Genomic DNA, 230,686 nt, shown 5'->3' on the forward strand with positions numbered 1-230,686 from the left:
TCAAGGTTTACCAGTTACTCCTGTTAGTATGAAATCTCCTAAACCTTCATGGTCATTGAATAATGAGAATTTACCATATATTAAATTTTACTATGATGAAAATGTTATGAAAGAGGCAGAAAATAAGGATTATTGTAAATGTTATGAAATGTCTATAGAAAATAATTTTAATAAAGATGCATTGATTAATATTGACAAATATAAAGGAAAAATATTATTTCTTTCAGCTGAAAATGACAAGTTCTGGCCAAGTAAAAAAATGAGTAATATTTTAGTTGAAAATAGCAAGAATAAAAACAATATCAACCATATTACTTTAGATTTAGATGGGCATTACTTTTTAAATTATGAGCAATCAGTTAATGAAATAATTAACTTTTTAAAGATAAATACTCCATTTGCTGGTTAACATTTAAACTGATTTTAATATAAAAAATGAGAATGTATAAATAATATTAATAAGGAGTATAGAGAGGAATTGTATAAATATGATATTTTTTATTTTTTGGTTGATAGGAATAATAGTAGGAATTATAACAACAATAATCAATCCTACAATAAGAACTGTACAAGCAATATCTACAAATTTGTTGTTTTATCAATTAGTAATAACATTAACTTTAACAGGTGTACAAGGTTTTTTAGGACATGTATTTAAATCAGATATGGTAGCAGAGTATATAGGTTGGGAAAAAGGAAGTCCATTTCAAAAAGAGTTAGGATATGCTGAATTAGGATACGGAATTGCAGGTGTATTATGTATATGGATGGGTAGAGATTTTTGGTTAGCAACAATAGTAATAATCAGCCCATTATTTATTGGTGCTACAATAGTACATTTAAAAGAAATGATAAAAAATAAAAATTTTAAGCCTGGAAATTCTATTATATTATTGCCTGACTTAATTATACCACTATCACTAATTGTATTATATTTTATATCAGCATTTTAGTTAATATTAATAGTAGTATTAACTTTATTTCATAATGTTCTTATATTGTTAATCAACAAGAGGTGAAAATGCTGTATCACAAGTAATAATATATTTACAAAATATGTTACAATAAAAATAGAAACAACTTTGAGTATTAGACAAATAGTAATTTGTGGAGGGGTTGTTATGTCTAAATTAATTATTATTAGAGGAAATTCAGGTAGTGGTAAAACTACGGTGGCAAAAGCGTTACAACAAAAATTAGGACATAATATTATGCTTATTTCACAGGATGTTATTAGACGAGATATCCTACGTGTAGATGATGGACTTGATACAAAAGCGTTACCTCTTATTAAAGAGCTTATTTTATATGGAAAAAATAAGTGTGATATTGTTATATTGGAAGGAATTTTAAGTTCTAATTGGTATCAAACATTATTTGAACTTGTAAAGTTTGAATTTAAAGATAAAATATTTGCTTATTATTATGATATTCCTTTTGAAGAAACCATAGTACGTCATCAAACAAAGCCAAATTGTAATGAATTTGGAGAAAATGATATGAAACTATGGTGGAATGAGACGGATTTTATTAAAATTATTAAAGAAAAGGTTTTAACTAAAGATTTAAGTGTAGATGAAACAGTAGATATAATTATAAAAGATATATCAGAGAGATAAATTCTAATATTTATGTATGTTTAAATATTAACAAAGGAGGTATAGAATTAAAATGAAAATTGAGATTACTGATGAAATTAAAGCACAAGATGAAGATATTATTTTTCAAGGTTTATTAGAATATAATTTAGCGAGAATTGAAGATAAAAACCCAAAGGATTTAGGCGTTTATTTACAAGATGAAACAGGCAAAAAAATTGCTGGTCTAATTGGAAATACACATGGTAATTGGTTGTTTATAAAATTTCTATGGGTAGGTGAAGAATTAAGAAGACATAATATTGGAAGTAATATTTTAGATCAGGCAGAAAAAACAGCGAAAGAACGTGGTTGCAAGTATTCATTTTTAGATACTTTTAGTTTTCAAGCACCTGAATTTTATAAAAAGCATGGATACAAGGAAGTGTTTGCATTAGAAAACTATCCTGTGACAGGAAAACGCTATTATTTTACTAAAACTCTTTAAACATAAAGATAAATTCCAATTTGAAAGGAAGAGACAAGTGTTTAGGATTGGAGAATTTTCAAAATTAACTCAAGTTTCTATTAGAATGTTAAGATATTATGATGACATTGGTATTTTAAAACCAGCTAAAATTAATAATAAAAATGGATATAGAATGTATTCAGTAGAGCAAACAAAAGTTTTAAGTAAGATAATCTTTTTAAGAGATATAGGATTTAGTACTGAAGAAATTTCTCATGCATTAAAGCATTGGGATAGTGAATCATTAAAGAAAGAATTTAAACGAAAAGAAGAAGTTATTAAAGAAGCAATAAGTGTTGAAGAGCAAAAGTTAAAGAAATTAAGAGAAGCAATGTTGGAAATAGATGATAGTAAGAATTTTAACTATAATGTTGTAATAAAATCTATTCCTTTTTATAATGTCATTTCCCTTAGAAAGATTGTACCAAACTATTTTTCAGAAGGTGAACTTTGGCATTTATTATGTGAACATATTGAAAAAGAAAATTTAAATATAAAAGATAGTAACCATAGTTTTGCAATATATCACGATAATGAATATAAAGAAAATGATGTAGATATTGAGGTATGCATAGTAACAGAGGAAAAGGGAATAGAAAAAGATGGAGTTACTTTCCGAAAAACAGATGCTTTTGATTTGGTTGGATCTACAATGGTTTATGGACCCTTTGAGAATATTTCGGGTGCTTATAAGTCATTTGTAAATTGGTTAGATGAAAATAATCAATATGAAATAAGCGGAATGAGTATGCAGGTATGCCATAAAGGGCCTTGGAATGAAGAAGATCCAAAGAATTATTTAACAGAAATACAGATACCCATTAAAATTAAATCATAACCCAAAAATAATGGATTAGTTTATGCTTGTTCATTATTTTTTTATTATTACTAAATAAAAGATATTGACTCTCACATCGTGGTATGGATTATTATCAGTAATATACCAATGGCAAAGGAGTGTTTTTATGAATAGGAATGAGCATTTTAATGTTTATGAAATAGGGAGAGTAAAGGGTAAAAATAAAATAGTAATAAATAAAAGTTTTGTTAAGGGATTAAAACACTTATCATTATTTAGTCATATCATTGTTATTTTTTCTAAGGAGCTTATGCAAAAAACTATTGAAATAAATAATGTAGATGAAAAAACAGGAGTAATTACTTTTAATGAGGACAATGATTTAAAAGATAATGTTCTTGTTTATGATATAAAACCATATTTTCCTTGTGAAGATAGGATTAAGGAAAGCTTTAGTCCTAAGGTAAAGAATACAGATAATAAAAAAGTTTTTGTGAATTCCAAGAATGAGATTGTATCAATTGGAAACCTTAAAAAAATAAATGGAGAAGATTTTATTTATATAGGGAATGGTTTTGAAAATATCTATGAAGAATTAGATGGATATTCTCATATAAAGATAATGTGGTGGTTTAGTAGATTTGATGAAGCAAAGTATAGAAGGGTAACTGAATGTAATCCACCTTATGAAAATGCACCCAGAACAGGAATTTTTGCATCAAGATCACCAGTAAGACCAAATCCTATAGCACTTACAACAGCCAAAATATTAGAGTTTGATAAAAATCTAAAAAGAATCAAAGTAAACAAGTTAGATTCTTTTAATAATAGTCCACTAATCAAGATATTTCCATATATATCTGTTAATGATAAAGTTGAAGTTTGTAGTGTTCCTAATTGGCTTAAACATTGGCCAGAATGGGTTGAGGAGTTTGAAGAAGAGCATACTTCACAGCTTTATATAAAAGAGTCAAGTCTTGATATCATCAAAAAGTATTCTCATAATAATATAAATAAAGATAAAAAAGATTTTTATAAAAATCAGTATATAGATAACAAAAAAACTGAAGGTATTGTAATAAAAGGTGCAAGACAGAATAATCTTAAAAATATTGATGTTACAATTCCATATAATAAAATAACAGCAGTAACAGGAGTTAGTGGAAGTGGAAAATCAAGTTTGATATTTGATACATTGTATTCAGAAAGTAAAAGAAGATTTATGGAAAGTATCGGAAGTCCAGCTAATAATACATGCAGAGAAAAACCAGATTTTGATATGATAAATGGCCTGCCACCAGCAATATCAATTTCTCAGAAAAGTATTTCTAGAAATCCACGTTCTACAGTAGGGACTATAACAGAGATTTATGATTATTTAAGAAATATATTTTCAACTATTGGTATAAGACATTGTCCAAACTGTGGTAGTGCTATCATTCCTCTTTCTAGCCATGAAATTTATGAAAAATTAATGGAATTACCAAATAATACAAGGATTTTAATAAAACCATATAATAATGAAGATTTATCTTATAAACCTGTAATTAATGAAAACTTGGTTTATGAACATGTAATTGGTGGAGAAAAAAACAATGAAAAAAACATACTTAAAAATATAGAAGAAGCATTGAATATAGGAAATGGGGCAATTTATGTATTAATTAATGATTGTGAAAAGATATTATTTCAAGAAAAGCAAATGTGTTATGAATGTAATCATCTTATGTTTGAATTAACCCCATCTACTTTTAGTTATAATAATCCAGATTGTATGTGTCAAGTATGTAATGGTTTAGGTATTCATAGAGAAATAGATTGTAGTTTAATTGTTTCTAAGCCAGATAAATCAATTCTTGATGGAGCATCAAGTTTATGGAAAGATTTAAGAAAATTTAAAGAAAATCCTAATGCTAACTGGTCAAAAGGTGAAGTATTAGCATTAGCAGAAGATATGAAGGTTGATTTAGAACTGCCATGGTGTGAGTTGCCACAAGAATTTAGAGAAAAAATAATATGGGGCACTGAATATGAAATCACATATGTATATAAAAATAAGAATGGTAGAAGTGGTGAAATCACAAGGAAAGTTGAAGGTGCTTATAATTATATAAAGCGCTTATATGATAATGGCAGTAATGAGTCTATAAAAAGAATTGCTGATGAATTTATGAAAGAAGGTATATGTAATAGCTGTAATGGTGAAAGGCTTAACAGAGAAGGAAGAAGCGTTGAAATATTAGGGGTAAGATATCCAGTTGTAGCAGCAATGACAATTGATGAGCTAAAGAAATGGATTGAAAAGTTGCCAGATTCATTGCAGGAAGGTGAATTAAATAAGGTTGAGCCATTATTAAAAAAGCTTTATAGAAAGATTGATTTATATATAAAAATGGGGCTTAATTATTTAGCTTTAAATCGTTCAGTAGCAACATTATCAGGTGGTGAACTTCAAAGATTAAAAATAGTTAAGCACTTAAATGGTGAAATTAGTAATATGCTTTATGTTTTAGATGAACCATCAACAGGACTTCATCCTAAGGATTATGATAAGTTTATTATGATTATAAAAGAACTTAAAGACTATGGAAATACTGTTGTTATCGTAGATCATAATAAGGAAATTATAAAGTGTGCTGATTATATTATAGACATAGGTAAAGGTGCAGGAATAAATGGTGGCAATATAGTTGCGCAAGGGACAGTCATTGAAGTTATGGATAATGAAAATTCAGAAACAGGAAAATATTTATCCAATGAAAAGACAATAGAAATTGAAAAATCATATCTAACAGATAAGTGGATTAAAATATATGGAGCTAGAGGTAATAATTTAAAAAATATAGATATTAAATTCCCAATTGGAGCTATTACATGTATAACAGGGGTTAGTGGATCTGGGAAAAGTACGTTAGTTTCTAAGGTTATTTATCCAGTTTTAATAAATAAATTAGAAGGAAAAGATGATATAAGCAGATTTTGTGATTATATTTCAGGAGAAAACCATGTAAAGCAAATTATTTATGTTGACCAAAGGCCAATAGGACGTACTTCTAGATCAAATATAGCAACATATGTTGGACTTATGGATGAAATAAAAAAGCTTTTTGCTTCCACAAATGCTGCAAAAACTCGAGGATATAAAGATAGCAAGTTTAGTTTTAATAGCAAAGATGGTGGATGTGAAAAATGCAATGGTGATGGAAGTATTTGCAGTCATATTTCTTTTATGGAAAACATTTGGACCACCTGTCCAGTTTGTAAAGGAAAGAAATATAAAAATGAAGTTTTAGAGATAAAATATAATGGAAAAAATATATATGAAGTTTTAGAAATGACCGTAGAAGAAGCCTTAAATTTCTTTATAGAACAAAGCAAGGTATATAAAATTTTAGAAACATTATTTGAAGTTGGATTAGGATATATAAAATTAGGACAAAGTGCAACAACGCTATCTGGAGGAGAAGCACAAAGAATAAAATTATCAAAAGAATTATGTTTAAATCAATTAAGTGATTGTATATATATTTTTGATGAACCAACTTCAGGATTACATTTTTCAGATATTCAAAACTTATTAGTTCTTTTTAACAAGATAAGAAATAAGGGTAATACTATTTTAATTATAGAGCATAATTTAGACGTTATTAAAAATGCAAATTGGATAATTGATTTAGGTCCTGAAGGTGGAGTTTTAGGAGGAAATGTTATAATGCAAGGTACAGTGGCAGATTTACTTGGTGTAGATTACAGTTATACAGCTAGAGCTTTAAAATAGTTGAAAGAAGAAAGATCATGTTGAACTTAGTTTTGCAAACAAAATTCAAGATTCTAAAAAAATAAATGTAAATTTATTATTTGAAAAGTTTTATACAGCTGATAGATCAAGAACTTCAGGTAGTACAGGTTTAGGCCTTTCTATTGTGAAATTATTAGACTGTTTATTGCGTTTTGAAAGTAAGTGTGATACAATATGCACAAATATGATGATTGGAGTTGAAAAGATGATTAAATTTTCTTGCTAGTTTTACCGAGCATAATAAAATTGTGGATTCGTATAATGCCACTTTTTTTTGTTGTGCCTATGCAAGAAATTAATTGTTTTTTCGCTCAGAAAATATATACTCGTCGAATCCATATTAGGTGTTTGACTTAGCTGTATTTAAGAGCTGCAAGAATAATAATTTCTTGCAGCTCTTATTTTTTTATAAATCGTAAGAATAATTAGGAGGGATTATACAATGGATAATAAAGATACGTCGCTAACGCATGATAATCTTCATATAGAGCCGGATACTTTGGGCGACATTTATATGGAGTAATAATTAAGTCGCCTATGTTCCGACTTTGTTATTTGTACTTTTAATTACAAAGGAGGATAAAAATATGTCTTTAATAAATGTAACAAACCTGACCTTCGCTTATGAAGGCAGTTATGATAATATTTTTGAAAATGTAAGCTTTCAAATTGATACAAATTGGAAATTGGGCTTTACCGGAAGAAATGGACGAGGAAAAACTACCTTTCTGAATCTTTTACTTGGTAAATATGAGTATAGTGGAAATATTTCAGCAAATGTAACATTTGAATATTTTCCTTATGATGTGCAGGAACAAGAAAATTTCACTATAGATATCATAAGAGAAATCAGTCCAAATTCAATGGATTGGGAAATAATGAAAGAATTATCGCTTTTAGATATAGACGATGACGTTTTATACAGACAGTTTTATACGCTATCAAAGGGAGAACAGACCAAAGCATTGCTTGCTGCTATGTTTTTAAAGGATAATTCCTTCTTGCTTATTGATGAACCTACAAATCATTTGGATGCTGAAGCTAGAAAAAAACTAAGTAATTACCTTAGAAAAAAGAAAGGATTTATTCTAATTTCACATGATAGGTATTTTTTGGATAACTGTATTGACCATGTTCTTTCAATAAATAAAACAAATATAGAAATACAAAAAGGTGATTTTTCCAGCTGGTGGGGAAATAAAAAAAGACAGGATAACTTTGAGCTTGCAGAAAATGAGAAGCTTAGAAAGGATATCAATCGCTTATCGGAGGCCACTAAACGAACAAGTAATTGGTCTCATGAAGTAGAAAAATCCAAGAAAGGAACAACAAACTCTGGCTCTAAGCTAGATAAAGGTTATGTTGGACATAAAGCTGCTAAAATGATGAAGCGTTCTAAGTCAATTGAAAGCAGACAGCAATCTGCTATTGAAGAAAAGTCTAAGCTTCTCAAAAACATTGAAAGCTCCGATAGTTTGAAGATTTCTCAACTTGTTTATCATAAAAATAGACTTGTGGAACTTGAGAATGTTTCAATTTTTTATGACGACACCATGATTTGTAAAGATGTTAGCTTTAGTATTGAAAAAGGTGACCGAATTTCACTTAAAGGTAAAAATGGTTCAGGAAAATCAAGCCTTATCAAGCTTATTTGTGGTGAGGATATAAACTATACAGGTAATTTCAATAAAGGAAGTCAGCTTAAAATATCCTATGTGTCCCAGGATACATCTCATCTTCAGGGCAATCTGACTAACTATGCTTCAAATAACAATATTGATGAAAGTCTTTTTAAAGCTATTTTAAGAAAACTTGATTTTTCCAGAGAGCAATTTGAAAAAGATATGTCATCTTTCAGTGGAGGACAAAAGAAAAAAGTGCTCATTGCAAAAAGTCTTTCTGAGAAAGCTCATTTGCATATCTGGGATGAACCTCTTAATTTTATTGATATTGTCTCACGTATGCAAATTGAGGAGTTACTACTTGAATACTCACCAACTTTACTGTTTGTGGAACATGACAGTGAATTTTGCAAAAATATTGCAACAAAGGTTTTTGAGCTTTAGCTTTATGAATTAGATTATGTTAGAAGGGGTAGTGACAAGACTACCCTTTTTATTTGTATAAAGTGGAAGATCAATGAACGGAGGAAGTTGTATGGAAGAAAGACAAAGAGCAATAATTGTAGGCTGTAATCTAAAGAATGATAAAGAATTTTTAAATATGATGAAGGAGCTGTATAGTCTAGCTGATGCATGTGATATTGAGGTAGTTGGTGAAATTACTCAAAAATTAGAGCGAGTGTATTCATCTCATTATCTAGGTAAGGGAAAAATCCAGGAATTGTTTGCATTAATTCATCAGAAAGATGTGAACATGGTTATTTTTAATGATGAGTTGTCTCCTTCACAAATTCGTAATTTGGATACAGCTTTAAAATGCAATGTAATAGATAGAACGGTTCTGATTTTGGACATTTTGGCTAAGAGAGCTAAAAGCAAAGAAGCACAGCTGCAGGTAGAAATAGCAAAATTACAATATATTCTACCTAGAGTAACTGGACTTGGTGGATCATTAGCTCGGCTTGAAGAAAGTGTCAGGTTTATAAGCAGAGTTTCAGAAGAAACAAAACTTGAACTTGATCACAGAAAGATTAAGGATAAAATCAGTGCATTGCAAAGAGAACTGGAAACACTTGTAGTTCAACGTCAGAACCAAAGAAAACAGCGCAAAAAATCAGGAATACCTACAGTTGCTTTAGTAGGATATACAAACGCAGGTAAGTCAAGCATTATGAATTCCATGATTGATTTGTACAGCTCTTCAGTTGATAAGAAGGTATTTGAAAAAGATATGTTATTCGCTACCTTAGAAACTTATGTAAGAAACATTAAACTGCCCAATAATAAATCTTTCCTGTTAAGTGACACAGTAGGGTTTATCAGTAAGCTACCTCACCAGCTTGTAAATGCATTCCGCTCAACTTTAGAGGAAATTACTGAAGCTGATATGTTAGTTCATGTAGTTGACTATTCAACCCCTAATTATAAACAGTATATTGAAGTTATAAAGAACACATTAAAAGAGTTAGGTGCAGATAATATCCCTATCATTTATGCCTATAATAAGACAGACTTAGCAGATGGTGAAGTCACAAAAGATGAGAAAGATTGCATATATATTTCCGCTAAAAACAATGCTGGAATAGATGAGCTAGTAAATGAAATTTGCAAGATGGCTTTCCCACAGTATGTTTGCTGCCAAATGATAATTCCCTATGAAAAAGGAAATATATTGTCATACTTTAAGGACAATGCCAATATCAAATCAACTGAGTATAACAGTGATGGAGTGCTGATATCCCTAGAATGTAAGGAATTAGATTATAAAAGATATAAGCAATTTGAAAGCCAGATTAAAATATAGTTATCTACTTATAGTCACACTAGTATTTATTCGTAGTTCTTATCTACTTTAAAATAAATCCTTATAAAAATTATATTTTGTAAGGAAGTTTAAAATTACTAAAGGTACTATATCATATACCAATGCAATTTTTACTAAAAAGCAGCATTTTCTAGTCAATATAATTTCATTTTAAGTGAAAATTTAGTAATAAAATGTTGTATAATGTAATTGTAACAATAAGTATTACATTATAATACTATAGATAAAACCATGTTAAATTTAAAAATATGGAGGAGAAAACTTGATTAAGAAGAAATTAGCTTTATTTATAGCTCTATCATTGCTTTTATCAGGATGTGGACTAGGAAATAAAAATGAAGATAATAAGAATATAGATATTTCAAATAATGAAAAGATAACAGATGATTCTAATAATGAAAAGTCCATAGAAGATTCAAAATCTTCAAATGGATCAGATTCTACTTCTAAATTAGAATCTACACCTAAACCTGACTCTACCCCTAAAGAAAAATCTAATCCAATCCAAAAGCCTACTACTAAAAAGGCATTATCTGATACTTCATCACTCAGTACTGAACCTATAGAGTGGTCATGGTTATATTCATCAAGAGATAGTGCTGAACTTTTATCAAAATATAAAGCTTATGGTTTTGGAGATACTTCAAAAAAGATTATTTATCTTACTTTTGATGAAGGGTATGAAAATGGCTATACTGATAGTATTCTTAATACTTTAAAGGCAAATAATGTACAAGCCACCTTCTTTGTAACTAAACCTTATGTAACTGGTAGTTTTAATGGTATTTCAAATACTGAATTACTAAAAAGGATGAGCAATGAGGGTCATATAATAGGTAATCATTCTGTACATCATAAATCTATGCCTACATTTAAGGACGAATCTGCTTTTAATGCTGAAATTACTCAGGTAGAAGATGCAGTAAATAGTGTTCCAGGTTGTAAAATGTCAAAATATTTTAGACCACCAGAAGGAACTTTTAGTGAATTGTCACTTTATTATACTCAAAAACTTGGTTATAAATCTGTATTCTTTACCCTTGCTTATAAAGATTATGATGTAGACAGTCAACCTGATCCTGGATCTTCTAAAACACAGCTTTTAAAAAATACTCGTGATGGTATGATTTGCTTACTTCATGCTGTGTCTAAAACTAATGCAAATATCTTAGACAACTTGATTAAGGAGTGGAAGAGTCAAGGATATGAATTTAAAACTTTAGATGAACTTCCGAATTAGATAACTAAATTTACGATTTTACTTATGTAATGAAACTAAATAATATTTAAAACAAAATTAGGCATCCATTTGGGTGCCTTTTATAATATCCTACATATAAATTGAAGCAAAAAATTGTTACTCATTTATAACAAAACTTGTAACCTATATTTGCAATTTACTTAATTAGAAAAAGTAATACATAAATAAATAAATAAAGTTTAGGATAATTAATGGTGAACCGTATCATAAATAAAGGATAGTACCTAAATTGAATTATAATATATCTATCAAGCTACACTCCAAGGGATCAACAAAAGAAACTGTTGCAGAGGTTAATTTCAAAAATTACTATAAATAATAGGAGAGAGATTGAGTCAATAGAACTTAATAAGAATAATAACTTAATAATATATGGGAAGGGAACCCTAAGTCCAGATGGAATAGGTTCTCCTTCTTATTTTTATTTCTAGAAAAAGAGTGATGATAAATCATATTAATATAAAAATATGTATATAGTTTATCACAGAAGCATTGGTAAAAAATACGAACTATCGTCTTTTTTTATTACGGCTGAAATTACCCTATGAATAGGAAATTTTGTGATTTCACGTACCACTATTAATGGATTATTTATATCATTGATGACCATTTTAGGCAGGATTGTAATGCCTAAATTTTGTTCAACATATTTAATAATCGATTCTGTTTCATCCAGTTCTAATGCAATATTAGGTACAAGATTCATAAGATTGCAATGCTCTCTAATTTTTGCTCTTACGGGACATGGACTCTTATACAAAATTAACTTTTCTTTCATTATTGTGAAAAAATCAATTCCATCAAGTTTAGCTAAATGATTTGCACTACTCATAACTATGAAAAATGGCTCAACAGTTAATGGGATAGTAACAAAGCCAGCTTTTTCTAGTGCATCTGATACAAATACTATATTAAACAAATTATTCTCTAAACCAGTGATTAATTCATTATTTGTATTCATAGCATCTATAAATACTTCATGGTTCATACTTTTGAATTTATCAACATATTCAGATAAAAAATATGTTATTAAATTTGGCAGAGCACCAATTCTAATGGTATTTCCACTATTAAATTTCTGGATTTTATTTATCGTTTCGTTAATCATAGAAATAATTATATTTGAACGTTCATAGAAATACCTGCCTGAAGCAGTTAATTTTATGCCATTAGACGTTCTTATTAATAATTTGCATTTCATAGACTTTTCTAAAATTCCTAATTGCTTTGTAAGTGCAGGCTGGGAAATGTATAAATGCTGTGAAGCTTTATTTAGACTGCCATGATCAACTATTTCGATAAAATATTTCATTTGATCTACACTAATCATTCTTACCTCCAGTTATAACTTTAAGTTATATAGATATATAGTATTAATATTATTAAAATTTCTATATATGAAATATAATAAAAGTAGGTTGTACAACAAGTTAAAATGATTTTATCATAAAATTATGATATCTTAAAACAAAAACTATTAAATTGGAGTGATATATAAATGAAAGTTATAGCTATTAATGGAAGTGGAAGAAAAGATGGAAATACATCTATAATTATTAAAGCAATATTTAGTGAATTAAACAAATCTGGTATAGAAACTGAATTGATTGATTTAGCTAATATGAAAATTAGTGGATGTATAGGATGTGGAGGTTGTTCAAAAAACAAAGATAATAAATGTGTTTTTAAAAATGATATTGTAAATGAATGCATAGAAAAGATGATTGAAGCCGATGGTATTATTTTAGGTTCACCAGTATATTTTGCAGATGTTTCAGCAAATATGAAGGCTTTATTAGAAAGGATTGGTATGGTATCTAAAGTTAATGGTAATCTTTTTAAACACAAAATAGGTTCATCTGTAGTGGCTGTTCGTAGAGGCGGTGCAACACGTGCTTTTGATACTATGAATTATTTCCTACATTGTATGGAGATGTACTCAGTAGGTGGAACATATTGGAACATGGTATATGGAAAAGAAGTTGGCGAAGCGCTTAATGATGTTGAAGGTATGAAAAATATGGAGTCCATTGGGAAGAATATGGCGTGGATTTTAAATAAAATTAATAAATAATTGAAATTTTAATAACAGTAAATCATTCATTGATTATAGAGTTAAGACAAGAATTTCTATAAAAAGAAATACACTAATAGATATATCATTTACTTATGATACGGTGAACCATATCATAAGCAAATACTAACTTTCATTCTTAACTATTAACTTATCAGACTTTAAATCTTGAAAAATTTTATACTTTTCTGGCTAGTAAAAAAGAGTATCTTTAAAATTAAAGATACTCTTTTTAAATCAAGATATCATTGACACTAGAAAGAGGCAATGATATAATAAATTATCATAGCTATATATCTTTAGTATAACATATCCAAATTTAAATGTCAATAGTTTTTTGAAAGGAAGTTTTGAAATTGAATAAAATTATTAATTTATTTGAAAGTAACTCACTAGGAAAGCAAGTGTTTAATGATATATTTAAGTGTAATGAGCTTACAAGTGAATATGGATTAACGCTTCATGAGGATGATATAAAAGAAATTATTAAAACAAGAAATGTAGTACTTGAAAAAAGCGGAAGAATAGAATTTAATGGTCAAATTATAAACAAAATTATTGTAAGCTTTTGTGATTCGCCATATATATCACAATATAATTATAGTTATACAATAAACGAACTTGTAGAAATTTTTTATAATTATAAGAATGAAACCTTAGATTATATTAGTGATGATGAATTAATAGAAATTATGAAGAAGTATTTTGATAACTATTGTCAAGGATCTCTAGAACTTTTAGAGGGAAAAGTTTTATATAAAATCGCTGATAATATAAGAAATGGTGTAAAAGATTATACAAATCTTGATAGTGAAAAGGATTGATAAGTTATGGGGAATGGTAAAAGTATTGAAAGATATAGTTATTCTATAGAAAACAACTTCAGTAAGGAATATTTTTTTAAGGACATTTTAGTAACTTGTTATGAAAAAAAGTTTTTAGATAATAAGATTTTAGAAAGAATATATTATGAGAGAATGGAAACTTTACAAGTACAATTGAAATATTATACAAAAGATGAGAGCAGTTCAGTTATGGTAGAGGTAGCGGAAAGTCTTTTACAAGGGATTGATTATACAATAGGAATTTACTTAAAAACTTTCGATAATATAGAGTTAATAATAAAAGAATTAGAGAATACAAGCTTATTTGATATGCTAAAAGTGGGGAATGAATTAATCAAGAAAAATATAAAAAAAAGTAAAAAGCTACTAGATATAATTCAGAAAAATAAACTTAAAGTTGATAATTATTCATATAACGATACAATAGATTATGGAATTCCATTATTTTTTAAAGAATATGATGACTTTTTTATGGCTAATGAAACTCCAGGATCAATAGATTATCAGCTTTACATTGATAATATGAACTATATAGGTATTGAGTATATAGAGAATTATTTAGAAACATTGAATTTAGAAAACGAATTTTGTTATAACTTTGATATTGATGAAATTAATAAATTATTAAAAGGATATGATAAAAAATGTGAATTATTGCTTATAAACATATTTGAGCTAGTATTTATTAATTCATTAGGTTTAATCATTTGTGGTAAGTCTTTAAAGAAACTTGATATTAATAATATAGATAGAGAGCATATAAAAGATAAGTTGGATAAATTATCAGTAGAAAAATTACAAGAAGCATTATTAAAATATGCAAATAAATGTTGCGAAATTTTAGATATTAGAAACAAAGTATTAGTAAATTATATTAGAAAGTCTACATTAAAAATAGTACCATTGATAAATAAAGGCATTCAGCTAAATAAATTAGAAACAGTATTCATATCATTCAATGAGGCTAATAACAGTGGATTTATTGAATATATAGATGGTAAAAAATTAAGTAATTCTGCATTTAGAAAATTAATTGAAAAAATTCAAGAATGTTTTTCAATTAAAGATAAAATTATGTTAATAAAAAATAATATTAAAAGCCTAGAAGATTTAGTAGATATATTAGATTCTGAATGTTTATTTGGAAATGAATTTCTTGTGTATTTTAAAAGCTTATCACAAATGGAAATTATTCTTTTATCAAAATACGTGTCAGATATAAGTTTGACTAATGAATATGAAAAAGAATGGTATTTTAATTTTAATGAGTACATTTCAAATTTAAATAAAGAAGAGCAAGTAAGAATAGAAAAGCTTAAAGAAAAAATACTGCTAATTTAAGTATATAAAATTAAATTTGAAAATATGTTAATTATATTCTATATTGGAAAGTCTAAGATTTTTTACTTACCGTGTGTTGAACAATATCATAAGTGAGTGCTAAATTCACTGAAATTGGATTATAAAATGTTCATAAATTTCTGATATAATTCTATCATAAATCTCACAAAGTCCATAATTTGAACTTTTGTGAGGTATGGTATTAAGGCTTTATTGAAGTAGAATTATGTATAAATAAACAATGTACTATTTTTTTATACATAATTCTCTTACACTTATAGCTGTAAGTACAATTAATCCTCCTATAAAGGCATAAGTTCCAGGGATTTCACCAGTGAATAGAAATACCCAGAATGGATTAAGCAGTGGTTCTAGGACAGGGATTAAAATTGCTTCAATTGGAGAAACGTATTTAATAGCCAGTGTATAAAATATATAAGAAATTCCTAATTGGAATACTCCTAAGATTAATAATCCTAAAATGCTATTTGAGCTTGGAACTGATTGAAAGAAAAAAGGTATAGATATAATAAATGTAATTATATTTCCAAGCAAAGTCATTTCCACAGGAGAACCATCTTTTATAAGCTTTAAGAATATAACCATTCCAGCCATTGAGATACCACTGAGTATAGCAATGAAATTTCCTATAATAGTACCATGTCCTAAATCACCTATAAAGAATAAAATCATTCCCAGCATAACAAAAATAATTACCGCTAAATCAGACTTTTTAATTTTTTCATTTAGGAAAACTTTTGAGAATAATACTACCCATATAGGAGCTGTAAATTGCAAAAGTATAGCATTTGCAGAGGTTGTAAGTTTATTAGCAGTAACAAAAAATATGAGAAGGGATGAATACGTAAATGCACCCAAAAGCATTGTCTTTCCTAAGTGTATTACTATCTTTCTTAAGTACAAAAACATAACTATTGCAGCTATACCGCTACGTGCTCCAGCAATAGCCATAGGATTCCAGTTTACTAATTTGATAAATAAGCCTCCAATACTCCATAAAATTGATGCAATTACAAGATATAATATTGCTTTTTTTTGATGTTTTTCCATACTTAACTCCTTTAATATGTAATATAATTTTATTGAAATAAAGATGAAACATTAGATGTTGAATTTAATTGATTACCTTACAATCTATTATTTATTAGTTGTATAATGAAATTATATAAATTTAAAGTATACAGTACAATCTTTAAAAAAGTGTTTTGTACCGGTATAAAATGATTAATAAAACTTGGAAAATTGAGATAAATTAAAGGATAAGATTATGAAAAGGAAATATGAAATTATCATAGAACATATTGAAAAACTTGTAGAGAAAAATGAATTAAAGCAAGGGCAAAAGTTACCTACAATACGAGATTTAGTTGGTAAGTTTGAATGCAATAAGTCTACAATAATAAGAGCGTATAAAGAACTCGAAATGAATCATAGAATATACTCTATTCCTAAAAGTGGATATTATCTAGTGGAAAAGATTAATGAAGAGAATATTGAAAATGGTATAATTGATTTTTCATTGGTAGTTCCTGATTCGAGATTACTTCCATATAAAGAATTTAATCATTGCATAAATAGAGCAGTAGAATTATATAAAAATGACTTATTTATATATGGGGATACTGAAGGATTTAAATCTTTGAGAATATCACTAGTCAATTTCTTTTCAGAATATCAAATATTCACTTCAATGGAGAAAATATGTATTACTTCTGGTTCACAACAGGCAATTAGCATTCTTTCTAAAATGCCTTTTCCAAATGGAAAAAATAATATTTTAGTTGAGCAGCCGACATATAGTCTTGTACATAAATTAGTAGAAATGAATGGGGACAAGTTAATAGGAATAAATAGAGATTTTAGTGGTATAAATTTACAAGAACTGGAGAATATATTTAAAAATGAAGATATAAAGTTTTTCTATACAATTCCTAGGCTGCATAACCCATTGGGTACAAGCTATTCAGAAAAAGAGAAGAGATGTATTGCAGAATTGGCTGAAAAATATGATGTTTACATTGTTGAAGATGATTATCTAGCTGATTTAGATAAAAATAAAAAATCATTACCAATTTATTATTATGATATATGGGAACGAGTTGTATATTTAAAAAGCTTTTCTAAAACATTTATGCCTGGAATAAGATTAGGAGCAGTTATACTTCAAGAAAAATTAAAAAGTGAATTTTTGAAACATAAGAGATGTTATGATTTAAGTACATCAGCATTAGAGCAAGGGGCTTTAGAAATCTATATTAATAGTGGAATGTATAAAAAGCATATTAAAAAAATCCAATTTGCATATATGAAAAAAATGAATTACTTAAAAGACTGCTTAAAAAGTATAGATATAAAGGGAATGGAACTATTCATTCCAGATACAGGATTTTTTATATGGATACAGTTTACTAATCATATAGATATAAAATCGGTAAATAAAAAATTAAATAAAAAAGGAATCCATATTGCGGAGGGAAAGGAATTTTTTATAGGTAATAATTCAAGAGTAAATGGTTTTAGATTATGTATATCTAAACTTACAAAAGATAAGATAAAGTTAGGTTTACAGATATTATTTGAAGAGATACATAAACTGATTTAGTATATTAATATCGGGTACAGCCGACATACGTGTAAAAATCGGCCACATAATGGATAAGTAATTCCATATGATGTTTTTTAACATGTTTAAAAGGATTAATAAGTATATTTTACTTAACCTTACTCTATTGGTACAATTATAAATATGTCTAGGACTTTATTATATGGAAAGATATTATCGGAATGGAACAAGTAATCATTCCTTACTATATAGAGGTGAATTTATATGCCTAAAATTGACAATATGCTAGCGATTTTATGGATGCTTAGTTCTGGTGAAAAAGTTACTGCAAAACAAATTTCAGAAAAGTTGGAGATGAATATAAGAACTGTGTATCGATATATTGATACACTTTCAACAAGTGGTGTACCCATAATTTCAGACACAGGGCATAACGGTGGATACACTTTATTAAACAATTTCATTGAAGCTCCCCTTTTTTTTGATTCTGAGGAGCAAACCTCACTAGTTCACGCTGCTGTTTTTGCAGAAGAAGCAGGATATTATGGTGGTGAAGCACTAAATAGGGCTATCTCAAAGTTAAGCAACTATTCAAATCAGGTTCAGGAAATAAACATAAACCAACATTTAACCAGTCTTGAAGTAATAAATCGAGTAAGGTTCCAAAGCATGAAACCTTACTTAAAGGATTTGGAACAGGCCATAGCTAACGGATACTCTGTAAAAATTCTATACCATAAAAGTGGTGAAGATCAATCAAAGTATAGATTGCTTGATCCCTACAAAATTATTTATTGGAACAATAAGTGGTATATGATTGGATTTTGTCATCTTAGAAATAACCTCCGTAGCTTTAGAGTAGATCGAATTGAAAGTCTAGTGCTTACCGAAAATAAGTTTAATCATCCAGAAGATTTTTCAGCACGTGACTTTTTTTTGAAAAACCTTATTCCTACAGAATATAATCAAGGTATTATTCCTTTAGTTGTTAATGGAAGTAAAAGTACATTGAATGATGTTTGCCAACATTGGTTTTTGGGAAATTATTTACAAGAACGTACTTCAAATCAAGCAATATTTCTTCTTGAAAAAAGTATACTACATACATATGTACCTTATTTACTTTTACCGTATGGTAAATCTATTCAAGTTATTGAGCCAATAAGTTTTAAGAAAAAACTTATTGAAGTTCTAGAGGAATTAATTCAATTTCATCAAGTATGAAAACTTCCCTGACAGTAGCTGTCAGGGAAGTTTTATTATAATAGGCTATATAAAACATGATTGGAGTGTTATTTTATGCAAGAAAAAAAAGTTTATCTTTATGTATTTAATACAATGTCAGACTGGGAATATGGATATTTAACTGCTGAACTAAATTCGGGAAGATATTTCAAAAAAGATTTAGCACCTTTAAAAGTAGTTACTGTAGGAGCTAATAAAGAAATTATTACTACTATGGGAGGGCTGAGCATTAAACCGGATATTTCCCTTGATGAGTGTACTCTTGAGAGTAAAGATCTTTTAGTTTTGCCAGGAGGAAATACTTGGGAAGAAGATATTCATCAACCCATCTTGAAAAGAGTTGGCGAATCTTTAGAACTAGGCACTATTATTGCAGCAATTTGTGGTGCAATTGAGGCACTAGCAAATGCTGGATATCTAGATTCTAGAAAACATACAAGCAATAGCTTAGAGTATACTAAAATGGTCTGTCCTAATTATAAAGGAGAAAAATTTTATGAGATGGGATCTGTGGTAGCTAGCGAAAATTTGATTACTGCATCAGGAGTAGCACCTCTGGAATTTGCAATGGAAGTACTGAAAAAATTAGATGTATTCGCACAAGAAACATTACATTCATGGTATAATCTAAATAAGACTCATAAACCTGAATACTTCTTCCAGTTAATGAATTCAATAAATAGTGGATCTAAAAAAATCAACTAGGTAGATTATATTAGTTTAAATAAAGACCATGCTTTAAGACTATGTCAGAGCATGGTTTTTATTTATAACTTAAAAAATATTCCTAATTTTATGTTCTTATGGAAAAATAGAAGTTTTCAGGATAATGAAGGGGGAACCATATCATAAGTGAGTGATAAAGTAGAGAATGATTGATATTAAAAATTGCTTTTTTACTGAATGCAACTTTTGGTTGTCAACTTTGTTATATTTAGGTGGTAGAAACATGATAATATTGTCAGTATACTGATATTAGGAGGGATTAAACTATGAGTTTTCAAGAACAATTGCAAACACTTAGAAAGGCCAAAGGTCTATCACAAGAAAAATTAGCTGAATTCTTAGGCATATCAAGACAATCAGTTGCAAAATGGGAAGTAGGACAGTCTTATCCTGATATAGCTAGATTAATTGCATTAAGTGATTTTTTTAAAGTAAGCATTGATAAATTAGTTAATGATTATGAAGAAAATTGTTGCTTGTGTATTGAAGAAAATAAAGTTAACAATATAAATGAAAGTATAATTGATTTTTTATGCAAGGCTAAAAAATCCACATATGCTGGAAATGGAATAGAGTGTAAACCTTCAAGGCCAAAATCCCATGACTTAGAATATGCAGAGGGAAACTTAAAATATATTGATACTTATTTAGGTGGAGAAAGATTTTCAGGAGAAGAAGGTTTATGGCAAGATGATATTCCATTTTGGTCAATGAATTACACTGGAAGAGTTTTGGATGAAAGATTTTCAGGTAGGTTTTTAAAGGAAGCTTTGAGTTTAGTGACTGAGGATAATCCATATAGAGGTCCTATTATTTATCAAAATGGACAGTATAAATATCATTGTATTATAAATGGAGAATTTAAGTGGTTTCAAGGATATGAGGAAATATATTTTGATGATATTAAAGTTTATGAATGTTATTTTCATGGAGGACTAATTAAATAGTTAAAATAGGGAGTAATATCATGAGATTAAAAAGAAATGATTTATGTTGGTGCAAAAGTGAATTGAAATATAAAAATTGTCATTTAGAATTTGATAAAAAGTTAAGTGATTTAAAAAGAAAAGGACATATACTACCAACGAAAAATCTTATAAAAACAAAAGAGCAAATTGAAGGAATAAAAAAGAGTGCTGAAATTAATAATGGTCTTCTAGATTTAATTAGTGAAAATATCAAAGAAGGCATGACAACAGAGGAAATAGATAAATTAGCATATAATTATACAATATCAAAAGGTGGAATTCCGGCAGATCTTAATTATGATGGTTTTCCTAAAAGTATTTGCGTGTCAGTAAATAATGAGGTGTGTCATGGAATACCACGAAAAGATGTTATCATTAAAAATGGAGATATTGTAAACGTAGATGCAACAACTATACTTAACGGATATTATTCAGATGCATCAAGGATGTTTATGATTGGTGAGGTAAATGAAGAAGCTAAGAATTTGGTTCAAGTAGCTAAAGAATGTCTGAATAAAGGATTGGAAGAAGTTAAACCTTGGGGATTTTTAGGAGACATTGGAGCGGCAATTCAGGAACATGCGGAAAGTAATGGGTATTCAGTAGTTAGAGAATTTGGAGGACATGGAGTTGGGTTAGATATTCATGAAGAACCATTTGTTTTTCATTTTGGAAAAAGAGGAACAGATATGGTTTTAGCTCCTGGAATGGTATTTACAATTGAACCAATGATAAATGCTGGAAGTCATGAAATATTTATAGATGAAAATAATGGATGGACAGCTCTTACAATTGATGGTTCTCTCTCAGCACAATGGGAACATACAATTCTTGTAACTGAAAATGGTATAGAAATAATTTCAAGATAAAGATTGCATTAATATACCATGAAATAATAGCAAGTAAAATCAAGCAGTAATCTCTCTATTTCTTTATAATAAATGTAGGACGGTTGAAACGAGGTGAACAGATGAATGTACGAGTGGCAGAAGCAAATTCAAATAATCGTTGATGAAATTGACAAATGTATTAAAAATTATAATGATGAAGACTTGACACTACGCTTTCTTTCTAGCAGGCTAGGTTATTCCAAATTTTATACAACAAGAAAATTCAAAGAAATATCGGGTATGCAATTTAGGGATTATCTGCGACATAGAAAATTAGCCTTTGCACTAAAAGAGGTTCGGGATAGTGAAAAAAGCATTTTGGATATTGCATTTGATTATGGTTTTTCATCACATGAAGCTTTTACTAGAGCTTTCAAGGGAACATATGGTGTAACTCCAAGTGAATACCGAAAAAAGCCTAGTCCTGTCGTTCTTCGTACAAAAATAAATCCTTTCGACCGCTACTTTTTAGGATTGGGAGAGATTGGTATGATGAAATCTACAGATGATGTTAAAATTTATTTTGTAACCATTCCCGCACACAAATTTTTGCACGTTAAAAACTATGAAAGCAATGGGTATTGGGATTTTTGGCAAAAGCAAAGTCTTATTCCGGGGCAGGACTGCGAAACAATTTGCGGTTTACTCGATAGTATCAAGGGAAAATTGGATGATGATGGTGGGAGCGAATCTAACAGCGGCAGTGGTCAGATTATGGCGTACATTAATGATCCAGAAGGAAGACTCTGCGATTGGGGTATTCCACGTACAGAGTGTTATGGTGTACGTCTTCCTTTTGATTATAAAGGCGAAGTACCACCACAAATGCTTATGATTGATGTTCCTGAAGCCGAATATATTGTTTTTGAACATGGGCCATTCGATTATGAGCAGGAAAATCGTAGTGTGGAGGAAAAGATTGAAAAGGCAATGGCAACTTTTGATTTTGCAGGTACTGGTTACTGCTTTGATACTTCCCCTGGTAGAATAATTTACTTTTATTTTAATCCGGAACGGTTTTTTAAGTATATCAGACCAGTGCGGAAGCAAATAAAATCGACTGACTGCCTGTCCACTATTGTTTCTAACGAGAAAACCAAACAGGAAATAACAAATTCCAATTTATCTAACGGTTAATAATTTTAAATATAAAAAATTATATGTGCTTATTTTTTATAAAATTTAATATAATATGATTAACTTCCTAATTAGATAACTAAATAAAGTTTAGGATAATGAAGGGAAAACCGTACCATAAGTAAGTGCGGTTTTTTGTATTAGATGTGTTGAAGGACTTACTGGTTATCAGTAAGTCCTTGATATTCTCTGTTAGACAGTCGTGACACATTATGAATAATACAAAATGAAATAATTCAACTGCATCTTATGTTTATTAGTGGAGACTAATCTCTCCCCAAGTATTAGTTACCAGTTCAACAATATTATCAGCTGTATTTTCTCTAAATGGCATTACATGCCCATGATATGGAAAGTATATCAAATAACTATAGAGTGTCTCAAACCCACCTTTTCTCCATTCTTCTTTAGTTGGAAGATAACCTGTACAACCATTTGTATATCCGTTTAAGAATAACAACGGATTATGAGTTCTTACAGCAGCATCAAGTGAGATTTCGCAGAAAATTTCTTCAGGTACACCGCATAAACAACCATTATTTATTTTAAGAAATTGCACTTCACTTTGTTGGAATTGTTCTTTTACGTGTGCGTTTCTCAGCCTTTCACATTCTGAAAGCCAGTTTGAAGCATCCATTTCTGAATTTATAGAAATTTTTAAAGCTTCCGTCTCTGTAGGCACATCAGAATAGTGTTTAACTTCCTTTGATAACATCTGAATATCTACTATGTCTTGTATATCAAAGTATAGTTCAGTCACAGAATTTTTCAGTATATCAACTATTCTTTTTATATCTGAAATATTGCCTCCATGCATTTTATCTACTCCAGTTGGCTTGATGTTTCCAGCAGCTCCTTGAATCAACATAACCGGACAAGAAAAGTAGTTCTCCAATACTTGGCGTGCTTTACCAAAGTAATCACTTGAAATTAATTGATTATCACCCATCAGAACATTTGCATGAGCTGTAATTCGTAAAATAACTACGATAGGATTTCTACTTTTTGAATCTACTAATTTTAATGCTCCCAACCTGTTATCAACTATAGTACAACCGTCTCGTCGATTATCACCTATATTTGTAGTTGTAAGCGACCAACCACCTTTGCATGGAATAAGTCGCGTTTTTGCATTTTCAACACATTGCATTATTTGTTCACACATAAAATGAAAATATAAATCCCCATTCAATGCGCTTGAATCTGGACAAGGTGCAGCATGCGTATGAGAAAAATTAAGCATTATATGTGAAATTTTAGCATTAAGTTGGCTTGCTACTTTGGTACGCAAAGTATTCGCAAGTTGAGTACTTAGTCCTAAATTATCAATAGTAATAAGGTAAAAAAAGTTATTATCATTTTCAAATAATAATATTTGAGCAAATAATTTATCCAAAATTCCTTGTGATTTGCAACTATTACCACCTATCAGTTCAACTTGAAAATTAGGAGTAATATCAACTTGAGAAAATGATGCTTTATATATTTTTTTATTGTTCATAGACTTTCTCCTTCATAATTTATTTTTATTTATAAAAGACAAAATCTTTATAGGCATGAAATTTACTTCATACAAGCTTCATCCTAAAAAGACATTGTATGAAGCATAAACAATCATTAGTTTCACTTTACCACCTCTTACGAAAATATAAATTTTATACTTCTAATTTAACTATAGTTGTGTCATTTCATTTTACTGTACTAAATTAATATATAATCCAACTATAACATAATATGTAAATATCATAAAGGTGTTAATAGTCTCAATAAAATAGTATTTGAGAACAATTTAAATGAAAATAGTAGATCATAAATTAAAAATGCTATCACTTGCTACTAATACAGTAAATCATATCACAAGTAAATGAAATTTTTAGTCTTAGGCATTGTAACTTTCCTAAGACTATTTTTATAAGTAAAAATGCTGTATCACAAGCAATAATATATTTACAAAATATGTTACAATAAAAATAGTAACAATTTTGAGTATTAGACAAATAGTAATTTTATGTACATGCTATTTAAAAATCTTTTAGACAAGACAAAACATAACACAAAAAGTCGGGAATGATCGCTTGAAAAAAGATACGATATATATACAGACAGGGGGAATGATTATGGAATGGATTGAAGGAATAGGTGAAGCTATAAGCTATATTGAGGAGAATATTACTGAAGAAATCACGATAAAAAATATTGCAAAAAAAACATTTATGTCTCCGTTCTATTTCCAAAAAGGTTTTACAATGCTTTGTGGTTTTACAGTCGGAGAATACATCAGACAACGTAGACTTACTCTTGCCGGCAGTGAGCTTGTTTCTACTGATGAAAAAATTATTGATATCGCACTGAAATATGGCTACTCCTCACCAGATAGTTTCACAAAAGCTTTTACTCGATTTCATGGTGTAACACCTACTGCTGTTCGAAAAGATGGGGCAATGATTAAATCTTTTGCTCCACTGAAAATCAAATTTTTATTGGAAGGCGGTTATATTATGGATTACAAAATTGTTAAAAAAGATTCATTTACTATCATGGGAGTATCAAAGGTATTTAAATATGATAATGCAACTACAGAAATTCCACCGTTTTGGACAGAACATTATCAAACAGGAAAAGGGAAAATTGTATGCGGAATGTATGGAGTATGCATAGATGAGAGCATGGGTTCAGATGAGTTTGAATATTTAATTGCAGACAATTATAATCCATCAATAGAGATACCTAATGGTTTTGTTACAAAGGTTATTCCTAAACACACATGGGCTGTTTTTGGTTGCAAGGGTGCAATGCCAAAATCTCTGCAAGATGCGAATAAAAAAATCTTCTCAGAATGGTTACCTAATTGCAAGGATTATGAAATTGCAGCAGGTTATAATATTGAAATGTACACTGATGTGGCTGATTATCCAAAAGGTATTCAAGATGAAAACTACTATAGTGAAATTTGGATTCCTGTTAAGAAAAAATAATTATATAAAATAAATTAAGGAAAAGTGCTAATCTTGTGAAGATTAAGCACTTTTTTTCTTTATTATTAAGTTCTATATGAATACCAAGAAATTTAATCTTGATAATTAACTAAACAAATGAAAAAATAGTCTTAAACATTAGTTTTACTTGGTTAAGGCTATTTTCTATAAGTGAAAATAACATATAAAAAAAGAAATATTAATTAATATAAAGAAGAAAGGTATTTAAACTTAGAATTTACTATTCTTTAATAAGAACAATCGGAGCAATTATGGATTCTTTTTTCCCACCATCCAAAAGCCATCCTTACACCATCAAAAACAACTGGTAAAAACCCACCAATATAAATAATAATAGATTCTCCAGGTCCGAGAATAATTTGACCTCCATCAACTACTAAAGTCGAATATGGAGAAACTATTCTACTAAATATAGAAACACCATCACATGGCGGTTGAGTAGTTTTAGGTAAATATCTAATTTGACCTTCAGGAATTGGTTGAGGAAAAATAGTTGTATTAGTACAGCTAACTAAATCACTGATAACTCCATCATAAAGGTTGGATTTTAGATAAAACTCAGCTGATAAATTAAGATCTGAAATATTTGTTATAGTCATAGCATTTAGATATATATTTCTTTTTGAATTAATTGGATTTACTAATGCAGCTAAAGCATGCTTATTTTTACCAGATAAAATTGGGGTTTGTCCAATGAAATAGTTACCTTTTTCAGATTGATATAACGGATACTCAATAGATACTTCTTTTGAAATTTTGTTATTATAATTTAGCACTATAATCACCTACATATATAAATTATAAGGAAATACTATTCCTTATAATTTATAATATTTATAATACATACAACTTGCTACTATAAATAAACCTACTAAAATAGCTAACATGATATCGAGATATAAAATAAATCTTCGATAGAGATTTTGGCTACTTTGTATTTTATAAGAGTTTTAGCTAGTTATAGTGAAGAATATCATAAGAATAGTATAAACTTTAAAAAATTCACCAAAAAACAAATAAAACTCTCCACTATATCACCAGACTTTCTATAAATGTTATGATAATAACATGGAGGTACAAATAGTATGGATAAGATATATAAAACAGCAGAAGTAGCTAAAATAGTTGGAATACATTCTAACACTGTACGTTTGTACGAAAAACTTGAATTAATACCAAAGGTGGATAGACTAGTAAATGGTTATAGAGTATTTACTGACTATCATATTGAGCAGTTTAAGCTTGCTAGAACTGCCTTTAAAGTAGAGGTTCTACAAAATGGGCTTAGAAAAAAGATAATCAATGTTGTTAAGTTATCTGCTAAGGGTGAGTTTCAAGAAGCAATTGAATGTACAAATGATTATATAAATCAGATAAATCAAGAGCAAAAAAATGCAGAAGAAGCCATAGAACTTTCAAAGAAGCTTTTATTAGGAAGGGATACTAAAGATAATTATATATTTTTTACAAGAAAGCAGACTTCAGACTATCTTAAGGTTACAATGGACACATTAAGAAATTGGGAGATGAATGGTTTACTTACTATTAAGAGAAAGCAGAATGGATATCGAGTTTATACTCAAAGTGATATTAATAGATTGAAAATAATACGTACCTTACGTTGTGCTAATTATTCTCTTTCATCAATTTTAAGAATGATTAATGCCATATCAGAAAGTAAGGAAATTGATATTAAAGAGGTGATCAATAAACCAAAAGAGGATGAGGACATTGTTACAGCATGTGATAAGCTTCTTACTTCATTAAGTGATGCAGAAAAAAATGCAATTAGTATATTGAAGCAATTAGAATTTATGAAAAACGAATTTAATATAAACTCTACACTTTAACACCAGACTTTGTGATGGTGTTATTCTTTTATCAAAAGGAGGGAATAACACATGGAAGTAATAAAAGTTCATAATCTTTATAAATCCTATGGAGATGTTCAAGTAGTGAAGGATATTAGTTTAACTGTAAAGAAAGGTGAGGTATTTGGAGTGCTTGGAGCCAATGGGGCAGGGAAGAGTACTACTATAGAATGTATTTTAGGTACAAAGAATTTTGATGATGGACAGGTATCTATACTAGGTATGAATCCTCAAAAAGAAAGAAAACAACTATTTCAGAAGGTTGGGGTTCAATTTCAAGAATCTAATTATCAAGATAAGATTACAGTTAAAGAATTATGTGAAATAACTGAGGTTCTTTATAAAAATCCATTAGATTGCAATAAATTATTAGAGCAATTTAAACTTCAAGATAAAGTTAAAAATCTAGTAAGCGAACTATCTGGAGGTGAAAAGCAGCGATTGTTTATTATCCTAGCATTAATTCCTAATCCAGAGGTGGTATTTCTTGACGAGCTTACAACAGGATTAGATGTAAAATCTAGAAGAGATGTGTGGAAGTGTTTATTAAACTTAAAAAAGCAAGGTCTTACAATCTTTTTAACATCTCATTTCATGGATGAGGTTGAAGTTTTGTGCGATAAAATATGTATTTTTAAAAATGGAGTAATAGACTTTTATGGAACAATTGAAGAAGCAGTGGCACTTAGTCCATATGAAAAATTTGAGGATGCTTATTTATGGTTTGTAGATGAGGAGGACTTGGTTAATGAAAGTATTTAAATTAATGTTAAAAACTGAATTAAAGTTATCACTAAGAGGCATGGATATGTTCATCTTTGCAATCTGTATGCCAATTCTAGTAACTGTTATTTTGGGTGTTATTTATGGCAATAAACCCGCATTTCCTGGAGCAGATTTTACATTCATGGAACAATCCTTTGCAGCTGTATCAACCATTGCAATATGTGCAGGTGGCATCATGGGGTTACCATTAGTATTATCTGAGTATCGTCACAGAAAGATATTAAAAAGATTTAGAGTAACACCAGTTAGCCCATCTATGATTTTAATAGTTCAAGGAGTAATCTATGCTTTATATGCTATTGTTTCATTAATTCTTATTTATTTAACAGCCAAAATATTTTTCAAGTTTCAATTTAAAGGTTCATGGATAAATTTTTTAGGAGCATACACATTAGTAATGACATCAATGTTTAGCATTGGATTTATGGTTGGAGGAATAGCTAAAAATACTAAAATGGCTGGTGTTATTGCAAGTATTCTATACTTTCCTATGCTTCTATTTTCAGGAGCAACATTACCATATGAGGTTATGCCAACAACTCTTCAAAAAGTCGCAGATATCTTACCATTAACTCAAGGGATAAAGCTTTTAAAAAATGCATCACTTAGTTTAAGTATAGATAATGCACAATTACCAATTTTAGTTATAAGTATACTTGCTGTGATATGCATCTGGGTATCTATTAAGCTTTTTAGGTGGGAGTAATTAAGCTGAAATAATATCTTTTAACTACAAAGTATATATTCAGATAAACAAAATTAAAAGAGATGTTTAATTAATAAAAAGTAAGCGCATAGTATTAAAGTGATATTTAGGAGAAGATAGATATAAAATTTAAATAATGGTAGCCAATTTCTTTAGATATATTTAATAAAAGGACTTACTAGGAAATGTAAGTCCTTGATTTGATTATAGAAATTAATCCTCTATAACCATATTAAGAACAGTTTCAATGTGTCTCTGCTGGTGTTTTTATTTCTTTAAATAACAGCGGTAATTCAGTACAACCTAATAATACGACTACTTTCTATACTGAAAAGTAACAAATAGAAAGATTTCCTTAACTATGTGAGTAGTATCAAAAGATATTAAAAATTAATATCTGCAATGGAGTATAATGCTGCTTTGCCACTTAATTTTACTCTCTCTCCTTGATATTCACAATATAATGTACCCCCTCTTGGAGATGCCTGATAAGCAACTAAATATTTCTTTCCAAGCCTATTTGCCCAGAATGGTATGATATGGCAATGTCCTGAACCACACACTGGATCTTCATCTACATTACATTTTGGTGCGAAGGATCTTGATACACAGTCAAATTCTTTACCTTTAGCTGTAGTTTGCAAGAGTAGCCCTTCTAGTTTTTTTATCTTTTCTAAATTAGGATTTAAATTTCTAACATCTTCTTCTGATTCAAAAATACAAAGTAAATCCCTTCCCATATATGCTTCTAATGGTCTAATCCCAATAGCTTCTATCATTTCATCTGTTACATCTACTTTTTTTAGTTCATAAGCTGGAAAGTTCATTTCAAAAAGGTCACCATTTTTTATAACTGTTAATAATCCAGATAGTGTCTTAAAACGTACTTCTGTTGATTCAGTCTCAATAAATTTTGTGATGACATACGCAGTTGCAAGTGTTGCATGTCCGCATAGATCAATCTCACCGCCTGGAGTAAACCATCTTAATTTATAATCTGAAGCTTCTTTTACTGTAAAAGCTGTCTCAGACAGTTGATTTTCCCTTGTTATCTGCATCATGGTCTCATCAGTAAGCCATTCATTCATAACACATACTGCTGCAGGATTTCCCCCAAATACCTTCTCCGAAAAAGCATCTACCACATATTGTCTCATTTTAAATTCCTCCTTTATCCTCCAAAACGTTTATTGATTTTTATATGACCTTAGTATACAATGGCCTCATATATAAGTAAAACGACTATTTTTAATTAATATATTAGATTTTCTAATGTAAAGGAGATGATAATATGAACCGATATCTTGCCCTATGTAAAATTGTAGAAGTCGGAAGTTTTTCAAAATCTGCAGATTTATTAGGTTATACCCAATCAGGCATAAGTCAAATGGTTCAATCACTAGAAGATGAGCTATCTCTAAAGTTACTGCTACGTTCTCGAACTGGTGTAAAACTTACTCCTGAAGGCGAAGAATTGTATCCTTATATATTAAAAACTGCTTCTTCTTATCGTGCAATGATAGAGAAAACTAAAGAAATAAAAGGGCTTGAATCAGGAACTATACGAATTGGTACTATTTCCAGTATCTCGTGCCATTGGCTTCCTCATATGATAAAAGAATTTCAGGCTATTTATCCAGATGTACAATTTATTCTTCATCAAGGAGACTATACAACTATTTCTGAATGGATTAAGTCAGGTGAAGTAGATTTTGGATTCATAAATCCTGCTGCAGTGTCAAAATTAAATACTATTGCCTTAAAGGATGGAGAACTTCTAGCTGTTCTTCCACAAGAACATTCATTAGCAAAAGAAAGTTCAGTCACATTGAAACAGCTTGCAACTGAATCTTTTATTCTATTGGAAGAAGGTGCTCTCAATGAAGCTTTAGATGCTTTTCATGAACAAAATCTTCATCCAAATATCAAAATGTGTATTCATGATGATTATTCTATTCTTTCCATGATTGAAGAAGGCTTAGGAATAAGTATTTTGCCTGAATTAGTTCTAAGACGAGTGAGCTATGATATAGCTAAAGTTCCAATTAACCCACCTGTGACACGTACCATAGGAATTGCTTATAATAATCTAAAAACAATTCCTATAGCAAGTAGGTATTTTATCAATTACTTAAAGGAACACATTCCTGATTAATTATAAATTGTATTAAAAATGTTAGATAAAGACGATTTAGAGCTTATGAATCATTACTAAGTTTTCAAACAAGCAAAGATGTAGTAACATATGTGGTATGTTACAAAAATACCCCCGTCTTTACAAAGGTTACATAACAAAGGAGCGTATTGTTGCTGCAAAGGTAATAAACTAACTAATGTAAATTGTTCAAAGTGTAATGAAATCAATTATGAAGTATACTCTGGATAAACATACATAAAGTTGTTTACTTGAATAAAATAAATTAACACATACTTAACGGTAAAGAGGTGTAAGAATGAAGAAGATATTAATAGTTGAGGATAATAAAGATTTAAACATATTACTTTCAAATATAATAAAAGAAGCAGGATATCTTAGCAAATCGTTATATGATGGATTAGGTGTAATTAAAGAATTCAAAGAAAATAAATATGATATGATTATTTTGGATATAATGCTTCCATATAAAAGTGGAGATATGATTTTAAAAGAAATTAGAAAAGATTACGATGTTCCTGTTATTATTATTTCAGCTAAGGATTTGACGGGGACAAAAGTATATATGTTAAAGAATGGTGCTGATGATTATATTACTAAACCATTTGATGTTGATGAAGTTATCGCAAGAATAGAGACAAATCTTAGAAGATATAAAAATAGTAAAACAGTAAATGAAATGTTATATTATAAAGATATAAAACTTGATACCAGATTAAAAAGAGTAATAGTTGATAAGAATGAAGTTAATCTTACAGTTAAAGAATATCACATTCTTGAATTATTGATGGAAAATCAGGAGAGAGTATATTCAAAAGCAAATTTATATGAAATTATATGGGAAAGTGAGTTCTTAGGTGATGATAAAACTATTAAAACCCATATAAGTAGATTGAGAAATAAATTAAAAGAAGCAAATAAAGATGAAGAGTATATTGAAACTGTATGGGGAATAGGATATAGGTTGATTAAACAATAAAGGATTATTGCTTTGAGTATAATCTTAATAGCTGAGATAGATAAATATTTTTATTATCTCAGCTTATTTTATTAGTATACATTTAATTCATGATAATTAGGTCTATTTTTTATCTCTTTCGTAACATTTTATTACTTAATTGTTACTTTTATGTAACCTTTTAAGTTTATATTTATTATGATGAAAGGAGAAGAAAAATGAATAATAAAATTTTAGAAATTATCAAAGTAACAAAAGTATATAAAACTAACAGTATCATAAGAAAAATAACAAATAAAAATAGCAATGGAGTTGTTTTAGAAAATGTGAACTTTTCTTTAGAGAAGGGAAAAATTTATGGGCTTATTGGAAGAAATGGTTCTGGGAAAAGTACTCTTATTAAAATAATAGCTGGTCTATCTAATACTACAGAAGGAAAAATAAGAATCTTTGGAGAGGACGATGAAGAGAATTTAAGACAAGCAAGAAAAACTATAGGATTTTTAGTTGAAGAACCAGCGTTACATTTAGGAATGACAGCAAAAGAAAATATGCAATTATTTCAAAAGATAAAAGGTATATCTGACAATAGCAGTCTTGATGAAATATTAAAAATGGTAAATTTACATGATTGTAATAAAAAGAAAGTACGTAATTTTTCATTAGGAATGAAGCAAAGATTGGGAGTTGCGTTAGCACTTGTAGGTAATCCGGAAATTTTAATATTAGATGAACCTATGAATAGTATTGATCCTTATGGAGTTGTAGAAATAAGAAATATTCTAAAAAAAATATGTTCAGAAAGAAATATTACTATGCTTGTAACTGAACATGATTTAAATAATTTATATTTGTTAGCAACGGATTATATTATTATAGATAAAGGACATATAAAGGATGAAATTACTTTAGAACAATTAAAGGAAAAGTGTAAAAAATATATATTATTACATACAGATGAGCCAGAGAGAATGGCTTATATTTTAGAGGATGTTTTAAAAACAACAAATTATAGAGTCATGCAAGATAAGTCAATTAGATTATATGATTATATTGATGATGTTAAATTGTTAGCAAGAACTTTTTTAGACAAGAAGATTTTAGTTACAAATTTATCATATGAGTGTGGTACTTTAGAAGATTATTTTCTTAGTGTTGTAAGGAGGGTGTAATGTATAATTTATTAATTGCAGAATGTATGAAAATAAAAAAGAATGTTGCTCTAAAAATGTTGATTATAGGAATATGCGTTATAAGCGTTGCATTATCATTAAATAATATTTATTCAATAAAATTATGTTATGAAGATTTATCTCAAATTGAAAGTTATTCAGGAGCAGGCCAATTTTGTGCTGCTCTAGCAATGAGGCATAATTTTATAAATATTAGTATACTTCTTACTGTGTTTGGGGGTATATATATATGTTATGATTTTGAAAGAAAGTTATGTCAAAGTGCTGTTTATGCAGGATGTAAGAAATTGGATATATTTTTTAGCAAGATGATTATATATTTTATTATATCAGCGGTATTATTATTAATATATTCATTTATTTCTACATTAATTCCAAGTATTGTCTTCTCTGATTATATTAAATATAATAGTAGTATGATTTTACAAATGATAAAAATATATTTTGTAAGTATTATATTTCATTTTGCTCGGTTATCACCTATAATTTTAATAGCATATTTTATGAGAAAAACAGGAATCACAATAATATTATGGGGGATAATTTATATAGCGGTTGATAAATTCTGGCAAGGAAGCGTTGAATTATTTCCTGTAATAGATAAAGTATATGTTAATACTATTTGGCAAATTAATAAATGTATAACTCCAAATATGACATATTTAAGCGCATTTAGAGTTGTTGGAGTTAGTTTAATGTATATAATCGCTTTTGTTGGTATAGCTTATATGCTTTTTAAAAGAGAAGAATTAAAATAATTTATTTACAATATATATAATTCTGATAAATATAATTTAGGAATCTCAGGTATTAGCAAGGAGGTATTCATAAAATTATTACATTAATTATAGTTATAAGTTCTATAACAATATTAATATTAATTTTATATATTTATTTTTTAAATAGAACAATAAAAGATATTAATAAGCAAATTGCTTTTAAAATGAATAAAAAAATAGAATCATTAATTAGCATATCTATGTTCAATAAAAATTTAACTGATCTTACTGGAAATTTAAATAAGCTACTAATTTTTGAAGAGAAATCAAGAATTCAGAGTGTTTGTCAGGAAAAAAAGATTAAAGAAATGATTACTAATATATCTCATGATTTAAGAACTCCACTTACTGCTGTCAAAGGATATATGGAACTGTTAGTTAGGAATTTACAAGAAGAAAAACAAAGGAAAACTTCTGAAACTATAATAAAACATATAGATCAATTGGACAAGCTTATAAATTGTTTTTTCGAACTTTCATACCTTGAAATGTCTGATGATAATATTGAACTTTCTAAAGTTAATTTAACCAATACTTTATGTAATAGTATTGTGAATTATATATATGAATTTGAAAAGAAAGATATAAAGGTTGAAATAAATACTGAACAACCTCTTTATGTTGTTGGGAATGAAGAAATGATAAAACGTATAATTGAAAATCTTATAAAGAACTGCTTAGTTCATTCATATGGAAATGTAAAAGTTAATATTAGTGAAGAAGATGAAAATATAGTATTATCATTTGCAAATAAAGTGAAAGAAACAGAAAAAATAGATACGGATAATTTATTTGATAAATTTTATGTGGCTGATCAGTCTAGAAATAAAACAACAACTGGACTTGGATTGTCTATAGTAAAAAAACTTTGTGAGAAAATGAATGGTAGTGTTAAGGCTATACTTAATGGAAGTATATTGGATATTAAGGTTATATTATTAAAATCAGATAAATGAAGTAATCTAGCAAATTAAGAAGTTCTAAGCTAAATATACTAATTTATGAGGGGATTCTCAGTAGAATCAGGTAGTGCTACATGAAGAAGGAAGGAAAGTTATGAAAAAATATTTAAAAATGCATCCCAAGAACTGAATTAACTCTGTACAAATAAGGTGATGAAGCGTTGTACAGAGAATAGAAGAAAAATTCATCAAAAATTATTATACCTGCAATAAATCAGGTTTTATTTTGATACTTTTTTGATTGGATATTTTGATATAGAACTTTGTTCATCGTTTTATCGAAGTAGTTATCATAATATTATCAAAGGAGAATAAAATGTTTAGATTAGAAAAACCAATTATTACAATGGAAACAATAAGAGCAATGGAGGATATGTCTTATTTCACCCATGCACTTATATTTGATGATTTGCTTATTATTGCACAAAAGGAAACGAATTGCTTTGTTTTAAAAACAATGGATGGATTAATTGTAATAGATGCTATATGGCCGTGTGAAGAGGCATTTAATGCAATTGTTTTTGCAATTAAGGATGTGGGATGGAACCCTGAAGATATAAAAAAGCTAGTATTAACTCATGGACATGTAGACCATACTGGATGTGGGAAATGGATTGTAAATGCTTTTCATGCTAAAACATATTTATCAAAAAGAGATGATATCTTTTGGCAAACTGAACCTGCAAAAAAAAATCGACCTGAAACATGGAAGGACTATACAATTGATGTTTATGTGAAAGATGGTGATACAATCACTCTTGGTGATAAAACAATTTATGTTTATGATACTCCAGGACATACACCAGGAGGCCTTAGCTTTATATTTAATGTAACGGAAAACAACAAGATATATCAGGCTGCTTTATGGGGAGGCTCTAATCCTCCAGCAAATCTACAAGATATTATTATTTATATGAAGTCATTAGATTACTTCATGGAACAATGTGAAAATAAAAATGTAGAGATAGCACTTAGTAATCATACAGGATTGGATAATGGAATGGAACGTATTGCATATTCACAAAAAAGAATGAGTTATATGCCAAATATTTATTTAATTGGACAGAGCGGATTTCGTAAATATTGTCAGTTATTTCGTAACTTATGTTATGAAAAATTGGAAATGATGAAATAGATCCTGTTTAAAAGAATAGCACTATAAATAAGTATATTTTAGCCTTAGACATCGATATAACTTGTCTAAGGCTATTTTTATAAGTGAAAATGGTATATAACAAGTAATGGAGGTTTTTATTAAAATTAGATGTTGAAAGATATGAGTTAATTTTATATTGATTTTTACAATGCATATTTATGACCGCCTATATGTAGCTTAAATAGGTGATTATAAGCGGTTATATTTTTATAATAGTAATTTTATATTTAAAAAATTATATAAAATAAAAAAGTATTGAAAAAGTAAACAGTTTAAAATTAGTTTAAAATTAGATGGTAAAATAAATTAGGGTGGTGTTTGATATGATTAAAATATTAATAGTAGAAGATGATAAAAATATAAATAAGTTAATACAATCATTATTAAAAAATGAGAATTATGAAATAGTAACAGCTTTTTATGGTGATGAAGCTTTGAAAAAAATAGATAACGAAAAAGTGGACATGGTTATTACAGATGTTATGATGCCGAATATGGATGGATGGGAATTATGCAAGGAGATTAGAGAGTTTAGCAACATGCCAATTTTAATGTTAACTGTGTTGGGGGAAACAAGCCAGAAAGTAAAAGGATTTGAAATTGGTGCTGATGATTATTTAACAAAACCATTTGAACCACTAGAACTTGTAGTACGGGTAAAATCATTGTTAAAGAGGTATCATTTAAATGAGTCACAATCAATAAATATAGGTAATATTTCTATTGATAAAAAGAATTTTATCCTTAGAGTAGGTAATCAAAACATTACATTGCCATTAAAGGAATTTGAGTTGTTATTTACACTTGCTAGTATGCCAGGAAAGACATTTTCTAGGGATTTATTAATAGAAAATATTTGGGGTTATGATTTTGATGGTAATGAAAGAACTTTAGATGTGCATATTGGGAGACTTCGTGATAGATTTCCTCAAGATGTTTCAGGCGTGAAAATAACAACTATAAGAGGATTAGGTTATAGATTGGAGGAAGTAGATTGTGAAGGATGATAAAGATAGGTTAGCACACCATATTAGAAATACAATTGGAATAATAGTATCTATTATTATTGGATTTTTTGTAATATATAAGATTTTTAATATTAAGGTTAATTTTTATATTATCACGTTAAATATACTAAGTTGTTTTTTAGGAATTGCAATATATTTAGTAGGAATTTATATAATTTATAAACGTGTTGGGCATTCAAAAGATAACTTTAAAATGGTATTTAATGCGCTGGATAGAATATCTAATGGAGATTTTGGGGTTTTTATAGAAAGTGAAAAGTATGAAAATAATCCTCATAATCATTTAATGAAGGAGCTGGCTGAAAAAGTAAATAGTATGGTAAAGCAGCTAAGCAATATGGAAATGATGCGTCAAGATTTTGTGTCTAATGTATCTCATGAAATACAATCTCCACTTACGTCTATACAAGGGTTTGCTGTATTATTACAAAATGACAGGTTATCACCTGAAGAAAAGAAATCATATCTTGGAATTATTCAAATGGAATCTAAGAGATTATCTAAGTTAAGTGATAATTTATTAAAGTTATCTGCTTTGGATTGTGAGACAAAGGAATTACAAATCAAAAGTTATGATTTAAGTAAACAACTTAGAAATATTATTTTATCTTTAGAACCTCAATGGTTAGATAAGAACATTGAATTTGTAATAGAATTTTCAGACGTTACTATAAATGCTGATGAAGAGCTTATGAGTGAGGTTTGGATCAATCTGCTAAATAATAGTATCAAATTCACTCCTTATGGAAGCAAAATTTATGTATCAATTAAAAAAGAACCAGATGGTATTGATGTAATAATTAAGGACAGTGGTATTGGTATAAGTGAAGAAGAACAAAAATGCATATTTGAACGTTTTTATATGATGGATAAATCTAGAAAAAGAGAACTTGGAGGAAATGGATTAGGCCTCTCTATTGTTAAAAAAATAGTTGATCTTCACAAAGGAAATATAAAAGTTCAAAGTGATATAAATAAAGGAGCAACATTTATTATATCACTTCCCATAGAAAATTAAATTGGCGTTAAAACTGTGTTTAATCCTGTAACTTTTACAAGATTAAAATACAGTTTTTTATTTTGCTAATAAAATATAAAAATTTAAATACAGTTTAAATTGGTGCGCTAAAATAAATTTGCTTAAGACAACAAGAAAATTGGAGATATAAATATTGGATTTATTAAACAATTATGAAAGAAGTAAGGAAGGAGTATGGTTTAAAAAAAATAAGAAGAAATAAGAACTTTTTAGAACTGTGTATCTTATATGCCTATTAAAACTATTTTAAAACATGTTTGATATGAATGGCAAAATGAAAGGATTGATATAAATGAATATAAAAAATAAAAATATTAAAATAATGAGTGAAGAAAAAGTCTCTAAAGCTTTATTAAAACTTGGAGTACCTATAATCATAGGTATGCTTGTAACTGCATTTAATAGTGTGGTAGATGCTATGTTTGTAGGCGGACTTGGAACTAGTCAGATGGCAGCAGTTTCAGTAACATTTCCTATAACACAATTAATTACTTCAGTAGGATTGATTTTTGGATGTGGTGCAGCTCCATATATTTCTAGACTTTTAGGAGAAAAAAATTTTAATAAAGCAAATAAAACAGCATCAATAGCACTTTTTAATAGTTTATTTTGGGGAGTAATTACTATAATATTGACACTAGTTTTTCTAGATAAAATATTAATATTATTTGGAGCCACTAATACAATGTTGCCATATGCAAGAGAGTTCTCCACTATATTTGTCCTTGGATCAATTTTAAATATAGTAAATGTAACAATGAGTAATATTGCCAGTGCTGAAGGTTCTACAAAAATAAGTATGACAGCAATGATTATAAGTGCAGTATTAAATATAATTTTAGAACCTATCTTTATATACACTTTTTTACTAGGAATAAGGGGGGCAGCTATTGCTACTGTAGTGGCACAAAGCATTACAACAATTCTTTATATATGGTACGTTTTAAGTAATAAAAGCATCACCAAAATATCTTTTAAACATATTTCATTTGACAAAGTAATATATTCTCAAATGATGAAGGTTGGAATAATTAATTTTATTTTTATGTTACTATCTAGTACAGCTATGGGATTAATAAATGCATCGGCGAGCCATTATGGAGATTATGCAGTAGCTGCAATGGGAATTGCAACTAGAATAATTACATTTGTATCTTATGGTATTTTTGGGTACTCAAAAGGATTTCAAGCTATGGTGGGATATAATTACGGTGCAAAAAATTATCGCAGATTTAAAGAAACGATTAGTGAATCTTTAAAAATGACTACAGGTTTTTGCGTGATGGCAACAGCTATACTAATTATTTTTTCTAAATCTATTATTTCAATATTTAGTAATGATGCTAATGTTATCAATATAGGTAGCAGCGCATTAAGGGCAAATAGTATTATGTTTATTTTCTTTGGTTTTCAATCTATTTATACAACATTATTTGTAGCTGTTGGAAAAATGAAAGAAGCTGCACTATTAAGTATTACAAGACAAGGAATCTTCTTTATACCTACTATATTTATTCTGCCAAGAATAATAGGTTTAAATGGAATAATTTTTACGCAAGGGATTGCAGATTTGTTAACTCTAATATTAACAGTAACATTAGTTAATAAGCTAAAAAAAGATAGTAATATTTTCATAGGAAAAATTGATGATACTAATGAGGAAAAAACAAGTTTAAAATTAGATGGAAACATAAAGATTAATAATGTTTATGTAAAATAATAACATTTTTGTTTTTAAGTCATACACATAATTTATATTTCAAGTTAATTATATGTATGACTTAAAAATTTATTTAGAAAACGTAGTTAAATATTAATTTCTAATTTAGAATTATATCAATTTGTGTAAAATATATATAAGAATAAAATAGAAAAAATCTCATTTAAAGGTTAATTGGCTCAAATCATAGTATAATTTGAGCCATCTTTCTATTTATTAGTGTAATCCAGAACTTATTAGCCTCTTTTTAATTTGAGGTCCAATAAGTGATGCAATTATTATTTTTATTATATCTCCTGGAATAAATGGGAGTACACCAATTGCTAATGCTTTATTGAATCCTATATGTGCTTCATATGCTAACCATGTTGTTCCAAATATATATGTTACGATTGTACCTAATACCATTCCTAAGAAACACATATAAATCTTGTTTGAGAATTTATCAATGAAAATACCACTGATAAATGCCATAAAAATAAATCCAATTAAATATCCACCTGTTGGTCCAAATAATTTAGCCACTCCTCCAGAAAATCCTGAAAATACTGGTAATCCTACAAGACCTATAAAAAGATAAACTATATAACTAAGAGTTGCTCTTTTTCGCCCTAGTACATATACTGCAAAATAAATTACAAGATTAGTTAATGAAATTGGCACTATTCCAATAGGTAGGGATAGTGGTCCTAATATACAAGTAACCGCAGATATAAATCCAATCAATGTCAATTGACGAGTATTTATTTTTTTTGTTTTTTCCATAATTAATTCTCCTTCTATTTTTGAATATCAAAACCAAGTTTTGTAAGCATAATTTTATCTTGTTCAGTGTTATTTCCTACAGTGGTTAACATATCACCAGTAATTGTTGCATTAGCACCAGATTGGAAGATTTTCGTGCCTCCATCTGCAAAATAATTTCTACCAGCTGCCATACGAATATAAGCAGTTGGATTTAAGTAACGAAAAATTGCTATTGTTCTTAAAATATCTTCATCACATATTCTTTCTAAATTGCCAAATGGAGTACCTTTTATTGGCGTTAATACATTGATTGGTATCAATACAACTCCAAGTTCTGATAAACTAATAGCCATATCAATTCTATCTTCCCATGTTTCACCCATTCCTATAATTCCACCTGAACAAACATTAAGTCCTACTTTCTGAGCAAGTTTAATTTCTTCAATTTTATCTTCATATGAATGTGTAGTGCAGATATTATGAAAGTTTTTTTTAGAAGTTTCAATATTTTCATGATACATTGTAACGCCAGATTCCTTTAAACGTATAAGTTCTTCTTCTGTTAAAAAACCATGTGATGCACATAAGTTAACTTCACATTCTTCATGCATCTTTTTATAGGTATCTATTGCTTTATCAAAATCAGTACCACTTAATGATCTTCCAGCTGTAACAATAGAGTAGCGATGTACGCCATTTGCCTCATTTTTTTTACAATCTTCTAAAATTACATGTGAATCTAAAAAATCATATTCTTTAATTCCAGTATTATGGTGAGCAGACTGAGCACAGAATTTACAATTTTCACTACATTTCCCGCTGCGTCCATTAATAATTGTACAAAGATCCACTTTTTGTCCACATAATTTCTCACGAATTTTATTGGCTCCTGCACAAATTTTTTTTAATTCTATAGTTAATAAAAATTCTAAATTATCATTTCTTGTTAAACGCCTTCCATTTATAATTTCTTCAATTAAATTTTCCATATTAGTTCACCACCATGTAAAATTGTAAAAATAAACTTTAAATTAGTATATAATCTATAATTTTAATTGTCAACTTTAATTCATAATTTGGTTTACAATTAAATTATTCAAAGATTATATTATATAGCTTGTTTACTTTGTAAAAGGAATTTATTCTTTGAATAAAAAAAGCTACATCAAGTATTAAAACTTTGTGTAGCTTTTACGTTATTTATCAATTTGAATAGAAATTTTCAACAAATATTGATTTGGGTTACTTACTGAAAGATAATAGAGTTGATCTTCCTCATAGGCATTTCCAATAATTTCGTAGCCGTTTTGTTCAATATACTCTTTAAGTTTGCGGTAAGCATCCGGAAGTGTTTCATAAGCACCCTTGTGAAATAACACAGCATAAGTTCCTGCAGGTTTTATAAATAGATATTCACTATTTGTCTTGCGATCTATTTTACTGCAAAAGTACTTTCTCTCAAATAGGCCTTGCTTAAGGTTTTTCAAAAGTACGATTTCACCAATTGGAAATTCATTATAGCAATAATTTTTGCGACAGTATGAAATATGTTCTTGTATTTTCATATGGAAAGCTTTTTCGTCTGTATAACTAACCTCTGGTGCGTCGATAACAATATAATACTCCTCATTAAAATATTCAATTTGAACTTCATCGCAATTAACTGACAGTGCATGTTCTGTAGTGGCTATGGTATTTTTTATGAGCTTTTTTATTTGATTAAGGCGTTTTTGCTCTTTTTTTAATTGAATTTGTTTTGTTTTTAGAATAGACAAAAAATTAGTTGTATTCTGTTTTTCCATATAGCTTTTAATTTCTTTTAGAGGTGTACCAACCTCTTTGAGTGATTGTATAATATCAAAGGTTGTAAGCTGCTTTGTTGAATAATATCGATACCCATTTTCTGCAACAATTTCTGGCTTCAAAATGCCTAGTTCATCGTAGTAAAATAGGGTGTCTTTTTTTACACCACATAAAGCAGCAAACTCTCCTGCTTTGAAAAAAATTTTTGACATCTTTTTATTCTCCTATTGACTATTGGGTAACCCCATACTTTATAATAGGACTGTTGACATTAAAAGGCAAGGTATTATCATGGCGCCAATGAAATTTCACCGATAAGATGATTTTAATGGTAACTTTTTTAATATAATAATAGTTTTAAAAGAAGAGGTTAATTTTATATGAAACAAGATATGTTAGTTAAACAAAAATATTTAAAAAAAGGAGGAATTATTGCGCTTATTACTGTGCTGAGTATGGCTCCTATGTTTTCAGTTGATATGTATCTGCCTGCACTTCCATATATGAATGCTTATTTTTCAGCCTCTGATTCAGTAATGAATTTAACTCTGGTAGGCTTTTATATTTTTATGGCTTTAGGACTTTTAATTTTTGGACCTTTTAGTGACAAGCATGGTCGTAAACCTATTTTAATTATAAGTTTGTTTTTATATGTAGTTTTTAGTGGTCTTTGTGCTATCTCTACGAATATTTGGCAATTGATATTTTTTAGAATTATTGAATCTATTGGTGCTGGTGGTATGTTAGCAATTTCAATTGTTCTGATTAAAGATTCTTTTAAAGGAAAAGCTATGGGTACCATACTTGCAGTCGTTACGTCTATTTCTATAATTGCTCCTATGGTTGCACCTATTCTAGGAGCATTTATATTGCAGTGTTTTAATTGGAGAGCAATTTTTGTAGCTTATGCGATTATAGGAATTATATGCTTAATAGCTTCATTTCTACTAGCTGAAACATTGTCTGCTTCCAAAAGATTAGATGGAAAGTTAATAAATACAATGGGAAGACTTGTAGTTGTAGGAAAGAATAAGGGATTTACATATTTATTGATTATTGCATCCTTGTTTGCAGCACCTTATATGGCTTATGTTGCTGTATCTTCATATGTTTATATTGATTTTTTTGGACTATCTGCAACTGCCTATAGCTATATCTATGGTATAAATGCGGCAGTATCTGTTTTAGGACCACTTATCTATATAAAGATAAATGGAAAAGTTGATCCCAAAAAAATTACATGGTTGTGTTTTGTACTAGCTGTTTTTAGTGGAATGGCACTTATTATTTTAGGACGTCTTTCACCTGTATTATTTCTATTTTCATTTATTCCATTTGCTTTTGTAGAAAGCATCATGAAAGTATTTAGTACGGATATCTTACTAAATCAACAGGAAGGAGATAGTGGATCAGCATCTTCTCTAATTAATTTTACACAAACAATATTAGGAAGTATTGGTATGGTCATGGGGGCTTTACCTTGGTCTAACTATATAAGTGGACTTGGAATATGTGTCTTAGGCTTCATCATAATTGGTATAATTAGCTGGATTGCATTACTAAAGTCCAATATCTATATAAAAGGTTTAAAAGAAATTCAAAATAGAAAACACTATGAGAAAAATATATTTAATGAGCATAACCTTAATGTAGAATAAAATTTCATAGCATAATGATAAGAAGTATCTAAAGGGTACTTCTTATTTTTTATTGGTATTCATAAATGCTTCATAAACCAGGTGGACATCCTTTTTAATCACTAATGAATAACCAATTTTTCCTTTTGGCCATTAAGATCTATGAGAATTGTGATAATATAAAAATATATCTATTAGGTTAAATAATACGCCATGTTTTAAATGAATGTTGATATTGTAGTATAAACAGAATTCTTATCATCAGATAAAGCTTGTCTTTGGCTGATGGTTAGAAGTCGTTATCCAGGAGCTAGTATCTGTTATGAAATTACAGATACTAGCTATCGGATAAAGCTCATGGACAGGGGAATTTGCTTTAAGAACTCTAAAATAAAGGGGAAAAACATTATGCAAGTAAATAGATTATTTGAAATTATATATATTCTTTTGGAGAAGAATATTGTAACTGCAAAAGAGTTAGCAGAAAGATTTGAAGTATCACAAAGAACTATTTATAGAGATATTGAAACACTGTCTACAGCAGGGATTCCAGTATATATGAGTAAAGGAAAAGGTGGGGGTATATCTATATTACCAGACTTTATATTAAATAAAGCTATATTAACAGAAGAAGAAAAGTCAGAAATATTATCATCTATAAGAGCTGTTAATGCTGTAAGTTTTAGTGATCCAGAGCCTGAAAAGGTTCTTAAAAAATTAAATAATATGTTAGGTGACAATGATACTGATTGGATAGAAGTTGATTTTTCAAATTGGGGAAATGCAGAAAAGGAAAAAGAAACTTTTAATAATCTTAAATCTGCAATATTAAGTAAAAAAATAGTAAAGTTTGATTATAGCAGTGGTAAAGGTGAAAATATTAGTAGGGAAGTATGTCCATTAAAATTATATTTTAAAGGTCAAAGTTGGTATATGTATGGCTATTGTAGAATACGAAATGATTATAGATTTTTTAAATTAAGAAGGATAAAGGATTTATGTATTTCTAAAGAGAGTTTTAATATTAAAGCACCAAAAAATATAATGAAGGAAGATAATATTTTTAATGATGAGTTTATTACTTTAAAAATGAGAATTTCTTCTAAAATGGCATATAGAGTGTATGATGAATTTGAAGATTTTAAAAAGCTAGATGATGGTAGTTTTTTTGTTACTATTGAATATCCAAAAGGAGACTGGCTTTTTAGCTATATATCTTCATTTGGAGAAGAATGTGAAGTGTTAGAGCCACAAGAAATAAGAAAAGACATAAAAAATAAAATTGAAAAAATGCTTTTAAATTATTCTTAATATGACATATAGTTGTCATATTAAGCCAAGTATAATAACCTTATCAAATATATGGAGGTTATGAATATGAAGTATGAAATTGTTAATTTAGAAGAAAAAATAGTGGTAGGAGTTAGTGCTGTTACAGGTAATGATGATCCTAATATGGGAAAAACTATTGGTGGCCTTTGGGAAAAATTATATCAAGGTGGCATTAACGAAACAATAAAAAATAAGGTGAATGAATATGCTATAGGACTTTATTCAGATTATGAAGATAATAAGTATTTAGTTACAGCAGGAAATGAGGTATGTAAGGCTGAAAATGAAGGACTTACAATAAAGAAAATTCCTGCAGGGAAATATGCTAAGTTTTCTATTGAAGGACATATGGAAAGAGCAGTTGCAAAAGCTTGGGGTGAAATTTGGCAAATGGATTTAGATAGAAGCTATCAAGCAGATTTTGAAGAATATTTAAATTCAGATTTTGATAATGCTAAGATTGATATTTATGTTTCATTAAAGTAATTATTAAAAGATACAATTATTAGAAGGGAGTTACGGTTATATGCATGATGTGATAGCAAAGGGGATACTATCTAGTAATAATGGAATGAATATTTATAGAGGATGTACTCATGGATGTATATATTGTGACTCCAGAAGTCTTTGTTATGGAATGGATCATATTTTTGAAGACATAGAGGTTAAGACTAATGGACCACAGCTATTAGAAGATACACTTAAAAGAAAAAGAAAAAAATGCATGATTGGAACAGGTGCAATGAGTGATCCATATATTCATCTAGAAGAAAAGCTTCAAAATACAAGAAAATGTTTAGAGATAATTTATAAGTATAGATTTGGATTAGCAATACAAACTAAATCAAATAGAATATTAAGAGATTTGGACTTGCTAAAAAGTATAAATAATAAAGCAAAGTGTGTTGTGCAGATGACATTAACAACTTATGATGAAGAATTATGCAAAATTATTGAACCAAATGTTTCTACAACAAAAGAACGATTTGAAGTTTTAAAGATAATGAGGGATAACAAAATCCCTACAGTAGTTTGGCTAACTCCTATTTTACCTTATATAAATGATACAGAGGAAAATATAAGAGGAATATTAGATTACTGTATAGAAGCTAAAGTTAAAGGAATTATAGTATTTAGTATTGGATTGACATTAAGAAATGGAAATAGGGAATATTATTATAAGAATTTAGATAAGCATTTTAAAGGTTTAAAAGAAAAATACATAAGACAATATGGAAATAGCTATGAAGTAATAAGTAAGAATCATGAAAATTTAATGAAAATTATTAAAGAAACCTGTAAGAAGAATAATATTATTTGTGAGATAAAAGAAGTTTTTAATTATATGAGAACTTTTGAAGAAAAAAATAATGAAGTTCAAATAGGTTTTGATATATAGAAAAATAAACCAATGATATTAAAAGTGTCATTGGTTTATGTTATAATTTTTTTACGTTATATTTTAAGTGAATGTTGATATTTGTATTTTATACACTAATTTTAAACCAAAAATTCATTAAAAAGTCAGCCATAAACATATGGTAAATATAGAAATTTAGGAATTGTTGTTTTCACCTTCTTTTAACCATTGTTTTGTTTCTTTCATCCTGTAAGATTCACCATTCATATCGACCATCTACCATGTATAATTTGTAGGTAAGCCTATCTGCCATAGCAGCTGTCATGACTGGATAAGTAAATACCTGCCCCCATCTATCAAATGATAAGTTGGTTGTTACAATTGTAGATTTTCTTCCTGTTCTTATAGAAAGATTAGTAAAAAGTAATTCAGCACCTTCCTTATCAGAAGATATATATCCAAATTCATCTAAAATTATCAAATCATATTTTTCTAATTTATTCTGGAAAGCTCGAAGATTCTTCGTCGAGCGTAGTTCCTTTAATTGTGTTATAAATAAAGGCACTGTTGCAAATAATACTTTATAACCTTCTAGGCATGCCTTGATACCTAATCCTTTACCAGTTCCAGAATTACATGAAAGTATAATATTCTGACCATTTCTAATAAAATCAAGTGTGCTTAAAATACTAAGTTTTTTCCTTTATTATAGAAACACTTAGTATTTAGTTATCTTAGGTGTTTTTTTATGCAATTCTAAAAATTTGTACAACTATACTCTATGTGGATTTGATGAAACAAAATATAAAGATGTTCTTTAAAAATTGAACAGTGTTATTTTACATAATATGTTATAATTTTTTATAATAGTAAATTATTGTAAATTAACAATAAAGGAAATATTAAATTATTGATGTAGGTGGTAAAAATGAATAGTATATCAAAATTAAAGATAGGTGATTCTATTGGTATTTTTTCGCCATTATCGCCTATAACATATTCATGTCCAAATAGATTTGAAAGAGCTAAAAAATATTTACAAAGTAAGGGTTTTAAAATAATAGAAGGAGATATATTATTTATAGAAGATTCATTACAAAACTGTGCAGACATTGAAAGAAGTTTTTCTTTGTTAAAAGTAAGTGGAGTTTTAGATAAAATATCAGGAATAATACTTGGAAAATATGAATTGTTTGGCGATTCAAAAACGGGAAGAAAGCCACATGAAATATTATTAGAAGTATTAGGTGAAAGAAAAATACCTTTTAGTGCTGATTTTGATTGTTGTTATACATATACTATGATTACATTACCAATAGGATGCAAAATAGAACTTGATGCTACAAACAAGAAAGTAAGTATTTTATAGGGTGTCAGGTACCAAACCAATAAATGTAAATCGACATTTTACAAATACTGTATTGTTTGAAATTAATAAATAAAGTAGGGGGCGATAGCTTGAATGCTATAGAAGTGAAAAATTTAGTAAAAAGATATGGAAAATTTAATGCAGTTGAAGATATTTCTTTTAATGTAGAAAAAGGAAGTGTTTGTGCCATACTTGGTCCAAATGGTTCTGGTAAAACAACAACAATAAAGAGTATATGCAATCTTATAATTCCAGATAGTGGTGAAATAAAATTGTTTGGGGAAGATAACAAAAATTCTGATAAGATAACAGCTATATTTGAAGGAACAAGAAATTTATATTGGAGATTAACACCAAGAGAAAATTTACGTTACTTTGCAGGTATAAGAGGTTTAGGTGGAAAAGAAATAGAAAAAAAGGTAGATGAATTATTAGATAAATTTAATTTGACGCATAAAAAGAATGAGACAGTAAATAACTTATCAAGAGGAATGCAGCAAAAGATTGCCATAGCAATGACTTTAATAAGCAATACAGATATAATTCTATTAGATGAACCCACTCTTGGATTAGATATACAAAGTTTCAAGGATATAAAAGATATCTTAAAAGATATTTCTAAGAACATGAACAAAACAGTACTTTTAAGTACACATGATATGAGTTTAGTACAAGATATTTGTGATTATGTAGTTATACTTAAAAAAGGAAAAATAGTAGCTCAAGATAAAATGGAAAGTCTTCTAGATATGTTTAAGAGTATGACTTATGAAATTGTATTAACAGAAACTTTAAGTAAAGAAAACAAAAAATACATAAGAGAGTTAAAGTACAATTTTTATTTTACTAATGAAGACAAAATGCTTGAAACAGATATATTTGATTCACAAGATGTCTATGAAATTATAGAAAGATTAAAAGAAAAAAATATATTAATTAAAGAAATAAAACAAAAGGAAGTGGATTTTGAAAGAGTTTACTTACAACTTACAAGTGGGGGAGAAAAGTAATGAAAAAAGTCTTTTATTTATTTAAGGTTTCATTTGAAAAAGCTATAAAGGAGTTAATTAGATATAAATTTAACACAATTTCAGATATATTAAGTCTCTACGTATTATTTATGGCTATGTTTTTGGGAATGAAATTTTTTGGATTGAGTATGGATGTATCACCAGTGAATTTAGGAGATACTTTAGAAGGGTTTGTAGCAGGATATTTCTTATGGACAATTATGCTTATGGCTTATTCAGATACTGCTAACAACGTAATTAATGATGCTAGTAGAGGAACATTAGAGCAGATAAGCATGTCTAATTTGGGGTTATATAATGTTTTATTTGTAAGAAGTATATGCAACTTAATTATAAATTTATTGGTTTGTTTTATAATACTTTTTATCATAATGTTTACAACTGGATATTGGCTTAACATAAATGTTGCTTCACTTTTGATAATTATATTTATAGGGATATTTAGTATATTGGGTATTTCATTTATTTTTGCAGGACTAGCATTAATATTTAAAAAAGTACAATCAATGTTAAATATAATTCAATATTTTTTGCTAGGGTTAGTAATTCCACCATTAAGCGCATTTAGTGATACAGTATCTGCACTACTTCCTTTTAGAAAGGCTATTGAGGAAGTATTTAAAATAACAATGGGAGGAATTTCATTTATGGACTTTTCAATTGGAGAATATTTAGTGATGATTGGAAATTCGTTAGCTTATTTCATAATTGGATTATTAATTTTCAAACTATGCAGTCATATAGCAAAGAAGAAAGGGCTATTAGGACAATACTAATCGTTCAAACTGAATGTATCAGAGAATTCTGGTAAGTTGTTATGAAAAATAAATATTTAAATTTGAGTGGATTAATATTAGGATCCATGGCCCCAGATTTTATATATTTTATATTATTTAATCCAAGTTCTAATTTCGGGCATACTATTTTAGGAACAGTAATATTAAATATCCCCTTATGTTTTCTTCTAAACTTTATATATTATAAATATATAAAAGATGCATTTATATTAAATTTGCTTAGTTGTATATCAAAAAATTATTCATTCTTTAATAGGAAATCGTAATTATGTAACTAATATTAGAGAAGCTGTAATTTTTGCATATTCAAGTATTGTAGGAATGATGACACATGTATTTGGGGATTCTTTTACACATGAAACTGGATACTTTGTAATGAAACTGAATTTTCTTAGAGACTCAATAGATTTGTTGGGCCATAAAATTTATGTGTATAAAATAGGTCAGCACGGTGGCACTTTGCTGGGATTTATAATAATTTTAATTTTTCTTTATAAAATTAGAAATGAGAGATTAAATTTAAATATATCTATAAAAAATAAAATTATTTATCATTCAATAGCTATACTCTGTGAGATAAGAGAAGTTTTTAATTATATGAGAGCTTTTGAAGAGAAAAATAATGAAGTTCAAATAGGTTTTGATATATAGAAAAATAAACCAATGATATTAAAAGTGCCATTGGTTTATGTTATAATTTTTTTAAAGTTTAGGCACAATCAAAAAAATAATTAAAAAATGAGTATTTTTTATCAGGAGGTGAGTGAATGAGTTTAATCGTTAAAAGAGCATTTATTGAAGGATTTGAAGATGAAAGACTGCAAAATGGGTTTAATGATTACTATGAATTATGGGAAAAAGGCTTAAAAAAACAAGCAAATAAAAGTATAAGAGAAACAATGCAATATTTTGATAGTTTGAATAAACAAAAGAAAAAAAGTATTACTTATCATTATTGTAAAGCAGTATGTGAACAAGAAGAATATACGAATTTGTATTCTAGAATGTTTCATCATGTAGATATTCCATATGAAATAATGACAAGAATATCTAAAATTTTAAAAGAAGATTGTGATAGCAACTATATGCCTCAGATAAGATGGTATTACGAATTCTTTGATAAAGACGATAAAATTATTGAAAAGGCATACTCACATCAAGAATGTGATGATAGAACTATTCAATTGTACTTTACATCTTTGTTAACAAAATTAGATTGGGGAGCACATCATTTCCCAGAAGGTTGTTTAATTACATTAGATACATACAATAAAGTAGTCAACAAATGTGATATATTATTGCACAAACATAGAATTGATAAACCATTAATAGAGGATTTTAATTATTACAATAGGCTTTATAATATGTGGTGGAAATATCGAGAAAGTGATAGAATAAAATCTTTTAATGAATGGTGCCAGAATCATAATGTGGAATTTGAAACAGTACCAACGTTCTATTATGAAAAATAAACACTATATTTACAATAAAAATGATGTTAATTATAGATTTTAAAATTATTAACATGTTATACACAAAAAAGAGTATTAAATGAAAAGAGGTGAACTTTAGTGAGGGTTTTGCACGTGTTATACACACTCTCATTAAAGATAAATAATGATAAAACCAATTGTAAAAGATATATTATTTTTAGGACAAAAATCAGAAGAGGCAACTAAAAATGATATAGTAGTAATTGATGATTTAATAGATACATTAAGAGCAAACGTAGAGCAGTGTGTGGGACTAGCTGGAAACATGATTGGAGTAAAAAAGCGTATATTGGTATTTGCTGTAGGCACCATTATTGTACCTATGATAAATCCAGTTATATTAAAGAAAGAAAAGCCTTATGAAACAGAAGAGAGTTGTTTATCTTTAATTGGCTTTAGAAAAACAAAAAGATATGAAATGATAGAGGTAGAATATCTTGATAGAAATTTTAAGAAGCAAAAGCAAGTGTTTACTGGATTTATAGCACAAATAATTCAACATGAAATGGATCATTTTGAAGGTATAATAATCTAATTGAAAAATTAAGAATGATTATAAAATCCCCAATTATAAACTGGGGATTTTATTGTTAGTTAAACAAAGTATTTGAAATTAGTTGCATATTTAGTAGGCATGAATTCAATTACTTCATAATTAGCAATATTTTCTTTATAAAAAGGGTCTTCAGTTATTATGGTATTAACTTCATTAATATCTTGAGCATTACAAAGAATAATTCCACCTGCACGTGGATTTTTTCTTCCAGAACAAATGAATTTTTTAATCTTATAGTATTTTTCAAGAAATAATATATGGCTAGGCAAATATTTTTCTACTTCACCAATAGGTTTAATGTAGGTAAGATTTAATATAAACATGTTGATTTTCTCCTTTAAATAGTTTATCATAATAATGACCTTAGTCACTGACTATGGTCATTATTATATGCTTATTAATATAAAAAATCAAGAAGGGAATATATATGTTAAGAAAAGAAAAAGCTATTCTTACAAAAAATAAAGTGTTTGAGACTGCTATTAAATTAATTAAGGAAAAAGGATATGAAAATGTTACTATAAGTGAGATATGTGAAAAAGCTGGTGTTGCAAAAGGTACTTTTTATGTTCATTACAAATCTAAAGAAGATATTGTAAAAGAAAGTTACTATTCTGATATGAGTGAGTATGTTCTAAATCAATATAATAATTTAATTTCAGAACATGAAAATATGAGTATTAAAGAAAAAATAGAAAAATTCCTTATAGCAGAGCTTATGTTTACTAATTATGTTGGATATACAATGACATGTCGTGCTTATGTAACTAATTTAACTGAATGTGTATATGGTGATAGCAAACACTTTGAAAGACGAAAATTTGTTAAAGAATTAAAGATGTTAATTTTAGAAGGAATTAATCAAAAGGTGTTTGAAACAAATCAAACTGATGAAGAAATATTTCTATATCTAGAAAGTTTTGTAAGAGGACTTATGGCTTCATGGTGTTTTTTTAATGGAGAATTTGATATTGTTAAAAAAGGAGAAAAATATATTAATGAAATTTTAAAAAAATTATAATTTAATGTGTATTGCTTTGCTTAATACTATGAAAAAAAGTGGTATTGATGATTTCTATATTGCTCAGAAACAAAAATCAAGATATTAAGTTATATATGTAAAATTTTAAAAACATATATTGGAGGATACTCTATTCAATTTTAACAGATACTGTTATAAACACTTTAGTAAACTCAATTGCTATCACACTTTTTATCTACTATAATTTTATGATAATATTTTTTTATAAATTCATATGGTAAAATTACTTAGCATTATTAATAGTGAACCGTACCATAAGTAAATGCGATTTTTTTCTGTAAAGTATTTATCATTCTAATTTAATAGAAGTTTTAATGGTACAGGCGCTGCACTATAAGTAAAAAGGTATGATATTAATAATATTTAGGTGTTTTTGAATTTTGAAAAGTCCCTTAAAAGTAATTATAATTACCTTTAAGGGGTTTTTTGAGTTTATAATATTTCTTAATTATATATTTTTATAAAGATTATTATCAATAAACAGTATCTAATACCTAGTTTGTACAAAATTATTTATAAAGAACCAAATGATTTTATAGTTCAGCTATGACCCTAGATGTAAGACCTGTTGCACCTTTTATATTAAGAGGAAAAGTGTACATAGTAAAAGAATTATTCTTAGCCTCTGACCATAATAGATCAAGATTATTTAGATTCTCAACAATAAATATATTTCTATCTGCACAATACTGATCTATATCTCTGTGTTCAGAACTTTTTTTTATTCCAGGTGAATCTATTCCTATTAGACTAACTTTTCTACTTATTAAATAATCAATTAGTTCCTTAGAAAGCTCAGGATGATCTGTTAAGTATTCGGCTGTTCCATAGCCCATATTCTTTAAGTAACCAGTATAAAAAATAATAAAGTGATTTTCCTTAATTTCGTTTAAATCAATATCCTTTAATGAAATCTCACTATTTCTTATGTGAGATACATTAAATATTTTTCCGGTTCTATTTATATAATCAAGAGGAAACTCTTTATCCATAATATCAAAATGAGTTCCTATATGACCTATAGATCCAAAGGCCTTATCTTCATTTATTGCCTTCTTAAGACTTGAGGAAAGTACTTCCTTACTAATTTCTAATGTTAAATCAATTTTCATTTTTAAAACCTCCATTAAACCTTATATAGTTTCCTTGGAAACTATATAAATAATATCATAAAAAGGTTTCCTTGTAAACAGTCTTGTTAATATTGAATAAAAAATTTTTTGAATTATAATATATATTGTTAACCAAGAAACTAAAAGGGGGTAGATTTATTATAATAGATAATAAGGATGAGAAGTCAGAGGCATTATTTGAAAAAGTAATTTCTTTTATAAATAATGTAAGTGATTCATATAAAAATCAAGAAAAAAATTTAATTCAAGCAATTTTAAAGATAAAAGAAGATGAAGAAGAGATTAAGAAGGAACTTAGTGAAATATCAGAAGATGATATAAGAGATATATCATTATCAGAGTTTCACGTTATTGAATGTATAGGTAAAAACAATATGCCTAATAATATATTTATAGCAAAAGAACTTGATATGACTAAAGGTGGTATATCAAAAATAAATTCAAAGCTTCTTTCAAAGGAGATTATTAAAGCAGATAGGATAGAAAATAATAAAAGAGAAATTTATTATAGCCTAACAGGGAAAGGCATGGTCTTATTTAAATTACATGAATATTTTCATAAAAAAGAACGAGAAAAGCTAATGGAAATTTTGAATAAGTATAAAGAGGAAGAAATGACTACTATTTTTAGATTTTTAGATGACTTAAAAAAGGTATATAGGAAATAGATTATAGATATTATGAAATATAAAAAATGAAATTGGAGATACTGTAATATTATCTAGTATGATGTATAAGCAAATATTATAGTAACTTAGAATTTAGACCGGAATAAAAATATAAACCTCACTTAGGGGCTATACGGAGAACCGTATTATAAGTAAAGTGTAAATATTGGGGTGAATAAGAGGAATTATGAATAAATTAGAGTTTTTAGGAAGAGGTTCAGGTTATCATACTAAAGAAGGAAATACTGCTGCTTATATAAGAAAAAATGAAACTTTATTACTTATTGATTGTGGAGAAACTGTATTTAAAAGGATTTTAGAAAAAGAATTGGTTGAAGGAATTAAAGAAATACATGTGTTAATCACGCATATGCATTCAGATCATATAGGTTCATTAGGTGGATTTATAGGGTTTTGTCATTGGAAATATAAAATAGTAACTAAGGTTTATTTTAATGAAAAAGAAAAAATAAGTATGTTTCTAGAACTTCTTGGATTAAAAGAAGGTGAAAGTTTTATTATAGATGATGCTAATAATAAGCAAATTTACTCATTAGGATTGACATTTTCAGCATCAATAACTAAGCATGTTAAGAACTTAAATACTTATTCTTATAAACTAGAGTTTAATAATGGAAATGATATTTTTTATAGTGGCGACACATATGAAACAAATTTTGATTTAATTCCGTATTTAGAATCAGGAAATTTAATTTATCATGATACATGCCTTAATGATAATGAGGGAAATGTACACACGTCATTAAGGGTGTTAAGTGAAATTGTTCCTAAAAAATATAGAAATCAAGTTTATTGTATTCATATTGATGGAGAAAATTTTATTGAACAAGCTAAAGAACAAGGCTTTAATGTAGTAGATGTAGTCTAATCTAGAAGTATAAATATGAATTATAGGATAGATTTGCATACACATACTAATTTTTCAGATGGAGTATGCAGTCCAATGGAACTGATAACTGATATAGGAATTAAGTTTAAATCAGTTCTTAAAGTTGATGATCCTAATTATAGTGCGTAGTGGAAGTATATTATACTTTTACTAAGGATGAATACATTTGCAAAGGAGAAGATTAATGGATATCGAAACAATTATAAACACATATGGGACGTATGTTTTTAACTATGCTGTAAAATTATCTTGCAATCCTTCCGTTGCAGAAGATTTAGCGCAAGAAACCTTTATTAATGCATGGCAAAAAATTAATACTTTAAAAGATACAAATGCAATTAAAGCTTGGCTTAGAAAAATATGCTTTAATAATTTTCTAATGAGAGAAAGAAAAAATAAAAATTATAGTGAATTACTTTATGAGGATATTAAACTTCTTGAAAATGAAGGAGAGTTATTAAGCGATATTCTTCCAAAACCTGAAGAGGAAATAATTGTAGAAGAAAGTATTCGTGAACTACAAAATGGTTGTTTTCTTGCGATGGTAAGACGTCTTACATTACATCAACGAATAGCATTTTCATTAATTGATATGTTTGGATTATCTTTAGATGAAGTTTCAGAAATAATAGGTATTTCCCAAAGTGCCACAAAGGGACTTCGGTATCGTGCTCATATGAATTTAGACTAATTTTTTAGTAACCATTGTAATCTTCTAGATGTAAGCAATCCTTGCAGCTGTAAAGCTTGGATAGAGTTTTCTAAAAACAGAGATAATTTGCAAAAGGAAGCTAATAAACACAAATTAATTGAAAAGTTGGATTACACAAAGTCAAATTATACTTTTAACAATGAAGTACGTAGTAAAATAAATTTTCTATATAAAAACATGCCAGATAGAAAACCTTCAAAAGAATGGTATGAAGAAGTTATTAACTTAATAAATAAAATACCGCAAGTCATTCCAAAGAAATCCCAAACTGACTGAATACATTAGATTATTGGAGTTTAATTAATTAATATAAATTATTAAAATTTTTATATAAAACGTTACTTTCCTTTTTTTATTGCATCTATATAAGTGAAAACAAATATTTTGTGTTATTAAGAGGAGGAATTGTTATGAATAACTATGAAAAAGCTATAAAAGAATTAGCACCTTGTGGAAATGATTGTTCAAGGTGTGCTAATTATAAAGGTAGTAAGATTGTACTATTAAGTAAGGAGCTTAATGAAAATTTAGAGAACTTTGAGAATATGGTTGAAAAAATAAAAGGGTTTATGCCTATATTTAATTATTTTGAAGAATTTTTAGCTATATTAAGGCATTTTTCAAATGGTAATTGTCCTGGATGTCGTTTTATTGATAAGTCTGAGTGTCAATGCAGTATAAATAAGTGTCATAAAAAAGAAAAAGTAAACTTTTGCTTCGAGTGTTCTAAATATCCTTGTAAACCAACAACGTATAATGAGTCTCTTACTAAAATATGGAGAGAAAATAATGATACTATGAAAAAAAGTGGTATTGATGATTTCTATATTGCTCAGAAACAAAAATCAAGATATTAAGTTATATATAAAATTTTAAAAACATATATTGGAGTATACTCTATTCGATTTTAAAAGATACTGTTATAAACACTTTGGCAACCTCAATTGCTATTACACTTTTTATCTACTATAATTTTATGATAATATTTTTTTATAAATTCATATGGTAAAATTACTCTATAGGTTGGTAAAATATAGTTTATCACTTATAGATTAAACGTATAAGGGAGGAATATATATGAGAGATGTATCAATACTTGCTGTTGTCCAAGGCTCCGTGCAAAGATTGCATGAAAATATAGAACAAAATCTTGTTCGGGGCCTAATTTAGATTAATTTAGGCTAAAATATTTTTGTGCAAACTTTGCTTCATAATTTACAGACTAAATGTAGATAGGAGTAATAGTTATGAAATATGAAAAAGCACAAAATATATTGTCACAAGATATTATTGAATTAATACAACAATATATGGATGGCGCTTACTTGTATATACCCAGGAAAAGTGAACGTAAAAAATCTTGGGGTGAGAACAGTGGTATAAAAAGTAGTTTAAAGAAAAGAAATAATGAAATTTATAATAAATATAGCAGTGGAGTATCTGTTAAAGACCTTTCAAAGCAATTTTATCTTACTGAAGATAGTATTAGAAGAATAATCAGAGGCGAAAAACAGTTAATATAATTTAAAAGGGTGTTTTTATATTATGTATTCATATGATATAAAAACACCCTTGTTAATTTATTGGTGCAAAAATAGACAAGTTTATTACAGAACCATTTATGAACTGGATAAAGTATGGGAAATAGAACTATAATCTTACTGTAGTGTGGTGATGACAAACCATATATTAAAAGGAGCTGAGAAGTATGAGACAAGAACCTAATCCTAAAAAGATTTATCCTAGAACAAATGATTTTAGTACAGTTTACTTAAAAAATGTAATAACTAACTCAAATATTATCGTAGATGATTTTACAATGTACAACGATTTTAATAATGACCCAAAGGATTTTGAGAATAAAAATGTTTTATACCATTATCCTTTTGTTAATAAAGATAAGCTTATTATAGGAAAATTCTGTTCTATTGCTTGTGGAGCAAAATTTATTTTTAATAGTGCAAATCATACTCTAAAATCATTGTCATCATATCCGTTTCCTATTTTTTATGAGGAATGGGATAGTACAATGAATGTTTGTGAAGCATGGGATAGTACAATGAATGTTTGTGAAGCATGGGATAGTACAATGAATGTTTGTGAAGCATGGGACAATAAGGGCGATATTATAATTGGAAATGATGTTTGGATTGGATTTGAAGCTGTTATTATGTCTGGGGTGCATATTGGTGATGGTGCAATTATTGGAACAAGAGCTTTAGTTACAAAAGATGTACCACCATATGCTATAGTTGGTGGGATTCCAGCCCAAATTATTAGGAAGCGATTTGAAGATTCTGTTATAGAGGATTTACTTAAAATTCAGTGGTGGAATTGGAGTACTGAAAAAATATCCGAAAAGCTAACTGCCATTAAAAGTGGAGATATAGCAGCATTAAAATAATAGACAAATAGTAAATTGGGCTATTTTAAAAAATAAGTTGAAATACATTTTAAAGCATTATATGATGAATTTAGGCATCGATGTACTCTATTAAGAAGAAGGTAAGTTATGGATATTAATATTGAAATAATACCATCATATAAAATTGCTTATATACGAAGAACAGGTCCTTACGGTTCAGATAATATTCAAATAATGGAACAATTAAAAAGTTGGGCTAAAGAAAAAAATTTATTTAATGAAAATTCAATTATATTAGGAATAGCCCAAGATAATCCTGAATTCACAGAACCTAAAAATTGTCGTTATGATACATGTTTAGTTGTTTCGGATGAATTCAAGATTGATAATAAGTGTATTAATTTTGGAAAAACTATTGGTGGAAAATATTGCGTATTTAAAATAAGTCATACGACAGATGCTATGCAAAAAGCATGGCTAGAGATATTTTCTGAGTTAGCAAAAAGAAATTATGAGTTTGATGATAGAAGGCCTATTCTTGAACGCTATGCAATGCAGATGATAAATAAGCATTATTGTGAAATTTGTGTACCAATATTGTAAAAAAATATTAAAACAAAATTCCAATTTATATTATTGAGATTAAAAATTTTAAATAAAAAGTTATATAGGTTTATTTTCAATGTAATATAAATAAGAAAAGCTTAGTGTTGGTAGCACTAAACAATCCTTGAACAAAAGTAGATAACCCATATCTTAGATTGGTGTTAGTCGCTTTCGCAGAGTGCTTATTTTGTTTTAGGGCTATTGGATTAAATTAATAACGTTAATTAAGAAAAGGTGCTAATCTTGTGAGGATGGAGCACTTTTTTCTTTGCTTTTAACTTCTATATCAAGACCAAGAAACTTAATCTTAATTTTTAAATGATGTATAAAGCCAATTTCTAACTTTAAGGGAAATTGGCTTTAAAAATTATTTTTATTCTGTTCTAGACTTTAATGCTTCAGCCATGGAAATTCTATTAATCTTTTTCCTGCTTAATAGTTTTGAAAGTTCAAAGGTTAAGTATATTATCAAAAAACCAATTAGAATATATATGTAATCTATAGTTACTGGGAAAGATATACTCATATCTTTTGTCATCGATTTAAATAATGCATTTAATGAACCAAGTAATATAGGCACGCCTAAAATATATCCAAGTAGCACTATAAAGCTGGAACTATTTAAAATCAAGGCATAAATCTCCTTTTTTTTATAACCTAGAACCTTCATAAGAGAAATATTATCCTTATTTTCTTCTATAGTAAGAGAAGTAACAACATATATTACAATAAGTCCAATTATAAATGACATAAAAGCTACACCTCCAATTATTGCTTGAAGTGGTTTTGTCATTGTATCAAAAGCTTTTTTCATATCATCAACTGTTACTACAGCTAATAGGTTATTCGCTGGAATATTTATTTTTTCTGTACTCCATAATCCAATATAGCTATTAGGAGGGAAGCCAAGCATAGCATTAAGGTCATTAATAGGTATATAAATATATTGTCCTACAAAAGTTTCTGCAATATTATCAATTGTTATGGTATATTCTTTTGAATCAAGCCTGTTAATTATATTTATAGTATCTTTAGGTCTAATATTGAGTTTATCAGCAAGGGGTCTTGTAATAATAATTTTATCAGATTTTAATGTATTACCTGATTTTTCTTTAAAAGATATATATTTAGAGTCAGGGTTTACACCATACACTGTAAATGTAGTTTTATTGTTTGATTTCATTGCAAATGGTATTTCTAAAAAAGCTTCTCCTTTTTCGGGCACACCATTTTGAATAGAATTGAATACATAATGATAATTGTATTTAAATGCTTCATTAAAAGAATCCTTAAGAAGCAAGTTCATGGAGCTTTTTGACGCAAATCCCATGAGTAGCAACATTGTCGCCATGATTATGCCAAGCAATAAAAATGTATTTCTTGGTATGTTTCTAATAAGATCCCTAATTTTGAACTTGGTATTAAAACTGAACCTTTCAAGATTTACTTTTCTTTCTAAGAAACCAACATTATTATTTTGATTTCCACCTCTCATAAGTTCTACAGGTGAACTTTTAAGTGATTTATTAACTACAAAATAACTGCATATTACTAAAAAGAATATTGGTAGCAGAATGCTTGTTATCATATAAATTATATTATAACTTAAAGAACTTACCGGAATATTAAAAAATGTCACATAGTAATTCATCATAGGCCTTAAAGTTAGTACTCCAAGCATAGTTCCTAAAAATCCACCTAATAGTGAAATGATTAAAGGGTATAAAAGATAATGCTTCATAATCTCTCTTTTTTTGTAACCTAGAGCATAAAGGGTTCCTGTAATAATAGCTTCTCGCTTTAACATTCTAAACATAACTATTCCAGTTAATATGCATGTAAGAATAAGTACAGCTACAGGCATAGAAGAACTCATCTTTTCAATTCCAGAAAGCTTTGCTGCAAAGTAGGTTACTCTTGGGTTATCAGTTACATTCATCCAGCTAAGTATAATAATATTTTTACTTCTTAGATAATCTTTAAGTTCAGATATTTTATCATCTATATTCTCTCTCTCCCCATTAAATCTTATTGCATAAGCAAGATTGCCTATATTTAAACTATTAAAATCTTCTTTGCTTAATACCGCTACTCCAAAACTGTTTGGATCATTGATTATATCTGATTCAGACCTTAATGGATAAATATAATTTGGAAGAGATATAAAACCAGCTATAGTAAAATTCCTATTATAAATTTTTATGCTATCGCCTATATTTAACTTGTTGGCTTTTCCATATAATGAATCTATCAGAATGCTTCCTTCACTTAAACTATTACCTTTGATTATAGCTGGAATATTAACTTTTTTATTTTCACTGAATATCCTTAAGGTTTTACTTTCTGATATAGAGTAATCAACTGATTTTGTTTCCTCCATCAGCATATTAAATTTTGTTTCCAAGACTTCAATATTAGTTATTTTTTGATTTGCCATAAAATTTGCATCTTCTTGTTTATAATCTTTTTCAAAAGAAGATGATAATGAGGTAAGATTAATTGAAATTAAGTTAAACATTGTAAAAAGCAGACAACTAAAAATAATAAGTGCTAAAGAACCAAAGTATTGAGACTTGCTTTCAAGTATTGTTCTTTTGATTTTTTTATTAATAATCATTACCACTCAATCCTTTCCGCAGGTATGATTGTTTCATTAATTAAACTCTCAACGATTTCTCCACTTCTAACCTTATAAATTTTATTAGCCATAGCACTGATTGAAGTATTATGAGTTATCATAAGTATGGTCGTACCAAACTTCTTGTTGATATTCTGAAGAAGCTTTAATATTTCTCTTGAGGTTGAAAAATCAAGAGCACCTGTTGGTTCATCGCACAATAAGAGTTTTGGATTCTTAACTATGGCCCTTGCAATGGAAATTCTCTGTTGCTCACCACCACTTAATTCTCTTGGGAATCTCTGTTTTTTATCAAGCATATCTACAGCTTTTAATACATCATCAGTATTAAGTGGAGTTTTGCTAATATTTGAAACAACCTCTATATTTTCTTCAGCAGTAAGATTAGGTATTAAATTATAAAACTGAAATATGAATCCAATATTTTCTCTTCTATAGTCTGTAAGACTATTATCATTTAGAGGGGTAATGTCTATATCATTAACTAAAACCGTACCTGAGTCACACCTGTCAATTCCTCCTATAATGTTAAGAAGTGTTGATTTTCCTGAACCAGAAGGTCCAAGTATTACTCCAATTTCACCATTATCTAAACTTATATCTACGCCTTTAAGAACTGTTGTGGTTATCTCACCAGTATTATAGCTTTTCTTTAAATTTTCTACTTTTAAAAACACTACTCCATTCCTCCACTTATTTTAATTTAATTTCATTATGACTTCATTTTTTTCATATGTCTCAACAGTTTTTTCAATATATCTTTTCCTAGCTCTCTTATATTATTCAGTTAAACTTATAGGATAATGCAGATGTGAATCACAAAGCAGCTTATAATCTGGTAATTAGAGAATAAATATAGGGTATTAAATGAGAAATATCTAAAAATTATTATCTAACAGGACATAGTATCAGAAGAATTATCGAGATTATAATAAATAATACATTTAAGTGCCGTAAGTAATTAATAATTTAATTATCTACGGCACTTTTTATTACAAGAATAATACAGAACTATATATGTACTTAGTATTACTTAATAGTAAATGATAATATTAAATATATATGCTATAAAGGAAGAGTGAAGTGATATGATAAGAAATTTGGAAAATAAAGATATAGATAAAGTGATGGATATATGGATAAAAAGCACCACAAAAGCTCATGATTTCATCTGTAAAGAATATTGGCAAAATAACTATAAAACTGTAAAGGATGTATACATACCTGTGTCTGAAACTTTTGTATATGAGGATGAAGAAGGTATAAAGGGGTTTATAAATATAATAAATAATGAATTTATAGGTGCCTTATTTGTTGATATAAATTTTCAAGGCAAAGGTGTAGGTAAAAATTTAATAAATTATGTAATAGATAAATATAAAAAGTTAAAATTAGCAGTATATAAGGAAAATAAAAAATCGGTAGAATTTTATATAAATAGAGGATTTAAAATAATAGAAGAACAGGTGAATGATGACTCCGGATATAATGAGTATATAATGGAGAAAGCTTTATAATAATAGTAGAAAATAAAAATTTTATATAATATAAATTGGATAAATTTAACAGTTAGATTTGAAAGATTAAAGCACTAATATTTGCAGGAATGGTGCGCCAATGTGAATTATGACGAACTAAAATTTTGTTAGTATAGTTCTATAGTCTTGCCAATTTGGCTATCTTGACATAATATTTTTTAATATATATAATAGATTAAAACCATTGAATGAGAGTAGTAGACATATAAAATTCAACTTCAGAGAGCTATTGGTGGTGAGAATATAGCAGTTGATTCTATGTTGAATGGACTCATGAGGGCAGCCCGAAAGTTTTGCAAGTAGGCGTTGACGGAAATCCTAACCGTTATGATGGAAGCATATGTTAGTATGTGAAACTTGCTATTTTGGGTGGCTAAATAGAACTATACACTTCTATCCCGTTTTCGGGGTAGAAGTTTTTTATTTTAAGGAGATGATTTTATGGAAGATGGTTGGTGGTATCTAATCTAAAATAATATTTAAAGAGAGGTATTTAAGATGAAACGACTTTTAACAGGCGATAGAACAACTGGAAAACTGCACATAGGACATTATGTAGGTAGTCTTCAAAATAGAGTAAAATTACAGGATGATTATGATACCTTTATTCTATTAGCTGATATTCAAGCATTAACAACCCATTTTGAACATCCAGAGTTAATAAGTAAAAGTATTTATGATGTTGCAATAGATAATTTATCAGTAGGTTTAGACCCAAATAAGATAACTATGTTCTTACAGTCTAAAATAAGCGCGATTGCAGAATTAACTGTATTTTATTCAATGCTTGTTTCAGTGAATTCATTAAGACATAATCCAACTGTAAAAACTGAAGCAAAGCAATATGGATATGATGATTTAAGCTATGGCTTTTTAGGATATCCTGTTAGTCAAACTGCAGATATTACTTTCTGCAATGCTGATTTAGTTCCTGTTGGAGAAGATCAACTTCCTCACATAGAACAGGGAAGAAAAATTATAAGGCGTTTTAATGATTTATATGGCAAGGGCGAAGTTATTATCAAGGAACCACAAGCATTAATAAGTAATACACCAAGACTTGTTGGATTAGATGGAAATTCTAAAATGGGTAAAAGCCTTGGTAATGCAATCTATTTATCTGATACCATGGAAGATGTTAATACAAAAGTAAAATCAGCAATTACTGATAAAAACAGAATAAGAGTAACAGACAAAGGTAATCCAGACATATGCATAGTTAGTAAATATCATGAAATTTTCAATCAAAATGAGCATAAAAACATTTGTGAAATGTGTAGAAATGCTAATATTGGTTGTGCAGTCTGCAAAAGTCTTTTATCAGAAAAGCTTAATTCACTTCTTGAACCATTTAGAGAGAAACGAGCCTATTATGAAGAACACAAAAAAGAAGTACGTGATATCATATTTGATGGCAGCAAAAAAGCAAATATGGTTGGTAATGAAACTGTGGAAAATGTTAAAAAAGCTATGAGTATATACATGGAATAGTAGTTTTATAAACAAAAAATTTTTTATTTTTCTATACATAAAAAACAGGGCTGTCGCACTAGTAGATTTAAATCTGTTAGCGATAGCCTAATTTGTTATTTAGATGAAAGATTAAATTTGTTTTTTCTATATTGAGAAGGTGTACAACCTATATTTTTATGGAATATCTCCGCAAAATAACTTGAACCAGTAAATCCGCATTGAAGTGCTATCTCAGTTACTGAAAGTGAATGAATATTTAGCAATTCAATACTTTTTTCTAACCTATATTCTGTCAAATAAGAAATAGGAGTCTTATTTAAAATAAGCTGAAAAATATCGCAACAGCTACTACGGCATACATTTCCTGCGGCAGCAATCTCATCTAAAGTAATTTTTCCCTGATAATTCTTCTGTATGTATCCTATCATATTATGCATAGCATCTAATTTTTTATCATCAGTAGTTTCATGGGCAGAAATATTGTTTTTCATATTGTTATAAAGATTGTAACACAAGGAATGAAAAAGACTCATAATATGTAATTCAAAGCCATCTTTTTCTTCATTACATAATTTATAGATATCTTTCAAAATCTTAATTAGATTTCTTTCCCAAGAAATTTCTGGATGCAATATAAAGAATGGATGAGAAGTATCTGTACATACTGGCAATACATAAGTTTCCTTAATTCTTGTAATATTAGAAAGAAGGAATGGAGGGATCAGGATACATATAAAGCTACAGTTAGAACCATCACCAGAATATCCATAATGCATCTGCTCGGAATTTATAAAAATCCCTTGTCCTTCTTCTAGTTCATAGCTTTTTCCATTTACGGAATACGACATTTTACCATTTAAGATTAGGGTGAATTCCCAGTCATTATGCCAATGATTAGCAGCAGCCATACCTGGATAGTCCGAAAGTAAAACTTGCTTTGCATAAACAGGAAAATCTAAAAAATTATAAGATATAACTTCTGAATTATCGTTTAATAGTTTTATTTTCAACATAATCTACCTTCTTAAATTTATGATTTTTAATTAATATACGATTGTTATAAAAATATAGCTTATTCTTATATTTTTATCGGATATTATGGAATATTATTATAATATAGTTAATATAAAAAAGCAATTTTAGATACTGTTATCGATACAAAGTATGTAGTGTAAGTTTAATTCAAAAGGTGGAAAATAAATATGAGAATAAAAGTACTAAACTCAAGTAGAGCAAATATAGTGTTTATTGGGTTGGTTATAATAAATATATGTGTATCGTATATTGCTGGTAGTACAGGAATTTATGCCGTTACAGCTTTTCGTGAATATTGTAGATTAGATTTGCTAAACGTCATGTTTGTAATAGAGCCACTAGCAAGAAGTATCTCTTTGCTTGTCTCTGGTAGAGTTGGAGAATATTTAGGACGTAAACAATTGTATATATGGAGCGTGAGTGGTTTTGCTTTAAGTATTGCAATTAGTATAGGAACGTCAAGTGGAATTGCATTTTTGCTTATTAGAGGTGTTTCAGGTTTCTTTTGGGGATTATTTTTTGCAAATGTATTTACTATGGTAAATGACATAGTATCTGAAGAAGAGTATCCAGTTAGAATTGGTATTATGCAGACCGTTTATTCTTTGACACTTATTTTTGGACCAATACTTTGTGGAATATTTACAGAAAGGTGGAATTGGAGAATATCTCTTGCTATACTGCTTCCTTTATTTATAATTGGAATACTACTCGTAGCCTGTTTTATGCCGAAAAGTAAAACAAAAAAGAGAATACATATAAGTAGTATAAAGGAAGAGCTTAAAGGACCTAATATACATAAAAATAGAAATACTACAGAAAAATTACTGATTTTAAAATTACTAAAACAAAAAGAGTATTTCATAATTATTTTAATTACTTTTATAGTTACATGTATTTCATGTAGTGGTAATTATATACCACTTTATGCGCAGACAGTTTTAGGAGCAAATACAACTATTAGTGCTATTGTACTTGTCCCTTGCAATATTTTTGTCATGACTTTATCAAGTATTGCGGGCATATATATTTCAAAAAAAGGCTGCACAAAGAACATTATTATAATAATGTCAGGAACTATTTTGATAGGAACATTTATTTATGCAGTAACATTATTTATATCAAGTTACTTTGTTATTATACTATCTACTGCAATTATTGGTATTGGAGTGGGTATACATCAAGTTGCTCCATTTGCATTTGCACAGAGACATTTAGATGATACACTAATTTCAGAAGGAATAGCATTTATTAGTTTTGTACAAGGTATTGCAGGGGTTATCTCAGGAATGATCTATTCAGCAACTATGAGAAATGGAATAGCATTTTCATTAACATCCACAGTAATTTATAGTACTGTTCTAATCTTAATTACTATTTTTAAATATAAAGTACCTCAAGATGATTAGTAATTAAGAAATAATAAATTAATATATAAATAATTATAAAATATTTAAGAGCTAATTATAGAAATTAAGATAAAGAAAAGGAGAATAGAAAAATGAATCATAAAGAAAGAATGTTAGCAGGATTACCATATAAAGCTTGGTTAGATGGACTTAGTGAAGAAAGAACAAAAAATAAGTTAAAAATATATGAGTATAATTTACTTCGTCCAGATGAAGTAAATAGGATGGATGAATTGATTAAAGATATCTTGGGGAAAACTGGTGACAATGTTTTTATAGAACAACCTTTTCGCTGTGATTATGGCAAAAACATTGAGGTTGGTAATAACTTTTTCGCTAATTATAATTGTATAATATTAGATGTAGGAAAGGTAATCATAGGTGAAAATGTACAATTTGCACCAAATGTTTCTCTATATACTGCAGGACATCCAATACATCCTGATTCACGAAATTCTGGATATGAATATGGCATTGGTATAACAATAGGAGATAATGTTTGGCTTGGTGGAAATGTTGTTATAAATCCTGGAGTTCATATTGGAAATAATGTTGTTATTGGAGCAGGAAGTATAGTTACTAAAGACATTCCAGATAATGTGATAGCAGTAGGAAATCCATGTAAGGTAATCCGTGAGATTACAGAAGAAGATCGTAAATATTATTATAAAAATAATGAATTTGATGTTGACGATTACAATATTTAGTTGTATTTTGGAGCTAAATGGAAACAGAATAGAAATAACAGAATAAAACTAATACTTAAATTCATATTTAGTAAATGAATTTAAATCTATTACAGATGAAAACACCTTGCTTTCAATAAACCTTATCATTTTATATTAAATGATAAGGTTTATTTGTGTTTTAATATGTTATTTTAATAAAAAACATGATCATTTTAGTTAAAATGAGTATGTTTATGATAGAATGATGTGAAAGAGTAGAAATGCCTATAGAATGTAAGCTATTGTATATTGGAAGGAGGAATATTTAAGTGAAAATTTCAGAAAAATTTTTAAAATGTTGTAATTTCTTAATATGTCTTTTTCCAATAATATATTATATAGTTTCTGATACATTTCATGCTAATAAGTATATTAAATTTCTAATTTTCATTTTAATGTGTTTATATACCATATTATTAGGTATAGGATATCGATTTAAAAATAAGCTAATAATTAAAAAGAAAGATTTAATAGAACTAATGTTATGGATTCTATTTATTGTAATTCTTATGATTTGTTGGTATTTTAGATTTGTATATTAACGTATGGATATTAAATTTTAATATTCTATAAATAAAGGAGTAGTAAAATGCAAAATCAACTTTTAAAAGTATTAGAAGTAATAAAATTAGGAGAAAAACTAAAATTTGAGATGAGGCATAGTTGGCTGTCTAACGGCAGACAGGAAAGTGTGGCAGAACATACATGGATGGTTTCCTTAATGGCTCTTTTAATTGAGCCATATCTTACTCAAAAAGTAGATTCTTCTAGACTGTTAAAAATGATAATTATCCACGATTTAGTAGAAGCAGAAGCTGGAGACATACCCGCTTTTGATACCATGAATAATGATGATTTGAAAAAATTAAAGTCTGAAAAAGAAATTAAAGCTATTGAAAATATTAGAGATACTCTTGGAAATGGCTTAGGAGAAGAAGTGTACAATCTATGGTTTGAGTTTGAGAATAAGAATACTTATGAAGCAAAAGTAGCCAATGCTATGGACAAACTTGAAGCACAGATACAGCACAATGAAGCAGACATTTCTACATGGATAGAAATTGAACATAAAATGAGCTTCTTAATGGATAAACATGTTAAGTTTGATTCAAATCTTAAAATATTTAAGGATTTAATTGAGCAGCAAGCGGAGAAAAAACTTAAAGATGCAGGCATAGATACAGAGAAAATTAAGATTAATATAAATTCTTAACTTTAATTACAATTAGATTAAAAACACTTTAGAGACTTAATATTGCTAAAGCTATTAATATTACTTAGTTTTATAAATCAGAAATTTTATATTCTCATATACATAAAAAATCTACTTTGTGGACTATTCTCATAAAGTTATCCTCAGATTTAACTACGTTATAATTTGCTATAGAATAAAAAAACAGGACTTACTATAATAAAGTAAGTCCTTAATACAGCTCTTAAGAATATTTGAATTTAACTAATATATTATATATGATATAGCCAAACCATAATTGGCATTGTTATAATACATATAATAGTTGTAACTATATTTATAACACTAGCATATTCTCCATTCTTCTCATATATTTGAGCCATTTGTGTAACTGTTGATGCAGATGGTGTGATTGTTGCAAGCAGACTTATAAGCAAAATCATCTTCCCATTTGATAATAAATTTGCCATTTGGCTATATTTAAGTATAAGAAGAATTATAACAGGACACACTATCATCTTAAGAAAAGTAACTATGTAAATTCTATTATAAGCAAATATTTGTTTAAAATTCATATTTCCAATCAACATTCCCACAACAATCATGCAAATAGGACCAATCATAACACTTACTGATTCCATGGTTTTCGTTATAATATCAGGAAGTTGTAATCTTGTAATAAACAATAAAATTCCAAAGAAAATGGTAATCATATTAATATTTAAAAGAATTTTTTTAAAATCTACTTTTTGTTCTTCACAAAGCAACATTTTTCCATGAGTCCACAAAAGAATTAACTGCACAGATATAAAAGCACTAGAGTAAATAACCCATTCCTTTCCCAGTATAGACGTCACTATTGGAATGATCAGATTTCCAGCATTTGAATATATTATAGATGCCTTTTCAACTGCATCTAAGTGAAATATTTTTTCAAGTATTTTTACTAAAATCAATAATACAATATGAATTAGCACTGCTGCTATAAAAGCAAGAATCAATCCGTTACGTATGCTTTCTGTATATTTAACCTGAAAGGCATTGATAATCACGCAAGGCATTACTAAATAAAGAGCAACTATTGAAAGACTTTTGCTATCTTCTGCTTTCAATAAATGTGTTTTCACTAATACGAATCCCATAAGCATAACTAAAAAAAGTTGAGCTATCTGTTTCATTAATAATAAGCTAATCAAAATTTCACCTCCATAATTTTAAGAGAAAAGCTATACTGTAAATACAGCCATTCACAATAAATTCTAATTTTATCCTAAGAAAAGCCTGTCCATAAACTGCAACAATTGAAATTAATTATACCATTATGTTACATTAAATTGAAATTAAGGCTATGTTTTAAGCGAATGTTGATATTTGTAGTATAAACAGAACTCTTATGATCAGATAAAGCTTGTCTTTGGCTGGTGGTTAGAAGCCGTTATCTATAAGCGTTTAGCTGTTATAAAATTACAGATACTAGCTATTTTGGATAAAGCTCATGGACAGAAATTAACCAATAGTTAATTTTAATTATTAAAATATGAAGATACTTCAATTGTTTAAATTATATAGCTTTGATATCATTTAGTTAATCAAGCACTAAGTTATTAAATTTACAAACAAATGGAGGAGTTAGATTTATGAAAATAGGAGAGGTTATTAGAACGTATAGAAAAAAGGGAAATCTTACTCAAGAGCAAGTTGCTAATTATTTAAATATAAGTACACCAGCAGTAAATAAGTGGGAAAAAGGAATATCATATCCAGATGTAACTATTTTAGCACCGCTTGCACGTATTCTAAAAATTGATGTTAATACTTTATTAGCATTTAATGATGAATTAACAGATGCAGAAGTAAAAAATCTTACAAAAGAGGTAGGTGAAATGGCATCAAAAGAAGGATTCCAAAAGGCTTTTGAAAACGCCAGTGATTTAATTAAACAATATCCAAGTTGTGATGAGTTGATATATTGGATATCAATAGTATTAAGAATACATTTATTGGGGCCTCAAATTGAGGAAAAAGATAAATATGAAAGAAAAATCATTGCTTGGCTTGAACTTGTAGCGGCAAGCAATAAAGAAAAGACAGCTTCTATGGCAAAATTAGAATTATCAGCAATGTATAGGGCCGAAAAAGAGTATAAAAAAGCTCAAGAAGTATTAGATAAAATTCCAGAAGTAGAGGTGGATAAAAAAATTCAACAGGCATTATTATTTGAAAGTAGTGGGAAAATTGATGAAGCTTATGGAATTTATGAAGAAAATTTAAGGAAAAATGCTCATAAAACATTTACTGATTTATCTTTAATAATAAATATGTTATACAAAGAAAAGAAATTTATTGAAGCAGAAAAATACATAGAGCGTGCTAAAAAGGTTGCTGAAGTATTTGATCTTGGAGCATACCATAAATATCAATTAGATTTATCTTTAGCAAGAGAAAAACAGGATAAAGAAAAAGCTATAGAAATGATTATAAATATGGTAAATGAAGCAAGTAGCATGAATGATTCCCTGAAGTCAAGATTATATACACATATGAAATTTAATAATAATCATAGTATAAGCAAAGATGAATATAAAAAACTTGTAAAAATGTCAATTAAAAAAGATGAAACTCTTGATTTTGTAAAAGATGATCCTAGGATAAAATTTCTGTTAGAATAATATTAAATTTAGTAAAAGCTGAGTTTATCTTTTTTCAATGAATAAAAATATATTTAATATTACTGGAAATTTTGATTTCCAGTAATATTTTTATACTTTCAGTAAATGTTAAAATTATATTTTATATCATATAAATTAAAAACTTTTCTAGATTTTCAATCATTATCTTTACCATCTATCATAATGCACTCTTGATTTATTAAATCTATCTACTGCTTCCCTTTGCTCATCTGGATAACCAACAGGTATTATTGATAAAGGGATTATATTATCTGGTAAATTTAAAAATTCTTTAATTGGATCAACTCTATCTGCTATTGGATAAACTCCTAGCCATACAGCACCTAACCCCTTATCTTCAGCAGCTAATAATATATTTTCTGTAGCAGCTGAGCAATCTTGTACCCAAAAGCCTTTAAATTTTTCTTTTGATTCATCTCCACAAACTACAATTGCTACATCTGCATTTAATAGCATTCTTGAATATGGATGTACCTCAGTTATTTTTCTCATAATTTCTTTATCTCTTAAAACTATGAATTCCCAGGGTTGTTCATTTCCTGCAGAAGGTGCTGCCATACCTGCTTTTAATAGTTCTTCAATAATCTCATCATTTACATGTATATCTTTATACTTTCTTATACTTTTTCTATTTAATATTGCATCCATTTTTAAATCCCCTCCTAATAGATTATGTTTTAAAATATCTCTATCTAAAACATATAAATTTTGTTATTTATGGTATTATTGTACAAAACAAATTTATAGATAACAAGTACTCACTATTTTATTTTTGTTTAAAATTATAGATTTTATCCTAACTTCTATAATATTTAGAGAAGTTTAATAATTTATTTTGAATCTCTAGGAGTTTGTATATAAGATAAAAATACTGTACTTTCAATAAACCTTATCATTTTATATTAAATGATAAGGTTTATTTGTGTTTTAATATATCATTTTAATAAAAAACATGATTATATTAGTTAAAATGACTATGTTTATGATAGGATGATGTGAAAGAGTAGAAATGCAACAGGGACATTTTACTAAGAATGAAATAAGAACTATATGATAGATTTAGAAGAAGTTACTATAAATAGAGTATTTGAAAAAGCTGGTTCCTGTACAATACATAAACCAGCTTTTAGCTTCCTAGTCTTTTTTTAAATGTCCTTGACATAGGAATCATTTTATAAAGATTTTATCACATAAGAATGATGTTTTAAAAACAATATAACCTAAGTGAAGGAGTTATTTTCATACATTTTAATTTGAAGATAATTAAAAAATTCATCAAATGTATGAAAGTCATTATTATATAAAGCATATGAAAATTTAAATTTTATTTTATAAGGTTTATTAGATCTTTTATTATAAAGATAAATAACTTTATTCATATTGAAAATTAACATATCTAATTCATATTTATCTACAGAGTGCACTAATACCAAAAATTCATTTCCATCTGTACGTATTATAATACCTTTTTTCAAAAATGATTTTTTTAATAAACGTGCAGTATTTCTGAGCATTTCATCACCAATGGCATGTCCTAATCTATTATTTACAGTTAATAAATTGGTTAAATTTATTTTGATAGCAGCTAAATTTTGATTACATTCTTTGCTTTTATTTAACTTATTTATATATGTGTAAAAGAAAGTTTTGTTAAAAGTATCCGTTAAAGAATCTTTTTCTGCTAAATCTGATTGCATAAACAAATAAGACAATGCTAGAAATATACTTACAAAGGTCCATAATATTAAATAGTTTGGAAAATTTATTTGTAGTATAGCAAGAAACATAAGTATTATAATAAAACTTTTTAAAAATATTAGTAATTCAATAGGTAATATTTTATCTTTATTTATTACTATATATAGGAATGTATAAAGAAAGTAAATACTACTAAGTATAAATGGACTTAAGAAAAACTTCCCTTGTATATATAAATAACTGATAGTATCTATATAAAAAAGTATATTAAATTTAAAATTTATTAAACAAATTATAAAGTTAATAAGTATAGGTATAAAGAACAATTTAGTTAATATAACTGGACATTTATAATCTTTATCAATCCAAAACATAATGAACTTATATAATAGATATGAAACTACTGGATATAAAGAAAAACTAAATGTATTAATTAATTTATGTATAAAAAACAATTTAATAGGATAATAGTCTAAAAATACATTAAAAATTTCACAAAGTAATATAAATGAAGTTAATATTAGTAAAGTAAAATATATCCTTCCAATGTTTTCAATTCTGTTTAATTTATTACGCGAATACATTATAAGAATTATAAGTATAAAAAAAGAAATTAAATTAACTTGTATATGTAAAAGTAGATTCATACTTTGAAGCTCCTTTCATTATGCTTAAATCTATATGGTATAATTATATCACATATACAAAAATATCAAAATAATAATTAATTTGAATAAAACGTTAAAATTTACAATAAATTTGTAGAAACATATTGAATCACTATATAAAACTTTGAAAATTATAGTGATTTTTATTTATACTAAAATACAAACCTAAAAGTTTAGAAAATTTTTAAAAACATATATGGTCTAATTAAGTTAATACAGTTACAACCTTTTATATAATTTTTATAAAAAATTATATATTTAATTAACAATATATAGTTAATTAAATATATAATAAATTTTCTATATAAGTTCATCACTATAGTGGTGAAATATTTTTTAATTTATATTAATGAATAAACTTTATTAAAACTTATATATGTTGCAAATTTAAATGTTCAACAAAAAAACTATATAGTTCTTTAATTTATTTAATAATTCTTATTGCAATATATATATAGTTTAAGTATTAAAATAGTACTAATTTAAATACAGTATATATTAAGTGAAATTTTATTTAGATTTAAAGAGTTAGTTTTAAGTAAGTTATTTTTAATTTAGAAAGGAGAAAAATATGATAAAGCCTAAACCGTTAAAACCAGGGGATAAGATAGCATTAATAGCCCCATCAAGTCCAACATCTGAAGAAATAGTAAAATTATCAGTTAAATCTATGGAAAACTTAGGTTTGAAAGTTGTAGTTGGTGAAAGTTGTAAGTCACATTATGGATATTTATCTGGAAGTGATAAAATTAGGGCAAGAGATATAAACTACATGTTTGCAGATAAATCAATATCAGGTATTTTTGCAATAAGGGGTGGATATGGATCTGTAAGACTTTTAGATAAGCTTGACTATAAAATGATTAAAAAGAATCCTAAAATATTTTCAGGATATAGCGATGTTACTGCCATTCATAATGTATTAAATCAAAAATGTGATTTTATAACATTTCATGCACCTATGCCAGCAACTGAAATTTGTAAGGGTTTAGATGAGTATACTTTGGAGTATTTTAAAAACAATATGTTTAAATCAGAACCATTGGGGACTTTAAAAAATATTGAAACATTAAAAATGAAAACTTTATATACAGGAAAAGCAAGTGGAAGGTTAACAGGAGGAAACCTTTCATTAATTTGTTCTACTATTGGAACAGAATATGAGATAGATACTAAAGGAAAAATATTGTTTTTAGAGGATGTAGACGAATATTTATATAAAATTGATAGAATGCTCTTACAATTAAAACAATCTAATAAATTTAAAGAAGCAAATGGGATTATTTTAGGCTCATGGAATGATTGTGTAGCACCAAAGGGTAAGGAAAGTTTAACACTAAAAGAAATTTTTGAAGAATTAATATTACCAGAAAATAAACCAATTATTTATGATATATGTTGTGGTCATTGTTTGCCAACAATGACACTTCCGCTTGGTGCAAAAGTCAATATGGATGCAAATAGACAGGAAATTAGAGTGCTAGAATAAAAATATATAAATTATATACTTTATGAATATCAATAAGATACTTAATAAAGTGTCTCTAGATAAAAAATATTTATATAAATAAAAAGGATATCCCAAAGAAGTATGTATTTGAGATATTCTTTTTATTATTTCTTGGGAAATTATAGAAAAATTAAGACGTAAAATACTAATTAAATTCAAGGGTATATCATTGAAATAAACAGTTAACTATCTATTAAATCAGATAAATTATTAAAATAAAGATATAGACTATAATAATTTACCAAAAAAGATATATTTTTATAGATTTATATAAAAATATAATATAAAATGTTATAATAAAATTAATAAATTAAATATTGATTATATTAAAGAAATTTTATTTTCAAAACCATAATCAAATACTATATTTTATAAAAATGTATAGAATATAAAAATAATTATTGATTAATTTATATGAATAAAGGACAGATAATAAAAATGGATTTAAAAACAATTTTTATAATTAAAGTATTAGCATTTATAAGTATATTTATATATAATATTAAATCATTTAAATATTCGGAAACAATCATAAAAAGTAAAAATAAAGGAATATTAATTTACATAATAGTATCAATTTTAAATTTGTTTTTATTAAATGGTATATTAAAATTTAATATACCAATTGCAATTATTAATATATGTTGTATTATAACGTTTTTTATTGAATTTATAATTTTATTTAATAGTAAGTTATTAGAAAAATTTTTTGGGAGTGGCAATTTTATTTTACATATTATGTTATTAAGGCTTATTGTATTATGTGCATTTTCTATTTGGTTTAAATGTAGTATGTATGAAATTATAAATAATGAATTTTTGTATTATAATTCAATCTTTATTACTATGATACTCTGTATGATCTTTTTAAGCATATTTAAGAGACTTATAGATTCAGAAAAAATAGAACTTATTGTTAAGCATCGGGAACAATTGAAATATTTAAGCATTGCTGTTGCTATAATGAATATATATTTAATAATAATTAGTATTCTATATGAATTTAATACATATAAGATATTAAGTCCACTATTTTTTTTAGCAACATCTTTAATGATATTTTTAGCATTTTATACTGTTTTTAATCATGGAATTAAAATGAGTTTGATGATTGAATATAAACAAAAATCTACATATTTAGAAAATGAACTTGTGAAAAATAAAGAAAATCAAGAGAAACTTAAATCAGTTATATTCATTGATGAATTAACAGGTATATATAATAGAAGATATGCTATTACTAATTTAAATAAACTTATATTGAAAAAACAAGAATTTTGTGTATGCTTTATAGATATAGATGGATTAAAATATGTAAATGATATATTTGGTCATAATGAAGGTGATGAATATATAAAGTTTGTTGTTGAGAATATTTCTACTGAATTATCTGATAATGATAAATTTTGTAGAGTTGGTGGAGATGAGTTTTTAATTTTAAGTCCATATTGTAGTAATATGTTAGCAGAAAAAAAAGCACATAGAATTTTTGAAAAAATTAATAGAGAAACTAATAAAACTAATAAAGATTATAAAATGTCTATAAGTTATGGTATAGTGCATATAAAAGCAGGGGAAAGCTATGATATAGATAATATTTTAGAATTAGCCGATAAAAATATGTACAAGTTTAAAAAAGCAAGAAAAAAAATCAGACAAAGTATTGAGCAAAGTTAACTATATAAGTTTCAATAAAGTTTGTTTATTAATATAAATATTAGAATATTTATAAATAACATAACTTTTCAGCATAGTGACGAACTTATATAGAAAATTTATGATATATATTTTTCTGATTAGATAGTGTTAATTGAAGATATAACTATTATATAAAAGATCATAAATGTATTAATTTAATTAGAACATATATATAAATATATTTTTAAGTCTCAGATAAGGTTTTAATCTTATTTGAGACTTAAAAATTTTTACAATTAATTTTATTTGTATAGTTTAAAAAATACATAAGAACAGCACTAATACAAGTAGTTATTCCAACGATTAACCAAGCATTACTTAATCCTATAATATTAATAAGTTTTCCCATAATACTTGGTCCTAATGCATAGCCAGTTCCATAAATTAAAGGAAGTAAAGAGTTTATCCTTCCTCTATGAGATGAAGGCGTAAGATTATTTATAAAAGTACCAGAATTTGTAGCAATAGCTACTTCTCCTATAGTCATAATAATTACAATTATAAAAAATGAAGGAACCTTAGATATAAATGAACAACAACCAAATGATATGGCATATAAAAGTCCACCAGTTGCAATTATAGATAATATATCATATTTTCGGGTTAACACTGTAATTAATGGTGTAAAAATTATTACTATAATTCCATTACAACTTCCTAAAAATCCAAAATATTGAGCTCCGTTATCACCAAAAAGAGTTTCTAATTGTATAGGAATAGCAAATCCCCATTGAGAATAAGCAAATTGAAATATTACCATTAATAAAGAATAATATATTAATATTGGTCTTTTTAAAATAAATTCAAATACCGATCCGTGTTCAGTTTTCTCTAAAGTATTATTATCTTTGTTATTAGATACGTTATAGGTTTCTTTAATAAAATATCCAATTAAGATAACTGATATAAGAGTAGTGAATGCATCTCCTATAAATAGTATTTTAAGATGATTTTTAAAAAGCAATCCACCAACTAAAGGTCCAATAGCAAATCCTAAATTTAAGCCCATATAAATCAATGAAAAGGAAGCTTTTCTATTTTCTTTAGTTGTTATATCTCCAACAATTGAATCATAAGCGGGATGAGCTATAGAATATAAGCAAGATGCACACATGATAAATCTTGCTAAAGTATGTGACGGATTTAAGAAACCGCAAATAATAAAACAAAAAGCACCAAGACTTTGAAAGATTAAAAGCACCTTTTTCCTACCTATAGTATCAACTAATTTACCACCCAGTAGTATGCAAGGCGCTTGAAAAATAGCTGTGAATGTTACAAAAAAACCAGCCTCCTCTATAGGAAAACCTATTTTTTGAGTTAGGATTAAAGAAAGCAGAGGATATACAAAAGCACCTATGCAATTTATCATTTTACCTATAAAAAGTATATATATTTCTATAGGCAGTTCAGTATATGTATTTAATATAAGTTTTATCTTATTGTTAATCAACTTCATAAGGTCCTCCCTATTAAGTATATTATTTGATAATATACTAAAAAATGTAATAATTCAATATTAAAAATATAATTTTTATACTAATAAAATTTTAATATTTGAGCAAACTTATAGTATTATAGGTAATTTTAATTAATTTTTGAAAGGAGAAAAATAATATGAATAACTTAGGAAATGAAATAAAAGAGAAAGCTAAAAAAATGGGATATGAAATAAAAGAAACAATTAAAGGAATAAAGATTAAGATGAAAGAAGAAGGAGAAATAATAAAGGAACATGCTAATAACATAAGAAATTCATTATAATTAATGAAAAGTAAGTATAAAGAAATTATAAAGAAATTATAATATTTTAAATTATAAATAAAGTTCTTAGTATAGAGTGAAAATTAATTTCCTTTTATGCTAAGAACTTATTATTTTTCTATTTATTATTGTGTGTGTAAAATAATCAAATTTATAGTAATAAAAAGATTTTAATTATCGATTTAACACAATAAATCTATTTATTTATATATAAAAATACATACAATAGTATAATACGTAAGAAAAAAGTAAATATTTTTATATAATTAGTGTATACCTATGGAATTGTCTTATGCCTCAATATAGAATATAATTAAATAATGATAAAGAATTTTAAGAGGTGTTATAATGATTAAGGTAACAGTTAATATAAATGGGATGGATTATAATTTAAAAGGAGATAAAAATGAGCAATACTTAATTGATTTAGCAGAGTTTGTAGATGGTAAAGTTAAAGAGATAATGGCTAAAAATTCTAGATTAAGTATAAGTGCTGCTACTGTTTTAGCAGCTGTAAATATAGCAGATGAATTGTATGAATGTGATTTAAATCTGCGTAATTCTGTAAATAAGAAAAAAACTTTAGAAAATGATAATTCCGAATTAATTAAAAAAGTAGATAAGCTTAATCTAGATCTTCAACAATGCTTATTAGAGAAATCTAAAATTCAAGAAGATTTAATAAATAAAGAGCAATCTTTAAAAGAAAAATATGCAGGAATAGAAGAGTCATTTAATAATTTAAAAGAGGAATTAAATAAAGTTAAGCAAGAAAATGAGATGCTTACTAGTGAAAATAAAAAATTAGATGAGAATTTAAAAGAAATAAAAAATTCAAATGATACTTTAGATAAAGATCTTATGGATGTTAAAGATAAAAATAAAGTTCTTTATAAAAAGATAGAGGAGCATATAAATATTGAATTGAACTTAAAAGGCCAATTAGAGAAATCAAAAGAAGATGTTAAAAATGTAGAGAAAAAAGTTGTTAATTTAAATAATGCAAATGAAGAATTAGATAAAAAATTTAAAGAGTTAAATACAAAAACTATAGAGACAAGCTCAGAATTGGAAAAGGTTACAAACATAAAAAGAGCGTTAGAAGAAGAAAATCTAAAATTAAAAGGAAATACAGATTCTTTAAAAGAACACACCTTAGTTTTACAAAAAAATATAGATGATTTAAAATTATCTTTGTCTGATGAAAGAACTAAAAAAGAATTACTTCGAGATGAATATAAAAAATGTCAAGAAGAATTAGAACAAATAAATAATTATTATTATGAAACTGATAATGAACTTCAAGAATGTAAACAAAAGATTAAAGAATTTACTGTAACAAATAATGATTTAAATAAAAAAATAGAGATTGAAAATAATAAGAAGCAATCTCTAGAAAAAGAAATACAAAAATTAAATAATGAAATATTTAAAATAAAAGACGATAATGGTAAGTTAAGTAAAGAAAATTTACAATTAACTAATGAAATTAAATCTATAAAAGATAATAATATAAAACTTATAAATAAAGATAGTGAGAATAAACAAACAATTAACATAAAACATAAGGAAATTGAAGAGCTAAGAGGTAATTTACAAAATAAAAATAAGTCATTAACAGAAATAAAAAATGTTTTAGAATTTAAAGAAAAATCATTTGTAAAGTTAAAAGAAGACTTAGAAATTAAAGAAAATTCTTTAAAAGATTTAAGTGATAAATTAAATGATAAAGATAAAATGCTAATTGAATTAAACAATAAGATAGATGATTTAACAAAACAAAGAACTACTCTTATTGGAAGAAGCAAAGATATAAATGATAAGCTTAGAACGTCAAAATATAAAGTTATGGAATTACAAAATAAGTTGTTAAATGTAGAAATAGAAGTGGCAAGTTTAAAGAAAGAAGAGTTTATGAAAAATAAACCACAATTAGCACCACTTGCAAAGAAAAAGAGATAATAAGAGCAATTTTGGTAATAACTATTAAAGGAAATTAAAAAACTGCTATTTTTTAATAGCAGTTTTTCCATGAGTGAAAGGCTATATTTGAGGAAAATGTTGATATTGCAGTATAAACAAAGTTCTTAGTCTCAGTAAAACTTGCTTTGAACTGATAGTTAGAAATTGTTATCCAGGAGCGTACAACTGTTATGGAATTACAGATGCTAGCTATCGGATAAAGTTCATGGACAGAGCTGAAATAGGAAACTTGACTCATATACATTCATCCAGTAAGTTCGAGGGGCAAAATATAAAATTGCACTCTGTGAAAGTTCGAAGAACCAAATATAAAATTTGGATTCTCATTTTTTTACTCTCACTTATAAAAAATAAAAGAAAAACTTAATAATCAGAATAATACCTAGGAGGAATCTAATGAAAAAAATAGAATTATTAGCACCAGCGGGAAGCAAAGAAAGTTTAATTGCTGCTATAAATAGAGGGGCAGATGCTATATATCTTGGAGGAAATAAATTTTCAGCAAGAGCATATGCTTCAAATTTTGATAATGAAATGATGATGAAGGCGATAGACTATGCTCATAGTTATGGTGTTAAAATATATGTTACTATTAATACATTGTTAAAAGAAAATGAAATTAGAGAGGCTTTAAAATATGTTGGTTATCTTTATGAAATTGGAGTAGATGCTTTAATTATTCAGGATGTTGGACTTATAAATTTAATAAGAAGTGTATATCCGGATTTTGAACTTCATGCTTCTACTCAAATGACAGTACATAATGGTGAAGGAGCATTATACTTCACTGAAAAAGGGCTATCAAGAATAGTATTATCAAGAGAACTTTCTTTAAATGAAATTAAATATATATCAAAAGACTTAGGAATAGAGACAGAAATATTTGTTCATGGTGCACTTTGTGTATGTTATTCTGGACAATGTTTAATGAGTTCTATGATTGGTGGAAGAAGTGGGAATAGAGGCAGATGCGCTCAACCGTGTAGAATGCAGTATACTTTAACAGGAGAAAAAAGTGGCTCAAAGAAGGCTTATTTATTAAGTCCAAAAGACATGTGTTTAATTGATGATATTCAAGGTTTAGTAGAGAGTGGAACCTCTTCTTTAAAAGTTGAAGGAAGAATGAAAAGAGCTGAATATGTTTCAGGAGTTGTAAACATATATAGAAAAGCTATTGATAAAGTAGTAGATAAGAAGAAGTTTGATTTAAATAAGGGAAGAAATGATTTATTTCAACTTTTTAATAGAGAAGGTTTTTCTAAGGCATATCTTTATAAGAATGTAGGAAAAGATATGATGAGTTATAATTTTCCTAAAAATACTGGAATCCTAATAGGAAAAGCTTTAGATAAAGGTGAAGTATTATTAGATGGAAATGTAGCTATTGGAGACGGTATAAGATATGGAGAAGATGGATTTGTGTTAAGTAAAATATTACTTAATGGAAAAGAAGTAAAGGAAGCATTTAAAGGTGATAAAGTTAAATTAATTCCTAATGGCTATAAAAAAGGGAACAGCATATACAAAATGTCTGATAAAAAAATGTATGATGAGTTAAAAGAACATATAAAGCTATATAAAAGAAAACTTTCACTTATAGGGGAGGTGGAATTTAAGGTTGGATTCCCTATACTTCTTAAAACAAAGTTTAATGGAAAAGAATATGAAGTTTTAGGTGAAAATGTTGAGAAGGCTACTAATTCACCATTAAGTATAGATAGGGTAGAAGAAGCCTTAAAGAAATCAGGAGAAATTCCTTATAAATTTGATAAAATATTATTTAATACGTTTGAAGATGGATTTATTAGAATATCTTCTTTAAATAATTTAAGAAGAGAATTATTCGAAAAGATTCTAAAAGAAGAAATATCTTCATTTAGACGAAAGAGAATTCAAGGACCTAAAGAAGATAAAAACTTAAAGTCAGGAGAATGTTTAGGAAATATATATAGCTGTATTACTAAAGAACAGTTAAAAGCGTTAATAGAAGATGATAATGTTAAAAATATAGCGTTAGATATTTCTTATGGAAAACATAAAGATGCTTTAAGTGTAGAAGACTTTAAAAGTATAAAAGATAAGAATGTATATTTTATGACTCCTAACATAATAAAAGAAGAGTTTAATAATGTAGTTAAACAGATAGAAGAAGTTAGACCATATATAAAAGGAATAATAACCTCAAATGTAGGAATAATCAAGTTGTATAGGGATAAATTATTCTTAATAGGAGATTATAAATTAAACATATTTAACAAAGAGGCATTAGATTTTTATCGTGAAGATATAGAGATGTTAACTTTAAGTTTAGAATTAAATAGAAAAGAAATAAAAGAACTTATGAAAAATGTTAATTTTAATGCTGCAGTTGGTGTATATGGAAAAACTGAACTAATGGTAAGTGAATACTGTCCTATAGGAAGTACATTTGGAAATAAATCAAGTAAAAAACAATGTAATGGTGCTTGTATGAAAGATACGTTTACTCTAGTAGATAGAAAGAATGAAGAGTTTAAAGTATTAGGAGATAACAGTTGTAGAAGTCATATTCTAAATTCATTACCATTAAATTTAATTGAAGAAATTGATGAATTAAAAGACTTTGGTATTTCAACATTTAGAATTGATTTTAAAGATGAAAATTATAATGAAGTAAAAATAATTTTAGATGAAGTTAAAAATAATAAAAAAAGTGATAATAGAACTTATACTAAGGGTCATTATAGACGAGGTGTAGAATAGAGGAGAGAATTAGTAAATGAATGAAAGATCTTTAAGAGTTTTAGAATTTGATAAAATTAAGGAAAAACTTAAAAAATATGCACATAGTAGTGCAGCAAAGAAAAAAATAGATGAATTAGAACCTTTTGATAATGTATATGAAATAAATAATAATTTAAATGAATCTAATGAGGCATTAGAAGTTTTAATGAAAAAAGGAACACCACCTTTAGAAGGATTATTTGATGTTAAGGAATCTCTTCAAAGAGCTAGAAAAGGTGGAACGTTGACCCCAGAACAATTATTAAAAGTTGGTGGAATGCTTAGAGCAACTAGAAAAATGAAAGAGTTTTTTAAAAGAGAAGAACAAGAAGAAGCTTATGAAAGGTTAGAAGATTTAGCTTATATTTTAGCACCAGTTACTGATTTAGAAAACGAAATAGAAAAAGCTATAGTTTCAGAAGAGGAAATAAGTGATAAGGCTAGTACGACATTATACAATATAAGAAGAAGTCTTAAAGAAAAAAATTCTTCAGTTAGAGAAAAAATAACCTCAATTGTTAAAAGTAATTCAAAGTACTTACAAGACTCATTATATACTATGAGAGGGGATAGATATGTAATTCCCGTAAAAGCTGAATACAAGAGTGCGGTACCTGGTCTTGTTCACGATCAAAGTTCAACTGGTGCAACATTTTTCATAGAACCTATGAGTTTAGTAAATTTAAATAATGAAATAAAAGAACTTATGTTAAAAGAAAAAGCAGAGATAGATAGAATTCTTACTGCATTATCATTAAAAGTTAAAGATCATTCAGATGAATGTGAAAGTAATTTTAAAGTACTTACTCAGTTTGATTTTATATTTGCAAAAGGTAAGTATGCTTGTGCGTTAAATGCAATAAAACCAAATGTAAGAGAGGATGGTATATTTAATATTATACTAGGAAGACATCCTTTAATTGTGGCAGATAAAGTTATTCCTTCAGATATATATTTAGGAGAAGAATTCAATACATTAATGATAACAGGACCAAATACAGGAGGAAAAACTGTTACATTAAAGACAGTTGGGTTATTACATATAATGGCATTAAGTGGACTTTTAATACCTGCAAAAGATAATTCATCAATAAGCTTTTTTAAAGAAGTATTTGCAGATATAGGTGATGAACAAAGTATAGAGCAAAGTCTTTCAACATTTTCATCACATTTAACCAATATTGTTAGAATTATGGAAAATGCAGATGATAAATCTTTAATTTTATTTGATGAATTAGGAGCAGGAACTGATCCGGCAGAAGGTGCAGCACTTGCTGTATCTATTTTAGAAACTTTAAGAAATAGAGGAGCAAAACTTATAGCTACAACTCACTATAGTGAGCTTAAAGCATATGCTTTAAAGACTCAAGGTGTTGAAAATGCTTCAGTAGAATTTGACATAAATACATTAAAACCTACATATAGGTTATTAATAGGTGTACCAGGAAAATCTAATGCATTTGAAATTTCTAGAAGATTAGGTTTAAATGATGAGGTAATTAAATCTGCTAAGGAATATATGTCTAATGAAAATTTACAGTTTGAAGACTTAATTAGAGAACTTCAAGAGAAAAGTATAATAGCTAAAAAAGAAGCTAGAGATGCAAAACTTATTAGAAGTGAAGCTGAAGAATTAAAAAGAAGTTATGAGCAAAAACTTGCAAAACTTGATCAAACTAGAGATAAAGTGTACATGGAAGCTAGAAGTGAAGCAAAAGAAATAGTTGCAAATGCGAAAGATGAAGCAGACGAAATATTAAAAGCAATGAGAGAACTTGAGAAGTTAGGTATATCAACTGGTGGAAGACAAAGATTAGAAGAAGAACGTAAAAAGTTAAAAGATAGTTTAGAAGAAAGAGAAAAGAAATTACATAGAATAAAAGAAGATAATGGAGAGTTAATAGAAAAAGTTACATTAGGAATGGAAGCATTTTTACCTTCATTAAATCAAACAGTTGTGATTATTTCTATGCCAGATTCAAAAGGAGACGTACAAGTTGAAGCTGGAATTATGAAAATTTCAGTAAAACTTAAAGATTTAAGAAAAACTAAACAAACAAAAGCAGAAAAAGTTAAAAAGAAGAGGGAAGTAAAACTAAATCTTAGTAATGTTGAATCTAGAATAGATTTAAGAGGATTAGATGCAGAAGAAGCATGTTACAGAGTCGATAAGTATTTAGACGATGCTTATATGTCTAATCTTGGAGAGGTTACAATAGTTCATGGAAAAGGAACAGGAATACTTAGAAAAGCTATAAATGATATGTTAAAAAGACATCCACATGTTAAAAATTATAGATTAGGTGGTTATGGAGAAGGTGGAGATGGAGCAACAATAGCAGAACTTAAATAACAAAGTTCTTAGTATATTAAAACAAAATTATTTTCATATCCCAAAGCAGAGGTGAGTGTATGTATATAATTAGTGCTTGTTTATGTGGAGTTAACTGTAAATATAATGGAAAAAATAATTTTAATGAAAGTTGTGCCAAACTGTTTAGAGAGGGTAAAGCTATATTAGTATGTCCTGAACAGTTAGGTGGACTTTGTACTCCAAGAACTCCTACTGAACTACAAAATTTATCAAGTGATATATTGAATGGAAAGGGAAAGGCTATTACAAGTGATGGAATTGATGTAACAAATCAATTTATAAAAGGTGCTTATGAAACTTTAAAAATGGCTAAAGATATAGGGGCAACACAAGCTATATTAAAAGAAAATAGTCCATCCTGTGGAGTAAATAATGTTTATGATGGAACTTTTCAAGGAAAGAAAATTAAAGGAATGGGAATAACAGCATATTTATTAGAAAAAGAAGGAATAGAAGTATTTTCTGAAGAAGATTTAGAACCTAATAGAGATAAGCTTGTATATTTAGATGAATATAGCAAAAGTAGAGCACATAAAAGAAAAGTTCTTAAATTTAAAAACGAGAGTGAAGAGGAATTTGGAACATTAAATTTAACTGATAATTTAGGAGAATTTTCAGATTTACCAGAAAAAGTTCAAGATAATGTTAAAAAACTTATGGTTTCGCTAGCAGAAGATTTAATGGGATTTACAGATATTGATGAAATAGCAGAAGCAACAGGTCTTAGTATAGAAGAAGTTGTGGAAATAAAAAACGATAATAAATAGCAATATGTTTAAAGAGAAAATTTTATAAAATTTTCTTAAGTTGATAAAAGTTTAATATGATATTTAAAATATAGTTAAATAATAAAAACCATTTGTTTAAAAAATATTTTTTACAAATGGTTTTTATTTATAGAGTTTTTAAAGTATGCACATATTTATCAGCTTTATCCTATAGTTAGTATTGTAATTTCATAACAGATAATAACTATAGGATAATGACGTCTAAGCATCAGGCAAAGACAAGCTTTATCTGCTACTAAGAATTCTGTGTATACTAAAATATCAATACTCATTTAAATCACGATAAGTAATTTTAATAGTAAACAATATATAGAAAACTTAAAGAAAAAATATGATTTGTTTGACATATTTTTTTTTATATGTTAAAAGAATATATGTGATAAAGAATTTGACAAATTAATATCTAGTTTTAAGAAAAAATATGGGATTATTTTCAAATTTTTTCTATGAAATCGTATAAAATATTAAATAAGGTATTTTTTATTACTTATAAGTATTGTATAATAATATAGATATTGAGTGAAAAAATGGGAGGAATTTAAATGAATTACAAAGAGAAGTACAACTCATGGCTTAATTCAGACAGCATTAATGAGCAAACAAAAAACGAATTAAAAAGTATATCTGATGAAAAGGAAATAGAAGATAGATTTTATAAAGATTTAGATTTTGGTACTGGTGGCTTAAGAGGCGTAATAGGCGCTGGAAGCAATAGAATGAATATATATAGTGTTTCAAAAGCTACTCAAGGTTTTGCAAATTATTTAAATGAAAACTTTAAAAAACCTTCAGTTGCAATTGCATATGATTCAAGAAATATGTCTAAAGAATTTGCTACAGCGGCAGCGCTTACTCTATGTGCAAATAATATAAAAGTATTTTTATATGAAAGTTTAAGACCAACTCCAGTATTATCTTTTGCAACAAGAGAATTAAATTGTAGTGGAGGTATTGTAGTAACTGCTTCACATAATCCAAAGCAATATAATGGTTATAAAGTATACGATGAGTTTGGTGGACAAGTGACAGATGAGAAAGCAAAGAAAATAATTTCTTGTGTTAATTCAATTGAAGATTTTGCACAAATTAAAAATATTGGTGAAAAAGAAGCATTAGAAAGTGGATTATTACAATATATAGGAGAAGATATAGATAAGATATATATTGATAGAGTTAAAGGATTAACTATAAGAAAAGAATTAGTTGATAGTAAAGCTGATACTTTAAAAGTTATATATACTCCAATCCATGGTTCAGGAAATGTTCCTGTAAGAAGGGTATTAAAAGAATTAGGATATAGTAATGTAGAAGTTGTTAAGGAACAAGAGGCTCCAAATGGTAATTTCCCAACAGCATCTTATCCAAATCCAGAAAACCCAGATGTATTTGAATTAGCTTTAAAAATGGCTAAGACTTCAAATCCAGATATAATATTTGGTACAGATCCAGACTGTGACAGAATCGGTGTAGTTGTTAAGGATAGCAAGGGAGAATATAAAGTATTAACAGGAAATCAAACAGGATTATTATTAACACATTATATATTAAGTTCTTTAAAGGAAACTAATAAATTGCCAGAAAATGGTGCTATAATAAAAACAATTGTAACTACAGAAGGGGCTAGAAGTATTGCAGAAGACTTTAATATAAAACTTTTAGATGTGTTAACTGGATTCAAATATATAGGTGAAAAGATTAGAGAGTTTAAAGAATCAGGAGAAAATACTTATTTATTCGGATTTGAAGAAAGTTATGGATATCTTGCAGGAGATTTTGTACGTGACAAAGATGCTGTAATAGCTTCAATGTTAATATGTGAAATGTGCTTATATTATAAAGAACAAGGAAAGAGCTTATATGATGCTTTAATTGAGTTATATGAAAAATACGGATATTTTAGAGAAGCTCTTGTATCTTTAGAATTAGCAGGTAAAGAAGGTCAAGAAAAAATAGCAGCATGTCTAGAAGCTATGAGAAATTCTGATATAGAACAAATTGGTAATGTAAAAGTAGTTACTAAGTTAGATTATAAATTAAGCGTTGAACAAAATATGTTAGATAAAACTCAAACTGAAATTAAATTACCTAAATCAAATGTATTAAAATTTATGCTTGAAGATGATTCATATTTTGTAGTAAGACCATCAGGTACTGAACCAAAGATGAAAGTTTATTTAGCAATAAAGGGTAGTAGTTTAGATGGTGCAATAAAAGAAATAGCAGAGTTTAAAGAAAAAGTAATGAATTTAATAAATGATAAATTAAATTAATGATAAATTAATGAATTTAATTTATTTAAGAAAAGCTGTTTTAAATGATTAATTAATCATTTAAAACAGTTTTTTATTCTTTAGGAAATTATATTTTTAAAAATCTGTGGATAAATTAAATTATATTATTGCTTAAAGATTAAGAAATAAAACCTAAAGAATAAAAAAATCATATGCCGCACCATTATTCCTGCACTACGTTTGAAAAGGGTGCATGGCTAAAAAAAATCGACGCTCCACAGTCGCTTAGCGTTTTTTTAATGTCGAGGAAAATATAGAATTATTGAAGAGTGAAAAGCTGATAAAATCTAATGTAAATGAGATATTTTGAATGGACAATGGACGATTGACAATTTAGGATGAAATCCTTGTGTGCTTTCTAAAATATATATTTTTCAGAAAGCCGAAGACTTTCAACCATAATTATTCATTGTCAACTGTCAATTTTCAATTGAAATGTGGCGCAGCCACTTTTGTTAGTTAGCTAATATGTTTTTATGTATTGACAATATAAAATTATATGTTTTTAATATATAGTGGTATAATAATTTTTTAAGATAAACTATCCTTAATTATGAATTAAGGATATAATTACAAGATGTTAATAAGTTAATTAGGTGGTGCAATAATAACTATGGATTATAAAACAATGTTTAAAGACAAATTAAGTAAAATTTTATTTTTAGAAATGGATAAAGAGGGATTTAAGAATACTTTAAAAATTCCCGAATATGTTACATTCAATAATGATGATTTATATATGCCAATAAGTTCTGAGTATATTACTTCAAATGTTAATGATGAAATAAAGATGAAGAATTTACCGATATATTACTTTATTGAAGGAATGTTTATAGCATTTGGATGTGATGAAAAGTTAAGATACAATGAAGATTATGGAGTGGTATTAACATATATCCCTAATGCTGAAGAATGTGTTAAGAGTCTTATTGCAAATAGAGTAAAAGAAGAAAGATTAGAAGATGCTTATGTATTGTTAAGAGGATTATATAGATATAATAGAGAAGAAGATGTGTTTAAAAATCTTTTATTAACAGGAGAAGCTATAAGAGAAAAAGATTCTAGTTTTAATGAGATTTTATTAGAAGATATTGAAGAAGGAAAAATTAAGTTTAATAAAATGCCAGAACCTTATCTTTATAATGCATTAATTTTAAGAGATAAGGGAGACTATATAAATGCAAAAGATGAAATAGAGAGCTATTTAAATAAGGGTGGAATAAAAAGCAATGAAATATCACAAATAATAAATGATATTAATAATATAGGTCAATATGAAAAAGCGATTGAACTATTAAATGAAGAGCCAGAAAAGGCAATAGAAATGTTATTACCATTAAGTGAACAGTTTGAAAAAAATCCACTTATTTATTATTATATTGCTATTGGATATAGAAATTTAGAAAACTATGAAAAGGCAATATATTATTTAAATGAAAGTTTAAGTCTTGAATCAGGAATACTTGAAGTAGTTAATGAACTTGGAATAAATTATGCTTGTATGAAAAACTACGAAGAAGCAATAAAATATTTTAAGAAGGCATTTGAAGCATCTAGAGATGTTGTGATTTGTACTAATATTGTAATGTGTTATATGAACTTAGGAAATAATGAAGAAGCAAAATTACATTTAGAAATTGCTAAAAAATTAAATCCAGATGATGACATTGTAAAAGAATTAGAAAAAACTTTACAAGTGTAATTAAAAGCACTATCAAATAGTTACGTTTATAATTTTTATGCTTTATTTTTAAACATGTTTATATTGCAGTATAAATAAAGTTATTAATCTGAGAAGGAACTTGTCTTTAATAGAGGACTAAAAATTGATAACTAGTATCTATTGTGAATTTATAGATACTAGTTATCAGATAAAGCTCATAGACATGATTGAAGTCCAATTCCAGTTTGATTTCATACTCAATATTAACATTAGTTTAAATATAGTAATAATAAAAATTATTAATATATGCATTGATAGTGTTTTTTTACATATTGATATAGAAATATTTGAATATAAAGGAAGCTATTATATGATATAATAGTTGAATGAAAGATAATAATAACCAATACTGAAAGGAGAAGTTATTAAAATGCAGGGTTTAGAGAATTATTAAGTTTACTAAACTATGATTTTAAGTAGCAGACATTATGTTTACAGAAATACTTAACTTTAAAATTTTTAATAAAAGCAGAGATGAATTACTAAAATACATAAAAAATTATGAAAAGGTTAATATTATATCAGGTAATCCAGAAGTATTGTTTAATGGATTAAATGATAAATTACTTAATAAAAGTTTTAAAAAAGAAAATAGTATTATAATACCAGATGGTGTTGGAACGGTAATAGCATCAAAAATACTAAAAAAGCCTGTTGAAGAGAAAATAGCAGGAATAGATGTTATGAAAGAAATTTTAAAAATAGCAAATTTAGAGAAAAAATCAATATACCTTTTAGGTGCAAAAGAAGAAGTTTTACAAAAGTGTTCAGAGAATATACAAAAAGAATTTCCAAACTTAGTTTTGGATGGTTTACATAATGGTTTTTTTGATTTAAACAATTGTGAAGAGATATTAAATGATATAAGAAATAAGAATCCATGGGCTATTTTTATAGCGATGGGATGTCCTAGACAAGAGTACTTTATTGAAAATAATATGGATGTATTACCATGCAAGATCTTTATGGGTGTTGGAGGAAGTTTTGATATTTTTTCAGGAATATCTAAAAGAGCACCTAAATGGATGATAAATTTAGGATTAGAATGGCTATATAGAGTAGCTAAAGAACCTTGGAGAATTAGAAGATTAACTTCAATTCCAAAGTTCCTAATAACAGTACTAAAGTATAAAAAATAGGTGATAAAATGAGGCAGACTAATTTACTAAAATCAACTTTTATAATAATGTTAGTATCATGTATAAGTAGAGTTATAGGATTTGTTAGAGATATGCTTATTGCAAGTAACTTTGGGGCTGGTATGTATACTGATGCTTATAATGTGGCAGTAACTATTCCAGAAACAATATTTATGCTAGTAGGACTTGCTATATCCACATCTTTTCTTCCAGTGCTTAGTAGAATAAGAGCAGAGAAAAATGAAGATGAAATGTATATTTTTGCCAATAATGTTATTAATATATTATTTATTATTTCAGTAGTAATTTTTATAATAACAAGTATTTTTTCAAAAGAGATAGTAGGCTTATTAGGAAAAGGGTTTGATTATAATACTACATTAATAGCAATTAGATTAACTAGAATTACTCTAATAAATCTTTTGTTTATGTCTGTTAATGCATGTTTTACAGCATTACTTCAAGTAAATGAAGATTTTGTTATACCTTCAATTTTAGGATTGTTTTTTAATTTGCCGATGATTTTATATTTACTATTTTTCAAAAATTATGATATTATGGGATTGACTATAGCAAATGTTATAGGAAACTTTTTGAGAGTAGTAATTCAAGTACCTTCCTTAGTTTCTCATAGATATAAATATAAACTTTTTATCAATTTTAAAGATAAAGAATTAAAGGTTATCTTAATATTAATAATTCCAGTAATTATTGCAGCAGGAGCTAATTCTTTGAATGTTGTAGTAGATAAAGCTATTGCTTCATCTTTACCTGAAGGATCAATTTCTGCATTAGGATATGCAGAAAAGTTGATATTTTTTATAAATAGTATAATTACAACATCTATTTCAAGTGTTGCTTATCCAATGTTAGCAAATGCAAGAAATGATGGTAAGCATAAGGAATTTATAAAAATATTAAAACAATCAATAATATATTTAGCACTTCTTTTAATTCCGATTACAGTTGGTATTATAGTGTTTAGAAAAGATATTGTTAGTATCATATATGAGCGAGGAGAATTTACAGAATATGCAGTAAGTTTAACAACATTAGCTTTATTTGGGTATTCATTTGGAATATTTTTTACAGGAATGAGAGATATTTTAAATTCTACTTTGTTTTCTATGGGAAAAACTAAGATTACCACTTTAAATGGTGTTATAGGAGTAACTATAAATGTAATACTTAGTATTACATTATCAAGATACATAGGTATTATTGGAATTTCATTAGCTTCAGCTATAGCTATGATAATAACATCAATATTATTATTTAGTAGTATTGTTAAAATAGAAAATAACTTTAAACTTAACGACATAATAAAGAAAATAGTTATTATTGTTTTTAATTCAATTTTAATGGGAACAGTAATTATTATTTTTGTTAATTTTATAGAGGCGAGGATATCAAAAATATTAGTTTTATTTTTTGGTACTATAATCGGCATTATAGTATATATTATATTATGTTATGTATTTAAAATTAAAGAAATTACAGAAGTGAAAAATTTAATTTTAAGAAAGGTTAAAAAATAGGAGGACAAATGAAAATACTATTTATTGCATGCTATTCTCCATTAATAAATAATTCGGCTGCTATTGAAACTTTACAGTATTTAAATAAGCTAAGTGAGATTAATGGGAATGAAGTACATCTACTAACAGTTAATTTTCCTAAAAATTCAATATATTATGATGAATATTTATTTTCTATGATGGACACAAAAATTAAATGCCATTTAATAGATGGAGGACCTGTTTTTAAAAAACTGATGCCAAGAAAATCTTCTGAAGATTTAAAAATAAATGTAGGAAAAAAGAAGAAGATTTTAAGAAAGATAAAAAATTCTTTAGTAATTCCTGACATGTATTATGGATGGGCTAAGAAAGCATCAATCTATGGCATAAATCTTATGAAAAATGAAAAGTTTGATGTGATATTTTCTATGCATGAACCACCATCTTCTCATTTATGTGCCTATTATATAAAGAAAAAATTTAAAGATATACCGTGGATTACATATTGGAGTGACCCGTGGCTTAAAGATTCAACAAGACAAAAATCATTTATAGTAAAAAAGATTATTGAAAGCAAAATGGAAAGAGATGTAGTTAATTTAGCAGACAAATTTATTTTTGTTACAGAAGAGAACAGAAAAGACTACATAAAAGAATATAGTTTTTTAACACAAAAACAAACTTATGTATTAAACAGAGGGTTTGATAAAGAACTTTATGAAAGATTATCATTAGAAGAAACACCAAATCTTATAAATAATAATAAATTAAATATTGTTTATGCAGGTGAAATATTTTCAAAATTAAGAAACATAAATCCATTTATAGAGGCTTTAGAAGAATTAAAAAATGAGAATGAAGAGTATTATAATATGCTTAATGTTTTATTCTTTGGTAATATTGATGATGTTGAAGGCAAAAAAAGATTAGAAAAATTAGATATAGCAAAAGTTTCATCAAGAATACCTTTTAATGAAGCATTAAAATATATGCTAAATTCTGAAATTTTACTTTTATTTGGTAATAAAAACTCTAAGCAAATACCAGCAAAAATATATGACTATTTTGGAACCAATGGGAAAATATTTATAATATATGGTGATGAAAATGATCCAATTAAAGATGTAGTAGAAAATCATGAAAAGTGTATTACTAGCATAAATTCATCAAGAAATATTAAAAATAACATCTGTAAATTAATAGATTCTTATAAAGCTGGAAAGATAAAAGCTGCTCCAGATTATAGATATGAGTGGAATAGTATAGTTAATAAATTAAACAATATATTAGAAGAGAAGTGATAATTGTGCATATTATGGTAATACCATCGTGGTATTCATCTCCTCGAAATAAAGTTCATGGGAGTTTTTTTAAAGAACAATTTAAAGCATTATCAAATAGTGGAGAAAAAATCACTGTTGCTTATAATGAAATTTGGCCAATTACTTTAATAGGAAAAACTCATGAAAAGAGAAAAATAAGCTTTAATATAGAAGATGGACTTAGAACATATAGATATAAAGATTTTAACTATTTTCCTAAAAATCCTCTTATGTTTAAAAGTTTTAATAAAAGAATGGATAAGTTATATAAAGAAATTGTTAAAAAAGAAGGTAAGGTTGATATAATACATGCTCATTCTGCAATGTGGGGAGCTATAGCAGCATCATACATAAGTGAAAAATATAATATACCATTAGTGATAACTGAACATTCATCTTTAAAGTATGCAAAATATTTAAAAGAAAGTTATAAAAAACATATTTATAAGGCTTATAAAAAGGCAGCATGTTTAATAGCAGTAGGAAATGCTTTAAAAAATGAGCTTAACGAGTATATAGATAGGGACATAAAAGTAATTCATAATATGGTTGATTTATCTTTATTTAATATAAATGATAATAAGATTGATGATAAAGTTAATGAAGGTAAAGCAGAATTTAAGTTTTTTTCTTGTGCATTTCTTGAAGGTGGGAAAGGAATGGAACTTTTAATTAAAGCTTTTAAAGAAGCGTTTAAAGGTCAAAATGTTACTTTAAAGATAGGTGGAGATGGTTCACTTAAACCACTTTTGGAAAAAATGATAATAGATTTAAATATGGAAAGTCAAATAAGTCTTTTAGGAGCATTATCGAGAGATGAAGTGGCAAATGAAATGAAGAATTGTGATGCTTTTGTGCTTCCTTCAGAACATGAAACCTTTGGTGTAGTATATATTGAAGCACTAGCATGTGGTAAGCCAGTTATAGGTGCTAAAAATGGTGGGGCTGAAGATATTATAAAAGAAGATAATGGTTTGATTATTGAAAAAAATAATAAGGAAGAATTAGTTTTTGCATTAAAATATATAAAGAAAAATTATAATAATTATAATAAAGAAGATATAAGGAAAAATGCTGTTTTTAATTATTCAGAAGAAGTATTAGTTAAGAATCTTAAAGGAGTGTATAAAAAAATAAATGAGGGAAGTACTAGAGAAGATATATGAAGTTATAGATAATAGATTATACTTTAGATTATTATATTTGTTTGTAAGCATAAGTTTTGTTACTATTCTTTCATGCATACCAGGAATAAAGATATTAAATACTTTAGCATTAGCTTGGGGAATATTATTAATATTATTTATGATATTTAATGATTATAAGACAAGAAAAATTTATAAATTTGATATACCTTTAGCAGGATTTATCATTATTACATTTATATTTAATTTAATTGTTTATAGAAATATAGAAAATATAAAAATATGGATATTTAACATTATATTATTAATGTCAATATACACAATAAATGTATTTAGAAGTAAAAAGATTAATATTAGAGAATTGGACGTTATAACATATTTTTATACAATAATTATGTTTCCATTATCATTAGGGTCATTGTATATGATTTTTTTAAAAAAAACAATAGAGATTAAAGGAATCGCATTTGGATATATTGATGGTCATACAAATGGACTATTTGTGAATGAAAATGCATTATCAATTGCAGCAGCTTTAGCAGTTGTAATGAGTATATATTTAAATTCAAAAACTAAAAATAAAAAAGTAAATTTACTATTAATTATTAACATAGTGTTACAAATAATTGCTATGATTGAGGGAAGAGGAAGAAGTTCCGCTTTAGTTATAATTGCTGTAGTATATTTATATTTACTTACTTATTATAAAAATAAATACTTTAGGACTATGCTTTTAATTGTTCCTGTAATATTAGGATGTATATGTTTTACTTTTGATGAAAATAAGCTTCATAGCTTTACAAGTGGAAGAAATATATTGTGGAAATCGGCTAGTCTTGTAATAAAAGAGCATCCTTTAACTGGAGTTGGAAATAATGATTTAATAGAAGCTGTTAGAAATGCAAGAGAAGTTGAATATTTACCTGGAATTGAAGGTGGTGGACTTCATAATATTTATGTCCAAATTGCAACTACTAATGGATTAATAGCATTAGGATTTATAGTTATTTTTTTAATAAGTATTATAACTTTTATGATAAAGAAATTGGATAAACTAAAAAGAAAAGAAAAATTTCAAATGACAACAATGACTTCTATGATTGTTGGAATAGCAGCGGTAAATGTATTTGAAAGTAATTTAGTATATATAGTTAGCTTTATATCAATTATATTTTGGATATATTTAGGTTATTTAATATCTATATTAGATAATAAAAATATAAGTTAAGAATATCACTATGTTTTAAGTAAATGTTTATACTATAATATAAATACTATTTTAAAATGTAGATACAAAATTATACTAGGGGGCAAAAATAATGGAATTTTATAAAGAAACAATTAAAGAATTTGTAGAAAGTGTATCAAGTGAAGCACCATCACCAGGTGGTGGAAGTGTGGCTGGTTTAATAGGAGCATTAGCAGGGGCTTTGAATTCTATGGTATATTCTCTAACTATTGGTAAAAAGAGCTATGAAGCATTAGATGAAGATATCAAGATTAGGATAAAAGAATTTCAAGAAAAATCTATAAAGTTTACTAATAGTGCTTTAGCAATGATGGAAGACGATAGAAAAGAATTTTTAAAATTAATGGATTCATATAAATTACCTAAAGCAACTGATGAAGAAAAGAAAATAAGAATTTTAACAATAAAAGAAAGTACAAAGAAAGCTATGATACCACCGTTAAACTTAGCAAGAGAATGTATGGACTTTTATGAAAACTTAAATATAATGAGTGAGTATGGAAACAAAATGCTTCTTTCAGATTTAGGAATGTCAGCTATATTGCTTCATTGCGCTATAGAAAGTTCTATAATGAATGTAAAAGTTAATTTGAATTCTTTAAGAGAAGACAAAGAATTCTTTAATGAAATAAAAGAAGAATTAGATACTATATTTAACAACTCTTTAATGAAAAAAGATGCAATAAATAAGAGAGTAAATTCTTATATTTTTCCTGAAGATTAATATTATTATGTAGTATTAATTTATAAATATTTAAAGAAGTACAATAATGTTAAAATTAAAGTTGTCAAAACTTTTCTTTTATCAATTGTTTGTTTTTTATTAGCATATATAATAGCGACTGGGAATAAAAGCTATTTTTTAGCTGCTATGTATATTTTTTTAGCAATATTATATTTTATGATAAGTATACATAAAAATAAATAATATTAAAGGAAGCCTTAATTGGCTTCCTTTAATATTTAGTATGTTAATTATTATAGAAATTAATCTGTTGGAAGATCATCTAAAGATTTAAATTCATATCCTTCAGATTGAAGATCTTTTATAACAGTTCCTAATATTTTAGTATTTGTATCAGAAACTGCATGAAGAAGCATAATACATCCAGGATGAGCACCATTCATTATTTTTTTAATTCCATAATTTTCAGTTGGTTGATTTTTAACTAACCAATCTTTATAAGCAAAACTCCAAAATATAGACTTATACCCTAAACCTTTAGTCATTTCTAATGATTCCTTTGAATATTTTCCCATAGGTGGTCTGAAATATTTTGGCATATCTTTTCCTGTAACTTCTTTATAAGCTTCCTCTACTTCGGTAAATTCTTTTTCGAATTTTTCTTTATCATGAATTTGTGCCATTGATGGGTGATGAGAACTATGATTACATACTAGATGTCCTTCATCTACCATTCTCTTGATTAATTCAGGTTCAGTCTTAATGTAAGGTTTAACAACAAAAAATGCAGCAGGTACATTAACTTCTTTTAATATATCTAGAATTTTACCAGTGTTACCATTTTCGTATCCTTCATCAAATGTTAGATAGATTACTTTTTCAGAGGTATCTCCTAAAAAATAAGCATCATTTTCTTTAAGAAAACTTAAAGATTCTTTTGGGCCTTCTGCAATTTGATCTTTCCCACGTCCAACAAAGTACCAGTTAAGTTCACCTTTTTCTGAAAATAAAGAAAAAATGTCTCTTATTTTTGGATCTTCAAATTCTTGAAATACCTCAAATTCCTGAAACTCTTCAACTTTATCTTTTTTTAACTTTTTACTATTTGCATTAGCTTTAAGAGGAATAGAATTTATTGCCAATGTAAATACCATAAAAGCTAAAATAATTTTTTTGTAACAGATTTTCATTTAACCACCTTCAATCTAAAATTATATCTACATAAGTTAGTATTTGTAATTTATTAAAGATTAACCATGGTAATTTATATATTTTTAATGTTATATATTAACTTTAAATTAAAAGAAGTAATCCTCCAAATGCTTTATTTTGTATGGTTTAGTTGAAATAAACAAGTTTCTAGAGTATAATTTTTAAAGGTGTAGTAAATGTAAGAAAGGACTGTACATAAATGAAGTTAGGAATTGTAGGTTTACCGAATGTAGGTAAAAGCACATTATTTAATGCAATAACAAAAGCTGGAGCAGAGTCAGCAAATTATCCATTCTGCACGATTGAACCAAATGTAGGTGTTGTTAGTGTTCCAGATAAGAGATTAGATGTTCTAGAAAAGATGTATAATACAAAGAAAAAAGTATATACAGCAATAGAATTTTATGACATAGCAGGATTAGTTAAAGGCGCTTCAAAAGGAGAAGGTTTAGGAAATAAATTTTTATCTCATATAAGAGAAGTTTCATCAATTGTTCATGTTGTTAGATGTTTTGATGATGGAAATGTTGTTCACGTAGAAGGTTCTGTTGATCCAATAAGAGATATAGAAACTATAAACTTAGAATTAATATTTTCAGATTTAGAAGTTTTAGAAAGAAGAATGGAAAAATCAGTAAAACTAGCTAGATCAGGTGATAAAACTGCCAAAGTAGAATATGCATTAATGGAAAGAATTAAAGCACATTTAGAAAAAAATCTTCCGGTTAGAACATTAGAAGTAGATGAAGATGAAGCGGTATTTGTAAAAAGTTTATTTTTAATCACTTCAAAGCCTGTATTGTATGCATGTAATGTATCAGAAGATGATATTATGAGTGGTGATCCACGTAATGAATATGTTAAAAAAGTTGAAGAATATGCAAAACAAGAAAATTCAGGTGTTATGATTGTTTCTGCAAAAATTGAAGAAGAATTATCAGGATTAGATGATGAAGAAAAAAGTGAAATGCTTGCAGAATATGGATTGAAAGAATCAGGATTGGATTTATTAATTGAAGCTTCATATAAATTATTAGGTCTTATGAGCTTTTTAACAGCAGGAGTTCAAGAAGTAAGAGCTTGGACAATTAAACAAGGAACAAAAGCTCCAGCAGCTGCAGGTAAAATACACTCTGATATTGAAAGAGGATTTATTAGAGCAGAAGTTGTTGGATATGATGATTTAGTTGAATGTGGATCAGAGGCAGCAGCTAAAGAAAAAGGTAAATTTAGACTTGAAGGAAAAGATTATATAATGAAAGATGGAGATGTAGTTAACTTTAGATTTAACGTATAATAAATCTTTATAATATAGTTTAACTTTGATAAAAAAATTATATAATTATTTATATTAAATCACGCAGAGTGATATGCTCCCTTTATAGTAGACAGTTAAAATAATAAAACTGCAACTATAGAGGGAGCATTTTATTACTTAAAAATAAGTTTTATTATGTAAGGATAAAATTAAAATATTATTAATATAAATACCTTAAGAGTTTTATTAAGGAGTTTATAATTATGAAAACAAAAAGTTCATTACGTAATTTAACATTTTGGATAATTTTATCAGTACTATTTAATATTTTTATTTTTTATACTAGGGGTGATAAAGCAGCGATTGAATATTTTGGTGGTTATATAATAGAGATGTCTTTAAGTCTGGATAATTTATTTTTGTTTTTAATGATATTTTCGAGTTTTGGAATATATCCACAGTATCAAGAACGAGTATTATTATATGGAGTTCTTGGAGCTATGATATTAAGATTAATTTTTATCTTATTAGGAGTAACTATAGTAAGTAAGTTCCATTGGGTACTTTATGTGTTTGGAGTAGTGTTATTATTCAGTGGGTTTAAGATGATATTTTGTAGAAATGGGAGTGTAGAATTTCATGAAAATTTTGCTGTTAAAATACTAAAAAAGATTATGCCAGTTACTAATACTATTCATGGAGAACATTTTTTTGTTAAGAAAAATAAAGTTCTTTATGCTACTCCATTATTTGTGGTTTTGTTAATAATAGAATTTTCAGATGTTATTTTTGCATTAGATTCTATACCAGCAATTTTTTCTATTACAACAGATACATTTATAGTTTATACATCAAACATATTTGCAATACTTGGTTTAAGAAGTATGTATTATATTTTAGCTCAAATGAATAATATGTTTAAATTTATGAAGTATGGTGTAGGATTTATATTAATGTTTACAGGTATAAAGCTTGTAATTATATATTTTGGTATAGAAATATCTGCTTTAATTTCTGTGTTAATTATAATGATTATTTTACTTAGTAGTATATTATTATCATTATTGTTTGAATAAATTTTATATTTAAGCATTTTAAGTAATTTTCTTAGAAATATATAAGTTCCAATAAAGTTTGTTCGTTAATATAAAACTTACAATATTTATGAATGTTATGAGTTACCAGTGTAGTGAGGAACTTATATAGAAAATTTATGATATATATGCTTCTAAATAGCTATTATTAATTTAAAGATATAATTTTTTATAAAAATTATATAAAGGTTATAAATGTACTAACTTAATTAGAGCTTATATATAATATAGTTTATTTTTAATAAAAACAATTTACTTATCATATAAAAAAGTGTATTATATATTAAAAGATAATAATTATTAATTAATATATAATATTTATAAAGGAGTGTTGTTAATATGAAGGTTATTGTAATAGGATGTACTCATGCTGGTACTGCTGCTATAGTTAATTTAAAGGAACTTTATCCGGAAAGTGAAATTATTGTTTATGAAAAAAATGATAATATTTCTTTTCTCTCTTGTGGTATTGCGTTAAGTATTGGTGGAGTTGTTACTGAAACTGAAAAACTATTTTATAATTCTCCAGAAAATTTAAAATCTATTGGAATAAAAACCAATATGAGACATGAAGTATTAGATATAGATTTTTATAAAAAGAATGTTAAAGTTAAAAATTTAGAAACAAACGATATTTTTGAAGATAATTATGATAAATTAGTTCTTACTTTAGGTTCATGGCCAATAGTTCCTAAGTTTGAAGGTGGAGACTTAGAAAATATAGTGTTATGTAAGAATTATAATCATGCCAAAGCTATACAGCAAAAGTGTGTTGATGCAAAAAATATAGTAATAATAGGTGCAGGATATATAGGAGTTGAACTTGCAGAAGCATTTCAAATGAAAGGTAAGAAAGTAACACTTATAGATGCTGAAAATAGAATTATGGCTAAATATTTAGATAAGGAATTTACAGATATAGCTGAAACAGAATTTAAAAATTATAATGTTAATTTAGTTTTAGGAGAAAAAGTGAAATGTTTTAAAGGGGAAGAGGGAAAAGTATCACAAGTTATAACTGATAAAAATGAATATAAAGGTGATTTAGTTATATTATGCATAGGATTTGCACCCAATACTAAATTGGTAAAAGGAAAATTAGATACATTGCCAAATGGTGCTATAATAATTGATGAATATATGAAAACAAGTAAGGAAGATGTTTTTGCAGCAGGAGATTGCTGTGTGGTAAGATATAATCCGTCAGGAGACACTCGCTACATACCATTAGCGACTAATGCTGTAAGGATGGGAACTTTAGTTGCTAAAAATATAATTAAACCAATTCTTAAATATATGGGTACACAAGGTACTTCAGGAATAAAAATATATGATAAGTGTATAGCATCAACAGGTTTAACAGAAGAAGTAGCTAAAAGTACTACGTCTTTAAATATAGAGTCAGTAGTAATAAGTGATAATTATAGACCTGAATTCATGCCAACATTTGAAGAAGCTCTATTAAAACTTGTATTTGATAAAGATACAAGAAGAGTACTTGGAGGTCAGATAATTTCTAAGATAGATTTAACACAGCTTATGAATACACTTTCAGTAGTAATTCAAAATAACATGACTATAGAAGAACTTGCAATGACTGATTTCTTTTTTCAACCACATTTTAATAAACCTTGGAGTTTATTAAATATAGCTGCTTTAGCAGGAATAAAAAAATAAAATTATGTTTTATAATATTAATACTATTTTAAAAGAAAAGAAGGTAAGGCAAAATTTTGCTTTATCTTCTTTTAACTATATAAATATATTTAATCCGTAAATTACTAATACAGATGAAACAGCAACAATAAGTAGATTCTTTTCAAAATATGCTAAACTTATTGCCACTAATGTGCCTAGTGTTGAATAAAAAATGTTTTCTGTACTATAAAAAATACTTGGAAATGTCATAGCCCCCAAAACTGCATATGGCATATAGCTTAATAGAGACTTTAAAAATATAGATTTGATTTTTTTATTAAATATAGTTAATGGAATTACTCTAGGGATATAAGTAATTACAGCCATTATTATTAAACACATAATTATATACATTATAAATCCTCCTTTATAGGAAAAAAGTAAGCTCCTATCGCTGATGCTATTAAAGATGCAACAATAACAACAAAGCCAGAAGAAATTTTGTTTAAGCCAGGTAAATATTTAAATAAACAACTAAAAACAATAGCTATTGATACAACTAAAAATACAGGTTTAGATTTTTTTACTTGAGGTATGATTAAAGCAATAAACATAGCATATAAAGCTATACCTAAAGAATCTTGTAATGAATATGGAAGAATTTTAGTTGTTACAGCACCTATAAATGTTCCTAATCCCCAACCTAAATAAGGAAGTGTAATTAATCCTAACATAAATTCAGAACTTAATTCTCCTTCTTCAAGAGATGCTAATGTAAAAGTCTCATCTGTTACTCCAAATGAAATTATAAGACGTTTAAATAATGGTATTTTATCATACATTTTTTGAGAAAGAGATAATGACATAAGCATATATCTTATATTAATAATAAATATAGTTAAAGCTAGTTCTAAATATGAAGCTGTATTAAACATCAAATTAATACCAGCAAATTGTCCGGCAGACGTTAAATTAGTCATTGATATTAATAAGGCAATAAAAGGACTAAGCCCACCTCTAACAGCCATCATTCCAAAAGTAATTGAAACAGAGAGATATCCTAAAGCTATGGGAATCCCTTTCTTTAATCCATACTTGTATTGGTCTAAATTACCAAGTTTTTTATTTTCATTAATATTTTGTTCCAAAATTAATCCCCCCAAAAATTATAAGGCACATTTAAAAAAATTATAACAAATAAGAAGAAAAAAATATAGAAAATATAGGAAAAATATATTAGGGATTGTTTTTATATATTTAAAGTATTTTTTTTAAAAATAAAAATAATATATATTAAGGCAATATAATTGGAGGGAAAACAGTGGATTTAGTATTAGTATTTTTAGTTACAGCAATAGTACTTTGGAAGAGTATATATACGATTAGTTTAATTTTAAAATTTTCTAAGGAAAAAAACAAAAAGGAAAAGTGGATTAATATAATATTATTTAATGGATATATAATATATTTTTATTTTTTATTTAAGGCTGCAACAAATTCTATCGTATCTCCACTTGAAGGTCCTGTTTGGTTAATTGTAATTTTTATAATTCTTGCATTTTGTAATCTTTTATATGATTTTAAAAATGGTAGGTCAGGATAATAAATTGTAGATTTATTAAATATATTTATAAAAAATCTTAATTAAATTAAAAAATGTATATGGTATAGGAGGAAAAACTATATTTTTATAGAATAATTATAGTAAAGTGGTTTAAAGTGGTTCAAAGTGGTTGAAATAGAGTTTAAATTACTGTAAATTATTAAGGTAGGAGTAAAACGATGTTTATTGGAGAATATCAACATTCACTGGATTCAAAAAATAGAATGATTGTTCCATCGAAATTAAGAGAAGACCTTGGAGATAAGTTTGTTATAACTAAGGGGTTAGATGGATGTCTTTATATTTATCCAATAGATGAATGGAAAGTACTAGAAAATAAACTAAAAACCTTACCTTTAACTAACAAAGATGCTAGATCATTTGTAAGATTCTTTTTTTCAGGAGCTTGTGTAATTGAATTAGACAAGCAAAGTAGGGGATTGATTCCTCAGAATTTAAAGGAATATGCAAAAATAGAAAAGGACATAGTAAGTATAGGAGTATTATCAAGAGTCGAGATATGGAGTAAGGAAAATTGGATTAATTATAATGAATCAGATATTGATTTTGATTTAATTGCAGAAAAAATGAATGATTTAGGAATATAAGGAGTTTTTATTATGGAATTTAAACATGTTTCAGTTTTATTAAACGAGTGCATAGATGCATTAGATATAAAGGAAGATGGGATTTATGTAGATTGCACATTAGGAGGAGCAGGACATTCATCACATATATTAAAGAATTTATCAAAAGAAGGTCTATTAATAGGTATAGATCAAGATAAAGACGCTTTAAAAGCAGCAAAAGAAAGATTAAAGGATTTTGAAAATGTAACTTATGTTCATAGTAATTTTTATAACATAGATAGCATTCTAGAAAATTTAGAAATTCCTAAAGTAGATGGAATATTAATGGATTTAGGAGTATCTTCTTATCAACTAGATCAAGGAGAACGTGGATTTAGTTATATGAAAGATGCTCCATTAGATATGAGAATGAATAGAGATAATGATTTTTCAGCTTATGAAATAGTAAATAAATATAGTGAGGAAAAGCTTTATAAAATAATAAAAGACTATGGAGAAGAAAGGTTTGCTAAAAGAATTGCAAATTTCATAGTTAACAGAAGAATAGAAAAGCCAATAGAAACAACACTGGAACTAGTTGACATAATTAAAGCAGCTATTCCAGCTAAGGCTAGAAGAGAAGGGCCACATCCAGCAAAGAGAACTTTTCAGGCTATAAGAATAGAAGTAAATTCAGAACTTCAGATATTAAATAAAACAATTGAAGATGGAGTAAATAGATTGAATTCAGGTGGAAGAATGGCAATTATAACATTCCATTCATTAGAAGATAGAATAGTAAAACTTAAATTTAGGGAACTTCAAGATCCATGTACTTGTCCGAAAGAATTTCCTATTTGTGTTTGTGGTAAAAAATCTAGTGTAAAATTAATATCTAGAAAAGGGATAGAACCTAGTAAAGAAGAAGTAGAAGAAAATCCAAGAAGTAGAAGTGCAAAGTTAAGAATAATTGAAAAACTATAAAAATAATTTTTGTTATGTTATAAATTAAGTGGGGATGTGAATAATTTGGTAGAAAGAGAATATGATTATATTAAAGGTAGTACAGCAGTAAAACCATCTAGAAAAAGTATAGTAACTACACCGAGAAGAAGTAAATATAATTTACGTAAAGTTAAAAAGAATGCAAATAAAAAACTAAAAAATCAAAGCATAGAAACAAGAAAAAATGTACTTATGACATCAGTTATGATATTCTGCTTAGGAGTTATGGTTATTACTGGAGATGCAAAAGTTTATAATATCCAACAAAAAGTAACTGAAGTAGATAGTCAAATTAAAATTGCTCAGGAAACCAATGAAGCATTAAAAGTTAAACTTTTAAAGTTCTCATCTTTACAGAATATTAAAAATATTTCAGAAAGTCATTTAGCAATGGTAGTACCTAATAAAAGTGATATAGTTAAAATTGATTTTTCTGAAAATTATTTTGCAAATTTAGAGAATACCAATGATGAGGAAAATAAAACAAAGAAAGGTTTATTTTCTAAATTGAAGGATGCCTTTAAATAGTGCATCCCTACTTGCTTTTATCTAAAAGAAATTAGATGGAGGAATTAAACAGTGAAAAAACCAAATTATAAAGATAGAGCAAAAATGCGAAAGAGGCTTACAATTGTAGTTGTAGGGTTAAGTTTTGTTTTTTTTATTTTAACACTTAGGTTATCTTATATAATGATAGTTAAAAGACAGGAATATGCTGCGCGTGCAGAAGAACAATGGACAAGTGAAGTAAAGATAGATGCAAGAAGAGGAAGAATTTTAGATAGAAATGCAAAAGAGTTAGCTGTTTCTGCTAATGTTTATAGAGTAGATTTTGATTTAAACTCTATAAGATCATATTTAAATCAGGAATTAACAGAAAAGAGAATTGAAAAATTAAAGAGTATAGGAATAAACGTAGAACGTGGCAGAGAAAATCTAACAACTGATGATATTGCACCAGTAATAGCAAAAGCTTTAGATTTGGAAACCCAAAAGGTTAAAGAAAAACTTGAAACTAAATTACCAAGTGGAGCAGATGCAGGTTCTGCAACTCTTGTAAGAAGAATAGAAAAAGATGTGGCAGATAGGGTAAGAGAATTAAATATAAGTGGAGTTTTAGTATCACCTGATACAAAAAGATATTACCCTAATAATAATTTCTTAGCCCATGTACTTGGAAGTACTAATATAGATGGACAGGGATTAACAGGTATAGAACTTCAATATAATAGTTACTTATCAGGGGTTCCAGGAATGAAAATTGCTGAACTTGATAGAAATAGTGGAGAATTACCTTATACAATTTCTCAATTTACTCCACCAGTTGATGGAAAAGATGTTACTTTAACAATTGATGAAAATATTCAATTTTTTGCTGAAAAAGCAGCAGAGCAAGCATATGAAGATAATAAAGCTAAAGCTGTATCTATACTAGTTATGGATCCTAAAACAGGAGAAGTTTTAGCCATGGTAAATAAACCGGATTTTGATCCTAATAGTCCATATAAGGGAACTGAAAAATTTGAAGGAGCTAATGAATCAGAAAAGTTACAAAAAATGTGGAGAAATAGATTGGTTAATGATACCTTTGAACCAGGATCTATTTTTAAGGTTGTTACAGCTATTACTGGTTTAGAAGAAGGTATTGTTAATGCAAATACTGATTTTACATGTGGTGGAGGATTACACTTTGGTAATCGCTATATTAAATGTTGGAGAACACAAGGGCATGGAGCACAAAAATTCCCTGATATAATCCAAAATTCATGTAATGTAGGATTTATGAAACTTGGTGAAATGATAGGTAAAGAGAAATTATGTGAGTATATTGATAAATTTGGCTTTGGAAAAGTTAGTGGAATTGATTTACCAGGAGAAGCTAAAGGTATAGTTAAAAAAGTAGATACGATTTCTGAAACAGACCTTGCTACAATAGCATTTGGTCAAACCAATACTGTAAATTCTGTTCAGTATATGACTGCATTTAATGCAATTGCAAATGGGGGAAATTTAATTCAACCTCATATAATGAAAGAAGTTACACATAATGATGAGAGTGGTGTTAAAGTTGTTGATGATAGATTTAATCCTAAAACCTCTCAAGTAGCAAGTAAAGAAAAAACAGCAGAACTTAGAAGTTACCTTGAAAGAGTTGTAACTGGTGGATCAGGTGCAGGAACATTTATGGAGGGTTATCATATAGGCGGTAAAACAGGTACAGCACAAAAGGTTAATCCGGAAAATGGAACTTATGGAGCAGGACAATATATATCTTCATTTGTTGGTATGGCACCAGTTGATGATCCAAAAGTTACAGTTATGGTAACAGTAGATGAGCCAAGTAATGGAGCATACTATGCAGGACAAGTATGTACTCCAGCAGCTAAAATGGTGTTTTCTGATATATTTAACTATTTAGATAGTAAGTTCTCAGACGAAAATTCAAGCCAAATATCAAGAGATATTGTAATACCAGAAGTAAGAGGACTAAAAGTTGATGAAGCTCAAAAGATATTAAAAGCATCAAAACTAGATTGTGTATTAGAAGATTCAGGGGATGTAGTTACAGACATAAAGCCATATCCAGGATATGCAGTAAAAGAAGGTTCAAAAATAAATCTTTACACAGGAAATAGTGGGTCTTATAATAAAAATGTTGTAATGCCAGATGTTAGAGGATATTCTAAGTCTGATGCATCTAAGTTATTAACTAGTCTTGGAATAAATATAACCTTTGATGGGGATGGAATAGTAACAAATCAAAGTGTTAATCAAGGTGAAGTTATAACAAAAGGAACGTCAGTTAAGTTAACTCTAAATTCAGATTATAAAGACTAAAGTGATTTTAGATAAATTAATTAATCTAACTTTATTTAGAATACTTAAGTAAATTACTAGCATGTGGGTTTTACTCACATGCTAAATTAATGTAAAATTGAAAATCAAAAATAGTATTTAAAAAAGCTAAAAAGCATATTATTTAAGGAGATGGTTAAAAATGAACCTTAAAGATATTTTAAAGGGGATAAACTATAAAGTTATACAAGGAAGCTTAGATAAGGAAATAGTGTCAATTAATTATGATAGTAGAAAGGTTGAAAAATCGGATTTATTCGTTTGTGTAAAGGGATTTGCAACTGATGGACATAAATATGTTCAAAATGCATTAGAAAATGGTGCAAAAGCTATCATAATTCAAGATGATATAGAGGTTTCAGATAAGAATATTGTTGTAATAAAGGTTGATGATAGTAGAAAAGCCTTAGCTATTATGGCAGGAAATTATTATGATAATCCAAGTAAAAAAATGAAGATGATAGGTATAACTGGTACAAATGGAAAAACCACTACAGCTTTTATGATAAAATCAATTTTAGAAGCTAATGGAAAGAAAGTTGGTTTAATTGGAACAATAGCTAATTACATAGGAAAAGAAAGAATTGATACAGAAAGAACTACTCCAGAGTCATTAGAATTACAAGAATTATTTAATAATATGGTAAGCAAAGGAGTAGAATACTGCGTAATGGAAGTATCTTCTCATTCACTAGAATTAGATAGAGTATATGGAATTGATTTTGAAGTTGGAATATTTACTAATTTAACTAGAGATCATTTAGATTTTCATAAAACATTTGAAAATTATTATAAAGCTAAATTTAAATTATTTAAAAGAAGTCTTATAAGAATTGTTAATATTGATGATGATTATGGAAAACAAGTAGTAAGTGATTTAACTAATCTTAATGCAAACAATATATATGATTACTCAATAAAAGAAGATTCTTATTTTAAAGCATATGATGAAAAAATGGGAAGTAAAAACATAAAGTTTAAAATAAATTTATCAGAAAGTGAAGAATTTATATTATCAATTCCAGGAGAATATAATATTTATAATGCACTTGGGGCTATAGGAGCATGTTATAAATTAAATATACCAGTTGCAGATATTAAGGAAGGTATTAATAAAGTAATAGTACCAGGTAGATGTGAAAGGGCGGCAATAGAATATGATTTGCCATATGATATAATTATAGATTATGCTCATACTCCAGATGGCTTAGAAAATATTTTAAAAACTGCAAGAGGATTTACAGAAGGAAGATTAATTGCAGTATTTGGTTGTGGAGGAGACAGAGATAAAGTAAAAAGACCTCAAATGGGGAAAATAGGTACAGGTATAGCTGATATATCTATAATAACTTCAGACAATCCAAGAAGTGAAGAACCTATGCAAATTATAAAAGATATTGAAGCAGGAATAGATAGAGATAATTATATAGTAATAGAGAATAGAAAAGAAGCTATAAAAAGAGCAATAGAAATGGCAAAAGAAAATGATGTTATAGTAATTGCAGGAAAAGGACATGAAACATATCAAATATTAAAGGATAAAACTATACATTTTGATGAAAGAGAAGTTGTAAAAGAAATATTAGATCATAAATAAGAGGTGAACAAATCATGAATTTAACTTTAAATGAAGTTGTAAAAGCTAGTAATGGAAAAATACTGTTTAAAAATTGTGATGGTATTTTTAATAAAGTTTCAACTGACACAAGAAAAATTGAAAAAGGAAGTTTGTTTATTGCACTTAAAGGTGAAAATTTTAATGGTAATGATTATGTAGTTGAAGCTATAAAAAAAGGAGCTTCAGTTGTTATTGTTGATGAAGTAAAATTTGATTCAAAAGATTTAAACAATAATGGTGTAATTATAAAGGTAGATGATGCAAAGGTAGCACTAGGAGCTATAGCAAAATACTACAGAGAAAAACTAGATATAAAAGTTGTAGGAATTACAGGTTCTACTGGGAAAACATCTACAAAAGATTTAGTAGCAGCTTTTTTAAGTGGAAAATACTCAGTGTTTAAAACTAAAGGTAATTTTAATAATGAAATAGGTTTACCTCTTATGATATTAGAATTAGATTCAAGTTATGATGTTGCAGTTTTAGAAATGGGTACAAATAATTTTAATGAGATTCATAGATTAGCAAATATTGCAATGCCAGATATTGCTACTATTACTAATATAGGAGTATCACATATAGAAAATTTAAAAACAAGAGAGAATATACTTAAAGAAAAGCTAAGCATAACTGATTTTTTCAAAGATAATAATCCATTAGTTATAAATAATGAAAATGATATGCTTCAAAAAATAAAAGAAGATAATAGATTTAAATTAGAAAAAGTTGGATATAATGAAGAATGTGAAGTGTATGCTAAAAATATAGATTTAACTGAAAAAACAACATCTTTTGATGCAGTAACTAAAACTGGGGAAAACTATAGATTTACATTAAATATGGTTGGAAAACATAATGTGTTAAACGCTCTTTTAGGTATACAAATATCAAGAGAACTTGGTGTCACATTTCAAGAAATGAATGAAGGACTTAAGAATTTACAAGCAACCTCAATGAGATTAGAGTTTATAAAAAAGAATGATTTTACAATAATTAATGATTGTTATAATGCTAGTCCAGATTCAATGAAAGCTGCATTAGATGTTTTAAGAACTTATTCAGGTAAAAGAAAAATAGCAGTATTAGGTGATATGGGTGAACTTGGAGACCATTCTAAATCATCACATAAAATAGTTGGAGAGTATGCATTAGAAAAAGCAGATATAATATTATCAACTGGTAAATTTAAGGAAGATTATAAAGAGGGATTTGGAAAAGACACATTAACATTTGATTCTAAAAATGAGCTTATAGAAAATTTAACAAGTCTTATTAAAAAAGATGATGTGATTTTAATTAAAGCTTCGAGAGCAGCAAAATTTGAAGAAATAGTAAAATATATAGAAAATTTATAATACAACAAAGGAGGTGAACTGCCTTAATAGGGCAGTATTAGATGGGGGATATAGTAAAAGAATTAATAAATCCAACAATTTTATCAGCATTATTAATGGGATTTGTATTTTCAATGATTTTAGGACCAATATTTATTCCAGTATTGCACAAACTAAAATTTGGTCAAAATATTAGAAAAGAGGGACCTAAAAGTCATCAAAAAAAATCGGGTACTCCAACAATGGGAGGTCTTATATTTTTTATTTCAGTAACTGTTACAATGTTAATTATAGGATATAAGCCTACAGATGAAGCTATGGTAATATTATATTCATTAATTGCTTTTGGAATAATTGGATTTTTAGATGATATATTAAAAATAATTCATAAGGATAATCTTGGTTTAAGAGCATGGCAAAAGATGTTATTATTAATTATATTTTCAGTAGCATTAGCTTATTATGGTTACGTAAATATAGGTTCAGAAATAATAATTCCGTTTTTAAATAATTATCAATTGAATTTAGGAATATTATATATACCACTAGCAGTTATATATTATTCTGCAGTGACTAATGCAGTTAATTTAACTGATGGAATAGATGGACTTGCAACATCTGTTACAGTTATTGTTTTAACATTTTTTACAATAATAGGTTTTAAAACAGGTCATTATCAAGTAGGAGTATTTTCTATTGCACTTGCTGGAGCTTTATTAGGATTTCTTAGATTTAATGCTTTTCCAGCAAAAATCTTTATGGGTGATACAGGGTCATTAGCATTAGGAGGAGCTATAGCAACAATAGCTTTGATATTAAAGATGCCACTATTTATAATTATAGTTGGAGGAATATATGTTCTTGAAACTTTATCAGTTATAATGCAAGTTGCTTCATTTAAGTTAACAGGAAAAAGAATTTTTAAAATGGCACCTATACATCATCATTTTGAACAATGTGGATGGAGTGAAGTGAAAATAGTTACAATTTTTGCAACAACAACATTAGTCTTATGTATTATAGGATTTATAGCACTTTAGCTCTATTCACAAAGTAAACTTTATTAATTGATTTGGAGGATTTGTGTATGAGGGTTGGCAAACTCAAAAAAAGGAAAATGGGCCAGATGGACTATGGTATATTTTACAGTGTAGTTTTATTGTTAGCAGTAGGAGTTGTTATGGTATACTCTGCAAGTTCTTATTATGCTATGTTTAGAAATAATGATAGTATGTATTTCTTGAAAAGACAGTTGTTATGGGCAATTTTAGGAATGATAGTAATGTATATTACTATGTCAATAGATTATCATAAAATAAAAAGATATACCTTTGGAATAATGGTTGTTAGTATACCATTATTATTAATCGTATTTTTATTTCCAGGGGTAAATGGTGCACAAAGATGGATACAAATAGGTCCCTTATCATTTCAACCATCAGAATTAGCTAAGTATGTAGTAGTATTATTTTTGGCTAAAAGTATAGAACTTAAAGGTGATGGTATAAAGAAATTTAATACAGGTATAGTACCATATTTAGGGGTTTCAGGTATATATGCTGCATTGGTATTAGCAGAAAAAAATTTAAGTATTGCATCTGTTATAATGATAGTTACATTTATAATACTTTTTTCATCAGGTGGTAGAATAAAACACTTATTTGGAATAGTAGCACCTCTTATGGTTGCAGCTGCTACTGTATTTACATTAGGAGAACCATATAGAAGAGCTAGAATGTTAAATTTTATAGATCCATGGAAAGATCCAGCAAAAAATGGATATCAATTAATACAGTCATTTTATGCATTAGGAGCTGGTGGGGTTACAGGTCTTGGTTTAGGTCAATCAAGACAAAAAACTCTATATATGCCAGAGCCACATAATGATTTTATTTTTGCTATAATTGGAGAAGAATTAGGGCTTATAGGATGTATATTAATAATAACTATTTTTGTAGTATTTATATGTAGAGGGCTTAAGGTTGCAATGAAAGCAAAAGATACTTATGGAACACTGTTAGCAGTAGGCATTACCTCTGTTATAGCAGTACAATCTATAATAAATATTGCAGTTGTAACTGGATCAATGCCTGTTACTGGTGTACCACTTCCGTTTATTAGTTATGGAGGAACGTCACTAGTAATAAATATGGCAGCGATGGGAGTACTTTTAAATATATCGCGTCAGACAGAAGGAAAAATAGATACGTAACTATTAATGAATAAAAAGCTATGGTTTAAAAAAACTATAGCTTTTTTATTTTTAAAATTATATTTGACAATTTTTTAATATTATGTTTTGGGTAAATGTTATCATTTGAAAATGTATCTTTAATTTATTAAATTATTATTAAATATGTAACATATATTAAAAAAATGATGAAAATATGTTGACAAAGTGGTATTATTATATAAGATAATTTTAGTAAAAAATGATTTATTAAAGTGTTTTGTATAAATAAATATTTATTGAGATGTATAAGGAAATAGGGATGAATATGACAAAAAAGGAAAATAAATATATTCTAAGAGCGAAGCGTAAAAGATTTATAAAGAAGTTGATAGTTATACTTCTTTTTTTGGTTATAGGAGTTATAATTTTTATAACAAAATCAGGTGTGTTTATAGTAAGAAAAGTTGCAGTTACAGGAAATCCTATAATAACTGGAGACGATGTTAAAGAAAGATGTGAAAAAATTTTAGGTGATAATATTTTCTTTGTTAATAAAAAAGATTTAATAGAAGAGGCTAAAAAGAATCCTTATGTTGATACGGTAACTGTGACTAAAAAATTTCCCAAACAAGTTAATATAAATGTAGTAGAAAAAGAAGGAATTTATTATATAAATAAAGATGATAAAAAATATATTTTTAACAATAAATTAGTTTTATTAGAAAAAACAGATGATTTAAAAGGTAGAAATTTATTAGAACTTAAAGGAATTAAATTTGAAGACACAGAAATAGGTAATAAGGTATTGGAAGATCAAAGAATAAATACTATTTTAGAAGAGTTTTATAAAATAGTAAAAAATAACCCTACAGAACATAATATAAACTGTATCAATCTTGAGGATTTGACAAATATTAAGGTATATATAGGTCAAGTAGAAGGTAGAATAGGAAATGATGAGGACTTATTTAATAAAATGAATAAAATTCTACATGTCATTTCAAATCCAGAAATTGGGATGAAAAAAGGTTATATAGATGTTAGTTTTCAAGGATCACCAGTATATTATAGTGAATAGAAAGGTAGATAAAAATGAGGGTATCTAAATCGCAAATTTTTGTAGCACTGGTATGTGCACTTTTAGGCTTTTTATTAGCTTATCAATTTAAGTTATTATCAAATAAAAATACTCAAAATCAGATTAGTAGTTATGATAAAAACAATATTATTGCAGAAGTGGAAAGTTTAAAAAAGGAAAAGGAGGAACTTGAAAAATCTAATGCTACTTTATCTGAAGAACTTAAAAATTTAGAAGAGTCTGCTGCAAAAGATGGGGATTTAGGAAAAGAGATAAAAAATACTCTTGATAATTCTAGAATGCATTTAGGAATAGTAGATGTTAAAGGACCAGGGATAGTAATAACTATAGCACCTAAAACTTCTATATTTTCATCAAATCCATCAGATAGTAGTAGAAATTTAGGAGAAGAAGAACTAGTTCATGTTGTGAATTTACTTTGGTATTCTGGCGCAGAAGCCATTTCAATAAATGATATTAGAATAACACCTCAAACAGGAATAAAGGTTGCGGGTAATGGTATTTCTATAGGTTCATCAGGTAGAATATATCCTAATGATAAAATTGTAATAAATGTTATTGGAGATAAAGGAAGATTAAATGTAGGTATATCTTTTCCAGGATCATTAGATTATGGAGCACTTCCAAATTATAATTGTGAAGTAAAAACAAGTGATGATATATTAATTAAAAAAACAACACAATCTATAAAAAGTGAATATATAAAGGCTGTAAAAGAATAGAGGGGGTATAAGTTTGATTGCAATAATTGGATTATTAATAGGAGTAATATTAGGATTTGTATTTGATGTTAATATTTCGGAAACATTTTCACCGTATATGTCAGTTGCTATACTTGCATGTTTAGATTCAGTTTTTGGTGCTATTAGGGCAAATTTATCTAAAAATTTTCAAGCAGATATTTTCATATCAGGTTTTTTTGGAAATGCACTTCTTGCAGCAGGGCTAGCATATTTAGGAGATAAATTAGGGATACCTATATATATAGCAGCAGTAATAGTTTTTGGAGGAAGAATATTTGATAATTTTGCAATAATAAGAAGACTCTTATTAGAAAAAGCTAAATCGCGTTAAGAGGTGAAGATTGTGAATAACAATAAGCAATTTTACTTTGTTTTTCTTGCAAGCATAATTTTAGGAGTTTTAATATCAACAAATTTTAATTTGGAACAAATAGGATCTTTTACAGAATTAAATGCTAAACAATATAAAGATGCAACAGAAGAAAGAGCTAACTTATATAAAGAAATAGGGAATTTAAAAGAAAATAATATTGAAACTAAAGATAAAATTAATGAATATATGAAAGAAGATGAAAAAAATGAAAAGATACTTCAAGATATGAAAGCTCAAATAGTGGATTATGAATTATTTACGGGCTTAAGTAAAGTGGAAGGCTCGGGTATAGTATTAAAGGTAAAAGACGGAAATATTAATTTAGAAGAAGACTCAGAATATGAAACAAAAAGTAAAATTTTTCATGATAATGATATGGCTTTGGTTTTAAATGAGTTACGTAAGGCTGGTGCAGAAGCTATTAGTGTTAATAATCACAGAGTAGTACCCTGGACTGGAGTAATATGCAATTGGGCGTTTATTGGATTTGATGATAATAGTATGGAATCAGCTCCGTTTAATATATATGCAATTGGTGATCCAGAAAAACTTAAAACAGCACTATTAGAAGATGGTAGTCATGTAAAAGAACTTATTATTAGAAATTTATACGTAGAAATTGAAGAACGAGATAATATAATCATATTACCAACAACAAACAATAAAGAACCACAATTTATGAAAAGATATGAAAATAATTAAAGAAAATAAAATAAAAATTAATTTCCTAATATTTTTTTGAAGGAAATTTGATTTTTTTAGAGAATAGTATTATAGATGGGAAGTAAGCATTAATTAGAGAAGGAGTAGGCTATGAGTATTAAAGAAAATATAAATAAACTCAGATTGGAAATTCCTGAAGGCGTGGATCTCTTAGCTGTTTCTAAGACAAAACCCATAGAAGATTTAGAAGAAGCGTACCAAGCAGGAATTAGAGATTTTGGTGAAAACAAAGTTCAAGAACTTCTTAGTAAAGAAGAAAATTTTCATAAGGATGTAAGATGGCATCTTATAGGAAAACTTCAAACTAACAAAGTCAAATATTTAGTAGATAAAGTATATTTAATACATTCTTTATCTAGTATTAAACTTTTAAAAGAGATTGAGAGAGTATTTGGAAATGCTGATAAAACAGTAAATACATTAATACAAATCAACATCGGAAGAGAAGAAAGTAAAAGTGGAATATTAGAAGAAGAGTTATTTGATTTAATTAATGAGGTTGAAAAGTGTAATCATGTTTTTGTAAAAGGAATTATGATTATTATTCCTAAAGGAAATGATGAAGATAACCGAAAATACTTTAGAAGAACAAAACAAATATTTAATGATCTTAAACAAAAAGATTATAAGAATATTAAAATGGAAATACTTTCAATGGGAATGACACATGATTTTAAAGTAGCAATAGAAGAAGGTTCTACATTAGTGAGAGTTGGACAGGGAGTATTTGGTAAAAGAGACTATAATATATGATAAATTAGGAGGAAAAAGTCATGAGTGATATGTTAACTAAAATGAAATCATTTTTAGGATTAGGAGATGAAGATTACGACGATTACGACGATTATGATGAAGAATTAGACGAAGATGAATCAGAAGAAATAGAACCGGTAATTACCAATAAAAAAAATAGTAAGGTTGTAAATATCCATACCTCTTCATCTATAAAAGTAACAATTACTAAACCTGTTGATTATGAAGAAGCAACTGAAATTTGTGATGCATTAAAAAATAGAAGAATAGTTCTAGTAAATACCACATTATTAGAATTAAAAATTGCTCAAAGATTATTAGATTTCATAAGTGGTTCTTGCTATGCCTTAGGAGGAGAGTTACAACAAATAGAAAAAGGTGTATATATACTTTCACCTTCAAATGTAGAAGTAACTAATGAATTAAAAAATGAATTAAGTTCAAAAGCTTTATTTAATTGGTCAAAATAGGAGGCAAATATGTCATTTATTATTGCTAATTTTATTAGTATACTTTTTAGAATATTAGAATTTGCTATACTAATAGAATGTATATTTTCATGGGTATCTCCTGGCAAACAAAATCAGTTTATGAATTTAATAAGCAGTTTTACTTATCCTGTATTAGAACCATTTAGAAAATTACAATATAAGTTTATGCCAAATATGCAAATAGATTTTTCTCCTATCTTTGCGATATTTGCTATGGATATAATTAAATCTATAATTTTGAGTTTTTTATATTAGTTTATTATGAAAGAACAAATAATTAAAGCATTTGTAGAAGAAGACAGGATAGATGTACTGAATTTATATGATAAATATATGTTATCGTTAAATAAAGATATTACAGTTTTTGGAAATTGCTTTTATCCACCAAATATATGGAGATGGTTTGAGAAAAATTGTAAAAATAGTAATGTTAGAGTTGAAAGTAATGGGATTTTTAAAAACTCTGAAAGAAGAATGATAGTATTTAATAATATGTATCAATCTTCTTTTCCCATGAAATTGTTTAAGATAGAAAGTAAATCTAAATTTTCAGATTTAAAACACAAAGATTTCTTAGGTGGTATTTTATCACTTGGAATAGAAAGAAATAAAATAGGTGATTTATTGGTGGAAAATAATATGTGTTATTTTCCAGCACATGAAGATATAATAAGTTTTTTATTATATAATTTAGATAAAATTGGGAAAACACCTTGTTCTATTAAAGAAGTTAATGAACCGGGAGAATTCCCAGAAATTAAATTGGAAGAAAGTATTATTTTAGTTTCTTCATTAAGAATTGATGGAATAGTGTCTAAGCTAACTAAATTACCTAGATCAAAAGCACAGATGTTAATTGATCAAGGTCAAGTATTATTAGATTATTCAAAAATTAAAAATAAAAGTTATGAAGTTAAACAAGATGAAAGAATTACTATAAAAGGAACTGGTAAATTTATAGTAGGAAATGTTATTGGTAATAGTAAAAGTGGAAAATACAAAATGATTATAAAAAAATATACATAATTGAGGTGAGGGTATGAAAATAACACCAATGGACATAACAAATAAGGAGTTTAAAAAGGGAATAAGAGGTTACAATATAGAAGAAGTTGATGAATTTTTAGAAGAAATAGTTAATAATTATGAAGAACTATATAAGGAAAATTCTAATTTAAAAGAAAAATTAACTAATATAAATGAAAAAGTAGATCATTATTCTAAAATTGAAAGTACTATACAAAACACATTAGTACTTGCACAAAATGCAGCAGAACAAGCTAAGAGCTCAGCACAAAAAGAAGCAGAATTAATTCTTAAAAATGCAAATGAAACTGCACAAAAGGTACTTGATAAATCTCATAATGATGTGATTGCAATAAATGATGAGTATGAAAGAGTAAAGCAAGAATTTATTAAATTTAGAGCTAAATATAGAAATTTCATGAATACTCAATTAGAAACATTTGATGATTTAGAAAAAGATTTTATTAAGAATTATAATGTTTCAGATCCAGTTGAAGAATCTGAAATACAAGAAAAGGATATTGACTTAGAAGAAAAAGAAGTGAAAATATCTGATAAAAGTATAGGTGATTATGATCAAAAGTCAATTGCTGAAGATTTAAATGAAATAAAGAGCTTTTTTGCCCAAGATTAGTCACTATAGTTATAGCAATATAAATACCTTTAAATTGTAATTATAATTACTGTTTAAAGGTATTTTTATTCTTGACGTTATAGTCATCTTATCCATTTTTAAATATGATGAAATTATAGAGTTTTTAAAGATTGAAATGCTGATAAAATCTAAGATTATGGAGACAAATTTGAATTGATAATAAACGATGGATAATTGACAATTTAGGATGAAATCACAACGTGATTTCTAAATATATATATTTTTAAGAAAGTCTGAGTCTTTCAACTATAATTCTTCATTGTTACCTGTCAATTAAAACAATGTATTGAGATAAGTTAGTTATTATATTATAATGTTGAGAGAATACGCATAGAAAGGGTACTAATCTATGGAAAAAAAAGTTTTTATAGTAGATAAAGAAGAAGGAACTAGAATTGATAAATATTTAAGTGATATCTTAGAAGGCAAATCTCGTTCTTTTATTCAAGGACTTATTGAAAAGGAAAGTATCAGTGTAAATGGTAAGTTAGTTAAAAGTAACTATAAATTAAAACCACTTGATGAGATAGAAGTAATTATACCGGAACCAGAAATTTTAAAAGTTACTCCGGAAAAAATAGAACTTGATATTTTATATGAAGATAAAGATATAGTAGTTGTAAATAAAGAACAAGGCATGGTTGTACATCCAGCACCAGGGAATTATAATGGAACATTAGTAAATGCATTACTTTTCCATTGCGATGATTTATCAAGTATAAATGGTATTATAAGACCAGGAATAGTGCATAGAATTGATAAAGATACATCAGGGGTATTAGTAGTGGCAAAAAATGATGATGCCCATAATAAACTTGCAGCTCAATTAAAGGATCATTCTATGAAAAGGGAATACTATGCTTTAGTTGAAGGTAGATTAAAAAACGATTTGGGAACTATTAATAGACCACTCGGAAGAGATAAAAAAAATAGATTAAAAATTGCTATAACTGAAGATGGAAGAAAAGCGATAACACACTATGAAGTTTTAGAACGATATGATGCGGGTTATACATTAATTAAATGTATTTTAGAAACCGGAAGAACACATCAAATAAGAGTACATATGGCATCTTTAGGACACCCTTTAGTTGGTGATCCACTTTATGGTTTTAAAAAGCAAAAATTTAAACTTGAAGGACAAATGTTACATGCAAAAAAATTAGGTTTTATACATCCAAATACAAATGAGTATGTAGAATTTATAACTGATTTACCAGACTATTTTGAAGAAGTATTACAAAAGTTAAAATAAAAGAGTTATATATAAGTTCCAATAAAATCTATTGATTAATTAAATAATATAATGAGGAATTTATGTAGAGAATTTATTATATATATGATTTTAATTAGATAGTATTGATAAAGAAATTTATTTTTTATAAAAATCAAATAAAAAAATTATAAATGCATATATGTTGCAAATTTAAATATACAATAAAATAATACATAGATTTTAGATTTATTGAACAACTCTTATTGCAACATATGTAGTAACTTAATTAGAACAGATATATTAAATATTGAATAAAGATTTAGGAGGTATTTTTATGAGTTTAAAAGCTGTTTTATTAGATGATAAAGCTATAAAAAGGACATTAATTAGAATTTCACATGAAATAATAGAGAGAAATAAGGGCATAGAGGATATAGTATTAGTCGGTATAAAAAGAAGGGGGTATCCTATTGCTCAAAGAATTGCCGCATATATAGAGGGAATTGAAGGGATAAAAGTAGATGTTGGATCTGTAGATATAACTTTATATAGAGATGATCTTACAATAGTAGATAAAGAACCTAAAGTTAAGAATTTAGATTTAGGAGTTAGTATAAAAAATAAAAAGGTGATTTTAGTAGATGATGTATTATATACATGTAGAACTGCTAGAGCTGCTATTGATGCCATTATGGATGTGGACAGACCAAAGTGTATACAATTAGCAGTATTAATTGATAGAGGGCATAAGGAACTTCCTATAAGGGCAGACTATGTAGGAAAGAATATTCCAACATCTAAAAATGAAGTTATAAAGGTAATGGTAGAAGAAATTGATCAAGAAGATTCAGTGAAAATATATGATCCAGAAGATAAAGAAAAATAAGATTTTTTTAACCGTTTTATAGAAGGAGTAGAATATGTACAATTTAATTGCAACAAGTACTTTTGGTATTGAAAGCATAACAGCTAAAGAATTAAAGGCACTTGGATATGAAGATTTAAAGATTGAAAATGGTAAAGTAACATTTGAAGGAGATGAGATGGACATAGCAATTGCAAATGTTCATTTAAGAACTGCAGATAGAGTGCTAATAAAAATGGCTGAATTTGAAGCAAGATCTTTTGAAGAACTTTTCCAAGGAACAAAAGGTGTAAAATGGCATGAAATAATACCTAAAGATGGAGTAATGCATGTTGTTGGTAAATCTGTAAAATCAACTTTACATAGTGTACCAGATTGTCAATCTATAGTAAAAAAAGCTGTTGTAAGTAGTATGGGTGAACACTATGGAATTAGCGAATTTAGTGAAAGTGGACCAGTATATAAAATAGAAGTAGCTATATTAAAGGATGTTGTTACTTTAACTATAGATACAACAGGTCCTGGATTACATAAAAGGGGATATAGAGAATTAGCAGGAGCTGCACCTTTAAAAGAAACTTTAGCAGCATCAATGTTATTACTTTCAAGATGGAGAGATGATTTTGAATTAATAGATCCATTTTGTGGTTCAGGTACTATATTAATTGAAGGAGCTATGATAGCCCAAAATATTGCACCAGGTTCAAATAGAGATTTTGTTTGTGAAACTTGGTCTGATCAAATGAAAAAAACATTCGATATGGTACGTGATGGAGCTAAAAAAGCAGAAAAAGATAAAGATATTAATCTAATAGGATATGATATAGATTATAGAGTACTTAAAGTAGCTATGGAGAATGCTAAAAAAGCAGGTGTAGATAAGTATATAAAATTCCAAAAAAGAGATTTTATGAACTTTTCAAGCTCTAAAAAACATGGTTTTATAGTATCTAATCCTCCTTATGGTGAAAGATTAGGTGAAAGAGAGTCTTTAGGAATTCTTTATAAACACATGGGAGATATTAAAAGAAAGCTAGAAGGTTGGGATTTTAATATATTAACTTCTATTGAAGGTTTTGAAAAATTACTTAATGTGAAATCTACTAAAAATAGAAAATTATATAATGGTAAAATTAAATGCTACTATTATCAATATTTTAATAATGATAAAATTAAAAATCCTGGAGATACATTAATAAATGAATTAATGGATTAATTAAGTTAATATTTTAAAGCAAAAAAGAACTGTCTTATAAGACAGTTCTTTTTTATACTTTTTTTATTTTGAAATCTTGATATTTTAACACATATTTTATTTATTAAGTTCTAGTTTAGCAAATTCTTTAGGATCAACTATCACAGTTTTATTAGTATGATAAATCACCATACCAGGTTTTGAACCATTTGGTTTTTTAAGTTCTTTTACTTTTGTATAGTCTACAGGTACTTTAGAAGAATTTTTTCCCTTACTATAATAAGCTGCAATTATTGCTGCTTCTTCTAATGTTTTATCTGGTACATCAAATGAAGCAATAATAACATGGGAACCTGGAATATCTTTTGTATGTAACCAAAGATAATTTTTATTTGCAAATTTTAAACTTAAGTAATCATTTTGTAGATTATTTTTACCTACATAGATATCAATTCCTTCACTAGATTTAAAATGATGAGGTTTCGAAGTTTTATTCTTTTTGCTATTCTTATCAGATTTTCTGAATTTTATATATGCTGTTTCAATAAGCTCATTTTTTATATCTGAAATTTCCTCATAACTTTCAACATTTTGGATATTTGTAAGAACTGAATTTAAATATTCTTCTTCTTTAGAATTTTTATCAAGCTGTTTTTTAGCATACTCTTCTGATACCTTTAGTTTATTATACTTTTTATAATAAGCTTGCACATTCTCAGATGGAGTTTTAAAAGGGTCTAACTTTATTTCCATATATTCTTCATTTTCACTATAGTAATTTAATAATGAAACTTTATCATCACCTTTTTTAATTGTGTATATATAAGAAGTTAAAAGATCACCTTTAATTCTTAATATTTCTTTTTCAGAACATTCATTTAATGTTTGAATAAGAATTTTTGATTTCTTTTTACATCTATCTATATTTGTAGCAACGAGTCTTTCTAGATTGCTAGCTCTACTATGTAGTCTATCTTGCATATCTTTTTTAAAGAAAAAATTATCCATAAGAATATTAGGATCATTATAGTATATAGATGAATACTTATTTTCTAAAGAGGAAAGTTTTAAAAAATAGAAGTCTTTAAAAATTCCTAATTCATTTGCATAAATATTATAAGAAATATTTTTATCTAAATTAATAATAAAATTATTAAAAAAATTAAAAATTTCTTCTCTAGTAGGTGATGAATTAGATTTAATAATGTTATAATATAAATCTAAAGACAATAATTTACTAATACCTGTAAAACATTTGGAAAAAAAGGTTTCATCAAAAATGATTGAATTAATACTAATAAAATTATTAAAATCTTCATAAGTAAATGAAAAAGGATTTAATTTGTTAGAAGCGGGTGGATAAACATAATTAACTCCTGGATATAGAACTCTAAAAGTATTTATATCTGGAGTGATATGTTTAATAGATTCCATAACCTTATTGTCACGGTTTCTAACTAATGTTATATTAGAGTGTCTACCCATAAGTTCTATTATTAAAGAATATACACTATCAAATCCTAATTCATCTCGATTTTCTATATCTATTATTAAAATTCTATCATTATTTTTTTGAGTTAATTTAGTAATACGACCACCTAGTATATATTTTCTTAATACCATTAAATACATAGGGGCTTTAATAGGATTATTTTTAGTGGAATTTGTTAAATGAATTCTAGCAAACCTTGGAGAAGCAGATATTAAAAGTTTTATATTTTTACGATTTTTTCTTAAGGTTAAAATAATTTCATCTTTTTCAGGTTGATTTATTTTATCTATTTTTGAATCTAATATTGATTTTTTTAAATCATCAACTAAACTATATAAGTAGATACCATCAAGTGCCATTGTAATTCGTCCTTTCTTAGTGCGACTAAGACATTAAAAAATAATGTCTTGCAAATAGTATAACATTATAAATGCAATATTATCAAATATACATATTATATAGTAGTTATAGTAAAATAGGATATGAATTAATCTTTATTTAGTATTAGAATAATTTATTTAAGAGAAGAAATATTTATAAAGATTTTTGGTATTGTTCATATAAAATATGCAAAACTTATAAAATAGGAGGGATATTAAAATGGAATTTTATAAAATGCATGGGGCAGGAAATGATTTTATTTTTATTGAAGATTTTAATTGTGAAATAAAAGAAGAATGTGAGTTAGCTAAAAAACTTTGTGATAGGCATTTTGGAATTGGTGCAGATGGATTAATTATTGTTAGAGATTCAGATAAAGCTGATGCTAAAATGATTATAATAAATTCTGATGGCTCGAGAGCAAATATGTGTGGAAATGCTATTAGATGTTTTGGAAAATATGTTTATGAAAATAAAATTATAAATAAAACTAAGTTTTTAGTAGAAACAGGAGATGGCGTTAAAGAAATTGAAATAATATTAAATAACAACAATGTAGAATATGTAAAAGTATATATGGGAGTTCCATCTTATAATGGAATAGATATACCTTTAAATGATAAAAAAGAGCTAATAGATACTGAGGTTAATATTAGTGGAGAAAGTTACAAAATGACTACAATATTAATGGGAGTTCCTCATACTGTTATTTTTGAAACTGATAAAGAATATGATGTTAAAGAAGGAAGCAAAATAGAGAAATTTAATTTATTTAAAGAAGGAACTAATGTTAATTTTGTTAAGATTAAAGATAAGAATCACATAAGGGTAAATACATGGGAAAGAGGGGCAGGAGCAACTCTTGCTTGTGGTACTGGATGTTGTGCATCAGTAGTTGTTGCTAAACATTTAGGATATGTAGAAGATGGGAAGATTTTTGTTAAGGCACCAGGTGGAGAATTAATTATTGACGTCTTAGAAAATGGTGTATACATGAGTGGGCCGGCAGAATTTATATGTAAAGGGACTGTTATTTAAAATAATTACTTAAATAATATGAGGGAATAAAAATGAGCATATTTAAAAATAAGAGTTTAAAGTTTTTAGCTTTCATTGTTTTTCCTCTGTTTGTATTAGGATGCTCAGGCAATAAGGCTAAAGTTTCTAATGCAGCAGAGGAAATAAAGTTAAATTCAGGGGCAGTATTAAAGAGTGAAGATTCATCATATGGTTTATACAATTATAAAGATGGGAAATATGAAAAGGAACAAATAAATGGTATGGTAGTTACTTACGATAAATCAAGTTCAAGTTATATATACATGCAGGATGAAAAACATTATATTGTACATAACGGATATAAAATGGAAATTAAGGATAAAAACTATAGTAACATAAAAATGTCACCTAATGGAGAGTATGTATCATATTTTATAGAGAATGATGGATTAAAATTAAAAGTTGTTACTAATACAAAGGATAAAGAAATACAACTTAAATCTAATGTTTCTATATCAGGAACTTTATATGATTGGTATGATAAAAATACTCTTGTTTATTATGGTATAAGTAATGATGGCGTAAATGGTATATTTACTTATAATTTAGAAACAAACAAAGAAGATTTATTATATAAAATACAAGAAGGTTTTTTATCTTTTATAAAGGCATCGAAAGATAATGTTGTTTTTTTACAAATAGACTTGGAAAATAAAAAAAGCTTAATGATGATTAATAAAGGAAGTAAAGAAGTAACTTTATTAAATGATAATATAGAAATAGTATCAGATGTAGTTATTCAAAATGATGAGCTGTATTTTACGGGGAAAATTAGTAGTGATAAGGAGTCTCTTTATAAAATAAATGGAGATAAAGTAAAAAGGGTGGTTTTTGATTTTCCTAATGTAGTAAAAATTGATAAAGGGTTATGTATTGATGAAAATAATAATATATTATTTATTGGCTCTAATGCATCTTTAAATAACGAGAGCATATATAGTTTCTCAGAAGATGGAACTATAGAACTGCTGTCTAAGCCAGCAAAAGAATATATTTTTTTAGATTATATAAGTTGAAATAATTATAAATAAAAAGATGTTAAAACAGAAAGTAATGTTTTAGCATCTTTTTATTTTTGGTTATGTTTTAAATGAACGTTGATAGTATAAAGCTAATTTCAATGGCAGTTCACCCTTATACTATAATATAAGCACTATTTTAAAATATAGCCTTTTATTTTTATAATTTTTTAAGAAAAGTGAATAAATTTATATCCAATAGGTCAGAGTAAAAGGTATAATTGGAAAATAATGTAAAGGAGGAGAGAAAGATTAGAGGGTATGAAATAAGGGATGTAGATATAAGTATTGCTAGAAAAATAGATAGTGATATATGTGAAAAATACAGGATAATTCCTTTAAAGAAACAAGGAGAAAAGATTTTAGTTTTAAGTTATAATGCATTGGAAGAATCTAAACATTATTTAAGATTTATTTATAATACAGATATTATCTTAAAAGAAGTAACAAAGGAAAATTATGAATATTTAAAAGATGTAATCTTTAAAGTAGATAGTAAAGATTTAGATCAATATCTTATATATAACGCAATTGATAGAGGTGCTAGTGATATACACTTTGAACCAAGGCAAAATGAGGTTGATATAAGATATAGAATTAATGGAAGCTTAGTTTTGGTTCATAAAATATTTCTTTCAGAATACCTAGCTTTGTCATCTAAAATAAAACTTAGAGCTAATATGGACATCTCTGAAAAAAGAAAACCTCAAGATGGGAAGATTGTGATAAGTCATAAAGGTGTTAAGTATGATTTAAGACTTTCATCGATACCATTAGTCTATGGAGAAAAGTTAGTTATAAGAATATTATATTGTGAAACTTTTAATTATAAATTAGAGAGCTTGGGATTTTCTAAAGATAAAGTAGAAGTTATTAGAAAAATGATGGCATTGAATACAGGATTATTAATAGTTACAGGACCAACTGGAAGCGGAAAATCCACTACATTATATACAATTTTAAAGGAAATAAACAAAGAAGATGTAAACATTATAACATTAGAAGATCCTGTAGAAGCAGTAATTGCTAATATAAATCAGATGAGTTTAAATAAAAAGCTAGGTATTAATTTTTCCACAGGTCTAAAAAACATTTTAAGGCAGGATCCTGATGTAATTATGATAGGAGAAGTTAGAGATGAAGAGACTGCTCATATGGTGGTTAGAGCTGCTATAACTGGTCATAAAGTGTATACTACAATTCATACTGCTACTCCTAGAGAGGTGTTTTTTAGATTAGAGGACATGGGGGTTAAACCTTACTTAATTAGAGATTCTCTTATAGGAATTATATCTCAAAGGTTAGTAAAGACACTATGTAAAGAATGTAAAAGAGAAGATAAAGAAACTTTTTATAAAGGAAATAAGGTTTATAAAAGAACTGGATGTAAATCATGTAATTATTCAGGATATAGTGGAAGAAAGCTTGTAAGTTCTGTATATTTTTTAGGAAGAGGATATGAAACAGAAAAAATTTATAATGATAGAAAATGCTTATCTAACATTAGCATGAAAAATGATTTAGAAAGTCTAATAGAAAAGGGAGAAATACCTTATGATGATTACTTGAAATTTATAGAAGGCGAGGGATTAGGTGAGTGTATTTAAACTTAGAGAGAATTTTATTAAAGATAAATTTAGTAAGGTTAATCATAGGGAATTGAGTTTAATATCAGGAAATTTAGCTCATCTTTATAAAGATGGAATTCCAATAAATGATGCAATAGATTTAATTAAAGAAGTAACTTTGAATAAAGGTTATAAAGAAAGTTTGGAAAAAGTAGTAGATTTAATACAGGAAGGAAAAAGTTTATCTGAAGCTTTTGGATGTATGCCAGAACTGTATCCAAAGTTTTTTATAGGAATAATTTCAATAGGAGAAAATAGTGGGAAGCTATATGAGGTTTTATGTGCGTTAAAAAATTATTATAGTAAAAGAGTTTCGATAAAAAAAGAAATTATAAATTCAATAACATATCCATTAATTATTCTAATATCTATCATATTTCTTATCATATTTATGATGTTAATAGTAATCCCTAATTTTTATGAAATTTATTTATCTATCGGAACTTCTCCTCCTTCAAGTTGTTCAATATTGTATAATGCTAGTATTTATTTTAAGAAAAATATTATACTTAGTACAATTTCTATAATATGTTGGTTTATATTTGTACCAATTATAGCTATTAAGGGATTAAGTAGTACAAAAAATGTATATGTATTTAAAAATATAAAGATTATTAACGATTTTTTTGAATATATTATTGTTTTAATACTTTCTATTATAGTCAACAGTGGTATTAATATATCATATGGACTAAAGTATTGTTCTGAGGGTATGAATTTAAATTATTTAAGTAATAAGTTAAATCATATTAATAAAAACATTTTAACAGGAGAATCATTAACAGAATCATTGATTGATGCTGAAGGGTTTTCTAAATATACAATTGCTGTAGTGAAAATACGAGAAGAGAGTGGATCTATTGGAGAGGGACTTGATGAATTAAGTATGTCACTTCAGGAAAATTTAAGTAAAAGAATAAACAAATATCTTAGCTTTTTACAACCATTATTAATAATTTTTATGTCTATCTTAATTACAATATTTTTTATAGTGTTTATATTACCATTATTTGATGCACTAAAAAGTGGAATAAGATAAATGAAGAAGAAAGGTTTTACTTTAATAGAGGTGGTTATAAGTATAGCAATTATTAGTATTATTTTTACTGTGTCTATATCTTTAAGTAAGATGAATTCTAGAATCTCTAATGATATAAAATATGAAAGTGTACTTTATGAAATAGAAAATATTATATCTTATTCTAAGCTATACTGTAAAAAAAATAATACCCCAGGGGAAATACAGATAGACAATAAGCTTAATGAAATTGCATTTTACCAAAAGAGTGATAACAAAATTAAAAAGGTTACTCTACCTAAAGATATAAGATTGGTTATGAAAAATGAAAGCTTAAATATAGGTTCAAATGGACACATAAAGAATGGATTGTGTATAACTGTTGAAGATAAATATAATGAATGCTACGACATTACAATAAGAGTGGGCGTGGACTTAGTTACCATAAAGAAAAATAGTTAAGAACTTTTAGGTAAGGAAAGGGATAGAATTTTGAAAAGAAAAGGTAATATTTTAATTGAAATTATGGCTTCTCTCTTTATACTTAGTTTAATTATGCTTTTTGGAATAAATACCTATATTTATAGTAATAAAATTTTAAAAGAAAGAAAAGTAGCAGAAGAGGTTGATAGGACAATTTATAATTTGATGAATGAGGTAAAATACAATTTTACTATGGATGAAATAAAAACTTTATTATCAAATGGAGATATTGGATTTAAATTTGATAAGAATATTTCAAAGGAATTATTAACTAAAAAACTTGAAGATCTTACTAAAGGAAATGATATAAAAATTTCTTTAATAAAAGAAAATGACTATGAATTAGAAATGCAAGCTGTGACAATAGTTGAAAGTGATAATTTTATAATTAGCAAAGAAAAAAACTTTAGTAAATTATGGTGGATGGAATATGCAAAATAATATTAAAATTATGAAGAAGAAAGGATTCACAATCATTGAATCAATGGTATATATTTTTTTAACAACTTTAATCTTACTTGAAGGAATAAAGTGTATTACTAATTTTTATAAAGGATATATAGATAATAAAAATATAAGTATAGCTTATGATGAAATGCAAACGTTTTATCTAAATTTGGATTCGGTATTAAAAGAAGATGAAAAAGAAAATATTGAAGTACATAATGATTACTTATTAATTTATAGAAATGTAGAATCAGACTTGAAAAGCAAAATGATAACAAAAGAAAAAAATTCTTTGGTAGTAAAATATTTTGAGGGAGAAAACCAAAAAGGAAAGAATACTTTACTTTTAAATGTGAGGGATTTTAAAGTTGTTAAAAAAGAAAATTTAATTTATACGATAATAATTGATAAAGATGGAAAGGAATTTATTAGATGTTTGTAAAAAGAGAAGGAAATGTTTTAATAAGTACAACTTTAATATTATCATTAATCATTATTATAGGTAATTGTAGTTTTAAAATGATGAGAAATAATAAAGAAATACAAAGTCTTTACTGCAATGATGGTGATATTTATGATTTTAGAAGTAAAGAGAAAAAGTTATTAATTAATTTTATGAAAAATTTCAATAAAAAAGATATAGATGAACTATTATTAGATGATTTTGAAGAAGATTATAAAGAAGATTCTTTAGTTTATAACAAGGTGAAAGATATGTTTTATTTATCTACATCTATAAATAAACATTTGAAAATAGAAAGAGAAGTAGATTATATCATAAAAAATAATAAAATATTATTTATTCCAACATATAAAACAAAGATAATTATTTAAAATTCTAAAAAGAAAATTCCAATGTTAGTTAGTAATTATACTAAAATGTAAACACTTAAAAAAGAGATAGTGGAAAGTATAATTTATAAAGGAGTGTTTGTTATGGGAAAGTCAGTTTTAACAATTAAGAAAGAGTTTTTTATATACAATAAGAAAGAGTATCTATTTAATGAGTTTAGAGATATAAAGAATTTGTTAAGTAAAAATAGAGAATTCATTATAATGCAGGAAGAATTATATGCAAGGCATTTTAGTGAGAGCATAAGAGGAAAACACATTTATGAATTTATTGAAACTAAGTTAAATAATGAGTTTAATAAAAATAATGACATACTTTATCATTATGAATATGACAAAAATAAAAAGGTTATATCCATATACTCTATAAAGGGAGGAAAAAGACTAGAAATATTATCAGAAGAGGCAAATAATATTTTAATTAAACCAATTCAATTTATATTAAAAGATATAATGATAGACTTATTTAAAGATAAAAATTTAAATTTGAAATTTATTATGTTAATTGATGGAATGTATTATTATGTATCATTAAAACAAGGAAAGATTTATGAAAATTTTGTAGAAAAAGAATTAGAAGTATTACTAAATAGATTAAAAAATATAGAGGTAAAACAAATATTAAATGAAGAAAAAAGTTTACTATATTTTAATAAGAAAATATCTAATTTTTATAAAAAAATAAATGATGGTATTGTTAATAATATGAAATTGGTAAGTATAAGCTGTGAGGATGATGTAGATGCGATATATGAAGAAATATATGAAAAACAAAGATTTTATTCCAAGAAAGTTTTATGGTGAAAAAAGTAAACAGGAGCAAAATGATAAAAGGAGAATAAAGACACTTTTTATAATATTAAATATTTTAATTTTACCTATTACTTTAAAAAATCTACAAGAATTTAAAAATGCGTCTGTAGATAATATAGAAATTATAGAAGAAACAAATGTTTTAGAAGAAGAACTAGATATTAAAACTATAGAATGTTGGGTAGAAAATACACTTATAGACGAAGTTGAATGGGCAAGAATTACTAAAGATGGAGGAGAGATTGAAGTAAATAACTTAGAACTTTTAAATAATGAAAAATTAAAAGAAAATATAAATATTAAGTGTTTAAATTCTAACAATAATGGAAATTATATATTAGGAGTAGATTTAATTGAGAAAAGATAACAATATATTTATTATAGTGATTATTATATTTGCTTTCATTCAAGTTTTAGGATTGTATTATATGAAATCAAATAATGAAGTTATAAATTTTAATGAATCTAATAAAGTTGTAACTCAAAATGAAAAACATAAGACACTAAAAGAATTTAATGATGAATTAAAAGAAATAGATAAGATTAATATATTGGAAGGTAGCAAATCAGATGGAAAGTGGTATATGAAAGTAAGTATAGAGGGGCAAAGAGAAGAAATTTTAGAATGTCTATCTTATTTAAAAGGTTATGCTATAAATGATTATGTAATTGAGCATAATAAAGATAAAAGTTCATTGATAATAGAATTGAGCGAAAATAATAAGATATTTAGTTAATGTTAACTTTTGTTTATTATTTTTTAACTATGCATTAAGTTTAGTATGAAAAATAAAGAACGAAAGATGACTATTTTAAAGCATAAAAATATATAGTTTTTTATGCAAAATGTAGAGAAATAATTGCAATTATTTCGTTCTTTTGATAAAATATCATTGTTATGTCGAAGTTTATAGCATTTGAACTTTAATAATATCTAAAAGTTAATTTAGATTGTAATTATTTTATAAATTTTGGAGGGATATTTAATGATATCAGCAGGAGATATAAGAAAAGGTGTAACTTTTGAGATGGATGGACAAGTGTTTACAGTTACAGACTTTTTACACGTTAAACCAGGTAAAGGCGCTGCCTTTGTAAGAACTAAACTTAGAAATGTAATTTCAGGAGGAGTTGTAGATAGAACATTTAACCCAACTGAAAAATTACAAGAAGCTGTAATAGAAAGAAAAGAAATGCAATATCTTTATTCAGATGGAGAGTTATACTACTTCATGGATCAAGAAACTTTTGAACAAATTCCTTTAAATGAAGAAAAAGTTGCAGATGCAATAAAATTCTTAAAAGAAAATATGTTCGCTGTAATAAAATTCTTTAAAGGAAGTGCTTTCTCAGTAGAAGCACCAAACTTTGTTGAATTACAAATAACATATACAGAACCAGGTGTTAAAGGTAATACAGCTACTAATGCATTAAAACCAGCTACAGTTGAAACAGGAGCTATAGTAAATGTTCCTATGTTTGTTAACGATGGAGATGTTATAAGAATAGATACTAGAACTGGAGAATACATGGAAAGAGTTTAAACTCTTATAAGGAATTTTTTAAATACCTTATACAAGTTGCTAAGCTTATTGCTTAGCAACTTTAGGCACATTAAAAAAATAATAGACCAATATGCTCGTTTATTTTGTGTTATATCGCGTCAACCGATTTAGTTAATGACTTACTATTAACTAAGTTTGTTTTGTTGTCTGACACACAATATACAACGTCTATTGAGTCTATTATTTTATTTCATGTGCCTTATTTATAAAAGGAAGTGAATAGATATGGAAGATCTTAAAAATCAAATTGAAAATTTAAAGTTAAACTTATCTAATATAGAAAATAAAGAATATCAAAGTTATTTTTCTTCTTTAATTTCTATTCTAGATACAATGAATGATAAAATAGAAGAACTAACAGTAAATCAAGAAACCATTGAAGAAAACATTAAATTTATGGATGATGATTTAACTGATATTCAAGATGAACTTTTTGAAGAAGTGTCCATAGATGAATTAAATGATATGGAAGAAGAATATACAGAGGTTAGTTGTTGTCATTGTGGTAATACAATTTTTGCAGAACAAACAACTTTAAAAAACAATAGTGAAATTCCATGTCCATATTGTAATAAAAATATAAAAGCATAAAAATGTTTTTAATGTCATAGTTTTACTATGACTTTTTTATTCTTTAGGAAATTATATTTTTTAAAATCTGTAAATAATTTATATAAGAATTTAATTTATAAATAGATTATGGACAAAACTCATGGATAGAGAAATTGATTTAAAAAAATATATAGGGTATAATAAAGAAAGTTTAAAAGAAAGGTTAAAAAGGTAGGTGTCGCTAAAGATTTTGATATATGTGTAAATTTAATAGGAAAATTGACTAATTTGGAAGTACGAATATGGTACAATTATCATGATAAAAATATTATTAACGAAATAGATGAATCGTTGTCAATAAAAGAACAGGCCAAACAAGCTCATTTTTTAAGAAACAAATATAGGACAGAGGCCAGGAAATTAATGAAGGATAGAGAATTAGCAGAAAATTTAAATACTAATAACTCTAATAAACCTTTTGAATATTATGAAACAAAGTATATGGAACAGGGATATAGTAGTACTATTCTTTATAAAAAAATAATAGAGGCTTCAACTAGAAGCAACAAATTTATAAACAAACAGTTTGGATTAGCTTAATAAATAGTACAACTTATAGCATGATAATTATTGACTTAGGGAACTCATAGGGGGTTCTTTTTTTATTTTCAGAGATATGTAATTTTAAATTTACATATCTTTTTTTTTTGTAAAAGTAATATTTTCATTTCTTAATCAATATTAATAAATTAAGAAGAACAATAGAGGAGGAAGTGAGATGAAAGATGAAAATGAAATCCTAAATATTTTTCAAAGTAATATATCCAGTTTACTAAAAGAAAAGTCACAAAAGGAACAATTTTATGAAATAAGACTTAAAGTAGGAAAACCTATTATAGTTTATTCAAATATAGGAGAGTCTATTGTCTCATATAGGCCATCTAAAGAAGATATAAAAGGCATCATTCAGAAGATATCTAATTATTCCTTATATGCTTATGAAGAAGATATAAAACAAGGTTTTATAACAATCAAAGGTGGCCACAGAATTGGAATAGCAGGAGAATGTGTCATGTCTGAGGGTAAAGTTAAAACCATTAGAAATATATCATCTATAAATATAAGAATTTCTAGAGAAATAATAGGGTGTTCAAATAAACTAATGAAATATATAGTGTCTGGAAATAGAATTTTTAATACTATTATTATTTCTCCACCTAAATGTGGAAAAACTACTATTTTAAGAGACATTGCTAGAAATATATCAACTGGAATTAAATCTTTATCACTAGATGGTAAGAAAGTTTCAGTAATTGATGAAAGAAGCGAAATAGCAGCGTGCTATTTTGGTGTTCCTCAAAGTGATTTAGGAATAAGGACAGATGTATTAGATAACTGCTTAAAAAAGGAAGGAATGATAATGTCGATAAGGAGTCTTTCTCCAGAAGTGTTGATTTGTGATGAAATTGGTACTAAAGGGGATGTAGAGGCACTAATGATGGCATTTAATTCAGGAGTTAATATAATTACAACAATTCATGGATTTACAATTGATGATATTTATAAACGTAAGGTGTTTAAAGAACTTATTGATAATCAAATACTAGAACGAGTGATTATATTAAGCTCAAGAGAAGGGGTAGGGACCATTGAAAAGGTTTATGCACTAAAAGGAGAGGAAATAGTATGTTTAAATTAATACTTATTTTTATGCTCTTTATTACTAGTTCATATATAGGATTTTTGTATGGTGAAACATTTAGAAAAAGATATGACGAACTTAAAGAGATTTTAAAAAGTTTAATAATATTGCAAAATGAAATTTTGTATGGAAGCACTCCTCTTCCAGAAGCATTAGATAATGTTAAGTGTAAAGTTAATGCACCATTAAGTGAACTTTTAAACAAAACAAATAAAAAATTAATAGAAGGACAAGTAGAAAGTGTTTATAACGCATTTAAAGAAGAATTTTTAAAATTAAGAGAAAAATTTTATTTGTTAGAGAGTGATAAAAGAATTTTAAAGGATTTCCTAAAATCTTTAGGAGAATCAGGAACATATGGACAAGAAAAAATATTTAATTTGGTTATTGAAAATATAAAGATAAATTTAAAAGAGGCAGAGGAAGTTTCAAAGAAAAATATAAAGGTTTATAGATATTTAGGCATATGTTTTGGTGCAATGCTTGTAATATTTTTAATTTAGATAGGAGGATAGTTATGCATGATATAAGCATTCTTTTTAAGATTGGTGGAGCTGGAATATTACTTGTAATACTAGATAAAGTTTTAACTAGTAGTGGAAAGGGGGATATTGCAGCAATCACAAACATTGCAGGTGTAGTAATAATTTTACTGATGATAGTGTCTCTTATTGGAAATTTATTTAATACAGTAAAAACAATGTTCGTGATGTAGGTGATTTTATGTTAATAGTAAAAATTGCAACATTAGCTTTTGTTGGATTATTTCTAACTTTACTCTTTAAAAATAGTAAATCTGAAATAAGTGTTTTTATTTCTTTAGCTGTAAGTGTATTAATATTACTTCTAATTATAAGTCAAGTGCAAGAAATAATTACCTTTTTGAGAAGTATAGCTGATAAGGCTAATATAGATACAGTTTATATTGGGATTGTATTGAAAATTTTAGCAATAGCTTATTTAGCGTCTTTTACAAGTGAAATATGTAAAGATGCAGGAGCTTCAAGCATAGCTACAAAGGTGGAGTTTTCAGGAAAGATAATGATTTTAGTATTAGCAATTCCAATACTTATGGCTGTATTAAACTCTATTTTACAGATAATGTAGGTGTGATTATGAATATAATAAAGAGATTTACAATGGTTTTATTGATAAACGTTATCATAATATCCATGGTGAGTTGTATTTTTTTTGGAAACAACAATGTCTATGGAGCAGAGATAAATAATATAAAAAATAATAAAAGCAATACACAAATAAATCAATCTTCAGTAAATGAAGTTAATATAGATGATTTAGATAGCAACACCAAAGGACAAATTAATGCTTTGTATGATTATATAAACAAGATGAAAACAGATGTAGAGCTTATGAATAATCTGGATCCAGTAGAATACATCAAAGAGTACGTTAAAGAAGGAAAAGGGAACCTTTCCATAAAGACTATAAGTAAAGCAGTAATAAGTATGCTCTTTAGAGAAGTTAAAAGTGTATTAAAGCTTGTAATTTCAATAGTGACAATAGTTATAATTTGTTCACTAATTAAAAATTTACAGTCAGCATTTTCTAGTGACTCTGTTTCAGAAATAGCTTTTTATGCTTGCTATGCTTTAATTATCATGATTTTATCAAAAAGTTTTATTATTTCTATCAATGTTGCAAGAGAAGTTATAACAAATATTTCGGATTTTATGGCTGCACTATTACCAGTACTTATAACAATGATAGGAGTAGCGGGGGGGATGACTCAAGCTGCTACCTTAGATCCTATTGTATTTGTAGGAGTAATATTTATACCTAGAATATATTCTAATATTATAATTCCACTTATTTTAATGGGATTTGTATTAGAATTTGCAAATAATCTTTCTAATGAACATAAAATAACGAATCTTTGTAAATTATTAAAGCAAAGTATTCTATGGATGCAAGGGATTATAATTACTGTTTTTATAGGAATATTAACAATAAGAGGAATCACTTCAAAAACAATAGATGCAGTAACTTTAAAAACGGCAAAATTTGCAATAGATAATTTTATACCTATTGTGGGTAAAACATTTTCAGATGCGATAGCATCAGTTGCAGGATATTCATTAATAATAAAAAATGCAGTAAGTTCAATAGGATTGGTGATTATTGTTTTAATGCTTTTATATCCAATAATAAAATTAATTCTTATGACACTTATATATAAATTGGCAGCAGCACTTATAGAGCCAATAAGTGATTCTAGAATAACAAATTCAGTAGCAGCTGCAGGAAGTTCAATGACACTTATTATATCATGTGTTTTAAGCGTAAGCTTAATGTTCTTTATTTTAATAGCCATTATCGCATCTTCAGGGTTGTTTGTAGTTGGGGGGTAGATTATGGAGATACTAAAAGGGTTTGTAATAACTTTAGTGACAGTTCTCATATTTATAACATCAGTAGAACTTATAGCACCAAACAATAGTATGAAAAAATATCTAAAATTCATATTAGGATTAATTTTAATAACTGTAATCTTAAACCCAATAGTAAAGGTTATTTCAAAAGGAGAAGAAAACATATTCCTTAGTATTAGCGATTATGAGGATGTTTTATCGAAGTATGATAATAAGGCGAAAAATAGTGATAGTAATATCTTAGAAAATGATAATACAGATATTAGAGGAAAAACATTTAAAGAAAATTTTAATAAAAATTGTGAAAGCTTATTAAAGACTGAATATCCCGATAAAAAATTTAAATGTGAGATTGATTGTGAAGCTAATTTTGCAGATATGAGTTTAGATATAAAAAAACTTAAAATAGGTGTAAGTGATAAAAGAATAAAGAAAATAAATAGGATAAATAAAATAACTATTAAAGATAATAAAGATGACGAAAAGGAAAGTCGAAAAAATGATGAGTATAAAGAGATAGTTGGATTTATATGTGGACAGTTAAATCTTTCCAAAGAGAAAATAGAAGTGTATGAATTAGAAGAATAGGAGATGAGTAAGTGGATAAGGATAAATTTAAAGAACAATTAAAAAAAATATTATCTGAAAAAAAATTAAGCAGTCTTATTTCAATATGCTTAATACTAGCATTTATACTTGTGTCCATGAATGTATTAATGCCTAAAAAGAGTGTCATAAATACTAAAATGAATAATAGCAATAATAATACTAATCAAAACCCTAGTATAAGTCAAGAAAATAAAAATACTTCAGGTAGTATATCAAATGAGCAAAGAAATTATGAAGAAAAACAAAAGACGGAATTAAAAAATATTTTAAAGAAAATTGATGGTGTTGGTGACGTTGATGTAATGATTTCGTTTGAAAGCGGAGAAGAAAAAGTTCCTGCATATGACAAGACAGCACAAACATCAACAACTCAAGAAACCGATACTGAAGGTGGAAAAAGAGTAAATAATCAAAAGAATGATGGATCAACTGTTGTAATGACAAGCAATAATGGAAATAATGAACCTTTTATATTAAGGACATATAAACCAAAAGTTGTTGGTGTTGTTATTGTAGCAGAAGGTGCTGAAAGTAGTAAGACAAAATATAATATTGAACAAGCCGTATCAAAATTATATAACTTAAGTTTAGATAAGGTTAATGTATATCCAATGAAGAAGTAGCATATAATTTAAAAGAAAAAGGATGGGAGGAAAAAATATTATGAAAAGGAAACAATTAGGTATAATCTTTACTCTATTAGCATTAATTTTATGTGTAGGTGTGTTAGCAGCAAAACTAAATAACGGTGGATTAAATGATCCAACAGATTTAAGTGCAGTATTGTCAACTGAAAATGTTATAGGTAATACAACTGAAAATACTTCAGAGGTAGCAGATGCAAATCAAGATAAAGCAACTTTAAGCCAACAAGAAAGTTTTTACCAAGCAAGGAGTGAAAGAGAACAAAATGATTCAGTAACAATTCAAAATTTAAAAGCTGTAATAAATGATGCAAATACATCACAAGAAAGAAAAGATGAAGCAAATAAGGAATTAACAAAAAAAACAGTTACTCAAGACAAACAAGCTAGAATAGAATTGAACATAAAGAATAAAGGTTATGAAGATGCTTTATGTATGTTAGACGATAAAAAAGCAACAGTAGTAGTTAAATGTCAAAATGGAATTGAAGAAAAAGACAGTGTAGCTATACAAGAAATAGTACAAAATGTATCAAATATTAAAGATGTAATAATACAAGTTGAAAAATAAGGCACATGAAAATAAATAACAAGTCCAAAGTTGCAATGGATATTTTTCATGAGGCAAGGAGATAAATTGTCATCATAGCGTGCCTATTAGGTCAATTTGACGATGAGTAGAGAACCAAAATCTATGATTTTGTGTGAATCACTTACTCAGCGAGCGTATGTGAGTCGAGCTTCCTATCATGGAAAATAGGCGGGCAAATAGAGTTGTTATTTTTTTGATCGTGCCTAACATAATTATAGCTTTGAAAAATAATACAATGTCTAATTGTAATGTTAAATTATATTTGATATAATAAACGTAAGATTAGCATGTTTTGTTATTACAAAACCTAGGAGGGTGAATAGCATGGAAGATTTCAACAAAGAAGATAACGTTGGAGTTGTAAAAATATCCGATGAGGTAGTAAGCGTTATTGCTGGAATTGCAGCACAAGAAATTGATGGCGTTAGTGATTACCAAGTAGGGGTTTCAAATAATTTAACAAATATTTTAAAAGGAAAGAAAGCCCCAGGAAAGTCAACTAAGGTTACTTTGATTGAAGATAAAGCAACTATAGAGATGAGTCTCAGTGTTGAGTATGGAATAAAAATCATGGATGTAGTTTCACAAGTTCAAGAAAATGTAAAAAGAACAGTAGAAGCTATGACAGGGTTAGTAGTTGAGGCTGTTAATATATATGTTCAAAACATATATATGCCTAAAAAAGAAGAAAATGAATCTAATTAGTTTTTAGTTTGATTTCACCCTCTGAGTTTCAGAGGGTGTTTCCATGCAAGGCATTATTAAAAAATTTGCTTAATATGTTTATAAAACACTCAAAATAGTAATAATAAAAATATGGAAATAACTTAAATTTTGGAGGACTAAATGAATAGAAAATTATCAAGAGAAAAAGCAATGGAATTATTATTTGGAATGACTTTAAACACAGACAATTTTGAAGAAACATTAGAGAATTTTATAGATAATTATGAAGGAGATATAAAAGAGTTAGATTTAACTTACATAAAAAGAGCATTAATTGGTGTTGAAGCTAATAAAGAAAAGATAGATGAAGCAATCTCTGAAAATTTACATAATTGGAAGATAGATAGAATATCAAAGGTTAATCTATGTATATTAAGATTAGCAGTTTATGAATTATCATATGATGAACAAGTACCAGGCAAAGTTGCTATAAATGAAGCTTTAGAAATAACAAAAAAATATTCAGATCAAAAAAGTGTTTCATTTATTAATGGAGTATTAGATAATATTATAAAGAAGTAAGAAGGGGCGATTAAAAATGGGGCAAATAATAAATGGAAAAGAAGTAGCACTTAAAGTAAAAGAGGAAATTAAAGCTTTTGTTGAACAAAGAAAAAATAAAGGCCTTAAAGTACCTAAGATTGCATCTATATTAGTTGGAAATGACGGTGGATCAATTTATTATATGGGAAGTCAAGAAAAGGTTGCAACTTCACTTGGAGCAGGATTTTTAAAAGTTATATTAGAAGAAAATTGTAGCAATGAAGATGTTATTAAAGAAATTCATAAATTAAATAATGATGAAGATGTTCAAGGAATAATACTTCAACTACCATTACCTAAACATCTTGATGAAAAGAAAATAATTAAAGAAATAGATGTACATAAGGATATAGATTGTCTTACTTTTGAAAGTCAAGGAAGATTATATATGGGAGAAGCAAACTTTTTACCATGTACTCCAAATTCAGTTGTTACTTTACTTAAGAGTCTGAATCTTAATATGGAAGGTAAGGAAGTTGTTGTTCTTGGAAGAAGTAATATTGTAGGAAAACCAGTTGCACAACTTTTATTAAATGAAAATGCTACAGTTACAATATGTCATTCTAGAACAAAAAACTTAAAAGAAGTTTGTAAAAAAGCAGATATATTAGTTGTAGCAATAGGAAGACCTAAATTTATAACTGATGAATATGTTAAAGAAGATGCCATAGTTATTGATGTAGGAACATCATCTTTTGAAGGAAAGATAACTGGAGATGTTGATTTTGATAAGGTAATAAATAAAGCTTCTTTATTAACACCAGTACCAGGTGGAGTTGGAGCTTTAACTACTACTCTTTTAATAAAAAATTCATGTGAGGCTTTAAAGGACTATGAAGATTAAAACATTAACCGTTTCAGATTTAACTAATTATATAAAGAAAGTAATGGATAGTGACTTTATTTTAAATAATCTCTCTGTAAAAGGGGAGATTTCTAATTTAAAGTTTCATAGTAGTGGACATATTTATTTTTCTCTTAAGGATAACAATGGAAAAATAAATTGTGTAATGTTTAAAAGTAAAGCTAATTTGTTAGATATTACATTAGAAGATGGAATGGAAGTTGTTATAAAGGGAAGAGCATCTATTTACCCTGCTACAGGTAGTTTTCAACTTTATTGTGATGAAATAAAGAAAGAAGGGCAAGGAGAATTATTTATTAAATTTGAAGCTCTTAAAGAAAAATTATCTAAGTGTGGGTATTTTGATGAAAAGTATAAAAAAGAGTTGCCTAAATATGCTAAAAGAATAGGAGTCGTAACCTCTGAAACTGGAGCAGTTATAAGGGATATTATTAATGTTACTACACGAAGAAATTCTTTAGTTGACATAATACTATATCCTGCTAAAGTTCAGGGGGAGGGTGCCTATAAAGAAATAATTGAAGGAATAGAGTATTTTAATAAAGACAAAACTGTTGATTTAATAATAATAGGTAGAGGTGGAGGTTCAATAGAAGAACTATGGAACTTTAATGAGGAAGATTTAGCAAAAGTTATATTTAATTCTAAATTGCCTATTATTTCCGCAGTAGGACATGAAGTAGACTTTACTATTTCAGATTTTGTTTCAGACGTAAGAGCAGCAACACCATCTCAGGCAGCTGAGATTGCAGTTCCATTATTAAGTGATATAAATGATAAAATTTATGAAATATCAAAAAAATTAGAAACAACAATAGAGGATAAGCTAAGATATTGTAGAAATGAATTGATGTCAAATGAAAGAATTTTAAAATTACATTCTCCAATGTCTAAGATAGTAAATTCATATTTAGAAGTTGATAAATTAAAAGATAGATTAAATTTTGTAATAAGTGCAAGAATTAAAAGAGAAAGACAAAATATAGAAGGACTAAATAATCTATTATGTGCTAATAACCCAGTAAAAGTACTTAATAAAGGATATGCTATAATAGAGGATGAAAATAGTAATTTAGTTAAAAGTGTATCTCAATTAATGGATGAAACTACTTTAAAGATTTCTCTTAAAGATGGCACAGTAAATGGAAAGTTTATACCTACTAAGTAAGGAGCGTTTAATATGGCAAAAAAAGAAAGTTATGAAGATATGTTAACTAAACTTCAAGATATATTAAATAATCTAGAAGAAGAAAACATGAGTCTTGAAGATGGTATGAAAGCTTATGAAGATGGTGTGAAACTTGTAAATAAACTTTACAAGACTCTTAATTCCTATGAAGGGAAAATATCTGTAATCAAGGATCAAAAAGAAGTGGAGTTTGACAGTCGAAATGATGATAAATAATATAAAAGATAAAATAGATAATTATTTAAAACAATATTTTGAAGGAAAAGATTCTTATAATAAATCTGTATATGAAGCATCCAGCTATAGCTTAAACATAGGAGGAAAGAGGATACGTCCTATACTATTTTGCTTAGCTTATGGTATATATAAAGAAGATATAGAAAAAGCAATCCCTATGGCAGCTGCAATAGAGATGATACACACATATTCTTTAATTCATGATGATCTTCCATGTATGGATGATGATGATTTAAGAAGAGGAAAACCAACAAATCATAAAGTATTTGGAGAAAATATAGCCGTTTTAGCAGGTGATGCATTATTAAATGAAGCTATGATACTTCTTATGAAGAATTCATTAACTTTAGGAGAAAATGCATTAAAAGCATCTTATGAAATCGCAAATGCTGCTGGTGCAGAAGGTATGATTGGCGGTCAAGTTGTTGATGTATTAAGTGAAGGAAAAAAGATATCTAAAGAAGAATTAAAATATATGCATTCAAAAAAGACTGGAGAATTAATTAGAGCTTCTGTAGTATCAGGAGGTATTTTAGCAAATATTCCAAATGAAGATTTAGAAGCTTTAGATGAATATGGAAAAAAATTAGGCTTAGCCTTTCAGATAAAAGATGATATATTAGATATAATAGGATCATGTCAAGAATTAGGGAAAAATCCTCACAGAGATCAAGAATTAAATAAAACTAATTTTATAACAGTTTATGGATTAGAAAGATGTAAAGAACTTTGCAAAGAATTAACAGAAGAATGTGTTAATATTTTAGATAAATTGAGTGTGAATTCAAATCCGCTAAAAGAATTAACATATGGTCTTTTAGATAGACAAAATTAAAAAAAGGGAATAAGGGAATGGTTAATATGAAGTCATTATTAAATAATTTAAACTTCCCAGAAGATTTAAAAAAGATAAATGAGAATGACACAAAAAAATTAAGTAAAGAAATAAGAGAGTTTTTAATAGACAGCGTTTCAAAAACAGGAGGGCATTTATCATCTAATTTAGGTGTTGTTGAGATGACACTTAGTCTTTTTAAAGCTTTTGATTTTAATAAAGATAAAATAGTTTGGGATGTTGGACATCAAAGTTACGTTTATAAAATTTTAACGGGAAGAAAAGATGACTTTGAAAATCTTAGACAGTTTAATGGAATGAGTGGATTTCCTAAGAGAAGTGAAAGTAAGTATGATTATTTTGATACTGGTCATAGTAGTACTTCAATATCAGCTGCACTTGGAATTGCAAGAGCTAGAGATTTAAAGAATGAAAAGTATAATGTGATTGCAGTTATTGGAGATGGAGCCTTAACAGGTGGTATGGCATTAGAAGCGTTAAATGATGTAGGATTTAGAAAAACAAAAATGATTATTATTTTAAATGATAATCAAATGTCAATTTCACTAAATGTTGGAGGACTATCAAGATATTTAAATAGATTAAGGACTGAACCAAGATATAATAAATTAAAGACTAATATAAATACATCATTAAGTTCATCAGATTTAGGTAAAAATCTAGTGGATAAAATGACAAAAGTAAAAGATAGCATAAAGCAACTTATTGTTCCTTCAATGTTTTTTGAAAATATGGGTCTAAAATATATAGGACCTATTGATGGTCATGATATAAAGACTATGACTGAAGTATTTACTAGAGTAAAAGAAATAGATGGTCCAGTAATAATACATACAGTGACCAGAAAAGGCAAGGGATATGCATTAGCAGAACAAAGTCCATCAAAATATCATGGAATTGCACCATTTGACTTAGAAAGTGGAGAAGTAGAAGTATCTTCTAATACTACATATTCAAAAGCTTTTGGTAATTCTTTAATAGATATTGCACAGAAAGACAAAAATGTTGTTGCAATAACAGCAGCAATGCCTGATGGTACTGGCCTTAAAGGATTTGCAAGTAAATTTCCTAAAAGATTTTTTGATGTGGGAATAGCAGAACAACATGCAGTAACGTTAGCGGCAGGAATGGCAAGTAATGGTTTAAAACCAGTATTTGCAGTATATTCAACTTTCCTTCAAAGAGGTTTTGACCAAGTAATGCATGATGTTTGCTTGCAAAAGTTACCGGTTGTATTTGCAATAGATAGGGCAGGTATAGTTGGTGACGATGGTGAGACACATCAAGGAATTATGGATATAGGTTATTTATCAATAATTCCTAATATAACGATTGTAGCACCTAAGTGCATAGAAGAAGTTGAAATTTTATTAAAATGGGCGTTTGAAAGAAATGCTCCAATAGCTTTAAGATATCCTAGAGGTACAGATATTATAAATAATATGATACCTATAAAAGAAATAGAATATGGAACTTGGGAAACTATAAGTGAAGGAAATAAGGTTTGTATTATTGCAAGTGGTAAAATGGTACAACATGCTATTTTAGCAAAGGAATTATTAAAAAATAAAAACATAAATCCTAAAATAATAAATGCTACATTTATAAAGCCAATAGATAAAAAAGTATTGCAAAAACTTAAAGAAGAAGGCTATAATATTTTAACTGTTGAAGATAATGTTTTATCTGGTGGTTTAGGAGAAGCAATATTAAGAAGTTTAAATGATATAGATTATAAAGGAAATATAAAGTTATTAGGATATGAAGATACATTTGTTCCACAAGGTAGCATTGAAATACTTTATAAGGAATATAAAATCGATCCTCAAAGTATAAGTGAGGCTGTCATAAAGCTTTATAATTAAAAGGAGAAAAATACATGGCGGGAAAAAAGCAAAGACTTGATTTACTTTTAGTAGAAAAGGGGATAATTAGTTCAAGAGAAAGAGCAAAAGCTTGCATTATGGAAGGCAAAGTGTTTGTTGATGGTCAAAGAGTAGATAAAGCTGGAGAAAAAATAAGCTATGAAGCTAATATAGAATATAGAGGTGCAACTCTTCAATATGTAAGTAGAGGTGGACTAAAGTTAGAAAAAGCAATGAAGTCTTATGATATTTCTTTAGAAAGCAAAGTATGCATGGATATAGGTGCATCTACAGGTGGGTTTACTGATTGTATGCTTCAAAATGGAGCTAAAAAAGTGTTTTCAGTTGATGTAGGATATGGACAATTTGCCTGGAAACTAAGAACAGATGAAAGAGTAGTATGTATGGAAAGAACAAATATAAGATATGTTACTCTTGAAGATATTGGTGAGCCTTTAGACTTTGCTTCTATAGATGTATCATTTATATCATTAAAAAAGATAATGCCAGCAACACTTGGATTATTAAAAGATAATGGTGAAGTAGTTGCTTTGATAAAACCTCAATTTGAAGCAGGAAGAGAAAAAGTAGGTAAAAAAGGTGTTGTAAGAGAAATCAGTACACATAAAGAAGTTGTTTATGGAATTATTGATTTTCTTAAAGAACAAGCATTAAATGTATTAGGAGTAGGATATTCTCCAATTAAAGGACCAGAAGGAAATAGAGAGTATTTAGTTTATTTCACAAAGGATAAAGAAAAAGAGAGTGATTTCAAACTTGAAGATATAGATAAGGTTGTAGAAGAATCACATCAAGAACTTTAAAATTTTTGGAGGGGTTATGGAAAATATAGGGATTGCGATAAATCCATCAAAAGATTGCCAAAATACTATATTAAATATGGTTATATCTAATATTAAAAAGGTATTTAACATCGAGAATATTAATGTATATGACAGCTTTGAAGTAAAAAAATTAGACTTAAGTATGATAGATTTACTTATTGTATTAGGTGGAGATGGAACACTTCTTGGTGTAGCTAGAGATTTAGATGAAAATTTTGAAGCACCAATACTAGGGGTTAATATAGGAAATTTAGGATTTCTATCAAGCACTGAAATATCAGATTTAGATTGTGCATTAAAAAGGTTGAAAGCAGGAGAATACAAGATTCATGATAGAATGATGTTAAATTGTGAAGTTGATGGAAAAGAATACAAAAATGAACTTAAAGCTTTAAATGAAGTAGTGGTTGCAAGAGGTACACTATCTAGAATGGTAAAGTTTAAAATTTTTGTTGATGGAAAATTATACTCTACATTTAAGGGTGATGGAATTATCGTATCAACCCCAACCGGTTCAACAGCTTATTCATTTTCAGCAGGAGGACCATTTATACATCCAGATTTAGAAGTGATTACGATAACACCTATATGTCCACATACAAATAGTATGTATACAGTTGTATTAAAGGGTGATAGTGTTATTAAGATAGTATCAGAAAACTCGGATGAAAAAGTTTATTTAACTTTAGATGGCCAAAAAGCTATTGAGATAGAAGATAAATCTTCGATAACAATAAAAAAGAAAGAAAAATCAATAAAGTTACTTTTATTTAATGATTATGATTATTTTAAAGTAATAAGAAAAAAGGTTTTAAATAATTCTAAAGAATGTGATGGTGATGAAGTTTGAAATCAAAAAGGCATACAAAAATATTAGAAATTATATCATCTAAAGAGATAGAGACTCAAGAAGATTTAGCAGAAGCATTAAAATTAGAAGGTTTTGATGTTACTCAAGCTACTGTTTCAAGAGATATAAAAACTTTAAAGCTTATAAAAGTACAAGGCTCAAATGGTAAATCTAAATATGTTGTATCTTCAGGTGAAGAAAAAAATATAGTAGATAGATTAAGTAATATATTATCTAATACTGTAGTAAGCGTAGAGAATATAGATAAGATGGTAGTAATAAAAACCATAAGTGGTTCAGGATCAGCAGCAGCAGAAGCTATAGATAATTTAGAGGGAACTGATATAGCTGGTACTGTAGCAGGAGATAATACAATATTTATTTTAGTTAGAAGCTTAGAAAAGGCAGAGGAACTAGTCGCAAAAATAAGAAAGAGAATATCACTATAAATATAAGGGATGGATAGGAATGTTAATTCAATTAAATATTAAAAATTTTGCATTAATACAAGATATAACGATGAATTTTAATGAAGGTTTTAACATACTTTCAGGTGAAACTGGAGCAGGAAAATCTATTTTAATAGATGCAATAGATTATGTACTTGGTGGAAAGTTTTCTAGAAGTTTAATTAGAACAGGTGAAGAAAAGACATATGTAGAAGCACTTTTTACAATTGAAAATAACGCAATAAGAGAAGTATTAATTGAATTAGATATAGATAGTGAAGACGATATATTAATTGTTTCAAGAGAGACTCATCAAAGCGGCAGAAGTTTAATTAAGGTTAATGGAAAGAGTCTTATTGTTTCTCAGTTAAAGAAAATAAGAGAAGGTCTTCTTGATATACATGGACAGCATCATAATCAGGATCTTCTTCAAAGAAGTACTCATATATTATATCTAGATAGTTTTATAGGAGCAGAAATTGAACCTTTCTTAGAAGAATTTACTAGTTTAAAAGAAGAACTAGTAAAAGTTGAAATTAAAATTCAAGAAATTTCAGGAAATCAAGATAGAGAAAAACTTTTAGATTATCTTAAATTTCAAATCGAAGATATTGAAAAAGGGAAACTAAAAGAAGATGAAGAGGATAATTTAAAGGAAGAATTTAATTTATTATCTAATGCTGAAAAAATAAGTAATAGTTTAAAGTTATCTTATGGATTATTAAATGGACTTGAAGGAGAAAATAGCATTATAAATTCTCTTTCTAAAGTAATACAAGAACTATCTAATGTAGAAACTCATTTTGAAAAAATTAAAAAAAATAGAGAAGTAATAGAAGAAGCATTTTATTTAATAGAAGAAGCATCTAGAGATATAAGAGATTTAGCTGAAGATGTTGTATATGATGATGATGAATTAGAAAAAATAAATGCGAGAATATATGAAATAAACCAATATAAGAAAAAATATGGAGTTACTATTAAAGATGTTTTAGAATATCATGAAAAAATTAAAACTCAATATGATGAAATTATAAATTCTGAAAAGATTATTGAAGAACTAAAACTTAAAGAACAAGAAATTTTAAATAAAATGGAAAAAGTATCATTAAAGCTTCATGATTTAAGATGCAGTAAAAGTAAACAATTAGAAGAAAATATTTTAAAAGAACTTGTTTTTGTAGGGCTTGAAAAATCTAGAATGGAAATAAGTATAATAAGAGAAGATAAGTTTAATTCAAGAGGATTTGATGATGTATGCTTTTTAATTTCTACAAATCCAGGAGAACCTTTAATGCCTTTAGAAAAGGTATTATCTGGAGGAGAACTTTCTAGAATTATGTTAGCATTAAAATGTGTATTTGCAGATAAGGATAAAATACCTACTTTAATTTTTGATGAAATTGACACTGGTATTAGCGGCGTTGTTGCACAAAGAGTTGGTGAAAAGATGTATCAAGTATCAAAAAATCACCAAGTGCTTTGTATAACTCATCTTCCTCAAATTGCAATTCTTTCAGATTATCATTATTTTGTATCAAAAGAAGTAAAAGATAATAAAACTTTTACCAAGATTAAGGTACTAACTAAAGAAGAAAAAGAATATGAAATTGGTAAAATGCTTGGTGGAGATGATGTAACAGAAGCTACATTAAATAATGTTAAAGAAATGATAAGATTAGGTGAAATTAAAAAATTAGAAATTTAAAAAATAATACATATAGCAATATATTTTGGTAAAAATAAAACCATGGATGTCGTGGTTTTATTTTTTTTTATAACAATAAAAAAGATATTTATAAAAAATTAACATAGGTTAAAAATTTTTGACTTTTATAACAAAGTTAATACAGCATAATAGGCTTGTCTACTGGGAAAATTAAAATCAGAAGCAAAGGAGGAGAGAAATATGAAGAAGAAAATTTTATCAGTAATTAGTTTAATCACAGCTCCAATCTTGATTCTGGTTTTAATGACCACAATAAATATTATAAATATACCTAATATAATTTATACTAATAAGGATATAGCGGTATCATCAATGATTCCGAGAGGAAGTACATTAAGTAGAATAAAAGATGATCAAAACAAATATCAGATAAAATTATTAGGTGTAATACCATTAAAGTCATTAGAAGTTCAAAAAGTAAAAGATTTAGAATTATACCCTGGTGGAAATAGTATAGGTGTTAGAGTTTCCACGCAAGGTGTTTTGGTTGTTGGATATTCTGAAATAGAAATTAATAACCAAAAGCAAGAAAGTCCAGGTAAATTAGGAGGAATAGAACTAGGTGATACGATAGTAAAAATTAACGGAGAAGAAGTTCAAAATTGTCAAGACTTAATAAATATAATTAAAGGTTGTAACGAAAGCAAAATAACTGTAAATATTTTAAGAGATAACCAAAATTTTAATAAAGAAGTAGAACTTAAAAAAGAAGAAAATAGTGAATACAAGTTAGGGTTATGGATAAGAGATTCGACTGCAGGTGTTGGGACTATGACATTTATAGATAAGGAATCTAAAAAATTTGGTGCTCTTGGTCATCCTATTACCGATTGTGATACAAATCAACCTTTTTTAATTAAGCATGGAGATATATTACAATCATCTATAATAAACTTAAGAAGAGGAGAAAAAGGTTCTCCAGGAGAATTACAAGGAATATTTACAAATGAAAATGAAGTGAACGGTAAAATAAAAACTAATACCCAAAGTGGTATTTTTGGAACAGTAAAAGATGTAAATATTTTAAAAAATAACCCTAAGCCTATGAAAGTAGGTTTTAGAAATGAAATGACAGAAGGAAAAGCAAAAATAATTACTACAATAGATGAACAAGGACCTAAAGAATATGATATTGAGATAGTAAAATTATTAGATCAAGAAACTCCAGGACCAAAAAGTATGGTAATAAAGGTTACAGACCCAGTATTATTAGAGAAAACAGGAGGTATTGTGCAAGGTATGAGTGGAAGTCCAATTATACAAAATGATAAAATTGTTGGAGCCGTAACTCATGTATTAATCAATAAACCTGACACAGGATATGGTATATATATAGAATGGATGTTAAAAGATGCAGAAATAATTAAATAATAAATAAATGTTTAAAAATAATGGACCAGTATATTCAGTATATTTGGTCTATTATTTTATTTAATATTTCTAAAAATACTAGTTTTTCGCTAGTGTTTTTAGATTTTAAAAAAAATAATACATATTTATCAAACTATTTTCTACAAAAGTATTTACTTATACTAAAAATAAGGTTATAATTTACAAATAGTGGAATATAAATAAATTATAACAATTAATGCTATAATTATATAAATCATGGTATAATTTATAAGGTGAGGTTAAGTTTTTATTAAAAATAAAACGGAAAAAAGTACATACCACTATAATAAAAACAAAATAAAAGAGGATTTTTACTGAGTATTATAGAATTTATAAATAAAACTATCATACTTAAGTGTTAAGTAATCATTTTGATTTATAGAGGTTGGTAATAAATAGTAATATAATGTAAGTTAATGAAGGAGAGAAGAAGCATGGAAGATTCAAAAATATCTGTACTTATTGCTGATGATAATAAGGAGTTTTGTAGTATTTTAAATGATTATTTATTAAATCAAAGGTATATTGTAGTAACAGGAATAGCAAAAGATGGTAGAGAGGCTATAGACTTAATAGTCGAGAAAAAACCAGATTTAGTAATATTAGATATAATAATGCCTCATTTAGACGGATTAGGTGTTTTAGAAAAACTAAATACTATGAATTTAGAAAAAATGCCTAAAATAATAATTTTATCTGCAGTTGGACAAGATAAGATTACTCAAAAAGCTATAACATTAGGTGCGGATTATTATACAGTAAAACCTTTTGATATGGAAGTATTTACAAAAAGAATAAGAGAAATGTTTAGTAATGGAACAGACTGTGAAAATACAAGAAAAACTTCTGCACAACAAATGATTTCATATACAACTGAATCACAAGCACCGAAGGGAACAATGGATTTAGAAACAGAAATTACAAACATAATTCATGAAATCGGAGTACCAGCTCATATAAAGGGCTATATGTATTTAAGAGAAGCTATAACTATGGTTGTTAATGATATAGAATTATTATCAGCTGTAACAAAGGAATTATATCCATCAATAGCTAAGAAATACAATACAACAGCATCAAGAGTAGAAAGAGCTATAAGACATGCTATAGAAGTAGCGTGGGGCAGAGGACAAATAGAAGCTATTAATAAGCTATTTGGATATACTATCCACAATGATAAAGGCAAGCCTACAAATAGTGAATTTATAGCAATTATCGCTGATAAATTAAGACTTAAGAATAAAGTTAGCTAAACGGCTTCGTTGTAGGATTCTTGTGAATGGCTATAGCGATAAACTCTATAAAAATCGCTATGGATTTCAACGTTTTATACCTATAAATATTAAATTGAATTATTAGATGAACATCTTCTGTACATCGGTTTAATGACTGATATACAGGAGGTGTTTTTTTATTGCCAAAAATTACTAAGAGAGTCAAACCAATGATAGATTTTATTCAAGATTTCTTGGATTATTGTAGCTACAAAAATTTATCGAAAAAGACTACCAAATCTTACAACCAAACAATATGTTATTTTACTTTAAGAGCCATTGAAATTAATTTTTGATGGCTTGTAGGTAAAATAATTATATCCAAAGTAACTGACAAATTCCCAAACAATATTACTTGGCTCACTCATAGTCAAGTAGTAAATTTGAAATAAATACACTGAACTGAGTGTCACTATAAGCTTAGAAAAAGCAAGGGATTTAGATTAAACGAAGGAAAGCTAGTAATGGTAGGTGTTTAGAATTCTATTATAATAAGAAAGGTGTTTGTAAGGAATGTGTGGGGAAGAGAGTATGAACAATAAGAACAGGGAGATTTAATGCAATTGATGAACTATGAAGAGGTGTAATGAATTATTGGTACATAGATATGTGTAACGTGACACAGAAGAATTGTCTAATAATTTAGAAAAAGGAAAAGAACACTGAAAAGGGAGTTGCAATGAAAAGTTTGAAATTTTGAGTATTTTAGAGAATGAATTAAAAAGATAGAAGTAGAAAGAGATATCTTTGAAAAATAGTTAGAAGTGGATTTGGAAATATTGGTTACATATGTTAAAATAATTTCGCGTGTATAATTATATGTATAGCTAGCGCAAATTATAATATTAACTTACAATATTGATTATAGTATACCATTGTTTACTTTGTCAACAAAAAGATATTTTATTGATGAAATTTATACATGCAAAAAGGTAAAAGTTACAAAAGAAGAAGGAGAGATAGACATGAAAGAAAAATTAAAGAATTCAACAGGTGATCAAAAGGAAATAGGAGGGATGTTGATAAAGTATGGAATTGTATAGCAAGATAACAAACCAACTATTTTATATTAGAGAAGGTAAATCAAGCAATGAGAAAAATAGTATTTTAAATAATGTAGGTGATGACAAGGTGATTTTAGTGTTGCATAAGCTGTATTTATTAACTAATTTTGAAAAAAAAGCTTTAATAACATTAGATTATATTATAGAAAAATGCGGATATAGCGTAAATCAAAGGACAAGGAAGTCGTTTAGAGACATACTATTACAACTTAGATATTATGGGTGGATTAATTTTGAGGGAGAAGACGGAGATATTAAGAGTGGTCAAATGATAGAAATTGATACTGAAGCACTGTTTTATACTACCGAAACAGATTTTACTTCACTAACACAGAATGAAGTGAAAACCATCATGGATAATGAATTAAATTCAAAGACTAGAATAGCTCTAATTAAGTTGTATCTATATTTAAAAGCTAGGACATATAAAAGAAGCTTTGAAGAAAATAAACTAGAAAAAGGATTAGAAGAATGGAAATATGAAGAATTTGCAGGGTGGAATGACTATCGTTCACAATCAACGTATCAATCATATGAATTAATTAATAGATTTACGAATATAAGCCAATCAAATATTAAACAACTCATTGAGAAATTACAGGAATTAGGCTTAATAACATATGCAAGTGCTGGCAAAAAGTACTTAAAAGGGAAACCTAGTACTATAACGGAATGTGAGAATGTTTATGTCATTAATAATCTACAAGAAAGTATAAAAAGGGAACTTAAAATAGGTCTAAAGCAGTATTGTTATAAAGCTAGAGAACAAGGTTATAGTATTACTAATAGGGAATATACAAATAACGATAGGAAAATTAATGGGAGAATAGGAGGATTAACTAATAAGTTAAAGAAGGGAACAATATCAGCTGAACAATTGCATGAACTAAATGAATTAAATGAACAAAAGAAAAAGTCTGCATAAAAGTAGTGAAAATATGTTGAGTATGTGATTCACATACCATTTAGTAGTAAAATACTACACTCTAGGTATATAATTCGCATACTCAATAGAGGTGTAATAAAAGTAAAATAAAAAAGAGATAAGAGATGAATAATCTATATATACGCGCGCTAGCGCACGCTTTAAATACGTCGGTAAGTATAAAATATTAGCTTTAAATATTATGTTAATTCTAGCTAAATGAATACGCAGTTTGACTTGAATAAAAAATTTAAGAATGCACAAGGAACTAAGGAGAAGTTAATTTAAGTGTTAAAGGATATTACTTCAGCAAAGAGCATTTGTAAGGCAACAGAGAATGGTGAGTATTAAGAAATATCTAAATATTGATTAGAGACTAAGGAGTTAATGCAAGTTGCAAACCCTAAGGATTTGGATATTAATGAACTTAAAGGTATAAATATAGTTATAGATAAAATGTAGAGGAGATAAACGAATGAAGAAAGCAAAATGTAAATGGAGACAGTGCAATGAAATAGCAACTATGGGGAATGGTTATTGTGATAGACATGGTAGAAAGGTTAATATTGCTATGACTGAAGGAGAAGAGGGGGAAATAGGTGTATATTTCTTAGAATTAAAAGGCCGAATATATGTAGGTATGACTGATAAAGATAGTTTCAAGAAGAGGAATGAACATGAGATAAATTGCTTGATAAGACAAGATAGGAAAGGCTTTAAGTGTCATAAGTTTCATGATTGGCTTGATGAACTATGTAAAAATGAATATGGAGAGAAATATGGTAAGGATGCGGACAAGTATAAAGAATTAAGACGTCAGTACCTTGAAAGGAACTTAATAATTAGGAGAGAGCCATTCAGAATATTCTTAGATAACAAAAATCAACCAATTAGTGATGAAAAGGTGTATAAAGAAATGTCTACTACTTTTCAATTAATAAAATTTGATGATACGGCAAGAAAGGAAGAAGATAGAGTTCCATGTTCATTATCACAGAGACAAGCATCACAATCGATTTATGGGCATATTCATGGATTAGAGTTAAAATATATTAAAGAATTGCGTGATTTTGATGAGACAAATGGAACAAATATATTATTAAATGAAAAGACGGAGACAAATACGAAGACAACCAAGAGAATACCACCTATACCTATAGACATGAGATAAACAAATGCCTATGTTAAAAAAGGTTACAAGAAGAAGCACTATCATCTAGTATAGTGCTTTTGTTAGTTTTAAGACTTATGCTGATGATAGTTGAAGGAGTTATTAAACAAGTGAACGAAGAATTAACAGTTAACAGTAGAAAAGTTGCCGAGATGACTGGTAAAAAAGGAATCTTATTTACAGCGACTTATGTGACTAAGTTTGAAGAATGGAAAAGCAAATTAAGTCAAGTGCAATTCAAATATCCTAAGCGCAAGAGTTGGTATTAGCTATTTATAATGGTGGTATTGATGCCGTACTTGTTACTAAAGAATTAACTCAATTAATAGTTAGCGAAGCTGTGATGCTTTTAGAGACTAAGAGTGAAGCTGGATAAACCTTTAGTTGAATTTACGGAGCAGATAAGCGTAGCTAAATAAGCTATTGATATGAATTGAAATATATCTTGATGATCTTATTGGGAGGAGATTTGTTAGACAGAGGTTCGCCATTATGACGAGGGTAATGAAACAATGATTTCACTAGTTTCTAGACGCTTTGACTCTCTATTTTTTGACCTTGGGTATAACTCTTAGATACTTCGGTAGAAATCGTCTCTATAACAGAACCAAAGATGATATGCAACAGGAAGAACAGGAGAAGTTCTTTGAGAAATAGCTCGGCTCAAATCTGAGCAGTCAACAGTTCCATTCGTGCACCACAGAGTTTTTTCACGATGTCGATAAGCACTTTTAGAGTATGTTTTAAAGCCAGTAAATGTAATGGTTCAGAAAATGCTAATTGGCAAATAATCTATAAAACAGTGATTTATAAGGCTTTTCACGATGAAGCATCGATGAAGTGTTTTTGATTTGAAGAAATTAGATGAACGTAAAATTGAAGCGGGATATATAGGTGCTCTCAGATTTGATGAGAACAATTTCTTTATAGCAGTCCTTATCTGCTATGATACTTAAATATGATTTTATAGATGTAAGTCTTATTTATGGCATAACTAAAAAGTATTGATGCTTATCTGTTATTTTACATAGGAAAGTCATGATATAATTGATGCATGATAGTAAATAAGTACTAAACAAAGATAATTCATATTTCTATGTAGATAAATTATAATTTGTTAACTTAAAATGATTGAAATCTACAAACTAATTTAATTGTAGATTTTTATTTATAGTTAAAAAGTATATTAATTTAAAGGAAACTATTACAATTTGTAGAATAATGGTATAGGAGAGTTATTATGTATATAATGAGAAGCTTACAGATGATTTGTTATGGGGATGATTGGAAAATAAAAATTATGCTATTATATGGATAATGCAGTTATATCGAAGGAATTGGATGAATGTAAATAATGATTTTACAAAAAATAATGAAGAGTGCATATGTTTGAAATTGACTACATGACTTGGAGGAGGTTCAAGAGGTGTATCAGAAAATTTCTAATTCTTTTTATATCCTAATGCCCTTTGCATATGTCTATTAAAAAAAGATTAAGTTTATCACATTTCAATATGGCTTTGAGCTACTAAATTTTGAAGGTAGCCCTAAAAGGCGCAACCGCAATTTCAAAATGATAAGGGGGAATTTATCTGAATAGATTAGTTATAATAGGCAACGGTTTTGATATTGCACATGGATTGGATACGAAGTATTCTGATTTCATGCAGTATTTACAGTCATTTGAGAAAGAGCCAGAATATATCATGGGAAATTTTGTTTATAGCCACAGTATTACTCCACATGACCAAGAGAAACATCGTTTTTTTGAAGCAATACGTAAGTATATTCCGCAAGATGATTTGTGGAATTCATTTGAGGATGCATTAGGCATACTGGACGATGAACAAGTGCAAGAAGACAATTCTTGTTATTATATGGATTATGGAGATGATAACTGGCGTGATAGTGCAAACCATGATTATCAATACATGATAGATGAAGATTTATCTTTCGCTTCTGATATTCCACAATATTTTAGTGAGTGGATTACAAAGATAAATACCAATGTTTTACCTATTGTTTCATCGCAAATTTTAGACAGAAATTGCTTGTTTCTAAATTTCAACTATACGGATACAGTAGAAAGAGCATATGGTATTCCTACCAATAGAATTTTATATGTTCATGGGAATGCCTTGCGCGGAGATAATCTTATATTAGGGCACCATGATGATACTCTTTTTCAAGAAAAACCTATGCCCGTATTTAATTCAGAAGAAGAATGGGAAATGTATCGTGATAGCCAAGATGAAGATTTTAGAGTACAGGAAGCAAAGAAAATAATCAAATCCTATTTCAAGAGAACATACAAAGATACTGCTTTGATAGTGCAACAAAACCATTCTTTTTTTGAAGCACTAGTACCAACAGATGAAATATATGTTTTAGGTCATTCTCTGTCCCTAATAGATTTTAATTATTTTATTGAAATTGCGAGGTTTGTTTCGCCAACTTGCAAATGGTATATATCGTATTACAGCCAAGATGATTTTTGCAAAGCTCAAGACTTTGCAAAAGTATTGGGGTTACAAAGTTACCAACTAATAACTTTTGAAGAGATAAAATAAAAGAACGAGACGCAGTAGCGGATTGTATGACTACTGCATCCAGCTTGTTATGGAAAAAGAACATTTATATGATAAAATAAATTTCAAAGGGAGAGATTATCATAAAAGGATTATTTAAGGAAGTAAATCTTAATGCGGCTTTTTCTATTGCTTCTGAAATTATTAAAAATGTCTCATCTGAAAACAGGAGCGATAAAATGGATGAATTGTTGTGCATTGACGCTATTTCGTACGATGAATTTATCATCAAGCTATTAAATGAAAATATTGATAAGATAATGAAGCCGTCCAAAATTACGATTCTTCACGCTTTTATTGGCGAATTCTATGATATGTATATTTTCAATGAATTCTACTACTTTGAGGATAGTATTTACGATAGTGGCGAGTTTGATGAACTCTACACCTTATTAAATCAAGTCAGAATAATTACGAAAGATTGTGGACTTAATGTTAATGATTGGGAACAAAAAATATCAGAGCTAATTGCAAAAATTGATTTAGAATATGAAAAAGAAGAGCCAGTTATCAAACTTTTAGAAAAAGAAGTTGAACAGTTGATTGATGAAATGAGAACTGCTACTCTTGCATTAAAGGACAATATTACTGAAAATGTATTTTTCTTGCTCTTTAGCAACAAGAAATTTTTATTTGACTTCAATTTAATGATTTCAGAATTCATCAAGACACAAAACTTGCCACAAGAAGTTTTCAACGAGTTTAATCATGTTATACGGTGTTCATTTATTCCGAAGTGGCTGCAAAACGGTATTTTGTACCGTGACAGAGCGACCTGTCAGCAATGCGGTGATGATTTGTCCAACTCTTTTCAGATAATGCAGATTGGACGATTACATTTTGACCACATTATCCCTTTAGAAAAAGGCGGAACAAATGATGCTACAAATTTCCAATTATTATGTGCTGATTGCAATTTGTCTAAAAACGACGAATTGCAGTTACCAGCTTATTACTATCAAATGTATTGGTAAAAAGGAAATGAGGAGCGGTAGCCAATGAATAACAACCTCGCTTCATTTTTTTATAGGTGCAGATTATAGACGCTTGTTACACAGTAGAATGTCGATTTTAAGGAGTAAGGTATCAATCCTTGGGTAGGGAGCAAGAATCTATATATAGTAGAATAGTTCGATGGTGTATAATAATGCTTTAGTTCCACCGAAAATTGCTAATAGCTTGGTATGCATTATAAAAATAATTGGAGCAGTTAGTATTTCCAACCTAAATAATTACAAATAAGGGGAGTGACGAATTATTGAAAATAGAAGATGTTCAATATGCAATTCCAGAAAAAGAAATAGACGAAAAAGATTTTGATATTAAAAAATGGCGCATAGATAATCCGATGGATTATCTTAAAGCAATGTTTTTAATTAATACATCATCAAATAAGAATGAAGTTTTTAATACTATCTATCGTGTTACGCGTCTATACATACCAGACACATTGTTTAAATATTATTCGTTGACAGATGACACTGATTTGAATGAGCAGAAATTACATACATTGGAGCAAAAAAAGATATTTATGTCCGACGTTAAATATTTGAACGATCCATTTGATAATAAGGCTTATTTTTATAGATTTGATGAATTAAAAAAATATGAACGGCTAACTGAACATAATGGAAAGCTGATTGATGACTTTTCAACATTTACGAAGGTATCTTCATTAACATCTAACCACGTATATTCGATGCCAATGTGGGCACATTATGCAAATAATCATGCAGGTTTTTGCGTGTCATATGATATGAAGAGTAATGTACAATTATCTGGTTGCACCTTTCCAGTTCAATATACAAATCAGCGCATTGACATTACTAGTTTAATGGATCAACAAGTGAAAAAAATTATTCGAGAATTGGATATTCAATCGGCAGAGGGTAAAAAGCAGATAATATTGGATGACTTATCATTAGTGTTTTTGACATCATTTTTTTGTAATATAAAACATATTTCGTGGAGTTATGAAAATGAATTTCGCTGTACCACAGGAGCTATAGCAGAAGGGATGCCTTATGTGTCAGCAGTACCAAAAGAAATATATATTGGAATGAACTGTATGCCATCCTATGCAGACAAGATTATTAAAATTGCTAATGTATTAAATATACCTGTATATAAAATGATCTTTGATGAATTGAGTCCAGAATTTGATTTGATTCCCAAAAGGCTTTGAAATAGTATTAGCATATATGGAATAATATAACAAAATTAATTTTTATATAAAGACATGAACTTCTCATTATGTTTATAACACAAAACTCACAAATTCCAATTTATTGTTGAGTTAATTTGGAATCTTCTTAAATTATGTATCAACATAAGAAGTATTTAATCTAAAATACTTCTTTGTTTATTGCAAAAAGCAATGAAAGTGTCATAACTTATGAGTATTGACACCGAAGAAGTAAAGACCTATAATAAGGGTATAGCGAGGTGTCAATACTTAGTGTCAAAACAAAACGTAGAAAAGGTGGTTTTAAGTTATGATTTATGGATATGCAAGGGTGTCAAGTAAAGGACAACTAGAGAATAATAGTTTTGAGCAACAAGAAGGTGTTATATTAGAAAAGTATAATAATGCAATAATATATAAGGAACAATTTACAGGAACAACAACAGACAGACCAATATTGAACCAACTAATTAAAGATTTAAAGCCTAATGATATGTTAGTTGTTTCTAAATTGGATAGGTTAGCACGTAATACAGTTGAAGGAATAGAACTTGTACAAGAGCTATTTAATAAAGGCGTAAGCGTTCATGTGCTTAATGTTGGACTGTTGGAGAATACAAGCATGGGTAAATTCTTCCTAACTACATTGTTAGCAGTAGCAGAAATGGAGCGTAATACAATAGTTGAGCGTACACAAACAGGAAAAGCAATTGCAAGGACTAAAGAAGGATTTAAGGAAGGCAGACCAAAGGAATATACATCAAAACAACTAGATAATGCATTATCAATGCTTAGTGTAAATGGTGGAGATAAAAGCTATACAGAGGTTACAGAACTCTTAGGAATAAGTAAGAGTACACTCATAAGAGAGAATAACAAGCGTAAGGCTAAATAATAATTGAGTATCTGAAATAGGGTACTTTTTTTTATCGGAATAAAATCTTCATTTTACATGGGTAGCGCAATCAATTCTAAGGCATTATACAAGCTATTAAAGAGTTGTAGTCACATAACACAGAATAAAATAAGACTAAAATCATTCTAATGCCCCTATTAAATATCATTTATGTATAGGGGCGGGGTAGGAATACATTTATGAGAAGAAGTCAGCATATTGTTTTAATACCAGCTGTTGAATCTACACAACCCAGAGAGAAATTAGACAATATTGCTAAAGCTGTGTAATTTGCTTTGAGAAGTCATTAGGCTATAATAGAGTTACATAAATATAACAAGAAGGGGTGTTTCCAATATGGACTTAGTTAATTTGTATGTGGATGACCTAAGAAAGTGTCCAGATGGGTTTAGTATTGCAAGAAGTTATGATGAAGCTATTGAGATTTTAAATACTAGTAAAATAAACATATTATCATTAGATCATGACTTAGGTATAGATGAAAATGGAGTTGAGAAGAATGGTTATGATGTCGTCAAATATATGTGTGAGAATGGAATAAGTCCAAGGAAAGTATATATTCATACAGATAATGTTGTTGGAAGGGATAATATGTACCACACACTAATAGGTGCTAGAGAAAGAGGCTTCATAGAGAACAGTGTTGATATATATATTTATGGTTATACAGAAAATAGAATATAAGAAGATATTAGATGAAAATAATGGTGTAGGAAGTGATTTCTATGCCTTTTTTGTTCCAATAAAAGCAAGAAGTTAATTTTAAAGTATACTTTAAAGCTATATAGGTATATTATTATTAGGAATGGTAATAATTTACAATAATATTAAATGAGAAGAGGGAAAGTTTAGTGAAGGAATTAGACAAGGAAGTATTAATTAAGGAAATTATGTTGGATAATGATAATCCAAGATTTGGAGGGCGTATTGATAAATCACAAGAGGAAATAAGGGAAATATTAATGCATGGTCAAAAGGCCAGAGAATTGTTAGTTGGAATGAGAACTGGATTAATTTGGTCAAATAAGATAGCGATTGCTCCTATTAATGAATTAACTAAAAATGAGAGAGCGTTAATTGGAAGTATACCAAAAGGGAAAAAATATATTACAGTTGATGGGAATACACGTTTAGCATGTTTATTAGATGATTCAATGAGAGAAACCTTTAATATTAATGAGAAATTAAAAGTTGTTATATTAGAAAAATCTGATGATGAAAGCGATATTGAGTATCTCAAAAATAGAAAGAGATTACAAAGTATAGATAATGTTATGATAGTAACAGATTGGAATGAAATCCCAAAGTCCAAACAACTATATGATTCTTATAAGTTAATTAAGGAAATAGATCCAGCTAAATTAGAAAATAAAATTTTTAAGGAACTTGGGGATCAAATTGGAATATCATTAACTAGAGTTAAAGGCGCCATTTTTAGGTATGTATTTTATAAAGTGTTGACTGAGAATGTAGAGGAATTGGATAAGCATGACTTTAAGTATTTAGAAATATTTGAACAAAGCAATGATATAAGAACTTTATTTGGATATTTAAATGACAAGGGGATGTTTATCTGGGATAATAAGGAATCGATGGATGATGACGAGGAAATAATTGAGAAGAGAAAAGAATTATTGTATATATTTCCTAAAATAGTGGAAATAGCAAGAAGTGAAAATATAAATTCAAAAAAGTTGAGGGATTTAATACGAAAGTATAAGTCTGACGATCTCGAAGATTTATTACAAAAGTTTAAAGATATTCAAGACTATTATAAAGCTTCAGATTATGCCTCAGATAGTATAGTATCAATATTAGAGTCAAATTTAGACTATGAAGAACAAGAGATAAAAGAAATTAATTGTAAAATAGATAGTGTAATAAAAGTACTGAAATCATTTCCTATAAATCAGGATTATGCAATAAGCTTTAAAGAAAAACTCTTAGAGATAAATATAAGAAGTGAAAAACTGCTGAAGTGTTTGGATATATGCAAAAATGATTAAGAAAAGTATATTAAAGATACTTGCTAAATACATCATATCTAATTTTAATGATGATAAGAAAGAAGTTATTGACTATATATTAGATCATGCTACAGAAATATCCAAGGTATGTACTATAGAAAATGATTTAATAGAAAAAGAATTGATTAACAGAAATTCAGCATCCTATGATAATCTCATAAAAATAATAGAACAAAAATTGGATAATAATAAGATTAAAAGAAGCATTTGCATTGAAAATGTTTATCCGCTTTTCTTTATAAAAACTAATGGAAATAAGCTAAAAAGTCTAGAAGAAACTTATACTAGAATGTTAGAATGTGTATTAGAAAAAGAAGATAAAAATAAGAAGGGATACTTTTATCAGGAATTAGTATTAAAATTTCTGGATGATTTGGGAATAGAATGTATAAGCATAAAAAAGAGTTGTGACGGTGGTATTGATATAATAGGGGTGGAAGAAATAAATATATTTAATAGCAAAAAAAGTAGAAAAATGTGTATACATGGACAAGTAAAGTGTTATTCTGAACAAGTTAAACCATTTGAACTTAAGCAATTGATTAAGGATGATATATATATGTCCATAGAATCAAATGAAATGATAAAAATGAAATGTAAACAACTATTGTTTGTTAGTCACAATGGATTTACTGAAAAGGCTGAAGAGTATGGTAATGAGCACAATATTGTATTGTTAGATTCTCAAGATCTAATAAATATGTCGATTGATAATATAAAAATTAGTAAAGGATTAAAGTATATAGAGAAAATGTATAAAATGGATAATGATGAATTTGTTGAAATTAAAGAAGAGTGAAAATCTCTTCTTTTTCTTTGGAATAAAATCGATATTTTATATGGCATATAAAACAGTTTACAAATAGATAATTATAATAAAGTTTGATAGGGTTGTGTATGTATTACTTTCACTATGACAATAAATTCTGGAATTTTGTGGACGACAACCAATATTTTTGATTATATTTGGAATAAGATGTATAATTATAGTAGTTATGTATTGTTGTGGGAAGAAGTTAATAATTAGGCCATTACTGCGGAATAAAAGAATGAGAAGGGATGAATTTAACATGAGTGAACAAATTGGAAATGATTTAGTTAGATTTTCAAGAGCAGGAGATACATTCCATTATAGATGGGCTGCATTAAGATGCTTAAAAATGATACATCCTCTATCAAAGGTTAATATGATTACCATTGAAAACTCGAAAGAACCAAAAGCAGCAGGAGAATATATTATTGATGTTGCAGAATATGTTACTACAGAAAAGAACGAAGAAATTCATTATTATCAATTAAAGCATACTACTGTCAGAAAGGAAGATCCTTTTACATTAGCAAAATTAGAAGATAGTATTAAAGGGTTTGCAGAGAGGTATTTAGAACATAAAAAAAGGAAAAATTCTAATAATGTTTATTTTTATGTGATTACAAATAGATTGATTTCTCAACGAATGAAGAACAATCTTTTAAAGATTAAAGACAATAAACAATGTTCAAAACAATTTATGGAAAAGATGAAAGCCTATACGAAACTTGATGGAACTTTACTTTCTGACTTTTGTGGGAGAGTGCGGTTGTTAGATGGATACGGTGATTATAAGGAACAATGGAATACCCTATATTTTGAAATGGGAAAATTGATAGCAGGTCAATTAGAACATCCACAAGTAGATACATTGATAGCAATGATAGCCGATAAAGCATTGCCAGACTCAGATGGTAGAGTTTGTGCTGAAGACGTTTTAAAGAGGCTTGGATATGCTTCAATCCAAGAACTGTATCCTGCACCTCCAGAATTTGAGGAACTAAGCAATATTGTTATGCGTGAACAATATATAGATTTAATGAGAAAAATAGAAAGAACGGATGAAAATATTATTATACATGCACCAGGTGGAGTAGGGAAAAGCATTTTTGCCAAGGCTCTTGAACAAGCTATAGGCGATAAAGGTACTGCAATTTTATATGACTGTTTTGGGTTAGGTAAATATCGGAACCGTAGTAAAATTAGGCATAGCTATAGAGTTGCATTAACTCAAATTGTTAATGAATTATCAACAAAGGGCTTATGTGATCCAATGCTTGTATCGGCATCGGCTAAAGAAAATGAAATTCTAAATACTTTTTTTGAAAGAATATCTGTAACTGTAAAGAACATAAGAAAGAATAATGAAGAAGGAGAATTATATATTGTTATTGATGCGGCTGATAATGCAGAAATGGCAGCAAAGGAATTCGGAGACAGTTGCTTTGTACATGAATTAATAAGAGAAAAAATGCCTCAATATTGTCATTTGATCATGTTATGTAGAACTGAAAGAATTCATTTGTTAAAGCCTCTTTTAAGTACAAAGAAATTTCAATTATTACCGTTTTCGGAAGATGAAACTAAGGTATATTTGAAGGAAAGAATAAAAGGTGTTTCAGATAAAGAATGCCTAGAAATACATAGACTGACAGATGGAAATCCGCGTGTACAATCTAATGCTATTACCTTTGCAAATGGAAAGAAGAAAGCTGTATTAGAGTACCTTGGGCCAAAAGGAACAACGGTAGAAGGTTTAATTGAATATCAATTAGAAAAAGCTGTAGAAACAATAAAGGAGGGACTTACAGAGGATTTCAAAGAACAGATTGAAACTATCTGTTGTGGGTTAGCCACACTGCCACCATTTATCCCAATTGATATATTGGCAAATGCTTCAAAGGTAGAAGAGGTAGTTATAAAAAGTTTTATCTCGGATTTGGGAAGAGCATTATGGGTTCTAGATGATGTAGTTCAATTTCGAGATGAGCCAACGGAATCATGGTTCCGAAAAACATATGCTGGAAATAAGGAGCAAATCATATTATTTATAGACACAATACAAAAGCTGGCTAATAAATCTGTTTATGTTGCAGAGGTTCTCCCTGTTTTATATCTTCAAGCGGAGATGTATCAAGAATTAGTAGAGTTGGCTCTATCAGATAAATGCCTTCCAACTGATAACCCTATAGAAATACGAAATGTAAGGTTATTTAGACTACAATTTGCATTTAAGGCAGCATTGAAGTCCAAACAATACACAGATGCAACAAAATTGGCACTACTTGCAGGAGAAGAAAGTGCTGGGAATAAAAGACAAACGGAATTGTTTAAACAAAACATTGATTTAATTCCAATTTTACAGACTAAAGAAAAGGTACAAGATTTAGCGTTCAAGAGAACTTTAGGTGGAAACTGGGTGGGTTCTGAAAACATATATACAGCTTCATTGTTAGCAAGTATAGCAGAATGTAAAGGCGAAGCTTTGAGTTATTTTAGAGCAGCAAATGAATGGTTGCATATATATTTAAATGAGTATTATAGTAAAAAAGATAATCATGATGCATTTTGCTTGGAAGATGAAGAAATTGCAGAATTAGCTTATACGTGTTATTGCCTTTATGGATTAAAAGAGGCAGGAAGGTTCATGTTAGGGTGGAAACCACCATCAATTGTATTTAAATTATTTAGATTGTTTACAAAGCGATTAATTGATTTTGGAAATTTAGATGAAATAAATGAGTTGAGTGAACAAGTGTGTTTTAATTTGTATGGTATCTTAGGAATTAACTATGAATTGGAGAGGGTGGGGCTATTTGTAAATAAAAATGTATTAGAGAAGTGCCTTAAAAAGATGCCAATTACAAAGATTTCTTCTCTTCATAATCATAGTACATATAAAGATGATAGAACAATGGCTATTATAGCTTATGTAGAAGCTTGTATGTATCATGCATTAAAAAGTGATAAAGTAAAAAAAATTGTCCAGAAGTATTTACCACAACAAGCAAGTCATTCATTCGTTGATAATTTCTCAGGAACTGATGATAGAGAAGAATTTCTTCGAAGCAGAGTAATTATGTATTGTATGAATTTCCTAATAGAAGATGATTCATGGATACCTAAAGGCAACAGACATGATGAGGAGGCAGAGTTTAAGAAAGTCTATTCTATTTTATTTCCTTGGTATGAGCTTAGGTTGAATTGCATTTTGAGATTGGAAGATAATATACTGGATAAGATTAACCAAATAGAGAATGAAACTTCTAAAAGTTTGCAAGTACGTTATCAGAAATATGATAGGCTGCCGTATGATATAGCACAGGTACGTGCAGATATTTTAATATTTAGTAATAATAGTGCTAAGAATGAGGTAGAAGAAATATATCAAAATGTAGTAAGAAATATTGAACATTTTAGAATATCAAGTCAAATTGAATTTCTAAGAGCAACCAAAAGGCTTATACATCTTAAAACAGTAAATGATAATTTGGAGTATTTAACATTCGAAAGAATAAAAAAATTGGCAGCAGAAGCTGAAAATATGTCAGATGAGTATGTTTCCCTTGCAAGAACTGTATTGAATGTAAGTCTAAATGATGCAACAGAATATTTTGATATGGCGGTAAATGCAGTTTCTCAATTTGGAGATGAATTGCCTAATAGATGGAGAGCAATAGCAGATGTAGCAGAAAAGTGTTCAGAAGGATTTTGCAGAGAAAGTGATCTGGCGTATCGATTTATTCGTTGTGCTGAAATGGTTGGAGATAATGTAGCGAGAGAAAAATATTGGGATAGAAATAAAGCGGTGAGAGTATGTACACAGCTATCGCCAGCAGAAGGACTAGCTGCAATAAGTCGTTGGCGTGAACGAGGAATAGGGTGGATGAATGAGTTATTTCCTGTTGTTGCCACTGCAATTGTAAGGGATGGATATATGGCGCCCAAAGCAGCATGGTCTTTGTCCGCATTTATATTAGATAGGAAAGTTCTTGATTATTCAGAGGTTTGTGCTGAGATGGAAATAGTTCAAGAAATATCGAAAATTATAAAGTTGAAGGGACAATATTATTTTGATTTACTGGAAATAGATTATAATATTAAAAATAAATATTCTAGTAATTCACAAATTACTAATCGTTATGTAATGACAGAAGAAGAGGTTTGCTCTTTGTTTGGTGATTTAGATCTTATGAATGAAAATGGGATTTCAACATTAATTGAACGTTTTCGTAAGAGCGGTAATGCTTATGGAAATGAAGAAATATTTTGGAATACATTATATAGAAACGTTCCAGATGGTAGGTACGCAGATTTCCTTATGCTACTTATCAAGTTACCAGAATTTAAGTACTGGAATATGAGTGAAGCAATAAAATATATACCTGAGATGTGGTTTCAAAAACCTAGTTTTAATAAGAAATGGAAAAGTATATTGCAACTTATAGGAATAAAATATGCTCACCCGTTGTTAAATAAATATGCAAGAGAGGAATTGTTAAATAATATTGTAATTAAAGAGCCTAGCAAAAAGATTATATATGAAGGAATATTAATGGGGATATCTCAATCAGCATCGTTAGAGAACATAGATGACTATTTTGAATATGTAAGTACTTCAACATGCTTTTTGAATTCTGAGGAGGCAAAGGATATCCTAAATTTTGCATTAGCAAGATTAGAACTACATATTCCAGAAGAATTTGGAGATGGTATTAGAGAACAAAAAGCATCTAAATATCCAGAGTCTAAAGTTCAACTAGCAAGATTTCTTTGGACTGCGTTAGGTTCACCGGAAGCAGCGGTAAGATGGCAAGCTGTACATGCAATAGTAAGATTAGCAGAATTTGATTGTAAAGAAGAAATTGCTATGCTGATAGAAGTTACAACGCAGGAAAAGCTTGAATGGTTTAGCCATAGGGAATATACACACTACATTTTACATTCTCATTTGTATTTATTGATTGCATTACAAAGGGTTGTAAAAGATAACGCAGAAATTCTATTACCTTATAAAGAAAAATTTTTACATTATGCTGTGAAATTTATGCCACATGCGTTAATACAAAAATATGCGGTAGATATTATTATATCAATAGAACAAACATTTCCAAAGTCATATAGCACAGAAACATATGAAGAAGCAATAAATAGCGTGAAAAGCCCATTCAGAATTATAGATAAAAAAGATTATATTGAAGAACAAAGTGAAGAAATAGATACTGAAAAAATTAAGTTTTATCATGGCTATGATTTTGAGAGGTATTGGTTTGAACCATTAGGAAGAGTCTTTGGTGTTTCAGAGAAATACGTTCAAAAGCGAGCTAGTGAAATAATTACTAAAGTGTGGAATATTAATAGTGATGGTGGGTATAAAACAGATCCGAGATATGGTTTGTGGGAGAAAAATGGATACTATGAAAAAACGTCTCACTCGCATGGTTCATACCCTAGTATAGAGAAATATAATTTTTATTTATCTTTTCACGCTATGTTAGTAGTAGCTGCTGAGTTATTAAAAGAAAGACCTATTATTCATTTTTATGATTGGGAAGAAAAGCCGTGGGATAAATGGTTAATGAGACATAGAATTTCTCGTAAAGATGGCTATTTTTTGTTTGATAGTAGAGAAGTAATACCAAAAGATATATTAAAGTGGTATGAAAAAGAAAAAGATAGTAATTGGAAAGAGAGTCTTATGGAACTAGATTTTATTCAAGCAATAAAATGTGAAGAAAAGTCTATTTGTTTAGATGGATATTGGGAAATAAAGGATGATGGCTATAAGGAGGAGGTTTTTATATCATCAGCGCTTGTTTCAAAGGAAGGTGCAAGCTCATTAATTACTGCTTTAATGAACTATGATGATCCACATGATTATAAACTTCCAGGTTATAGTGAAAAAGAATGGGAATATAACGATAATCCATTTGAATTAAAAGGATTAGTAGATGATATAGATACCGAACGTGGAATTGATGGATTTGATCCTTGGGCAGGAGAGATATGTGATTGGAACTGCAAAATAGGAGAAGACTATCAAAAATTACTTTCACAGAATGAGATTAAACGTTATGTATGGAGTGTCCCATATGAAGGACGTAGAGAAACAGAATATTTATTAGGAAAAAGATTGAATATCTCAAAAGAGGCATTAAAGCAGATAGTTAAAATGACGGGATTATTTATAATTTTTGAAGTACAAATTGATAGAAGTATTGAACGTAATTATGGTAGCCATGACGATTACGTGTATACTCCATCTAAGCATAGAATCTATGTGTTTGATGAAGAAGGAGAATTGAGAAATGAATAGTGATAAACAAAAATTAGGGGAATTGTTGATAAAAGAATTAGATGATAGTAATGATATGATTACAAATTGGATGGTGTTTTATATTGCAGAGCAAATGCAGACTGTGAAAAAAAGCAGTGGAAAAGAAAAAGAAGAAGTTGAACAAAAATGCTTTGAAGCCATTTTGAAACTGTGGGATCATCGTACTAGTTGGCCAAATGAAAAATATCCATTCAAAGATTTTGCTTCAATATTTACTGTTCTAGAACAACTAAATCCAGAAAAAGATGACTTCTTTTATATAAGAAATCAATTGCCAAATCATTCAGAAATGAAAAGCATTAATGGAATCTTAGAAATAGTGAAAAATATAGATAAAGTTGCTAGGATATGGATTTCGTTTTTATTAAAAGAGGCTACGAAGGAAATTCTTGATGAAAAGACAATAGAGTGGATTAATTCATCTATTCCATATCTTGAAAGTTGTATGCCAGAGGTAAGGATTATTACAAGATTAATTGAAGATGATATTTGTGGTGATAATGAACCGAAAGAAAAAACAATAATTGAGAAAAGAATTGAAGAATTAGAAAGATTTCAAACATTTAATAAAGAAATAATAGAAATGTACAAGAGATCAATTAAGTAACAAAGAAAGAGGCGCATTATACGATTGAAACAAATTGCAATTGGAGGGATAAATAATATGAGAATTGCGATATCAGTAAATGTAAATGAAAAAGATGCAATTGGATATAATTTGATAGACGCTTATAATGAAAATGAGATATTACCATTTGCTATACGCAAAGCTACAAAAGGATTGACAATAGGCGATATAGTATATATGTGGTTAACAAAACCAATTAGCAACTTTAGATACAAATGTGAAGTTGTTGGAGTAGGTGCTAATTCAAAAGATGTCATGGATGATAGAAAATATCAATATCATCCTGAGAAAAGAAAAAAGTTAATTGATGATAAAGAAGGTTATTACTTAATTAAGAAAATAAAACAGATAGATAGCGATAAAGTAACACTAGAAGTATTAAGAAGTTTAGGATATACGAATATGAAACAAGTGCAATGTTGTTGTAAAGATAAGGAGCATAGTGATATGTTTGATTATTTAGATAAGTTATTTGATATAGTATCTGAGCCAAAATAAAGTAGGAATTTTATAAGGTATTTAGAGAATGAATATTTCATAATACTAAAATTTGGGAGGGAAAAATAATGAATATTTCAGAGAACAATTATAAGTATGTAGGAAAAAGTAAAAATGTAATTCCAATGGGGGATGAACCTTGGCAATGTACATTTTTTGTAACAGATTTTAGCACAGGTGCAATAAAGTATTGTATGCAACAACCTATGTATGATAATGGAAAATTTGTAGCATATTCAGAGATAAATGCATGTGTGGTAACTATTAATGAATTAGAAAAATATTTTAGAATAATAAAAGCTGATGGCACTTTGGAAATGATTCCAAACAAGGATAGAAAACAAATTGATAAAGAACTAAAAAAGAAAAAAGAGGAAATATGGAAAATGTCTAATGAAGAATTAGATGCCGAATTCGAAAGAGTAATTAATAGATTATTTTAAAAGCTAAGGATTGTTGTGCGTAATAAATATATGATTTTATACGTGAGGATTGATTTTATGAATGAAGAAAGTAAACGAACTATATATTATAATACAGAGACGAGGGATTATATAATATTATTTGAATATAAGGGAGAGTATTACATAATAAAAATAGCTAAATGCTATAGGGAGTTAGTTACAGTAAAAGATTATACAAATACTAACGTAATACTCAATCCAGACGTAAGGGCACGTGCTGAAGAAATTATAGCCGAAGAAAACAATATAGTTCCTTTAGGCTTACTTACAAGACATGGCACAGCACTTCAAATATTACGAGCAATACAGTATAGAGTGAGCAGAGAATTAACAATATCTAGTGAAACATGATAAAATCTTAGTTCTATACTTAATATATTTTTTAGTTAAACTAAAGCTAGTCGATATAAAAGTTTAATTTTATAAATGAGCAGAGCGAAATAATTAAATTGAGAGAAAAGAAAGACTTGAGAATGCTGGTATTTTTGCAAGTTTAGGACAGCTCGCTGGATTTTACGGCATTAAGCTCGGATGAGGAGAAGAGAACAATGGAAAGATTAGAAATATTAAGTGACAGAATTGATAAATTCAATAAGGAGAGGGAGTGGGATCAGTTCCATACCCCTTCTAACCTTGCAAAGTCTATTTCAATTGAAGCTAATGAGCTTTTGGAATGTTTTCAGTGGAGCGATGCCGAATATGATAGAGCCGATGTTTTAGAAGAATTGGCTGATGTTACAAATTATTGTATTCAAATGGCTCAAGTATTGAACGTAGATATTATTGATATTGTAAATGCAAAGATGGATAAGACAGAGAAGAAATATCCAGTGGAGAAGGCAAAGGGAGTATCTACTAAGTACGATAAATTGTAATGAATGGAGTTTAGGATATATGGCAAAATTCAATATTATTGAGTTACAAATAATAAATGGTGAGTTGGTAGATTTTGAAGAGAAAAGTGAAGCTGAAAAAAAGGCCTTACGACTTCAAAATGCCATTTATATTTATAGGGGAACAAAAGCCCAGAAGATATATATTGGACAAACAATTCATTTCGTGGATAGACATAAACAACATTATTCAGGTAGTGAAGAAAAGTTCAATACAGCAGACTTTAATCAAGTGATAGTCGTTTTCTCAAGATACTTCAATCGATCTGCACTCGATGATGTAGAAAGTCAGTTAATTACATATTTTACTGCTGATAATAAGAAGGCAACAAAGAATACAGTAGAGTTTGACAATGATGAAGTCATTAATAGAACCGGCGGTAATAGCGTGAATGAATACGCAGGAAGAGAAGATGTTGCATCTGAAGTAATACTGCCATTATGGGAAAATGTATTGTTTCCAAAGGGATGGGCTTCTACGGAAACACTTGACGAATTAAGAACTAGGGAACTTGTAAAGTATAGTCCAATAAAGGTTTTAACAGCTGAGCAGGGTGAGTTGATTTCAGAGATAATCAATAATCCAGATAAAAGTTACGTTATTAATGGAGATGCTGGAACAGGAAAGACAGTTCTTCTGACTCATTTGGTTGCAAGTATACTAAAAGATAGACCTGATGCGAGAGTTGGAGTTGTTGTTCAGCCGAACTGGGAGAAGACAGGCGCTAGCATCTTTAAAGTATATGGCATGAACAGCAGCAGATTATCTGTTTTGACAGCAACTAAGCTTATTGCAACACATGAAAAGTATGATGTCATAATCGTTGATGAATCGCACAAAATGTCAAGAAAGTATGGGAAACAGCACCCATCATTTAATGCTGTTTATAAGATAGCTGAGTTTAACAACTGTGAATCTCACTTGGAGATAATTCGGAAATTAGGTAACCAGATAATTCTAATGTATGATGTGTTGCAAGCTATCAGACCAGCAAATGTTACTAGAGATATGTTTCAGTCTTTAACCAAGGGTTACGAAAAAAAATTCTTAACGACACAGTTTAGAATTCAGGCTCCTAAGGGAAAGACATATACATCAGATGATTATATAAATGGAATTAAGTATCTTCTTTATAAGGATACGGGATTATTGGATTCACATCTCACGAATTATAATCCAAGCTTTAACCGTGAATTATTTAGTGATAAGAGCGTAGATGCTTATTTTGGATATGTGACAGAACAACCACTACATAAGTTGATTGACTGGCTAGATGAAGATCTGAATTTTAATCCAGAGCATATTAACCGTGTGTTAGCAGGCTTGGTCGAAGACTGGAAACAGAGTGATGGAAAAGACCAAAGTATTACACATTGGCATGAAGGTGATATTTCACGCAGATGGAATTCAACACAGGAAAATTGGATTAATAGTAAAGAACCAGATGCTGAAGAACAGATGGGCTCAGTATTTGCAGTTCAAGGTATTGATTTAAATAAGGTTGGAGTTCTTATTGGCGCTGACCTCCAGGTTGGAAGTGATAGAAAATTAGTAGCAAATCCTGATAATTTCTTCAACACTAATGGAACATTTACTGCTGAGGAAATGGATATCAAGGAGAACCAGTTTGAATTCACTTTGTTTGTAATGAATATCTATTATGTGCTTCTTACAAGAGGTATCGATGGAATACGATTAGGATTTTGGAACAATGATGCATTTAGAAAATATATGGAAGAGACTTTGGAAATAAAGTAGAGCAGGATCCTTAGTGAATAATACTAAAATAGAAAAGGAAAAGGATGACAAAGATATGGGATTACAATTTGCAAAAAGTAATGGTCTATTAGGTGAAATTGCTAATTTTTATATTCCTAATGAGCAAAGAAAGTCAGGAGTATGTAAAGGAGCAACTGATTTGTGTAAAAAATATTGTTATGGAAATAGTGTTTTTAGTTTGTCAGAAAATGAGGAAGATTATTTCCAGACAGACAGAATAGCCCTGGAGAATTATGAAATCTCATTAACTGATGAATTTGAAGAATTGATGTGTGAATTACTAAAAACAATACGGCAAAAAATAGTAAGAATTCATTCGATTGGTGAATTTTATTGTTATGAATACTTTTGTAAATGGATTAGGATAATGAAACGAAATCCAGAGATTCAGTTTGTTGCATATATAAAAGCATTTGATATATTAAAAACTCATAAAGACTTAGGAAAAGAGGTTCCTAACAATTTTCATGTGGTATTGAGTATTTATCCAGATACGTATGACCACTATAGCAAAATGGGTGGGAAAGAGTATGTAGAAGAGTTGTTAAGAGAATTGGGAGATTATTATCATGCAAAAAGATATGTAGTTTGTAGTAAAGAATATTTTAAACAAGAGATTAACAAAGAAGAAACAAATAAATTTTTTTGCAATGGGGGAACCAATATTCTTCTTGGAAAACCTGGAAAGAAAAAAAGTGAGAACTACAATGAAAAATTAGAAAAATACGAAGAACAACGAAAAAAATATATAGATCTTTTTGATCCAGAAAAATCTTGTGCTGAATGTATGAAATGCTATTCGAATGATATTGTTAAAGAGGGTGATACAATATATGCCTTACTTAGAGCAACAAGTAAATTGGCAAATTTAAATACTTTTTTACATGATTCGAACCCAGATGAATACAAGGAATTGAGAAAAATGTTCCCGGATGAGATGTAGTATTATACTCGGAATAACTATAGAAATAATCCAATATTAAGAATAAGTGACATTAAGTCGGTAAAGATAGACCATAAAATATTAATTGAATAATGTATGAAGAAGGCGACTACAAATTGTGGTCGCCTTTTCAATTAATTGAAAAAATCATTATATCCAATTTGCAAAATTAAATGTGCCATCATTGTTATAGAAAGATAACTTGTACAATTCCTGCAAGTGCTTATATTCTTTTACTGCTTTGTTATATTTGTCTTTCCATTCCTGAGCCGCAGTGATGATTATTCGTTATTCCTGAATGTGAGTGGAATTTCCTATCTGTGTTAATCCGGAGTCAACCTGCTTAAGAAACGCTGGTAATGCATTAATGTATGTACTTATACATCTGTTAGTGCGACTAAGTTCTTTATAGCGTCCGATTGATGGAGTCGACAGGGATGTGTGATGCTCAATATAAGCATAAAGTTCAATATTGGCATTCAAGACCATGTTAAGCGCCTTATCTGCCATATCCTTATATTTGCTCCACTCATCAATTAACGGCTGTACCCATTCTGGGGATATTGAATAGTTTTTTTACTGTGACACGTTAAGTCCTCCTGTTTGTTATAGATTCAAGATGCTCAATCAACACCTTGTAATCTAATGATAACAAAGAAGAGTTGGTGAAAAGTTATGCCAGAAAAATAGATTTTCAGTAAATAAATCACTAATAATATGGAGGCATATCGGATTCCATGGAAATATTTAAAGGTTGTTTGATTAGTACTCTTAATGATTTTTGGTACTATAAAAGTATGATTTTAATGTTATAGTAAGAGGCCTAGGGGGGCAGAGTTTACATTTGTAGAATAAAGTTGATGCTTGAATATAGGAGTAACTGTTGGAGTTGCACAGGACTTGGAGAAGCTTTTTGAGTGTATTGATGTTGTGGCTAGGAAGGGAGTACTAGCTGCAAAGGGACTGTTAAAAACAAGCAAGGCGTTATAGCAATAAGTTGTAACAAATTGCAGGTGTAAATTAAGCGTGTAGAAAATTCCTACATTATATAATATATAATTCATTTAATGATAGTGTATTATGGCTGATGATAATGACAGTGTGTGGATGAAAATAATATGTCAGAATAAAGATGGATCAGAGCTAGGCGATAGAACATTTAATTCAGTATTGATGAGGGGTGTTTAAAGCTTGGCATATCATCAATAGAGTCTCAATATGGTAAACGCGTACAGTTAAGGCTATTAGCAAGGATAGCATATTTACTTTGACAGCAATATACAGTACAGATGTTAAGCTGGAGGCTGAGTTTGCAGTAATGACTACTAGAAGATAAAGTTGTAAAATGATTTTTAGCTAAATTTTGATAAAAATACAAAGATACTATTGCCAATTTGTTAAGAAAAGTATATGATTATACCTATAAATACATTGGGACTTAAGCCGATAAAGATACGGCTAATAATACAATAAAAATTTATAGGCATAAACGTTTAAGAGAAGCTATTACAATGGTAGTAAGCAATATGGACTTATTATCAGCTGTAACAAAGGAATTATATCCTTCAATAGCTAAGAAGTACAATACAACAGCTTCAAGAGTTGAAAGAGCAATTAGACATGCTATAGAAGTAGCTTGGGGAAGAGGCCAAATAGAAGCTATTAATAAGCTATTTGGATATACTATTCACAATGATAAGGGCAAGCCTACAAATTCGGAATTTATAGCAATTATCGCTGATAAATTAAGACTTAAAAATAAAGTATCTTAATTTTAGTGATAGAGCTAAAGTTATTACAGATTAAGCGAACAAAATGAATGAAAGTAGTCATAGAAATATAAATTTAATATCTATAAATATGATAAAAAATACATCTCTAATATATTGAGTTTATCTTAATATATTAGAGATGTATTTTTTTATTGTGCAGACTTACGAAAAGAATGTATAATTTATAATCAACCTCATAAAAGTTTCAAATTATATATTATGTTGTTCCAAATTATAATAGAAAGAGTATGTTTAAAATATGATATAATTTACTAAAATAGGAATTTAAAAGATAAATAATGTATATTAAATGATATAGGCGAGGTATATATGTTTTCAGATTTAATTGATAAATATGGAGAGGACTTTAATTGGTGGATTCCTAATAATATGGATTGTTTTAATAAGCAATTAAAACAAGAGTTGGTTAAAGAACATAAGTTATATGGAAAGAATTTAAAGGCAATTGCAAAATGTGAAACTAATGATAATGTGTTATTTCAAAGTGAAAGTAGAATTTATATTATTCATTTGCTCTGGAAGAAAGGTAATAAAGACTTTCCATTATTTATTGAATTTATAGGTTTAAATGATGCTATTAATTATATAGAAAAGGAATATATCGATAAATATAAAAATTAATTAGGTTAGATAATATATTTAAATTAACATTAAACGGATATACAAAGAAGCAGGGGATGCAGAATTATAAATTATATTGTGTATTATAATTAGAATAATTGTAATTGGGAGGGAGATGTTATTATGGACTTAGTACAAATAAAAATTAAGAAAGATAATAATGTAATTAAATACATTTCACTTATTAGAAAGTTTGATAGTTCCATATCAATTAGTGATATAAAGAAAAATATTGAAAATAATGATTTTGTTGTTGTGTTTGATTTAGAGTATTATGATGTGATTGAAGATATAGAGGGCGTTGATAGAAAAGTGTTATTTCGTCAATTTATAGCTGAGCTTCTGAAGGGTGGAGCAGATATTAAAATTTATAGAAATTCAAAAATAACAACTTTAAAATTGCTTGATAATTGGTTAAATACTTTAAAAGAAATAAGTAAGCAAACACAAATAGATATAGATAGAGAATTAGGTGAAATATAATTGGCGATTATGAATAAACAAGATATAGAATTAGAATTTTTTGATTTATTGAGACAAGGATTGAATATTCAAGAATTTGAAAAATGGGTTTATAATATTGATGAAAAATTATTAATTGAATACTATGGATATAATTTTTATTTTGAATTAATATCTTTAAATTATAAAGATAAATATGTGATGAATGAATTAGAAAAATTATTATTTAGTAAGGTGCCTTTTGGAAAATTTGAAGAGATTAAGATAAAAGCATTACTTGAATATATTATAGATGATAGAGAAGATTTAATTAGGGCAATTCAAAAATTGTATGATCTGTATTGTTGTGGGTATAATTTTTTAAGGTATATAGGACTAGCTTATGTTCTTAATGGTATGCCTAGAGAATATGAGGCATATATTTTTAATGAACAAACTAAGAGGAATTTAAAGAATGAAGCTAAAAGAATACTGTCATTTCTTGATGCAGAGAAAATTGTAATTATGGGGGAGTATGAATATAAGGATTTGAGGGAAGAAGTAGATAAGATTGAGTTACACAACATAGAAAATATGTATAAGCAAGAAAAAAATGTATATTAAAATATGGAATAAAATAATGCTGATAGGAAAACAAAATTCTATTTGCATATTTAATGGAGTATATCATGGAAATTATAGAGGAAATCATTACTGAGAACAAACAATATAAAGCAGAAATAATAAAACGAACTGATGGATTATTTAGTATTGAGATATTAAGATGGTATGAAGATGAGTGGTTTGAATCTTGGACACCAATTAAAAGTAATATTTCAATAATAGATACAAGGAGACATGCTATAGAAATTGCTCTTGAAAATTTACACAATTTGACTGATGAAGAAATTAATAGCAAAACACTTCTAATATATTGAGTTTATATTAATATATTAGAGGTGTTTTTTATTTAATTTTGTGAATGATTTTTCATATAAGATTTATGCATATTTGCAAAAGAAACAGCTACTGCAATAGTACCAATAATACTTAAAACACCTAAAATTATTTCCAAATGAATAACCTTCTTAAAATGTTAAATAAGTAAGAAATTATTTTCTTTGATTATATCATATGAGTTTAAATAAATAGATGGAATTTATAAAATTGATATTGTATTAAATATATATCATAAACTTTTTATATAAATTCCTAACTATAATGATTAGTAATATGATTTATAAATAGTCTAAGATTTATATTAATAAACAAACTTTATTGCAAGTTAGATATTTTGATTTTTATAAACTTAAGATTTCGTAAGAATTTTTTAAAATTCCTGTAAATTCTATCTTCTACAATGAAATTATGACATTAGAAAGGAAGTAGAAGATATGAAAAAAGTACTTAAAAATAGTATATTAGTTATAATAATAATTTGTGGATTTTACTGTATGTTAAAATATACAGTATTAAAGTTAGAAGATTCAAGTGTTGCAGGAATTAATATTAATTTAAATGAAAAGAACAAGTCAATAAAAGAAAGTAATGTTAATATAAAACCAGATAAGTTATTAGTAAATAAAGAGAATGGTTTAAACTCAAATTATATACCAGAAAATTTAAGTATTCCCAATATACCATTTTCAGATAGTTCAGATTATGAAGAAAAACATATAGCAGGAATTATTGTAAATCCATTAGAAAACTTGGTGAACACAGCTAAAAAAGAAGGAATAATATTATTTGGAAATTCAGGATATAGATCTTATGAGTCTCAAAAAAATGTTTATAAAAATCGAGTAAGATCTCAAGGAAAAGCACTTGCAGATGCATATGTAGCTAAACCAGGATTTAGTGAACATCAAACTGGATTATGTATTGATATTACTAATAAAGATAGATATTTTATAGAAGGAACAAAAGAAGCAGATTGGCTTGCAAAAAATTGTTATAAATTTGGTTTTATTATAAGATATCCAAAGGAAAAGAAAAATATAACGAATATAGAGTATGAACCTTGGCATATTAGATATGTTGGGAAGGAGGCTGCTAAATATATTTATAATAATAAAATTACGTTAGAAGAATACTTAAGTAAATAATTGTATAATTGGAGGGAAAAATGAACAATAATATTCTTGTAGTAGATGATGAAAAAGAAATAAGAGATTTATTAGGAATAAATCTTACAAATGAAGGATATAACGTGTTTAAAGCAAATTGTGGAAAAGAAGCTTTAGAAATATTAGAAAAAGAAAAAGTTAATTTAATGGTTTTAGATATAATGATGCCAGACATGGATGGTTTAGAAGTTTGCAAAAGAGTAAGGGAAAAGTATAGTATACCAATTCTTATGCTAAGTGCAAAAGTAGAGGATATGGATAGGATACAAGGCATTATGACTGGTGCAGATGATTATGTATGTAAGCCTTTTAATCATTTAGAACTTACAGTTAGGATAAGAGCATTACTTAGAAGAACATATTTTTTAAATAGTAAAATTCAAAGTTTAGATAATACAATAAGAATTGAATCAATGATTATAGATAAGAAACAACACAAAGTAACAATAGATGATAATGAAATAGATTTAACAGCAAGGGAATTTGAAATTTTATATTTATTAGCTAACAACAGGGGAAGAGTTTTTAGTGCAGAAGAAATTTTTGAAAAGGTATGGAAAGAAAAATATTATCAATCAAATAACACTGTCATGGTACATATGAGCAGACTTAGAGATAAAATAGAAAAATATATGGAAGGGAGTAAGGTAATTCATACTGTGTGGGGAGTTGGTTATAAAATTGAAAAATAAGAAATTATATAAATATTACCTAATATCATTAGGAGAAATATTAATAGCTTTAATATCAACATTTATAATAGCATATATAAGTAAAAAAATATTAAATTATTTATATATAAAAAATGACAGTAACTTTGCTTTTTATTTTTGGGCGTTTTGGAGAAAAATTAAGTATGAGGTAGTTGGAGAATATTTTAATATAATAGTTGGAGTAATTTTATTTTCAGTGTTTTATTTTATGATAACTTATAGAAAAGTTAAGAATCTTATAGCTGTTATAGATGAAACTGAAATCATGTCTAATGGTGATTTAGATAGGGTAATAAAAGTCGAATCAGAAGGAGATATGAAAAAGTTAGCAGAAAATATAAATAATATATCAAGTCAACTTAAAGACATAACAGTAGCGGAAAGAAATGCACAAAAAACTAAAAATGATTTGATAACTAATGTTTCTCATGATTTAAGGACTCCATTAACTTCAATAATGGGATATTTGGAGCTTATTGATAATGATAAGTATAAAGATGAGGTGGAACTTAGATATTACGTTAATATAGCATACGAAAAATCTAAAAACTTAAACCTTCTTATAAATGAATTGTTTGAACTTACTAAAATGCAAAATAACACTATTAATTTAGATAAAACTGATATTAATTTAGTTGAATTATTAGGTCAAGTAGTTGCTTGTTTTGAATGTCAATTTAACAGTGCAGATATGCAATCTAGAATTAATTTTTCAAAAGATAAGCTAATAATAAATGCAGATGCAGGAAAATTAGTTAGAGCATTTGAAAATCTATTATCTAATTCAATTAAATATGGAAAAGATGGTTATTATGTTGACGTAATAACTAAAATTGAAGCAAATATGGCAGTAGTTCAAGTTATAAATTATGGTCAATCAATATCAACAATAGATTTACCATATATATTTGATAGATTTTATAGAGTAGAAAAATCAAGAAACAGTAGTATAGGTGGATCTGGATTAGGATTAGCTATAACAAAAAACATTATAGAATTACATAACGGTACTATAGAAGCTTATAGCGATGATAATAGAACTATCTTTGAAGTAAAATTACCGGTTAAATAGATATTATGGATAATCCTGAGAAGTATTTATAATTAACTATAAATATCTGTATAGCTTTATAATAACTATAGTATCAAAGAAATAGCGTATTAATATAAATACTATAAAATATATAATTTAATTTACAGAATATTTAAATGTGAATTTTTAAAATAAAAATGTTTTTTTAATATTGATATAGCTTGGCATATAAGGTTAATTTAAACAGTGTAGATGATTTCATTAATACAAAATGTGGTATAATTAATATTAAATGGAATGGAGTTCAATATTATAAGGAGAGTGACATTATAATGAGATTTATAGATATTGAAAATTGGAAGAGAAAAGAACATTATAATTATTTCAAAAAAATGGACTACCCACATTTTAATATTTGCGCCAATATTGATATTACAAAATTTTATAAATATATTAAAGAAAATGAATTACCATTTTTTATATCAATTTTATATGCTTCAAGCAAAGCAGCAAATAGTATAAAAGAATTTAAACTTAGAATAAGAGAAGATAAAGTAATTGAGCATGAAATAGTAAATCCTTCATTTACTGTTATGACAGATGATAAAATATTTAGTTTTTGTAAATCAAATTATATAGACAATTTTAATGAGTTTAAAGTTAATACATTAAAAGAAATTGAAAATGTAAAGAATAATATTATTATCAAAGATGAAGTTATAGGTGATGATGTAGTATATATAACAAGCATTCCTTGGATCTCATTTACTAATTTAACTCATCCAATTAACATAGATGATACTGCGAGTATACCTAGAATAGCATGGGGAAAATATTTTAAGGATGGGGAAAATATTAAGTTACCAGTATCTGTACAAGTTCATCATGCATTGCTTGATGGAGTGCACATTGGACAATACTTTAATATTATTGAAGAAATTATAGATAATCCTGCAAAGTACTTATAAAAGATGATTAATGATAAAATATATCAATTGAAAATTATTATTGACTAGGATATAGTGTGATGATATTATAATAGAGTATTATTTAGGCAAATAATTAAAATAAAGGAGGATTAAAATGATACTTATTATCTCACTATTATTTTCAGTGATATTTTATTTAATATTAAATACACAAATAAAGAAAAAATCATGGATTTTTTATATTTTAATGATTATTTTAACAGGATTTATAATCTATTATTATAGAGTAAAAATGTATGAAGTATATCCTGAATGGATTACGACATATCTTATAGGTCCATTTAAAAGAGGAGCTTTTTCGACTGCAACATTTATTATTGTTATGTATTTAGGAGCAATTAAGAAAAATACTACAATAGCAAAAAAACTGTTTAGCATAAGAGGAGAAATGTCCATAATGGCATGTATTTCAACTTTAGGACATAATATAGTTTATGGAATATATTATTTTCCAAAATTATTTTTAAATCCACAATCATTACCTAGGTTACAATTAATAGCTGCATTATTGACTATAGGTATGATATCAATTATGTTACCACTTTTTATAACGTCTTTTAGATGTGTAAGAAAGAAAATCAAGGCATCTACTTGGAAGAAGGTACAAAGAATGGCTTATTTATTCTTTGGCATGATATATATTCATGTAATGGTGTTATATTCTGGAAAGCTTGATAAGCATATAAATGATATTATAATTTATACTGTAATTTTTGGAACTTATGGATTTTTAAGAATAAGAAAGTATATGATGAGCAGAAAAAGAAAATTAGAAATACACAGAAATAAGCTTGCAGCATTAAGTTAGAGAAGTTTTAAAGAATATAATAAATTTAAAAATAAAACTAAATATATTTAAGTACAATGTATGGTAGACATAAAATTGGACAAGAATTAACTGATAAAGAAAAAATATAATAATTTAAAGAATAAATATTTCTAGAGATTATTTTAAGAACTTAGTACAAACTGTATTAGGTTCTTTTTTGTTATGTTTTTAACAAGATACATAATATTTTGGATTTAAAAGCATAAATTCCTTTTATATTTTATATTATACTGAGAGGGGGTAATGAAATGGGAAGATCAAAATTAGCAAAGGGAATGGTAATTGGATTAGGAGCACTTTTAGTAGTAGCGTTGAATTCTATAGGTGTAAGTGCTGAATGGAGACAAGATAATAATGGCTGGTGGTATTCACAAGATAGTTCTTATTATACAGGATGGAAACAAATAGGAGATAAGTGGTATTATTTTGGACAAGATGGTTATATGAAAATAGGTTGGATAGAGGAAAATGGACGTTGGTATTATCTTTATTCAAATGGAGAAAAAGCCTTTAATACTGTTATTGATGGATGTGAATTAGATAAGGAAGGATGTTGGAATATGCCATCTAAAGAAGCAAATGAAGCAAGAAATTTAATTTTAGAAGAAGATAGCAATTTTATCTCTAAGAATGCTAAAGAATATGGAGCTAAATTATCAACAAGATATAGTGAAGGAAATATTAATAATTTTATAGTTAATGATAAATGGAATTTACCAGTGGAAGATGTATATGTATTTAATCTTGTTGATAGTAGTGGTGAATATGAGATTTGTGGTTATTTGGTTGGTAAAGAGAGCAATAATATATATTGTGTTCCACATCAAGGAGGACTTCCAATATACCAAATAAAAAATAATGAGATAGTAAAAACCTACAAGTGGCTTGGTAATGACGCATACCCTTATGAGTGGCGTTGTTAAACTTAATATTAATTAAATAAAAGGCTATGATTTTAAAAAAAGTAAATTCGAGTTCGTCTTTATACTAACAATATAAACATTCAGTTAAAATGTAGCAAAATAAAAAATAGTTATCATGCCAATGATAACTATTAAAAACTAAATACAGTTTTAAAAATACTTTGAAATCTCTTTAAAGAAAGAGATTATATTTAGCCCGTGATTTAATTGTAATTGAAAGAAATAGAGATTTCAAGTGGTTAATTTTTCAAGAAAACTTGTATTAATTTTAAAGAATATACTTATTAAAATTTAGGCTATGTTTTAATATTTTTTATATTTATGTATAAAACAAAGCAGTATGATGTCATACTGCTTTGTTTGTTATATATTAAATTTATTAATTAGATTTTTTATAAAATTTTCCTTTTAAATGATACTCAACTGTTACAAATATAGAAACAAATATTAAGCATTCAAATTCGAATAATGAGTTGCTTATAGTGTTAATTTCAGAGTCATTTAATATTAATAATACAGTACTAACTATTAGTATAAATAAACCACTACAAATCCATATAACACCGCAATTTTTATTTGCTACAATAAATGTATTTTCATTCTTAGTTATATTTGTTTTTGGAGTATCTGAAACTCCTGAAAACATCATTACTATAGGTGTTATTAAATCTAAAATTGTATTAATTTTCTTAGATGGATTAATAGTATATAACAATCCTATTGCAAACATTATTGTAGGTATAGTAATATTACAAATTAAAATAAATATATCCATACAATTTCACTTCCTTCACTGATGTATAGAGAACTTTTCCTAATTACTATAAGTTGATTATACCATATTTTGTAAAGGAGATTTCACTATTAAAATATATTAATTAAATATTATTTTCTTCAAAGGTGGGCATCATGGATTTCTCTATGTCTAATAATTTAATTATAAAGATAGATGCAATTTTCAGATCTAAAGGAGCTTTTTTAGCTGAGCTTAAAAATAGTCTTACAAAAGACTCATGGAATATTTATAGTATAGAAAAAAATTATGCTGGAAAGAGTGCAACATGTTTTGAATATTCAAATGATAGAATTGATGGTGTAAAAAGTATTTATGTAGTAGTGTTCTTTGTGAATAATAAACCTCATTGTTTAATGTTGGCAAGTGATCCACAAAATTTCAATGAAGATAAACAAGAACTAGAAGACATGATTAATTTCACATTAAATTTATAGTTTGATAAGATTAAGAGCTTAATACTTATTTGTGTTAGGTTCTTTATTTATATACTTTATTATTATGTTAATGAACAGATTAGTAATTAAGCAAATATTGGTTTTAATAAATTTTATAGGTCTAAAAAATATGATATAATAAATGGTACAATTATGTAAAAAAGAAATTATTATAACAAAGGGGAATAATATGGCTACTGATAAAATGTTTGTTGTTGGTGGAATAATAGCAGGACTTGTGATTGGTGGATGTGCTGCTGGGGGAGCAATATTAGCTAGTAATATGCAAACTAAGAATGTAGAATCCGAACCTGTTCAATCTACGGCTCCGGTTAAAGAAAAACTTAATGGCTGGCAACAAAAAGGGGATAACTGGTATTACTATAAAGATGACAAAGAACAAAGTGGATGGCTACAAGATAAAAATAGCTGGTACTACTTGGGTAATGATGGAAAAATGAGATCTGGTTGGATACAAGATCAGGAAAATTGGTATTATTTAAATAGTGATGGAACTATGGCTACAAATACAACCATAGATGGCTGTTATTTAAATGAAAAAGGGTTGATAAAAGAAACACCAAAACCTAAAAAAACTGAGGAAAGTAATAAGACATCTAATAAAGTAAATAATGGGGTTACAAATGCCGAAGAGGCTTTAAATTTAATTTGTTCAAATGATAAAGTTAATAGTCAATTAACTTCTCAAGGTATATATTCAAAAGAACAAATAAACCCTGAACTTAAAAAATATTTTCAAGGATTTCAACTTAATGAATCAGTCTATGTCTTTTATTTATATGATATGGATACTGGAGATGCAGTATGTATATATTATGTTGGAAAAGATACTGGAAATGTATATAAGAGAAAAGGTGGATATCATCAATTAGATGATGCAGTTTTAGTTAAAAATTATCAAGAAATAAAGACATATAAGTGGATTGATCCTTGGTCAAACCATTAAAAATAATTCAAAGTAAGAAGAGTTAATTAACTCTGTCTAGTTAGAACCATATATAGTATAAATGTTTTATATAAGTTTCTCATTATAGTGGTCATTAATATTATTTATAAATATTTTAAGATTTATATTTAATGAACAAACTTTATTGGAACTCATATATGTTAGAAATACATATACTAAATATTAATTAAATTAAGAACTTAAAATAGCCATCCTTGTTTGAGGATGGCTATAACTAGTTATAATATTATTCGGATAATTCCTTAATTTCTTTGTAGCTATTAAGATCTGTATAAAGTTCAGCTGTAATAGGATTACGTTTTGTAATCTTAATCTTATAAAGATAGTATACAAATACTGCAATGTTTGATAGCAATGCTAATAAGCTTACAATAAATAGAGCAGTTGAATTATGTGATGATTTAACTGCAAATTGTGATTGATCAATAAAGCTTGGACATGTCATTGCAAACATACACCATAATGCAAGTGTTTGTGCACGATGTTGTAACCAAGCACCTTTTCTGATAAAGAAAGCTGCAATTGTAGGAGCTAAAAGTAATGCTAAACCACAGTACCATGCATGATCTGGTAAACAATTGTATGTGTATGCAAAGTTCCAAATATCATATGCTATAATCCAGAACCAAAGCATATCAGGCCATAACATATCTTTACTCTTATCTTTACTTATACATATTCCAAACCAACCTGTAATTGTAATAATATTTAAGATACCAGCAATTCCATTCATAACATTCCAGGAACCACTTACTGTCATCATGCCTTCAAATATTTCTTTGTTAAGATGTAGTCCATAAATTTGAAAATCACGTGCTACTGCTTCACAAATATTAATTGCTAAAATTAATGGTGGGAAACATAAAGCCCACTTTTTGCTACTTGCACCTTTTACATGTCTAATTATCCAGAAGCCAATACACCCTGCTAGTGCTGAGTATACTTTAGCATAGTGAAACCAATCATTTACGCTTGTACCTTCAGTAGTTTTTGGCCATACAAAAAAGGTAAGAATTAATGGTACTATTATAAATAGAAATATTCCACCTAATTTAGATCTACGACCTAATTCATTCAGGCCAATCAACGCCAAAAATACCATTAGTAACATAAGCCAGTTTGTAATAGGCTGCGCTTCAAAAAAAAACATAACAAATCCCCCTTAGTAAAAAATACAGTTATTTTAGTATTTTTTAACCCAATTTTTTATAATGACTAGTATTATTCTACGTATGTATATGGAGATTTATGACTTTGCATCTAGAAATCATAAACAATGTTGTGTATATTTACTAGTAATTATGAAGAAAAATGTAGTATATTTCTTTTTGAATCTATAGTATTTTCAGGGATTCATTTAATAATAGAAATTTTAATTAAATATATAATTTATTTTGATTTATATTAAAAATTATTTAAATTTTAGACTGTTAATCTTTACGCAAAAGTAAAATTAATATATATTAATATAGGTAAATTTAATTTATACAAATGTATATAATTAAAAGTTTAATAAATGCTCAGAAAAAGTACAATTAAAGTTGTGCTTAGAATTAAATTTTATATAGTAGAAATAGATTAAGATTATTTTACAAATGATTAGGCACATGAAAATAAATAACAAGTCCGAAGTTACAATCTATGATTTTGTGTAAATCGCTTATTCAGCGATCATATACAAGTCGAGCTTCCTATGATGGGAAATAGGATGCTAAATGGACTTGTTATTTTTTGATTGTGCCTTAGAAAAGAGGGAACATGAGATTAGATAAATTTTTAGCAGAGTCATCAGTTGGAACAAGAAAAAATGTTCGAACTTATATTAAAGACGGAGCTGTTAAAGTAAATGGAAAAGTTATAACAGAGCCAGCAATAGAAATTAAAGAGGATATTGATATTATTGAATATCTTGATAAAGTAGTTACTTATAGAGGTAAAGTGTATTATATGTTTCATAAACCAGGTGGTTGCATTACTGCAAGAAAAGATGAAACTAATAAAACAGTATTTGATTTTTTTGACGAGGTAAACATGAATGGAATATTTCATGTGGGAAGATTAGATAAAGATACAGAAGGATTATTGTTATTTACTAATGATGGAGAGTTTAATCATCAGTTAATGTGTCCAGAAAAACATGTTGAAAAGAAATATTTTTTTATTGCATTAGGTTCATTAGACGAAGAAGATATAAAAAAATTAGAGAATGGAATTTCTATTGGACAAGATGAAGAAATAACTAAGCCTGCCAAAATAGAAGTAATACAATCTGGAATGTATGAAGATTTAGAACAGGAACTGGATATTAGAAAGTTTTATAATATAAAGTCAAACTTTTATCAACAACCTGTTGTTTCTGGATATCTTACAATTTCAGAAGGACGTAAACACCAAGTAAAACGTATGTTAAAAGCAGTGGGCTGCTATGTAATATATTTAAAAAGAATTTCAATTGGAGAATTAACATTAGATAAAGCACTTAAAAAAGGACAACATCGAATGCTTTCAGAAGATGAAATTCAAAAATTATTGGGCAAATGTATGTAAATATTAAGAATATCTATAAGTATATACTGTAGTTACTTATGATAATACTGATAGTAAAAATATTTTTAATTACAATAAATTTGATATCAAAGTAGATAATATATTTAATTAATTATTTGTACACCTTTTGTATACAGATTTTATAAATCATATACAAAAGGTGATTTTTTTATTCTTTAGGAATTTATATATTTTAAAATCTGTGGATAACTTCTAGAATATCTTGTTTTAGAAGTATTATAAGTACACCTAAAGAATAAAAAATAATCATGTGCCGCACCATTATTCCTGCACTACGTTTGGAAAGGGTGCATGGCTAAAAAAATCGACGCTCCACAGTCGCTTAGCGATTTTTTTGTGAATAATTATTAAATTTAAAGCTGATTAAATGTAATATCTTTCCCTTTAGATACAACTTTATCTACATTATCTTGTTTTTCTTCATATGATTTAACCTTAGATTGTGACATACCATTTGATTGTTGCATTAATTTTTCTTTTTTATTCTTTCCCACTTTAAATCATCTCCTTTTTTATAGTATTAGTAGTATAAATAATAGTTATACTTATAATTTTTTATTCAAATAGCCAATAATTTGCATTCTTAGATTAACTATATTTAAAAATAGTGATGAAAGTGCAGTACAATATCAAGTTGATATTTACTTTGAGATTTTTAATCAACATACCTAAAAGTAGAAAATTAAATTTTACATTTGGTTTTTAAAATTTTTCAAGAGAGAAGTTTATATTTTATTTCTTGAATTAATTTAATAAATTGATACAAATCTAAATAATTGTAAAATTAATATATAAGTGTACTTTTTGAATAAATATAAAGTAATGTAAAAATAATCCGATAGTAAAGTGTTGTTATTTTTGTTATTTAATTTTTATAGGAAAATTAAAATAACAAAAAAGTTAATAACAGAAGGGGAAAAATATATGGGGATATTTAATAGGATATTTAATAGAAAAAGCAAAAGTATAAAAGATAATTTAACTAATGATGAAAAGGTTCTCGAAGTGCTGAATAGAACAATAGAAGATAGTGAAATAGAAAATGAAAGTTTACACATTAAAGGTATAGATTTAACAATAGAAGCACATGTAGCACAGGTAAATCAAGGATTTATTCAAGTTATATTTGTACTTAAGCACAAGATCTTTGATGAAGATTTAATTGAATCTGTAGCTGGAATTGGAAATGATATTAATAATGCAATTGAATATGCAGTAGCTAGTTTTTCTTTATCATCATTATGTGGATTAACACATGCATTAAAAGATGAAGATGGACAGAAAGTAAAAATAAAATATTATAATAAGGTAAATGAATTTAAACTTTATAAAAGTTGTTTAACAGCTCAAGGGACAAGATTAGCAGGTGAGTGCACAGATTATTGGGATCTTTTAGGATATGAAATAAAAAAACGTTTAGGAAATAAAAAAGTTTATTATATAAAGATATATGCATCTAAAACTGGAAATTCAATTAATTGCGAATGTAGAATAAATGGAAAAGTTAATATTGATATAACTGAAATTATTAATGAGCATATTAAAGATTGGAAAGTTCAAGAACCACTATATTCTGAAAAACAATTTTTTGTTTTAATCCAAGATGAAAATACATATACACCATATAACATTACTCAAAAACAAATTAGTAATATTACTATGAAAGCATTGGATTTATATAAAAAATGTGATTCACAAGAAAGATATGAAAATTTATATATTCAAATTTTTAATTTTTGTAATGATATCACATTAGCTAATGATTTGTTCTGTTTTATACCAGAGATTTTTTGTGAACTCTTATTTCCAGAAGTAAAATATTCAGAGGAAATTATATTAATTAGAGAACACGAAAAGATTAAATTATTTAAAGAACAACTTATGTCTTATAATCTTATATACGATATTGTTCAAAGAACTATTAAAAATTCATATTATGAAAAAGATGAGTTAATGAATATAGTCTCTAAAAGTGCATCTTTCAATGTACTTAATCAAGCTTTAAATGATGGAAGTGAAATGAAAGATTTATGCATGAATGCTTTATCATTTAATGTTATAAAGGATTATAAGATTTTTTAGTTAATGTTTATAATAGGAACAATATATAGTTTTGTGTGAAAAGCAAAACTATATACTCTTTATAAAAGAAAAAATATTATATAAAAACATAATCTAAAATGTTATTAATAAAATGTTCTAATGTTTCTTTATATGCATCTTTATGTAATTGTTCTTTATTAGCTTGAATTATAGCAATAGATTTAATATAATTTGAAAAAACCTTCCAATTACAATTTTCTGAAATATTATTAATATGTTTTAAAATCCATAATGAAGTATTCTCATCATTTTTTTCATTTATAAGGTATTCTTGCGGCCAGCGAGCTTTTAACATAGCAATTTCAGCATCATTAAGATATACAAAAAGGTTATAATCACCGAATACTAATATTTCTAAATATTTTTTAAATTGTGTTCTGTTTAATTGTTTAGATTCATCTAATAAATTTTGAAACTCCTCTTTTGCTTTATCTCTCTTAAAAATTATTATTTCATATACGAAATCTTCTTTGTTTTTAAAAAAATTATAAAAAGTTCCTTTTGCTACTCCTGATTTCTTTGTTATATCTTCAACAGTTGTTCTTTTTAACCCATAAAGTTTAATTAATTGAAAGCCATTCTCTAACATTTGTTTTCTTAAATGTTTTTTTGTTTCTTCATCGAAAATTAACGGCATAACTTTTTCACTCCTTAGAATATATGAATATATAATGAAATTTAGTCATTTAATACGTTATCATAATATGGTTTACATGTCAATTAAGGTAGATGAAATAAAACAATAGATCAAAGAGGCGTTGTATCTTTTGAGTCAGACAAGGAAGTAAATTTAGTTAATAGTGATTTATTGATTAAATTTGCTGACGAAATATCACACAAAATAGACGAGCATAATGGTTTATTATTTTTTTAAAATCTGTTAAATATAAATTAAGAATTATTCTCAATATTTTTATTGATAAAAATATTATTTAGAGGTATAGTTAAATTGTTAAATGACTAAAAATATAAATATAGTCATTAAAAAGGAGGGCAAATATGGAAGAAACAAAATATTCTGGGATTCTTTCATTTGTACAAAAGTATAATGGAAAAATGACACTTTCAATTGTATTATCTATTTTTAGTGTAATATTTGGAATAATCCCATATTTTATTGTGACAAAAATACTTACAGTAATGATATTAAAAACTGGTACGATTTCTAATATCATTTATTTATCAATAATAGGGGGAGTTGGATTTTGTTTAAAAATTATATTATTTAACTTATCAACTGCTATATCACATAAATTAGCATATAACACAATTAATGTTTTTAGATATGAGATTGTTGATAAATTAGCTTTTATGTCTATGGGAGAATTAAAAAAGAAAAAAGTTGGTGAATATAAGCAACTTATTATTGACGATATGGAGCAACTTGAATATCCATTAGCTCATGCAATTCCAGAAATAAGTTCAAATTTATTAGGTTTTATTTCTATAATAATTTATCTATTTATTGTAGATTGGCGTTTAGCCTTAGCAAGTTTATTACCAATAATTATTAGTTTTATAATCTATGCTATTATGATGAAAGGCGGTGCAATGGAAATATTTAAGGAATTTAATGAGGGAAAAGCTCTTTTAAATTCAAGTACAGTTGAATACATCAATGGCATGGAGGTTATAAAAGCATTTAATCAAACCCTATCTTCTATAGAAAAATTCAGCAATTCTGTAATACATTTCAGAGATGTAATGACAAAATGGTTTTCTCATTGTTGGCTCTATTTGAGTGCATATAATATAATAATGCCATCTAGTATTGCTTTTGTCTTACCTACAGGAGCTATTCTTCTAAGATATAATAAGATTGAACTTTCAACTTTTATAATAGGTATGATTTTATCATTAGGAATTGCTCCACCAATCATGAAATTAATTGAGTTTACAGATAATATTCCAACCATTATTTTTACTGATAACAAATTAAAAGAAATACTTTCTACAAAAGAATTACAACAAAATTTGCAAAATGTAGATTTAAAAGATGATAGCATTGAATTTAATCATGTTAATTTTGGATATGAAAAAGAAAATGTATTACATGATATCTCTCTTAAAATAGAACCAAAGATGATGACAGCTTTTGTTGGGCCATCTGGAGCAGGTAAATCAACTGTTGCAAAATTGATTGCAAGATTTTGGGATGTGAATGAAGGCAACATTATGGTTGGGGGAGAGAATATAAAAAATATTCCACTTAAACAATTAATGGATAAAATAAGTTTTGTTTCTCAAGAAAATTTCTTATTTGATATGACCATAAGAGAAAATATAAGAATTGGTAATAAACTTGCAACAGATGATGAAATAGAATTTGCTGCTAAAAATGCTGGATGCTTAGATTTTATATCAAAATTACCTAAAGGATTTGAAACTAAAGTTGGTGATGCAGGTGAATTACTCTCAGGTGGAGAACGTCAAAGAATTGCAATTGCAAGAGCGATGATAAAGGATGCTCCAATTGTAATTTTAGATGAAGCAACAGCATTTACAGATCCAGAGAATGAAGAGATAATCCAAAAATCTATAAATAATTTAACAAAAAACAAAACCCTTATTGTAATCGCTCATAGATTATCAACAATAGTAAATGCAAATAAAATTATTTTATTTGATAAAGGAAGAATTGTAAGTGAAGGTAATCATAATGAATTATTAAAAACTTCTGTTCTTTATAAGGATATGTGGGAAGCTCATATAGGTTCAAAATCTTGGAGTGTAAAGGAGGGTAAACAATGTTTACAACATTAAAACGAATTATAAATTTATCTGGGAATATGTCTTCAAAGATTAAGAAAAGTTTTATCTATAGCTTTATTGATGGAATATTTGAATCATTTCCATTGATTGCAATATTCTACTTTTTTAAAGGAATTAATTTAAATAACTCTATAGAACCAATGGTTGAAATAAATGTAATAATAAAATGTACTGTTATTTTATTAGTTGGAATTGTTGGTAGAATAATTTGCAAATTTACAACTTATAGATTACAAGGACATACAGGATATCAAATGATTGCAAAAGAACGTCTAGATATGGGAGAAAAGTTAAAAAGAGTTCCTATGGGATTTTTTAATCAAAACAATCTGGGAGAATTAACTAATACTGTCACATCAGATATGCAACTTGTTGAAAAGCAAGCTCCATTTATGTTAGATAAAATGCTTAATTCAATAATTAATGTATTTGTTATATGTATAGCTATGATAATATTTGATTGGAAAATAGGATTTGTATTTTTAATAGGATTATTTTTAGCAATCTTGATCTTAAACCTAATGCAAAAGAAGGCTCTAGAGCTTACAAAAACTCAAAAAGAAGCACAAGTAAAAGTCGTATCTTCTGTTCTTGAATATATACAAGGCATTTCAATATTTAAATTATTTAACCTTTCCAATAATAGCAATAGCAGAATAAAATCATCTTTTGATGAATATAGTATAGCTAATTGCAATCTAGAATTAAAATTTATTCCGTTAAATACTTTATTTTCTTTATCACTAAAAATAGCTTGTGGAATAATTCTGTTTTTATCACCGTATTTGGTCTTGAATGGAAATTTATCTATTATTAAAATGATTGTTATTTTAGTAGCTATTTTTAGTATTTATACACCCGTTGAAGCGTTGGGGAGTATTACAGGATTAACTAGAATGCTAGAGATTTCTTTAAATAGGATAGAAAAGATAAAAGAATTTCCACTTATTGATGAAAATGCAAAAGACATAGATTTAAATTCCTTCAATATTGATTTTAAAAATGTAAGTTTTGGATATAACGATAATGAAACAGTAATAAATAATATATCTTTTCATATTCCAGAAAAAAGTATGACTGCTATTGTTGGACATTCAGGTTGTGGAAAAACTACTATAACAAGATTAATTGCAAGATTTTGGGATGTAGAAAAAGGTAAAATTGAAATTGGTGGAGTTAATATAAAGAATATGAGTTGTGATTCTATATTAAAACATATTACTATAGTTTTTCAAAATGTATATTTATTTAATGATACTATTGCCAATAATATAAGGCTTGGAAAATATAATGCCTCAATGAAAGAAATAGAAGAAGCTGCTAAAAAGGCAAGGTGCTATGAGTTTATAAAAAATTTGCCTGATGGATTTGATACTATTATTGGGGAAGGCGGTTCATCTCTTTCTGGTGGAGAAAAACAAAGAATATCAATTGCACGTGCTATATTAAAGGATTCCCCTATAGTTTTATTAGATGAAGCAACATCTAGCATTGATCCTGAAAATGAATTCTATATACAACAAGCTATTAGTGAATTAGTTAAAAATAAAACTCTTATTGTTATAGCTCATAGACTATCTACAATTAAAGAAGCAAATCAGATTTTAGTAATGGAAAATGGACAAGTCATACAAAAAGGAATAAATGATGAATTAATTAAAGAAAAAGGAGTATATAAAAAGTTTTGGGAAGTAAGAGAGAAATCAGGAAATTGGAAGCTTAATTAAGGGGATTTCTTAAAATCAACATACTATATTAAAAATTAATTTTAAGTATAAAGCTCATGGAGAATGGAAATTACTAATAGTAGAGAATATAGATGACGTTATTGTAATATATTCTTTAGGTATTTTATTTAATGATTTTTTAAATCAAGAGGTAAAAGAACAAATTGATAAATATGGAATTAAAATATATAGTAAATAAGAATATTAATAAGAGCCTATGCTTATGTAGACTCTTATTATTTATTATAAAGATATTAAATAAATTAAAGAAAACTGCATATTAAAGAAATTGATTTATAAATTGAAAAAAGAACCTATATAAATAAATTGTTTTTATAAGTGTTTATTATATAGGTTCAATTTTATAATAATATATTCCAATTTTTTTATAAGAGTTTAAATAATTAGGCTATGTTTTAAAACAGTGTTGATATTTTAGTATAATAGCGAACTGGCATTGGAATTTGCTTTTTAGAACTCTTAATAAAGATTTGTACAATTAATTGCTTGTCAGTAATCTTTGATTGGGAGCATGCATTAATTGGACTAAGCTTTATTTTAGAGTTCTTAAAGTAAATTCCCCTGTCCATGAGCGTTATACTACAATATCAACATTCACTTAAAACACAGCCAATAATTAAAATGTATTAAGCTTCTTTATATATACTATAAGCTTGTACATATTTATTAAAATCCCATTCTTTTAAAAATTTTTCTGTACTATCATATCCAGATTGATATAATGCTAAGCTTCTTTCTTTAGATATATCAAATTCAGTTGTGCCTACTCCAAGAGTTGGTATATCTATTACTCTAACTAAGTCTTTATCTCTAATATATCTATCTTCACTTTTGTGACTAAAAATACAAGTATTAACTAAATCATATGAATAGTATAAGAAGTTTGTTTTTCCTTGAGCGGTATAACTTAACTCTTGTTCATCAAGGTTAAAACCAAAGGTAGGGTATTCAGGCTTTTCTTCTGAGTCAAATATCCATATAGGGAAATTTGATAATATACCACCATCTACAATAAAGCTTGTTCCTTTATTAGTTTGTAATTCTACTGGTTTGAAGAAAAAAGGAATACTCATACTCATTCTTACTGCTTTTGATATTTCAAATTCCATAGGATCTATTCCGTATTTTGGAAGATCGTCAGGGAAAATTAACATAGTGCTTTTAGTTATATCAGCAGCAATTAATTTAAGTTTAGATTTTCCGTTTACAAATATATCTTTGAATTTTGTTTTTGATTTTGCCTTAAGTAGATTGTTCATCCATTTTTCGAAATAATCACCACTATAAAAACCTTTATCATTAAATAAATTATACATATGAGAAGCTTTTTCTAAAATATTACCTGAGCTAAGAATAGATATATTTTTATCTAAAAAGTTGTTGTAATCTGTATTAATCATAATTTCTTTTATTTCTTTAGCTGTATATCCTACGGCTAAAAGTGCTGATACTATAGCTCCAGCTGATGTTCCAGCACACCTTTCTATTGAATAACCTTCTTCTTCAAGTTTAGTTAAAGCTCCAACAAAACCTATTCCCTTAACGCCACCCCCTTCAAATACTGCATTAAATTTTTTAGTTTGATTGTTCATAGTTATCATCCTTCCTTATAAACTAAATTTATTTTGAAGATTAATTTAAATGGACTTTTTAACCTTCTGTATAATAAAAGGAAGGTGTATTAAAAAATGTAAACTAAACTTATGAAAAATTTATAAAGAAGTTTTTTATAAATTTTAATACTCTTTATTAGAAAATTCTGTTTTAATAATCTAAAATAAAAAGAGTATTTTGAAGAGTAATTTTATTTTTAAATTTTGGACTTAGATTAAATGAGTTATATAATATAAAAATAGAGGACATTAGGGCATATATTTTATTATCAAAATAAAATGTGAGAAGGACAAACAGTATACTTGAATCAGTCATGCATAAGATATGTGAATTTATATATTATTAAAATAACTAAAGTAAACGTAAAATACCTTTTACGAATGAAAGAGAAAAAAATTAAATAGAAGTGATATTACAAGACTGGTTAAAAAATATTAAATTATCAGGAATGACTTAATAAAAAGAAATACTCACTTTATTAATAAATAAAAATACCTGAATTAAATCAGGTATTTTTAGCATACTTTTAATAAAATAAATATAAAAGGAGTAATTTTATGAAATAATAGGGGCTGGTGGCTTTTCAACAAATCTTACAATTTCATGAATTTTACAAGACGTATTCATATTAAAGACACTATGTAAATAACTGCCAACATCCCGTTGCTCAATATCAAAATTATACATTATGTGTTTATATTCTATTCCATCAAAATATCTTTCGTAAGAGCGAAGTGATGCATCATAAATTAAGTATCTTCCCTCTTGAAGAGGCACCATAACTACCATATGAAATTTAAACTCTCCTGATAGTTGTTGGGGATTTTTCCCAGCTGCTATTAAATCTTGATTAAGTGGTAACCCAAGAGCAGTACTATATTGAATATAGTCCCTATGTGTAATTCTTATAATAAACGAATTTGCTGCTCCTAGTGTACGAAAATAATATTGTAATATAGCAGCATAAGCAACACAATCAGCTATAACGGGATTACTCTCAGTAGCATTATACATTGCTAAATTAAATGCAGTTTTATCAAACTCAATATATTCAAAATTTCCATAATGTTTAATATCAAAATAATGAAAAGTAGAACTTCCGAAACTACAATAACGTAATTGAGAAAGCTTATGTACAACTTTTACGTATTCAGCAAGTATTTGAGGTGTAACTCCAAGCTTTGGATTTGATGGATTCATAGTGCATATTTTAGGTGGTTGCGCTACTAAATCTATGTAATCTATATTAAGGTAGTCTTTAGGCATTGCTTTATCTAAACAAATAGGTAGTGCTGGAATAAAAGGTATAGTGTAAATATTAAGGGTAGTATCATTATCAGTATCTTGATAATCATCTACTGAATAAGACCAAGAAAAAACAGTATTATATTTATATATACCATCTGTACACCTATTAAGAACTTTTTGTGTAGTAAGTTCAATAGTGTGTTCTCCTTCACTAAAAGTACCACTTCCTTGTAATTCATTAAAAAAAGCAGTACTTTCTTTAGCATATCCTTTTAGGACAACATTGTAAGAAGGTTTTTTCTTTCCTTTTTTTACTATAAGATTAAATTTTGCTTTAACTTTAATATTTTCACTTACCTCATTTGCAATATATACTCCATATTTTTTATTAGTATTTTTTCTTATTACTTCTGGAGGGTTAATAGTTCCTAGATAGTTTTGGCAATATATAGCGCTTTCTTTAAAGTTATCAGGATTTGATTGCAATGATAATTCTAATATTTGAATTATGTACTCACGATCTTCATCGTCATCTTCATCACCAGAAGGTTTATATTCACGCGATCTATCAATAATCTTTATAATAACATCTAATAGAGTAGTAATTATTAGTGGAGAAACTACTAAAAATAATCCTGAGTAACTTTCTAGTGCTGGAGTACTTGCGCTTATAAACATTGCCCCTAAGGCTAAAGAGGAACCACCGGCTATAATATTATTAGTGGTGTTAGTTGAACCAGTGATCATAATGTTATGTATTTGTGTTTCCTTCAAGGCATCTGCAGCATTACCTATAAGTTTTTGTCTAGTAAGCTCATCTGGTTTTATTTCTTCAGCAAATAGTGGAGTAAATTTAGTTTTATAACGGAAATTTCTATATATATAATCTTGAAAATATGGAGGAAACTTTTCAGTACCACTTGGTTCGAAATTAAACTTTATTCCAAAGGAATTTTCAAAATAAGAAACAAGTGCTGAAGCAATAACGTTAGTTTTCCATTTATTTATGTCAGATAAATTAGAGAAATTTTTAGTTACTCTATATTTATAAGGTTCTTCATTTAACTCTTCAACAGTATGTTGTGCAATCATTAATCCATTATTTGTAAGAGTTAAATCTTTTGAAGATACTAAATCCACAGCTAATCCTTTATCAAAACTAAATAATGCTTTAATACCATCTTCAAAAATAAAAGGTTGGTTTTTGAAAAAATCACTGGCATCAGATTGTGAAAGAGCTTTATCAAAGATACCTATAGTAGCTAAATAGCCATCAAAAGGAAAACTCTCTTCATTGTCAGTAGATTTAAACATGTTTCCAACTTTAACATCACCAGAAGAAGATCTATTAAATTTACTAATTAAAGTTTCATTTTTTAGCTCACCATTTATAAAGGTGCATAACTTATTTCCATCATAAGAAGTTAATAAATCAATCCAATTAGAATAAGCTTGATCTATAAGGATTTCATTATTACCCACTTTTATTTTAATTTTTACTGAGTAATAATCTATACGTTCTGTATATATAGCAATAGTATCATCTTTATCAAAATAACCGTTTGATAGTATTCCTTGAGTTTCTTTATTTGAAGGTCTAATATATACTTTTGCATAAATAGAAAATTTACCATTTTCAAAACCACCAGGATTAAGTTCTGATGAACTTTCAAGTTTAGCGTAACCATAACCATTTTCACATTGAGCACTATATACATGTATACAATCTGTTACATTACATTCTCCAGTAAATTCAACAATTAATTTATTAGGTGTTAAATCTATTGGTGGATTTTGAGAAAATGTTATAAATCCTAAAAGATCACTCATATCCTTTGTATAAGTCTGTTCAAATAGGTATTTTTTATAATCATTTTGATATAAGGCTTTTTTATAAATTCTAAATGAGTTTAAATATCCTGAAAATTTTGCTCCAAGTTTTATACTTTCATTTGTCAGAAGTCTTATATTTTTAATTTCTTTAGAATAAATATAGATCCCATTTAAGGCTACAGTAAGCTTTTCATTATCATAGGAAACAAATACATTAGTCCATTCCTTTACTTTAAACATAGTATGTGTATTATCTATAAAAAATTTTCCGACATTGGGGTGATATATAAATAAATTTTGTTCTTCTATACCCATTGAAAAACCAGATTTTTGAGAGAGAATTTCTGAAGATTGCCCATTGATATAATACCAAATGTCGAAAGAAAAATCGTTTTTATCTATTGGAAGATTTATAGGTTCTATTTCTAGATAACTTTCTTCATCTGTATTGTTAATATGTAATGAATAGAAAGCACTTTTTTGTTTATTAGACATTTTTTAACTTCCTTTCCTTTAAAGAATTTAAAAGTTCTTTAAATTCTGATCTAAATAAAAGTGACTCTTTGGAATATTGTTTAGGTTCAGATAAATCAGGTATTTCACTATTTTGAGTTTCAAAATCTCCTAATATTAACCCGTTACAGATTAAGCCATTACAATCATCAAACCTTAAATTATAAGCAATATCATTATATTCAATTGGGTATAAGTATTTAACTTTTTCAAAACCATTTTCAGTTTTGATGCTATCAGCAGCAGTTAAATCCATAACACGTTTAAGTCCTTTTTCAGTGAAAATAGGATGTGTATCCGTAACAATTACATTTTTTCCATTATGAGTTTCAATATAAATCATAAGATTCTCTTTTCCAGTAATTATATCTTTTATAGTTAAATTTCTTCCAGTACTAGAGAGTACTGTATCACCAATTTTAAGTTCAGATATTTTCCTTTTTTTACCATCAGGCATTTTTATATTTGTATCTTTTCCTATGCATCCCCAATAAAGAAGTATTCTTGGAATTTTTTTTGTAGGATATTGATCTTTTCTGCTAGATATTCTGACTTTTATAGTTTGTATATTTTCAGGAGTTGAAATGTGATACATTCTTATATACATACTACATTCAAAGTCTATTACAGGATAATGATTGCCTTTAAAACGGTCTAGAAAAAATTTACAATTCCAATCCTCAGGAAATTGCCATGATAATTTAGTTTGATCATTATTTAATGTAAAAAAGTCATAAAAATTACTAGGAAGAGTACCGTTATAAAAAGATCCTAAACCTTGCTTATTAAAAGTAAGAGTTAATGAAAAGTCTTCATTTTTATCTATACCAACAATCCTATAAGAATCAGTAGATTCTAAACTACCCTTAAAAGGCATCATTATCTTTGAAAATGTTGAAGTAGGGTCTACAACATTAGAATATTTATAATCAAATCCTGTTGCATAACGATTATAAACAACATAAGTTTCTGGTCTTCCAGATTTTGTATTCATGGGATCTTCTATTGTAATATTTTTTATCATTTTATCTATATTAATAGCTTCGTTATAGTTTTGTTTATATTCAGTTGTTGTAAAACTTACTAAAGGTTTACCGTTTATTTCAGTAGCCCAACAAAATTTACTATGAACTAAAAAATTATCATTGCTAGATACTTCATAATCTTCTAAGTTTACTAAAGGGTTGTAATTAAAAACACTAGTATCATCAATGGATTCTGAAAAATCAAAAATTTCATTATCATCATTTTTTAAAGTTCCAATAGCTGATACATATAATTGCTTATATATAAAATTACCAGTTAACCCAAACTCAATAGAAAATGGGGTGCTACCTTTTAAATTGTTATGTGGTGAAGTCTGAGGGAAATGAATAAAATCAATTTTTTGACAATCAAACATATTATCTTTTTCTTCTGCTGATAAATTATTAGAATTAATATCTTTAGTCTTTAAAGCTATATTTCTTGTTTCTTCTAATGTTGAATAAACTATTGGAAATTTTGATTTTAAAAGTTCTTTGCCTCCTAATGAATTTAATATATATTCATAATGAATATTATTCGAAAAATCATGAGTTAAAGTGCCTCCATTTTGAATTAATTCTTCTTTTATTTTACTTTCTATATAGTTTTGTTGTTCCATAAAAAACACCTTTCTAAAAATTTATTATGTATATTTAAAGTAGAGATTAAAAGTTAGGCTTAATAAAATTAAAAATTTTAATAAGATAGATTTAAAACTACAATTTCATATATATTAAGATTTGCAGTTCAACTTATTATTTCTTAATATTTGAATTAACATACATATTTTTATTTTTTGGTTTTTATTTCATTAAGAGTTGTAATTTCATGTCTTGTTTGTCAAGATTATTTTTATAATAACCAAAATATATACCTAAAAACTGATAACAGAGCAAAAAAAAGTAACGCAATTACATAAATGTGTTTTTATGTAAAATAATTAATAAAATATAAATTTAAACGTTTTTTTGAGTTATTTTCTAGGAATTCATAGAAAATATAATTTTTTTATTTTTATAAAAAATGATAATATGATTTTAATGGAATATTTTCCATAAATAGAAAATTTAAAAGGGGGCTTATGAGTGAATAAAAAATTAAAAATGTTAACTGCTATGATGTTATTGGGGAGCATCTTGTTAACGTCGATGCCTGTACATGCAGCTACAGAAATTCCTGAAGAAACAAACATAACTGAACAGGAAGCTACAAATGAAATAGGCAAGAATATTATTCCTATTAACGATTCTTATAATATTAATGATGCCATTAATATGGATGTTACTACCAAAGCAGCATTGCAATATGAAGACAAAGTTAAGGCTGAAAATGAAGATAAAAAATTAACTATTATGTTCTATTGTGATGCAGATAATAATTTAGAACCTAATTTATTACTAGATCTTCAGGAGATGAAAGAAGGGTATGTTGATAATCCAAATTTAAATTTAATAGCTTTAGTTGATAGAAATGAAGGTTATTCTAATGATTCAAGTGTATTAGGGGAAGACTTTTCTGATACAAGAATGTATAAAATCGAAAGAAATAAAGCTATTAGGATTGATGGTGGGAATGAATTTTCGGAAATAACTAAAACAAGTGATTATGAAGCAAATATGGGTGATGCAAATACTTTAAAGAAATTTATAGATTCTTGTAAAGATCAATATCCTGCTGATAAATATGCACTTATTGTTTCTAATCATGGTGGTGGAGCAAGAGATGATAAGAAAGAGGAAGAAGTTAAAAACCCAAAAGCAGTATGTTGGGATGAAACAGATGATAACGATTGTTTATATACTGCTGAAATAACTGACACTTTAACTGAAGATGAATCTGTAGATGTATTAGCTTATGATGCATGTTTAATGGGAACAGCAGAAGTTGCTTATCAATATAGACCTGGAAATGGTAGCTTTTCTGCAAATGTTATGGTTGCATCAGCACCTGTAGTTTGGGGATATGGATTTGATTATAAAAAAATATTTAGTCGTCTTAAATCTGGTGGTGGAGATAATGGAACAAGAGATTTAACTTTAGGAGGAAGAGAAAAATATTTTGATCCTTCAAAGGTTACAGATCTTGAGCTTGGAGCAATAATGGTTGAAGCTCAAAGAGATTCAGTTAAAAAAGCTAATGTTAATAATCAAGCTTTAAGTTGTTTTGATTTAAGAAAAATAGAAAATGTAAAAGATTCTGTAGATGAGCTTTCTAGAGCTTTATGGAAAGAAAATAAAAAAGCTGACATTGAAAATCTTAGAGGAAAAAATAGAAAAGTAAATTTAATTAATTATTTTAACCAAAATAGTAGTGCTGAATGGATGGCTTATCCATATTTTGATTTATATGATTTATGTCAAAGTATAACTGAAAGCTATAATTTTAGTGACAATATTAAGGATTTAGCTAAAAAAGTAATGAAAAATGTAGATAATACTATAGTGTATTCATATGCTGGAAGTAAATTTAAAGGCTTTACTGAAGGTAAAAATGGAATGAGTATTTTCTTACCAGATGGAAATAAAATATACACTGATTCATTTTCATATATAAGTTTCCCTTGCTGGCAAGGTCAAAGCTGGTATAATTCTATAGATACAACTATTATTAAAGATAATTATTTATATGGTAAATTAAGTTGGTGCAAAGATGGACAAACTCCTAAAATCAATGATGTTGGAAATTGGTTTGAACTTTTAGATTGCTGGTTTGATACTTCAAATGATGAGACTGGTGGAGTAAACCGATATCAATGGTAAAAATAAAAAAGGTTTTTAATAAATAATTAATATGCTCCTCTTATGGTAGATATTTAAAATAATAAAAATGTCTATTGTAAAGAGGAGCACTTTTTTTACACTATAAAATAAAACAATTAATTGAGGGGTTATTGAAAACTATGGAAATAATGTATAAAATTAATATGAAATCAAATGTGTTGAAATTCAGCATAATAAATCAGATTTTAAATCGAATAAGTAAAAAGTAGTTTACAAATAGGATAATACTACTTAGGTAGAGTAAGAGGTTATAGATATGAAAAAAAAGGGGAAGAAAACAACAGGTGGAATAATTGTTGCTGCTGGAAAACCATCAGAAAGGATTAGTTCTGATCCATTATTAAAAATTGGTTCTATTACTATAATCAAAAGGATTGTTTTAACTTTCCAGAGGGCCTCTATTTCACCAATTGTAATAATTACAGGACATAATGCTGATGAAATTGAGCGTGATTTAGCTAATTATGGAGTTATATTTTTGAAAAATAATCAATATGAAAGTTCAAGAAAATTTGATTCTGCAAAGATAGGATTAGATTTTTTACAGAATAAATGTGAGCAGGTAATATTTACTCCAGTAAGTATTCCGATGTTTACAACAGAGACACTTCAAATGATGATAGAATGTGGTAAAGGATTGGTTTCTCCATCGTATCATGGAAAGTCTGGACATCCACTTTTGATCTCTTCTGAATTAATTCCTAGAATTCTAAAATATGATGGAAATATGGGAATGCGAGGATCTATTAAAAATATTGGGGTTACAAGAGAATGGATAGATGTAGAAGATGAAGGTATTCTTTATGATACAGATTATATTGATCAGTTAGATGAACTTTTAATAAAACATAATCAACGCATACTACATCCTTTTGTTAAAATTAGTATAGAAAAAGAATCCTCATTCTTTGATTCAAGAGCAAAATTACTTTTAATTTTAATTAATGATATGAACTCTGTACGAGGTGCATGTAGACATATGGCATTGTCTTATAGTAAAGCATGGAATATGTTAAACCAGTTAGAAGAAGAGCTAGGTTATTCAGTAGTTGAAAGAAAACATGGTGGCAATAAAGGTGGAAAAACTTATTTAACAAAAGAAGGTATAGAATTTTTAAAAAAATATCAGCAGTTTGAAGAGAATGTGCGTCAATATGCAAAAGGTGAATTTAAAAGACTATTTTTAAAAGTTTAGAAATTTATATAAACAAGTTCTTTTTACAAAGAATTTGAAGGAAAATATTCTCCGTTTTATAATAATTATAAGATAATTTGTTAAATTATTCTAAATAGGAGGGTATTTATGTTTAAATTAAATGTTAATGGTAAAGATGTAATTTCTGAGATAGACAAGCCACTACTATCTTTTTTAAGAGATGATTTGAGAATCACTTCTGCAAAGGATGGTTGTAGTGAAGGTGCATGTGGTACATGTACTGTATTAGTTGATGGAAAAGCAGTAAAAGCTTGTATACAAAAAGTATCTAAATTTGAGGGGAAAAAGATTTTAACTGTAGAAGGATTAAGTCCTAGAGAAAAAGAGGTTTATGAACATTGCTTTGCAGAAGCAGGAGCAGTTCAATGTGGTTTCTGTATTCCAGGTATGGTGATTTGTGCAAAAGCTTTATTAGATGTTAATCTTAATCCAACTAGGATAGATGTAAAGAAAGCAATCAATGGTAACATTTGTCGTTGCACAGGATATAAGAAAATTGAAGAAGCGATTTTAATGGCAGCAGAATATTTTAGAAATAATATTCAAATTGCCCCTAATCCAACTGAATTAAAGATGGCACAAAGATTTAAACGTGTTGATGCAACTGAAAAAGTAAATGGAACAGGTATTTTTGTAGATGATATTGAATTGCCAGGAATGATTTATGCAAAAGCAGTTCATTCTAAATATCCAAGAGCTATTATAAATAAAATTGATATAAGTAAAGCAGAAGCTCATCCAGATTGTGTTAAAATTTTATTAGCAAAGGATGTTCCAAACAATGTTATTGGTCATATAAAGCAAGACTGGGATGTACTGATTGCTGAAGGAGAAACAACTAGATATGTAGGAGATGCACTAGCATTAGTAGCAACTTATCATAAAGATAAACTTGATGAAGTTTGCGCACTTATTGAAGTCGATTACACAGAATTAGAACCAGTTACTTCTCCAACAGATGCTTTAAGATCAGATGCACCTTTAATTCATTCTGATGGAAATATTATGAGTCGTGCTATGCTTCAACGTGGTAATGCAGCTGAAGCAATTAAAAATTCTAAATATGTGGTAACAAGAAAGTATCAAACACCATATCAAGAACATGGATTTATGGAACCAGAATGTGCAATTGCAATGCCTGAAGGAGAAGATGGCCTTTTGCTATATACTAGTTCACAATCTGTATATGATGAACAACGTGAAATTTCAACTATGCTTCAAATTCCAATGGAAAAAGTACATTCTCATGCTCAACTTGTTGGAGGAGGCTTTGGTGGTAAAGAAGATATGAGTGTTCAACACCACGCAGCATTAATGGCATGGTATACTAAAAAACCAGTAAAAGTAAAATTCTCAAGACAAGAAAGCTTAAATTATCATACTAAACGTCATCCAATGGGAATAGAAATGACAACTGCTTGTGATGAAAACGGTTATTTAACTGCTATGAAAGCTGTTATTATTGCTGACACTGGTGCATATGCATCTCTTGGTGGCCCAGTATTAGAAAGAGCATGTACTCATGCAGGTGGACCATACAATTATCAAAATATGGATATACTTGGAATGTCAGTTTATACTAATAATGTAGTTAGTGGAGCTTTTAGAGGTTTTGGAGCAGCACAAAGTTGTTTTGCTACTGAAAGTAATATTAATCTATTAGCAGAAATGGTAGGTATTTCACCATGGGAAATTCGTTATCGTAATGCAATTCGTCCAGGTCAAGTATTACCAAATGGTCAGATAGCTGATGAAAGTGTTGCTATTGTAGAATGCTTGGAAGCTGTTAAAGATGTATATGAATCAAATCCATATGCAGGTATTGCTATAGGATGGAAAAACAGTGGAACTGGTGTAGGACATAAGGATATTGGTCGTTGTATTTTATCTATTGAAGATGGTAAAGTGCATATTAGAACTTCAGCAGCTTGTATGGGACAAGGAATTGCACAAATGTGTACTACTGTGTTATGTGAAACAACTGGTTTAGATCCAGCTCTTACTATACATGAAAGACCAGATACTGTTCGTACACCTAACTCAGGAACTAGTACTGCTTCAAGGCAAACTGTAGTAACAGGTGAGGCGGTAAGGAGAGTATCTGAAAAATTAAAAGCAGAACTAGATAAAGGATTAACATTAGAAGACTTAGAAGGTAGAGAATTTTTTGGAGAGTATTCTGCAAAGACAGATCCAATGGGAGCTATAAAAGATAATCCAATTAGTCATGTAAGTTATAGCTATGGTGCTCAGGTTGTAGTTCTTAATGAAGAAGGAAAAGTTGTAAAAGTAGTTGCAGGATTTGATGTTGGAACACCAGTTAATATTCAATCTGTTGAAGGACAAATTGAAGGTGGTATGGTTATGGGATTAGGTTATGCTTTGACAGAAGAATTTAAAGTTGAAGGAGGATATCCTAAGACAAAACTAGGAACATTAGGACTTATAAGAGCAAAGGATGCTCCAGAACTTGAAGTTATTCTCGTACAAGCTAAAGGAAAAATTCCTGAAACTTATGGAGCAAAAGGTTGTGGAGAATTATGTTTAATTCCAACAGCACCTGCTTGTGCACATGCTTATTATAGATTAGATGGTAAATTCCGTACTCATTTCCCATTGAGAGATACATTTTATAAAAAGTCAAAAAAATAAATAATAGATATGTTTTACAATAACAAGTGTTCAATAAATCTAATAGCTATTTATTCTTGTGTTGAACAATTTAGACTTGAAGCATATATATTATAAGCATTGTAATACTATATTTTAGTGAAAGTGAGATAGTTGAATGAATATAAATGGAGTAATACTGGCAGCAGGATTGTCTAGTCGAATGAAAGCGTTTAAACCTCTTATGAGTTTGAGAGGAAAAACTATTATTGAAAACAGTATTGATAGTATGTTTAATGCTGGTGTAAATAAAGTAGTTGTAGTATTAGGACATAGAGCTAAAGAAGTTGAATCTTTGCTTTGCAATAAATATGATCCTTTAAGATTACTATTTGTGAAAAATGAAAACTATGCAGAAACTGACATGCTAACATCTATTAAAATTGGAATATCGGCATTAGATAATTGTGATGCATTTTATCTTCTTCCAGGGGATATGCCAGCCATTAATACTAAAACTTTTCTTGCAGTAAAAGAAAATATGTGCAGAACACATGCCATGGTTTCATTCCCAACTATTGATGGATATAAAAAGCATCCACCTTTGATTTCATCAAAATGTATAGATTACATTCTTAAGTTTAATGAAGAAGGTGGACTTAGAGAAATTTGGAAACAACTTCAAGATCAGATAGCAACAGTTCCTGTTAAAGATATTGGATGTACATTAGATGCAGACACAACGGAAGATTATAATAGATTAGTAAAATATATGGAAGGCCATAATTAATTTAAAGTTATTTGTTTTATGGGGTAAAAGTGTCAATTTATAAAGAGATGATAACATAAAAAAGTAATTTTATATAAAAAAATAAGGTGAAGTTTAAGATCTAATATAGAATTCTATTTTCATTACTAAAATTCTCAACAATACCTTTAATGTAAGTATTGTTGGGAATTTTTTAATTTATAAGATAGATAGATTATACTCCAATATCAACATTTACTTAAAAAACATAGCGTTGTTTTAATAAGAATAGTAATGGTAAATGATATTAATATGGAAATTTGTATATAATAAATGAAGAAAAATATAAAAAGATTGATAAAAACATATTATAATTAATTTATAATATATAAGCTCCAAGAAAGTTTGTTCATTAATATAAATCTTAAAACATTTATAAATAGTATTATTCACCAGTATAGAGAGGAACTTATATAAAAAAATTATGATATATATGCTTCTAACTAGATATTATTAATTAAACATATAATTTTCTATATAAATGATATAAAATATTATAAATGTAATAACTTAATTAGAATATATATATTAAATATTAGGAGGAAATTTTCAATGAAAATTTGTGATATTTTATTTGGTTCAAGGCCAAAAACTATTTCAATGATAATAGAAGAGGGGAATTTGGAGGAACTTAAAGCTTTTATAGAAAATGGAGGCAATGTTAATGAAAAATGTGATGATAAAAGCCTACTTAACTTTGCCATAGATAATTGTGAAAATAATTATTTTGAAGTAATAGAATTTTTAGTTAATAATGGTGCAGATATAAATAGTCATCAAAGTTATTTTAAAGAAACACCCTTACATAGAATATGTGCAAGAGCAAATCCTAAAATTGATATTGTTAAATTATTTTTAGATAAAGGATCTGAAGTTAATGCTGAAAATATATCAGGAAAAACTCCAGTGTTTTACTGTAATTTTAGTTATTCTACAGAGCTTTTAAATCTTCTTATTAAATATGGAGCAGATGTAAAACATACTGATAAATATAAGAATACTATATTACACAATGATTATTCAGATTGTAATATTGAAGCTTTTGAAGATTTCTTAAAAATTCTTATTTCTCAGGGCTTAAATATAAATTCAAAAAATAATGCAGGACATACCCCATTGTATTTGTGCCAAAATGATGTTATTAAAGATATATTAATAAAACATGGTGGGGATATAAATATTTAATTATAAAAAATGAATATGGAAAATAATTTAATTATACAGATAAAGACTAGAATTCTTTAGGTTTTCTAGTCTTTATTTATGGTGAAATATAGATATTAAAAAATTAAAACATATAGAGAATATAAATAAAAATCTTCAAAATAAAAGATGTAATAATATTATATAAAAAGAAATAAGAAATGACTTTTTAGAAATAGTTAAAAGAAACAACAGTGTTTAGTTTATAAATAGTTTAGGTTTAATTTATTTATAGTTTATCTTTGTATTCTATACTGTATTTACTTAGGAAGAAATAAGGGGTGAATCATTTAGAATGAAAGTAAGAACTCATGTTAAATTAGCGGAACTTGCATTTAATAATAATATAAAGAACATTCCTAAAGGGTTTTCAAAATTTATGTTTAATTTTGGACTTGTTATGGTTGATCAAAGTTGGCATGTTAAAACACATCCACATTATAGGCAAAAATCTCTTAGTTATGTGCTTGAAAAGATAGAAAACCTTACATCAGTTAAAACATTTAATGCTTATTCTTCAATGCAGTTAGGAATAGTTGTTCATTATCTATGTGATTTTTGTTGCAATGCTCATATATTAGGATCAATGGGCAATATTTCATATCATTTAAAGTATGAACGTGACTTGCAAAGTTATTTATTAGAAAATTATGATGATTTAAAAGATCATTTTAGCAGTTCCTTAAACAATAAGAGTTCTATCAGAAATGGTATAGGTTCAATTAAAGCTTTAATTGAAAAAATGTTAGATAATTATACAAAAGGTGATGCATCTTATTTATTAGATATTAAACAATGTGTTGAAATTACATTCATGGTTTGCTCGAATGTTTTTGATTTAAACTTAAGTTTATTAAAGAATATTAAATATACAGTAAAACAATTTAAACATGATTTTAGTGAAATATAAAAGAATAATATATAAGCATGAAGTAGAGTCTATGTAATTAGGCTCTTATTTTTTGCTCTACAACTGGTTATAAATATATATGTGAGATTCTTAATTTTAAGTAATTACATAAAATATGGTAAAATATGATTAAAAAAATAAATATAATAAGGAGAGCATTATGCAAAATAATAATAAATACTGGAATGAAGTTTATAAAAATATTAAGAATAAAGATATAATATTTGATTTATGGTTAGACAAATTTCAAGATATATTAGAAAAACATAAAAATGATGTAATACTTGATTTAGGGTGTGGAAGTGGAGCGGATTCATTATATTTAATAGAAAGAGGATATAAAAACATAATAGCTTGTGATAATAGTGAAGAAGCATTAGAAGTTGTAAAAAAGAATATTCCTGATATAAAAGTGTTAAATGTTGATGTTTCATATAAAATACCTTTTGAAAATGAAAGTATTGGTATGATAATAGCTGATTTATCATTACATTATTTTAATGAAGAAACTACAAAAAACATATTAAAGGAAATAAAGAGGATACTCAAAGATGATGGCGTTTTAATATGTAGAGTTAATTCTTTAAATGATTTTAACTATGGAGCAAGTGAAGGAAAAGAAATAGAAAAGCATTTTTATTTAACTAATGCTGGATATAAGAGATTTTTTAATGAAGATGATATAAAGTATTTTTTTAGTGATTGGAAAGTTAAATATTGCAAAGAAGATAAAATGGGTAGGTATGGAGCAGAAAAAAGGTCTTTTGAAGTGGTTAGCGTTAAATAGAGTCTATATAGTTTAGGCTCTTATTTTTTTATCATTTTAAAATAATAAGGCAGAGTATTATGGTAAAATATTCATGAAGAGATTTAAATGAGGGAGAATTTTTAATGAACAAGATTGATACAGAAAGAGAAGGCATCATATTACCTAAAGAAATAAGTTTTGTGCCATATAGTACTGAAGTAGATTATAGAACATTTTCAGCAGTATTAGATGATAATAAAATGGTTGCTACATATAAGACGTATTGGCTTTTAGCTTTATTAGAAGAAATTCAACTTGATAATTTTGATATAGATTTTAAAAAACTTATAAGCAGAATGGTAACTTTTGCATGGTATCCAATACTTAAATATAAGCTTAGTTTTGGATTATGTGATAATTTAGTTAAGGTAGTTAATTATATTGAGGATACATATAATTTAGGAAGTAATTATGATGAGAAAAAGTTACTGGATTTTATATATACATCTGAAGATAAGATATTAAATAAGATGCTTAAGGATTTAACTTATAATGTACCTTATAGATTTTTATCTCCATTTTTTAAAGAACATACATCAGGAGAAAAATCAAAAGTTGAAAAAATAATTGAAACTCTTTCAAAAGAAGATGAAAGATGTGTTTATGAAATTTATATAAATGAAAATAAAGAAAAGTGTATTAAAATTAGAGAAAATTGGTGCAATTATTTAAAAAATAATTACAGAATACTTCAAGGATGGGCATATTATAAGCTTGTAATATTTCTACAAAAAAGAAATCCTAATGTGCCAGGTATATCAATGAAACTTGAAGCTCCAAAGAATAGGAATTTTACAGTCCAAACAAAGATTTGGAAGGAAATAATACAGAGAGAAAATATAAAAGATATTTATACAGGATTAGAATTTACAAAAGAAAATTATGATCATTATGGCGTTATAAGCATGGATCATTTTATACCTTGGAGCTTTGTACTTCATGATCAAATATGGAATTTGGTACCGACATTTAAGAATATAAATAGTAAGAAAAGTGATAATCTATTAAATTATGATAAATATATAGACAAGTTTTGTGACTTACAATATAAAGCTTTTTCATTTGTAATAGATACTAAAAGAAATAATCAAATTGAAGAGTATAGAGAATTATTAAAGATAGAAGATGCTAAGAAATTTAAAGAAGAAAGAAGCATTGAAGAATTCTATAAGATGATAAAAAAAGAAGTTTCTCCAGTATATAATATTGCTGTTAATCAGGGATTTTGTGTTATGGAGGAGTTTGTTTAGATTAGCAATTTTAAAGTGATAAAAAATGATTTTATAAAATAAGATAGGGGTTTGGGACGCCTCGCCTCCACCATACATAAACTTGTAATATTGATACAATAGAAAGTCATTAATTTCAATGGCTTTTGCTGTTTTTTTTAGAATTTGGAGCAGGAATTTTTAAGGTTTGAATCTTAGAAATATAGATTTTTATATTGGATATGCATATCCATATGAATTTTAGATAGAAGGTGTGCATTTTTACCTTTGAGTGTGCACTTTTTATCAGAAATAGATTGCTATAAAAATTAAGCATATTGCAACAGTTTTTTGGAAGAGAGTCAATATGTTTTCGTATACAAGGCATGTAGAGGCTGTAATCCTGTTGCAAAAGCCTTAAATGTTGAAATTCAAATGGTTTGAAACGTTGGAGCTGTGAGCTTGATTTAGATGTGGGATGATGACTTTCGCATCTTTTCTTTTGTGCGTATGATTCTCATGGATATTCATTTTATTTAATGAGGGTGAGCCATGACCATGAAAAAGGTTTTAAACATTTAAAATCAGCATTTGCCAAATAAATGTCTATAAGAAATAATCACCTTTATTCATTTATCGCATATTCTATATTAGATAACTTTAGTTAGGTAAATTATAGTTTCTACATCTAAATTAACCTGTTCTTTATAAGTAAATAGCACTGTTAAGTTGAATTTTTAAAATTCTCAATGTAGAGGAGTGAACAATATGAATTTATTATCAAAGGCTAATTTTAAGGATGATTATGAAAATAGTAATAAGAGCAGTGACTCGTGCGGACAAATACTAAAATGCGGAGAGGTTGGTCAGGCATTATTATTTAATGGTGCGAGTATAGAAACTTCTGTACCTGCCGCTACTATCACCATAGATACTTCTAAATTTTGTGATCCATGTATAATATTTGAATTTACCTCTAATATAATTGGAACACTTTTTCGAGGAACTTTAAACTTTCAATTATATAGATCGTGTAATAATCAACTACCAATTGCTATTGGTCCACGATTTTCTTTTACACAACCGATAGCAGCTCTTTTTGCCAATATGTTCACATTTTTTGTATGTGATTGTGATCCATGTCCAAATGAATGCTGCACCTATAGTATTGTTGTTTCACCTGGTGAATCTACTCCTATTATTGGTAATGTTGGCATTTTCGCAGCAAGGCTAGCCACAATTATTGCAGATAATCCGGAACATGATGATGACTGTTACCAATGTAATAAACTTTGCCATAAAGAAAACAGGACTATCTTAAAATGCGGAACACCAGGCAGTGCAATATCAATAACTCCAGATACCTTAGCAGGCACTACTTTTACTGTTAGTACTCTTACTTTAAATACTTCCTGCTTATGTGACCCATGTGTAAAGCTTGAATTTGCAAGTAATTTAGCTTATTCAAGCCCTAGCACTATTGATAGCACAGTTGTAAACTTCCAGCTATTTAAACTTTGCGACAATCAACGTAACCCAATACCAGTTGGACCACAGTTGGTTTTTTCAGTTCCGTTTACAAATATAGGACAGCCTGTAACACCTGGATTTTCTGGCACTTCAACATTTTCTTTCTTTGTCTGTGACTGTGACACTTGCCACCATGAATGCTGCACCTATTCATTAGTAGCAACTACAGCTACATCTGATGCGTCTGTTACTATTACCAACCCAAGGCTTTCCGCAATAGCTGCAGATAATAACTACAGATGCTGTTAATACAAAATTTAAAAACTTTGCTACTATAACTATAAAAGGTTCTAATAATTATCTGAGCCTTTTATTTTGGTGTGCCCATTGGCACATGCTAATCGATGAAAGTCCGTAATGGGGCTGATAGTGGCAACCATTAGCTTAAGACAAGGGTGTCGATTGTGAGGTGGAATCTAAGGAAGTCGGCGGCAAAGCCTTGGTCTGAGGTATACGAATCACATTTGAGGTTTAATTCGGTGGGTAAACTTGCCAAACAAAGTAAAGCCAAATAACTATCCGAAACAGAAAGAGTAAATGTGGCAGATGGATGAGGTGAAGGTATGTGGTCTCACCTGGGGAGATCTGATAGATATGTACTAAAAGAATTAAAATTTCTAAATACAACTTATATAGTGATGCATAACTGAATTTATCAGAAGTCAGCAGAAGTCATAGTAATTCCGCTAAACGCGGTAGCGGATGAAGGACTGAACATTAGAAGGTTACAACTTTGGATAAAATCAAAGAAATTACTAAACCAGATGGTGGAGTTAGACTTCTGGAAATACCAACTGTACAAGATAGATTGATTCAACAGGCAATTACTTAGGTATTATCTAAAATATGAATCTTTATTTTCTGAAAATAGTTTCGGATTCCGTCATCGTAGAGGAGCATAGGATGCTATAAGGAAATCAAAACAATATATAAATCAAGGAAATAAATGGGTTGTAGATATGGATTCAGAGAAGTTCTTTGATAAAGTTAATCATGATATTCTTATGAGTAAACTTGAAAATAAGCTAAAACTTAAAGTAAATAAGGATAAAAGTACAGTAGACTTTGTATCTAAACAAAAATTTTTAGGATTTTTGTTTTACTTTTTGAAAAGCGGAGCAGAAATAAGAATCCATGAGAAATCCATGAGAAATCCATAAATAGATTTAAGGAAAAGGTTAAATTCTTTACTAACAGAAATAAAGGAATTAGCACGGAATAAAGGCTATTAAAATTAAATCAAATCACAAGAGGGTGGAATAATTATTATGGAATTGCTAACGCACGCGGAAAGCTAGTGGAACTAGACAAATGGCTTAGAAGGAGACTAAGAGTTTGCATATGGAAACAATGGAAGAAGATTAGCACTAAACAGAGAAATCTAGCTAAATTAGGAATCAATAAATACAAAGCGTGGGAAGATGCAAATACAAGAAAAAGCTATTGGATAATCTCCAATAGTCCAATTCATAATAATTAACTATTTATATTTATAAATGGAGATAAAAATTTAAACTTCATAATTTCTTCATAAATTTTATAAACAGTTCTTTTATTTTTGCTACTAAAATAAAAACATAGTTAGAAGTGTAGAAAGAGGAGTAAAGTTATGAAGTGTTTGATTATAGTACCAGCTTATAATGAAGAGAAAAATATTTATAATGTAGTTACTTCAATAAAGAAAAATAATGTATTTGCAGATGTCATTGTAATTAATGATGGTTCTAAAGACAATACGTATTTTGAAGCGAAAAGGGCAGGGGTGGAAGTAATAAATTTAAGTGAAAATTTAGGGATTGGAGGAGCAGTTCAAACAGGATATATATATGCATTAAATAAAAACTACGATGTAGCAGTTCAAATAGATGGAGATGGACAGCATGACCCAAAGGATTTAGCAAATTTAATAAGACAAATGGAAACAAACAATTTTGATATGATTATAGGTTCAAGATTTGTTGAAAAAACAAATTATATTCCAAGTACATTCAGAGCAATTGGTATAAGATATTTTTCAAAATTAGTTTCTGTTTTATGCAGAAGTAATTATTATGATACAACTTCTGGTTACAGATTAATTAATAAAAAAGGAATAAGGCTTTTTGCCAAATATTATCCAAAGGATTATCCAGAAGTAGAAACAATAGTATATGCATGCAAAAATGGACTTAAGGTTAAGGAAATTGGTGTTAATATGAGGCAGAGATCTAAAGGAAAATCATCTATAACACCAATAAAGTCAATTTACTACATGATTAAGGTAACATTATCTACACTGATTGTAGCTCAAAAACAGGTTTATTAATATACAATAAAAAATATTATTTAAATCACGCTTAAGAAAATAACAAGTTAATATTACATATTTGATTTATTAGATTTTTTACGTGCTTAGTGAGGAGAGTAAGTTATGGGTGTATTTGAAGTATTAATTACAATATCAATTTTTATAACTGTATATTTAATTATTGAAATATCTAAAACAAAGAAAAAGTTAGTAAGATTAATTCAGGAAAATGCTGTGATTTGGCAGTTTATAAAGGAGCAGAAAAACAAATGATATATGTGTTGTTATTAATTAATATAATAATGCTAGTTTGTGGTCAAGTTCTATGGAAAATTGGAACAAGTAAAATTGTGTTTAATTTATCAGTTCAAGGAATTATTAATATGATTTTTAATCCTTACATAATAGGTGGCGCAATTATATATGTATTTGCTACAGTTATTTGGATTTATATATTATCGAAAGCAGAACTCAGTAGAGTGTATCCGCTTCAGAGTTTATGTTATGTAGTTGGAATTGTAGCTGGAACCTTAATACTTAAGGAGTCTTTTACATTTAACAAAGGCTTGGGGGTAGTCTTTATAATTATTGGAGCATTTATTATTAGTTTGAGATAGGAGAAAGATATGTTTGATATTTTTAAAGAAGGCAAAAAAATAAAATTATGGCTTATTTTATTAGAGACGATATTTGTAATAGTATCTTTAATATCAATTTTTAAATATGGTAATTCAACATTACTTGGAAGTTTAGAACAGTTTGATAATGATGATGTAAAATATATAAGAAGTGCTTGGAACTTAGTTGAAAATAGAATATTTTCATATGAAGATATAAGTCAGCCTACAGTATATATAATGCCTGGACTCACATTTATATTATCATCATTTGTAATAGTATTTGGTAAATTTCAAGCTATTGTAGTATTTAGAATATTTCAAGTTATTTTACAAGTAGGTAGTTTAAATTTAATATTTCTAATTGGAAGGAAAATTTTTAATAGTAAGGTAGCACTAGTAGCATGTATAATTGATTCAATTTATATTGTTGAGATATATTCATCTAATCTTATACTTATGGAAGTTACATTTAAATTTTTAGTATTACTTCTTATATATGTAAGTATTTATGCACTTAAAACTGGAAAGGTAAAGTATTATGTAGCTGCAGGGATAGTTTGGAGCTTAGGATGTTTATTTAAACCTACAATAGCAGTATATCCATTGGTAATAGTTATAGTTTGGATTAAAAATAAATATAAGCTTAAGGACGTAGTTAAATATGCTAGTATAGTATTGGTTATATTCTGTATAATAATGTCACCTTGGTGGATAAGAAATTATAAGGATTTTAATATGTTCATACCATTTACAAAGTCTAGTGGTAACCCTTTTTTACAAGGAACTTTTGTTAATTATGATCAAAGTTATGGATGGGGAATAGATTATAAAAAAAGTGAAAATTTGATACAAAAAGACCAATATGAAATAGATATGGGGATAGAAAGATTAAAGATATATGGGATACAAGCGCCGCTCAAATTTGCTTATTGGTATACCTTAGGAAAGACATTTTATTTTTGGTATGAACCTTTTTATTGGAATAAGTATATTGGAATAAATTATTTATTAGCGTTTATAGAACATTATTTTATATTAATAACAGCGATTATTGGTATTAAAAACACTATTAAAGCAAGAAACTGGACTTTAGAAAAACAGGTAATTATTTTAAGTATAATAATTATGAATGCAGTGTATCTACCGTATTTTACATGTAGTAGATATGCATATCCTATTATGCCATTAATGATTATTTTTTCAGGTGGTTATACTTATAATAGAATATGTAAGTTCAAGACAGATAAAAAATAATAGATTAATGATGTAATCATATTAGTTTATTATTTTTCTAATTGTGTCTAAAGATTCAAAGCTAAGAAAAGGCAGGGATTTAGAAATGGAAAAGAAACAAATAATATTAGTAGTAGATGACGAAAAAGATATAAGAGAAGTTATTGAAATTTATTTAATAAATGAAGGATTTGAGGTAATTACAGCTTGTGATGGTTTAGAAGCTTTAGAAAAATTGAAGAATAGATATATAGATTTAATAATTTTAGATGTAATGATGCCTAAATTAGATGGCATTAGGACATGTATGAAAATAAGAGAAGAAAAAAAGCTGCCTATAATAATTCTGTCAGCCAAAAGTGAGGATAGTGACAAGATTTTGGGATTAAATATTGGTGCAGATGATTATGTTGTAAAACCATTTAATCCTTTAGAACTTGTGGCAAGAGTAAAATCTCAAATAAGAAGAAACACAAGTTTTAATGAACCAAGAGAAGAAAATAGTGATGAAATATGTATAGATGGCCTTATAATAAATACAGCTACAAGGGAAGTATTCGTAGATGATAAATTTATTAGATTAACTCCAAGAGAATTTGATATATTAACTGTTCTAGCATTAAGTCAAGGAAGAGTACTAAGTACAGAACAGATATATGAAAAAGTATGGGATGAACCATTTATAAATTCAGATAACACTGTAGCAGTTCATATTAGAAATATAAGAGAAAAGATAGAGATTAATCCTAAAGAACCTAAATATATAAAGTTGGTATGGGGTGTTGGATATAAGATGGATAAATAAGAGGTGGAATATTTGAAAAATAAAATAATAAGAAATTCAAGTAGTTTAAATATTAAATCCATATTAATGAATGTAATAAGTTTTATTATAATATTGAGTGGGATTAGTGCAATATTATATTCAGTTTATATAGAAAATCCATATACTGTGGTTAATGCTTTTAACCGTGCTTTTGTTGATGCAGAGAAATTTGTAAATAGAAATGATGATTCATGTCAGGAATATTTAAACAATGTTGCGGAATTAAATAATGTAAGTGCGGCAGTTATAGATACAGAAGGAACAATATTATTGAAATCTAGAAATATTAAAGAAAATAAATTTGATATGGAAAAATTGGATAAATGGTTTCATAGAGAATATGAAGATGGAAACTTTTATCAGATTTATGATATTACAATAGATAATAAAGATCAGAAACTACTTATATATAGAAAATATAATCCTTGGTATTTAGGTTTAAATGATAAGGAACTTTTATGTATTTTAATGACACCAGCTATTTTAGCTATGCTTTTGACATTCTTTTTAACAAATAGAAAGGTAAGGTACATTAAAACAATAGCAAATGGTGCAATAGAATTTTCAAGTGGAAATTTAGATTATAGAATAGAGAAAAAAGGCAATGATGAATTAGAATTTTTAGCACAAAGTATGAATAATATGGCAATAAAACTTAAAGAAAATATTGAGAAGGAAAGAGCTCAGGAAAAGTTTAAAACAGAACTTATAACTAATGTCTCTCATGATTTAAGAACACCATTAACTTCACTTATAGCTTATATGCAGCTTGTAGAGGACGAAAAAACTACAAAGGAAAATAAAAAGAAGTATACTGCTATATCTATAGAAAAAGCTTATAAGTTAAAACAGCTTATAGAAGATTTATTTGAATATTCAAAGTTAGAATCTGGAGGAATATCTTTAAATAAGAGTGAAGTCAATGTAGTTGAGATACTAGAGCAAAGCATAGGAGAATTATTTATTGAAGCTCAAAAAAGAAATATGAATTTAAAAAAGAAATATGATGTTTCTAAAATAATTTTAAATGTTGATTCAAGCAAACTAGGAAGAGTTTTTGAAAATCTATTATTAAATGCAGTTAAGTATGGGGTAGAAGGTACAGATATAAGTATAAATTTAACAGAAAGTCATGAATATATAACTATTTTATTTGAAAATGAAGTGGAGAGCGATATTTCAGAAGATATATTGAAGATTTTTGATAGGTTTTATAGAAGTGATAAATCAAGAAATTCTAAGGTCAGTGGTTCTGGTCTTGGATTAGCTATTTCGAAGAATGTAGTAGAACTTCATAATGGAGAAATTTATGCAGAGTGTCAAAATAATATGTTTAAGATTTACGTAAAAATTTATAAATGCTAAAGTGTTTATATAAGGTGGATTTTCAAGGTTGTACTTCACATTCACCATAAAATAAATAAAATGATTTTTAGTGTAGATTTATTTAAATTTATAGATGAAGAGCTTAAGTGGAAATATTGTATTAGATGCACTAAAGATTTAGGTGTAACCATAAAAGGAAAATCTAAAATAAAGAAATTAGAAGATATAAAACCATTAAGTAATAAAGGAAAAAACTTTTATAATATAAAATTAACTGCTCAAAATTATAATTGCAATTTATCCGTTTGCAAAGCAAAAGACGCGGAAGAAACTTGGTTTATAGCACATAATTTAGAAAAATCTCTTGCAATAAGAGAATATAAAAAGAGATTTCAAATTGAAGAAATGTTTAAAGACTTTAAAAGTGGTGGTTTTAATTTAGAATCTACTTGGAGCATGAATATTCAATATATAAAGATGCTTTATTTTTGTATTTCAATAGCTTATTGCTTCATAATAACATTAGGAATTTCTTGTGGTAAAGATAAAAATAACACTATTATTGGAGTTGTTAAAAATTTAAATGGTAAAAAAGTAAGAATTTATAGCTTATTTAGATCTGGATTAAAATGGTTTAAAAGATGTTATTATTCAAATAGAAATGAATATTATCTAAAATTTTGCTTTACACTTTATGAAAATTAATGTTTAAAAATCCCATTGACATAATACACTTGAATAGTTTTAATTATTCATTTACATATTAATTCAGTTATATAATAAAATCTCATTATAAGAGTAAATGGAAAACCATAATAATCAATTTAATCAATTATTATGGTTTTATTAAAATTTATTACAAATAACTGTCCGTAGGTCAGGATTATTAGGGCGATTTTTAAAAATATTAAGTTTTTTTATCAATTTAACGCATTCTTAGCTTGATGACATTACAACCTTGTGCTACTAACTGAATTTGGAGTAACTTAATCAACTTTTCCAACTCTTCAGATAAATCTTTTGCAGTGATAAAATCATTATCTTTTAAAGCTAATTCTATATTTGTTTCAACTAATTTTTTATTTTGTTCAATTTCTAAATAATCTTTGTTAAAATGATTTGCATAAATCATCTTTCTAAATTTTCGCATACTCATTTTTCTAATTGTCTTATCTTCAATGATTAAAACAAAATCCACACAGTTTACTATAGAATAGTAATCATGGGAAATCATCAGAATCGCACCGCCATAATTTTTTATGGCTTTTTCAAGTGCTATTTGCGAATATGTATCTAAATGACTTGTAGGTTCATCAAGAAGCAACAAGTTTGCATTACTAGCAGAAATTTTAGCTAATTGAAGCATATTTTTTTCTCCACCAGATAAAGATCCTATCTTTTAAAGCCAAAGACCCCCGGGGGTCTTTGTGAAGGAAGAATGACTGAACTTGCTAATCTAATAACAAAGCTACATTTATAAATGCAAGCAAAGAATATGTGTATTATGTAAATTATTCAGACAATGAAAATCTTTATAAAATTCCAGCTAGTGGCGGAAGATCTAAAAAAACCACCAATGAGTATGGAACTAAGATAACAATTCTAAAGGATAAAATATTTTTTAATGGCATGTTTTACAAAAAAAATAGATAGCAGATAAGATTAATTAATTAAATTTAGATTATTAATGCAAGTCATGTCATGTTAATAATCTAAATATTTTTTTGATATGAGCATGTTAATAATTTAACAATAAATACAAAAATAAGGATATTAAGAAAAAAATTACTTTAAATCAATGATGTAAAAATTCATTTAAGTACTTATATATATAACTTTTTATAACAGAGAAAATTACCAATGTAAACATTTACTGTTAAATTATTAACAATTGTTTACAATCAGTATTTGAGGAGATATAATGAAATCATAAATTGGTCAGACCTATTTATGATTGGTATGATGAGTATGCATGAATTTATAGGAGGAAAATTATCTTTGATCATAGGAATATATTAAATCTAGGAAAAGAATGTTAATAAAATTGTTAACATCATTAAATTAATGTAAATGGTAAAGGGGAGAAAAAACATGGAAATTATGTTATGTGTAAAACAAGTTCCAGATGACTCTGTTGAAATTCATTTGGATAAGGAAGCTAAAAAACCCAAGTTAAGTGGAGTGAGTTTGGTAGCAAATGCATTTGATACATATGCATTAGAGCTAGCAGTCCGCTTGACTGAAGCACATGGAGGGCAAGTAAGTGTATTAACAGTTGGAGCAGAAGATTCTTTAAATACCTTGAAAAATTGTCTTTCTGTAGGAGCTAAAGAAGCATTTTTTGTAAAAGATGATTTATATGCAGATTTAGACTCCCTTGGAACAGCTCATGTTTTGGCAGATGCTATTAATAAAATTGAAAAGGACAAGGGTAAAAAATTTGATTTAATTCTTTGTGGAAAGGAATCTACAGATGAAATTACTGGTGAGGTTGGAGCAATGCTTGCTGAAAAACTTAAAATGGGTTTTGTAAGTAGTGCAATTGAAATAGGTCTAAAAGATAATGATTTGGAAGTTCATCAAGAAACTGATGAAGGATATAATTTAGTTTCTTTAAAATCACCAGCAGTAGTAACAGTAAGTAAACCAAATTATGATCCACGTTACCCTACGATTAAAACTAAGATGGCAAGTCGTAAGGCAGTAATTCCAACTTACTCAGCAGCAGAAATTGGAGAGGTAAAACAAGCAAAAGTATGTTGCATTCAATATGTTGAACCTTCTAAGAAAGAAGCTGGTATCAAGATTAAAGAGAAAGATGCTGTGCTTGCAGTAAGTGCTGTTATGGAACAAATGAAAAAGGATAAGGCAATCTAAATTAAGGGGGAAAAGGAAAGTATGAAAGCATTATTGTTTATTGAGACAGATGGAGAAAAAGTATTGGGAGGAAGCCTAGAACTTATTAGTGCAGTAAAAGCATTAGAGGCAGAAGGAACAGCTCTTGTAGTAGGTAACAGGGCTTTAGCAGATACAGTAGCAGCGTTTGGAATTCCAGTTATTTTTGCAGATAATGCGGATGGCTGTGATACTTTGACAGAAGTATTAGCAGAAACTGTTAAGGAACAAAATCCAGATATTATTCTATTAGCTAATACAGCACTCGCTAAAAATATTGCACCACGTATTGCTGGACGAATGAGTTTAGGCTGTGTAAGTGATGTAACAGGAATTAGTAAAAGCCATGATAAAGTTATATATACCAGACCAGCTTATGGCGGCACAATTTTGGAACATATTGAAGTAGAAGGCACTGCTATAGTTACAGTTAGAAATGGAAGCTTTCCAAAGCCAGAAGCTGCTTCAAATGCAAGTGTTACAGAAAAGAAGGTTGAAATTTCAGCTAATGTTATTAAGACAAAAATTGTTGATGTAGTAAAAGAAATTTCTGAATCTGTTAATTTAGAAGAAGCTGAAGTTATTGTTTCTGGTGGACGTGGAATGGGAAATGCAGAAAATTTTAAACTTGTTGAAGAATTAGCACGTGTACTTGGCGGTGTAGTTGGTGCAACAAGACCCGCAATTGAGGAAGGATGGATTTCTCGTGCACATCAAGTTGGACAATCAGGAAAGATTGTAGCACCAAAACTATATATTGCATGTGGTATTTCTGGAGCAACACAACATACATCTGGAATGACAAGTTCAGGTTATATCGTTGCAATTAATAAAGATGAAGAGGCTCCAATATTTGAAGTTGCCAACTTAAGTATTGTTGGTAATGTTGCAGAAATTCTTCCAGTTATGATTGAAGAAATGAAAAAAGCAAAAGCACAGTAAAGTTTTTTCTAAGATAAAGGGTTATTTCACTAAAAGCTATTGCAATAACTTAAAAATAAATCTCAATTCACAAGAATATGAAATTAAATATAAAATTTCACACTTGTACACTTAGAGAATTATTAAAAATAAATTAATAATAAACGTAGCATATAAAAAATAATTATATTCGTATATTTTTAAAACAGTATTAATTAGCAAGTGGAGAGATGGATAATTATAATACCATGGTGATACCAATTTGTGAAAGATTATACCACTTAAGAATTAAATAAGGAGGATATGAAAATGCTGTTTTTAAAATTCTTAATGGCCATAGCACCAATTATTTGGCTTATAATTGCACTTAGCGGATTAAAAATGCCAGGTTTTAAAGCCTGTTTAACTGCACTTGTTCTTACAATGATTTTAGCTATTTTCTTCTGGAATTTGAATGTCATTTATACTATGACAGGAGTATTAGAAGGAATACTAAACGCATTGTGGCCAATTTGTCTAGTTATTGTTGCAGCTTTGTTTACGTATAATTTGATTTTACGTACAGGCGCAATGGATTCCATTAAAAAAATGTTGGCTGGAGTTTCTAGAGATAAAAGAGTATTAATATTAATTATTGGATGGGGCTTTGGTATTTTCATGGAAGGAATGGCGGGATTCGGTACAGCAGTTGCTATTCCAGCATCAATGCTTGCTGGTCTTGGATTAAATCCAATTTCAGCAGTTCTAGCATGTTTAGTTGCCAATACAGCACCAACTGCTTTTGGATCAGTTGGAATACCTTTAGTAACACTTTCTGCAGTAACGAAAGTTGGAGCTAACTCACTAGCAGCAAACACAGCGATAATTGAAGCGTTTATCTTTTTTATAACTCCATTTATTATGGTATGCATTGTAGGTGGGGGAATAAAGGCACTTAAAGGGGTATTTGTTGTTACCTTGGTTGCTTCATTATCATTTACAATACCTGCTTATATTACAGCAACAGTACTTGGACCAGAATTACCAAATATAGTAGGATCTATTTGTTGCATGATATGTACAATTGCTTCAGCAAAAATATTTAATAAAAATCCTCAAGAAGAATATTGTATTCAAGTTAATGAAAAACAAGAAGAAACAACTTTATCATTTAGTAATGCAGTAAAAGCTTGGTGCCCATTTATTTTAATATTTTTAATGTTAATGTTTACTTCAACATTATGCCCACCAATTCATGATGCAATTGCAGGATTTAAAACTAGTGCAATTGTATATGCAGGTAAAGGAGGAAACACTTTAACCTTTAGTTGGATTAACACACCGGGTGTAATTATCTTTATTGCGGCCATTATTGGAGGGTTTACACAAGGTGCAAAAGTGCCAATGATGTTTGATGTATTAAAAGGTACATTAAAAGCAAACTGGAAAACGATTGTAACAATTTGTGCAGTTATGTCAACCGCAAAAGTAATGAGCTATAGTGGAATGATTTCAGATATTGCAAGTCTTTTAGTTGTAGTTACAGGAGGAGCATATCCATTAATTTCACCATTAATCGGATCTATTGGAGGCTTTGTCACAGGCTCAGGTACATCCACCAGTGTTTTATTTGGAGGATTACAAGTACAAACAGCACAAAACCTTGGACTTTCAGCAGCATGGATGGGTGCAGCAAATACACTTGGAGCAGGTATAGGAAAGATGATTTGTCCTCAAAGTATTGCAATTGGCACAAGTGCAATAGGCAAATCTGGTTCGGAAAGTAAAATTTTAAGAAGTGTATTTAAATATTATATATGCTATGTAACTATTGGTGGAATCCTATGTTTTATAGGCACACGTTTATTTAGTTAAGAGATAATAAGTAAGAGATAAGTAGTATTGAGAGATAAAAGATAAGAGATAAATAGTATAAAAAGATAAGGTATGAAAGATGTCAGGTAAAAGTTTAGGAAAAAATTTAAATTTGGCGCTAAATAAATTAGAAAGGAAATGATTATTATGGCTAAGTATAATCAATTGACAGAAGAATTAATCATGAAATTACAGGAGGCAGCTCCAGGGCATATTTTAACAGGTGAAGATATAAATGAAGATTACAGTCACGATGAAATGCCTATCTATGGGAAAGCAGCTCCACAAGTTGTATTTATGGCACATTCTACTGAAGAAGTTTCAAAGGTAGTAAAAATATGTGATGAAAATAAAATACCAGTAACTCCAAGAGGCGCAGGAACGGGGCTTGTAGGTGGAGCAGTTCCACTACTCGGAGGAGTTTTAATTGATATTACAAAGATGAATAAAATACTTTCTTATGACTTAGAGAATTTTATTGTACGTGTAGAGACTGGTGTTTTATTAAACGATCTTGCAGAGGACTGTTTAAAAAAAGGATTATTATATGCTCCAGACCCAGGTGAAAAATTCGCTTGCCTAGGTGGAAATGT

215 protein-coding genes and 5 pseudogenes (2 of these 220 cut by a window edge) are annotated in these 230,686 nt (G+C 27.4%); 190 read left to right on the forward strand and 30 right to left on the reverse strand.

Annotation, left to right across the window (positions count from 1 at the left end; genetic code table 11):
- From ACYUET_RS00965 to ACYUET_RS01005, 9 genes are all read left to right on the forward strand, one after another.
- Positions 1-409: the 3' portion of an acyl-CoA thioester hydrolase/BAAT C-terminal domain-containing protein gene (locus ACYUET_RS00965; protein WP_460277207.1), read on the forward strand. 374 nt of this gene lie to the left of the window's left edge; only the last 409 of its 783 coding nucleotides appear in the window; the start codon falls outside the window, past its left edge; the stop codon is at positions 407-409.
- 79 nt (positions 410-488) lie between these two features.
- A complete protein-coding gene (locus ACYUET_RS00970) occupies positions 489-953 on the forward strand; it encodes a DUF6790 family protein (protein WP_460277209.1) in 465 nt (154 codons plus the stop codon).
- A gap of 168 nt (positions 954-1,121) precedes the next feature.
- Positions 1,122-1,619, forward strand: coding sequence for a kinase (locus ACYUET_RS00975; protein WP_460277211.1), 498 nt, complete (start codon positions 1,122-1,124; stop codon positions 1,617-1,619).
- A gap of 52 nt (positions 1,620-1,671) precedes the next feature.
- The gene (locus tag ACYUET_RS00980; protein WP_460277213.1) at positions 1,672-2,085 is read left to right on the forward strand and encodes a GNAT family N-acetyltransferase; all 414 of its coding nucleotides are present in this window, start codon (positions 1,672-1,674) and stop codon (positions 2,083-2,085) included.
- A 37-nt stretch (positions 2,086-2,122) separates the two neighbouring features.
- Complete coding sequence (locus ACYUET_RS00985; RefSeq protein WP_460277215.1) at positions 2,123-2,944, forward strand: MerR family transcriptional regulator; 822 nt, start codon at positions 2,123-2,125, stop codon at positions 2,942-2,944.
- Positions 2,945-3,071: 127 nt separating this feature from the next.
- A complete protein-coding gene (gene uvrA, locus ACYUET_RS00990) occupies positions 3,072-6,683 on the forward strand; it encodes an excinuclease ABC subunit UvrA (protein WP_460277217.1) in 3,612 nt (1,203 codons plus the stop codon).
- A 608-nt stretch (positions 6,684-7,291) separates the two neighbouring features.
- Entirely contained in the window at positions 7,292-8,770 is a 1,479-nt protein-coding gene (locus ACYUET_RS00995; RefSeq protein ID WP_460277219.1) for an Lsa family ABC-F type ribosomal protection protein, read from the forward strand.
- A gap of 91 nt (positions 8,771-8,861) precedes the next feature.
- The gene (gene hflX, locus ACYUET_RS01000) at positions 8,862-10,130 is read left to right on the forward strand and encodes a GTPase HflX (RefSeq protein ID WP_460277220.1); all 1,269 of its coding nucleotides are present in this window, start codon (positions 8,862-8,864) and stop codon (positions 10,128-10,130) included.
- Positions 10,131-10,413: 283 nt separating this feature from the next.
- Positions 10,414-11,391 (forward strand): polysaccharide deacetylase family protein, encoded by a 978-nt coding sequence (locus ACYUET_RS01005; RefSeq protein ID WP_460277221.1) that lies wholly within the window; start codon positions 10,414-10,416, stop codon positions 11,389-11,391.
- A gap of 502 nt (positions 11,392-11,893) precedes the next feature.
- Here the strand turns inward: ACYUET_RS01005 and ACYUET_RS01010 are convergent.
- Complete coding sequence (locus ACYUET_RS01010; RefSeq protein WP_460277222.1) at positions 11,894-12,742, reverse strand: LysR family transcriptional regulator; 849 nt, start codon at positions 12,740-12,742, stop codon at positions 11,894-11,896.
- Between the two features lie 168 nt (positions 12,743-12,910).
- Between ACYUET_RS01010 and ACYUET_RS01015 the strand changes: the two genes are divergently transcribed.
- The 3 genes from ACYUET_RS01015 to ACYUET_RS01025 all read left to right on the forward strand — a co-directional run bounded on the left by ACYUET_RS01015 (position 12,911) and on the right by ACYUET_RS01025 (position 15,672).
- On the forward strand, positions 12,911-13,486 hold the full coding sequence (locus ACYUET_RS01015; RefSeq protein WP_460277224.1) for a flavodoxin family protein: 576 nt from the start codon (positions 12,911-12,913) through the stop codon (positions 13,484-13,486).
- Between the two features lie 356 nt (positions 13,487-13,842).
- Entirely contained in the window at positions 13,843-14,310 is a 468-nt protein-coding gene (locus tag ACYUET_RS01020; RefSeq protein ID WP_460277226.1) for a DUF6323 family protein, read from the forward strand.
- A 6-nt stretch (positions 14,311-14,316) separates the two neighbouring features.
- Positions 14,317-15,672, forward strand: coding sequence for a DUF6179 domain-containing protein (locus tag ACYUET_RS01025; RefSeq protein ID WP_460277227.1), 1,356 nt, complete (start codon positions 14,317-14,319; stop codon positions 15,670-15,672).
- Between the two features lie 246 nt (positions 15,673-15,918).
- Here the strand turns inward: ACYUET_RS01025 and ACYUET_RS01030 are convergent, their stop codons facing one another.
- Entirely contained in the window at positions 15,919-16,743 is an 825-nt protein-coding gene (locus ACYUET_RS01030) for a DMT family transporter (RefSeq protein WP_460277228.1), read from the reverse strand.
- A 217-nt stretch (positions 16,744-16,960) separates the two neighbouring features.
- On the opposite strand from ACYUET_RS01030, the gene ACYUET_RS01035 reads away from it, so the two are divergent.
- The 6 genes and pseudogenes from ACYUET_RS01035 to ACYUET_RS01060 all read left to right on the forward strand — a co-directional run.
- Positions 16,961-18,295 carry an aminotransferase-like domain-containing protein gene (locus ACYUET_RS01035; RefSeq protein ID WP_460277229.1) on the forward strand — a complete coding sequence of 445 codons (1,335 nt, stop codon included), beginning with the start codon at positions 16,961-16,963 and terminating at the stop codon, positions 18,293-18,295.
- Between the two features lie 225 nt (positions 18,296-18,520).
- Entirely contained in the window at positions 18,521-19,480 is a 960-nt protein-coding gene (locus tag ACYUET_RS01040) for a helix-turn-helix transcriptional regulator (RefSeq protein ID WP_460277231.1), read from the forward strand.
- Positions 19,481-19,555: 75 nt separating this feature from the next.
- The gene (locus tag ACYUET_RS01045; RefSeq protein ID WP_460277232.1) at positions 19,556-20,206 is read left to right on the forward strand and encodes a type 1 glutamine amidotransferase family protein; all 651 of its coding nucleotides are present in this window, start codon (positions 19,556-19,558) and stop codon (positions 20,204-20,206) included.
- Between the two features lie 287 nt (positions 20,207-20,493).
- The gene (locus ACYUET_RS01050) at positions 20,494-21,174 is read left to right on the forward strand and encodes a DUF5680 domain-containing protein (RefSeq protein ID WP_460277234.1); all 681 of its coding nucleotides are present in this window, start codon (positions 20,494-20,496) and stop codon (positions 21,172-21,174) included.
- A gap of 20 nt (positions 21,175-21,194) precedes the next feature.
- Positions 21,195-22,064, forward strand: a complete 870-nt coding sequence (locus ACYUET_RS01055; RefSeq protein ID WP_460277236.1) for a methionyl aminopeptidase — start codon at positions 21,195-21,197, stop codon at positions 22,062-22,064.
- Between the two features lie 105 nt (positions 22,065-22,169).
- Positions 22,170-23,132, forward strand: a pseudogene (locus tag ACYUET_RS01060) (helix-turn-helix transcriptional regulator); the annotation flags it as partial.
- Between the two features lie 346 nt (positions 23,133-23,478).
- On the opposite strand, the gene ACYUET_RS01065 reads toward ACYUET_RS01060, so the two are convergent.
- A complete protein-coding gene (locus ACYUET_RS01065; RefSeq protein ID WP_460277237.1) occupies positions 23,479-24,513 on the reverse strand; it encodes an alkaline ceramidase in 1,035 nt (344 codons plus the stop codon).
- Between the two features lie 826 nt (positions 24,514-25,339).
- Here ACYUET_RS01065 and ACYUET_RS01070 point away from each other — a divergent pair.
- Positions 25,340-26,197, forward strand: coding sequence for an AraC family transcriptional regulator (locus tag ACYUET_RS01070; protein WP_460277238.1), 858 nt, complete (start codon positions 25,340-25,342; stop codon positions 26,195-26,197).
- 248 nt (positions 26,198-26,445) lie between these two features.
- On the opposite strand, the gene ACYUET_RS01075 is transcribed toward ACYUET_RS01070, so the two are convergent.
- Positions 26,446-26,994: a DUF6143 family protein gene (locus tag ACYUET_RS01075; RefSeq protein ID WP_460277240.1), complete on the reverse strand. Its 549-nt coding sequence runs from the start codon at positions 26,992-26,994 to the stop codon at positions 26,446-26,448.
- A gap of 309 nt (positions 26,995-27,303) precedes the next feature.
- On the opposite strand from ACYUET_RS01075, the gene ACYUET_RS01080 reads away from it, so the two are divergent.
- Genes ACYUET_RS01080 through ACYUET_RS01090 form a run of 3 tightly spaced genes read left to right on the forward strand, consistent with a single transcriptional unit; the run spans position 27,304 to position 29,581 of the window.
- Positions 27,304-28,068: a MerR family transcriptional regulator gene (locus ACYUET_RS01080; protein ID WP_460277241.1), complete on the forward strand. Its 765-nt coding sequence runs from the start codon at positions 27,304-27,306 to the stop codon at positions 28,066-28,068.
- Positions 28,069-28,119: 51 nt separating this feature from the next.
- A complete protein-coding gene (locus ACYUET_RS01085; RefSeq protein WP_460277243.1) occupies positions 28,120-28,851 on the forward strand; it encodes an ABC transporter ATP-binding protein in 732 nt (243 codons plus the stop codon).
- Entirely contained in the window at positions 28,838-29,581 is a 744-nt protein-coding gene (locus tag ACYUET_RS01090; protein WP_460277245.1) for an ABC transporter permease, read from the forward strand. Before ACYUET_RS01085 ends, ACYUET_RS01090 begins: the two co-directional genes overlap by 14 nt.
- 383 nt (positions 29,582-29,964) lie before the next feature.
- On the opposite strand, the gene ACYUET_RS01095 is transcribed toward ACYUET_RS01090, so the two are convergent.
- Positions 29,965-30,738, reverse strand: coding sequence for a PhzF family phenazine biosynthesis protein (locus ACYUET_RS01095; protein ID WP_460277247.1), 774 nt, complete (start codon positions 30,736-30,738; stop codon positions 29,965-29,967).
- 134 nt (positions 30,739-30,872) lie between these two features.
- Between ACYUET_RS01095 and ACYUET_RS01100 the strand changes: the two genes are divergently transcribed.
- The 9 genes from ACYUET_RS01100 (at position 30,873) to ACYUET_RS01140 (ending at position 40,571) form a co-directional block, all read left to right on the forward strand.
- Complete coding sequence (locus tag ACYUET_RS01100; RefSeq protein ID WP_460277248.1) at positions 30,873-31,736, forward strand: LysR substrate-binding domain-containing protein; 864 nt, start codon at positions 30,873-30,875, stop codon at positions 31,734-31,736.
- A 298-nt stretch (positions 31,737-32,034) separates the two neighbouring features.
- A complete protein-coding gene (locus tag ACYUET_RS01105; RefSeq protein WP_460277250.1) occupies positions 32,035-32,715 on the forward strand; it encodes a response regulator transcription factor in 681 nt (226 codons plus the stop codon).
- A gap of 197 nt (positions 32,716-32,912) precedes the next feature.
- A complete protein-coding gene (locus ACYUET_RS01110) occupies positions 32,913-33,866 on the forward strand; it encodes an ABC transporter ATP-binding protein (RefSeq protein ID WP_460277252.1) in 954 nt (317 codons plus the stop codon).
- Entirely contained in the window at positions 33,866-34,645 is a 780-nt protein-coding gene (locus ACYUET_RS01115) for an ABC transporter permease (RefSeq protein WP_460277254.1), read from the forward strand. The genes ACYUET_RS01110 and ACYUET_RS01115 overlap by 1 nt, the downstream gene beginning before the upstream one ends.
- 185 nt (positions 34,646-34,830) lie before the next feature.
- Positions 34,831-35,622, forward strand: coding sequence for a sensor histidine kinase (locus tag ACYUET_RS01120; protein WP_460277256.1), 792 nt, complete (start codon positions 34,831-34,833; stop codon positions 35,620-35,622).
- 322 nt (positions 35,623-35,944) lie between these two features.
- Positions 35,945-36,763 (forward strand): MBL fold metallo-hydrolase, encoded by an 819-nt coding sequence (locus tag ACYUET_RS01125; RefSeq protein ID WP_460277257.1) that lies wholly within the window; start codon positions 35,945-35,947, stop codon positions 36,761-36,763.
- A 344-nt stretch (positions 36,764-37,107) separates the two neighbouring features.
- Positions 37,108-37,791, forward strand: a complete 684-nt coding sequence (locus ACYUET_RS01130; RefSeq protein WP_460277259.1) for a response regulator transcription factor — start codon at positions 37,108-37,110, stop codon at positions 37,789-37,791.
- A complete protein-coding gene (locus ACYUET_RS01135; RefSeq protein WP_460277260.1) occupies positions 37,781-38,830 on the forward strand; it encodes a sensor histidine kinase in 1,050 nt (349 codons plus the stop codon). Before ACYUET_RS01130 ends, ACYUET_RS01135 begins: the two co-directional genes overlap by 11 nt.
- A gap of 313 nt (positions 38,831-39,143) precedes the next feature.
- Positions 39,144-40,571 carry an MATE family efflux transporter gene (locus ACYUET_RS01140; RefSeq protein WP_460277262.1) on the forward strand — a complete coding sequence of 476 codons (1,428 nt, stop codon included), beginning with the start codon at positions 39,144-39,146 and terminating at the stop codon, positions 40,569-40,571.
- Between the two features lie 216 nt (positions 40,572-40,787).
- Here ACYUET_RS01140 and ACYUET_RS01145 read toward each other — a convergent pair whose 3' ends face one another.
- From ACYUET_RS01145 to ACYUET_RS01155, 3 genes are all read right to left on the reverse strand, one after another.
- Positions 40,788-41,336, reverse strand: coding sequence for a biotin transporter BioY (locus tag ACYUET_RS01145; RefSeq protein WP_460277263.1), 549 nt, complete (start codon positions 41,334-41,336; stop codon positions 40,788-40,790).
- A gap of 14 nt (positions 41,337-41,350) precedes the next feature.
- Complete coding sequence (gene bioB, locus ACYUET_RS01150; RefSeq protein WP_460277264.1) at positions 41,351-42,307, reverse strand: biotin synthase BioB; 957 nt, start codon at positions 42,305-42,307, stop codon at positions 41,351-41,353.
- A 207-nt stretch (positions 42,308-42,514) separates the two neighbouring features.
- The gene (locus ACYUET_RS01155; RefSeq protein ID WP_460277266.1) at positions 42,515-43,333 is read right to left on the reverse strand and encodes a MerR family transcriptional regulator; all 819 of its coding nucleotides are present in this window, start codon (positions 43,331-43,333) and stop codon (positions 42,515-42,517) included.
- 168 nt (positions 43,334-43,501) lie between these two features.
- Between ACYUET_RS01155 and ACYUET_RS01160 the strand changes: the two genes are divergently transcribed.
- The 4 genes from ACYUET_RS01160 to ACYUET_RS01175 all read left to right on the forward strand — a co-directional run bounded on the left by ACYUET_RS01160 (position 43,502) and on the right by ACYUET_RS01175 (position 47,489).
- On the forward strand, positions 43,502-44,779 hold the full coding sequence (locus ACYUET_RS01160) for an MFS transporter (protein ID WP_460277267.1): 1,278 nt from the start codon (positions 43,502-43,504) through the stop codon (positions 44,777-44,779).
- Positions 44,780-45,166: 387 nt separating this feature from the next.
- A complete protein-coding gene (locus ACYUET_RS01165; protein ID WP_460277268.1) occupies positions 45,167-46,069 on the forward strand; it encodes a helix-turn-helix transcriptional regulator in 903 nt (300 codons plus the stop codon).
- A 66-nt stretch (positions 46,070-46,135) separates the two neighbouring features.
- Positions 46,136-46,576 carry a GyrI-like domain-containing protein gene (locus tag ACYUET_RS01170; RefSeq protein WP_460277270.1) on the forward strand — a complete coding sequence of 147 codons (441 nt, stop codon included), beginning with the start codon at positions 46,136-46,138 and terminating at the stop codon, positions 46,574-46,576.
- Between the two features lie 40 nt (positions 46,577-46,616).
- Positions 46,617-47,489, forward strand: a complete 873-nt coding sequence (locus ACYUET_RS01175; RefSeq protein WP_460277271.1) for an SPL family radical SAM protein — start codon at positions 46,617-46,619, stop codon at positions 47,487-47,489.
- Positions 47,490-47,706: 217 nt separating this feature from the next.
- On the opposite strand, the gene ACYUET_RS01180 is transcribed toward ACYUET_RS01175, so the two are convergent.
- A complete protein-coding gene (locus tag ACYUET_RS01180; protein ID WP_460278223.1) occupies positions 47,707-48,138 on the reverse strand; it encodes an ATP-binding protein in 432 nt (143 codons plus the stop codon).
- A gap of 240 nt (positions 48,139-48,378) precedes the next feature.
- Between ACYUET_RS01180 and ACYUET_RS01185 the strand changes: the two genes are divergently transcribed.
- The 7 genes from ACYUET_RS01185 (at position 48,379) to ACYUET_RS01215 (ending at position 52,675) form a co-directional block, all read left to right on the forward strand.
- Positions 48,379-48,819: a hypothetical protein gene (locus ACYUET_RS01185; RefSeq protein ID WP_460277273.1), complete on the forward strand. Its 441-nt coding sequence runs from the start codon at positions 48,379-48,381 to the stop codon at positions 48,817-48,819.
- 89 nt (positions 48,820-48,908) lie between these two features.
- Positions 48,909-49,829 carry an ABC transporter ATP-binding protein gene (locus ACYUET_RS01190; protein ID WP_460277275.1) on the forward strand — a complete coding sequence of 307 codons (921 nt, stop codon included), beginning with the start codon at positions 48,909-48,911 and terminating at the stop codon, positions 49,827-49,829.
- Positions 49,829-50,626, forward strand: a complete 798-nt coding sequence (locus ACYUET_RS01195; protein WP_460277276.1) for a hypothetical protein — start codon at positions 49,829-49,831, stop codon at positions 50,624-50,626. The genes ACYUET_RS01190 and ACYUET_RS01195 overlap by 1 nt, the downstream gene beginning before the upstream one ends.
- 41 nt (positions 50,627-50,667) lie before the next feature.
- Complete coding sequence (locus ACYUET_RS01200; RefSeq protein WP_460277277.1) at positions 50,668-50,913, forward strand: DUF4184 family protein; 246 nt, start codon at positions 50,668-50,670, stop codon at positions 50,911-50,913.
- A complete protein-coding gene (locus tag ACYUET_RS01205) occupies positions 50,900-51,298 on the forward strand; it encodes a DUF4184 family protein (protein WP_460278225.1) in 399 nt (132 codons plus the stop codon). Before ACYUET_RS01200 ends, ACYUET_RS01205 begins: the two co-directional genes overlap by 14 nt.
- A 116-nt stretch (positions 51,299-51,414) precedes the next feature.
- Positions 51,415-52,119 carry a hypothetical protein gene (locus ACYUET_RS01210; RefSeq protein WP_460277279.1) on the forward strand — a complete coding sequence of 235 codons (705 nt, stop codon included), beginning with the start codon at positions 51,415-51,417 and terminating at the stop codon, positions 52,117-52,119.
- Between the two features lie 145 nt (positions 52,120-52,264).
- Positions 52,265-52,675, forward strand: a complete 411-nt coding sequence (locus ACYUET_RS01215; protein ID WP_460277280.1) for a peptide deformylase — start codon at positions 52,265-52,267, stop codon at positions 52,673-52,675.
- A gap of 59 nt (positions 52,676-52,734) precedes the next feature.
- On the opposite strand, the gene ACYUET_RS01220 is transcribed toward ACYUET_RS01215, so the two are convergent.
- Positions 52,735-53,019 carry a YciI family protein gene (locus ACYUET_RS01220; RefSeq protein ID WP_460277282.1) on the reverse strand — a complete coding sequence of 95 codons (285 nt, stop codon included), beginning with the start codon at positions 53,017-53,019 and terminating at the stop codon, positions 52,735-52,737.
- 104 nt (positions 53,020-53,123) lie between these two features.
- Between ACYUET_RS01220 and ACYUET_RS01225 the strand changes: the two genes are divergently transcribed.
- A complete protein-coding gene (locus ACYUET_RS01225) occupies positions 53,124-53,717 on the forward strand; it encodes a TetR/AcrR family transcriptional regulator (RefSeq protein ID WP_460277284.1) in 594 nt (197 codons plus the stop codon).
- 554 nt (positions 53,718-54,271) lie between these two features.
- Here the strand turns inward: ACYUET_RS01225 and ACYUET_RS01230 are convergent.
- On the reverse strand, positions 54,272-54,850 hold the full coding sequence (locus ACYUET_RS01230) for a cyclase family protein (RefSeq protein ID WP_460277286.1): 579 nt from the start codon (positions 54,848-54,850) through the stop codon (positions 54,272-54,274).
- 158 nt (positions 54,851-55,008) lie between these two features.
- On the opposite strand from ACYUET_RS01230, the gene ACYUET_RS01235 reads away from it, so the two are divergent.
- The 8 genes and pseudogenes from ACYUET_RS01235 (at position 55,009) to ACYUET_RS01270 (ending at position 60,129) form a co-directional block, all read left to right on the forward strand.
- Entirely contained in the window at positions 55,009-55,539 is a 531-nt protein-coding gene (locus ACYUET_RS01235; RefSeq protein WP_460278226.1) for a MarR family transcriptional regulator, read from the forward strand.
- Between the two features lie 187 nt (positions 55,540-55,726).
- The gene (locus tag ACYUET_RS01240) at positions 55,727-56,428 is read left to right on the forward strand and encodes an MBL fold metallo-hydrolase (protein WP_460277287.1); all 702 of its coding nucleotides are present in this window, start codon (positions 55,727-55,729) and stop codon (positions 56,426-56,428) included.
- Between the two features lie 15 nt (positions 56,429-56,443).
- Entirely contained in the window at positions 56,444-56,578 is a 135-nt protein-coding gene (locus ACYUET_RS01245; protein ID WP_460277289.1) for a hypothetical protein, read from the forward strand.
- A gap of 55 nt (positions 56,579-56,633) precedes the next feature.
- Positions 56,634-57,437, forward strand: a pseudogene (locus tag ACYUET_RS01250) (RNA polymerase sigma factor).
- Positions 57,438-57,571: 134 nt separating this feature from the next.
- Positions 57,572-58,018 (forward strand): DUF3795 domain-containing protein, encoded by a 447-nt coding sequence (locus tag ACYUET_RS01255; protein WP_460277290.1) that lies wholly within the window; start codon positions 57,572-57,574, stop codon positions 58,016-58,018.
- Between the two features lie 390 nt (positions 58,019-58,408).
- Entirely contained in the window at positions 58,409-58,684 is a 276-nt protein-coding gene (locus tag ACYUET_RS01260) for a CD3324 family protein (protein WP_460277291.1), read from the forward strand.
- 185 nt (positions 58,685-58,869) lie between these two features.
- A complete protein-coding gene (locus tag ACYUET_RS01265) occupies positions 58,870-59,565 on the forward strand; it encodes a CatB-related O-acetyltransferase (RefSeq protein ID WP_460277293.1) in 696 nt (231 codons plus the stop codon).
- Positions 59,566-59,673: 108 nt separating this feature from the next.
- The gene (locus tag ACYUET_RS01270; RefSeq protein WP_460277294.1) at positions 59,674-60,129 is read left to right on the forward strand and encodes an AraC family transcriptional regulator; all 456 of its coding nucleotides are present in this window, start codon (positions 59,674-59,676) and stop codon (positions 60,127-60,129) included.
- Between the two features lie 376 nt (positions 60,130-60,505).
- On the opposite strand, the gene ACYUET_RS01275 is transcribed toward ACYUET_RS01270, so the two are convergent.
- Positions 60,506-62,749: an ABC transporter permease gene (locus ACYUET_RS01275; protein WP_460277296.1), complete on the reverse strand. Its 2,244-nt coding sequence runs from the start codon at positions 62,747-62,749 to the stop codon at positions 60,506-60,508.
- Positions 62,749-63,447 (reverse strand): ABC transporter ATP-binding protein, encoded by a 699-nt coding sequence (locus tag ACYUET_RS01280; RefSeq protein ID WP_460277298.1) that lies wholly within the window; start codon positions 63,445-63,447, stop codon positions 62,749-62,751. Before ACYUET_RS01280 ends, ACYUET_RS01275 begins: the two co-directional genes overlap by 1 nt.
- 411 nt (positions 63,448-63,858) lie before the next feature.
- On the opposite strand from ACYUET_RS01280, the gene ACYUET_RS01285 reads away from it, so the two are divergent.
- Both ACYUET_RS01285 and trpS read left to right on the forward strand, forming a co-directional pair.
- Positions 63,859-64,287, forward strand: a complete 429-nt coding sequence (locus ACYUET_RS01285; protein ID WP_460277299.1) for an N-acetyltransferase — start codon at positions 63,859-63,861, stop codon at positions 64,285-64,287.
- A gap of 519 nt (positions 64,288-64,806) precedes the next feature.
- A complete protein-coding gene (gene trpS, locus ACYUET_RS01290) occupies positions 64,807-65,799 on the forward strand; it encodes a tryptophan--tRNA ligase (RefSeq protein WP_460277300.1) in 993 nt (330 codons plus the stop codon).
- 95 nt (positions 65,800-65,894) lie between these two features.
- On the opposite strand, the gene ACYUET_RS01295 is transcribed toward trpS, so the two are convergent.
- Complete coding sequence (locus ACYUET_RS01295) at positions 65,895-66,794, reverse strand: AraC family transcriptional regulator (protein WP_460277302.1); 900 nt, start codon at positions 66,792-66,794, stop codon at positions 65,895-65,897.
- 189 nt (positions 66,795-66,983) lie between these two features.
- Here ACYUET_RS01295 and ACYUET_RS01300 point away from each other — a divergent pair, with 189 nt between their 5' ends.
- The 3 genes from ACYUET_RS01300 (at position 66,984) to ACYUET_RS01310 (ending at position 70,166) form a co-directional block, all read left to right on the forward strand.
- Positions 66,984-68,225: an MFS transporter gene (locus ACYUET_RS01300; protein WP_460277303.1), complete on the forward strand. Its 1,242-nt coding sequence runs from the start codon at positions 66,984-66,986 to the stop codon at positions 68,223-68,225.
- A 92-nt stretch (positions 68,226-68,317) separates the two neighbouring features.
- On the forward strand, positions 68,318-68,932 hold the full coding sequence (locus ACYUET_RS01305) for a sugar O-acetyltransferase (protein WP_460277305.1): 615 nt from the start codon (positions 68,318-68,320) through the stop codon (positions 68,930-68,932).
- A gap of 610 nt (positions 68,933-69,542) precedes the next feature.
- A complete protein-coding gene (locus ACYUET_RS01310) occupies positions 69,543-70,166 on the forward strand; it encodes an HD domain-containing protein (RefSeq protein ID WP_460277306.1) in 624 nt (207 codons plus the stop codon).
- Between the two features lie 251 nt (positions 70,167-70,417).
- Here the strand turns inward: ACYUET_RS01310 and ACYUET_RS01315 are convergent, their stop codons facing one another.
- On the reverse strand, positions 70,418-71,341 hold the full coding sequence (locus ACYUET_RS01315; RefSeq protein WP_460277308.1) for an AEC family transporter: 924 nt from the start codon (positions 71,339-71,341) through the stop codon (positions 70,418-70,420).
- 441 nt (positions 71,342-71,782) lie between these two features.
- Here ACYUET_RS01315 and ACYUET_RS01320 point away from each other — a divergent pair, with 441 nt between their 5' ends.
- A complete protein-coding gene (locus tag ACYUET_RS01320) occupies positions 71,783-72,814 on the forward strand; it encodes a helix-turn-helix domain-containing protein (protein ID WP_460277310.1) in 1,032 nt (343 codons plus the stop codon).
- A gap of 168 nt (positions 72,815-72,982) precedes the next feature.
- Here the strand turns inward: ACYUET_RS01320 and ACYUET_RS01325 are convergent, their stop codons facing one another.
- Positions 72,983-73,483 (reverse strand): nitroreductase family protein, encoded by a 501-nt coding sequence (locus tag ACYUET_RS01325; protein ID WP_460277311.1) that lies wholly within the window; start codon positions 73,481-73,483, stop codon positions 72,983-72,985.
- 572 nt (positions 73,484-74,055) lie between these two features.
- The gene (locus ACYUET_RS01330) at positions 74,056-74,532 is read right to left on the reverse strand and encodes a GGDEF domain-containing protein (RefSeq protein ID WP_460278227.1); all 477 of its coding nucleotides are present in this window, start codon (positions 74,530-74,532) and stop codon (positions 74,056-74,058) included.
- A 1,240-nt stretch (positions 74,533-75,772) separates the two neighbouring features.
- Between ACYUET_RS01330 and ACYUET_RS01335 the strand changes: the two genes are divergently transcribed.
- Both ACYUET_RS01335 and ACYUET_RS01340 read left to right on the forward strand, forming a co-directional pair.
- Positions 75,773-76,690: a S66 peptidase family protein gene (locus ACYUET_RS01335; protein ID WP_460277313.1), complete on the forward strand. Its 918-nt coding sequence runs from the start codon at positions 75,773-75,775 to the stop codon at positions 76,688-76,690.
- Positions 76,691-77,149: 459 nt separating this feature from the next.
- On the forward strand, positions 77,150-78,388 hold the full coding sequence (locus tag ACYUET_RS01340; RefSeq protein WP_460277315.1) for a GGDEF domain-containing protein: 1,239 nt from the start codon (positions 77,150-77,152) through the stop codon (positions 78,386-78,388).
- A 241-nt stretch (positions 78,389-78,629) separates the two neighbouring features.
- On the opposite strand, the gene ACYUET_RS01345 is transcribed toward ACYUET_RS01340, so the two are convergent.
- Positions 78,630-79,868, reverse strand: coding sequence for an MFS transporter (locus ACYUET_RS01345; protein WP_460277317.1), 1,239 nt, complete (start codon positions 79,866-79,868; stop codon positions 78,630-78,632).
- A 158-nt stretch (positions 79,869-80,026) separates the two neighbouring features.
- Here ACYUET_RS01345 and ACYUET_RS01350 point away from each other — a divergent pair, with 158 nt between their 5' ends.
- From ACYUET_RS01350 to ACYUET_RS01410, 13 genes are all read left to right on the forward strand, one after another.
- Complete coding sequence (locus ACYUET_RS01350) at positions 80,027-80,173, forward strand: hypothetical protein (RefSeq protein WP_460277318.1); 147 nt, start codon at positions 80,027-80,029, stop codon at positions 80,171-80,173.
- A gap of 348 nt (positions 80,174-80,521) precedes the next feature.
- A complete protein-coding gene (zapA, locus tag ACYUET_RS01355) occupies positions 80,522-82,135 on the forward strand; it encodes a cell division protein ZapA (protein ID WP_460277320.1) in 1,614 nt (537 codons plus the stop codon).
- A gap of 417 nt (positions 82,136-82,552) precedes the next feature.
- The gene (locus tag ACYUET_RS01360) at positions 82,553-84,898 is read left to right on the forward strand and encodes a DUF3656 domain-containing U32 family peptidase (RefSeq protein WP_460277321.1); all 2,346 of its coding nucleotides are present in this window, start codon (positions 82,553-82,555) and stop codon (positions 84,896-84,898) included.
- 16 nt (positions 84,899-84,914) lie between these two features.
- Positions 84,915-87,272, forward strand: coding sequence for an endonuclease MutS2 (locus tag ACYUET_RS01365; RefSeq protein WP_460277323.1), 2,358 nt, complete (start codon positions 84,915-84,917; stop codon positions 87,270-87,272).
- A 59-nt stretch (positions 87,273-87,331) separates the two neighbouring features.
- A complete protein-coding gene (locus tag ACYUET_RS01370) occupies positions 87,332-88,060 on the forward strand; it encodes a 2-thiouracil desulfurase family protein (RefSeq protein WP_460277325.1) in 729 nt (242 codons plus the stop codon).
- Positions 88,061-88,623: 563 nt separating this feature from the next.
- Positions 88,624-90,351, forward strand: coding sequence for a phospho-sugar mutase (locus ACYUET_RS01375; protein WP_460277327.1), 1,728 nt, complete (start codon positions 88,624-88,626; stop codon positions 90,349-90,351).
- A 634-nt stretch (positions 90,352-90,985) separates the two neighbouring features.
- Positions 90,986-92,074 (forward strand): tetratricopeptide repeat protein, encoded by a 1,089-nt coding sequence (locus ACYUET_RS01380; RefSeq protein ID WP_460277328.1) that lies wholly within the window; start codon positions 90,986-90,988, stop codon positions 92,072-92,074.
- Between the two features lie 449 nt (positions 92,075-92,523).
- Positions 92,524-93,234 carry a WecB/TagA/CpsF family glycosyltransferase gene (locus ACYUET_RS01385; RefSeq protein WP_460277330.1) on the forward strand — a complete coding sequence of 237 codons (711 nt, stop codon included), beginning with the start codon at positions 92,524-92,526 and terminating at the stop codon, positions 93,232-93,234.
- A gap of 8 nt (positions 93,235-93,242) precedes the next feature.
- Entirely contained in the window at positions 93,243-94,772 is a 1,530-nt protein-coding gene (gene murJ / locus ACYUET_RS01390) for a murein biosynthesis integral membrane protein MurJ (protein WP_460277332.1), read from the forward strand.
- 8 nt (positions 94,773-94,780) lie between these two features.
- Positions 94,781-96,055 carry a glycosyltransferase family protein gene (locus ACYUET_RS01395; protein ID WP_460277333.1) on the forward strand — a complete coding sequence of 425 codons (1,275 nt, stop codon included), beginning with the start codon at positions 94,781-94,783 and terminating at the stop codon, positions 96,053-96,055.
- Between the two features lie 5 nt (positions 96,056-96,060).
- Complete coding sequence (locus ACYUET_RS01400) at positions 96,061-97,242, forward strand: glycosyltransferase (RefSeq protein ID WP_460277335.1); 1,182 nt, start codon at positions 96,061-96,063, stop codon at positions 97,240-97,242.
- On the forward strand, positions 97,214-98,449 hold the full coding sequence (locus ACYUET_RS01405; protein ID WP_460277337.1) for an O-antigen ligase family protein: 1,236 nt from the start codon (positions 97,214-97,216) through the stop codon (positions 98,447-98,449). The genes ACYUET_RS01400 and ACYUET_RS01405 overlap by 29 nt, the downstream gene beginning before the upstream one ends.
- A 91-nt stretch (positions 98,450-98,540) precedes the next feature.
- Positions 98,541-99,194 carry a cyclodeaminase/cyclohydrolase family protein gene (locus ACYUET_RS01410; protein ID WP_460277339.1) on the forward strand — a complete coding sequence of 218 codons (654 nt, stop codon included), beginning with the start codon at positions 98,541-98,543 and terminating at the stop codon, positions 99,192-99,194.
- 263 nt (positions 99,195-99,457) lie between these two features.
- Here ACYUET_RS01410 and pdaA read toward each other — a convergent pair whose 3' ends face one another.
- Positions 99,458-100,345, reverse strand: a complete 888-nt coding sequence (gene pdaA, locus ACYUET_RS01415; protein WP_460277340.1) for a delta-lactam-biosynthetic de-N-acetylase — start codon at positions 100,343-100,345, stop codon at positions 99,458-99,460.
- Between the two features lie 221 nt (positions 100,346-100,566).
- Between pdaA and ychF the strand changes: the two genes are divergently transcribed.
- From ychF to ACYUET_RS01430, 3 genes are all read left to right on the forward strand, one after another.
- On the forward strand, positions 100,567-101,664 hold the full coding sequence (ychF, locus tag ACYUET_RS01420; protein ID WP_460277341.1) for a redox-regulated ATPase YchF: 1,098 nt from the start codon (positions 100,567-100,569) through the stop codon (positions 101,662-101,664).
- Positions 101,665-101,888: 224 nt separating this feature from the next.
- A complete protein-coding gene (locus ACYUET_RS01425) occupies positions 101,889-102,701 on the forward strand; it encodes a TerC/Alx family metal homeostasis membrane protein (protein ID WP_460277343.1) in 813 nt (270 codons plus the stop codon).
- Positions 102,702-103,058: 357 nt separating this feature from the next.
- A complete protein-coding gene (locus ACYUET_RS01430; RefSeq protein ID WP_460277344.1) occupies positions 103,059-104,396 on the forward strand; it encodes an FAD-dependent oxidoreductase in 1,338 nt (445 codons plus the stop codon).
- Positions 104,397-104,471: 75 nt separating this feature from the next.
- On the opposite strand, the gene ACYUET_RS01435 is transcribed toward ACYUET_RS01430, so the two are convergent.
- Positions 104,472-104,771 carry an AzlD domain-containing protein gene (locus tag ACYUET_RS01435; RefSeq protein ID WP_460277346.1) on the reverse strand — a complete coding sequence of 100 codons (300 nt, stop codon included), beginning with the start codon at positions 104,769-104,771 and terminating at the stop codon, positions 104,472-104,474.
- A complete protein-coding gene (locus ACYUET_RS01440; RefSeq protein ID WP_460277348.1) occupies positions 104,771-105,505 on the reverse strand; it encodes an AzlC family ABC transporter permease in 735 nt (244 codons plus the stop codon). The genes ACYUET_RS01435 and ACYUET_RS01440 overlap by 1 nt, the downstream gene beginning before the upstream one ends.
- A 173-nt stretch (positions 105,506-105,678) precedes the next feature.
- Here ACYUET_RS01440 and ACYUET_RS01445 point away from each other — a divergent pair, with 173 nt between their 5' ends.
- The 21 genes from ACYUET_RS01445 (at position 105,679) to ACYUET_RS01545 (ending at position 124,675) form a co-directional block, all read left to right on the forward strand.
- A complete protein-coding gene (locus ACYUET_RS01445; RefSeq protein ID WP_460277350.1) occupies positions 105,679-105,960 on the forward strand; it encodes a hypothetical protein in 282 nt (93 codons plus the stop codon).
- A gap of 179 nt (positions 105,961-106,139) precedes the next feature.
- Positions 106,140-106,568, forward strand: a complete 429-nt coding sequence (gene mraZ / locus ACYUET_RS01450; RefSeq protein ID WP_460277352.1) for a division/cell wall cluster transcriptional repressor MraZ — start codon at positions 106,140-106,142, stop codon at positions 106,566-106,568.
- Positions 106,569-106,580: 12 nt separating this feature from the next.
- A complete protein-coding gene (gene rsmH / locus ACYUET_RS01455) occupies positions 106,581-107,513 on the forward strand; it encodes a 16S rRNA (cytosine(1402)-N(4))-methyltransferase RsmH (RefSeq protein WP_460277354.1) in 933 nt (310 codons plus the stop codon).
- Between the two features lie 36 nt (positions 107,514-107,549).
- Positions 107,550-108,062, forward strand: a complete 513-nt coding sequence (locus tag ACYUET_RS01460) for an FtsB/FtsL family cell division protein (RefSeq protein WP_460277356.1) — start codon at positions 107,550-107,552, stop codon at positions 108,060-108,062.
- 51 nt (positions 108,063-108,113) lie between these two features.
- Positions 108,114-110,372 carry a stage V sporulation protein D gene (locus ACYUET_RS01465; protein ID WP_460277358.1) on the forward strand — a complete coding sequence of 753 codons (2,259 nt, stop codon included), beginning with the start codon at positions 108,114-108,116 and terminating at the stop codon, positions 110,370-110,372.
- A 160-nt stretch (positions 110,373-110,532) separates the two neighbouring features.
- Positions 110,533-111,987 (forward strand): UDP-N-acetylmuramoyl-L-alanyl-D-glutamate--2,6-diaminopimelate ligase, encoded by a 1,455-nt coding sequence (locus ACYUET_RS01470; protein WP_460277359.1) that lies wholly within the window; start codon positions 110,533-110,535, stop codon positions 111,985-111,987.
- Positions 111,988-112,001: 14 nt separating this feature from the next.
- Positions 112,002-113,363, forward strand: a complete 1,362-nt coding sequence (locus tag ACYUET_RS01475) for a UDP-N-acetylmuramoyl-tripeptide--D-alanyl-D-alanine ligase (RefSeq protein WP_460277360.1) — start codon at positions 112,002-112,004, stop codon at positions 113,361-113,363.
- A gap of 41 nt (positions 113,364-113,404) precedes the next feature.
- Positions 113,405-114,382, forward strand: coding sequence for a phospho-N-acetylmuramoyl-pentapeptide-transferase (mraY, locus tag ACYUET_RS01480; RefSeq protein WP_460277362.1), 978 nt, complete (start codon positions 113,405-113,407; stop codon positions 114,380-114,382).
- Between the two features lie 47 nt (positions 114,383-114,429).
- Positions 114,430-115,554, forward strand: coding sequence for a stage V sporulation protein E (gene spoVE, locus ACYUET_RS01485; protein ID WP_460277364.1), 1,125 nt, complete (start codon positions 114,430-114,432; stop codon positions 115,552-115,554).
- A 280-nt stretch (positions 115,555-115,834) separates the two neighbouring features.
- Positions 115,835-116,593: a cell division protein FtsQ/DivIB gene (locus ACYUET_RS01490; protein WP_460277366.1), complete on the forward strand. Its 759-nt coding sequence runs from the start codon at positions 115,835-115,837 to the stop codon at positions 116,591-116,593.
- Positions 116,594-116,607: 14 nt separating this feature from the next.
- Complete coding sequence (locus ACYUET_RS01495) at positions 116,608-117,336, forward strand: DUF881 domain-containing protein (protein ID WP_460277368.1); 729 nt, start codon at positions 116,608-116,610, stop codon at positions 117,334-117,336.
- 13 nt (positions 117,337-117,349) lie between these two features.
- On the forward strand, positions 117,350-117,688 hold the full coding sequence (locus ACYUET_RS01500; RefSeq protein WP_219780380.1) for a small basic family protein: 339 nt from the start codon (positions 117,350-117,352) through the stop codon (positions 117,686-117,688).
- 12 nt (positions 117,689-117,700) lie between these two features.
- Complete coding sequence (locus tag ACYUET_RS01505) at positions 117,701-118,432, forward strand: DUF881 domain-containing protein (protein ID WP_460277370.1); 732 nt, start codon at positions 117,701-117,703, stop codon at positions 118,430-118,432.
- Positions 118,433-118,543: 111 nt separating this feature from the next.
- Positions 118,544-119,206, forward strand: a complete 663-nt coding sequence (locus ACYUET_RS01510; protein ID WP_460277371.1) for a YggS family pyridoxal phosphate-dependent enzyme — start codon at positions 118,544-118,546, stop codon at positions 119,204-119,206.
- 20 nt (positions 119,207-119,226) lie between these two features.
- Positions 119,227-119,676 (forward strand): cell division protein SepF, encoded by a 450-nt coding sequence (locus ACYUET_RS01515; protein ID WP_460277372.1) that lies wholly within the window; start codon positions 119,227-119,229, stop codon positions 119,674-119,676.
- A gap of 9 nt (positions 119,677-119,685) precedes the next feature.
- Positions 119,686-119,952 carry a YggT family protein gene (locus ACYUET_RS01520; protein ID WP_460277373.1) on the forward strand — a complete coding sequence of 89 codons (267 nt, stop codon included), beginning with the start codon at positions 119,686-119,688 and terminating at the stop codon, positions 119,950-119,952.
- Positions 119,953-119,958: 6 nt separating this feature from the next.
- Positions 119,959-120,723, forward strand: a complete 765-nt coding sequence (locus tag ACYUET_RS01525; protein ID WP_460277375.1) for a YlmH/Sll1252 family protein — start codon at positions 119,959-119,961, stop codon at positions 120,721-120,723.
- A 13-nt stretch (positions 120,724-120,736) separates the two neighbouring features.
- Positions 120,737-121,357, forward strand: coding sequence for a DivIVA domain-containing protein (locus ACYUET_RS01530; protein ID WP_460277377.1), 621 nt, complete (start codon positions 120,737-120,739; stop codon positions 121,355-121,357).
- A gap of 370 nt (positions 121,358-121,727) precedes the next feature.
- Positions 121,728-122,633, forward strand: a complete 906-nt coding sequence (locus ACYUET_RS01535) for an RluA family pseudouridine synthase (RefSeq protein ID WP_460277379.1) — start codon at positions 121,728-121,730, stop codon at positions 122,631-122,633.
- A gap of 295 nt (positions 122,634-122,928) precedes the next feature.
- The gene (pyrR, locus tag ACYUET_RS01540) at positions 122,929-123,480 is read left to right on the forward strand and encodes a bifunctional pyr operon transcriptional regulator/uracil phosphoribosyltransferase PyrR (protein WP_460277381.1); all 552 of its coding nucleotides are present in this window, start codon (positions 122,929-122,931) and stop codon (positions 123,478-123,480) included.
- Between the two features lie 34 nt (positions 123,481-123,514).
- Positions 123,515-124,675 carry a THUMP domain-containing class I SAM-dependent RNA methyltransferase gene (locus tag ACYUET_RS01545; protein ID WP_460277382.1) on the forward strand — a complete coding sequence of 387 codons (1,161 nt, stop codon included), beginning with the start codon at positions 123,515-123,517 and terminating at the stop codon, positions 124,673-124,675.
- A 96-nt stretch (positions 124,676-124,771) separates the two neighbouring features.
- On the opposite strand, the gene ACYUET_RS01550 is transcribed toward ACYUET_RS01545, so the two are convergent.
- A complete protein-coding gene (locus ACYUET_RS01550; protein WP_460277383.1) occupies positions 124,772-126,505 on the reverse strand; it encodes an Rqc2 family fibronectin-binding protein in 1,734 nt (577 codons plus the stop codon).
- Positions 126,506-126,746: 241 nt separating this feature from the next.
- Here ACYUET_RS01550 and dapF point away from each other — a divergent pair, with 241 nt between their 5' ends.
- The 65 genes and pseudogenes from dapF (at position 126,747) to ACYUET_RS01875 (ending at position 187,415) form a co-directional block, all read left to right on the forward strand.
- Entirely contained in the window at positions 126,747-127,565 is an 819-nt protein-coding gene (dapF, locus tag ACYUET_RS01555) for a diaminopimelate epimerase (protein ID WP_460277384.1), read from the forward strand.
- Between the two features lie 32 nt (positions 127,566-127,597).
- Positions 127,598-128,602 (forward strand): hypothetical protein, encoded by a 1,005-nt coding sequence (locus ACYUET_RS01560; RefSeq protein ID WP_460277386.1) that lies wholly within the window; start codon positions 127,598-127,600, stop codon positions 128,600-128,602.
- Positions 128,603-128,826: 224 nt separating this feature from the next.
- Positions 128,827-130,212: a GspE/PulE family protein gene (locus tag ACYUET_RS01565; protein WP_460277387.1), complete on the forward strand. Its 1,386-nt coding sequence runs from the start codon at positions 128,827-128,829 to the stop codon at positions 130,210-130,212.
- Positions 130,199-131,272, forward strand: a complete 1,074-nt coding sequence (locus ACYUET_RS01570; RefSeq protein ID WP_460277388.1) for a type II secretion system F family protein — start codon at positions 130,199-130,201, stop codon at positions 131,270-131,272. Before ACYUET_RS01565 ends, ACYUET_RS01570 begins: the two co-directional genes overlap by 14 nt.
- Positions 131,273-131,713, forward strand: coding sequence for a prepilin-type N-terminal cleavage/methylation domain-containing protein (locus tag ACYUET_RS01575; protein ID WP_460277390.1), 441 nt, complete (start codon positions 131,273-131,275; stop codon positions 131,711-131,713). It abuts the gene before it with no gap.
- Positions 131,714-131,743: 30 nt separating this feature from the next.
- A complete protein-coding gene (locus tag ACYUET_RS01580) occupies positions 131,744-132,175 on the forward strand; it encodes a hypothetical protein (protein WP_460277392.1) in 432 nt (143 codons plus the stop codon).
- A complete protein-coding gene (locus tag ACYUET_RS01585) occupies positions 132,165-132,623 on the forward strand; it encodes a hypothetical protein (protein ID WP_460277393.1) in 459 nt (152 codons plus the stop codon). Before ACYUET_RS01580 ends, ACYUET_RS01585 begins: the two co-directional genes overlap by 11 nt.
- Positions 132,614-133,015, forward strand: a complete 402-nt coding sequence (locus ACYUET_RS01590; protein WP_460277394.1) for a hypothetical protein — start codon at positions 132,614-132,616, stop codon at positions 133,013-133,015. The genes ACYUET_RS01585 and ACYUET_RS01590 overlap by 10 nt, the downstream gene beginning before the upstream one ends.
- 102 nt (positions 133,016-133,117) lie before the next feature.
- Positions 133,118-133,837, forward strand: a complete 720-nt coding sequence (locus tag ACYUET_RS01595) for a hypothetical protein (protein WP_460277396.1) — start codon at positions 133,118-133,120, stop codon at positions 133,835-133,837.
- Positions 133,797-134,213 carry a hypothetical protein gene (locus tag ACYUET_RS01600; RefSeq protein ID WP_460277397.1) on the forward strand — a complete coding sequence of 139 codons (417 nt, stop codon included), beginning with the start codon at positions 133,797-133,799 and terminating at the stop codon, positions 134,211-134,213. The genes ACYUET_RS01595 and ACYUET_RS01600 overlap by 41 nt, the downstream gene beginning before the upstream one ends.
- Positions 134,200-134,583: a hypothetical protein gene (locus ACYUET_RS01605; RefSeq protein ID WP_460277398.1), complete on the forward strand. Its 384-nt coding sequence runs from the start codon at positions 134,200-134,202 to the stop codon at positions 134,581-134,583. The genes ACYUET_RS01600 and ACYUET_RS01605 overlap by 14 nt, the downstream gene beginning before the upstream one ends.
- Positions 134,584-134,832: 249 nt before the next feature.
- Positions 134,833-135,390, forward strand: coding sequence for an elongation factor P (gene efp / locus ACYUET_RS01610; protein WP_460277400.1), 558 nt, complete (start codon positions 134,833-134,835; stop codon positions 135,388-135,390).
- A 246-nt stretch (positions 135,391-135,636) separates the two neighbouring features.
- The gene (locus tag ACYUET_RS01615; RefSeq protein WP_460277402.1) at positions 135,637-136,002 is read left to right on the forward strand and encodes a CD1247 N-terminal domain-containing protein; all 366 of its coding nucleotides are present in this window, start codon (positions 135,637-135,639) and stop codon (positions 136,000-136,002) included.
- A 249-nt stretch (positions 136,003-136,251) separates the two neighbouring features.
- Entirely contained in the window at positions 136,252-136,563 is a 312-nt protein-coding gene (locus ACYUET_RS01620; RefSeq protein ID WP_460277403.1) for a hypothetical protein, read from the forward strand.
- 178 nt (positions 136,564-136,741) lie between these two features.
- A complete protein-coding gene (gene spoIIIAA / locus ACYUET_RS01625) occupies positions 136,742-137,662 on the forward strand; it encodes a stage III sporulation protein AA (protein WP_460277405.1) in 921 nt (306 codons plus the stop codon).
- The gene (gene spoIIIAB / locus ACYUET_RS01630) at positions 137,650-138,168 is read left to right on the forward strand and encodes a stage III sporulation protein SpoIIIAB (RefSeq protein WP_460277406.1); all 519 of its coding nucleotides are present in this window, start codon (positions 137,650-137,652) and stop codon (positions 138,166-138,168) included. The genes spoIIIAA and spoIIIAB overlap by 13 nt, the downstream gene beginning before the upstream one ends.
- Before the next feature lie 14 nt (positions 138,169-138,182).
- Positions 138,183-138,380, forward strand: coding sequence for a stage III sporulation protein AC (gene spoIIIAC / locus ACYUET_RS01635; RefSeq protein ID WP_219780406.1), 198 nt, complete (start codon positions 138,183-138,185; stop codon positions 138,378-138,380).
- 8 nt (positions 138,381-138,388) lie between these two features.
- Entirely contained in the window at positions 138,389-138,772 is a 384-nt protein-coding gene (spoIIIAD, locus tag ACYUET_RS01640) for a stage III sporulation protein AD (RefSeq protein ID WP_460277407.1), read from the forward strand.
- Between the two features lie 8 nt (positions 138,773-138,780).
- On the forward strand, positions 138,781-140,034 hold the full coding sequence (gene spoIIIAE, locus ACYUET_RS01645) for a stage III sporulation protein AE (RefSeq protein WP_460277408.1): 1,254 nt from the start codon (positions 138,781-138,783) through the stop codon (positions 140,032-140,034).
- 3 nt (positions 140,035-140,037) lie between these two features.
- The gene (gene spoIIIAF, locus ACYUET_RS01650) at positions 140,038-140,643 is read left to right on the forward strand and encodes a stage III sporulation protein AF (RefSeq protein ID WP_460277409.1); all 606 of its coding nucleotides are present in this window, start codon (positions 140,038-140,040) and stop codon (positions 140,641-140,643) included.
- An 11-nt stretch (positions 140,644-140,654) separates the two neighbouring features.
- Positions 140,655-141,287 carry a stage III sporulation protein AG gene (gene spoIIIAG / locus ACYUET_RS01655; RefSeq protein WP_460277410.1) on the forward strand — a complete coding sequence of 211 codons (633 nt, stop codon included), beginning with the start codon at positions 140,655-140,657 and terminating at the stop codon, positions 141,285-141,287.
- A 40-nt stretch (positions 141,288-141,327) separates the two neighbouring features.
- Positions 141,328-141,879, forward strand: coding sequence for a SpoIIIAH-like family protein (locus ACYUET_RS01660; RefSeq protein WP_460277411.1), 552 nt, complete (start codon positions 141,328-141,330; stop codon positions 141,877-141,879).
- Positions 141,880-142,224: 345 nt separating this feature from the next.
- Positions 142,225-142,605, forward strand: coding sequence for an Asp23/Gls24 family envelope stress response protein (locus ACYUET_RS01665; RefSeq protein ID WP_460277412.1), 381 nt, complete (start codon positions 142,225-142,227; stop codon positions 142,603-142,605).
- 141 nt (positions 142,606-142,746) lie between these two features.
- The gene (gene nusB, locus ACYUET_RS01670; protein ID WP_460277414.1) at positions 142,747-143,148 is read left to right on the forward strand and encodes a transcription antitermination factor NusB; all 402 of its coding nucleotides are present in this window, start codon (positions 142,747-142,749) and stop codon (positions 143,146-143,148) included.
- 16 nt (positions 143,149-143,164) lie between these two features.
- Positions 143,165-144,013: a bifunctional methylenetetrahydrofolate dehydrogenase/methenyltetrahydrofolate cyclohydrolase gene (locus ACYUET_RS01675; protein ID WP_460277416.1), complete on the forward strand. Its 849-nt coding sequence runs from the start codon at positions 143,165-143,167 to the stop codon at positions 144,011-144,013.
- Entirely contained in the window at positions 144,003-145,202 is a 1,200-nt protein-coding gene (gene xseA, locus ACYUET_RS01680; RefSeq protein WP_460277417.1) for an exodeoxyribonuclease VII large subunit, read from the forward strand. Before ACYUET_RS01675 ends, xseA begins: the two co-directional genes overlap by 11 nt.
- Positions 145,203-145,214: 12 nt before the next feature.
- Entirely contained in the window at positions 145,215-145,439 is a 225-nt protein-coding gene (locus ACYUET_RS01685) for an exodeoxyribonuclease VII small subunit (protein WP_460277419.1), read from the forward strand.
- The gene (locus ACYUET_RS01690) at positions 145,426-146,295 is read left to right on the forward strand and encodes a polyprenyl synthetase family protein (RefSeq protein ID WP_460277421.1); all 870 of its coding nucleotides are present in this window, start codon (positions 145,426-145,428) and stop codon (positions 146,293-146,295) included. Before ACYUET_RS01685 ends, ACYUET_RS01690 begins: the two co-directional genes overlap by 14 nt.
- Positions 146,296-146,321: 26 nt before the next feature.
- Entirely contained in the window at positions 146,322-148,181 is a 1,860-nt protein-coding gene (gene dxs / locus ACYUET_RS01695) for a 1-deoxy-D-xylulose-5-phosphate synthase (protein ID WP_460277423.1), read from the forward strand.
- 14 nt (positions 148,182-148,195) lie between these two features.
- Positions 148,196-149,005 carry a TlyA family RNA methyltransferase gene (locus ACYUET_RS01700; RefSeq protein WP_460277424.1) on the forward strand — a complete coding sequence of 270 codons (810 nt, stop codon included), beginning with the start codon at positions 148,196-148,198 and terminating at the stop codon, positions 149,003-149,005.
- 16 nt (positions 149,006-149,021) lie between these two features.
- Positions 149,022-149,876: an NAD(+)/NADH kinase gene (locus tag ACYUET_RS01705; protein WP_460277425.1), complete on the forward strand. Its 855-nt coding sequence runs from the start codon at positions 149,022-149,024 to the stop codon at positions 149,874-149,876.
- Positions 149,873-150,325, forward strand: a complete 453-nt coding sequence (locus tag ACYUET_RS01710) for an arginine repressor (RefSeq protein WP_460277427.1) — start codon at positions 149,873-149,875, stop codon at positions 150,323-150,325. The genes ACYUET_RS01705 and ACYUET_RS01710 overlap by 4 nt, the downstream gene beginning before the upstream one ends.
- 19 nt (positions 150,326-150,344) lie before the next feature.
- Entirely contained in the window at positions 150,345-152,033 is a 1,689-nt protein-coding gene (gene recN / locus ACYUET_RS01715) for a DNA repair protein RecN (RefSeq protein WP_460277428.1), read from the forward strand.
- 201 nt (positions 152,034-152,234) lie between these two features.
- Positions 152,235-153,425, forward strand: a complete 1,191-nt coding sequence (gene spoIVB / locus ACYUET_RS01720; RefSeq protein ID WP_460277430.1) for a SpoIVB peptidase — start codon at positions 152,235-152,237, stop codon at positions 153,423-153,425.
- Positions 153,426-153,880: 455 nt separating this feature from the next.
- On the forward strand, positions 153,881-154,699 hold the full coding sequence (gene spo0A, locus ACYUET_RS01725; protein ID WP_219780424.1) for a sporulation transcription factor Spo0A: 819 nt from the start codon (positions 153,881-153,883) through the stop codon (positions 154,697-154,699).
- A 905-nt stretch (positions 154,700-155,604) separates the two neighbouring features.
- Positions 155,605-155,763: a hypothetical protein gene (locus ACYUET_RS01730; RefSeq protein ID WP_460277432.1), complete on the forward strand. Its 159-nt coding sequence runs from the start codon at positions 155,605-155,607 to the stop codon at positions 155,761-155,763.
- Positions 155,750-156,709 carry a hypothetical protein gene (locus ACYUET_RS01735; protein WP_460277434.1) on the forward strand — a complete coding sequence of 320 codons (960 nt, stop codon included), beginning with the start codon at positions 155,750-155,752 and terminating at the stop codon, positions 156,707-156,709. Before ACYUET_RS01730 ends, ACYUET_RS01735 begins: the two co-directional genes overlap by 14 nt.
- Before the next feature lie 475 nt (positions 156,710-157,184).
- Positions 157,185-157,880: a hypothetical protein gene (locus ACYUET_RS01740; protein WP_460277435.1), complete on the forward strand. Its 696-nt coding sequence runs from the start codon at positions 157,185-157,187 to the stop codon at positions 157,878-157,880.
- A gap of 110 nt (positions 157,881-157,990) precedes the next feature.
- Positions 157,991-158,149, forward strand: a complete 159-nt coding sequence (locus ACYUET_RS01745) for a hypothetical protein (protein WP_460277437.1) — start codon at positions 157,991-157,993, stop codon at positions 158,147-158,149.
- A gap of 1,341 nt (positions 158,150-159,490) precedes the next feature.
- Entirely contained in the window at positions 159,491-160,450 is a 960-nt protein-coding gene (locus ACYUET_RS01750; protein ID WP_460278228.1) for a bacteriophage abortive infection AbiH family protein, read from the forward strand.
- A gap of 197 nt (positions 160,451-160,647) precedes the next feature.
- On the forward strand, positions 160,648-161,442 hold the full coding sequence (locus ACYUET_RS01755) for an HNH endonuclease (RefSeq protein ID WP_460277438.1): 795 nt from the start codon (positions 160,648-160,650) through the stop codon (positions 161,440-161,442).
- A gap of 284 nt (positions 161,443-161,726) precedes the next feature.
- A complete protein-coding gene (locus tag ACYUET_RS01760) occupies positions 161,727-162,653 on the forward strand; it encodes a DUF2971 domain-containing protein (protein WP_460277440.1) in 927 nt (308 codons plus the stop codon).
- A gap of 310 nt (positions 162,654-162,963) precedes the next feature.
- Complete coding sequence (locus tag ACYUET_RS01765; protein ID WP_460277441.1) at positions 162,964-163,548, forward strand: recombinase family protein; 585 nt, start codon at positions 162,964-162,966, stop codon at positions 163,546-163,548.
- Between the two features lie 357 nt (positions 163,549-163,905).
- Entirely contained in the window at positions 163,906-164,253 is a 348-nt protein-coding gene (locus ACYUET_RS01770) for a cyclic-phosphate processing receiver domain-containing protein (protein WP_460277443.1), read from the forward strand.
- 167 nt (positions 164,254-164,420) lie between these two features.
- Positions 164,421-165,575, forward strand: coding sequence for a hypothetical protein (locus ACYUET_RS01775; protein ID WP_460277445.1), 1,155 nt, complete (start codon positions 164,421-164,423; stop codon positions 165,573-165,575).
- Entirely contained in the window at positions 165,568-166,395 is an 828-nt protein-coding gene (locus ACYUET_RS01780) for a restriction endonuclease (RefSeq protein WP_460277446.1), read from the forward strand. Before ACYUET_RS01775 ends, ACYUET_RS01780 begins: the two co-directional genes overlap by 8 nt.
- A gap of 271 nt (positions 166,396-166,666) precedes the next feature.
- Complete coding sequence (locus ACYUET_RS01785) at positions 166,667-172,720, forward strand: P-loop domain-containing protein (protein ID WP_460277448.1); 6,054 nt, start codon at positions 166,667-166,669, stop codon at positions 172,718-172,720.
- Complete coding sequence (locus ACYUET_RS01790) at positions 172,713-173,348, forward strand: hypothetical protein (RefSeq protein ID WP_460277450.1); 636 nt, start codon at positions 172,713-172,715, stop codon at positions 173,346-173,348. Before ACYUET_RS01785 ends, ACYUET_RS01790 begins: the two co-directional genes overlap by 8 nt.
- A gap of 57 nt (positions 173,349-173,405) precedes the next feature.
- Positions 173,406-173,867 (forward strand): hypothetical protein, encoded by a 462-nt coding sequence (locus tag ACYUET_RS01795; protein ID WP_460277452.1) that lies wholly within the window; start codon positions 173,406-173,408, stop codon positions 173,865-173,867.
- 68 nt (positions 173,868-173,935) lie between these two features.
- Positions 173,936-174,310 (forward strand): hypothetical protein, encoded by a 375-nt coding sequence (locus ACYUET_RS01800; RefSeq protein WP_460277453.1) that lies wholly within the window; start codon positions 173,936-173,938, stop codon positions 174,308-174,310.
- Positions 174,311-174,367: 57 nt separating this feature from the next.
- Positions 174,368-174,682 carry a hypothetical protein gene (locus ACYUET_RS01805; RefSeq protein ID WP_460277455.1) on the forward strand — a complete coding sequence of 105 codons (315 nt, stop codon included), beginning with the start codon at positions 174,368-174,370 and terminating at the stop codon, positions 174,680-174,682.
- Positions 174,683-174,879: 197 nt separating this feature from the next.
- Complete coding sequence (locus ACYUET_RS01810; protein ID WP_460277457.1) at positions 174,880-175,206, forward strand: nucleotide pyrophosphohydrolase; 327 nt, start codon at positions 174,880-174,882, stop codon at positions 175,204-175,206.
- A 19-nt stretch (positions 175,207-175,225) separates the two neighbouring features.
- Entirely contained in the window at positions 175,226-176,983 is a 1,758-nt protein-coding gene (locus ACYUET_RS01815) for a DNA/RNA helicase domain-containing protein (protein WP_460277458.1), read from the forward strand.
- 13 nt (positions 176,984-176,996) lie between these two features.
- A complete protein-coding gene (locus ACYUET_RS01820) occupies positions 176,997-177,947 on the forward strand; it encodes a GP88 family protein (RefSeq protein ID WP_460277460.1) in 951 nt (316 codons plus the stop codon).
- Between the two features lie 1,493 nt (positions 177,948-179,440).
- Positions 179,441-179,719: pseudogene (locus ACYUET_RS01825) on the forward strand (sporulation initiation factor Spo0A C-terminal domain-containing protein); the annotation flags it as partial.
- 330 nt (positions 179,720-180,049) lie between these two features.
- A complete protein-coding gene (locus ACYUET_RS01830) occupies positions 180,050-180,361 on the forward strand; it encodes a hypothetical protein (protein WP_460277461.1) in 312 nt (103 codons plus the stop codon).
- A gap of 123 nt (positions 180,362-180,484) precedes the next feature.
- On the forward strand, positions 180,485-180,844 hold the full coding sequence (locus ACYUET_RS01835; protein ID WP_460277462.1) for a hypothetical protein: 360 nt from the start codon (positions 180,485-180,487) through the stop codon (positions 180,842-180,844).
- Complete coding sequence (locus ACYUET_RS01840) at positions 180,845-181,426, forward strand: hypothetical protein (protein ID WP_460277463.1); 582 nt, start codon at positions 180,845-180,847, stop codon at positions 181,424-181,426.
- 65 nt (positions 181,427-181,491) lie between these two features.
- Positions 181,492-181,740 carry a hypothetical protein gene (locus tag ACYUET_RS01845; RefSeq protein WP_460277465.1) on the forward strand — a complete coding sequence of 83 codons (249 nt, stop codon included), beginning with the start codon at positions 181,492-181,494 and terminating at the stop codon, positions 181,738-181,740.
- Positions 181,741-182,196: 456 nt separating this feature from the next.
- Positions 182,197-182,907, forward strand: a complete 711-nt coding sequence (locus ACYUET_RS01850) for a M15 family metallopeptidase (protein ID WP_460277466.1) — start codon at positions 182,197-182,199, stop codon at positions 182,905-182,907.
- 20 nt (positions 182,908-182,927) lie between these two features.
- Positions 182,928-183,620, forward strand: a complete 693-nt coding sequence (locus tag ACYUET_RS01855) for a response regulator transcription factor (RefSeq protein ID WP_460277468.1) — start codon at positions 182,928-182,930, stop codon at positions 183,618-183,620.
- Positions 183,610-184,713 carry a sensor histidine kinase gene (locus ACYUET_RS01860; protein ID WP_460277469.1) on the forward strand — a complete coding sequence of 368 codons (1,104 nt, stop codon included), beginning with the start codon at positions 183,610-183,612 and terminating at the stop codon, positions 184,711-184,713. The genes ACYUET_RS01855 and ACYUET_RS01860 overlap by 11 nt, the downstream gene beginning before the upstream one ends.
- Before the next feature lie 293 nt (positions 184,714-185,006).
- Positions 185,007-185,642 (forward strand): CatA-like O-acetyltransferase, encoded by a 636-nt coding sequence (locus ACYUET_RS01865; RefSeq protein WP_460277471.1) that lies wholly within the window; start codon positions 185,007-185,009, stop codon positions 185,640-185,642.
- A 115-nt stretch (positions 185,643-185,757) separates the two neighbouring features.
- Positions 185,758-186,471, forward strand: coding sequence for a hypothetical protein (locus ACYUET_RS01870; protein ID WP_460277472.1), 714 nt, complete (start codon positions 185,758-185,760; stop codon positions 186,469-186,471).
- Positions 186,472-186,740: 269 nt separating this feature from the next.
- Positions 186,741-187,415: a cell wall-binding protein gene (locus tag ACYUET_RS01875; protein ID WP_460277474.1), complete on the forward strand. Its 675-nt coding sequence runs from the start codon at positions 186,741-186,743 to the stop codon at positions 187,413-187,415.
- A gap of 379 nt (positions 187,416-187,794) precedes the next feature.
- Here ACYUET_RS01875 and ACYUET_RS01880 read toward each other — a convergent pair whose 3' ends face one another.
- Positions 187,795-188,190, reverse strand: a complete 396-nt coding sequence (locus tag ACYUET_RS01880) for a hypothetical protein (RefSeq protein WP_460277476.1) — start codon at positions 188,188-188,190, stop codon at positions 187,795-187,797.
- Between the two features lie 134 nt (positions 188,191-188,324).
- Between ACYUET_RS01880 and ACYUET_RS01885 the strand changes: the two genes are divergently transcribed.
- Positions 188,325-188,645: a hypothetical protein gene (locus tag ACYUET_RS01885; protein ID WP_460277477.1), complete on the forward strand. Its 321-nt coding sequence runs from the start codon at positions 188,325-188,327 to the stop codon at positions 188,643-188,645.
- 190 nt (positions 188,646-188,835) lie between these two features.
- Positions 188,836-189,612: a hypothetical protein gene (locus ACYUET_RS01890; protein WP_460277478.1), complete on the forward strand. Its 777-nt coding sequence runs from the start codon at positions 188,836-188,838 to the stop codon at positions 189,610-189,612.
- Positions 189,613-189,859: 247 nt separating this feature from the next.
- Here the strand turns inward: ACYUET_RS01890 and ACYUET_RS01895 are convergent, their stop codons facing one another.
- Positions 189,860-190,783, reverse strand: coding sequence for a DUF5692 family protein (locus ACYUET_RS01895; protein WP_460277479.1), 924 nt, complete (start codon positions 190,781-190,783; stop codon positions 189,860-189,862).
- A gap of 608 nt (positions 190,784-191,391) precedes the next feature.
- Here ACYUET_RS01895 and ACYUET_RS01900 point away from each other — a divergent pair.
- Positions 191,392-192,180 (forward strand): pseudouridine synthase, encoded by a 789-nt coding sequence (locus tag ACYUET_RS01900; RefSeq protein ID WP_460277480.1) that lies wholly within the window; start codon positions 191,392-191,394, stop codon positions 192,178-192,180.
- 374 nt (positions 192,181-192,554) lie between these two features.
- Here the strand turns inward: ACYUET_RS01900 and ACYUET_RS01905 are convergent, their stop codons facing one another.
- Complete coding sequence (locus ACYUET_RS01905) at positions 192,555-192,695, reverse strand: hypothetical protein (RefSeq protein WP_460277482.1); 141 nt, start codon at positions 192,693-192,695, stop codon at positions 192,555-192,557.
- A gap of 430 nt (positions 192,696-193,125) precedes the next feature.
- Between ACYUET_RS01905 and ACYUET_RS01910 the strand changes: the two genes are divergently transcribed.
- Positions 193,126-194,283 carry a DUF6348 family protein gene (locus tag ACYUET_RS01910; protein WP_460277483.1) on the forward strand — a complete coding sequence of 386 codons (1,158 nt, stop codon included), beginning with the start codon at positions 193,126-193,128 and terminating at the stop codon, positions 194,281-194,283.
- Between the two features lie 76 nt (positions 194,284-194,359).
- Here ACYUET_RS01910 and ACYUET_RS01915 read toward each other — a convergent pair whose 3' ends face one another.
- A complete protein-coding gene (locus ACYUET_RS01915) occupies positions 194,360-194,941 on the reverse strand; it encodes a TetR/AcrR family transcriptional regulator (protein ID WP_460277484.1) in 582 nt (193 codons plus the stop codon).
- 362 nt (positions 194,942-195,303) lie between these two features.
- Here ACYUET_RS01915 and ACYUET_RS01920 point away from each other — a divergent pair, with 362 nt between their 5' ends.
- Positions 195,304-197,067 (forward strand): ABC transporter ATP-binding protein, encoded by a 1,764-nt coding sequence (locus ACYUET_RS01920; RefSeq protein ID WP_460277486.1) that lies wholly within the window; start codon positions 195,304-195,306, stop codon positions 197,065-197,067.
- Complete coding sequence (locus ACYUET_RS01925; protein ID WP_460277487.1) at positions 197,052-198,803, forward strand: ABC transporter ATP-binding protein; 1,752 nt, start codon at positions 197,052-197,054, stop codon at positions 198,801-198,803. The genes ACYUET_RS01920 and ACYUET_RS01925 overlap by 16 nt, the downstream gene beginning before the upstream one ends.
- Before the next feature lie 647 nt (positions 198,804-199,450).
- Here ACYUET_RS01925 and ACYUET_RS01930 read toward each other — a convergent pair.
- The 3 genes from ACYUET_RS01930 to ACYUET_RS01940 form a co-directional block, all read right to left on the reverse strand.
- Positions 199,451-200,416 (reverse strand): patatin-like phospholipase family protein, encoded by a 966-nt coding sequence (locus ACYUET_RS01930; protein ID WP_460277488.1) that lies wholly within the window; start codon positions 200,414-200,416, stop codon positions 199,451-199,453.
- 577 nt (positions 200,417-200,993) lie between these two features.
- On the reverse strand, positions 200,994-204,014 hold the full coding sequence (locus ACYUET_RS01935; protein ID WP_460277489.1) for a LamG-like jellyroll fold domain-containing protein: 3,021 nt from the start codon (positions 204,012-204,014) through the stop codon (positions 200,994-200,996).
- Positions 204,007-205,677 carry a Hint domain-containing protein gene (locus ACYUET_RS01940; protein WP_460277491.1) on the reverse strand — a complete coding sequence of 557 codons (1,671 nt, stop codon included), beginning with the start codon at positions 205,675-205,677 and terminating at the stop codon, positions 204,007-204,009. Before ACYUET_RS01940 ends, ACYUET_RS01935 begins: the two co-directional genes overlap by 8 nt.
- Before the next feature lie 484 nt (positions 205,678-206,161).
- On the opposite strand from ACYUET_RS01940, the gene cloSI reads away from it, so the two are divergent.
- The 18 genes from cloSI to ACYUET_RS02030 all read left to right on the forward strand — a co-directional run bounded on the left by cloSI (position 206,162) and on the right by ACYUET_RS02030 (position 225,128).
- Positions 206,162-207,817, forward strand: a complete 1,656-nt coding sequence (gene cloSI / locus ACYUET_RS01945; protein ID WP_460278229.1) for a clostripain — start codon at positions 206,162-206,164, stop codon at positions 207,815-207,817.
- Between the two features lie 277 nt (positions 207,818-208,094).
- Positions 208,095-209,033, forward strand: coding sequence for an NTP transferase domain-containing protein (locus tag ACYUET_RS01950; RefSeq protein ID WP_460277493.1), 939 nt, complete (start codon positions 208,095-208,097; stop codon positions 209,031-209,033).
- A 108-nt stretch (positions 209,034-209,141) separates the two neighbouring features.
- Positions 209,142-211,706 (forward strand): selenium-dependent xanthine dehydrogenase, encoded by a 2,565-nt coding sequence (xdh, locus tag ACYUET_RS01955; RefSeq protein WP_460277495.1) that lies wholly within the window; start codon positions 209,142-209,144, stop codon positions 211,704-211,706.
- 136 nt (positions 211,707-211,842) lie between these two features.
- Positions 211,843-212,454 carry a nucleotidyltransferase family protein gene (locus ACYUET_RS01960; RefSeq protein WP_460277497.1) on the forward strand — a complete coding sequence of 204 codons (612 nt, stop codon included), beginning with the start codon at positions 211,843-211,845 and terminating at the stop codon, positions 212,452-212,454.
- Between the two features lie 570 nt (positions 212,455-213,024).
- Positions 213,025-213,657, forward strand: coding sequence for an ankyrin repeat domain-containing protein (locus ACYUET_RS01965; protein ID WP_460277499.1), 633 nt, complete (start codon positions 213,025-213,027; stop codon positions 213,655-213,657).
- 313 nt (positions 213,658-213,970) lie between these two features.
- Positions 213,971-214,585 (forward strand): zinc dependent phospholipase C family protein, encoded by a 615-nt coding sequence (locus ACYUET_RS01970; protein ID WP_460277501.1) that lies wholly within the window; start codon positions 213,971-213,973, stop codon positions 214,583-214,585.
- 160 nt (positions 214,586-214,745) lie between these two features.
- On the forward strand, positions 214,746-215,372 hold the full coding sequence (locus ACYUET_RS01975) for a class I SAM-dependent methyltransferase (protein WP_460277503.1): 627 nt from the start codon (positions 214,746-214,748) through the stop codon (positions 215,370-215,372).
- 104 nt (positions 215,373-215,476) lie between these two features.
- Positions 215,477-216,643: an HNH endonuclease domain-containing protein gene (locus ACYUET_RS01980; RefSeq protein WP_460277505.1), complete on the forward strand. Its 1,167-nt coding sequence runs from the start codon at positions 215,477-215,479 to the stop codon at positions 216,641-216,643.
- A gap of 726 nt (positions 216,644-217,369) precedes the next feature.
- Positions 217,370-218,380 carry a DUF4489 domain-containing protein gene (locus ACYUET_RS01985; RefSeq protein WP_460277507.1) on the forward strand — a complete coding sequence of 337 codons (1,011 nt, stop codon included), beginning with the start codon at positions 217,370-217,372 and terminating at the stop codon, positions 218,378-218,380.
- 710 nt (positions 218,381-219,090) lie between these two features.
- The gene (locus ACYUET_RS01990; protein ID WP_460277509.1) at positions 219,091-219,291 is read left to right on the forward strand and encodes a hypothetical protein; all 201 of its coding nucleotides are present in this window, start codon (positions 219,091-219,093) and stop codon (positions 219,289-219,291) included.
- 83 nt (positions 219,292-219,374) lie between these two features.
- Positions 219,375-219,611, forward strand: a complete 237-nt coding sequence (locus ACYUET_RS01995) for a group II intron maturase-specific domain-containing protein (RefSeq protein ID WP_460278230.1) — start codon at positions 219,375-219,377, stop codon at positions 219,609-219,611.
- Positions 219,612-219,740: 129 nt separating this feature from the next.
- Complete coding sequence (locus tag ACYUET_RS02000) at positions 219,741-220,436, forward strand: glycosyltransferase family 2 protein (RefSeq protein WP_460277511.1); 696 nt, start codon at positions 219,741-219,743, stop codon at positions 220,434-220,436.
- Between the two features lie 105 nt (positions 220,437-220,541).
- A complete protein-coding gene (locus ACYUET_RS02005) occupies positions 220,542-220,691 on the forward strand; it encodes a hypothetical protein (protein WP_460277512.1) in 150 nt (49 codons plus the stop codon).
- Positions 220,658-221,035, forward strand: a complete 378-nt coding sequence (locus ACYUET_RS02010) for an EamA family transporter (protein WP_460277514.1) — start codon at positions 220,658-220,660, stop codon at positions 221,033-221,035. The genes ACYUET_RS02005 and ACYUET_RS02010 overlap by 34 nt, the downstream gene beginning before the upstream one ends.
- A 9-nt stretch (positions 221,036-221,044) precedes the next feature.
- The gene (locus tag ACYUET_RS02015) at positions 221,045-222,292 is read left to right on the forward strand and encodes an ArnT family glycosyltransferase (protein ID WP_460277515.1); all 1,248 of its coding nucleotides are present in this window, start codon (positions 221,045-221,047) and stop codon (positions 222,290-222,292) included.
- Between the two features lie 85 nt (positions 222,293-222,377).
- Positions 222,378-223,076 (forward strand): response regulator transcription factor, encoded by a 699-nt coding sequence (locus ACYUET_RS02020; RefSeq protein ID WP_460277516.1) that lies wholly within the window; start codon positions 222,378-222,380, stop codon positions 223,074-223,076.
- Between the two features lie 12 nt (positions 223,077-223,088).
- Positions 223,089-224,462 (forward strand): sensor histidine kinase, encoded by a 1,374-nt coding sequence (locus ACYUET_RS02025; protein ID WP_460277518.1) that lies wholly within the window; start codon positions 223,089-223,091, stop codon positions 224,460-224,462.
- Between the two features lie 60 nt (positions 224,463-224,522).
- Entirely contained in the window at positions 224,523-225,128 is a 606-nt protein-coding gene (locus ACYUET_RS02030; protein WP_460277520.1) for a transposase family protein, read from the forward strand.
- A gap of 220 nt (positions 225,129-225,348) precedes the next feature.
- On the opposite strand, the pseudogene ACYUET_RS02035 reads toward ACYUET_RS02030, so the two are convergent.
- Positions 225,349-225,822 (reverse strand): annotated as a pseudogene (locus tag ACYUET_RS02035) (ATP-binding cassette domain-containing protein); the annotation flags it as partial.
- A 74-nt stretch (positions 225,823-225,896) separates the two neighbouring features.
- Between ACYUET_RS02035 and ACYUET_RS02040 the strand changes: the two are divergent.
- From ACYUET_RS02040 to ACYUET_RS02060, 5 genes and pseudogenes are all read left to right on the forward strand, one after another.
- Positions 225,897-226,076: pseudogene (locus ACYUET_RS02040) on the forward strand (DUF5050 domain-containing protein); the annotation flags it as partial.
- A gap of 438 nt (positions 226,077-226,514) precedes the next feature.
- Positions 226,515-227,300 (forward strand): electron transfer flavoprotein subunit beta/FixA family protein, encoded by a 786-nt coding sequence (locus ACYUET_RS02045; RefSeq protein WP_460277521.1) that lies wholly within the window; start codon positions 226,515-226,517, stop codon positions 227,298-227,300.
- A 21-nt stretch (positions 227,301-227,321) separates the two neighbouring features.
- Entirely contained in the window at positions 227,322-228,260 is a 939-nt protein-coding gene (locus ACYUET_RS02050) for an electron transfer flavoprotein subunit alpha/FixB family protein (protein ID WP_460277522.1), read from the forward strand.
- A gap of 288 nt (positions 228,261-228,548) precedes the next feature.
- On the forward strand, positions 228,549-230,093 hold the full coding sequence (locus tag ACYUET_RS02055) for an L-lactate permease (protein ID WP_460277523.1): 1,545 nt from the start codon (positions 228,549-228,551) through the stop codon (positions 230,091-230,093).
- A 147-nt stretch (positions 230,094-230,240) separates the two neighbouring features.
- On the forward strand, positions 230,241-230,686 hold the 5' portion of the coding sequence (locus ACYUET_RS02060) for an FAD-binding oxidoreductase (protein ID WP_460277524.1). The gene runs 991 nt beyond the window's last position; the window shows 446 of its 1,437 coding nt (coding positions 1-446); the start codon lies at positions 230,241-230,243; the stop codon falls past the right edge of the window.

The sequence above is a fragment of the Clostridium sp. CTA-5 genome (assembly GCF_054768135.1).

Bases quoted from the DNA above. Each gene is read 5' to 3' on its own strand.
- ACYUET_RS00970 (WP_460277209.1), top strand. From the start codon at position 489: ATGATATTTTTTATTTTTTGGTTGATAGGAATAATAGTAGGAATTATA.
- ACYUET_RS00975 (WP_460277211.1), top strand. From the start codon at position 1,122: ATGTCTAAATTAATTATTATTAGAGGAAATTCAGGTAGTGGTAAAACT.
- ACYUET_RS00980 (WP_460277213.1), top strand. From the start codon at position 1,672: ATGAAAATTGAGATTACTGATGAAATTAAAGCACAAGATGAAGATATT.
- uvrA (WP_460277217.1), top strand. From the start codon at position 3,072: ATGAATAGGAATGAGCATTTTAATGTTTATGAAATAGGGAGAGTAAAG.
- ACYUET_RS00995 (WP_460277219.1), top strand. From the start codon at position 7,292: ATGTCTTTAATAAATGTAACAAACCTGACCTTCGCTTATGAAGGCAGT.
- hflX (WP_460277220.1), top strand. From the start codon at position 8,862: ATGGAAGAAAGACAAAGAGCAATAATTGTAGGCTGTAATCTAAAGAAT.
- ACYUET_RS01010 (WP_460277222.1), bottom strand. From the start codon at position 12,742: ATGATTAGTGTAGATCAAATGAAATATTTTATCGAAATAGTTGATCAT.
- ACYUET_RS01015 (WP_460277224.1), top strand. From the start codon at position 12,911: ATGAAAGTTATAGCTATTAATGGAAGTGGAAGAAAAGATGGAAATACA.
- ACYUET_RS01025 (WP_460277227.1), top strand. From the start codon at position 14,317: ATGGGGAATGGTAAAAGTATTGAAAGATATAGTTATTCTATAGAAAAC.
- ACYUET_RS01030 (WP_460277228.1), bottom strand. From the start codon at position 16,743: ATGGAAAAACATCAAAAAAAAGCAATATTATATCTTGTAATTGCATCA.
- ACYUET_RS01035 (WP_460277229.1), top strand. From the start codon at position 16,961: ATGAAAAGGAAATATGAAATTATCATAGAACATATTGAAAAACTTGTA.
- ACYUET_RS01040 (WP_460277231.1), top strand. From the start codon at position 18,521: ATGCCTAAAATTGACAATATGCTAGCGATTTTATGGATGCTTAGTTCT.
- ACYUET_RS01045 (WP_460277232.1), top strand. From the start codon at position 19,556: ATGCAAGAAAAAAAAGTTTATCTTTATGTATTTAATACAATGTCAGAC.
- ACYUET_RS01050 (WP_460277234.1), top strand. From the start codon at position 20,494: ATGAGTTTTCAAGAACAATTGCAAACACTTAGAAAGGCCAAAGGTCTA.
- ACYUET_RS01055 (WP_460277236.1), top strand. From the start codon at position 21,195: ATGAGATTAAAAAGAAATGATTTATGTTGGTGCAAAAGTGAATTGAAA.
- ACYUET_RS01070 (WP_460277238.1), top strand. From the start codon at position 25,340: ATGGAATGGATTGAAGGAATAGGTGAAGCTATAAGCTATATTGAGGAG.
- ACYUET_RS01080 (WP_460277241.1), top strand. From the start codon at position 27,304: ATGGATAAGATATATAAAACAGCAGAAGTAGCTAAAATAGTTGGAATA.
- ACYUET_RS01085 (WP_460277243.1), top strand. From the start codon at position 28,120: ATGGAAGTAATAAAAGTTCATAATCTTTATAAATCCTATGGAGATGTT.
- ACYUET_RS01090 (WP_460277245.1), top strand. From the start codon at position 28,838: ATGAAAGTATTTAAATTAATGTTAAAAACTGAATTAAAGTTATCACTA.
- ACYUET_RS01095 (WP_460277247.1), bottom strand. From the start codon at position 30,738: ATGAGACAATATGTGGTAGATGCTTTTTCGGAGAAGGTATTTGGGGGA.
- ACYUET_RS01100 (WP_460277248.1), top strand. From the start codon at position 30,873: ATGAACCGATATCTTGCCCTATGTAAAATTGTAGAAGTCGGAAGTTTT.
- ACYUET_RS01105 (WP_460277250.1), top strand. From the start codon at position 32,035: ATGAAGAAGATATTAATAGTTGAGGATAATAAAGATTTAAACATATTA.
- ACYUET_RS01110 (WP_460277252.1), top strand. From the start codon at position 32,913: ATGAATAATAAAATTTTAGAAATTATCAAAGTAACAAAAGTATATAAA.
- ACYUET_RS01115 (WP_460277254.1), top strand. From the start codon at position 33,866: ATGTATAATTTATTAATTGCAGAATGTATGAAAATAAAAAAGAATGTT.
- ACYUET_RS01120 (WP_460277256.1), top strand. From the start codon at position 34,831: ATGAATAAAAAAATAGAATCATTAATTAGCATATCTATGTTCAATAAA.
- ACYUET_RS01125 (WP_460277257.1), top strand. From the start codon at position 35,945: ATGTTTAGATTAGAAAAACCAATTATTACAATGGAAACAATAAGAGCA.
- ACYUET_RS01130 (WP_460277259.1), top strand. From the start codon at position 37,108: ATGATTAAAATATTAATAGTAGAAGATGATAAAAATATAAATAAGTTA.
- ACYUET_RS01140 (WP_460277262.1), top strand. From the start codon at position 39,144: ATGAATATAAAAAATAAAAATATTAAAATAATGAGTGAAGAAAAAGTC.
- ACYUET_RS01145 (WP_460277263.1), bottom strand. From the start codon at position 41,336: ATGGAAAAAACAAAAAAAATAAATACTCGTCAATTGACATTGATTGGA.
- bioB (WP_460277264.1), bottom strand. From the start codon at position 42,307: ATGGAAAATTTAATTGAAGAAATTATAAATGGAAGGCGTTTAACAAGA.
- ACYUET_RS01155 (WP_460277266.1), bottom strand. From the start codon at position 43,333: ATGTCAAAAATTTTTTTCAAAGCAGGAGAGTTTGCTGCTTTATGTGGT.
- ACYUET_RS01160 (WP_460277267.1), top strand. From the start codon at position 43,502: ATGAAACAAGATATGTTAGTTAAACAAAAATATTTAAAAAAAGGAGGA.
- ACYUET_RS01165 (WP_460277268.1), top strand. From the start codon at position 45,167: ATGCAAGTAAATAGATTATTTGAAATTATATATATTCTTTTGGAGAAG.
- ACYUET_RS01170 (WP_460277270.1), top strand. From the start codon at position 46,136: ATGAAGTATGAAATTGTTAATTTAGAAGAAAAAATAGTGGTAGGAGTT.
- ACYUET_RS01175 (WP_460277271.1), top strand. From the start codon at position 46,617: ATGCATGATGTGATAGCAAAGGGGATACTATCTAGTAATAATGGAATG.
- ACYUET_RS01185 (WP_460277273.1), top strand. From the start codon at position 48,379: ATGAATAGTATATCAAAATTAAAGATAGGTGATTCTATTGGTATTTTT.
- ACYUET_RS01195 (WP_460277276.1), top strand. From the start codon at position 49,829: ATGAAAAAAGTCTTTTATTTATTTAAGGTTTCATTTGAAAAAGCTATA.
- ACYUET_RS01200 (WP_460277277.1), top strand. From the start codon at position 50,668: ATGAAAAATAAATATTTAAATTTGAGTGGATTAATATTAGGATCCATG.
- ACYUET_RS01210 (WP_460277279.1), top strand. From the start codon at position 51,415: ATGAGTTTAATCGTTAAAAGAGCATTTATTGAAGGATTTGAAGATGAA.
- ACYUET_RS01215 (WP_460277280.1), top strand. From the start codon at position 52,265: ATGATAAAACCAATTGTAAAAGATATATTATTTTTAGGACAAAAATCA.
- ACYUET_RS01220 (WP_460277282.1), bottom strand. From the start codon at position 53,019: ATGTTTATATTAAATCTTACCTACATTAAACCTATTGGTGAAGTAGAA.
- ACYUET_RS01225 (WP_460277284.1), top strand. From the start codon at position 53,124: ATGTTAAGAAAAGAAAAAGCTATTCTTACAAAAAATAAAGTGTTTGAG.
- ACYUET_RS01230 (WP_460277286.1), bottom strand. From the start codon at position 54,850: ATGAAAATTGATTTAACATTAGAAATTAGTAAGGAAGTACTTTCCTCA.
- ACYUET_RS01240 (WP_460277287.1), top strand. From the start codon at position 55,727: ATGAATAAATTAGAGTTTTTAGGAAGAGGTTCAGGTTATCATACTAAA.
- ACYUET_RS01245 (WP_460277289.1), top strand. From the start codon at position 56,444: ATGAATTATAGGATAGATTTGCATACACATACTAATTTTTCAGATGGA.
- ACYUET_RS01255 (WP_460277290.1), top strand. From the start codon at position 57,572: ATGAATAACTATGAAAAAGCTATAAAAGAATTAGCACCTTGTGGAAAT.
- ACYUET_RS01260 (WP_460277291.1), top strand. From the start codon at position 58,409: ATGAAATATGAAAAAGCACAAAATATATTGTCACAAGATATTATTGAA.
- ACYUET_RS01265 (WP_460277293.1), top strand. From the start codon at position 58,870: ATGAGACAAGAACCTAATCCTAAAAAGATTTATCCTAGAACAAATGAT.
- ACYUET_RS01270 (WP_460277294.1), top strand. From the start codon at position 59,674: ATGGATATTAATATTGAAATAATACCATCATATAAAATTGCTTATATA.
- ACYUET_RS01275 (WP_460277296.1), bottom strand. From the start codon at position 62,749: ATGATTATTAATAAAAAAATCAAAAGAACAATACTTGAAAGCAAGTCT.
- ACYUET_RS01285 (WP_460277299.1), top strand. From the start codon at position 63,859: ATGATAAGAAATTTGGAAAATAAAGATATAGATAAAGTGATGGATATA.
- trpS (WP_460277300.1), top strand. From the start codon at position 64,807: ATGAAACGACTTTTAACAGGCGATAGAACAACTGGAAAACTGCACATA.
- ACYUET_RS01295 (WP_460277302.1), bottom strand. From the start codon at position 66,794: ATGTTGAAAATAAAACTATTAAACGATAATTCAGAAGTTATATCTTAT.
- ACYUET_RS01300 (WP_460277303.1), top strand. From the start codon at position 66,984: ATGAGAATAAAAGTACTAAACTCAAGTAGAGCAAATATAGTGTTTATT.
- ACYUET_RS01305 (WP_460277305.1), top strand. From the start codon at position 68,318: ATGAATCATAAAGAAAGAATGTTAGCAGGATTACCATATAAAGCTTGG.
- ACYUET_RS01310 (WP_460277306.1), top strand. From the start codon at position 69,543: ATGCAAAATCAACTTTTAAAAGTATTAGAAGTAATAAAATTAGGAGAA.
- ACYUET_RS01320 (WP_460277310.1), top strand. From the start codon at position 71,783: ATGAAAATAGGAGAGGTTATTAGAACGTATAGAAAAAAGGGAAATCTT.
- ACYUET_RS01325 (WP_460277311.1), bottom strand. From the start codon at position 73,483: ATGGATGCAATATTAAATAGAAAAAGTATAAGAAAGTATAAAGATATA.
- ACYUET_RS01330 (WP_460278227.1), bottom strand. From the start codon at position 74,532: ATGCAATCAGATTTAGCAGAAAAAGATTCTTTAACGGATACTTTTAAC.
- ACYUET_RS01335 (WP_460277313.1), top strand. From the start codon at position 75,773: ATGATAAAGCCTAAACCGTTAAAACCAGGGGATAAGATAGCATTAATA.
- ACYUET_RS01340 (WP_460277315.1), top strand. From the start codon at position 77,150: ATGGATTTAAAAACAATTTTTATAATTAAAGTATTAGCATTTATAAGT.
- ACYUET_RS01345 (WP_460277317.1), bottom strand. From the start codon at position 79,868: ATGAAGTTGATTAACAATAAGATAAAACTTATATTAAATACATATACT.
- ACYUET_RS01350 (WP_460277318.1), top strand. From the start codon at position 80,027: ATGAATAACTTAGGAAATGAAATAAAAGAGAAAGCTAAAAAAATGGGA.
- zapA (WP_460277320.1), top strand. From the start codon at position 80,522: ATGATTAAGGTAACAGTTAATATAAATGGGATGGATTATAATTTAAAA.
- ACYUET_RS01360 (WP_460277321.1), top strand. From the start codon at position 82,553: ATGAAAAAAATAGAATTATTAGCACCAGCGGGAAGCAAAGAAAGTTTA.
- ACYUET_RS01365 (WP_460277323.1), top strand. From the start codon at position 84,915: ATGAATGAAAGATCTTTAAGAGTTTTAGAATTTGATAAAATTAAGGAA.
- ACYUET_RS01370 (WP_460277325.1), top strand. From the start codon at position 87,332: ATGTATATAATTAGTGCTTGTTTATGTGGAGTTAACTGTAAATATAAT.
- ACYUET_RS01375 (WP_460277327.1), top strand. From the start codon at position 88,624: ATGAATTACAAAGAGAAGTACAACTCATGGCTTAATTCAGACAGCATT.
- ACYUET_RS01380 (WP_460277328.1), top strand. From the start codon at position 90,986: ATGGATTATAAAACAATGTTTAAAGACAAATTAAGTAAAATTTTATTT.
- ACYUET_RS01385 (WP_460277330.1), top strand. From the start codon at position 92,524: ATGTTTACAGAAATACTTAACTTTAAAATTTTTAATAAAAGCAGAGAT.
- murJ (WP_460277332.1), top strand. From the start codon at position 93,243: ATGAGGCAGACTAATTTACTAAAATCAACTTTTATAATAATGTTAGTA.
- ACYUET_RS01395 (WP_460277333.1), top strand. From the start codon at position 94,781: ATGAAAATACTATTTATTGCATGCTATTCTCCATTAATAAATAATTCG.
- ACYUET_RS01405 (WP_460277337.1), top strand. From the start codon at position 97,214: ATGAGGGAAGTACTAGAGAAGATATATGAAGTTATAGATAATAGATTA.
- ACYUET_RS01410 (WP_460277339.1), top strand. From the start codon at position 98,541: ATGGAATTTTATAAAGAAACAATTAAAGAATTTGTAGAAAGTGTATCA.
- pdaA (WP_460277340.1), bottom strand. From the start codon at position 100,345: ATGAAAATCTGTTACAAAAAAATTATTTTAGCTTTTATGGTATTTACA.
- ychF (WP_460277341.1), top strand. From the start codon at position 100,567: ATGAAGTTAGGAATTGTAGGTTTACCGAATGTAGGTAAAAGCACATTA.
- ACYUET_RS01425 (WP_460277343.1), top strand. From the start codon at position 101,889: ATGAAAACAAAAAGTTCATTACGTAATTTAACATTTTGGATAATTTTA.
- ACYUET_RS01430 (WP_460277344.1), top strand. From the start codon at position 103,059: ATGAAGGTTATTGTAATAGGATGTACTCATGCTGGTACTGCTGCTATA.
- ACYUET_RS01435 (WP_460277346.1), bottom strand. From the start codon at position 104,771: ATGTATATAATTATGTGTTTAATAATAATGGCTGTAATTACTTATATC.
- mraZ (WP_460277352.1), top strand. From the start codon at position 106,140: ATGTTTATTGGAGAATATCAACATTCACTGGATTCAAAAAATAGAATG.
- rsmH (WP_460277354.1), top strand. From the start codon at position 106,581: ATGGAATTTAAACATGTTTCAGTTTTATTAAACGAGTGCATAGATGCA.
- ACYUET_RS01470 (WP_460277359.1), top strand. From the start codon at position 110,533: ATGAACCTTAAAGATATTTTAAAGGGGATAAACTATAAAGTTATACAA.
- ACYUET_RS01475 (WP_460277360.1), top strand. From the start codon at position 112,002: ATGAATTTAACTTTAAATGAAGTTGTAAAAGCTAGTAATGGAAAAATA.
- mraY (WP_460277362.1), top strand. From the start codon at position 113,405: ATGGGGGATATAGTAAAAGAATTAATAAATCCAACAATTTTATCAGCA.
- spoVE (WP_460277364.1), top strand. From the start codon at position 114,430: ATGAGGGTTGGCAAACTCAAAAAAAGGAAAATGGGCCAGATGGACTAT.
- ACYUET_RS01490 (WP_460277366.1), top strand. From the start codon at position 115,835: ATGAATATGACAAAAAAGGAAAATAAATATATTCTAAGAGCGAAGCGT.
- ACYUET_RS01495 (WP_460277368.1), top strand. From the start codon at position 116,608: ATGAGGGTATCTAAATCGCAAATTTTTGTAGCACTGGTATGTGCACTT.
- ACYUET_RS01510 (WP_460277371.1), top strand. From the start codon at position 118,544: ATGAGTATTAAAGAAAATATAAATAAACTCAGATTGGAAATTCCTGAA.
- ACYUET_RS01515 (WP_460277372.1), top strand. From the start codon at position 119,227: ATGAGTGATATGTTAACTAAAATGAAATCATTTTTAGGATTAGGAGAT.
- ACYUET_RS01520 (WP_460277373.1), top strand. From the start codon at position 119,686: ATGTCATTTATTATTGCTAATTTTATTAGTATACTTTTTAGAATATTA.
- ACYUET_RS01525 (WP_460277375.1), top strand. From the start codon at position 119,959: ATGAAAGAACAAATAATTAAAGCATTTGTAGAAGAAGACAGGATAGAT.
- ACYUET_RS01530 (WP_460277377.1), top strand. From the start codon at position 120,737: ATGAAAATAACACCAATGGACATAACAAATAAGGAGTTTAAAAAGGGA.
- ACYUET_RS01535 (WP_460277379.1), top strand. From the start codon at position 121,728: ATGGAAAAAAAAGTTTTTATAGTAGATAAAGAAGAAGGAACTAGAATT.
- pyrR (WP_460277381.1), top strand. From the start codon at position 122,929: ATGAGTTTAAAAGCTGTTTTATTAGATGATAAAGCTATAAAAAGGACA.
- ACYUET_RS01545 (WP_460277382.1), top strand. From the start codon at position 123,515: ATGTACAATTTAATTGCAACAAGTACTTTTGGTATTGAAAGCATAACA.
- ACYUET_RS01550 (WP_460277383.1), bottom strand. From the start codon at position 126,505: ATGGCACTTGATGGTATCTACTTATATAGTTTAGTTGATGATTTAAAA.
- dapF (WP_460277384.1), top strand. From the start codon at position 126,747: ATGGAATTTTATAAAATGCATGGGGCAGGAAATGATTTTATTTTTATT.
- ACYUET_RS01560 (WP_460277386.1), top strand. From the start codon at position 127,598: ATGAGCATATTTAAAAATAAGAGTTTAAAGTTTTTAGCTTTCATTGTT.
- ACYUET_RS01575 (WP_460277390.1), top strand. From the start codon at position 131,273: ATGAAGAAGAAAGGTTTTACTTTAATAGAGGTGGTTATAAGTATAGCA.
- ACYUET_RS01585 (WP_460277393.1), top strand. From the start codon at position 132,165: ATGCAAAATAATATTAAAATTATGAAGAAGAAAGGATTCACAATCATT.
- ACYUET_RS01590 (WP_460277394.1), top strand. From the start codon at position 132,614: ATGTTTGTAAAAAGAGAAGGAAATGTTTTAATAAGTACAACTTTAATA.
- ACYUET_RS01595 (WP_460277396.1), top strand. From the start codon at position 133,118: ATGGGAAAGTCAGTTTTAACAATTAAGAAAGAGTTTTTTATATACAAT.
- ACYUET_RS01600 (WP_460277397.1), top strand. From the start codon at position 133,797: ATGAAAAACAAAGATTTTATTCCAAGAAAGTTTTATGGTGAAAAAAGT.
- efp (WP_460277400.1), top strand. From the start codon at position 134,833: ATGATATCAGCAGGAGATATAAGAAAAGGTGTAACTTTTGAGATGGAT.
- ACYUET_RS01615 (WP_460277402.1), top strand. From the start codon at position 135,637: ATGGAAGATCTTAAAAATCAAATTGAAAATTTAAAGTTAAACTTATCT.
- spoIIIAA (WP_460277405.1), top strand. From the start codon at position 136,742: ATGAAAGATGAAAATGAAATCCTAAATATTTTTCAAAGTAATATATCC.
- spoIIIAB (WP_460277406.1), top strand. From the start codon at position 137,650: ATGTTTAAATTAATACTTATTTTTATGCTCTTTATTACTAGTTCATAT.
- spoIIIAC (WP_219780406.1), top strand. From the start codon at position 138,183: ATGCATGATATAAGCATTCTTTTTAAGATTGGTGGAGCTGGAATATTA.
- spoIIIAD (WP_460277407.1), top strand. From the start codon at position 138,389: ATGTTAATAGTAAAAATTGCAACATTAGCTTTTGTTGGATTATTTCTA.
- spoIIIAE (WP_460277408.1), top strand. From the start codon at position 138,781: ATGAATATAATAAAGAGATTTACAATGGTTTTATTGATAAACGTTATC.
- spoIIIAF (WP_460277409.1), top strand. From the start codon at position 140,038: ATGGAGATACTAAAAGGGTTTGTAATAACTTTAGTGACAGTTCTCATA.
- ACYUET_RS01660 (WP_460277411.1), top strand. From the start codon at position 141,328: ATGAAAAGGAAACAATTAGGTATAATCTTTACTCTATTAGCATTAATT.
- ACYUET_RS01665 (WP_460277412.1), top strand. From the start codon at position 142,225: ATGGAAGATTTCAACAAAGAAGATAACGTTGGAGTTGTAAAAATATCC.
- nusB (WP_460277414.1), top strand. From the start codon at position 142,747: ATGAATAGAAAATTATCAAGAGAAAAAGCAATGGAATTATTATTTGGA.
- ACYUET_RS01675 (WP_460277416.1), top strand. From the start codon at position 143,165: ATGGGGCAAATAATAAATGGAAAAGAAGTAGCACTTAAAGTAAAAGAG.
- xseA (WP_460277417.1), top strand. From the start codon at position 144,003: ATGAAGATTAAAACATTAACCGTTTCAGATTTAACTAATTATATAAAG.
- ACYUET_RS01685 (WP_460277419.1), top strand. From the start codon at position 145,215: ATGGCAAAAAAAGAAAGTTATGAAGATATGTTAACTAAACTTCAAGAT.
- ACYUET_RS01690 (WP_460277421.1), top strand. From the start codon at position 145,426: ATGATGATAAATAATATAAAAGATAAAATAGATAATTATTTAAAACAA.
- dxs (WP_460277423.1), top strand. From the start codon at position 146,322: ATGAAGTCATTATTAAATAATTTAAACTTCCCAGAAGATTTAAAAAAG.
- ACYUET_RS01700 (WP_460277424.1), top strand. From the start codon at position 148,196: ATGGCGGGAAAAAAGCAAAGACTTGATTTACTTTTAGTAGAAAAGGGG.
- ACYUET_RS01705 (WP_460277425.1), top strand. From the start codon at position 149,022: ATGGAAAATATAGGGATTGCGATAAATCCATCAAAAGATTGCCAAAAT.
- recN (WP_460277428.1), top strand. From the start codon at position 150,345: ATGTTAATTCAATTAAATATTAAAAATTTTGCATTAATACAAGATATA.
- spoIVB (WP_460277430.1), top strand. From the start codon at position 152,235: ATGAAGAAGAAAATTTTATCAGTAATTAGTTTAATCACAGCTCCAATC.
- spo0A (WP_219780424.1), top strand. From the start codon at position 153,881: ATGGAAGATTCAAAAATATCTGTACTTATTGCTGATGATAATAAGGAG.
- ACYUET_RS01735 (WP_460277434.1), top strand. From the start codon at position 155,750: ATGGAATTGTATAGCAAGATAACAAACCAACTATTTTATATTAGAGAA.
- ACYUET_RS01740 (WP_460277435.1), top strand. From the start codon at position 157,185: ATGAAGAAAGCAAAATGTAAATGGAGACAGTGCAATGAAATAGCAACT.
- ACYUET_RS01755 (WP_460277438.1), top strand. From the start codon at position 160,648: ATGGATGAATTGTTGTGCATTGACGCTATTTCGTACGATGAATTTATC.
- ACYUET_RS01765 (WP_460277441.1), top strand. From the start codon at position 162,964: ATGATTTATGGATATGCAAGGGTGTCAAGTAAAGGACAACTAGAGAAT.
- ACYUET_RS01770 (WP_460277443.1), top strand. From the start codon at position 163,906: ATGGACTTAGTTAATTTGTATGTGGATGACCTAAGAAAGTGTCCAGAT.
- ACYUET_RS01780 (WP_460277446.1), top strand. From the start codon at position 165,568: ATGATTAAGAAAAGTATATTAAAGATACTTGCTAAATACATCATATCT.
- ACYUET_RS01785 (WP_460277448.1), top strand. From the start codon at position 166,667: ATGAGTGAACAAATTGGAAATGATTTAGTTAGATTTTCAAGAGCAGGA.
- ACYUET_RS01790 (WP_460277450.1), top strand. From the start codon at position 172,713: ATGAATAGTGATAAACAAAAATTAGGGGAATTGTTGATAAAAGAATTA.
- ACYUET_RS01795 (WP_460277452.1), top strand. From the start codon at position 173,406: ATGAGAATTGCGATATCAGTAAATGTAAATGAAAAAGATGCAATTGGA.
- ACYUET_RS01800 (WP_460277453.1), top strand. From the start codon at position 173,936: ATGAATATTTCAGAGAACAATTATAAGTATGTAGGAAAAAGTAAAAAT.
- ACYUET_RS01805 (WP_460277455.1), top strand. From the start codon at position 174,368: ATGAATGAAGAAAGTAAACGAACTATATATTATAATACAGAGACGAGG.
- ACYUET_RS01810 (WP_460277457.1), top strand. From the start codon at position 174,880: ATGGAAAGATTAGAAATATTAAGTGACAGAATTGATAAATTCAATAAG.
- ACYUET_RS01815 (WP_460277458.1), top strand. From the start codon at position 175,226: ATGGCAAAATTCAATATTATTGAGTTACAAATAATAAATGGTGAGTTG.
- ACYUET_RS01830 (WP_460277461.1), top strand. From the start codon at position 180,050: ATGTTTTCAGATTTAATTGATAAATATGGAGAGGACTTTAATTGGTGG.
- ACYUET_RS01835 (WP_460277462.1), top strand. From the start codon at position 180,485: ATGGACTTAGTACAAATAAAAATTAAGAAAGATAATAATGTAATTAAA.
- ACYUET_RS01845 (WP_460277465.1), top strand. From the start codon at position 181,492: ATGGAAATTATAGAGGAAATCATTACTGAGAACAAACAATATAAAGCA.
- ACYUET_RS01850 (WP_460277466.1), top strand. From the start codon at position 182,197: ATGAAAAAAGTACTTAAAAATAGTATATTAGTTATAATAATAATTTGT.
- ACYUET_RS01855 (WP_460277468.1), top strand. From the start codon at position 182,928: ATGAACAATAATATTCTTGTAGTAGATGATGAAAAAGAAATAAGAGAT.
- ACYUET_RS01865 (WP_460277471.1), top strand. From the start codon at position 185,007: ATGAGATTTATAGATATTGAAAATTGGAAGAGAAAAGAACATTATAAT.
- ACYUET_RS01870 (WP_460277472.1), top strand. From the start codon at position 185,758: ATGATACTTATTATCTCACTATTATTTTCAGTGATATTTTATTTAATA.
- ACYUET_RS01875 (WP_460277474.1), top strand. From the start codon at position 186,741: ATGGGAAGATCAAAATTAGCAAAGGGAATGGTAATTGGATTAGGAGCA.
- ACYUET_RS01880 (WP_460277476.1), bottom strand. From the start codon at position 188,190: ATGGATATATTTATTTTAATTTGTAATATTACTATACCTACAATAATG.
- ACYUET_RS01885 (WP_460277477.1), top strand. From the start codon at position 188,325: ATGGATTTCTCTATGTCTAATAATTTAATTATAAAGATAGATGCAATT.
- ACYUET_RS01890 (WP_460277478.1), top strand. From the start codon at position 188,836: ATGGCTACTGATAAAATGTTTGTTGTTGGTGGAATAATAGCAGGACTT.
- ACYUET_RS01895 (WP_460277479.1), bottom strand. From the start codon at position 190,783: ATGTTTTTTTTTGAAGCGCAGCCTATTACAAACTGGCTTATGTTACTA.
- ACYUET_RS01900 (WP_460277480.1), top strand. From the start codon at position 191,392: ATGAGATTAGATAAATTTTTAGCAGAGTCATCAGTTGGAACAAGAAAA.
- ACYUET_RS01910 (WP_460277483.1), top strand. From the start codon at position 193,126: ATGGGGATATTTAATAGGATATTTAATAGAAAAAGCAAAAGTATAAAA.
- ACYUET_RS01915 (WP_460277484.1), bottom strand. From the start codon at position 194,941: ATGCCGTTAATTTTCGATGAAGAAACAAAAAAACATTTAAGAAAACAA.
- ACYUET_RS01920 (WP_460277486.1), top strand. From the start codon at position 195,304: ATGGAAGAAACAAAATATTCTGGGATTCTTTCATTTGTACAAAAGTAT.
- ACYUET_RS01925 (WP_460277487.1), top strand. From the start codon at position 197,052: ATGTTTACAACATTAAAACGAATTATAAATTTATCTGGGAATATGTCT.
- ACYUET_RS01930 (WP_460277488.1), bottom strand. From the start codon at position 200,416: ATGAACAATCAAACTAAAAAATTTAATGCAGTATTTGAAGGGGGTGGC.
- ACYUET_RS01935 (WP_460277489.1), bottom strand. From the start codon at position 204,014: ATGTCTAATAAACAAAAAAGTGCTTTCTATTCATTACATATTAACAAT.
- ACYUET_RS01940 (WP_460277491.1), bottom strand. From the start codon at position 205,677: ATGGAACAACAAAACTATATAGAAAGTAAAATAAAAGAAGAATTAATT.
- cloSI (WP_460278229.1), top strand. From the start codon at position 206,162: ATGTTAACTGCTATGATGTTATTGGGGAGCATCTTGTTAACGTCGATG.
- ACYUET_RS01950 (WP_460277493.1), top strand. From the start codon at position 208,095: ATGAAAAAAAAGGGGAAGAAAACAACAGGTGGAATAATTGTTGCTGCT.
- xdh (WP_460277495.1), top strand. From the start codon at position 209,142: ATGTTTAAATTAAATGTTAATGGTAAAGATGTAATTTCTGAGATAGAC.
- ACYUET_RS01960 (WP_460277497.1), top strand. From the start codon at position 211,843: ATGAATATAAATGGAGTAATACTGGCAGCAGGATTGTCTAGTCGAATG.
- ACYUET_RS01965 (WP_460277499.1), top strand. From the start codon at position 213,025: ATGAAAATTTGTGATATTTTATTTGGTTCAAGGCCAAAAACTATTTCA.
- ACYUET_RS01970 (WP_460277501.1), top strand. From the start codon at position 213,971: ATGAAAGTAAGAACTCATGTTAAATTAGCGGAACTTGCATTTAATAAT.
- ACYUET_RS01975 (WP_460277503.1), top strand. From the start codon at position 214,746: ATGCAAAATAATAATAAATACTGGAATGAAGTTTATAAAAATATTAAG.
- ACYUET_RS01980 (WP_460277505.1), top strand. From the start codon at position 215,477: ATGAACAAGATTGATACAGAAAGAGAAGGCATCATATTACCTAAAGAA.
- ACYUET_RS01985 (WP_460277507.1), top strand. From the start codon at position 217,370: ATGAATTTATTATCAAAGGCTAATTTTAAGGATGATTATGAAAATAGT.
- ACYUET_RS01990 (WP_460277509.1), top strand. From the start codon at position 219,091: ATGGATTCAGAGAAGTTCTTTGATAAAGTTAATCATGATATTCTTATG.
- ACYUET_RS02000 (WP_460277511.1), top strand. From the start codon at position 219,741: ATGAAGTGTTTGATTATAGTACCAGCTTATAATGAAGAGAAAAATATT.
- ACYUET_RS02005 (WP_460277512.1), top strand. From the start codon at position 220,542: ATGGGTGTATTTGAAGTATTAATTACAATATCAATTTTTATAACTGTA.
- ACYUET_RS02015 (WP_460277515.1), top strand. From the start codon at position 221,045: ATGTTTGATATTTTTAAAGAAGGCAAAAAAATAAAATTATGGCTTATT.
- ACYUET_RS02020 (WP_460277516.1), top strand. From the start codon at position 222,378: ATGGAAAAGAAACAAATAATATTAGTAGTAGATGACGAAAAAGATATA.
- ACYUET_RS02030 (WP_460277520.1), top strand. From the start codon at position 224,523: ATGATTTTTAGTGTAGATTTATTTAAATTTATAGATGAAGAGCTTAAG.
- ACYUET_RS02045 (WP_460277521.1), top strand. From the start codon at position 226,515: ATGGAAATTATGTTATGTGTAAAACAAGTTCCAGATGACTCTGTTGAA.
- ACYUET_RS02050 (WP_460277522.1), top strand. From the start codon at position 227,322: ATGAAAGCATTATTGTTTATTGAGACAGATGGAGAAAAAGTATTGGGA.
- ACYUET_RS02055 (WP_460277523.1), top strand. From the start codon at position 228,549: ATGCTGTTTTTAAAATTCTTAATGGCCATAGCACCAATTATTTGGCTT.